196 protein-coding genes and 2 pseudogenes (2 of these 198 running past the window's edge) are annotated in these 230686 nt (G+C 60.1%); 91 read left to right on the top strand and 107 right to left on the bottom strand.

The features are described from left to right. Window positions 1-966, bottom strand: partial view of a tRNA (adenosine(37)-N6)-threonylcarbamoyltransferase complex transferase subunit TsaD gene (tsaD, locus tag ACSV9I_RS13125; RefSeq protein WP_438329222.1) — the 5' portion only. Its footprint begins 129 nt before the window's first position; only the first 966 of its 1095 coding nucleotides appear in the window; the start codon lies at window positions 964-966; the stop codon falls past the left edge of the window. Window positions 967-1039: 73 nt separating this feature from the next. Between tsaD and hemC the strand changes: the two genes are divergently transcribed. The 6 genes from hemC (at window position 1040) to ACSV9I_RS13155 (ending at window position 6952) form a co-directional block, all read left to right on the top strand. Beyond that, entirely contained in the window at window positions 1040-1969 is a 930-nt protein-coding gene (hemC, locus tag ACSV9I_RS13130) for a hydroxymethylbilane synthase (protein WP_438329223.1), read from the top strand. 3 nt (window positions 1970-1972) lie between these two features. Then, window positions 1973-2707, top strand: coding sequence for a uroporphyrinogen-III synthase (locus tag ACSV9I_RS13135; protein WP_438329224.1), 735 nt, complete (start codon window positions 1973-1975; stop codon window positions 2705-2707). 73 nt (window positions 2708-2780) lie between these two features. Further along, window positions 2781-4103 (top strand): COG4223 family protein, encoded by a 1323-nt coding sequence (locus ACSV9I_RS13140; protein ID WP_438329225.1) that lies wholly within the window; start codon window positions 2781-2783, stop codon window positions 4101-4103. A gap of 13 nt (window positions 4104-4116) precedes the next feature. Next, on the top strand, window positions 4117-5745 hold the full coding sequence (locus ACSV9I_RS13145; protein ID WP_438329226.1) for a heme biosynthesis protein HemY: 1629 nt from the start codon (window positions 4117-4119) through the stop codon (window positions 5743-5745). 9 nt (window positions 5746-5754) lie between these two features. Next, window positions 5755-6234 carry a TerB family tellurite resistance protein gene (locus tag ACSV9I_RS13150; RefSeq protein ID WP_054157912.1) on the top strand — a complete coding sequence of 160 codons (480 nt, stop codon included), beginning with the start codon at window positions 5755-5757 and terminating at the stop codon, window positions 6232-6234. Beyond that, on the top strand, window positions 6224-6952 hold the full coding sequence (locus tag ACSV9I_RS13155; RefSeq protein ID WP_438329227.1) for a glutamine amidotransferase: 729 nt from the start codon (window positions 6224-6226) through the stop codon (window positions 6950-6952). The genes ACSV9I_RS13150 and ACSV9I_RS13155 overlap by 11 nt, the downstream gene beginning before the upstream one ends. On the opposite strand, the gene ACSV9I_RS13160 is transcribed toward ACSV9I_RS13155, so the two are convergent. Beyond that, complete coding sequence (locus tag ACSV9I_RS13160; RefSeq protein WP_438329228.1) at window positions 6937-8184, bottom strand: MFS transporter; 1248 nt, start codon at window positions 8182-8184, stop codon at window positions 6937-6939. The genes ACSV9I_RS13155 and ACSV9I_RS13160 overlap by 16 nt on opposite strands. A gap of 127 nt (window positions 8185-8311) precedes the next feature. On the opposite strand from ACSV9I_RS13160, the gene ACSV9I_RS13165 reads away from it, so the two are divergent. Then, entirely contained in the window at window positions 8312-8593 is a 282-nt protein-coding gene (locus tag ACSV9I_RS13165) for a YggT family protein (RefSeq protein WP_054157915.1), read from the top strand. A 26-nt stretch (window positions 8594-8619) separates the two neighbouring features. Then, window positions 8620-8934 (top strand): DUF167 domain-containing protein, encoded by a 315-nt coding sequence (locus tag ACSV9I_RS13170; protein ID WP_438329229.1) that lies wholly within the window; start codon window positions 8620-8622, stop codon window positions 8932-8934. A gap of 3 nt (window positions 8935-8937) precedes the next feature. Here ACSV9I_RS13170 and ppa read toward each other — a convergent pair whose 3' ends face one another. Next, the gene (gene ppa / locus ACSV9I_RS13175) at window positions 8938-9471 is read right to left on the bottom strand and encodes an inorganic diphosphatase (RefSeq protein WP_438329230.1); all 534 of its coding nucleotides are present in this window, start codon (window positions 9469-9471) and stop codon (window positions 8938-8940) included. A gap of 126 nt (window positions 9472-9597) precedes the next feature. Between ppa and ACSV9I_RS13180 the strand changes: the two genes are divergently transcribed. Beyond that, the gene (locus tag ACSV9I_RS13180) at window positions 9598-10227 is read left to right on the top strand and encodes a hypothetical protein (RefSeq protein ID WP_438329231.1); all 630 of its coding nucleotides are present in this window, start codon (window positions 9598-9600) and stop codon (window positions 10225-10227) included. Window positions 10228-10243: 16 nt separating this feature from the next. Here the strand turns inward: ACSV9I_RS13180 and ACSV9I_RS13185 are convergent, their stop codons facing one another. The 3 genes from ACSV9I_RS13185 to ACSV9I_RS13195 all read right to left on the bottom strand — a co-directional run bounded on the left by ACSV9I_RS13185 (window position 10244) and on the right by ACSV9I_RS13195 (window position 14981). Continuing rightward, window positions 10244-10750 (bottom strand): GNAT family N-acetyltransferase, encoded by a 507-nt coding sequence (locus ACSV9I_RS13185; protein WP_054157919.1) that lies wholly within the window; start codon window positions 10748-10750, stop codon window positions 10244-10246. A gap of 187 nt (window positions 10751-10937) precedes the next feature. Next, entirely contained in the window at window positions 10938-12758 is a 1821-nt protein-coding gene (gene typA / locus ACSV9I_RS13190; RefSeq protein WP_438329232.1) for a translational GTPase TypA, read from the bottom strand. Between the two features lie 159 nt (window positions 12759-12917). Beyond that, window positions 12918-14981 (bottom strand): M3 family metallopeptidase, encoded by a 2064-nt coding sequence (locus ACSV9I_RS13195; RefSeq protein WP_438329233.1) that lies wholly within the window; start codon window positions 14979-14981, stop codon window positions 12918-12920. A 171-nt stretch (window positions 14982-15152) separates the two neighbouring features. Between ACSV9I_RS13195 and ACSV9I_RS13200 the strand changes: the two genes are divergently transcribed. Then, window positions 15153-15602: a hypothetical protein gene (locus ACSV9I_RS13200; RefSeq protein WP_245281428.1), complete on the top strand. Its 450-nt coding sequence runs from the start codon at window positions 15153-15155 to the stop codon at window positions 15600-15602. 135 nt (window positions 15603-15737) lie between these two features. Continuing rightward, window positions 15738-16913 (top strand): multidrug effflux MFS transporter, encoded by a 1176-nt coding sequence (locus tag ACSV9I_RS13205; protein WP_438329234.1) that lies wholly within the window; start codon window positions 15738-15740, stop codon window positions 16911-16913. Window positions 16914-16972: 59 nt separating this feature from the next. On the opposite strand, the gene ACSV9I_RS13210 is transcribed toward ACSV9I_RS13205, so the two are convergent. Then, window positions 16973-18193, bottom strand: a complete 1221-nt coding sequence (locus ACSV9I_RS13210) for an argininosuccinate synthase (RefSeq protein ID WP_438329235.1) — start codon at window positions 18191-18193, stop codon at window positions 16973-16975. Between the two features lie 251 nt (window positions 18194-18444). Between ACSV9I_RS13210 and ACSV9I_RS13215 the strand changes: the two genes are divergently transcribed. After that, complete coding sequence (locus ACSV9I_RS13215; protein WP_438329236.1) at window positions 18445-19308, top strand: SDR family NAD(P)-dependent oxidoreductase; 864 nt, start codon at window positions 18445-18447, stop codon at window positions 19306-19308. A 74-nt stretch (window positions 19309-19382) separates the two neighbouring features. Further along, window positions 19383-20024, top strand: coding sequence for a LysE family translocator (locus ACSV9I_RS13220; protein WP_438329237.1), 642 nt, complete (start codon window positions 19383-19385; stop codon window positions 20022-20024). Between the two features lie 32 nt (window positions 20025-20056). Here the strand turns inward: ACSV9I_RS13220 and rlmN are convergent, their stop codons facing one another. The 4 genes from rlmN to ACSV9I_RS13240 form a co-directional block, all read right to left on the bottom strand. Next, on the bottom strand, window positions 20057-21295 hold the full coding sequence (gene rlmN, locus ACSV9I_RS13225; RefSeq protein WP_438329238.1) for a 23S rRNA (adenine(2503)-C(2))-methyltransferase RlmN: 1239 nt from the start codon (window positions 21293-21295) through the stop codon (window positions 20057-20059). A gap of 228 nt (window positions 21296-21523) precedes the next feature. Next, complete coding sequence (locus ACSV9I_RS13230) at window positions 21524-22027, bottom strand: invasion associated locus B family protein (protein WP_054158078.1); 504 nt, start codon at window positions 22025-22027, stop codon at window positions 21524-21526. A gap of 248 nt (window positions 22028-22275) precedes the next feature. Continuing rightward, window positions 22276-22677: a YkvA family protein gene (locus ACSV9I_RS13235; RefSeq protein WP_054158079.1), complete on the bottom strand. Its 402-nt coding sequence runs from the start codon at window positions 22675-22677 to the stop codon at window positions 22276-22278. 55 nt (window positions 22678-22732) lie between these two features. Continuing rightward, window positions 22733-23041, bottom strand: a complete 309-nt coding sequence (locus ACSV9I_RS13240; protein WP_438329239.1) for a 4a-hydroxytetrahydrobiopterin dehydratase — start codon at window positions 23039-23041, stop codon at window positions 22733-22735. 29 nt (window positions 23042-23070) lie between these two features. On the opposite strand from ACSV9I_RS13240, the gene ACSV9I_RS13245 reads away from it, so the two are divergent. Beyond that, window positions 23071-23544: a low molecular weight protein-tyrosine-phosphatase gene (locus ACSV9I_RS13245; RefSeq protein WP_438329240.1), complete on the top strand. Its 474-nt coding sequence runs from the start codon at window positions 23071-23073 to the stop codon at window positions 23542-23544. Here ACSV9I_RS13245 and thpR read toward each other — a convergent pair. Then, on the bottom strand, window positions 23478-24071 hold the full coding sequence (gene thpR / locus ACSV9I_RS13250) for an RNA 2',3'-cyclic phosphodiesterase (protein WP_438329241.1): 594 nt from the start codon (window positions 24069-24071) through the stop codon (window positions 23478-23480). The genes ACSV9I_RS13245 and thpR overlap by 67 nt on opposite strands. A 66-nt stretch (window positions 24072-24137) precedes the next feature. Then, window positions 24138-24785: an arylesterase gene (locus tag ACSV9I_RS13255; RefSeq protein ID WP_438329242.1), complete on the bottom strand. Its 648-nt coding sequence runs from the start codon at window positions 24783-24785 to the stop codon at window positions 24138-24140. Between the two features lie 86 nt (window positions 24786-24871). Here ACSV9I_RS13255 and ACSV9I_RS13260 point away from each other — a divergent pair, with 86 nt between their 5' ends. From ACSV9I_RS13260 to ACSV9I_RS13270, 3 genes are all read left to right on the top strand, one after another. Then, a complete protein-coding gene (locus ACSV9I_RS13260; RefSeq protein WP_438329243.1) occupies window positions 24872-25585 on the top strand; it encodes an ABC transporter ATP-binding protein in 714 nt (237 codons plus the stop codon). After that, window positions 25582-28128, top strand: coding sequence for an ABC transporter permease (locus tag ACSV9I_RS13265; RefSeq protein ID WP_438329244.1), 2547 nt, complete (start codon window positions 25582-25584; stop codon window positions 28126-28128). The genes ACSV9I_RS13260 and ACSV9I_RS13265 overlap by 4 nt, the downstream gene beginning before the upstream one ends. 150 nt (window positions 28129-28278) lie before the next feature. Beyond that, complete coding sequence (locus ACSV9I_RS13270; RefSeq protein ID WP_054157931.1) at window positions 28279-29007, top strand: Bax inhibitor-1/YccA family protein; 729 nt, start codon at window positions 28279-28281, stop codon at window positions 29005-29007. 186 nt (window positions 29008-29193) lie between these two features. Here ACSV9I_RS13270 and ACSV9I_RS13275 read toward each other — a convergent pair whose 3' ends face one another. From ACSV9I_RS13275 to ACSV9I_RS13290, 4 genes are all read right to left on the bottom strand, one after another. Further along, window positions 29194-29769 carry a CarD family transcriptional regulator gene (locus ACSV9I_RS13275; RefSeq protein ID WP_054157932.1) on the bottom strand — a complete coding sequence of 192 codons (576 nt, stop codon included), beginning with the start codon at window positions 29767-29769 and terminating at the stop codon, window positions 29194-29196. A gap of 385 nt (window positions 29770-30154) precedes the next feature. Then, window positions 30155-30493, bottom strand: coding sequence for a ferredoxin FdxA (gene fdxA / locus ACSV9I_RS13280; RefSeq protein WP_438329245.1), 339 nt, complete (start codon window positions 30491-30493; stop codon window positions 30155-30157). A gap of 195 nt (window positions 30494-30688) precedes the next feature. Continuing rightward, complete coding sequence (locus tag ACSV9I_RS13285; RefSeq protein WP_438329246.1) at window positions 30689-31099, bottom strand: RNA-binding S4 domain-containing protein; 411 nt, start codon at window positions 31097-31099, stop codon at window positions 30689-30691. Window positions 31100-31101: 2 nt separating this feature from the next. Then, a complete protein-coding gene (locus tag ACSV9I_RS13290) occupies window positions 31102-34140 on the bottom strand; it encodes a helicase-related protein (protein ID WP_438329651.1) in 3039 nt (1012 codons plus the stop codon). Window positions 34141-34472: 332 nt separating this feature from the next. Here ACSV9I_RS13290 and ACSV9I_RS13295 point away from each other — a divergent pair, with 332 nt between their 5' ends. From ACSV9I_RS13295 to ACSV9I_RS13305, 3 genes are read left to right on the top strand one after another with little or no spacing between them, the layout of a single operon-like run. Then, window positions 34473-35555: an alpha/beta fold hydrolase gene (locus ACSV9I_RS13295; protein ID WP_438329247.1), complete on the top strand. Its 1083-nt coding sequence runs from the start codon at window positions 34473-34475 to the stop codon at window positions 35553-35555. Beyond that, window positions 35488-35640: a DUF3309 family protein gene (locus ACSV9I_RS13300; RefSeq protein ID WP_082352474.1), complete on the top strand. Its 153-nt coding sequence runs from the start codon at window positions 35488-35490 to the stop codon at window positions 35638-35640. The genes ACSV9I_RS13295 and ACSV9I_RS13300 overlap by 68 nt, the downstream gene beginning before the upstream one ends. 25 nt (window positions 35641-35665) lie before the next feature. Then, window positions 35666-35920, top strand: coding sequence for a glycine zipper domain-containing protein (locus tag ACSV9I_RS13305; RefSeq protein ID WP_054157938.1), 255 nt, complete (start codon window positions 35666-35668; stop codon window positions 35918-35920). 279 nt (window positions 35921-36199) lie between these two features. Here the strand turns inward: ACSV9I_RS13305 and ACSV9I_RS13310 are convergent, their stop codons facing one another. After that, on the bottom strand, window positions 36200-36925 hold the full coding sequence (locus tag ACSV9I_RS13310) for a beta-ketoacyl-ACP reductase (RefSeq protein ID WP_054157939.1): 726 nt from the start codon (window positions 36923-36925) through the stop codon (window positions 36200-36202). Between the two features lie 151 nt (window positions 36926-37076). Continuing rightward, window positions 37077-38258, bottom strand: coding sequence for an acetyl-CoA C-acetyltransferase (locus tag ACSV9I_RS13315; RefSeq protein ID WP_054158081.1), 1182 nt, complete (start codon window positions 38256-38258; stop codon window positions 37077-37079). Window positions 38259-38484: 226 nt separating this feature from the next. On the opposite strand from ACSV9I_RS13315, the gene phaR reads away from it, so the two are divergent. After that, the gene (gene phaR, locus ACSV9I_RS13320; RefSeq protein WP_054157940.1) at window positions 38485-39063 is read left to right on the top strand and encodes a polyhydroxyalkanoate synthesis repressor PhaR; all 579 of its coding nucleotides are present in this window, start codon (window positions 38485-38487) and stop codon (window positions 39061-39063) included. 56 nt (window positions 39064-39119) lie between these two features. Here phaR and ACSV9I_RS13325 read toward each other — a convergent pair whose 3' ends face one another. From ACSV9I_RS13325 to mtgA, 4 genes are all read right to left on the bottom strand, one after another. Next, entirely contained in the window at window positions 39120-39515 is a 396-nt protein-coding gene (locus ACSV9I_RS13325) for a hypothetical protein (RefSeq protein ID WP_054157941.1), read from the bottom strand. A 130-nt stretch (window positions 39516-39645) separates the two neighbouring features. Further along, window positions 39646-39831: a 50S ribosomal protein L32 gene (rpmF, locus tag ACSV9I_RS13330; RefSeq protein WP_054157942.1), complete on the bottom strand. Its 186-nt coding sequence runs from the start codon at window positions 39829-39831 to the stop codon at window positions 39646-39648. Between the two features lie 156 nt (window positions 39832-39987). Continuing rightward, window positions 39988-40635, bottom strand: a complete 648-nt coding sequence (locus ACSV9I_RS13335) for a glutathione S-transferase family protein (protein ID WP_438329248.1) — start codon at window positions 40633-40635, stop codon at window positions 39988-39990. A gap of 71 nt (window positions 40636-40706) precedes the next feature. Then, entirely contained in the window at window positions 40707-41465 is a 759-nt protein-coding gene (mtgA, locus tag ACSV9I_RS13340) for a monofunctional biosynthetic peptidoglycan transglycosylase (RefSeq protein ID WP_438329249.1), read from the bottom strand. A 122-nt stretch (window positions 41466-41587) separates the two neighbouring features. On the opposite strand from mtgA, the gene ACSV9I_RS13345 reads away from it, so the two are divergent. After that, window positions 41588-42502: a polyprenyl synthetase family protein gene (locus ACSV9I_RS13345; RefSeq protein ID WP_438329250.1), complete on the top strand. Its 915-nt coding sequence runs from the start codon at window positions 41588-41590 to the stop codon at window positions 42500-42502. A gap of 1 nt (window position 42503) precedes the next feature. Continuing rightward, window positions 42504-43559 carry a histidinol-phosphate transaminase gene (gene hisC, locus ACSV9I_RS13350; protein WP_438329251.1) on the top strand — a complete coding sequence of 352 codons (1056 nt, stop codon included), beginning with the start codon at window positions 42504-42506 and terminating at the stop codon, window positions 43557-43559. 308 nt (window positions 43560-43867) lie between these two features. Here hisC and ACSV9I_RS13355 read toward each other — a convergent pair whose 3' ends face one another. From ACSV9I_RS13355 to ACSV9I_RS13365, 3 genes are all read right to left on the bottom strand, one after another. Beyond that, complete coding sequence (locus tag ACSV9I_RS13355; RefSeq protein WP_054157947.1) at window positions 43868-44533, bottom strand: OmpA family protein; 666 nt, start codon at window positions 44531-44533, stop codon at window positions 43868-43870. A 76-nt stretch (window positions 44534-44609) separates the two neighbouring features. Continuing rightward, window positions 44610-45875, bottom strand: coding sequence for a flavodoxin-dependent (E)-4-hydroxy-3-methylbut-2-enyl-diphosphate synthase (ispG, locus tag ACSV9I_RS13360; RefSeq protein ID WP_438329252.1), 1266 nt, complete (start codon window positions 45873-45875; stop codon window positions 44610-44612). Between the two features lie 130 nt (window positions 45876-46005). Continuing rightward, window positions 46006-47202 (bottom strand): MFS transporter, encoded by a 1197-nt coding sequence (locus ACSV9I_RS13365; protein ID WP_054157948.1) that lies wholly within the window; start codon window positions 47200-47202, stop codon window positions 46006-46008. Between the two features lie 203 nt (window positions 47203-47405). On the opposite strand from ACSV9I_RS13365, the gene ACSV9I_RS13370 reads away from it, so the two are divergent. Beyond that, on the top strand, window positions 47406-48269 hold the full coding sequence (locus ACSV9I_RS13370; RefSeq protein ID WP_438329253.1) for a DMT family transporter: 864 nt from the start codon (window positions 47406-47408) through the stop codon (window positions 48267-48269). Between the two features lie 43 nt (window positions 48270-48312). Here the strand turns inward: ACSV9I_RS13370 and ACSV9I_RS13375 are convergent, their stop codons facing one another. Continuing rightward, window positions 48313-49476, bottom strand: a complete 1164-nt coding sequence (locus ACSV9I_RS13375) for a M20 aminoacylase family protein (protein WP_438329254.1) — start codon at window positions 49474-49476, stop codon at window positions 48313-48315. A 146-nt stretch (window positions 49477-49622) separates the two neighbouring features. Between ACSV9I_RS13375 and ACSV9I_RS13380 the strand changes: the two genes are divergently transcribed. Both ACSV9I_RS13380 and ACSV9I_RS13385 read left to right on the top strand, forming a co-directional pair. Further along, complete coding sequence (locus tag ACSV9I_RS13380) at window positions 49623-50300, top strand: TetR family transcriptional regulator C-terminal domain-containing protein (RefSeq protein ID WP_054158085.1); 678 nt, start codon at window positions 49623-49625, stop codon at window positions 50298-50300. A gap of 254 nt (window positions 50301-50554) precedes the next feature. Next, entirely contained in the window at window positions 50555-59047 is an 8493-nt protein-coding gene (locus tag ACSV9I_RS13385; protein WP_438329256.1) for a GH36-type glycosyl hydrolase domain-containing protein, read from the top strand. 75 nt (window positions 59048-59122) lie between these two features. On the opposite strand, the gene pyc is transcribed toward ACSV9I_RS13385, so the two are convergent. Together pyc and ACSV9I_RS13395 are read right to left on the bottom strand one after the other, a co-directional pair. Next, the gene (gene pyc / locus ACSV9I_RS13390; protein ID WP_438329258.1) at window positions 59123-62584 is read right to left on the bottom strand and encodes a pyruvate carboxylase; all 3462 of its coding nucleotides are present in this window, start codon (window positions 62582-62584) and stop codon (window positions 59123-59125) included. 117 nt (window positions 62585-62701) lie between these two features. After that, the gene (locus tag ACSV9I_RS13395) at window positions 62702-63439 is read right to left on the bottom strand and encodes a LuxR family transcriptional regulator (RefSeq protein WP_438329260.1); all 738 of its coding nucleotides are present in this window, start codon (window positions 63437-63439) and stop codon (window positions 62702-62704) included. Between the two features lie 268 nt (window positions 63440-63707). Between ACSV9I_RS13395 and ACSV9I_RS13400 the strand changes: the two genes are divergently transcribed. After that, complete coding sequence (locus ACSV9I_RS13400; protein ID WP_438329261.1) at window positions 63708-65453, top strand: glucan ABC transporter ATP-binding protein/ permease; 1746 nt, start codon at window positions 63708-63710, stop codon at window positions 65451-65453. 14 nt (window positions 65454-65467) lie between these two features. Here the strand turns inward: ACSV9I_RS13400 and ACSV9I_RS13405 are convergent, their stop codons facing one another. From ACSV9I_RS13405 to ACSV9I_RS13445, 9 genes are all read right to left on the bottom strand, one after another. Next, window positions 65468-67009: a cryptochrome/photolyase family protein gene (locus ACSV9I_RS13405; RefSeq protein WP_438329263.1), complete on the bottom strand. Its 1542-nt coding sequence runs from the start codon at window positions 67007-67009 to the stop codon at window positions 65468-65470. After that, window positions 67003-67719, bottom strand: coding sequence for an SDR family oxidoreductase (locus ACSV9I_RS13410; protein ID WP_438329264.1), 717 nt, complete (start codon window positions 67717-67719; stop codon window positions 67003-67005). The genes ACSV9I_RS13405 and ACSV9I_RS13410 overlap by 7 nt, the downstream gene beginning before the upstream one ends. A gap of 68 nt (window positions 67720-67787) precedes the next feature. Next, window positions 67788-68594 carry an alkaline phosphatase family protein gene (locus ACSV9I_RS13415; RefSeq protein ID WP_438329266.1) on the bottom strand — a complete coding sequence of 269 codons (807 nt, stop codon included), beginning with the start codon at window positions 68592-68594 and terminating at the stop codon, window positions 67788-67790. A gap of 150 nt (window positions 68595-68744) precedes the next feature. Beyond that, window positions 68745-70676, bottom strand: a complete 1932-nt coding sequence (locus ACSV9I_RS13420) for a beta-galactosidase (protein WP_438329267.1) — start codon at window positions 70674-70676, stop codon at window positions 68745-68747. After that, window positions 70676-71767 (bottom strand): ABC transporter ATP-binding protein, encoded by a 1092-nt coding sequence (locus ACSV9I_RS13425; RefSeq protein ID WP_438329269.1) that lies wholly within the window; start codon window positions 71765-71767, stop codon window positions 70676-70678. The genes ACSV9I_RS13420 and ACSV9I_RS13425 overlap by 1 nt, the downstream gene beginning before the upstream one ends. Then, window positions 71760-73865 carry an alpha-galactosidase gene (locus tag ACSV9I_RS13430; protein ID WP_438329271.1) on the bottom strand — a complete coding sequence of 702 codons (2106 nt, stop codon included), beginning with the start codon at window positions 73863-73865 and terminating at the stop codon, window positions 71760-71762. The genes ACSV9I_RS13425 and ACSV9I_RS13430 overlap by 8 nt, the downstream gene beginning before the upstream one ends. Continuing rightward, entirely contained in the window at window positions 73862-74713 is an 852-nt protein-coding gene (locus tag ACSV9I_RS13435) for a carbohydrate ABC transporter permease (RefSeq protein WP_438329272.1), read from the bottom strand. The genes ACSV9I_RS13430 and ACSV9I_RS13435 overlap by 4 nt, the downstream gene beginning before the upstream one ends. Further along, on the bottom strand, window positions 74713-75621 hold the full coding sequence (locus tag ACSV9I_RS13440) for a carbohydrate ABC transporter permease (protein WP_054157958.1): 909 nt from the start codon (window positions 75619-75621) through the stop codon (window positions 74713-74715). Before ACSV9I_RS13440 ends, ACSV9I_RS13435 begins: the two co-directional genes overlap by 1 nt. An 88-nt stretch (window positions 75622-75709) precedes the next feature. After that, complete coding sequence (locus tag ACSV9I_RS13445; RefSeq protein ID WP_054157959.1) at window positions 75710-76942, bottom strand: ABC transporter substrate-binding protein; 1233 nt, start codon at window positions 76940-76942, stop codon at window positions 75710-75712. Between the two features lie 281 nt (window positions 76943-77223). Here ACSV9I_RS13445 and ACSV9I_RS13450 point away from each other — a divergent pair, with 281 nt between their 5' ends. After that, the gene (locus tag ACSV9I_RS13450; RefSeq protein WP_438329652.1) at window positions 77224-78018 is read left to right on the top strand and encodes a helix-turn-helix domain-containing protein; all 795 of its coding nucleotides are present in this window, start codon (window positions 77224-77226) and stop codon (window positions 78016-78018) included. Window positions 78019-78036: 18 nt separating this feature from the next. Here the strand turns inward: ACSV9I_RS13450 and ACSV9I_RS13455 are convergent, their stop codons facing one another. Both ACSV9I_RS13455 and ACSV9I_RS13460 read right to left on the bottom strand, forming a co-directional pair. Further along, window positions 78037-79125 carry a mannitol dehydrogenase family protein gene (locus ACSV9I_RS13455; RefSeq protein ID WP_438329273.1) on the bottom strand — a complete coding sequence of 363 codons (1089 nt, stop codon included), beginning with the start codon at window positions 79123-79125 and terminating at the stop codon, window positions 78037-78039. Window positions 79126-79128: 3 nt separating this feature from the next. After that, window positions 79129-80016, bottom strand: a complete 888-nt coding sequence (locus tag ACSV9I_RS13460; protein ID WP_438329274.1) for a GntR family transcriptional regulator — start codon at window positions 80014-80016, stop codon at window positions 79129-79131. A 251-nt stretch (window positions 80017-80267) separates the two neighbouring features. Here ACSV9I_RS13460 and ACSV9I_RS13465 point away from each other — a divergent pair, with 251 nt between their 5' ends. The 11 genes from ACSV9I_RS13465 (at window position 80268) to ACSV9I_RS13515 (ending at window position 92297) form a co-directional block, all read left to right on the top strand. Next, entirely contained in the window at window positions 80268-81773 is a 1506-nt protein-coding gene (locus tag ACSV9I_RS13465) for a UxaA family hydrolase (RefSeq protein WP_438329276.1), read from the top strand. Between the two features lie 28 nt (window positions 81774-81801). Continuing rightward, window positions 81802-82821: an aldo/keto reductase gene (locus ACSV9I_RS13470; RefSeq protein WP_438329277.1), complete on the top strand. Its 1020-nt coding sequence runs from the start codon at window positions 81802-81804 to the stop codon at window positions 82819-82821. A 9-nt stretch (window positions 82822-82830) separates the two neighbouring features. After that, window positions 82831-83277 (top strand): RbsD/FucU family protein, encoded by a 447-nt coding sequence (locus ACSV9I_RS13475; protein ID WP_054157964.1) that lies wholly within the window; start codon window positions 82831-82833, stop codon window positions 83275-83277. 192 nt (window positions 83278-83469) lie between these two features. Then, window positions 83470-84456 (top strand): ABC transporter substrate-binding protein, encoded by a 987-nt coding sequence (locus ACSV9I_RS13480; protein WP_438329280.1) that lies wholly within the window; start codon window positions 83470-83472, stop codon window positions 84454-84456. A gap of 107 nt (window positions 84457-84563) precedes the next feature. Next, the gene (locus ACSV9I_RS13485) at window positions 84564-86117 is read left to right on the top strand and encodes a sugar ABC transporter ATP-binding protein (RefSeq protein ID WP_438329282.1); all 1554 of its coding nucleotides are present in this window, start codon (window positions 84564-84566) and stop codon (window positions 86115-86117) included. Window positions 86118-86180: 63 nt separating this feature from the next. After that, window positions 86181-87152: an ABC transporter permease gene (locus ACSV9I_RS13490; RefSeq protein ID WP_054157967.1), complete on the top strand. Its 972-nt coding sequence runs from the start codon at window positions 86181-86183 to the stop codon at window positions 87150-87152. 60 nt (window positions 87153-87212) lie between these two features. Next, window positions 87213-88232 carry a zinc-binding alcohol dehydrogenase family protein gene (locus ACSV9I_RS13495; protein WP_438329284.1) on the top strand — a complete coding sequence of 340 codons (1020 nt, stop codon included), beginning with the start codon at window positions 87213-87215 and terminating at the stop codon, window positions 88230-88232. A gap of 144 nt (window positions 88233-88376) precedes the next feature. Continuing rightward, window positions 88377-89825, top strand: a complete 1449-nt coding sequence (locus ACSV9I_RS13500; RefSeq protein WP_438329286.1) for a UbiA family prenyltransferase — start codon at window positions 88377-88379, stop codon at window positions 89823-89825. Continuing rightward, a complete protein-coding gene (locus ACSV9I_RS13505; protein WP_438329287.1) occupies window positions 89822-90244 on the top strand; it encodes a GtrA family protein in 423 nt (140 codons plus the stop codon). The genes ACSV9I_RS13500 and ACSV9I_RS13505 overlap by 4 nt, the downstream gene beginning before the upstream one ends. Then, window positions 90241-91563 carry an FAD-binding oxidoreductase gene (locus ACSV9I_RS13510; protein WP_438329289.1) on the top strand — a complete coding sequence of 441 codons (1323 nt, stop codon included), beginning with the start codon at window positions 90241-90243 and terminating at the stop codon, window positions 91561-91563. The genes ACSV9I_RS13505 and ACSV9I_RS13510 overlap by 4 nt, the downstream gene beginning before the upstream one ends. Then, window positions 91560-92297 (top strand): SDR family oxidoreductase, encoded by a 738-nt coding sequence (locus tag ACSV9I_RS13515; RefSeq protein ID WP_438329291.1) that lies wholly within the window; start codon window positions 91560-91562, stop codon window positions 92295-92297. The genes ACSV9I_RS13510 and ACSV9I_RS13515 overlap by 4 nt, the downstream gene beginning before the upstream one ends. A 25-nt stretch (window positions 92298-92322) precedes the next feature. On the opposite strand, the gene ACSV9I_RS13520 is transcribed toward ACSV9I_RS13515, so the two are convergent. The 3 genes from ACSV9I_RS13520 to ACSV9I_RS13530 all read right to left on the bottom strand — a co-directional run bounded on the left by ACSV9I_RS13520 (window position 92323) and on the right by ACSV9I_RS13530 (window position 95239). Further along, the gene (locus tag ACSV9I_RS13520; RefSeq protein WP_438329292.1) at window positions 92323-93468 is read right to left on the bottom strand and encodes a hypothetical protein; all 1146 of its coding nucleotides are present in this window, start codon (window positions 93466-93468) and stop codon (window positions 92323-92325) included. A 156-nt stretch (window positions 93469-93624) separates the two neighbouring features. Then, entirely contained in the window at window positions 93625-94230 is a 606-nt protein-coding gene (locus ACSV9I_RS13525; protein ID WP_438329294.1) for an alpha/beta hydrolase, read from the bottom strand. Window positions 94231-94306: 76 nt separating this feature from the next. Next, complete coding sequence (locus ACSV9I_RS13530) at window positions 94307-95239, bottom strand: ring-cleaving dioxygenase (protein ID WP_438329296.1); 933 nt, start codon at window positions 95237-95239, stop codon at window positions 94307-94309. 123 nt (window positions 95240-95362) lie between these two features. Here ACSV9I_RS13530 and ACSV9I_RS13535 point away from each other — a divergent pair, with 123 nt between their 5' ends. Beyond that, complete coding sequence (locus tag ACSV9I_RS13535; protein ID WP_438329297.1) at window positions 95363-96268, top strand: LysR family transcriptional regulator; 906 nt, start codon at window positions 95363-95365, stop codon at window positions 96266-96268. Window positions 96269-96274: 6 nt separating this feature from the next. Here ACSV9I_RS13535 and ACSV9I_RS13540 read toward each other — a convergent pair whose 3' ends face one another. Next, window positions 96275-96961, bottom strand: a complete 687-nt coding sequence (locus ACSV9I_RS13540; protein WP_438329298.1) for a type 1 glutamine amidotransferase — start codon at window positions 96959-96961, stop codon at window positions 96275-96277. 171 nt (window positions 96962-97132) lie between these two features. On the opposite strand from ACSV9I_RS13540, the gene ACSV9I_RS13545 reads away from it, so the two are divergent. After that, complete coding sequence (locus ACSV9I_RS13545; protein WP_438329299.1) at window positions 97133-97861, top strand: GntR family transcriptional regulator; 729 nt, start codon at window positions 97133-97135, stop codon at window positions 97859-97861. On the opposite strand, the gene ACSV9I_RS13550 is transcribed toward ACSV9I_RS13545, so the two are convergent. After that, complete coding sequence (locus ACSV9I_RS13550; RefSeq protein ID WP_438329300.1) at window positions 97845-100544, bottom strand: cation-transporting P-type ATPase; 2700 nt, start codon at window positions 100542-100544, stop codon at window positions 97845-97847. The genes ACSV9I_RS13545 and ACSV9I_RS13550 overlap by 17 nt on opposite strands. 332 nt (window positions 100545-100876) lie before the next feature. Here ACSV9I_RS13550 and ACSV9I_RS13555 point away from each other — a divergent pair, with 332 nt between their 5' ends. Then, window positions 100877-105124, top strand: coding sequence for a beta strand repeat-containing protein (locus ACSV9I_RS13555; protein WP_438329302.1), 4248 nt, complete (start codon window positions 100877-100879; stop codon window positions 105122-105124). Between the two features lie 17 nt (window positions 105125-105141). Here ACSV9I_RS13555 and phnF read toward each other — a convergent pair whose 3' ends face one another. After that, window positions 105142-105864 (bottom strand): phosphonate metabolism transcriptional regulator PhnF, encoded by a 723-nt coding sequence (phnF, locus tag ACSV9I_RS13560; RefSeq protein ID WP_438329303.1) that lies wholly within the window; start codon window positions 105862-105864, stop codon window positions 105142-105144. A gap of 109 nt (window positions 105865-105973) precedes the next feature. On the opposite strand from phnF, the gene phnG reads away from it, so the two are divergent. The 14 genes from phnG (at window position 105974) to phnN (ending at window position 118215) form a co-directional block, all read left to right on the top strand. Continuing rightward, complete coding sequence (gene phnG / locus ACSV9I_RS13565; protein ID WP_438329305.1) at window positions 105974-106444, top strand: phosphonate C-P lyase system protein PhnG; 471 nt, start codon at window positions 105974-105976, stop codon at window positions 106442-106444. Beyond that, complete coding sequence (gene phnH, locus ACSV9I_RS13570; protein WP_438329307.1) at window positions 106444-107052, top strand: phosphonate C-P lyase system protein PhnH; 609 nt, start codon at window positions 106444-106446, stop codon at window positions 107050-107052. Before phnG ends, phnH begins: the two co-directional genes overlap by 1 nt. 3 nt (window positions 107053-107055) lie before the next feature. After that, on the top strand, window positions 107056-108162 hold the full coding sequence (locus tag ACSV9I_RS13575) for a carbon-phosphorus lyase complex subunit PhnI (RefSeq protein ID WP_438329309.1): 1107 nt from the start codon (window positions 107056-107058) through the stop codon (window positions 108160-108162). Between the two features lie 11 nt (window positions 108163-108173). After that, window positions 108174-109064: an alpha-D-ribose 1-methylphosphonate 5-phosphate C-P-lyase PhnJ gene (locus ACSV9I_RS13580; RefSeq protein ID WP_438329654.1), complete on the top strand. Its 891-nt coding sequence runs from the start codon at window positions 108174-108176 to the stop codon at window positions 109062-109064. Beyond that, on the top strand, window positions 109061-109837 hold the full coding sequence (gene phnK / locus ACSV9I_RS13585; RefSeq protein ID WP_438329310.1) for a phosphonate C-P lyase system protein PhnK: 777 nt from the start codon (window positions 109061-109063) through the stop codon (window positions 109835-109837). Before ACSV9I_RS13580 ends, phnK begins: the two co-directional genes overlap by 4 nt. Before the next feature lie 24 nt (window positions 109838-109861). Then, entirely contained in the window at window positions 109862-110569 is a 708-nt protein-coding gene (phnL, locus tag ACSV9I_RS13590) for a phosphonate C-P lyase system protein PhnL (protein ID WP_438329312.1), read from the top strand. Continuing rightward, entirely contained in the window at window positions 110566-111180 is a 615-nt protein-coding gene (locus ACSV9I_RS13595) for a DapH/DapD/GlmU-related protein (protein WP_438329313.1), read from the top strand. Before phnL ends, ACSV9I_RS13595 begins: the two co-directional genes overlap by 4 nt. A 123-nt stretch (window positions 111181-111303) precedes the next feature. Beyond that, entirely contained in the window at window positions 111304-112161 is an 858-nt protein-coding gene (gene phnC / locus ACSV9I_RS13600) for a phosphonate ABC transporter ATP-binding protein (RefSeq protein WP_438329315.1), read from the top strand. A gap of 81 nt (window positions 112162-112242) precedes the next feature. Beyond that, window positions 112243-113148, top strand: coding sequence for a phosphonate ABC transporter substrate-binding protein (phnD, locus tag ACSV9I_RS13605; protein ID WP_054157990.1), 906 nt, complete (start codon window positions 112243-112245; stop codon window positions 113146-113148). 84 nt (window positions 113149-113232) lie between these two features. Next, window positions 113233-114195 (top strand): phosphonate ABC transporter, permease protein PhnE, encoded by a 963-nt coding sequence (gene phnE / locus ACSV9I_RS13610; protein WP_054157991.1) that lies wholly within the window; start codon window positions 113233-113235, stop codon window positions 114193-114195. Between the two features lie 8 nt (window positions 114196-114203). Then, window positions 114204-115730, top strand: coding sequence for a phosphonate ABC transporter, permease protein PhnE (gene phnE / locus ACSV9I_RS13615; RefSeq protein ID WP_438329317.1), 1527 nt, complete (start codon window positions 114204-114206; stop codon window positions 115728-115730). 49 nt (window positions 115731-115779) lie between these two features. Continuing rightward, a complete protein-coding gene (locus tag ACSV9I_RS13620) occupies window positions 115780-116478 on the top strand; it encodes a DUF1045 domain-containing protein (RefSeq protein ID WP_438329318.1) in 699 nt (232 codons plus the stop codon). 4 nt (window positions 116479-116482) lie between these two features. Beyond that, window positions 116483-117619, top strand: a complete 1137-nt coding sequence (locus tag ACSV9I_RS13625) for an alpha-D-ribose 1-methylphosphonate 5-triphosphate diphosphatase (RefSeq protein ID WP_438329320.1) — start codon at window positions 116483-116485, stop codon at window positions 117617-117619. Then, the gene (gene phnN / locus ACSV9I_RS13630; protein WP_438329322.1) at window positions 117619-118215 is read left to right on the top strand and encodes a phosphonate metabolism protein/1,5-bisphosphokinase (PRPP-forming) PhnN; all 597 of its coding nucleotides are present in this window, start codon (window positions 117619-117621) and stop codon (window positions 118213-118215) included. Before ACSV9I_RS13625 ends, phnN begins: the two co-directional genes overlap by 1 nt. Window positions 118216-118236: 21 nt before the next feature. On the opposite strand, the gene paoC is transcribed toward phnN, so the two are convergent. The 3 genes from paoC to paoA are packed head-to-tail and all read right to left on the bottom strand — an operon-like array spanning window position 118237 to window position 121968. Further along, window positions 118237-120441, bottom strand: a complete 2205-nt coding sequence (paoC, locus tag ACSV9I_RS13635; protein ID WP_438329324.1) for an aldehyde oxidoreductase molybdenum-binding subunit PaoC — start codon at window positions 120439-120441, stop codon at window positions 118237-118239. A gap of 4 nt (window positions 120442-120445) precedes the next feature. Next, on the bottom strand, window positions 120446-121390 hold the full coding sequence (locus tag ACSV9I_RS13640; RefSeq protein ID WP_438329326.1) for an FAD binding domain-containing protein: 945 nt from the start codon (window positions 121388-121390) through the stop codon (window positions 120446-120448). Then, window positions 121387-121968, bottom strand: coding sequence for an aldehyde dehydrogenase iron-sulfur subunit PaoA (gene paoA / locus ACSV9I_RS13645; protein WP_438329328.1), 582 nt, complete (start codon window positions 121966-121968; stop codon window positions 121387-121389). The genes ACSV9I_RS13640 and paoA overlap by 4 nt, the downstream gene beginning before the upstream one ends. A gap of 294 nt (window positions 121969-122262) precedes the next feature. Here paoA and ppsA point away from each other — a divergent pair, with 294 nt between their 5' ends. Next, window positions 122263-124641, top strand: coding sequence for a phosphoenolpyruvate synthase (ppsA, locus tag ACSV9I_RS13650; RefSeq protein WP_438329329.1), 2379 nt, complete (start codon window positions 122263-122265; stop codon window positions 124639-124641). Between the two features lie 30 nt (window positions 124642-124671). On the opposite strand, the gene ACSV9I_RS13655 is transcribed toward ppsA, so the two are convergent. The 7 genes from ACSV9I_RS13655 to ACSV9I_RS13685 form a co-directional block, all read right to left on the bottom strand. Continuing rightward, window positions 124672-125259, bottom strand: a complete 588-nt coding sequence (locus ACSV9I_RS13655; RefSeq protein WP_438329331.1) for a HutD/Ves family protein — start codon at window positions 125257-125259, stop codon at window positions 124672-124674. A 16-nt stretch (window positions 125260-125275) separates the two neighbouring features. After that, window positions 125276-126961, bottom strand: coding sequence for a urocanate hydratase (gene hutU / locus ACSV9I_RS13660; RefSeq protein ID WP_438329333.1), 1686 nt, complete (start codon window positions 126959-126961; stop codon window positions 125276-125278). A gap of 1 nt (window position 126962) precedes the next feature. Further along, a complete protein-coding gene (gene hutG / locus ACSV9I_RS13665) occupies window positions 126963-127772 on the bottom strand; it encodes an N-formylglutamate deformylase (RefSeq protein WP_438329334.1) in 810 nt (269 codons plus the stop codon). 1 nt (window position 127773) lies between these two features. After that, window positions 127774-129309, bottom strand: coding sequence for a histidine ammonia-lyase (gene hutH / locus ACSV9I_RS13670; protein WP_438329336.1), 1536 nt, complete (start codon window positions 129307-129309; stop codon window positions 127774-127776). Next, window positions 129306-130526, bottom strand: coding sequence for an imidazolonepropionase (gene hutI / locus ACSV9I_RS13675; protein WP_438329338.1), 1221 nt, complete (start codon window positions 130524-130526; stop codon window positions 129306-129308). The genes hutH and hutI overlap by 4 nt, the downstream gene beginning before the upstream one ends. Then, entirely contained in the window at window positions 130523-132031 is a 1509-nt protein-coding gene (locus ACSV9I_RS13680; protein WP_438329339.1) for an HAL/PAL/TAL family ammonia-lyase, read from the bottom strand. Before ACSV9I_RS13680 ends, hutI begins: the two co-directional genes overlap by 4 nt. Window positions 132032-132162: 131 nt before the next feature. Continuing rightward, window positions 132163-133533 carry a formimidoylglutamate deiminase gene (locus ACSV9I_RS13685; RefSeq protein WP_438329340.1) on the bottom strand — a complete coding sequence of 457 codons (1371 nt, stop codon included), beginning with the start codon at window positions 133531-133533 and terminating at the stop codon, window positions 132163-132165. Window positions 133534-133668: 135 nt separating this feature from the next. Between ACSV9I_RS13685 and hutC the strand changes: the two genes are divergently transcribed. Both hutC and ACSV9I_RS13695 read left to right on the top strand, forming a co-directional pair. Further along, the gene (hutC, locus tag ACSV9I_RS13690) at window positions 133669-134403 is read left to right on the top strand and encodes a histidine utilization repressor (protein ID WP_438329342.1); all 735 of its coding nucleotides are present in this window, start codon (window positions 133669-133671) and stop codon (window positions 134401-134403) included. A 196-nt stretch (window positions 134404-134599) separates the two neighbouring features. Continuing rightward, the gene (locus ACSV9I_RS13695) at window positions 134600-136054 is read left to right on the top strand and encodes an FAD/NAD(P)-binding protein (protein WP_438329344.1); all 1455 of its coding nucleotides are present in this window, start codon (window positions 134600-134602) and stop codon (window positions 136052-136054) included. Between the two features lie 3 nt (window positions 136055-136057). Here ACSV9I_RS13695 and ACSV9I_RS13700 read toward each other — a convergent pair whose 3' ends face one another. Genes ACSV9I_RS13700 through cysT form a run of 3 tightly spaced genes read right to left on the bottom strand, consistent with a single transcriptional unit; the run spans window position 136058 to window position 138810 of the window. Then, window positions 136058-137092, bottom strand: coding sequence for a sulfate/molybdate ABC transporter ATP-binding protein (locus ACSV9I_RS13700; protein ID WP_438329346.1), 1035 nt, complete (start codon window positions 137090-137092; stop codon window positions 136058-136060). A 13-nt stretch (window positions 137093-137105) separates the two neighbouring features. Continuing rightward, window positions 137106-137969, bottom strand: coding sequence for a sulfate ABC transporter permease subunit CysW (gene cysW, locus ACSV9I_RS13705; RefSeq protein WP_438329348.1), 864 nt, complete (start codon window positions 137967-137969; stop codon window positions 137106-137108). Further along, a complete protein-coding gene (cysT, locus tag ACSV9I_RS13710; protein ID WP_438329350.1) occupies window positions 137959-138810 on the bottom strand; it encodes a sulfate ABC transporter permease subunit CysT in 852 nt (283 codons plus the stop codon). Before cysT ends, cysW begins: the two co-directional genes overlap by 11 nt. 266 nt (window positions 138811-139076) lie before the next feature. Here cysT and ACSV9I_RS13715 point away from each other — a divergent pair, with 266 nt between their 5' ends. Next, entirely contained in the window at window positions 139077-139526 is a 450-nt protein-coding gene (locus ACSV9I_RS13715) for an RrF2 family transcriptional regulator (RefSeq protein WP_054158090.1), read from the top strand. Window positions 139527-139615: 89 nt separating this feature from the next. Here the strand turns inward: ACSV9I_RS13715 and ACSV9I_RS13720 are convergent, their stop codons facing one another. The 4 genes and pseudogenes from ACSV9I_RS13720 to ACSV9I_RS13735 all read right to left on the bottom strand — a co-directional run bounded on the left by ACSV9I_RS13720 (window position 139616) and on the right by ACSV9I_RS13735 (window position 142634). Continuing rightward, a complete protein-coding gene (locus tag ACSV9I_RS13720; protein ID WP_438329352.1) occupies window positions 139616-140494 on the bottom strand; it encodes an acyl-CoA dehydrogenase family protein in 879 nt (292 codons plus the stop codon). A gap of 66 nt (window positions 140495-140560) precedes the next feature. After that, a pseudogene (locus tag ACSV9I_RS13725) lies at window positions 140561-141102 on the bottom strand (flavin reductase family protein). A 41-nt stretch (window positions 141103-141143) separates the two neighbouring features. Beyond that, window positions 141144-141344 (bottom strand): hypothetical protein, encoded by a 201-nt coding sequence (locus ACSV9I_RS13730; RefSeq protein ID WP_438329354.1) that lies wholly within the window; start codon window positions 141342-141344, stop codon window positions 141144-141146. A 270-nt stretch (window positions 141345-141614) separates the two neighbouring features. Continuing rightward, window positions 141615-142634 carry a sulfate ABC transporter substrate-binding protein gene (locus ACSV9I_RS13735; protein ID WP_438329356.1) on the bottom strand — a complete coding sequence of 340 codons (1020 nt, stop codon included), beginning with the start codon at window positions 142632-142634 and terminating at the stop codon, window positions 141615-141617. Between the two features lie 390 nt (window positions 142635-143024). Here ACSV9I_RS13735 and ACSV9I_RS13740 point away from each other — a divergent pair, with 390 nt between their 5' ends. The 7 genes from ACSV9I_RS13740 to ACSV9I_RS13770 are packed head-to-tail and all read left to right on the top strand — an operon-like array spanning window position 143025 to window position 151017. Continuing rightward, complete coding sequence (locus ACSV9I_RS13740) at window positions 143025-143189, top strand: hypothetical protein (RefSeq protein WP_438329358.1); 165 nt, start codon at window positions 143025-143027, stop codon at window positions 143187-143189. Between the two features lie 11 nt (window positions 143190-143200). Next, on the top strand, window positions 143201-143287 hold the full coding sequence (gene kdpF, locus ACSV9I_RS13745; RefSeq protein ID WP_438329656.1) for a K(+)-transporting ATPase subunit F: 87 nt from the start codon (window positions 143201-143203) through the stop codon (window positions 143285-143287). A gap of 14 nt (window positions 143288-143301) precedes the next feature. Then, window positions 143302-145011 (top strand): potassium-transporting ATPase subunit KdpA, encoded by a 1710-nt coding sequence (kdpA, locus tag ACSV9I_RS13750; RefSeq protein ID WP_438329360.1) that lies wholly within the window; start codon window positions 143302-143304, stop codon window positions 145009-145011. A gap of 10 nt (window positions 145012-145021) precedes the next feature. Continuing rightward, entirely contained in the window at window positions 145022-147058 is a 2037-nt protein-coding gene (gene kdpB, locus ACSV9I_RS13755) for a potassium-transporting ATPase subunit KdpB (RefSeq protein ID WP_438329362.1), read from the top strand. A gap of 2 nt (window positions 147059-147060) precedes the next feature. Beyond that, a complete protein-coding gene (kdpC, locus tag ACSV9I_RS13760; RefSeq protein ID WP_438329363.1) occupies window positions 147061-147630 on the top strand; it encodes a potassium-transporting ATPase subunit KdpC in 570 nt (189 codons plus the stop codon). A 7-nt stretch (window positions 147631-147637) separates the two neighbouring features. Continuing rightward, a complete protein-coding gene (locus ACSV9I_RS13765; RefSeq protein ID WP_438329365.1) occupies window positions 147638-150331 on the top strand; it encodes a DUF4118 domain-containing protein in 2694 nt (897 codons plus the stop codon). Then, a complete protein-coding gene (locus ACSV9I_RS13770) occupies window positions 150328-151017 on the top strand; it encodes a response regulator (RefSeq protein WP_438329367.1) in 690 nt (229 codons plus the stop codon). The genes ACSV9I_RS13765 and ACSV9I_RS13770 overlap by 4 nt, the downstream gene beginning before the upstream one ends. A 79-nt stretch (window positions 151018-151096) precedes the next feature. Here the strand turns inward: ACSV9I_RS13770 and ACSV9I_RS13775 are convergent, their stop codons facing one another. Further along, window positions 151097-153346 carry a methyl-accepting chemotaxis protein gene (locus ACSV9I_RS13775; protein WP_438329368.1) on the bottom strand — a complete coding sequence of 750 codons (2250 nt, stop codon included), beginning with the start codon at window positions 153344-153346 and terminating at the stop codon, window positions 151097-151099. A 581-nt stretch (window positions 153347-153927) separates the two neighbouring features. Between ACSV9I_RS13775 and ACSV9I_RS13780 the strand changes: the two genes are divergently transcribed. The 6 genes from ACSV9I_RS13780 (at window position 153928) to ACSV9I_RS13805 (ending at window position 159101) form a co-directional block, all read left to right on the top strand. After that, window positions 153928-154941 carry an FAD-binding domain-containing protein gene (locus ACSV9I_RS13780; protein ID WP_438329370.1) on the top strand — a complete coding sequence of 338 codons (1014 nt, stop codon included), beginning with the start codon at window positions 153928-153930 and terminating at the stop codon, window positions 154939-154941. Continuing rightward, window positions 154938-155285 carry a thiol-disulfide oxidoreductase DCC family protein gene (locus ACSV9I_RS13785; protein WP_438329372.1) on the top strand — a complete coding sequence of 116 codons (348 nt, stop codon included), beginning with the start codon at window positions 154938-154940 and terminating at the stop codon, window positions 155283-155285. The genes ACSV9I_RS13780 and ACSV9I_RS13785 overlap by 4 nt, the downstream gene beginning before the upstream one ends. Then, complete coding sequence (locus ACSV9I_RS13790) at window positions 155282-156589, top strand: ABC1 kinase family protein (RefSeq protein ID WP_438329373.1); 1308 nt, start codon at window positions 155282-155284, stop codon at window positions 156587-156589. The genes ACSV9I_RS13785 and ACSV9I_RS13790 overlap by 4 nt, the downstream gene beginning before the upstream one ends. A 353-nt stretch (window positions 156590-156942) precedes the next feature. Then, window positions 156943-157260: a PepSY domain-containing protein gene (locus ACSV9I_RS13795; protein WP_054158025.1), complete on the top strand. Its 318-nt coding sequence runs from the start codon at window positions 156943-156945 to the stop codon at window positions 157258-157260. 29 nt (window positions 157261-157289) lie between these two features. Next, window positions 157290-157901 (top strand): general stress protein, encoded by a 612-nt coding sequence (locus tag ACSV9I_RS13800; protein WP_054158026.1) that lies wholly within the window; start codon window positions 157290-157292, stop codon window positions 157899-157901. A 114-nt stretch (window positions 157902-158015) separates the two neighbouring features. Continuing rightward, window positions 158016-159101 carry an extracellular catalytic domain type 1 short-chain-length polyhydroxyalkanoate depolymerase gene (locus tag ACSV9I_RS13805; protein WP_438329375.1) on the top strand — a complete coding sequence of 362 codons (1086 nt, stop codon included), beginning with the start codon at window positions 158016-158018 and terminating at the stop codon, window positions 159099-159101. Window positions 159102-159480: 379 nt separating this feature from the next. Here the strand turns inward: ACSV9I_RS13805 and ACSV9I_RS13810 are convergent, their stop codons facing one another. From ACSV9I_RS13810 to ACSV9I_RS13875, 14 genes are all read right to left on the bottom strand, one after another. Next, complete coding sequence (locus tag ACSV9I_RS13810) at window positions 159481-160125, bottom strand: SRPBCC family protein (protein WP_054158028.1); 645 nt, start codon at window positions 160123-160125, stop codon at window positions 159481-159483. A 16-nt stretch (window positions 160126-160141) separates the two neighbouring features. Further along, window positions 160142-160957: an XdhC family protein gene (locus ACSV9I_RS13815; protein WP_438329377.1), complete on the bottom strand. Its 816-nt coding sequence runs from the start codon at window positions 160955-160957 to the stop codon at window positions 160142-160144. 2 nt (window positions 160958-160959) lie between these two features. Next, the gene (locus ACSV9I_RS13820) at window positions 160960-162147 is read right to left on the bottom strand and encodes a vWA domain-containing protein (protein ID WP_438329379.1); all 1188 of its coding nucleotides are present in this window, start codon (window positions 162145-162147) and stop codon (window positions 160960-160962) included. Window position 162148: 1 nt separating this feature from the next. Then, on the bottom strand, window positions 162149-163030 hold the full coding sequence (locus ACSV9I_RS13825; RefSeq protein WP_438329381.1) for an AAA family ATPase: 882 nt from the start codon (window positions 163028-163030) through the stop codon (window positions 162149-162151). A 14-nt stretch (window positions 163031-163044) separates the two neighbouring features. Further along, window positions 163045-165474: an aerobic carbon-monoxide dehydrogenase large subunit gene (locus ACSV9I_RS13830; RefSeq protein WP_054158032.1), complete on the bottom strand. Its 2430-nt coding sequence runs from the start codon at window positions 165472-165474 to the stop codon at window positions 163045-163047. Next, the gene (locus ACSV9I_RS13835) at window positions 165471-165971 is read right to left on the bottom strand and encodes a (2Fe-2S)-binding protein (RefSeq protein ID WP_054158033.1); all 501 of its coding nucleotides are present in this window, start codon (window positions 165969-165971) and stop codon (window positions 165471-165473) included. The genes ACSV9I_RS13830 and ACSV9I_RS13835 overlap by 4 nt, the downstream gene beginning before the upstream one ends. An 11-nt stretch (window positions 165972-165982) precedes the next feature. Further along, complete coding sequence (locus ACSV9I_RS13840) at window positions 165983-166849, bottom strand: FAD binding domain-containing protein (protein ID WP_438329383.1); 867 nt, start codon at window positions 166847-166849, stop codon at window positions 165983-165985. A gap of 176 nt (window positions 166850-167025) precedes the next feature. Continuing rightward, a complete protein-coding gene (locus ACSV9I_RS13845; RefSeq protein WP_438329384.1) occupies window positions 167026-168303 on the bottom strand; it encodes an MHYT domain-containing protein in 1278 nt (425 codons plus the stop codon). A 349-nt stretch (window positions 168304-168652) separates the two neighbouring features. Next, window positions 168653-169759 (bottom strand): FAD-dependent oxidoreductase, encoded by a 1107-nt coding sequence (locus ACSV9I_RS13850; RefSeq protein WP_438329385.1) that lies wholly within the window; start codon window positions 169757-169759, stop codon window positions 168653-168655. Beyond that, entirely contained in the window at window positions 169752-170423 is a 672-nt protein-coding gene (locus ACSV9I_RS13855) for an ATP-binding cassette domain-containing protein (protein WP_438329658.1), read from the bottom strand. The genes ACSV9I_RS13850 and ACSV9I_RS13855 overlap by 8 nt, the downstream gene beginning before the upstream one ends. A gap of 2 nt (window positions 170424-170425) precedes the next feature. After that, on the bottom strand, window positions 170426-172114 hold the full coding sequence (locus tag ACSV9I_RS13860) for an ABC transporter permease (RefSeq protein ID WP_438329386.1): 1689 nt from the start codon (window positions 172112-172114) through the stop codon (window positions 170426-170428). A gap of 42 nt (window positions 172115-172156) precedes the next feature. Continuing rightward, window positions 172157-173386 carry an ABC transporter substrate-binding protein gene (locus ACSV9I_RS13865; protein ID WP_438329660.1) on the bottom strand — a complete coding sequence of 410 codons (1230 nt, stop codon included), beginning with the start codon at window positions 173384-173386 and terminating at the stop codon, window positions 172157-172159. Between the two features lie 87 nt (window positions 173387-173473). Continuing rightward, the gene (locus tag ACSV9I_RS13870) at window positions 173474-173719 is read right to left on the bottom strand and encodes a zf-HC2 domain-containing protein (protein WP_438329387.1); all 246 of its coding nucleotides are present in this window, start codon (window positions 173717-173719) and stop codon (window positions 173474-173476) included. Between the two features lie 36 nt (window positions 173720-173755). Then, the gene (locus ACSV9I_RS13875; RefSeq protein ID WP_438329389.1) at window positions 173756-174547 is read right to left on the bottom strand and encodes a TVP38/TMEM64 family protein; all 792 of its coding nucleotides are present in this window, start codon (window positions 174545-174547) and stop codon (window positions 173756-173758) included. A 91-nt stretch (window positions 174548-174638) separates the two neighbouring features. Here ACSV9I_RS13875 and ACSV9I_RS13880 point away from each other — a divergent pair, with 91 nt between their 5' ends. Then, window positions 174639-175310, top strand: coding sequence for an RNA polymerase sigma factor (locus tag ACSV9I_RS13880; RefSeq protein WP_438329390.1), 672 nt, complete (start codon window positions 174639-174641; stop codon window positions 175308-175310). Window positions 175311-175327: 17 nt separating this feature from the next. Here the strand turns inward: ACSV9I_RS13880 and ACSV9I_RS13885 are convergent, their stop codons facing one another. The 3 genes from ACSV9I_RS13885 to ACSV9I_RS13895 all read right to left on the bottom strand — a co-directional run bounded on the left by ACSV9I_RS13885 (window position 175328) and on the right by ACSV9I_RS13895 (window position 177703). Then, window positions 175328-175945, bottom strand: a complete 618-nt coding sequence (locus ACSV9I_RS13885; RefSeq protein WP_438329391.1) for a CDP-alcohol phosphatidyltransferase family protein — start codon at window positions 175943-175945, stop codon at window positions 175328-175330. Further along, the gene (locus ACSV9I_RS13890) at window positions 175942-177444 is read right to left on the bottom strand and encodes a dihydrolipoyl dehydrogenase family protein (protein ID WP_438329392.1); all 1503 of its coding nucleotides are present in this window, start codon (window positions 177442-177444) and stop codon (window positions 175942-175944) included. Before ACSV9I_RS13890 ends, ACSV9I_RS13885 begins: the two co-directional genes overlap by 4 nt. Before the next feature lie 64 nt (window positions 177445-177508). Further along, the gene (locus ACSV9I_RS13895) at window positions 177509-177703 is read right to left on the bottom strand and encodes a hypothetical protein (protein ID WP_438329393.1); all 195 of its coding nucleotides are present in this window, start codon (window positions 177701-177703) and stop codon (window positions 177509-177511) included. A gap of 675 nt (window positions 177704-178378) precedes the next feature. Between ACSV9I_RS13895 and ACSV9I_RS13900 the strand changes: the two genes are divergently transcribed. From ACSV9I_RS13900 to ACSV9I_RS13930, 7 genes are all read left to right on the top strand, one after another. Continuing rightward, window positions 178379-180016: an ABC transporter substrate-binding protein gene (locus ACSV9I_RS13900; protein ID WP_054158042.1), complete on the top strand. Its 1638-nt coding sequence runs from the start codon at window positions 178379-178381 to the stop codon at window positions 180014-180016. A 63-nt stretch (window positions 180017-180079) separates the two neighbouring features. After that, window positions 180080-181090 (top strand): ABC transporter permease, encoded by a 1011-nt coding sequence (locus ACSV9I_RS13905; protein WP_438329662.1) that lies wholly within the window; start codon window positions 180080-180082, stop codon window positions 181088-181090. Next, window positions 181087-182019, top strand: a complete 933-nt coding sequence (locus ACSV9I_RS13910; RefSeq protein WP_438329395.1) for an ABC transporter permease — start codon at window positions 181087-181089, stop codon at window positions 182017-182019. The genes ACSV9I_RS13905 and ACSV9I_RS13910 overlap by 4 nt, the downstream gene beginning before the upstream one ends. Then, window positions 182016-182849 carry an ABC transporter ATP-binding protein gene (locus ACSV9I_RS13915; protein WP_438329396.1) on the top strand — a complete coding sequence of 278 codons (834 nt, stop codon included), beginning with the start codon at window positions 182016-182018 and terminating at the stop codon, window positions 182847-182849. Before ACSV9I_RS13910 ends, ACSV9I_RS13915 begins: the two co-directional genes overlap by 4 nt. Next, window positions 182846-183595, top strand: a complete 750-nt coding sequence (locus ACSV9I_RS13920; RefSeq protein WP_438329397.1) for an ABC transporter ATP-binding protein — start codon at window positions 182846-182848, stop codon at window positions 183593-183595. The genes ACSV9I_RS13915 and ACSV9I_RS13920 overlap by 4 nt, the downstream gene beginning before the upstream one ends. A gap of 469 nt (window positions 183596-184064) precedes the next feature. After that, the gene (locus ACSV9I_RS13925) at window positions 184065-184652 is read left to right on the top strand and encodes a tyrosine-type recombinase/integrase (protein ID WP_438329398.1); all 588 of its coding nucleotides are present in this window, start codon (window positions 184065-184067) and stop codon (window positions 184650-184652) included. A gap of 78 nt (window positions 184653-184730) precedes the next feature. Then, window positions 184731-184964 (top strand): tyrosine-type recombinase/integrase, encoded by a 234-nt coding sequence (locus ACSV9I_RS13930; RefSeq protein WP_438329400.1) that lies wholly within the window; start codon window positions 184731-184733, stop codon window positions 184962-184964. A 654-nt stretch (window positions 184965-185618) separates the two neighbouring features. Here ACSV9I_RS13930 and ACSV9I_RS13935 read toward each other — a convergent pair. Further along, window positions 185619-186524 carry a trypsin-like serine protease gene (locus ACSV9I_RS13935; RefSeq protein WP_438329401.1) on the bottom strand — a complete coding sequence of 302 codons (906 nt, stop codon included), beginning with the start codon at window positions 186522-186524 and terminating at the stop codon, window positions 185619-185621. A gap of 1051 nt (window positions 186525-187575) precedes the next feature. Here ACSV9I_RS13935 and ACSV9I_RS13940 point away from each other — a divergent pair. After that, entirely contained in the window at window positions 187576-188712 is a 1137-nt protein-coding gene (locus tag ACSV9I_RS13940) for an ATP-grasp domain-containing protein (RefSeq protein WP_438329403.1), read from the top strand. Here the strand turns inward: ACSV9I_RS13940 and ACSV9I_RS13945 are convergent. From ACSV9I_RS13945 to ACSV9I_RS13970, 6 genes are read right to left on the bottom strand one after another with little or no spacing between them, the layout of a single operon-like run. Continuing rightward, window positions 188682-189665 (bottom strand): Rieske 2Fe-2S domain-containing protein, encoded by a 984-nt coding sequence (locus tag ACSV9I_RS13945; protein WP_438329663.1) that lies wholly within the window; start codon window positions 189663-189665, stop codon window positions 188682-188684. The two genes, ACSV9I_RS13940 and ACSV9I_RS13945, sit on opposite strands and share 31 nt — an antisense overlap. Before the next feature lie 2 nt (window positions 189666-189667). Further along, window positions 189668-190789: a GNAT family N-acetyltransferase gene (locus ACSV9I_RS13950; RefSeq protein WP_438329404.1), complete on the bottom strand. Its 1122-nt coding sequence runs from the start codon at window positions 190787-190789 to the stop codon at window positions 189668-189670. Continuing rightward, on the bottom strand, window positions 190786-192057 hold the full coding sequence (locus ACSV9I_RS13955) for a CoF synthetase (protein ID WP_438329406.1): 1272 nt from the start codon (window positions 192055-192057) through the stop codon (window positions 190786-190788). The genes ACSV9I_RS13950 and ACSV9I_RS13955 overlap by 4 nt, the downstream gene beginning before the upstream one ends. Beyond that, window positions 192054-192875 carry an MBL fold metallo-hydrolase gene (locus ACSV9I_RS13960; RefSeq protein WP_438329407.1) on the bottom strand — a complete coding sequence of 274 codons (822 nt, stop codon included), beginning with the start codon at window positions 192873-192875 and terminating at the stop codon, window positions 192054-192056. The genes ACSV9I_RS13955 and ACSV9I_RS13960 overlap by 4 nt, the downstream gene beginning before the upstream one ends. Further along, window positions 192872-193849 carry an NAD-dependent epimerase/dehydratase family protein gene (locus ACSV9I_RS13965; RefSeq protein ID WP_438329409.1) on the bottom strand — a complete coding sequence of 326 codons (978 nt, stop codon included), beginning with the start codon at window positions 193847-193849 and terminating at the stop codon, window positions 192872-192874. The genes ACSV9I_RS13960 and ACSV9I_RS13965 overlap by 4 nt, the downstream gene beginning before the upstream one ends. A 5-nt stretch (window positions 193850-193854) precedes the next feature. After that, complete coding sequence (locus tag ACSV9I_RS13970; RefSeq protein ID WP_438329410.1) at window positions 193855-194796, bottom strand: 3-oxoacyl-ACP synthase III family protein; 942 nt, start codon at window positions 194794-194796, stop codon at window positions 193855-193857. Window positions 194797-195069: 273 nt separating this feature from the next. On the opposite strand from ACSV9I_RS13970, the pseudogene ACSV9I_RS13975 reads away from it, so the two are divergent. Next, window positions 195070-195206 (top strand): annotated as a pseudogene (locus tag ACSV9I_RS13975) (IS5 family transposase); the annotation flags it as partial. 287 nt (window positions 195207-195493) lie between these two features. On the opposite strand, the gene ACSV9I_RS13980 reads toward ACSV9I_RS13975, so the two are convergent. Next, window positions 195494-195736 carry a hypothetical protein gene (locus ACSV9I_RS13980; RefSeq protein ID WP_438329411.1) on the bottom strand — a complete coding sequence of 81 codons (243 nt, stop codon included), beginning with the start codon at window positions 195734-195736 and terminating at the stop codon, window positions 195494-195496. A 121-nt stretch (window positions 195737-195857) separates the two neighbouring features. Then, a complete protein-coding gene (locus ACSV9I_RS13985) occupies window positions 195858-196115 on the bottom strand; it encodes a hypothetical protein (RefSeq protein ID WP_438329413.1) in 258 nt (85 codons plus the stop codon). 518 nt (window positions 196116-196633) lie between these two features. Between ACSV9I_RS13985 and ACSV9I_RS13990 the strand changes: the two genes are divergently transcribed. Next, window positions 196634-197149 (top strand): Dps family protein, encoded by a 516-nt coding sequence (locus tag ACSV9I_RS13990; RefSeq protein WP_438329414.1) that lies wholly within the window; start codon window positions 196634-196636, stop codon window positions 197147-197149. 325 nt (window positions 197150-197474) lie between these two features. Here the strand turns inward: ACSV9I_RS13990 and ACSV9I_RS13995 are convergent, their stop codons facing one another. Continuing rightward, complete coding sequence (locus ACSV9I_RS13995) at window positions 197475-198026, bottom strand: helix-turn-helix transcriptional regulator (protein ID WP_438329416.1); 552 nt, start codon at window positions 198024-198026, stop codon at window positions 197475-197477. Between the two features lie 182 nt (window positions 198027-198208). Between ACSV9I_RS13995 and ACSV9I_RS14000 the strand changes: the two genes are divergently transcribed. Both ACSV9I_RS14000 and ACSV9I_RS14005 read left to right on the top strand, forming a co-directional pair. After that, window positions 198209-198844 carry a response regulator transcription factor gene (locus ACSV9I_RS14000; protein ID WP_438329418.1) on the top strand — a complete coding sequence of 212 codons (636 nt, stop codon included), beginning with the start codon at window positions 198209-198211 and terminating at the stop codon, window positions 198842-198844. A gap of 111 nt (window positions 198845-198955) precedes the next feature. Further along, window positions 198956-199306 (top strand): response regulator transcription factor, encoded by a 351-nt coding sequence (locus ACSV9I_RS14005; protein ID WP_438329420.1) that lies wholly within the window; start codon window positions 198956-198958, stop codon window positions 199304-199306. A 29-nt stretch (window positions 199307-199335) separates the two neighbouring features. Here ACSV9I_RS14005 and ACSV9I_RS14010 read toward each other — a convergent pair whose 3' ends face one another. The 6 genes from ACSV9I_RS14010 to ACSV9I_RS14035 all read right to left on the bottom strand — a co-directional run bounded on the left by ACSV9I_RS14010 (window position 199336) and on the right by ACSV9I_RS14035 (window position 205565). Then, window positions 199336-200952, bottom strand: a complete 1617-nt coding sequence (locus ACSV9I_RS14010; RefSeq protein WP_438329421.1) for an MFS transporter — start codon at window positions 200950-200952, stop codon at window positions 199336-199338. Between the two features lie 115 nt (window positions 200953-201067). Then, complete coding sequence (locus tag ACSV9I_RS14015) at window positions 201068-202045, bottom strand: alpha/beta fold hydrolase (RefSeq protein WP_438329423.1); 978 nt, start codon at window positions 202043-202045, stop codon at window positions 201068-201070. 63 nt (window positions 202046-202108) lie between these two features. Beyond that, entirely contained in the window at window positions 202109-202561 is a 453-nt protein-coding gene (locus ACSV9I_RS14020; protein ID WP_438329424.1) for a DoxX family protein, read from the bottom strand. A gap of 11 nt (window positions 202562-202572) precedes the next feature. Beyond that, a complete protein-coding gene (locus tag ACSV9I_RS14025) occupies window positions 202573-204450 on the bottom strand; it encodes an amidohydrolase (RefSeq protein WP_438329425.1) in 1878 nt (625 codons plus the stop codon). 49 nt (window positions 204451-204499) lie between these two features. Next, a complete protein-coding gene (locus ACSV9I_RS14030; protein ID WP_438329427.1) occupies window positions 204500-204757 on the bottom strand; it encodes a XapX domain-containing protein in 258 nt (85 codons plus the stop codon). Window positions 204758-204908: 151 nt separating this feature from the next. Continuing rightward, a complete protein-coding gene (locus ACSV9I_RS14035; protein ID WP_438329428.1) occupies window positions 204909-205565 on the bottom strand; it encodes a hydrolase in 657 nt (218 codons plus the stop codon). A 294-nt stretch (window positions 205566-205859) separates the two neighbouring features. Here ACSV9I_RS14035 and ACSV9I_RS14040 point away from each other — a divergent pair, with 294 nt between their 5' ends. Beyond that, the gene (locus ACSV9I_RS14040) at window positions 205860-210938 is read left to right on the top strand and encodes a trifunctional serine/threonine-protein kinase/ATP-binding protein/sensor histidine kinase (protein ID WP_438329429.1); all 5079 of its coding nucleotides are present in this window, start codon (window positions 205860-205862) and stop codon (window positions 210936-210938) included. Window positions 210939-211043: 105 nt separating this feature from the next. On the opposite strand, the gene ACSV9I_RS14045 is transcribed toward ACSV9I_RS14040, so the two are convergent. The 8 genes from ACSV9I_RS14045 to ACSV9I_RS14080 all read right to left on the bottom strand — a co-directional run bounded on the left by ACSV9I_RS14045 (window position 211044) and on the right by ACSV9I_RS14080 (window position 225238). After that, entirely contained in the window at window positions 211044-213905 is a 2862-nt protein-coding gene (locus tag ACSV9I_RS14045) for an ATP-binding protein (protein ID WP_438329431.1), read from the bottom strand. A gap of 417 nt (window positions 213906-214322) precedes the next feature. Beyond that, window positions 214323-215234 (bottom strand): DUF6929 family protein, encoded by a 912-nt coding sequence (locus ACSV9I_RS14050; RefSeq protein ID WP_438329432.1) that lies wholly within the window; start codon window positions 215232-215234, stop codon window positions 214323-214325. Between the two features lie 679 nt (window positions 215235-215913). Continuing rightward, complete coding sequence (locus ACSV9I_RS14055) at window positions 215914-216840, bottom strand: restriction endonuclease (RefSeq protein ID WP_438329433.1); 927 nt, start codon at window positions 216838-216840, stop codon at window positions 215914-215916. Window positions 216841-216847: 7 nt separating this feature from the next. Then, window positions 216848-218239: a hypothetical protein gene (locus ACSV9I_RS14060; RefSeq protein ID WP_438329435.1), complete on the bottom strand. Its 1392-nt coding sequence runs from the start codon at window positions 218237-218239 to the stop codon at window positions 216848-216850. Beyond that, window positions 218236-219561 (bottom strand): restriction endonuclease subunit S, encoded by a 1326-nt coding sequence (locus ACSV9I_RS14065; protein ID WP_438329436.1) that lies wholly within the window; start codon window positions 219559-219561, stop codon window positions 218236-218238. The genes ACSV9I_RS14060 and ACSV9I_RS14065 overlap by 4 nt, the downstream gene beginning before the upstream one ends. Continuing rightward, complete coding sequence (locus tag ACSV9I_RS14070) at window positions 219558-221093, bottom strand: N-6 DNA methylase (RefSeq protein WP_438329438.1); 1536 nt, start codon at window positions 221091-221093, stop codon at window positions 219558-219560. The genes ACSV9I_RS14065 and ACSV9I_RS14070 overlap by 4 nt, the downstream gene beginning before the upstream one ends. Before the next feature lie 256 nt (window positions 221094-221349). Next, window positions 221350-224760 carry a type I restriction-modification system endonuclease gene (gene hsdR, locus ACSV9I_RS14075; RefSeq protein WP_438329439.1) on the bottom strand — a complete coding sequence of 1137 codons (3411 nt, stop codon included), beginning with the start codon at window positions 224758-224760 and terminating at the stop codon, window positions 221350-221352. A gap of 124 nt (window positions 224761-224884) precedes the next feature. Next, window positions 224885-225238: a helix-turn-helix transcriptional regulator gene (locus ACSV9I_RS14080; RefSeq protein ID WP_438329441.1), complete on the bottom strand. Its 354-nt coding sequence runs from the start codon at window positions 225236-225238 to the stop codon at window positions 224885-224887. A gap of 397 nt (window positions 225239-225635) precedes the next feature. On the opposite strand from ACSV9I_RS14080, the gene ACSV9I_RS14085 reads away from it, so the two are divergent. Both ACSV9I_RS14085 and ACSV9I_RS14090 read left to right on the top strand, forming a co-directional pair. Then, on the top strand, window positions 225636-226865 hold the full coding sequence (locus ACSV9I_RS14085) for a tyrosine-type recombinase/integrase (RefSeq protein ID WP_438329442.1): 1230 nt from the start codon (window positions 225636-225638) through the stop codon (window positions 226863-226865). Window positions 226866-226887: 22 nt separating this feature from the next. Further along, entirely contained in the window at window positions 226888-227064 is a 177-nt protein-coding gene (locus ACSV9I_RS14090) for a helix-turn-helix transcriptional regulator (RefSeq protein ID WP_438329444.1), read from the top strand. A 57-nt stretch (window positions 227065-227121) separates the two neighbouring features. Here ACSV9I_RS14090 and ACSV9I_RS14095 read toward each other — a convergent pair whose 3' ends face one another. Then, window positions 227122-227490: a hypothetical protein gene (locus ACSV9I_RS14095; protein ID WP_438329446.1), complete on the bottom strand. Its 369-nt coding sequence runs from the start codon at window positions 227488-227490 to the stop codon at window positions 227122-227124. 626 nt (window positions 227491-228116) lie between these two features. On the opposite strand from ACSV9I_RS14095, the gene ACSV9I_RS14100 reads away from it, so the two are divergent. Beyond that, window positions 228117-228578, top strand: coding sequence for a hypothetical protein (locus ACSV9I_RS14100; RefSeq protein WP_438329447.1), 462 nt, complete (start codon window positions 228117-228119; stop codon window positions 228576-228578). Continuing rightward, complete coding sequence (locus tag ACSV9I_RS14105; protein WP_438329448.1) at window positions 228578-229612, top strand: serine/threonine-protein kinase; 1035 nt, start codon at window positions 228578-228580, stop codon at window positions 229610-229612. Before ACSV9I_RS14100 ends, ACSV9I_RS14105 begins: the two co-directional genes overlap by 1 nt. Window positions 229613-229964: 352 nt before the next feature. On the opposite strand, the gene ACSV9I_RS14110 is transcribed toward ACSV9I_RS14105, so the two are convergent. After that, window positions 229965-230686 carry the 3' end of an anti-phage dCTP deaminase gene (locus ACSV9I_RS14110; RefSeq protein ID WP_438329450.1) on the bottom strand. It continues 841 nt past the right edge of the window, so 722 of the gene's 1563 nt are visible here — the last part of the coding sequence; the start codon falls outside the window, past its right edge; its stop codon occupies window positions 229965-229967.

A 230686-nucleotide genomic window follows, 5' to 3' on the forward strand; every position in this document is an offset into this window, starting at 1 on the left:
CCACGCGATCATCACGGCATTGTCGGTGCACAGATGATGCGGCGGCGCAACGAATCGGAAGCGATGTGCCGAGCAGAGTTCATCAAGCGTGCTGCGCACCTGCTTATTGGCAGCCACACCGCCGGCGACGATCAGGGCAGGCTCCGCAATCTCTGGATAGGTCTCGCGAAAGCGCTGCAGGCCGCGACCAATTCGATCCTTCAAGGTCCGCGAGATCGCATGCTGGAAGGAGGCGCAAATGTCGGCAATATCCTGCTCGGTCACGGGCGCAATGCTCTCGGCCGCTTGCCGCACAGCCGTCTTCAAGCCCGAAAACGAGAAATCGAGCCGGGCTTCGCCAACCAGTGGTCGGGGAAACACAAAACGCTTGGGATTGCCGATGGCGGCAGCCCGTTCAACTGCCGGCCCACCCGGATAGGGAAGCCCAAGCAGCTTCGCCGTCTTGTCGAAGGCCTCGCCCAGCGCATCATCGATCGTTGTGCCCCAGCGCTCGTAATCACCAACGCCCTTGACCAGAACAAGCTGGGTATGGCCACCGGAGACTAGCAACATCAGATAGGGGAACGCGACACCATCAGTCAGTCGCGCTGTCAGCGCATGGCCTTCCAGATGATTGATGGCAAAAAGAGGCTTTCCGGTCGCCCGAGCGATAGCCTTCCCGGTCATCAGACCAACCAACAACCCGCCGATCAGTCCCGGACCCGATGTGGCAGCAATCGCGTCGACCTCGGCAAGCGTGATCCCCGCGCGCTGCAGCGCTTCTTCAATCAGGGTGTCCAGAGCGTCCACATGCGCACGGGCGGCAATCTCGGGAACGACACCGCCATAGGCGCTGTGCTCATCGAGCTGGCTCAGCACAACATCCGCCTCTGTCACACCCGAGCCGTCGGCAAGCCGCGTCACCACGGCGGCCGCCGTCTCGTCACAGCTGGTTTCGATACCCAGAATCCGCAGTTTGGCTGTCATGGAATCCGTTCATTGATTGCGATGACCGGAAAACCGGTCTACGAAATCCGTCGGTAACAACGGACAAGTTCGGATGCAAACAAAACCTTTCCGCATCGGCACGCGGGGCAGCCCCCTCGCCCTCGCTCAGGCCGCCGAGACCCGCGCCCGGCTGATGATCGCGCATGACCTGCCAGAAGACATGTTTGAGATCGTTGTCTTGTCGACGAAGGGTGACCGTATCACCGATCGGGCGCTGTCGGAGATCGGCGGCAAGGGCCTCTTCACCCAGGAACTGGAAGACCAACTCGTCTCGGGCGAACTGGATTTTGCCGTGCATTCCTCGAAGGACATGCCGACGAAGCTTCCGGATGGCCTGTTCCTTTCCGCATTCCTGCCGCGCGAAGACGTGCGAGATGCCGTTGTCGGACGGACAGCGCCGACACTGGCGGAACTGCCGATTGCAGCGACGGTCGGCTCCTCGTCTCTTCGACGCCAGGCCCTCATTCGCAGACTGCGCCCGGACGTCAATGTCATTACCTTCCGTGGCCTTGTCGACACGCGACTGCGCAAGCTGGCAGACGGCGAGGTCGATGCGACGCTTCTCGCCTTTGCCGGCCTGAAGCGACTAGGCAAGTCCGAAGTGCCCACACAGCTCCTCGATCCGACCGAGTTTCCCCCGGCCCCGGCACAGGGTGCGATCTGCATTGAAAGCCGTATCGGAGACAGCCGCGTCAATGACCTGCTCGAAGCAATCAACCACCGCCCCACCTTCGATGCCGTAACCTGTGAGCGCGCGTTCCTTGGCGCACTCGACGGCTCCTGCCGCACACCGATTGCAGGTTATGCAACGGTTGAAGGGACGTCGATCCGCTTCTCGGGCATGATCCTGACGCCGGATGGCAGCCGCTGGCATGAAGTCTCCGTCGAGGGTCAGACGGCCGGAGCCTCGGCCCTCGGCGCATCCGCCGGCGAGACCATCCGCGCCAAGGCCGGCAGCGACTTCTTCGACAGCTGGAGCTGAAGGATGCGCGTTGTCGTGACGCGCCCGCAGCCGGCAGCGGACAGAACCGCCGCCGAACTTGAGCGCCGGGGACACGCCCCGGTGCTTCTGCCACTGATGACGGCCGAGCACGATCTGGAGGGACTGTCGCACCCTCTTTCTGCATCGACGGTGGCCGTCGTCGTCACCAGTGCCGAGGCTTTGCGGGCACTGGCCAGACTGCCCCCCGAGATCCGCCGCGACTATCTCTCCATACCCCTCTATGCCGTCGGCCAGGCCACCGCTGAGGCAGCGCGCCGGCTAGGGTTTGCGCGCGTGATCGCAGGTGAGGGAGACGGTAAAGCGCTTGCACAACGATTGCTGTCTGAGGTCCCCTCCAACCAGGGAGCCTTGATCACCTACTTGGCGGGAGACCCGCGAACACCCGACCTGGAAGAGACCCTTCAGTCCGCCGGGCGGCCACTCACAATCCGGCAATGTTACCGCATGATCTCGATCGAACCGGATCGCGAAGCCATTGCAGCGCTGGCCGCTCAGCCGCCCGACGTAGTCCTCCTCTATTCGTCCGAAACCGTCCGCAGATTTCTGAAGGTCGCGGAGATCACGCGATCGTCAGTCGACTGGTCACAGGCACGCTTCATTTGCCTTAGCGCCAAGATCGCATCGCTTTTGCCCGAGCCCTATGGCCCGCGCGCCACATGGCCGGAAGAGCCCCGCGAAGATTTGCTCATTGATCTGTTGACGAGCATGGAACGCTAAATGGATCTTCACCCTTTCCTTCCTAGGAGTGACTGACTACGTTTGTCTGTGTCCAGGAAAGAATGAGGTTGCCATGGTGTCCGGAAAGCCCCCGCGTCGATCGAAATCCACGGATGAACCTGTCATCATCGACCTGAAGGCCGAAGACTCATCGATTGCCCCGGCGGGTGAGTCGGCGTCGGCAAGTGTCGCAGCCGGAGACGAGATCGTCTCCCCGGGAAGCGCAGATGTGACCGCTGCAGAAACTGGCGGCGTGACCTCGGACATCCCTCCCGTTGAAGAATCCACAGCGACCTCCAACGAGGCCGAGCAAGCTGCATCAAGCGACGCCGCTATGGACGCCAGATCGGAACCACCTGCGTCTGAGACCGATGATGTAAAACGGGGGCATTACGCCGAGGCCCAACCTTCCGCGGCACCCGTGCGGCCCGCTCCCGCCACCTCGACGCTGATCGCATCCGGCATTCTCGGCGGCCTTGTCGCCTTGGCCCTGGCCGGCAGCATGCAATATGCCGGTGTTCTGCCGTCTGCTGGACCCGACACAGACACGCCGGTACAGTCGTACGCATCGGCAGAGGATCTGGAGGCGCTGAAGTCGGAAGTGGCCAGACTTGCAGCCTCGTCAGCGACGCCTGCGGCAGCGGCTGCCGATCCCGCCCTTGCCGAACGCTTGTCGGCGCTGGAAACCGCCGTCGCTTCGGGTATCAATCAACAGATAGCCGCAGTCGACACCGCAGCACTTGACGAACTGCGCGCGCAATTGGGCGCTGCCAACCAGGCGATTGCCGCACTCAAGGGCGAGGTCGATACCAATCGCCAGGCCTTGACTGACAGCAGCACGCGCCTTGCTGACGCAGAACGCCGACTGGACGAGCCGCGCAACGATGTCGAGATGGCGCGCGCCATAGCACTTGCCGGCTTGAAGACCGCAATCGATCGCGGCGGCCCCTTCCTGTCGGAGCTGGATGCGCTGAAAAGCGTCTCTCCGGACGACCCGGCAGTGACGGCACTCTCTGCCACGGCAACCGCAGGCCTTTCGTCTCGCGCAGATCTCGCCCGCGAATTCCCTGACGTGGCGGACAACATCCTTGCCGCAGTCAACGCTCCGGCAGAGGGCGAAGGCTGGAGCGATCGGCTGCTGTCGAGCGCCCGATCGCTCGTCAAGGTGCGCCCGATCGGCAATGTCGAGGGTGACACACCGGACGCCATCGTCGCACGCATCGAGAACAAGCTGGAAAATGGCGACCTGAAGGGTGCGCATCTTGAATGGCAGGCACTGCCGGAGGTGGCAAAGGCCGCTTCGCAGGACTTCGCCGAAAAGCTCGATAGACGCATCAAGGCGGAACAGGTCGTCAGCGAGGCTCTCGCCCGGACTGTTGCCGGAAACGAGGGTTGATCGGATGCGGACGATGCTTAAGGTACTGTTCTTCTTCGCCCTGATCCTCGGTATCGGCTATGGTTTCTCCTGGGTGGCGGATCGGCCCGGCGATATCTGGCTGGAATGGCAGGGGCAACGCTACCAGACCGACCTGATCGTGGCCGTGACTGCACTGGTCGCCGTGATCGTGGCCGTGATGCTTCTCTGGTGGCTCCTGCGAACCATCTGGACCTCGCCGCATTCGATGCGCCGCTTCTTTCGGGCTCGCAAGCGAGACCGTGGCTACCAGGCGCTGTCCACGGGACTGATCGCGGCCGGCGCTGGCAATGCCGTGCTCGCCCGCCGGATGAGCGCCCGTGCTCGTGGTCTCATCCGCGCCGATCAGGAACCGTTGATCATGGTGCTCGACGCCCAGGCCGCGCTGATTGAAGGCCGGTATGATGAGGCACGCCAGCTTTTCCAAAGAATGGCAGACGACCCGGAAACCCGGGAACTTGGCCTTCGCGGCCTCTTTGTCGAAGCAACACGCCTCGGCGCCCATGAAGCCGCACGCCAATATGCCGAAACAGCTGCAGAGCACGCTCCTTACCTGCCCTGGGCTGCCAAGGCGACACTCGAATATCGCTGCCGCGCTGGTCACTGGGATGATGCCGTGCGCCTGCTCGATCAGCAGCGCATTGCCAATGTCCTGGACCGTCACGAAGCCGATCGCCTGAAGGCAGTCCTCTTGACTGCGAAGGCCGAGGACCAGCTGGAGGCCGAGCCGACTGGCGCGCGCGACAGCGCGTTGAAGGCCTTGAAGTTGGCCAAGGACCTGGTGCCTGCCGCAATCGTGGCCGCCAAGGCTTACCAGCGGGAGGACAATCTGAGGAAGGCCGCCAATGTTCTGGAGCAGGTCTGGCGGCAGGAACCGCACCCCGAAGTGGCTCAGGCCTATCTGCGGCTCCGAAGCGGTGACAGCGCCGTCGACCGTTTGAAGAAGGCAGACAAGCTCGAAGCCCTGAAGCCCAACAACTACTACTCGCTGTTGGCCGTCGCCGAGGCCGCATTGGATGCAGGTGAATTCGGCAGGGCGCGCGCCAAGGCCGAGGCAGCAGCGCGCATGGCCTCACGCGAACGCGTTTATCTCCTGCTCGCCGATATCGAGGAAGCCGAGACTGGTGATCAAGGACGCATTCGCCATTGGATGGGTCAGGCCCTCAAGGCACCCCGCGATGAATCCTGGGTTGCGGATGGTTACGTCTCCGAACGCTGGCTGCCGATGTCGCCGGTCACCGGCCGCCTCGACGCCTTCACCTGGAAAATGCCGGTCAACCAGTTGGAGGGACCGGTGGAGGACGGCAGCCCGTCCGACGGTGAAAAGGCGCTCGCCGCCCTACCTCCTGTGGCCAAAGTAACGGTGGCCGAACCGGAGCAGATGAAAGACGCCGAGGCTTTCACACCTGAGACCCCAGCGCCCATGGTCATCGAGCAGCCGAAGCACCCGGAAACCAAACCGGTGACCGTGGCGCCTCCTGCGCCCAAACCCACTACTGCGCCGGAGGCAACGAAAACAGAGACCATCATCGAACCCTTCTTCGGCCGCCCGCCGGATGATCCGGGCGTGAAGGATCCCGCGCGATCGGACACCGAGCCCAAGACCCGCCTCAAGCTTTTCTGACGGATACCCATGTTCGAGCGCCTGCAATCCTTCTTCCAAGGCCTGACCGAGAACCGGCAAACGTCTGCCATCGCGCCGGACGATCCGCGCATCACAGTCGCGGCCCTCTGTTTTCAGGTGATGGAAGCCGATGGCCTCGTTCACGAGGACGAACGCCGCAAACTCCGTGAGATCCTCGAGGAAAACTACGAGGTGGAGGGGGACAAGCTCGACGCCCTGATGCTGGCAGCGCAGACGGCAGAAAGTGAAGCGGTCGACTACTACCGCTTCACTGTCGATCTCAAACGTCAGCTTGATGACGAACAAAGACAAAATCTGGTCGGCATCTTGTGGGATATCGTCTATGCCGATGGCGCACGAAGCGAGATGGAAGACCATGCCATCTGGCGGATCTCAGATCTCCTCGCCGTCTCTCCACGCGATCGTATCCTCCAGCGCCAGGACGCCGAACGGCGCGCGGGTCTTGGGGTTACTGACGATGTCGGCTGACGCTAGAAACCGGACTGCAAAGCAGCCGATTCTGATTGTGCTGCATCAGGAAAGCTCAAGCGCCGGGCGCGTCGGCCAGATGCTCTCTGAGAAGGGTTATCCGCTCGATGTCCGCAGACCGGTACTCGGACAGAGCCTGCCCGTGAGCCTGAAGGACCATGCCGGTGCCGTGGTCTTTGGTGGGCCGATGAGCGCCAATGATCCCGACGATTTCGTCAAGCGGGAGATCGATTGGCTCGATATTCCGCTAAAGGAGGACAAGCCATTTCTAGGCATCTGCCTCGGTGCTCAGATGCTGGTCCGTCATCTCGGCGGCAAGGTCGAAGCTGACCGCGACCAGAGAACAGAAATTGGCTGGTATCCCATTCATCCAACCGAACATGGCCGCCTGCTCATGCACTGGCCGCGCATGGTCTACCACTTTCACCGCGAAGGCTTTTCCCTGCCGCACGGCGCCAAGCTTTTGGCGAGCGGGGATATCTATCCGAACCAGGCCTTCCGCTATGGCGCCAACGCCTGGGCCCTACAGTTCCATGCCGAACTGACCCGCGCGATGATGCATCGCTGGGTCGTGCATGGTGCACATCGCTTCGTGCTGCCGAACGCACAGCAGGGACGCGAGCATCTCGAAGGGCGCATGATCTTCGACGCACCCTTGAGAGCCTGGCTATGGGATTTCCTTGATCTTGTATTCGAAGCGCCTCAGCGGGCGTCCTGAGGCTCCGGCGCATCAAGACTATCGATCTTGCGCAATTGCGGGAAACCGAAGGCCCAGGCACCGGCAACGGCAAGCGTGCCAAGACCGCCAATCACCACCGCCGGCACGGGCCCGATGAAATGGGCCATCGTGCCTGCCCGGAACTCACCGAGCTCGTTTGATGCGCCGACAAAGACCATGTTGACCGCATTCACCCGACCACGCACTTCATCCGGCGTCCAGAGTGCAATCAGCGTCTCGCGTACATAGACCGACGCCATGTCGGCCGCTCCCATCAGCATCAGAGCCGCAATCGAGATCCAGGCCGTTTCGGACAGACCGAACATCACCGTGCCAACGCCAAACAGCGCAACACCGATGAACATGAAGATACCGGCATTATGGCGAATCGGGAAACTGGCCAATGCGATGGCGACAATGATCGCACCGATCCCGGGAGCGGCGCGCAGCAGTCCGAGGCCCCATGGACCCAGCGTCAGGATATCCCGGGCAAAGACCGGCATCAGCGCAACGGCGCCACCAAGCAAGACAGCGAAGAGATCGAGCGAGATCGCACCGAGCACGACCTTTTCACCGAAGATAAAGCGAAAACCCGCGAGCAGTGTATCCATCGACACGGCCTTCTCAGACTTGCGCTGCGGTGGCCGAGGGATCAGAAAGACGAGGAGCGCTGCAGCCGTGAAGAAGGCAAGCGAAATGGAATAGGCAAGCACCGGGCTTACACCATAAAGAAGGCCTCCGGCCACCGGGCCGACAATCGAGGCCGTCTGCCAGGACGAAGAGTTCCACGCTACCGCGTTGGACAGATCCTTCGCCGGGACGAGATTCGGGCCAAGAGACTGGACGGCCGGCGCTGCGAAGGCCCTTTCGATGCCGAAGACGACCAGGATGGCAAAGACGATGGTTGGCTCAAAGGCATCGGCAATCGTCAGACCAAGCATGGCGGCGGCGCAAAGCGCGCTCAGCACCATGCAGGCAGAAACGATGGCCCGACGATTGTAGCGGTCGGCCACCGAGCCTGTCACGAGGATCAGCATCAGCGACGGCAGGAATTGCACGAGACCAATCAGGCCGAGATAAAAGGCACTACCTGTCTTGTCATACATCTGCCAGCCGACCGAGACGCTAAGGATCTGGGTGGCGAAGGCGCCTAGAAAGCGGGCAAAGAAGAAGCGCAAATAGGAGGAATGCCGGAACGCCGCAAAACGATCGTCGGCAGAGGAGGAAAGCATCGGAAATACCTTGGCTGCCGGGAAAAGGCCCCAGCGTTAAACATGATTCGGAATGCGTGGTCCCCTTCCACTTGTCCGTTAAGTCGCCAATGTCTACATGTCTGTCAACCAAGAAATGGAGACGTGAATGCCCGTGTTCGATGCTTTGCTTGTAACGATCTTTTATGCGCTCGAGATCTTCAAGTGGATCCTGATAGCGAGCGCGATCTTCTCCTGGCTGTTCGCATTCAACGTTGTGAACGCGAGCAATAGATTTGTCGCGAGCCTTGGCGAATTTTTCTATCAGGTTACGGAACCGGTGCTTCGCCCCATCCGTCGATTTATGCCCAATCTGGGGGGAATCGACATTTCTCCGATCGTCGCGCTGCTGGTTGTGTTCTTCCTCCAGAACCTGCTGATGCGCCTTTAGGCCGCCTCCAGAGTCTCGCTGGTGGCGTGACCCATCCCTATCGCATTTTCGATAGCCATTTGCTGCTCGCCATACGGTTGACGCCGAATGGCGGGCGCGACGGTGTAGACGGCATGGAAACAAACGCCGACAGTCACGCGTACCTCAAAGTGCGCGTCACGGCCGTGCCGGAGAAGGGCAAAGCAAACAAGGCTTTGATCGCCCTGATCTCAAAGACGTTGAAAGTGCCGAAATCGTCTATCGAACTCGTCTCCGGCGACACCGCCAGACAAAAAATCCTCCGGATCGCTGGCGACCCGGAGGATTTGTCAAAACGTCTGGATGGGCTGATATCGCCCTGAGACTTACTTTTCGTTCTTCGCGCGCTCGATCGACTCGAGGATGATCGTCTTGGCGTAGTCAACATCTTTCCAACCACCGATCTTCACCCACTTGCCGGGCTCCAGATCCTTATAGTGCTCGAAGAAGTGCTGAATCTGCTTCAGCGTGATTTCCGGAAGATCCGTGTAATTGGCGATCTTGTCGTAGCGGCGGGTCAGCTTCGGCACCGGAACGGCCAGGATCTTTTCGTCCATGCCGCCATCGTCTTCCATCATCATCACGCCAATCGGGCGCACATTGATCACGCAGCCCGGTACCAGCGGACGGGTGTTGCAGATCAAGACGTCGAGCGGATCGCCATCAAGGCACAGCGTGTGCGGCACGAAACCATAGTTGCCCGGATAGGTCATCGGGGTGTAGAGGAAGCGATCGACCACCAGGGTCCCAGCATCCTTGTCCATTTCATACTTGATCGGTTGGCCACCGACCGGCACCTCAACGATAACGTTGATGTCTTCCGGCGGGTTCTTGCCAATGGCAATTGCATCGATACGCATAGTTGTGGACCCCGTAGAGTGTTGAATTCCAAGGCTACCTAATGCGAATTAGGGGGCATTGCAACACGGCTTTGGACGAAGCTGGGAGACGGATCACTGCCGTGGGATTTATGCTGAGGATATGAGATGAACAAGACAGTCATTCTAATCGCCACGACAGCAGCACTGCTTGGCTTCATGCCCTGCGCCAAAACCACCTACGCTGCGGACAGCGTCTACACCGACCTGAACCTGGATGCATGCGAGACCCTGGCCGAGGATCCGATGGGCGTCTCCCTGCGCTGCAAGGGCTACAAGGACCTGCCCGTCTATTTCAAGGAAGGCGACCTGCGTCAGAGCGTCCAGTTCGGCATCGTAGATCGCGCGCTTGTTGACGGGGCCTTCGAGAGCTTTTCCGCCTTCAATCACGTAAACACCAAAATCGAATGGCGGCTGGGTGACAATGACCAGCCAGTTGCTGCGATCCTGCGGTGGTTCATCGACAATCCGGGACCGGACGGCGGATCGAGCACGGCAACACGCGGTGAAATTCTCGTAGTATCCAAGGTGGCACGCGAAAATGACGGAGGGTCCTGCTTCGTCGCTCTGATCGATGCAAAGGCGAACCCCAATGCCAACGACCTCGCGCGTCGGACGGCCGATGAAAGCGCGGCAAAATTCGCATGCGGCATGGAGGAGCCGGAATGGGTGGGCAGCAAAAGCGGCTTGATCAGCGAGCGTACCTTCAGCTGGCCTGAGGGTTACGTCGTCGAATAAACAGGTCGGTCACCCCTTAGGCCCAGATAAAGCCGAGCTTTTTCAGATGCACATCGTCGAAGTCTTCGACACCCTCGACTGCATCAATACCGCCGTTGGAACGAAAAAAGTTAGCGGCGATTTCGCTGTCTTCGAGACACCATACGACCATGCCATTGCAGCCCAGAGACTTCAGCAACCGGCGCGCCTCGCGAAAGAGTTGGTGTCCCAGCCCAATGCCCTGATACTCCGGCCGCAGGTAGAGCTCGTAAATTTCGCCCTCTTGTGGCAAGGCCCGCGCCCGGTTGAGACCGAGAGACGCATAACCAGCAATTTTCCCGGCCACCTCGACCACAAGAATTGTGGCCGGTCCGCGGGTCGCCTTACGCCACCAGGCCTCACCACGACGCTCGATCATGCGTGTCAGTGCTCGGTGGGGAATGATGCCGGAATAGGCGTGCTGCCAGGCTGACCTATGCGCCTCTGCAATCTCGGCGGCATCAGTCGCATCTGCCACGCGCATGTCGATCGACAACGTCTTCATAACGCACTCTCACCCTCAGTCGACCAAAGCTGGCACGGCTCGGCTCAACGTCCTTCATAGGACACGAGTAAAGAACTTAACGCTTTTTTAAGAGATGTCGCAAGCGCGGGACAGACCCATGCACAGACAAAAACCCCGGCCACAGGGACCGGGGTTTGAATGTCAAATCACATCAGAGGGAAGAGCCTCAGATGGCAGCCTTGGACTTTTCCATGCGCTTGCGATCGTTCGCATCGAGGAACATCTTGCGCAGGCGGATCGACTTCGGCGTGACTTCCATGAGTTCGTCGTCCTGAATCCAGGAGAGAGCGCGGTCGAGCGTCATACGGATCGGCGGGGTCAGCTTGACGGCTTCGTCCTTGCCGGCCGAACGGATGTTGGTCAGCTGCTTGCCCTTGAGAACGTTGACTTCGAGGTCGTTGTCGCGTGTGTGGATGCCGATGATCATGCCGGCATAAACCTTTTCACCTGGCTCGATGATCATCGGGCCACGGTCTTCCAGGTTGAACATGGCGTAGGCAACAGCTTCACCCGACTGGTTGGACAGGAGAACGCCGTTGACGCGACCGGTGATCGCACCCTTGTAAGGCTGGTAGTCGTGGAACAGGCGGTTCATGATCGCCGTGCCACGCGTATCAGTCAGAAGTTCCGACTGGTAGCCGATCAGGCCGCGGGTCGGTGCGTAGAAGCGGAGACGAACGCGGCTGCCGCCGGAAGGGCGAAGCTCGACCATTTCGGCCTTGCGCTCGGACATCTTCTGAACGACGACACCGGAATGCTCTTCATCAACGTCGATGACGACTTCTTCGATCGGCTCCATGGTGGTGCCGTTCTCATCCTTGTGCATGACGACGCGCGGACGCGAGACGGCAAGCTCAAAACCTTCGCGACGCATGGTTTCGATCAGAACGGCCAGCTGCAATTCGCCACGGCCGGAGACGAAGAACGAGTCCTTGCCATCAGATTCTTCGATCTTCAGAGCAACGTTGCCTTCAGCTTCCTTGAACAGGCGGTCGCGGATGACGCGGCTCGTGACCTTGTCGCCTTCGGTGCCGGCAAGCGGGCTGTCGTTAACGAGGAAGGACATGGTGACCGTCGGCGGGTCGATCGGCTGCGCGGTCATCGCTTCGGTGACCGAAGGGTCGCAGAATGTATCGGCAACCGTGCCCTTGGACAGGCCGGCGATGGCGACGATGTCGCCAGCATGCGCTTCTTCAATCGGCTGACGCTCGATGCCGCGGAAAGCGAGGATCTTCGAGATACGACCGGTTTCAACCGTCTTGCCGTCCTGGGCGAGAACCTTGACAGCCTGGTTCGGCTTGATCGAGCCGGAAGCGATACGACCGGTGATGATACGGCCGAGGAAAGGGTTGGCTTCGAGAAGCGTACCGATCATGCGGAACGGGCCTTCTTCGACCTTCGGCTCCGGAACATGCTCAAGCACGAGATCGAGGAGCGGCGCAAGGCCAGCATCCTTCGGGCCTTCAGGATTGACGTTCATCCAGCCATCGCGACCCGAACCGTAAAGGATCGGGAAGTCGAGCTGCTCGTCGGTCGCGTCGAGATTGGCGAAGAGGTCGAAGACTTCGTTGATGACTTCTTCATGGCGGCCGTCCGGACGGTCGATCTTGTTGATCGCAACGATCGGGCGAAGACCAACCTTCAGCGCCTTGCCGACGACGAACTTGGTCTGCGGCATCGGGCCTTCCGAGCTGTCGACCAGAACGATCGCGCCGTCCACCATCGAAAGGATACGCTCGACTTCGCCGCCGAAGTCGGCGTGGCCGGGGGTGTCGACGATGTTGATGCGGTGACCCTTCCACTCGATGGAGGTCGCCTTGGCCAGGATCGTGATGCCACGCTCCTTTTCGAGGTCGTTCGAGTCCATCATGCGCTCAGCGGTGCGCTGGTTTTCGCGGAAAGAACCGGACTGCTTCAGGAGCTCGTCGACGAGGGTCGTTTTTCCATGGTCGACGTGCGCGATGATCGCGATGTTGCGCATTTTCATGATTGTGATCTCTGATAGCTAGGGCGCAACATGGGAGAAGGCGCCGATTTACTTTGGCGCGCTCATACCTTGTTTTTTGCGTGTGCGAAAGGGGTAAACGCCCCAAGGCACCGGCGATGGTTACCGCCGGCGCGGGCCAAACCTCATTTGGGGCGTGAACTAAGCCGCGAGACCCTTCTTCTTCAACATGGCATCCGGGCTCGGCATCTTGCCGCGGAAAGCCTTGTAGGCCTCTTCCGGATCGACGGAGCCGCCAACCGAATAGATGTTTTCCTTGAGCTTTTTCGCTGTCTCCGGATCGAAGGGATCACCAGCCTCCTCGAAAGCGGCAAAGGCGTCGGCATCCAGAACCTCGGACCACATGTAAGAATAGTAGCCAGCCGAGTAGCCGTCTCCGGAAAACACGTGCTGAAAATGCGGCGTCGCGTGACGCATGACGATCGAAGACGGCATCCCGATGTCCGAAAGCACCTCAGCCTGCACGGCCATAGGATCTTCAACGGCTCCGCGGGTGTGGAAGGCCATGTCGACAAGTGCCGAAGAGGTGAACTCGACAGTGTTGAAGCCGGCATTGAAGGTCCGCGCGGCCAAAACCTTGTCGAGCAGCGCTTGCGGCATCGATTCTCCGGTCTCGTAGTGCACCGCATAGGCCTTCAGGATGGCGGGAACCGTCAGCCAATGCTCGTAAAGCTGCGAGGGGAGCTCGACGAAGTCACGCGACACGCCCGTCCCGGCAACCGAGGGATAAGTGACATTCGACAGCATGCCATGGGCGGCATGGCCGAATTCATGAAACAGCGTGCGCGCATCGTCGAGCGAGAGCAATGCAGGACGCCCCGGCTCCGGCTTGGCGAAGTTGCAGACATTGTAGATGATCGGGATTTCGCCTTTCTGACCATTCTTCAACGTCAGACGATGTTGCGACTGGAAGGCACTCATCCAGGCACCGGACCGCTTCGACGGCCGGGCGAAATAGTCGCCGAGGAAGAGCGCAACGAGCTTGTCGTCACGATCGCGGATCTCGAAAAACCGGACGTCGGGGTGGTAGCCGACGACATTCTCAAGCGGTACCGCGCGAATGCCAAAGATGCGGTTGGCAACATCGAAACAGGCTTCAATGATCTTTTCAAGCTGGAGATAGGGCTTGAGCTCTGCTTCCGAAAAATCGAACTTCCGCGCGCGAAGCTTCTCCGCATAATGCCGCCAGTCCCAGGGGGCGACCTCGTGATTTCGTCCATCCTCGGCGATCAGACCGGCAAGCTCCCGCTCCTCGATCTCTGCCTGGCGGACGGCCTTCTGCCAAACCTGCATCAGAAGTCCGTTCACGGTTTCCGGCGTCTTCGCCATGGAATCATCGAGCTTGTAGGCCGCAAAACTCGGGTAGCCGAGAAGCTGTGCCTTTTCTGCGCGAAGTGCCAGCGTTTCCTTGACGATCGCCTGGTTGTCGGTCTCGCCGCCGTTAAGGCCGCGCGACGTCCAGGCCTTGAATGCCTCCTCACGCAGGTCGCGCCGTTCGGAGAAGGTGAGAAAAGGCTCGATGATCGAACGCGACAAGGTGACGACATGACCATGGCCACCGCCATGGGCGGCAGCGGCCGACGCCATCGCCTCGCGCAGAAAAAGAGGAATGCCGGCTAGATCATCCTCACCGGAGAGCGGCAGGATCCAGGACGTCTCGTCGGCCAGCACGTTTTGACCGAAGTTTGCTCCAAGGCTTGCCAGCCTTTCGTTGATCTCGGCCAAACGCTCCTGCTGCGGCTTCGGCAGCTTGGCGCCCGAGCGGACAAATCCCTTCCAGTGGCGCTCCAGCACCCGCATTTCTTCGACAGAAAGCCCGAGTTCGTCGCGGCGGCTCCATAGCGCGTCAACACGCTGGAACAGCGCTGCGTTCATGCTGATCCTGGAATAATGACGGGACATTTTCGGTGCAATATTGCGCTCCAGTCCCTGGATTTGGGCGTTGGTATGCGCCCCGGCCCGGCTCCAGAAAAGGGCGGAGACCCGCGACAGGCTGTCACCCGCCACTTCAAGCGCGACAATCGTATTGGCAAAGGTCGGCGCATCGGCCTGATGAGCAATCGCTTCAATTTCTGCTTCATGCTCCTTCAGCGCGACATCGAAGGCCGGCGCGAAATCATCGTCCGAGACCCGTTCGAAGCGAGGAAGACCATGCGGACCAGTCCATTCGAAGACTGCCGGATTGAATGCGGTCGTATCGGTCATGAAACCTCCTGTGCCGTGTTTCGCGGTCGAGCGAATATCGTCAATGGATATGCTATCGGCACGCACCGAAGGCAAGCTCGCAAAAATCGGTGTACAAACAAACAAATTAACACTCAATTAACCTATGCCGATTGACGAATTTTCGAATGTGAAGGTAGATCGGATCATCCCATGACGAGGATGGTTCAAACCATGGAAATCTTCCCGGTTTATCCGGTCGGCAAAACGTCGCTCAAGGTGACGGATACCCAGCCTACCGCAGATGCACGCAAAGCCACCTTCGAGCCGCTGAAGGACATATCCGACAGCGACAAGATCTTTGAAGACGCGCTCTCCGTCTTCGCCAGCATGACCCCGAGGCGACTTCGGGAAATTGCAGCCGAGAGTTACCAGCGCGACGAAATTGACGAGCAGACCTATCGCGAACTGGCGACAGAACTGCCTCTGCAGGCAGTCGACCGCAACGGCAATGTCACCGATCTTTCGAACCTCACCGACGATACAAACTTTGACTATGCTGAGTACTTCCGGACTCAGCAATCGCTGGCGGAAATGATTGGCGACATGGACATGGCGGACTCCTACACCAAGGTGCTCGACTTCTTCAGCCGCACCAGCTGAGATCTGAAGATCTCGACTTTGGCGAATTTCGCGCTCGCCCTTGCTTCACATTCGCACTAAGTCTCGAACAGGCGGCACCGGACACGGAGCCGCCTGTTCCATGACGTGAAACGGTTTCCCATGATCTCATTGCGAATGAGCGAACGCCGCACGACCTTCCTCGGCGCGCTTCTGACGACCCTCGGCCCTATTTCCATGGCCATTTACACACCGGCTATGCCGGAACTGGTGCTGGCATTCGGTACGACGGAAGCCGCCATCAAACTGAGCCTCTCGCTCTATTTCGCCGGCTTTGCATTGGCCCAGCTGATTGCGGGGCCAATGGCCGACGCTTTGGGACGCAAGCCGGCGACTTTGCTGTTTCTGGCGATCTATATCGCAGGCTCGCTGCTGGCGACGGTGGCAGGCTCGGTAGAACTTATCCTCGTTGCACGCCTGATACAGGGTGTCGGAGCCTCGGTCGGCGTGGTGGTCGGCCGGGCGATCGTCCGCGACCTCTACACAGGCTCTGAAGCTGCCCGCATTCTCAACACGATCGGGATCTTTCTCGCGATCGGGCCGGCCATGGGACCAACACTTGGTGGCCTGACTCTTGCGGCCTTTGGCTGGAACGCTGTCTTTCTTCTCTTGGTCGCTTTCGGCATTCTCACCGCCGCTTGCGTCGTCTTTCTGCTGAAGGAGACGACGACGCCCGACCTCGGCAATCTGCGCCCGGCAAGGCTCGGGACGAATTACGCAGAGGTCCTGGGCAATCCCATATTCCTCTGCGCCTCCCTGGTCCTCAGCGGCACTGTTGGCGCACTCTATGCGCAATCGACCATGCTGCCTTTCGTGCTGATCAATGAAGTCAAGCTGACCCCGGTCCAGTTCGGGATCGGCATGCTGATGCAGTCCGGGGCCTATCTGACCGGCTCGCTGACACTGAAGGCGGCTTCACGCAGGATTTCAGGACAGCAAGCATCCGTCATCGGGATTTCTCTCTGCGGCGTCGGCGCGGTGATCATGGCGACCTCGGTCGCTTTTGTAGCACCCGTCTTCCTGTCGATCATGGGGCCGGTCGCGGTCTGCACATTCGGGCTCGCCTTTCTGACCCCGCAGGTGATCACCGTCGGCATGGCGCCCTTCCCACATATTGCCGGCTCCGCATCGGCGATGACGGGCTTCCTGCAAATGACCGCAGGCTTTGTCGCTGGCGCGGCCGCCGCCGCAATCGGCAATCCCCTCACAGCCTTCGGCATCATCATCCCGGCAATGGAACTCAGTGCCGTAATTGGCTTCCTCCTGCTCGGCAGACTTGTGAAACGGGTATGAAAAAACCCGCCTTCGGGATCGAAGGCGGGTTTTTTCAATGGCCGACGATTGCGACCGGATCAGCGTAGATTACGCTTGGCAAGCGTCCGCAGCCGCAGGGCATTGAGCTTGATGAAGCCGGCCGCATCCTTCTGATCGTAGGCGCCCTGGTCGTCTTCGAAGGTAACCAGCTGGTCGGAATAGAGCGACTTGGACGACTCACGGCCGATAACCATGACATTGCCCTTGTAGAGCTTCAGCGTCACTTCGCCTTCGACATGCTCCTGGCTCTTGTCGATCAACGCCTGCAGCATCTCGCGTTCCGGGGAGAACCAGAAGCCGTAATAGATCAGCTCCGCATAGCGCGGCATGATCTCGTCCTTGAGGTGCGCCGCACCACGGTCGAGTGTGATGGATTCGATGGCGCGGTGCGCCGTGAGAAGGATCGTGCCGCCGGGGGTCTCGTAGACGCCGCGCGACTTCATGCCGACGAAGCGGTTTTCAACGAGGTCGAGACGGCCAATGCCGTTGTCGCGGCCATAGGTGTTGAGTTCGGCCAGCAGCGTAGCCGGGCTCATGCGAACGCCATTGATCGAGACGGCATCACCCTTTTCGAAGCCGACCTTGATGATGGTGGCCTTATCCGGAGCGGCTTCCGGCGAAATCGTGCGCATGTGCACGTATTCAGGGGCTTCCTGGGCCGGATCTTCGAGAACCTTGCCCTCGGAGGAGGAGTGCAGAAGGTTCGCGTCAACCGAAAACGGCGCTTCGCCCTTCTTGTCCTTGGCGACCGGGATCTGATGCTCCTCAGCGAAATTCAGGAGATCTGTACGGCTCTTGAACGCCCAGTCACGCCAGGGCGCGATGATCTTGATATCGGGGTTGAGTGCATAGGCCGAAAGCTCGAAGCGGACCTGGTCATTGCCTTTACCCGTTGCGCCATGGGCGATCGCGTCGGCACCAGTCTTCCTGGCGATGTCGATCAAGTGCTTGGAGATCAGCGGACGGGCAATCGACGTGCCGAGCAGATAGACGCCTTCATAGACGGCGTTGGCGCGGAACATCGGGAAGACGAAATCGCGGACGAATTCCTCGCGCACGTCCTCGATGAAGATTTCCTTGATGCCGAGCATCTCGGCCTTCTTGCGGGCCGGCTCAAGCTCTTCACCCTGGCCGAGATCGGCAGTGAAGGTCACCACTTCCGCATTGAGTTCGGTCTGGAGCCATTTCAGGATGATCGAAGTGTCGAGGCCGCCGGAATAGGCGAGGACGACTTTCTTCACGTCTTTTGGGAGTGCCATATCGATGCGTTCCGTCTGGAGGGGACGGGGCTCAGACCCCGTCTGGATCAAGAATGGCGGCACTTTTAGCGAGATTCCACCGAGGTGCAAGGGCGACGAATGGAATAGACCATCGCTGACGGCTGATGGTCACCAGCGCAGGCAGCATCCGGGCATGTGCCGTCCGTGATCCCGGACGTCTTGTTGACGATGAAGAAGGAGGTAACCATATCCCGACCACCGAGGAACCGCAGACCTTAAAGGAGTTCATCATGACGAACACACATCCCGCCCTCGCAAAAGGACATGTGGCTGTTGTCACCGGAGCCGCATCCGGCATCGGACTCGCTTCTGCGAAGACCTTCGCCCGCATGGGCCTTTCAGTCGTTCTGGTTGACCTCGAGGGTGAACGACTTGCTACAGCACTGGCCGAAGTGACCGACCTTGCACCCGCCGGTGAAGCGGATGCAGTCGCGATCGCAGCAGACGTTTCCAAACCTGACGAACTGGAAGCGCTGGAGCGCGCAGTGATTCAGCGGTTTGGCCGGGTGCATGTGCTGATGAACAATGCCGGCATCCAGCCGGGCAGTGCCTTGTTCGGCCCGCAAGCCAATTGGGATAATGTCTTTGGCGTGAACCTGATGGGCGTCATCTATGGAACCCGGACCTTCGGTCCTGGCATGATCGCGCACAGGGATCCCGCGCTCATCATCAATACGGGCTCCAAACAGGGCATCACGACACCACCCGGCGATCCCGCCTACAACGTCGCCAAGGCAGGCGTGAAGGCCTTCACAGAGGCTCTTCAACACGAACTGCGCAACACGCCGGACTGCAACGTGACCGCACACCTGCTGATCCCCGGTTTCGTCTTTACCGGCCTGACGGCAAATGGCAGGACCGAGAAACCATCGGGCGCGTGGACGCCGGAGGAGACGGTTGATTTCATGCTGGAAAGCCTCGTCAGAGGAGACTTCTACATCCTCTGCCCGGACAACGATGTGAACCGCGCCCTGGACGAAAAACGGATCGCCTGGGCCGCCGGAGACATCATCGAAAACCGCCCTCCACTGTCGCGCTGGCATCCGGACTATGCCGACGCCTTCAAGACATACCTGTCAAATCCCCAAGGCTGATTGGCAAGGTCTTTGAAGGCCGCTAAGGATGACGCACCCGCAAATGGCGGGTGTTTCGTCATGCGGTGACCTCAATGGATTTCATCCCCAGCCTTCCCGTCTTTTTCGCCTTCAGCCTGGCACTCCTGCTCCTGGCCATTACGCCGGGGCCCGACATGACACTCTGGATCAGCCGCTCCCTGCGCGATGGCCGAGCGATCGGTCTGATGACACTCGCGGGCACGAGTTTTGGCATCGCGATCCACACCATGCTTGTTGCCTTCGGTATCTCTGCCTTGATCGTGGCCTCGCCGACGGCCTTTCTGCTTCTGAAAACGGGTGGTGCCGCCTATCTGCTTTGGCTCGCCCTGCAGGCAGTCCGGCACGGCTCGAACTTCGTGATCAAAGCAGAGGGAGACGCGGTCGTCTCGAAGAAGGGCGCTTTCCTGAACGGGCTCTGGGTCAATCTCCTCAATCCCAAGGTCATCATCTTCTTCATGACCTTCCTGCCGCAGTTCGTCACCGCCACGGACCCGAATGTGACAGGCAAGCTGATCTTCCTCGGCCTGTGGTCGATCATTCTGTCGCTGCCGATCGGCGTCGGCATCGTCTATGGGGCGGATTTCATGTCGAGCTGGTTGCAGGCGAACCGCAAGGTTCTGCGCGGCATCGATTACACCTTTGCCGGCGTCTTCTCGATCTTCGCGATGAAGATCTTCATGACCCAGGCCAAGTAGGGTCGAAGGCGGGACTCCCGTCCCGCCGAAACTCAATCGTCGTCTTCGCCGTGATTTGCGATCATCATCGCCTCAAACGCCAGACGCTCGGTCTTGCGCATGCGCTCGGATTCCGACTTCAGCTGGCCACAGGCAGCCAAGATATCACGCCCACGCGGTGTGCGGATCGGAGACGCGAAACCGGCCGAATTGATGAAATCGGCGAATTTCTCGATCTGCGCCCAGTCGGAACACTGATAGTTGGTGCCAGGCCAGGGATTGAACGGGATCAGATTGATCTTCGCCGGAACCCCCTTCAACAGCTGGATCAGGCCCTTGGCATCTTCCAGACTGTCATTGACGTCCTTCAGCATCACATATTCAAAGGTGATGCGGCGGGCATTGGACACGCCCGGATAGTTCCGACAGGCTTCGATCAACTCCTTCAGCGGATACTTCTTGTTGATCGGCACCAACATGTCACGCAACTCGTCACGTACGGCATGCAGCGAGATCGCCAGCATGACGCCAATCTCTTCGCCGGTGCGATAAATCTCGGGAACGACACCCGAGGTCGACAGCGTGATGCGGCGTCTGGACAGCGAAAGACCATCACCATCCGACGCGATCAGCAAAGCGGTCTTCACCTCTTCGAAATTATAGAGAGGTTCACCCATCCCCATCATGACAATATTGGTAATCTTTCGATCGCTAGACGGCACCATGGCACCCACGGGCGTGTCACGATCCGGGAAGTCTCCAAGACGGTCACGAGCCAAGAGGAGCTGCGACAGGATCTCTTCCGCCGTTAGATTGCGAACCAGCTTCTGGGTGCCGGTATGACAGAATGAACAGGTGAGCGTGCAGCCGACCTGGCTCGAAATGCAGAGCGTGCCGCGGCCTTCTTCGGGGATGTAGACGCTTTCGACCTCGACCGGGCGACCGGCACCGCGCGGCGGAAACCGCAGCAGCCACTTGCGGGTGCCGTCGTTGGACACCTGTTCCTCGACGATCTCGGGGCGCGCGATGGTAAAATGCGTCTTCAGCATTTCGCGCATGTCCTTTGAGACATTCGCCATGTGGTCGAAGTCGGAAACACCCCGCACGTAGAGCCAGTTCCAGATCTGCGCGACACGCATCTTGATCTGCTTTTCCGGCACACCCTTGTCACGCAGAGCCGCGCCGAGATCGTCTCGGTTAAGGCCAATCAAACTCGGCTTCTCGCCACCAGCGGAAGCGCGGGGAGCGACGATCGTCTGCGTGCGTTCAGGAAGCGTCACGGTGACAGTCATGTTCAGACCTCTTGGCCATATCTCGAACCCTGCTCGGCAGGAGCGGCTCAACTCTGGCACTGCATGGATACGGGTTTGAGGACGCTGGACAGGCCACGCGTCCGAGTTTCAGCGGCCAATAGCAGCTTTTTTCCGTTTCGTCACCCCGGGCGACTTCGGCAAGCCGGCGGCCAAACGGAAACGGGGCCGGCAATGCCGGCCCCGATCATCAATCGCTGTGCAAAGAGCTTACTTGCAGTTCTGAATCTTCTGCAGGGCAGCCGAAATGCCGGACAGCGAATAGCTGTAATTGGTGGCGGTGCCGCGCGACGAAACAGCCTTCACGGTCATCGAGGAGCCATTCTTCATCGCAGCGACGAGAGCGGGCTCTTCCGCAGCATTCTCAACCCAGGCCGAACTGTCCTTGACGAACATCACGAAATTCTTGTCGTCGATCGTCACATTGACCTTGGAATCACCCTTCATCGGATATCCCATCATGGCCTGTGGCTCATATGAAATGTTCTGACCGGGGCGCTGCGAGACGACGAAGAAGATATCGCCGTGATTGACGCTGGCCGGCTCCTTTGTCGTCGGAACGGACAGCACGTAGCAAACGGTGCCGCCGTTGGACTTGTAGGAGTAGGCGCCCCAGGCCTTGAACTGCTCGATCCTCGTCGGCGATTGAGCATTTGCGAGCCCGCTGCTCGCCAGGATGAGTGCCAGTGCGGTTACGCTACTTCTTACGAACATGTCTTCCTGCCGGTTGTTTCCATCCAGCGCCCGACCCGATGGTTGGACGCGCATCGCCAAAAACTGTGTTCAGTTTGACTTAATTTACCTTACCAAACCGTGAACGGGATCCAATTTGATGTCGCAATCCCGAGCCACGGTCATCCCGTTCGGCAAGATCCACACATCGGCCTTGCAGCCGTTGCGAGATGTAGAAGGAAAGAATTAGGCGAGAATTGGGCTTACGCCCGTTTTCCCGCTTTGACCGATCATGTGCGTGATGCCGTCGGACCTTCGCCCTCTGGGACATCCGCAAGGACATCATCGGCAGCATCGTAATGGCGCTCCTTGATGTGCTTGTTGATCATGGCAAGCGCAGTCGTCAGCACCGCGATATCGTCGGTGAAGCCGACAACGGCCAGAACGTCCGGAACAACATCAATCGGCATGACAAAATAGGCAAGCGCTGCAAGCAACGTACCCCGCACGCGCAAGGGCGTTTCACGGTCAACGGCACAGTAATAGGCAGCCACCACATCACGCGAAAACGGGATGCGCCGAGCCGCCTTGCGAAAGGTCGGCCAGAAGCGGTCACGCACTTTCTGCTCCTGCTTTTCCTGGGTCGCCTCGTCGCCAGGAAGCAGGATTTCACCGATTTTCACGTCATCCATGACCGTCGATCCTTGTTGCTGCCGATCAACCATATGTGAAGACACAGGGTGAAATTCAATGGCCGGAATTGCCGCCGGCCGCCCGGTCCATCATCAAGGCAAGCTTGAAATCCAACTCGGTAATCCCGCCAGCGTCATGAGTCGTTAGTGTCACGTGGACTTTGCGATAGACGTTAAACCACTCCGGATGGTGATCAAGGTGCTCTGCCGCAAGTGCGGATTCGGCCATGAAGGCAAAGGCCCGACGAAAATCCCGAAAGATGAAGTGCTTTTCCAGAGCGGCTCCGTCGCGGCAAATGGCCCATCCTTCCATTCCTGCAAGGCGCGCGGCGATTGCCGCCGGATCGAGTTTCTCGTATCGCATCTTGGTCTCCTGAATTTCCGGAATGATCCATGCCCAAGCCATCCGTCCTGTTCGTCTGCCTTGGCAATATCTGCCGCTCTCCCCTTGCCGAAGGAATCTACCGCCATCTCTGCGGCGCAGCCCATGACGACGAGAGCATTGGATCTGCGGGCCTCGGTGGCTGGCATGCCGGCGACCCGCCGGATCCTCGGTCAATCCACGTTGCCAGACAACACGGTATCGACATATCGCGCCAACGCGCCCGGCATTTGAGCCTCGACGACTTTCGACGCTATGAGTTAATCCTTGCCATGGACAGCAGCAATCTTGCGCGGCTCAGGGCATTGGCACCCAAAGACAGCATAGCCAGAGTCGAGCTTTTCAGCCAAGCCTGCCATGGGACTCAAGAAGATGTACCAGACCCGTACTATGGCGCGGCCGACGGGTTCCGGAGCGTCTATACCATGCTCTTTGCCGGGTGTGAGGCACTGCTGGAAAGCACGGGGCGCGATACCGCCTCGTGAAGCGGGAAAACTTCTTCGGTCAGATAGGGCCCACCTCCGACCGACTCTTTCGAGGATAGGAGCACGAAGCGGGAAACCGTGAACGGAACAGTGCTGAAATCGCCGCGACCGGCCATGTAGTGCACGACGTCCTCAACCCGTGAGGCCTTCAACCGTGCAAGCGTCACATGGGGCGAGAATCGGCGTGGATCCGGCGGCAGACCGATCCGCTGGCAGATGCGTTCGATTTCGGCCTGCAGGGCAAACATCTCGGGTGCCGGAGAAACGCCGGCCCAGATTGAATGCGGTTTTTTCGATCCAAACGACCCGACACCATTCAACGAGAGAGAGAATTCAGGCCTGTCGATACGATCGAGCCGATCGACAATCTCGTCTGCGGTCCGACCATCGACATCGCCGATAAACCGCAGGGTGATGTGGTAGTTCTCAACATCGATCCAGCGACCGCCGGGAAGGCCGCCGCGCAACAATGAAAGGCTCATCGCCGCATTGCGCGGAATTTCGAGGGCAGTGAACAATCTCGGCATGGAGAGTTCCTCGAATCTTTTGCAGATGCTCACAGCGAATCACGCAAGGCTCGGACGCGCAAGAGCCTAATTCTGGTTACCCTCAATCGTCTTCACCCAAGTCTCGACGAGAGGCAGCATCCGCGTGGAAATCAGGTCGAGACCTTTTGTGTTCGGATGCATGCCATCCTCCAGCAGCAGGGAACGTTCGGTGATCACGCCCTCCATGATGAAGGGATAGAGCGGCAACTGATGCTTTTCGGCAAGGCGCGGATAGATTGCGTTGAATTTCTGGCCGTAATCCTCGCCCATATTGGGTGGCGCCATCATGCCGACGAGAAAGACCGGGATGCCGCGCGCCTTCAGCTGCGTGATGATCTGCTCGAGGTTACGTTCCGTCTGATCGGGTGGGACGCCACGCAGGGCGTCGTTGGCGCCGAGTTCGAGGATAACACCATCCGTACCATCAGGGACCGACCAGTCGACGCGCGACAAACCGCCTGACGTCGTATCTCCCGAGACCCCTGCATTGGTAATGGAAAGCTCATGCCCTTTCTCGGCAAGTTTTCGCTGCAACTGCGCGGGCAGCGCATCTTCCTGAGGCAGCTGATAACCGGCCATCAGGCTATCGCCGAACCCGACAAGTTGAAGGCTTTGGGCTGAAGCACCGGTTGCGCCGGTAAGAATGCCCGTCAGGATCACGGCGAAATGAAGCAGCGCTGCTTTAAAACTCATGGTGCCTTTCCTAGATTGCGTCAGTGTCGCCCCTTCAGTCTGGACAGGCGGCGACCCTTGTTTCCAGTGATATAGGATGCCCGCGTGTGAGAAACACCATCATCGAACTGAAAAGCGCCGATCTCACCCTGGGCAATGCCGCCGCCTCCGTGCATGTTTTGAAAAACATCGATCTTTCGATCGCGGAGGGCGAAGCCGTGGGCATTGTCGGGCCGTCTGGCTCGGGCAAGTCGACGCTGCTGATGGTGCTTGCCGGCCTGGAACGATTGGACAGCGGTGAGATAAACCTGCGCGGAACGCCGCTGCACACATTGAGCGAGGATCGACTGGCCGATTTTCGCGGCAAGAACATCGGCATCGTCTTTCAGTCCTTTCACCTGATCGCCAACATGACAGCGCTTGAGAATGTCGCCGTTCCGCTGGAGCTTGCCAATGTGCGCAATGCCTTCGACATTGCCCGCGCAGAGCTTGAGGCCGTCGGCCTTGGCGAACGACTGAGCCACTATCCCGGTCAACTTTCCGGCGGGGAGCAACAGCGCGTGGCGATTGCGCGCGCGCTCGCTCCCTCCCCGGCCGTCCTCATTGCCGATGAACCGACCGGCAATCTCGACACGGATACGGGCCGACAGATTGCTGACCTGCTGTTTGCCAAGCAGAAGGAACGCGCGATGACGCTCGTGCTCGTCACCCATGATCCGTCTCTGGCAGCCCGTTGCTCAAGGCAGATCCGCGTCGCTTCCGGCACGATTGCCGGCGACAGCCAGTCCGAAGCCTCGCATCGCACCCCGGTGCCGGCATGACGGGCTCATTGACCCGCTTGTCCGTCGCCCTTCGAATTGCGCTCCGCGAACTGCGTGGTGGCCTCAAGGGCTTCTACATCTTTCTCGCCTGTATCGCGCTTGGAACAGGCGCAATTGCAGCGGTCAATTCCGTATCCGGTGCAATTACGAACGCGATCTCGTCCGAAGGCAGGACGCTGCTTGCGGGGGATATGCGCTTCGAACTGGACAATCGCGAAACGACGGCGGAGGAACGCGCCTTTCTGGAGCGCTTCGGTGATGTCTCGGTGTCGACCAATCTCAGATCCATGGCACGTCTCGCCGATGGTTCGGACCAATCACTGGTCGAAATCAAGGCTGTCGACCAGGCCTATCCTCTCTATGGTCGTCTCACCGCAGAGCCCGACCGCCCTCTGAATGAGTTGCTCGCGCCCGAGGGGGATGTCTACGGCGCCCTCGTGGCACCCCTTCTGCTGGAGCGCATGAACATCAAGGTCGGCGACGACCTGCTGGTCGGCAACGCCCGCTTCCGCATTACCGGCACAATCGCCAACGAACCGGATGCCATCTCGGACGGCTTCGGCTTCGCCCCCCGCTTCCTGACCAGCCGTGACGCTTTGCGCGCAAGCGGGCTCATCGCGACCGGCAGCCTGGTGGAACATGCCTATAAGATCCGGTTCGAGAACCCCGACCAGAGCGCAGCTGCCATCCGGACGGAGGCGGAGCGCGACTTCCCGGCCGCAGGCTGGTCAATCCGGGCCAGCGACCGTGCAGCACCTGCCCTTGCCGAGAACGTCGAACGTTTCTCCCAGTTCCTGACCTTGGTTGGTTTGACCGCATTGATCGTTGGCGGCGTAGGTGTAGCCAATGCGGTCCGTGCCTTCCTCGATTCCAAGCGGACGGTGATCGCAACACTGAAATGCGTCGGCGCTCCGGCCTCCGTGGTCGTGATGGTCTACCTCATTCAGATCACACTCGTCGCCACACTCGGCATAGCTCTCGGCCTTGTGCTTGGCGCCATCGCACCCATGATTACGGCGAGCTACCTTCAGGGCGTACTACCCATCTCAACCGAATTCACCCTGTATCCCCGTGCGCTCTTGCTCGCCGGTATCTTTGGGCTTCTGGTGACCTTTGCTTTTGCCATCCTGCCGCTTGGCCATGCGCGTCGCGTGCCCGCGACAGCGCTGTTTCGCGAGCAAGGCTTCGAGGAAAGCGGCCTCGCACCATGGCCCTACATCGTCACCATGGTATTGGCCCTCGGCGCCATGGCGGCGCTGGCCATCTTTACCTCGGAACAGCAACGCATCGCGACGATCTTCTTGGCAGCTATGGCAGCCGGCTTTGTGCTGTTACGCTTGGTCGCCTATCTGATCGCACTTGCCGCCAAGCGCAGCCCGCGCATCAACTCGGCTGCCCTGCGCCTTGCGGTTGGCAATATCCACCGCCCGGGCGCCCTGACACCTGCGGTGACCCTTTCGCTCGGCCTGGGCCTCAGCCTGCTCGTGGCGCTTGCTCTGATCGACGGTAATCTGCGCCGGGAACTTACCGGTAACCTGCCCGAAAGGGCACCCAACTTCTTCTTCGTCGACATCCAGGGCAGTGAAGTCGAGCGCTTCCGGCAAGTGGTCGAAGGTCTTTCACCCAAAGGCAAGCTGATTGAAGTCCCAATGCTGCGGGGACGGGTGCTCGAGTTGAACGGCATCGACGTCGCGAAGGTCGACGTGCCGCCGGAAGGTCGCTGGGTGCTGCGCGGTGACCGAGGACTGACCTATGCTCGCAACCTTCCCGAAAACAGTTCGCTGGCGGAGGGAGAATGGTGGCCTGCGGACTATGCGGGCGAACCGCTTGTCTCTTTTTCCGAGGAGGAAGGGCGTGAACTCGGCCTGAAGATTGGCGACACCATCACCGTCAACGTGCTCGGTCGCAACATCACGGCAAGGCTCGCAAACTTCCGCAAGGTGCAGTGGGAAAGTCTGTCGATGAATTTCGTCATGATCTTCTCGCCGAACACGTTTGCAGGCGCACCCCATGCCTGGCTCGCTACGTTGATCGACGGCGAAGCGACGGCCGGCGATGAAGCCACGATCCTGCGCTCAGTCACCCAGCAGTTCCCGACGATCACAACAGTCCGGGTGAAGGATGCGATCGAGGTCGTCGATAAGTTGGTCGGCCAGCTTGCCACCGCGATCCGTGCGGCTGCTGCTATAGCCCTGATCGCCTCCGTACTGGTCCTCTCCGGTGCACTGGCGGCCGGAAACAGAGCCCGCACCCATGACGCCGTCATTCTCAAGACCCTCGGGGCTACCCGGGCCATGCTGATCCGTGCCTTCACCTACGAATACATGCTACTTGGCACTGCCACAGCCGTCTTCGCGCTGGCATCCGGCGGTGGCATTGCCTGGTTTGTCCTGACCCGGATCATGAAACTCCCATCCGCATTCTTGCCAGACGTTGCAGTCTCGACGATCGTGATTGCGCTCGTCGTGACGATCGGCATTGGTCTCGCAGGCACATGGCGCATTCTGGGACAGAAGGCGGCCCCGGTTCTCAGGGAGCTCTGAACGCGCCCGACAAGCATTACGCCGTTTTAAGGTGAAGGGCCTTGCCGACAGGCGGGGGACATCTCATATTGGAGATACGCATGCTGGGCTTCGCAGCGGCGCAGGAGTTTTGCTCCGCCGTACAACATCGAAGCTTTGAAAGAGGAAATCATGTCTGAACTTCGCAACTATCAAAGCCGGACGGGGAACGCCCAGTCGGCCACGATGATCGACGAAGGTCTGCGCGCCTATATGCTCAAGGTGTACAACCTGATGGCACTCGGCCTCGCCATCACTGGCGTCGCGGCTTTCGCTACATTCCAGATGGCCGTATCGAGCCCTGCCTTCGCTCAGGCGATTTATGGATCGCCGCTGCGCTGGGTGGTCATGCTGGCGCCGCTTGCCATGGTCTTTTTCCTGAGCTTCCGCATCGAAAAGATGAGCGTCGCGGCCGCCCAGACCACGTTCTGGATCTACGCAGCCCTGATGGGACTGTCCCTGTCGTCCATCTTCCTCGTCTACACGGGCGCCAGCATCGTGCAGACCTTCTTCGTGACGGCAGCCTCCTTTGGAGCGCTGTCTCTCTATGGTTACACGACCAAGCGTAGCCTGTCCGCAATGGGCTCGTTCATGGTGATGGGCCTGTTTGGCTTGATCATTGCATCGCTCGTCAATCTGTTCCTCGCGTCGTCCGCACTGGATTTCGCGATTTCGGCGGCCGGCGTTCTGATCTTTGCTGGCCTCACCGCCTGGGATACGCAGTCGATCAAGGAAGCCTACTACGAGGCCGATGGAGCTGAGACTGCTGGCCGCAAGGCCATCATGGGCGCGCTGCGTCTCTATCTCGATTTCATCAACCTCTTCCTGTTCCTCCTGCGCTTCCTCGGAAACCGGGACTAACCGGACACGCTTTGAGGCATATCGAACCCCGCTCCGGCGGGGTTCTTTTTTGCCCTTCCCTCTCAAGGGGGGAAGTCCGTAAACTCTATCGGATCAGCACTTCGGGCCCGCATCACCGGCAATCAGGCACAAAAAAACCTCCGGCTTTCACCGGAGGTTTTTTGGATGACCTGTATTGGATCAAGCTTATGCAGCTTCTTCCTGGGAGTCGTCTTCGTCAATGGTCTTGCCGCGCTTCGGACCCTTGGCGAGATTTACCTCGACGAGGCGAACAGCTTCGGTTTCAGACATCTTGTTCACAGCGGCGATTTCACGAGCCATGCGATCAAGCGCTGCTTCGTAAAGCTGGCGCTCAGAGTAAGACTGTTCCGGCTGGTTTTCCGCACGGTAGAGATCACGAACAACCTCGGCGATCGAGATCAGATCGCCGGAATTGATCTTCTGATCATATTCCTGGGCGCGACGCGACCACATGGTGCGCTTGACGCGCGCCTTACCCTGCACGACCTTCAGGGCGCGGTCTACGAAATCGGTTTCGGACAGCTTGCGCATACCGATGCTCACAGCCTTTGCGACCGGAACCTTAAGACGCATCTTGTCTTTTTCGAAATCGATCACAAAAAGCTCAAGCTTCATGCCGGCGACTTCTTGCTCATCGATGGCGGTGATGGTACCCACGCCATGAGCGGGGTATACGATCGACTCGCCGGTCTTGAAGCCGTGGCGTGCCGAGGAATTCTTCTTCTGCTGCTGGGTCGTCATTCTAATCAAACACTCCCTGTTTTGCTCCGGCGTGGGTGCCGGCCGCCGGGTCGGTCAGGCCCGGATGAGATGTCTCGAATACGTCGACACATCCTGCTCCAGTGCGACACAGCTGAACATCACGCTTGCCGCGATGATAAAGCGACACGAAGTGTCGCCCGATCTCACGTAATTCGAGGCAAAGGTGAAGTTGCTTTCGTGATGGTTCTGGGCACAACTATGCCGCAAAGTGGAACAGTTTCTGGACCCTAACACAAAAAGATGCGGAAATCAATATTTTACTGCATCGCGTCACAAAGCGGGCACAGATGGCACCAGAAGGAGGCCGTGTGACGGAAAAATGAGCACGAATCGCTTGATAGGGGAACCCGGACTGCGATGAACCTTAATCGCCCGAGCCCGGATTTTCCGAGAAATACTGTTCGAACTTGCCGTCGACGCCGTCCATTTCCTTGGCTTCTGGCATCGGGTCCTTCTTGACCGTGATATTCGGCCAGATCTTCGCGTAGTCCGCATTGATCTTGAGCCACTTGTCGAGACCCGGTTCTGTGTCGGGCTTGATCGCCTCTGCGGGACATTCAGGTTCGCAGACGCCGCAGTCAATGCATTCGTCCGGATGGATGACGAGGAAGTTTTCGCCCTCATAAAAGCAATCGACGGGGCATACCTCGACGCAGTCGGTATATTTGCAGCGAATGCAATTGTCAGTGACGATATAGGTCATGCGGCACTCCAGAATGACGTTCTCAAACAACCGACGCGGGGCCATCGACACACCCGAGGGGCACCTGTGGACCGCGCAACAGAAACGATCGAATAGGTTTGAACCGTTCTTGTTGGATAGCGATGTGAGCTACTGCGTTATTCTGGCCAAGGCAAGGATAACAATTCTCATTTTTCCGGCAGGTGGGCAAAATTTCTAATCGACATCGCCGTCGAAGGGAGCGCGCAGCTCTTCGAGCGCCCGGCGCTCCTTTTTGGTCGGTCGACCAGCACCCGCCGGACGTATACCCTGCTCGAAGGGCGAGAATTCCTTTCTCACCGGTGGCGGTGTCAGGTCTTCGTAGAGCAGTCGGGCCTCCTCATAGGGCCCGCGCCGTTCTCCCGGCAGCTTCACGACCAGGATGAGCTCGCGCTCAGGCATTGAGATATCCAGTCTATCACCCGCCTTGAGCTGATGACTGGGCTGACGCACCGGCTTGCCGTTGACGCGCACATGCCCCGACGCCACGCGCTCTTGCGCGAGGCTGCGTGATTTTGCCACACGGGCGAAGAACAGCCATTTGTCGATGCGCTGGCGCGAACCGGATTTTGGCTGATCGTCGTCCATGGCTACTTCTTCAATTGATCCTTCAGAGCGGCGAGCTTGGCGAAAGGCGAATCCGGATCGATCGGCTTCTCCTTGCGCGGCGGCTTGGCTTCAAAGCGCTGGCCACCCTGTGGCCGACCGCTATCACGATCCGGACGGGGTCCACGATCCTTGCGATCACCGCCATTGCCGCGGTCCTGGCGATCGCCCTTGCCGGCGAATTTGCCACGGCCACCTTCCGGCTTCTCATTGCGTCCACCATCACGACGGCGCTCGTCACGCTGTCCTTCAACGCGCGCTTCCCCGCCTTCGTTGCGACGGCCCTGACCCTGCGGCCGGCGATCGCCCGTCGGGCGTCCACCGCTGCGCTGGGTATCGCCGCGACCGCCGGGGCGCCACAGCAGCACAGGCTTCGGTTCCGCGGTTTCCGCAGCCCCGGAAGCAACTGACCCGGCATCCATTGCGGCCTCAGCCGTAGCTTCAACCGGCGCGGCCGACGCTTCGGCCTGAGGCTCGTCGCTCGACGGATCGGCATCATCGGCGCTATCATCGCCAGCAGCTTCCGCAGGTTCTGCCTGAACAGCAGCGGCAGCAACGCCACCCTGGGCCGACAGGTGGGCAGCTGCTTCTTCAGGAGAAACGCTGTCTGCACGATAACCGAGACCCTTCAGGATCTCTTCCATATCATCTGGCGTCGCACCGAGAATGGACAACATTGCCGTCGTCGCGGTGAAGCGGCGGCCGTCATAGGCGCCGTCCGGGCGCGAGCCAGAACCCGGTTTCCACTGCAACAAAGGCCGGATCAGATCAGCCAGGCGCTCGAGAATGTCGATACGCACGGCCCGCTTGCCGAGGAAGCGGAAGCCAGCCAGCTTGTAGAATGTGCGCTCAAAGTTTGCATCGGTGACAACGGAGGTCCGCCCTGCCGCCAGAACCGGAATGAGATCGCCGTAGCCCGGCTTGTCCAAGCCGTCATTTTTCAAAGCCCAGAGCAGCGTGATCATCTCGGCTGGCGCCGGCTTCAGCAGTGCCGGCATGAAGATGTGATAGGCACCGAAGCGAACGCCATAGCGACGCATCGAGGCGCGACCGTCCTGGTCAAGCGACTTCACATCGTCAGCAACGTCGCGGCGGAAAAGCACACCAAGGTTCTCGACGAGCTGGAAAGCGAGACCCTTGGCAAGACCCTGAAGATCCTCCGCGCGGGACAGATCGTCGAGCGGCTTCAGGACGGTCGAGATGTGATGATTGACAAAGCGCTCGACACGGGCAGCCACGTGATCACGGGCATTACCGGTAAGCTGCTCGTCAGCAAGCAGGAGGACCCGCGGATGAAGAACATGATCGGTCCCGATCAGACGCGCGATGGGATCGCCGAGCCAACGGACGACACCGTCAGAACCAATGGCAAAATCACCGTTGCCGGAAGCATGCAGACGGGCAGCCCGCGCTTCGAACTCCAGCGCCAGCGCCTTGTGTGCAGCAGTCTGCACGGCCTTCGCGTCCGGCCCCTCGCCACCGGAGATCGGCGTGAACCGGAACCCGGAGAGTTGCCCCATGGCATGGCCTTCTACGAAGACGTCACCGTTCACACTGATTTCAGCTTCCAACATCGCATTCTCTCTCAAGCGCTTCATGAGCACAGATGTCCTGCGGTCAACAAAGCGTTTCGTCAACCGTTCATGTAACGCATCGGATAATCGGTCCTCGATTTCCCGCGTCTTTTCTTGCCAGTGTGTCGGATCGGCAAGCCAACCGGGCCGATTCGACACGTATGTCCAAGTTCTTATCTGCGCAATACGCGCCGACAACGTGTCAATCTCTCCATCCGTGCGATCCGCTCTGCGAACCTGCTCGGCCAGGAAATCCTCATTCACCGTCCCTCGTCGAACAAGATCGAAGTAGAGGCTCTGAATCAGATCAGCATGCTGTGCCGGTGTAATACGCCGATAGTCGGGCAAGGCACAGGCCTCCCACAATTTTTCGACGCGCTCCGGCCGGTCGGTGATATCGGACACCTCCGGATAGCGCGATAGATATTCGAGCGACTGCTGGTCCGTCGCCGGCAGCGCCCGCGTTAGCCCCTCGACACGCGGCGTCGCATCCAGGCTCCGCTGCAGGGCCGCGACGGAGGAGAAATCGAACCGCTCCGTGCGCCATTGCAAGACCTTGACCGGATCGAACTGATGCGTTTCGAGCCGCTCCACGAGTTCATCATCCAGGGGATCAACACGACCGGTCACCCCAAAGGTACCATCCTTGACATGCCGACCGGCGCGACCCGCGATCTGTCCAAGTTCGCCGGGATTGAGATTGCGGAACTGATAACCGTCAAATTTTCGATCCTGAGCAAAGGCAACGTGATCGACATCGAGATTAAGGCCCATACCGATTGCATCCGTCGCAACCAGGTAGTCCACATCGCCCTCCTGGTAGAGACCAACCTGCGCATTGCGGGTGCGCGGGCTGAGCGCCCCAAGCACAACTGCAGCACCACCCCGTTGGCGCCGGATGAGTTCCGCGATCGCATAGACCTCGTCGGCAGAGAAGGCGACGATTGCCGTCCGCTGCGGCAGGCGGGTGATCTTCTTCTGTCCGGCATAAAAGAGTTGCGACAGGCGCGGCCGTTCGACGACGGTTATGCCGGGCAGGAGCTGAAGCAGGATCGGCTTCATGGTCGCCGAACCCAGCAGCAATGTCTCCTCGCGTCCGCGCAGATGCAGGAGCCGGTCGGTAAAGATGTGACCACGCTCGAGATCGCCGGCAAGCTGGATCTCGTCGATCGCGACAAAGGCTACTTTGGTCTCGCGTGGCAAGGCCTCTACCGTGCAGACCGAAAAGCGCGCATTAGGAGGGGTGATCTTCTCCTCGCCCGTAATCAGGGCGACATTCTTGACACCAACGCGCTCGACCACCCGCGTGTAAACTTCGCGCGCGAGCAACCTAAGGGGCAGACCGATCATGCCCGAACCATGCGCAACCATGCGATCGATGGCGAAGTGTGTCTTGCCCGTATTCGTCGGCCCCAGCACTGCAGTAACGCTGCGACCACTTAAGATCATGGGATGGCTGTTCAATGAACGCTCCGCTCGTCGGGCCATCCACCTCGTCGAGGATCCGGCACCAGTGTCGAGACACATGGCCATGAAGTTCGGCAAAGGCAAGGTTATTTTGGCCGCCTTCGACCAAAAACATCGAGCGCCTGCACACACAATGCGACATCACCGGCAAGGAACAGCGGGCGAACGAAACGGAGACGAATCGATGACTCGACCGGATTCGTGCTTTGTTCCCGAGTTCCAGCTTCCGAGACAGAGTACGAGAATAAACGACAGATTGCGCGCGATGGAACCTCGCCTTCCTACCGGACGTTCCGGGCGGAAAGGATTGCCTCATGAAACTGTCGCCTCCCCAACCCGAATGGATCTCCGCCCAAGCCGGCGGGAAGGACTTCGTGTTCATTCATGGGATGGTCATGGCGCCATCCTTTTGGGCAACCTACGCGCCAGAGGTTGCCCGACAAGGACGTGCCGCCGCTTACCCCCTACCGGGTCATCATCCATGGCAACTTCCAGCGCCGGGTATTCACTTCGACGCGAAGGCCGTTGCCGACGCTTACGCGGAGGCGATCAGGCGGGATTTTGATGGCCGTTCGGTCACCCTGATCGGCCATTCGACGGGCGGTTTCGTTTCCTTGCTGATCGCCATGCATCATCCCGACCTCGTCCACGCCGTCATCCTGATGGGCGCGTTTGCATGCGGACGCTTTGAGGGGCAGGAACGCCTGCCGGCAAAGCTTCTCCGCATTCCAAAAATCGGCCCGTTCCTGTTTCGACAGTTTTTCCTGCGCTGGATTTCGACCCAGGAGCAATTCCGCTGGGGTTCACTGGAATGCGTTTTCGATCGTGCATGCCCATGGCAGGATGAGCGGGCGGTTGCCGCGATGGAAGGTGTCCGCAAAGATCTGCTGCAAGCCCGGCCGGAAGACATCGCGGCTTGCATCCGTTTCATGTCATCCACGACGCTGCTGCACGGACTGACGACGATTTCGGCACCGGTCTTGAACATAGTAGGCGCCAATGACGCTATCGTCCCGCCCGCACATCAGTTGCGCGTCTCAAAGCTGCTGCCGCAGACGCAAACAGTCATCCTCGGCAATTGCGGTCACCTGCCGATGGTCGAGCACCAGCGCAAGACGGAGCGTATCATTGAGACATTCGTGCGATCCCTGGAGATCAGATCCAAGCCAGCGATACATGAAACACATCTCAGCACGGCATCGGTATGGGCGCGGCTGGGTTTGTCAGCGCTTGCCAAGCAACCGTTTGACGCGATGGAACAAAAAAACAGGGCTCGCGTTCATCCAGCACACGAGGTGAGTTTCACCAAGTCGAAGGAGAGGGCCATAAATGTCTACAATTCTCATCGTAATTTTGATTCTGTTGCTGATCGGGGCACTTCCGAGCTGGGGTCATAGCCGCAGCTGGGGCTACGGTCCGTCAGGGGGCCTGGGGCTCGTACTGCTCATCCTCATCATCCTGATGTTGATGGGTCGAATCTAACGTCACTCTCATAAGGTTTAGGACCATGAAAAAGATCTTTCTGGCAGTAGCCCTGATTGCCCCTCTCGCAGCCTGCACTGCCACGGAACGCGGTGCATCCGTCGGTGCCGCAGGTGGCGCCATCATTGGTGGCGTGGCCACCGGCAATGTCCGCGGCGCAGCCGTTGGCGCAGCAGTGGGTGGTGTCGCTGGCGCTCTGATCGGCAACTCGCAGGAACGCCGTGGCTACTGCGTCTATCGCGATCGTTACGGCCGCACCTACGAAGCACGCTGCCGCTAAGCGTATAACACACTCAAAAAAGGCTGCCGATCTCATGGATCGGCAGCCTTTTTCATGCGTGCATTAACACTTCGATCAAAGCCGGAACGAAGCCGGCCCGAATCGCAGACATAGGGATATTCCGGTTTCGTTCACCGCTAGATATTGTGATTTTGGAATCGGCTAACCACAGATCACTGTGGAAATTAACGCCTGCGGCAGGACTGATATCTACTCGTGTTAACGCTTGAGCCTGACGATCGAAAACCGATGTGCCTATCGGTTTTCGATCTGTCCAGATCAAACGAAGAACTGCCCACCATTGGCGGAGATCGTTGAACCAGTGATGAAGCCCGCATCGTCGGAGGCAAGGAAAACGACGCAACGCGCAATCTCTTCAGGCTCTCCAAGCCGACCGACGGGGATCTGCGGAATAATCCGCTCGGCCAGTACCTTCTCGGGGATCGCACGGACCATTTCAGTTCCAATATAACCTGGGCAGATGGCATTGACGGTGATTCCCTTGGCCGCCCCCTCCTGCGCCAGCGCCTTTGTGAAACCGAGATCGCCGGCTTTCGCAGCGGAATAGTTCGCCTGCCCCATCTGACCCTTCTGGCCGTTGATCGAGGAGATATTGATGACGCGCCCGAAGTTCCGGTCCCGCATGCCGCCCCAGATTGGATGTGTCATGTTGAACAGGCCTGTGAGATTGGTGTTGACCACCTCCCCCCATTGCTCAGGCGTCATCTTGTGGAACATCGCATCACGGGTGATCCCCGCATTGTTGACGAGCACTTCGACCGGGCCAAGAGCCGCCTCGACAGCAGCAATCCCGTCTACGCAGGACTGATAGTTAGACACGTCCCATTTGAAGACCGGAATTCCGGTTTCGCTCTCGAAGGCCTTCGCCTTTTCTTCATTCCCGGCGAAATTGGCGGCCACCTTGTAGCCCGCCGCCTTCAGCGCCACCGAAATCGCGGCACCAATGCCGCGCGTTCCTCCGGTTACCAAAGCCACTCTGCTCATGCCCGTCCTCCCCTTTTGTTTGTTTAAACTGTCCCATCTGGGTCACGCCGAGCCGCTTCCCGTCGCTCCGGCATGCCTCGCCCTTCCTGGCTATTCGCCAGGAGGGCAAATGATTGTTTGAGGGTAAGCTGGCTTCATCGCCGGCCCGGTATCAGAAAGCCTCGAGGCACATGGCGACACCCATGCCGCCACCGATGCAGAGCGTCGCAAGTCCCTTCTTGGCGCCGCGGCGCTTCATCTCAAACAGCAGCGTGTTGAGAATACGGGCACCCGAAGCCCCAACCGGATGGCCGATCGCGATCGCGCCACCATTGACGTTGACGATCGAGGTGTCCCAACCAAGATCCTTGTTCACTGCGCAGGCCTGGGCAGCAAACGCTTCGTTAGCTTCGACGAGATCCAGGTCGCCGATCTTCCAGCCGGCCTTTTCAAGCGCCTTGCGCGAGGCCGGGATCGGCCCGGTGCCCATGATTTTCGGATCAACGCCAGCCGTTGCCCACGAGGCGATGCGAGCGAGCGGGACAATCCCGCGCCGCGAGGCTTCGGCTTCCGTCATGAGAAGAGCAGCTGCGGCGCCATCATTGATGCCCGATGCGTTACCAGCGGTTACCGAGCCTTCCTTGTCGAAGGCAGGCTTCAGCTTCTGCATGCTTTCGAGCGTGGCGCCCATGCGAATGTATTCGTCTTGATCGACGATCACGTCGCCTTTGCGACCGGGCACTGTGACCGACACGATCTCGTCCTTGAACCGTCCCGCGACCTGGGCTGCCTCGGCCTTGTTCTGCGAGGCAACGGCGAAGGCATCCTGCTCATCGCGGCTCAGTTGCCATTGGCGGGCGACATTTTCAGCGGTCGTGCCCATATGGTAACCGTAAAAGGCATCGGTCAGGCCATCTTTGATCATGGTGTCGACCAGCTTCAGGTCACCCATCTTGGTGCCATTTCGCAGATGTGCGCAATGTGGCGCCATCGACATCGATTCCTGGCCGCCCGCAATGATGATCCTCGCATCACCGGTAGCAATTTGTTGCATACCGATGGCGACAGCGCGCAGGCCGGACCCGCAAAGCTGATTGAGCCCCCAGGCGGTCGCCTCCTGCGGAATGCCGGCCTTGATCGCCGCCTGTCGAGCAGGATTCTGGCCTTGGCCAGCCGTCAGGATCTGGCCCAGGATCACCTCGTCCACTTCGCCGGCCTCGACACCTGCGCGTTCGAGCACGCCCTTCAGCACGATCGCACCAAGATCATGCGCCGCAACACTCGACAATGCACCGTTGAAAGAGCCGACGGCCGTTCTGGCGGCGCTGGCAATGACGATGGACGGGGTGGTCATGGACGTATCCTCCGATGCGTTATGGTTGAGAAGAAACTGACAAAGACTTCCACCGGTGTCAAACGAGATAAAAGCCCGCGCTTCCTTCTTTGGTTGCACTGCCATGACAAACATCAATTGCTCTTCGTGCATTGCACAAAGAGATTGTCACCGGGCTTCATTTGCGCTTACATTCGTCGCTGGGAAGAGCAAAAATAACCGAAAAACGACGGGTTAGGAGACCGCAATGGCCAAAGCCGATGGCGAAATCACGATCAAGAAATACGCCAATCGACGCCTCTACAACACCGGGACCAGCACATACGTCACGTTGGAAGACCTGGCCAAGATGGTCAAGAAGGGCGAGGATTTCGTTGTACAGGATGCGAAGTCCGGCGAGGACATCACGCATTCCGTTCTGACCCAGATCATCTTCGAGCAGGAATCCAAGACCGGCAATACCTTGCTTCCGATTTCCTTCCTTCGTCAGCTGATCGGCTATTACGGCGACCAGATGCAGATGGTGGTGCCAAGCTTTCTCGAACATTCGATGAAAGCCTTTACAGAACAGCAAAGCCAGATGCGCGAGCAGGTAACCAGGGCTTTCGGCGATAACCCGCTATCGAAGAACCTGCAAATGCCGATCCAGCTGATGGAAGAGCAGGTCAAGCGCAATACCGAAATGTTCCATCAGGCAATGCAGATGTTTTCGCCCTTCGTGGCCGGACAACAGCCGGCCAAGGAAAGCCGCAAGGCCGAGGCCAAGGACATTGACGACCTGAAGGAGCAGCTGCGCTCCCTGCAGAACAAACTCGACAATCTTTGAAAGATCTGCGGCGGATCGCGTCCGCCGCAATCCCCGCTTGCGCTCCTGCAAGCAGATTAGAGACCGATGGAAATATCGCGGGTTGCCGTTCTGTTGGAAATCGTGAAACCGGCAACCACATCGATGAGAGCAATAACCATCAGGCTGAAGAACAGCTGCGTTGCAGCGTCCCGCACGAGCAGGAACTCCACAAGGAACGCAATGAAAACCAGCATCGACAGCATGTGATTGAGAAGGGAATGACGACTGCTCATCGTCGCCTTCAACACTTCCACGAACAGAACGATAAGTGCCGTCAGCACCAGCATATCTCCAAGTGTGACGGTCCATATGGCACCGGAGAGCATCGGAACAGCCGCAAGGTTTCCAGCGAAAGCTTGGACACCAGGACCGAACATCACGATGTTGTAGAAGACAAACGGTATCAGCATCAGCGGCACGGCAACGAACATCTGCAATCCTTCAGCTTGTGGATGCCGACCCGATCGGCGGCGTTCTGCCGCACACTGTAACGATGCTTGCGTTAAAAAAGCAAAAGGCCGGCATATAGCCGGCCTTATACAACAAGAAAATGCGCCTGAATTATGCGCTTTCCTTCGGGGTCAGCACCTGGCGACCGCGATACATACCGGTCTTCAGATCGATATGGTGCGGACGGCGCAGTTCGCCGGAATTCTTGTCTTCGACATAGGTCGGAACCTTCAAGGCGTCTGCAGAGCGGCGCATACCGCGCTTGGACGGGCTTGTTTTTCTCTTCGGTACAGCCATTTTCGTTACTCCACGTGACGGTGCAAACCAGGATTAGCGGCCTCTTAGAAGCCGGACAGAACCTGTCGCAAACTCTGATTTTGGCGGGCTTATACATGCCCACTAGGGGTTTGACCAGTCCCCGGATTGATTTTTTCGACCCAGAGAGCCGACAGGTCACGCCTCATCTTCAGGGACGATCCAGCTTTCTGCCAGCGCGGCCGTCTCCCAAGCCTGCCAGGCGGGGTGAGCACGCATAGTCGCCATGTAGGCAAGCGTCTCGGGATCGCTGACAAGGTCATAGGCGGAAAAGCGATTGACCACAGGCGCGAACATGGCGTCGGCAGCACTGAAGCCACCAAAAAGGAAGGGACCACCGGAGATCTGGCGCAGGTCGCGCCAGATGTCCTCGATCCGTTTTACGTCGCCTGCTACACCGTCCGGCAGCGCGATAGCCTTGACCGGACGACGGATATTCATCGGACAGGCGCCCCTCAGCGCCCGGAATCCCGAAAGCATTTCCATTGAAACCGATCGCGCCATGCTGCGAAGGGCAGGTTCGCTCGGCCACAGGCCGGCATCGGGAAAGAGCTCCGCAACGTACTCGATGATCGCTAGCGATTCCCAAACCCGAACGGTGCCATGATGCAGAACCGGAACGCGACCGGTCGGCGAGAGCTCACGAAAACGAGGCGTCGTGCCGCCCGGACCAAAGGGAATGAGCTCCTCGCGAAACGGAACCCCTGCTGCGGTCATTGCCATCCAGGGCCGCAACGACCACGAGGAATAGTTCTTGTTGGCGATATACAGGATCAGTTCGGCCATGGACGCCTCCAATTCAGATCTTGCTGATCATAGGAGCCGCAGGGGTAAACGACCAACGAGACTTGTTGATCTCAATCATAGAGACAGGTGATGTATTCACCCGATTGCCGAGCCCGCCGGTCAACGACATTGGCCAGCCGCTTGAGACCGGATCCAGGCTTGCTGGCCACCCGATTGATCGGATTGGGGAGAGAGACAGCCAAAAGGGCCGCCTGTTGGCGGCTCAGCTTCGCGGCAGAGGTCTTGAAATGGTGCCGCGCCGCCGCCTCGGCACCGTAAATGCCCGGCCCCCATTCAGCGACATTGAGATAGATCTCCATCATCCGTCGCTTCGGCCAGATAAAATCAGCGGCAATCGCGAGCGGCAGTTCGAGCGCTTTGCGAACGAAGGAGCGACCATTCCATAGAAAGAGATTCTTGGCCGTCTGCATGGGGATTGTGCTGGCACCGCGTGTCGCCTCACCCGCCATGGCATCATCGATGACCGACTGCAACTGCCCCCAATCAACGCCACCATGATTGCAGAACTGCCCGTCCTCGGACATCATCACAGCCCGAACCAGATTGGGGGAGATATCGTCAATGTCGACCCAGCGCCGATCATACCCCTGAAACGTCACGAGATCGGCCAGCATCAGGGTCGAGACGGGGCGCACGAACTCCAGCCGATAGAGCAGGATTAGCAGATAGGGCGAAAAGACCAGGATCGCTAAGACAAGCAGCCCCTTGCGCAGCCACGTCGCCCGGAAACTGCGCCTTGCTTCTGGCGGCTGCTCCAGTCGTTCCTCTTCCACAATCTCGACGTCGTTCGGCAATGATCTCAAGCCCATGATCGATGACGCCTTCTCATATCTGGCTGCAGAGGGGATGACCAGTCCATGTCGCTGCTATCCCGCCTCCACCCACTTAAATTCCCGTTGCCTGACACCGGGCGGCATGCCAAATAGCCGCCATGGATCAGGCAGCAAGCGCTTTCGAACACAAGCTCCGAACTTTCGCCGCGGACGTCGAGGCTCGTCTCGCACGCCTGCTGGACGGCATGCTCCGCCCGGCAGAGATCGCCCGCCCCGCTCGCCTGATTGAAGCCATGCACTACGGCGCCCTGAATGGCGGCAAACGGCTGCGTCCTTTCCTCGTCGTGGAAGCAACGCGTCTTTTTGACGGTCCCGCGGATGCCGCCCTGCAGGTTGGCTGCGCTCTCGAATGCATACACAGCTACTCGCTTGTGCATGACGACTTGCCCGCCATGGACGACGACGACTTGCGGCGCGGCAAGCCGACGGTCCATATCGCCTATGACTACGCGACAGCAATCCTCGCTGGCGACGGCCTCCTGACCTATGCCTTCGACATCCTTGCCGCACCGGAGACGGATCTTCCTGACGCCGCCAAGGTGGCGCTTGTGCTTGAGCTTTCGCGTGCTGCCGGGATCGGCGGCATGGCGGGCGGACAGGCACTCGATCTCGCGGCCGAAACAGAAGCCCCAGATGAAGCCGGCGTAGTCCAGTTGCAGGCGATGAAAACCGGCGCTCTGATCCGTTTCGCCTGCGAAGCCGGCGCTATCATTTCACAGCGACCAACCGAGGACCGCAAGCGTCTGCGCCAGTTCGGCGAGATCATCGGCCGGGCCTTCCAGCTGGCCGACGATCTTTTGGACGTGACCGCCGATGCAGCGACCATGGGCAAGGCGACGGGCAAGGACGCCGGGAAGGGCAAGGGCACGCTTGTGGCCCTCAAGGGCACCGACTGGGCCCGCACAGAACTCGACCGACTGGTCACGGAGGCCAATCAGGTCCTTGCCCCTTACGGGGAGGCCGCAAGGCCTCTGACCGACACCGCACGCTTCATCGCTACGAGGAAAAACTGACATGAGCCGCTTCTGGTCGTCCGCCGTCCACGATCTGGACCCGTATGTCGCCGGTGAGCAGCCGAAGATTGCAGGCCTCGTCAAGCTGAACACCAACGAGAACCCCTATGGGCCGTCGCCGCGCGTCATCGAGGCCATTGCGGCTGCGGCCAACGATCGGCTGCGACTCTATCCGGACCCTTCGTCGACCATTCTCAGGCAATCTATCGCCAACCGTTTCGACCTCGCCCTCGATCAGGTCTTCGTCGGCAACGGTTCCGACGAGGTGCTGGCCTTTGTCTTTGCCGGACTCCTGAAGCACGACCTTCCGCTACTTTACCCCGACATCACCTACAGCTTCTACAAGACCTATGCCCGGCTCTTCAACGTCACGGTAGAAGAAGTCCCGCTTGATGGGCAGCTGGGCATACGGATCGCTGACTATGATCGCCCCTGTGGTGCAATCATCCTTGCCAATCCGAACGCCCCCACAGGCATCGCGCTGCCGCTGAGCGCGATCGAGGCCTTGGTTACCGGCCATCCGGATCAGGTCGTCGTCGTTGATGAAGCCTATGTCGACTTCGGCGGGGAGAGTGCCGCTTCGCTGATTTCACGTTACGAGAACCTGCTGGTCGTGCAGACCTTCTCCAAGTCCCGTTCTCTGGCTGGCCTCCGCGTTGGCTTCGCCCTTGGACAGCGCCCGCTGATCGAGGCGCTGGAGCGGATGAAGGACAGCTTCAATTCCTATCCGCTCGACACCCTGGCGCAAACAGCCGCGACGGCAGCCGTTGAGGACGAGGCCTGGTTTTGCGAAACTCGCGACAGGATCGTCGCCAGCCGCGACAGGCTGACGGCAGCATTGACGGAACGCGGCTTTGAGGTTCTGCCGTCGTCGGCCAACTTCGTTTTTGCACGGCATTCTGCTCATCCGGGCGGGGATCTGGTCAGGGCCCTGCGCGAGCGCGCAGTTCTCGTGCGCCATTTTACCAAGCCCCGGATTGCTGATTTCCTCCGCATCACCATCGGCACCGAAGAGGAATGCCGTCAGCTTTTGACAGCGATCGATCAAATCATCTGACGTGTGCCGGGCAGCGAATTTGCCTAGTCTCCCGAGCGCAATGGCGCGGAGGAGCGACACATCATGGAAGACATCATCCAGCATTGGCCGCAGGTGACAAGCGCCTATCTCGTCTATCTCGTCGCAGTCCTCAGCCCTGGCCCGGCGACCATGGCGATTGCGTCTGCCTGACTTGGCCAGTGACGACCGCATGGCCTTGTCATGGCAAGCGGCATCTTCTGCGGCTGGCCTCAAGCTTCTAACTCTACGCTGAACCAAAAAAGGCGCCGCACACGGCGACGCCTTTCGCAAATCGACATGCAGTACGATCAGCCTGTGGTGAGCGGCGAGATCTGGATCTCGACGCGACGGTTCTGTGCGCGACCATCTGCCGACGCATTGCTGGCGACCGGCTGGCTGGGTCCGAAGCCCAGCGACGAAACACGGCGCGGATCGATGCCCTGGCCATTCAGGTAACCGGCGACGGACAATGCACGGCGCTCCGAGAGTGCCTGGTTATGGGCCAGGCTACCGGTCGAATCTGTATGACCGTTGACGTCGATCAGGGTCTTGTCGAACTTCCGCAGCACGATGGCGACCGAGTTCAGCGTCGGATAGAACTGCGGCATCACCGCATCCTGGTCCGTGGCAAAGGTAATGTTCGACGGCATGTTGAGAATGATCCGGTCACCAACGCGGGTCACGGAAATACCCGTGCCCTGCAACTGCGCCCGCAGTTCGGATTCCTGCTGGTCCATGTAATTGCCGATCGCGCCGCCGGCGAGTGCGCCAACGCCCGCACCGATAAGGGCTGCGTTGCGACGACCGACAGCAGACCCGCCCACGGCGAGACCGCCGAGCGCGCCGACAGCTGCACCGATGGCCGCACCACCCGCAGTGTTCGAGACTTTCTGCTGGCCGGTATAGGGATCAGTCGTCGTGCAGCCGCTGAGATAGGTCGCGCAGAGCGCGACGATTGCGATCTTCTTGATCATGCTGGATGTCCCTCCAAGAACAGGCTGATAATTCCAGAACAGCGAAAATGCGGCAACATAAAGTTGCCGCACAGCCTCACTCCGCCGCCGATTTGCGGCCGTAGCGCTTCTCGATGTAGTCGGCCACCAAGGCCTCGAAGTCGCTGGCAATGTTCGGTCCGCGAAGCGTCATCGCCTTTTGCCCATCGATAAAGATCGGAGCAGCCGGGTTCTCGCCGGTTCCGGGCAGCGATATGCCGATATCCGCATGCTTGCTTTCACCCGGCCCGTTGACGATGCAGCCCATCACCGCAACATTCAGTCCCTCGACGCCGGGATACTTGTCACGCCAGGTCGGCATATTCTTGCGCAGGTCATCCTGGATCTTCTGCGCCAACTCCTGAAACACCGTGGATGTCGTGCGCCCGCAACCGGGACATGCCGCAACCACGGGCACGAACTGGCGGAAGCCCATGACCTGCAAGAGCTCCTGCGCCACCTGCACTTCGCGGGTCCTATCACCATTCGGCTCCGGCGTCAGCGACACGCGGATCGTGTCGCCGATACCATGCTGCAACACATAGCCCATTGCCGCAGACGAAGCGACGATGCCTTTAGACCCCATGCCGGCCTCGGTCAGCCCGAGATGCAGTGCGTGGTTCGAGCGATCCGCCAGCATTGAATAAACGGCAATCAGGTCCTGCACCTGGCTGACCTTGGCAGACAGGATGATACGGTTACGCGGAAGGCCAATTTCTTCTGCAAGTTCGGCCGAGAGAAGTGCTGACTGGACGATCGCCTCACGCGTCACCTGACGCGCCGAGAGCGGCGAGCCGTTTTCGGCATTCTGATCCATCAGCCGCGTCAGGAGTTCCTGATCGAGCGAACCCCAGTTTACGCCAATCCGAACAGGCTTGTCGTAGCGGATCGCCATCTCGACGATCTCGGCAAACTGCTTGTCTTTCTTGTCCTTGAACCCGACATTGCCCGGATTGATCCGGTATTTGGCCAAGGCCTCGGCACAGGCCGGATGGTCCGCCAGAAGCTTGTGGCCAATATAGTGGAAATCGCCGACCAGCGGCACATCCATGCCGAGCCGGAGCAGCCGCTCTCGGATCTTCGGCACGGCAGCTGCGCTCTCGTCTCGGTCGACGGTGATGCGCACGATCTCCGAGCCCGACTTGTAGAGGGCCGCGACCTGGGCAACGGTCGCATCGATATCTGCGGTGTCGGTATTGGTCATCGACTGGACAACGACCGGGGCGCCGCCACCGATGATGACGCCCCCGACTTCAACGGCAACCGAAGCACGGCGCGGCTTCGGATCATAGGCATCGGGGGATGGGATAAAATCTGCGGTCATGGCTGTTTCTCTGCGAGCCTCGATGGCCATGGAGGTGGATCAAACATGCTGGCTTGTCAACCGGAAGCCCCGGCAAGCCCTTGTCGGCGACTTGAACTTCCGGTGATCCGACACGGAAAACTTGCCTGGCTTAGTCTTCGACAACCCGGTCGGCATGCCGCGCCAGTCGGGACAGCAACAAAACGACAACCAGCAGCGCCGGGATCGCGGTGTAGATGGTCGACAGAGACGTATGCTCAGCAACGAAACCAATCAACGATGGTGCAAACAGGATGCCAGAATAACCCATGGTGGTGACAACGGAGAGCCCGACCCCCGGCGCAAGTCCAGGAATATTACCGCCAGCGGAAAAGGCGATCGGCACCATGTTGGAAATACCGATACCGGCAAGCGCAAAACCAATCATGGCAAACGGCACGCTTCCAGCCTGCCCGGCCAGTACGAGGCCGCAGATTGCAGCGATCGCGCAGAAACGCAGGGTGTTGACGGCACCGAACCGGTCTCGAACGAAATCGCCGGCGAAGCGGCAGATCGCCATGGTGAAGGAGAAGGCCGCGAAAGCGAAGCCCGACATTTCCGTGCTCGCATTCAACTCGTTGCGCAGATAGAGGGCGCTCCAGTCAAGGACAGTTCCCTCCGGTACCATGGAGAAAAGCGCGACCAGGCCAATCAGCCAGGGCAGCAGGGTCATCGGCATCTTCGCCCGTTGCGAAACCTCTCCCGGATGCGGCGCGTCGGACAGGATCATGGGCCGCGCAACGAAGAAGAGCACGAGGCAGACAGCAGCGAGAAGAAGCACATGACCGATTACGCCAAGTGCCGCAATCAACAGTCCGCCGGTTGCCGCCCCACACAACCCGCCAAGGCTCCAGAAGGCGTGACAGGAGGACATGATCGAACGGCGCATATTGCGCTCGACCTCAACGGCATTCGCATTCATCGCGACGTCCATTGCACCCGTTAGGCCCCCGAACAGGAAGATCGCGATTACGCCCATCCAGATCGTATCGACGAGCGTGACGAGAACAATGGTCGGGATGAACAGGAGTGTCGTAATCTCCACCACGCGCCGCGAGCCAAGACGCGCGATCTGCAGGCCGGCAACCGGCATCATGACCAGAGACCCGACGCCAAAGACAAAGAGCATGACCCCGAGCATCAATTCATTGAGGCCAAGCGCAGACGAAAAGAACGGGATTTTGGGCGCCCAGGCACCGATCACCATGCCGTTTAGAAAAAACAGAATGGCGACAGCCGCCCGTTCTCTGGTGACGAGTGGTGCCGGCCCCGCGTTTCCCGGTGCCGTCATACCTGCTAGCTCATTCATTTTCCGCTCCCGAATCTGCAACGGCAATGTTGATTAAATCGATTTAGTCCGCAATCCCCGCCCGATTTATCGATCGTCAAGTTTTGTTTCAAAGAAAATCATCGAGGTGGATCGCACCCCGCTGGTTGACAGACGGGACAACTGACGCAAGAGGTGGAGATCTCCTCAACGCCACCCAGGCGTGCTTCTCAGAAAGCTACCCCGTGAAGACTGTGATCGGTGCTGGCATACTCCTCTCAAGCCTGGCTTACTTTCTCTTCGCCGTGCATGACAGCATGGTCAAGTTGCTCGTCGAAACCGCCACAGTCTGGCAGATTCTCTTCTGCCGCAGCCTCGTGATCCTGGTGGGATGTCTTGCCATGGGTGGACGGGCACTCGTCCATGAAACGAGGACGTCCCCGGCTCTGCGGCCGATGATGCTCCGCAGTCTCTTCCTGCTTGCGGCCTGGCTCTGCTATTTCAATTCAGCAAAATACATGCCGCTCGCCGACATCACCACGCTCTATTTCGCAGCCCCCATCGTCGCCATTCTCCTGTCGATTCCGATCTTGCGAGAGCGCGTCCCACTCACGAGCTGGGTTGCGGTGCTGACAGGCTTTGCTGGCGTCATTATCGCCAGCAACCCAACCGGAATGACAACGGGATGGCCAGTCTACCTGGCGCTTCTGGCCGCAGTCTGCTGGGCAATTGCCACAATCCTGCTGCGCAGCACCAGCCAGAGTACGACCAGCATCGTGCAAATGGCGATGACCAATCTGTTTTTCTTGGGTCTCACCGCACCCATGGCAATCCACTCCTGGACCATGCCGACAGGCAACGCACTTATCCTTCTGCTTTCGGTCGGTATCATCGGCGGACTGGGCCAACTCGCTTACTTCGAAAGCTTGCGACACGCGCCGATCTCGATCGTTGCTCCCCTCGAATACACTGCGCTGATCTGGGCCTTTGCACTGGGTTATGCGATCTGGGGCGACATTCCCGGCGTGAATGTCTGGGCAGGCGCCGTACTGATCGCAGCCGCCGGCCTGATCATCCTGATCGCAGGCCGCCGGCGCTCCATTGCCTGACGAAATGCCTCTGATGACATGAGGACTGAGACGCCCGAAACACTCAGGTCCGGGAGAGGTATCGCTCTGCGAGTTCCACCCAAAAACTTGTGCCGATAGGCAGGATGTCGTCGTTGAAATCATAGCGCGGGTGATGCAGCGGCGGATCATTCGGCGTTCGCTGGGTTCCGAGGAAGAAGTAACTCCCCGGGCGCTTTGCCAGCATATAGCCGAAATCCTCGCTCCCCATGGTTGGGCGCGCCATGTCCAGGACCTTCTCGGCACCGGCAAAACTTCTTGCCAGGTCCCGGACGAAATCGGTCTCCACCTTGTGATTGATGGTGGGATCGTAGCCACGTTCATAGTCGATGGTCACGCCCATGCCGTAGCTTGCAGCCTGCCCTTCGGCGACAGCTCTGATCCGGGCCTCAAGCTGGTCGCGCACCGCACTGTCGAAAGAGCGGATCGACAAAACCATTTCAGCACGCTCCGGAATAACATTGCTCGCGGCGCCGGCATGAAAACCGCCGACAGTTATCACGGTCGGGTCGAGCGGATGGATGTTGCGCGAGACGATGGTCTGCAGCGCCATGATGATCGACGCACCGCAGACGACTGGATCGGCAGTGGACTGAGGTTCGGCGCCATGCCCGCCGCGCCCATTCACCGTGATCTTGCATTCATCGACAGCCGCCATGATCGGCCCCTCACGCACGGCAAACGTGCCGAAGGGAATATCGGGATCGTTGTGAAGCGCAAAAACCGCATCGCAGGGGAACTGATCGAAAAGCCCATCTTCGATCATGATACGCGCGCCGCCGAAATTCTCCTCGGCAGGTTGGAATATGAGGTGGATGATACCATCGAAGTTCCGCCGCTCCGCCAGAAGCTTGGCAGCACCGAGAAGCATCGCCGTATGCCCGTCATGACCACAGGCATGCATCATCCCCGGCACCTTGCTGGCATATGGAAGGCCGGTCTCCTCCTGGATCGGCAGCGCATCGAAATCGGCACGGATGCCGACACTGCGCTGACTGTCGCCATTCCGCAGGGTGGCCACCACACCGGTTTTGGCTAGCCCCCGCGTCACCTCGTAGCCGAGCGCTACCAGCCTCTCTGCGACATAGTCGGAGGTCTGGAATTCAGAAAGGCCGATCTCGGGGAACTGATGCAGATGGTGGCGCGTGGCACGGACCTCATCCATCATGTTGGCGGCGTGGATCGTCATGGAAACCCTCTTCGGCACTTTGTCAGGCGGCTCTGCAAACTTTGACAGTGGCACTTGCAGTCAATGGGTTCAACCGGATAAAATCAGTTGACCTGCATCTCCTTCGCATCCATGCACCGGTCGCTCAATTCGACTTGGAGATCGTCATGACACGCCGCAGCTTCCAGCGTGCCGGAGAAGCCGAACGGCGCCAGGATCTGGTGGCTGCGACGCTGGAGAGCATTTTCGAACATGGACTGGAAGGCGCCACCGTCCGTGACATTGCGGCAAGGGCAGGCGTGACCGGCGGCCTGATCCGACACTATTTCACCGGCAAGGACCATATGGTCCAGGAAGCCTACCGCGAAATGCTGGCGAACATGACCCGGACGGCAGTCGATGCGATGACCGGGGTTGAAGGCAATGCCTGCCAACAATTGCGCCGTTTCATCATTGCCAACCTCACCCCACCGATCGCAGATCCTCGGGCTCTGTCGCTCTGGGCAGCCTTTATCGGGCGGGTGCGTTCCAACGATGAGTTCGGCCGTATCCATCGTGATAATTATCTCATTCTGCTTGATATTCTTGAGGGCCTGGTCGCAACGGTACTGGCTGAACACAATCGCGCCGGCGATGCGCGGCAGTGTCGCCATCTTGCCATCGCCATCAACGGACTGATCGACGGGCTTTGGCTGGAAGGCTCTCTGGCGGGTGACCTTTTTGACGAAATCAAGCTGCCGGAGATCGCGCTGGCAGCCGTCGAAGCGCTGCTTGGCGGCATTTCGTTGCGCCGGTCCGACGACACGATCGAGACCGCAGAGGGTGGCTCTGTTGATGCGGGGTAACCGTGACTGCGAAGAAGCTGGCGATAGGCGTTGCCAGTTGATTGAAAAGAGTCATAAAAGGACGAATTTACAGCGTCTGGAGTGTGTGTATGGCCGAATACCATGTCCGCGGCCGGGCCCTGTCCTATTACCGCCTACTTCTCTCCCGATTGTTGGCCTCCTCTGAGACTGTAGCAGATGAACCCGCCCATGATCGGCACTGGAAATAAACCTGCTTGACCCCGCAAACCCCTGAACCGAGTTTTAATCCTTCCATGACGCTGCACGTTCCTTCGCGCGACCTTGAAGCAAAGCAGATCGATCATAACGATTCGATCCGCGCTGCATATTTTACCATTGAGGAGCTCGCTGATAGCGCCGCGTCGCTCGCCCTCAACGGCGCAGGAGAGCTCCCGGCATTCATGGAGTTCGACTTCTTCGCCCGGCACAAGGAGAACGAGCGCGAGATCCTGAGGGTCTACCGCGCCACAGCGGCTGATGTCGAAGCAGGGGCAACCATTACGCCTGCGGCCGAGTGGCTTCTCGACAATCACTACGTCATCGAAGAGGCGATCCAGGAAGTCCGTCGCGACTTCCCGCGCAAGTTCTACAAACAGCTTCCAACGATGAAAATCGGTGACCGCGAAATACCGCGCACGATGGCACTGGCCTGGCTTTACGTCGCCCATACCCATTCGACGGTATCCCAGGAAAGCATGACGGCCCTGGTGGAAGGCTTCCAGCGACACCGCGTGCTGGATATCGGCGAGCTCTGGGCTTTGCCATCCATCGTGCGCTTCGTGCTCATCGAAAACCTCCGCCGCATCTCCATCCGCGTGGACCGGTCGAGGCAGATGCGCCGAAAGGCCAACGAAGCCGCCGATACGATCATCCGCCTCAATGATCCTGTCGCTGCAGCAGTCTATCTCGGCCAGATCGAGCAGCTCGCCGACGACAACACCTTTGCCACACAGTTCCTCTATCGCCTGCGCAACGGATCACAGGATACACGCTTCGCTGTCGACTGGGTCGAGAACCGGCTGGAAGCAGCAGGCCGTACCTCTCAGGAGGCGATGGACGCTGAGCACAATCGCCTGTCCTCCGGCAATGTGACAATGGGCAATATCGTCCGCGGCCTGCGTGAGATCGACGACAAGGACTGGACGGTCTGGGTCGAAGAAGTCAGCCTCGTCGACGAAATTCTTGGTGAGCAAACGGATTTCCGCGAACTGGATTTTGGCTCGCGCAACGCGTACCGCAACACGATCGAGAAGCTCGCGCGGCGCTCGCCGCTGTCTGAAATCGAGATTGCCCGAAAGGCGATCCAGCTGGCCAGGGAGCACGGTGGCGACGCACAGCTGCTCGATGTCGGAATCTATTTTGTCGGGACCAGGCGAAAAGAGCTGGAAGACGCAATTTCGTACCAGCCTCCGCTCTCTCGCAAGCTGGTAGATGGCATCAAGCAGCTGAACTGGCTCGCCATCGCAATCCCGGTCATCTTACTGACACTCGCCGCTTTGGCCTTCATCGGTCACTTTCTCGCCGCGACGGCCCTGGCGACCCCCATTGTCGTCATCTTGCTCCTCCTCGTTTCGCTTCCGGTTTCTGAAGGCGCGACCGGCCTGTTCAACACCTTGGTGACCTATTTCGTGAAACCGTCCCGTCTGACGGGTTACGAATTCAAGAACGGCATTCCAGAAGACGCCCGGACCCTGGTGGTCGTGCCCTGCATGATCACCAAGCGCGACGACGTCGACGAACTGGTGCGCAATCTTGAGGTCCACTACCTCACCAATCCCCACGGCGAGATCTACTTTGCCCTTCTCAGCGATTGGAAAGATAGCCAGAAGGAAGAAACACCCGCAGACCTGGAAATCCTCGACTACGCCATGCGCGAAGTCGCCAGCCTGAATGAGCGCTACAGGGACGAGAACCGGACGCGCTTCTATCTGCTTCACCGTCGCCGTCTGCACAATCCGGCTGAAGGCTGCTGGATGGGCTGGGAGCGTAAGCGCGGCAAGTTGCACGAGCTGAACCTCCTGCTCCGCGGCGACCGTGACACCTCCTACATGCCGGGTGCAAACACCGTGCCCGAGGACATTCGCTACGTCATGACGCTGGACGCCGATACGCGTTTGATGCGCGATGCAGTGACGAAGCTCGTCGGCAAGATGCATCATCCAATCAACCGTCCGGTGCATGATGAAAAGACGGGCCGCGTCATCAGCGGCTACGGCATCCTGCAGCCCCGCGTCACGCCATCGCTCACAACGGGCAATGATGCCTCGGTATTCCAGCGCATCTTCTCGATGAACCGCGGTCTGGATCCTTATGTCTTCACCGTTTCGGACGTCTATCAAGACCTCACAGACGAAGGCAGCTTCACAGGCAAGGGCCTTTATGACGTCGACGCCTTCGAGCGCGCAATCAAGGGCCGGATCGATGAGAACTCCGTGCTCAGCCACGACCTTCTTGAAGGCTCCTTTGCCCGCTGCGCTCTTATCACCGATGTCGAACTGGTCGAAGACTTTCCGACCCGCTACGAGGTCGAGGTATCGCGGCAACATCGCTGGGCGCGCGGCGACTGGCAGCTGCTTCCCTATATCGGCGATCCGAGCCACGGCCTGACGTCTCTCGCGCGCTGGAAGATGGTGGACAACCTCCGTCGCTCTCTGACACCCATTGCCTGGTTTGCGGCCTCCGTGCTCGGATGGGCAACAATGGACCCAGTTGTCGCAAGCATCTGGCAACTGCTTCTGATCTTCAGCCTTTTTGTCGCCCCGACGATCTCGCTCCTGTCCGGTCTCGTTCCCCGCCAGTCCGATATCGTGCATGCGGCCCATTTCAACACGCTCTGGTCCGAAATCCGCTCGATCAACGCACAAGTCGCCTTGCGGATCGTCTTTATCGCGGATCAGGCCTGCATGATGGCCGATGCAATTGCCCGCTCGCTCTATCGCATGCTGGTCAGCCGCAAGCTGCTGCTGGAATGGCGCACGGCAGCCAGCATCCAGTCCGCAGCCCAGGGCTCGATCACATCCTACTATCAGAACATGCGCCACGCGCCGGTTCTCGCCGTGCTGTCGCTTGCTGTTGCGGCCATGCCGGGCGGCTACGGCTATCTCATCGGCGTGCCCTTCGCGCTCCTGTGGGTAACATCGCCCTTTGTTGCCTGGTATGTGAGCCAGTCGGCCGAAACTGAAGACAGGCTGGAAGTCCCCGCCCATGTCGCACAGGAACTGCGCAAGATTGCACGCCGCACATGGCGCTACTTCGAAACCTTCACGACCGCCGGTGACAACTATCTGCCGCCGGACAATTTCCAGGAAAATCCCGAACCGGTCGTCGCCCACCGCACCTCCCCGACCAATATCGGCGTCTATCTCCTGTCCGTCGTTTCCGCCCGGCATTTCGGCTGGCTGAGCTTCGACCAGACCATCGAGCGTTTGGAACAGACGATCTCCACGGTCGAGCGCATGGAAAAGTATCGTGGGCACCTCTACAACTGGTACCACACCGATAGCCTGAAGCCGCTCGGACCGCGCTACGTATCCGCCGTCGATAGCGGCAACCTTGCCGGCCACCTCATCGCCATCTCGTCCGCCTGCCGCGAATGGGCCGAAGCCCCTTCCGCACATCTGCAAGGCAATCTGGACGGTATCGGCGATGTCGGCGGCATCCTGTTTGAGGAACTGAAAAAGCTTCCCGACGACCGCAAGACGGTGAGACCACTCCGCCGGCGCCTTGAAGAACGCATCATTGGCTTCAACAACGCGCTCGCCTCGGTCAAGCGTGAGCATGAATTCGCCTCGATCCGCATCATCAATCTCGCCGTTTTGGCGCGCGACATGCAAAAGCTCGCGGCCAATTTCGACCATGAGGTCCGCTCGAAAGGCAGCGCCGAAGTCGTCCGCTGGACGGAAGCCCTGGTTTCCGTCTGCGAAGCGCACATCGCCGACACCGCTTTCGACCTCTCGAACATCGATCCCTTGCGTCAGCGACTGGCGCAACTGTCCGAACGCGCACGAGCCATCGCCTTCCAGATGGACTTCAGCTTCCTCTTCCGTCCCGAACGACGCCTGCTGTCCATCGGCTACCGGGTGGACGGTCGCGAACTCGACGAAGCCTGCTACGACCTTCTGGCTTCGGAATGCCGACTCACCAGCCTGTTTGCGATCGCCAAGGGCGACCTTCCGACCGAACACTGGTATCGCCTCGGCCGCCAAGTCGTGCCGATCGGCGCCCGCCCTGCCCTGATCTCCTGGTCAGGCTCAATGTTTGAATACCTGATGCCGCCGCTTGTCATGCAAGAGCAGCAGGGTGGCATCCTCAACCAGACCAACAATCTGGTCGTCATCGAACAGATGAACCACGGTCGCCGTCTGAATATTCCGTGGGGCATCTCGGAAGCCGCCTTCAATGCGCGCGACCACGAGATGAACTACCAGTACACCAACTTTGGCGTTCCGACGCTCGGCCTCAAGCGCGGCCTGGGCCAGAACGCCGTCATCGCACCTTATGCGTCGATCCTGGCCAGCCAGTACTATCCGGAGGAATCGCTTGAAAACCTTGAGCGCCTGCGCGAACTGGGTGCGCTCGGAGCCTATGGTTTCCACGATGCCGTCGACTTTACGCCGACCCGACTGCAGGACGGGCAGAAATGCGCGGTGGTCTTCAATTATTATGCCCACCACCATGGCATGTCGATCGCAGCCATCGCCAACGTGGCCTTCAACGGACGCCTGCGTGACCTCTTCCACGCCGATCCGGTGATTGAAGCGGCAGAACTCCTGCTGCAGGAAAAATCACCCCGCGAAATCCCGGTGATGAACGCCAAGTACGAGCCGCAAACCCCGGCCAAGAACCAGGCGAACCTGCTTCGGGCGGAAATCCGCACCGTTGAGGATCCGGCCCGCAAGGACCGCGAAGCCGTCTTCCTCTCGAACGGCCATTACTCGGTCATGCTGACCGCGACCGGTTCAGGCTTCTCGCGTTGGAACGGCCAGTCGGTATCCCGCTGGAAGCCCGACCCGACCGAAGATCGCTGGGGCACCTTCCTGTTCCTGCGCGACATGGCGGACAATCGTTGGTGGTCTGCGACAGCCACACCGCGCCGCGCCGAGGACGAAAAGTCGAAGGCAATTTTCGGTGACGACAAGGCCGAATTCTTCAAGACAGTTGGCGACATCTCGACCTCGGTCGAATGCATTGTCGCCACCGAACACGATGCTGAAGGCCGTCGCCTGACGATCCTCAACACCGGTACCGAGGACCGCTTCATCGAAGTGACCTCCTACCTCGAGCCGGTTCTCGGATATGACGACGCCGACAGTGCGCATCCCCTGTTCTCACGCATGTTCGTCAAGACCGAGTTTGGTCGCCGCCGGGATGTGATCCGGGCGGAGCGCAACAAGCGCAGCCCGAGCGATCCCGACATCTGCGTCGCTCATCTGGTTGTCGATAGCGCCGGCCAGGGTCGGCCGACCGAGTTCGAAACGGACCGCCGTCGATTCCTCGGCCGTGGACGGACCCTCGGCGAGGCAGCAGCCTTCGATCCAGGCGCCACGCTGTCTGGCAGTGAGGGCTTTACCCTTGATCCGATCCTCAGCCTGCGCCGCGTCGTCCGCGTGCCCGCCGGCAAGAAGATCTCGCTGATCTTCTGGACGATGGCCGCACCGAACCGCCAGGAAATCGATCAGGCGATTGAACGTTACCGCCATCCGGATTCGTTCAGCCACGAACTCGTGCACGCCTGGACCCGTGCACAGGTCGAATTGCGGCACATCGGCATCACTTCGCAACAGGCAGCAGCCTTCCAGCATCTCGGCCGCTATCTGACCTATCCAGATCCGCATCTGCGTGCCGATCCGGATACGGTGCGCAACGGCCTGCGGTCACAGTCGGCGCTCTGGCCGATGGCAATCTCCGGCGACAATCCGATCTTCGCTCTGCGCATCAACGACGACATGGACCTCGACATTGCACGGGAAGCCATGAGCGCGATCGAATACTTGCGCCGCCGCGGCGTCGTGGCCGATCTTGCCATCGTCAACGAACGTGCAACCTCCTACGCACAGGAAATGCAGCATGCCCTCGATCAGATGGCGGACAATCTGCGCCACCGTCTACCCCCGGGCAGCCAGCACATCTTCATCGTCCGCAACGATCTCGTTGGAGAGGACACCGTTGCATCCCTGATCGCGGCTGCTCGTGTCGTCCTGCATACGCGCAACGGCAAGGTCAGCGATCAGGTAAACCGCGCTGTCTCGCTATTCGCCACGCCGCGCGCTTCCGAAGCAAAACTGGACTGGGATGGGCCTCTGCCCGCCCTCCCCGCGCCTGCGGCGGCAACGACATCCGTTTCCGGTGACGATCTGGATTTCTGGAACGGAATCGGCGGCTTTGCCAAGGATGGAAGCGAATACGTAATCCGCTTGTCGGGATCTGCGACCACACCACAGCCCTGGATCAACGTGATCGCCAACGAGCGCTTCGGCTTCCACGTCTCGGCCGAAGGTGCTGGCTTTACCTGGAGCCAGAACTCCCGCGACCATCAGTTGACACAGTGGACAAATGACCCTGTCATCGACCGACCGGGCGAGGCATTCTACATCACCGACAGCGAGAGCGGTCGAAACTATGCCGCTGTTTCGGCTCTCAACCTCGATCCCCAGGTACAGTTCGAGACACGTCATGGGCTCGGCTACTCCGTGCTGTCTAGCCGTCACGATGATCTCGATATCGAGCTGACCCAGACAGTGGATCACGAGCAGCCTCTAAAGCTGTCGCGTCTGAAGATCGCCAACAAGAGCGGACAGAAGAAGCGTCTGCGTATTGCCGGTTACTGCGAATGGGTCCTGGGCAACAATCCGGCCCGAACAGCGCCCTTCGTCCTGTCGAGCTTCGACGAGGAAACAGGAGCCTTGCTGGCGACCAATCCGCATGATCTCAACTATCCGGGACGTACCGCCTTCTTCGCGGGGCCGGGTATACCTTCCGGTTACACCGCCACGAGGCGGGAGTTCCTCGGACGTCACGGAACGATCCAGCAGCCTCAAGCGATCATTGTCGCCGATACAATGACCGGTTCGGTCGACAATGACGGCGATCCTTGCGCGGCGATGGCTTTCGATATCGAACTCGCAGCGAACGGCTCAACGGAACTCGTCTTCGTGCTGGGAGAGACTGAAACCGCAGAGGAAGCGAAAGCGCTGATCGAAACGACGCGGCGTCGTCCATTTGCTGACATTCTGGCGGCCACGCGTCGCCATTGGACAGAAGCCGTGGGCCGACTCCACGTCGAGACCGGCGACAAGGCCTTCGACAATCTGGTCAACTATTGGCTGCCCTATCAGGCTCTGGCCTGCCGTGTCACGGCACGCGCCGGCTTCTACCAGGCGAGCGGGGCCTTCGGCTTCCGTGACCAGCTTCAGGACACGTTGGCCTTCCTCGCCAGCGAACCGCAACTGGCGCGCAAGCAGATCCTGAACGCTGCAGCTCGCCAGTTCCCGGAAGGGGATGTCCAGCATTGGTGGCTGCCGAAGACCGGAGCCGGCGTTCGAACCCTGATCTCGGACGACGTGGTATGGCTTGCCCATGCGGTTCATGCCTATGTCGCGGCAACAGGGGACGAATCTTTCCTCGAGGAACAGATTCTCTTCATCGAGGGGCCGAAGCTTGAGCCCGGGCAACATGACAGCTTCTACCAGCCGACCCCGTCGGAACAGAGCGCAAGCCTTTACGAGCATGCCGCATTGGCGCTTGATCTGGCCGTCAGCCGGACAGGTAGCCACAACCTGCCACTGATCCTCGGCGGCGACTGGAATGACGGCATGAACCGGGTCGGCAGCGCCGGACGTGGTGAAAGCGTCTGGCTCGGCTGGTTCCTCGGGGCCACCCTTGAAAGCTTCATTCCAATCGCCACGAAGCGCAAGGACAAGCAACGGGTCGAGCGCTGGACGGCGCATCTCGAAAAGCTGAAGTTGGCTCTCGAGACGGCTGGCTGGGATGGCGAACACTACAAGCGCGGCTACTTTGACGATGGCTCAGCGCTCGGCTCGAAGGATTCTGTCCAGTGCAAGATCGATTCGATTGCGCAGTCCTGGAGCGTGCTCTCCGGCCTCGGCCAGGAAGATCACGTTAAATCCGCACTCGACGAAGCGATGAAGGAACTCGTCGACATCGAAAACGGCATCGTTCGGCTGTTTACACCGCCGTTCGACAAGCCGGAAGTCGACCCGGGTTACATCGGCGCTTATCCTCCGGGCGTGCGCGAAAATGGCGGGCAGTATACCCACGCCGCGATCTGGCTTGGGCTCGCCCTGCTGAAGGCCGGCCGGGCTTCGGATGCATGGCACGTGTTCACCCTCCTCAACCCGATCAACCACGCCAGCGATCCTGCATCGGCAGAGCGCTATCGCGTCGAGCCTTATGTTGTGGCCGCCGATGTCTATGGTGGGGACGCATATATGGGGCGCGGCGGCTGGACCTGGTACACAGGATCGGCCGGTTGGCTCTATCGCTTCGCCGTTGAAGGCATTCTTGGCATCACGAGCAAGAATGGCGAGATCGTCGTGAACCCTGTGCTGCCGGATCATTGGCAGGGCTTTACCGCAAAATTGTCCTCGGTCGATCGTCAGGTGTCGATCACGGCAAACCGCAGCAGCAAGGGTATCGAAGTGGCGGTTAACGGTGCGCCGCAGGTGACATCCTCTGAAACCCCTGTGAAGAAGAAGCCAAGGCCCCGCAAGCCGACACCCGCTGAGTGATCAGCATTTAAGAACAAAAAAAAGCCCCGCCGGTCGACTGACCGGCGGGGCTTTTCATGAGGGTCCGATCACCAATCAGGCCGAATAGGCAACCAGCAGATCCTTGGCATCAATCTGGTCGCCGACACGCACCAGAACTTCGGCAATCGTGCCGTCGCGGTCTGCATGCAATGCGGTTTCCATCTTCATCGCTTCGATCGAAAGCAGCACATCACCCGTCTTGACCGTCTGGCCCACTGCAACGGCAACTGTCGAAATGACGCCGGGCATAGGCGCGCCGAGATGCGCCGTATTGCCCAACTCCGCCTTGCGGCGCACCGCGCTGCCGGCAGCGCCATGTGCACGATCCGGCACCTTGATGCGGCGCGGCTGGCCGTTCAGCTCGAAGAACACAGTGACCATGCCCTTCTCGTCCGTGTGGCCAATCGCCTGATTGACGATAACCAGCGTCTTGCCCTTTTCGAGGTCGAGGAAGAGTTCCTCGCCGGCGGGAAGACCATAGAAATATTGCGGTGTCGGGATGACTGACACAGGACCGTAGGTATCGGCTGCCAGCGCATAATCCGTGAACACTTTCGGATACATCAGATACGAGGCGAACTCGAAATCGGAGACGTCGCGGCCGAGCTTTTCCTCAATCGCCTTGCGCTCTGCATCAAGATCAGCTGCAGGCAGCAACGAGCCTGGCACCGCCGTGTAGGGTTGCTCACCCTTCAGCGCCTTCTTCTGCAGCGCCTCCGGCCATCCACCTGGGGGCTGCCCGAGATCACCCTTCAACATAGAGACGACCGAGTCCGGGAAGGCAATATCCTTGGCCGGGTTCTCGACGTCAGCCACGGAAAGATCCTGGCTAACCATCATCAAGGCCATGTCGCCGACGACCTTCGAAGACGGCGTCACCTTGACGATATCGCCGAACATCTGATTGGCGTCGGCATAGGCCTGCGCAACCTCGTGCCAGCGGGTTTCCAGCCCAAGGGAACGCGCCTGCTCCTTGAGATTGGTGAACTGACCGCCCGGCATTTCGTGCAGGTAGACTTCGGACGCAGGCCCCTTGAGGTCACTCTCGAAGGCGGCGTACTGGGTGCGCACCGCTTCCCAATAAAAGGACATCCGACGGATCCAATGCGGATCGAGGCCCGGGTCGCGTTCCGAGCCACGAAGGGCCTCGACGATGGAGCCGAGGCAGGGCTGCGAGGTGTTGCCGGAAAACGCGTCCATGGCCGCATCGACAGCGTCGACGCCAGCTTCGACCGCAGCAAGAACAGTAGCGGCAGCGATACCGGACGTGTCATGCGTATGGAAATGGATCGGCAGGCTGGTTGCCTCACGCAGAGCCTTGAAAAGCACCTTGGCTGCTGCCGGCTTCAGGAGACCCGCCATGTCCTTGACAGCGATGATGTGGGCGCCGGCCTTTTCGAGGTCAGCGGCCAGCGACGTGTAGTACTTGAGGTCGTATTTGGGACGCGCCGAGTTCAGCAGGTCACCCGTGTAGCAGATCGTCGCCTCGCAGAGCTTGTTCTCTTCGATGATCGCATCCATCGATACGCGCATGTTATCGACCCAGTTCAGGCAGTCGAAGACCCGGAAGAGATCGATCCCGCCCTTGGCCGCCTGGCGGACGAAGTACTTCACGACATTGTCGGGATAGTTCTTGTAGCCAACACCGTTTGCACCGCGCAGCAGCATCTGCAGAAGCAAATTCGGGGCGCCCTCGCGCACCAGCGCCAACCGCTCCCATGGATCTTCCGTCAGGAAGCGCATGGAAACATCGAAGGTCGCGCCACCCCAGCACTCGAGCGACAACAGGTTGGGCAGCGCCCGCGCATAGGTATCGGCTATTTTCGCGATGTCATGCGTGCGCATGCGGGTTGCAAGCAGCGACTGGTGACCGTCGCGCATGGTCGTGTCGGTCATCAGGATCCGCGTCTCGTTGCGCATCCATTCGCCAAACTTCTTCGGCCCCAGCTCTTCCAGCAGCTGTTTCGTGCCGGGCTTTATATCGGCATCGATAAACGGCACGACCGGCTCAGCGGCATCGACCGGAGGCTTCGGACGGCCCTTAACCTCCGGATGGCCGTTGACGGTCACATCCGCCAGATAAGTCAGGAGCTTTGTCGCGCGATCCTGGCGCTTGACCTGTTGGAACAGTTCCGGTGTCGTATCAATGAAGCGGGTTGTGTAGGTGTTATCGCGGAACATCGGATGACCGATGATCGCCTCGAGGAAGGTAAGGTTCGTTGCAACACCGCGGATACGGAATTCACGCAACGCACGATCCATGCGGCTGATCGCTTCCTGCGGCGTGCTACCAGACGCAGTGACCTTCACAAGCAACGGGTCGTAATAGCGTGTGATGATCGCGCCCGAATAGGCCGTACCGCCGTCGAGCCGGATGCCGAAGCCGGCCGCCGAACGATAGGCGGTGATGCGGCCGTAGTCCGGAATGAAGTTCTGTTCCGGATCCTCTGTCGTGATACGGCATTGCAAGGCATGACCATTCAGTCGGATGTCCGCCTGCTGCGGAACACCCGATTCGGGCGTGCCGATCGCGTAGCCATCCAGAATGTGGATCTGCGCCTTGACGATATCGATGCCGGTCACGACTTCCGTAACGGTGTGCTCCACCTGGATGCGCGGATTGACTTCGATGAAGTAGAATTTGCCGGTATCCGCATCCATCAGATATTCGACAGTGCCGGCGCCGATGTAATTCGTCGCCTTGGCGATCCGCAGCGAATAATCAGCCAGTTCCTGGCGCTGCGCGTCACTGAGATATGGAGCGGGTGCGCGCTCAACGACCTTTTGGTTGCGGCGCTGGATCGAGCAATCGCGCTCGAAGAGGTGCACGACATTCCCATGCGTATCGCCCAGCACCTGGCTCTCGACGTGACGAGCCCGCTCCACCAGCTTTTCCAGATAGACTTCGTCCTTGCCGAAAGCGGCCTTCGCCTCGCGCTTGCCCTCAATGACTTCCCGGATCAGATCCTTGGGATCGCGAATGGCGCGCATGCCGCGTCCGCCGCCGCCCCATGACGCCTTAAGCATGACCGGATAGCCGATTTCGGCGGCAAGACGATGGATCTCGGCCTCGTCATCGGGCAGCGGATTGGTCGCGGGAACCACCGGGACACCGACGCTGATCGCAAGATTTCTGGCGGCGACCTTGTTGCCCAGCTGACGCATCGTGTCACTCTTGGGACCGATGAAAATCAGTCCTGCATCGTTACAGGCGTCGACAAATTCCGGACTCTCCGAGAGGAGACCATATCCAGGATGGATAGCGTCGGCGCCGGAAAGCTTGGCAACGCGAATGATTTCCTCAATCGACAAATAGCTTTCTATGGGTCCAAGATCTCTTGCCAGGTGCGGGCCCCGACCAACCTGATAGCTTTCGTCCGCCTTGAAGCGGTGCAGCGCGAGTTTGTCTTCTTCGGCCCAGATGGCGACCGTTTTCAGACCGAGCTCATTGGCGGCGCGAAAGACGCGGATCGCGATTTCCGAACGGTTGGCGACAAGGATCTTGGATATTGGCAATTCGATCTCCCCAAAACGATATGCCAGGGCATTGTGCACCTGCGAAGAAAAGTCATAGCGCGTTGTTTTGGGAAGTTCAATTTACCAGACTGGGATCGCAGAAGATTCCCTGTCAGCTTAGGTCACCAGTCCGAGCCGGAACGACAGAGCGACGACGTGCTGTCGGTTCTTGGCGTTCAACTTGTCCTGAATACCGTTCATGTACCAGTCAACCGTATGGTTCGAGATTTTCAGGATCTTGCTGATCTCGTTCGATGTTAGACCATCGGCCAGATAATTCAGCACCTCCATCTCACGACGGGTCATGCGTGCCTCAACTTTCTGGGCAGCTTCCAGCAGATCTGGATGCTTGAATTCCAGCAGGCGCCAGTAAGCCTTCTTGGCGACCGCATCAAACAGGCTCATCTCGCTCGGCGACAAGTCAACGACTTTGCCACCGATCGTCAAGTTACCCATCAGTCCGGTGCGCCCATGGACAGGGAATATATATCCATCGACGAGACCGAAGCGCAGGCTGTCGGCAAGCATGCGCTCCATGCGCTTGCGGTGCGGGTCACTGCGGAAGGCGACCAGCGCGTCGCGCCACCTGAAACCCATCTGAGCCTGGCCAAGATGCCTGATCGTCGGATCGATCAGAACATACTTCTTGGCGATGTAGAGCTGCGGCCAGCCGTCAGGCCAACGGCCGGCAAGCACGAGATCCATCGGATTTTCATTGGGCTTGGGCTGTCGGACCACACCGTAGTAGTCGAACCCGTAAGCGCGCACGAGCTTCTCCAGCTCAAGCAGCAGTTCGCTGGCCGATCGGCATTCGTCCGCAACGACCAAGAAATGCAGCAAGTGGTTGATGTTCACGCAAACCCCCTCAAATTTCTAGGACTGAAAATCCTTTAAAAAGCCACGAGCGGGGCTTTTCACTTCTCATCAGACCAATATGAACAAATATCGTCAAATAGCGTTATGGGAAGCTTAATGAAAATCCCAGGATCTAGCATGGTGGCAATCGTTGGCGAGCAGGTGCAGCGCCTTGCAACACCCCATGCGAAGCATTAGGCATCCTTGACCGCTTCAACATGGCTGCACATTTTTTGGCGGCATCAATCGATCCCGGAGGGAATACCGCTTGACCCTGTTGCAGGTCTATTTCAAGGCACTGAAATATCTCGCAAGCTACAAACTGCGCGTATCGCTGGTCGTTGCCGCAAACGTGGTGCTGGCGGTAATCACCATTGTCGAACCCATTCTGTTTGGCCGCATCATAGATGCGATCTCCGAGAAGCAGGATCCGACCATGATCCTGATCGCCTGGGGCTGCTTCGGCGTTTTCAATACGGTGGCTTATGTACTCGTAGCCCGGCAGGCGGATCGCCTCGCTCATGGCCGCCGCGCAGATCTCCTGACCGAATCATTCGCCAAGATCATCTCAATGCCGCTCAGCTGGCACCACCAACGGGGCACGTCGAATGCGCTGCATACATTGCTGCGTGCCGGCGAAACCCTGTTCGGCCTTTGGCTCGAGTTCATGCGTACCCATCTGGCGACCGCCGTGGCATTGACGCTACTGATTCCGACGGCCTTTTCGATGGATGTTCGGCTGAGCTCCGTGCTGATCGCTCTCGCGGTCCTCTACATCATCATCGGCAAGACCGTGACGACAAAGACGAAGGAAGGCCAAGCCTCCGTCGAGGGGCACTACCACACCGTCTTTTCGCATGTCAGCGACTCCATCAGCAATGTTTCGGTCCTGCACAGCTACAACCGCATAGAAGCGGAAACCAAAGCGCTCAAAACTTATGCGAGCCAGCTTCTCTCTGCCCAATATCCTGTTCTCGACTGGTGGGCTCTTGCCGGCGCGCTGAATCGCATCGCTTCCACGCTCTCCATGCTGGTCATCCTGATCATCGGCACCTTGCTGGTCCAGCGCGGCGAGCTCAAGGTCGGCGACATCATCGCCTTCATTGGCTTTGCCGGCTTGTTGATCGGAAGGCTCGATCAGGTGATCACCTTCGTCAATCAGATCTTCGAGGCACGCTCCAAACTTGAGGATTTCTACCGCCTGGAAGATGCCGTTCAGGAACGTGAGGAGAGGGCCGGCGCCCACGAACTCGAAAACGTTCGGGGCGACGTCGAATTCAGAAATGTCTCTTTCGACTTCCCTTCCACGACTCAAGGTGTCCGCGATGTGAGCTTTACCGCAAAAGCCGGTCAAACCGTCGCCATCGTTGGTCCAACCGGTGCGGGGAAGACCACGCTGATCAATCTGCTGCAGCGCGTCTATGACCCACAATCGGGTGCGATCCTGGTCGACGGTCAGGACATCGCAAAGGTCACGCGCAAATCGCTGCGTCACGCGATCGCAACCGTCTTCCAGGACGCAGGCCTGCTCAATCGCTCGATCAGGGAAAACATCCGCCTTGGTCGTGAAGATGCAAGTGAGGAAGAAATTCTTCAGGCAGCGGAAGCCGCCGCCGCGACCGACTTCATCGAAAGCCGCATGATCGGATACGATACCCCTGTCGGTGAGCGCGGCAACCGTCTCTCGGGCGGCGAACGTCAGCGCATCGCGATTGCCCGCGCGATCCTCAAGAATGCGCCGATCCTGGTTCTGGATGAAGCGACCAGTGCCCTCGACGTTGAGACGGAAGCGCGCGTGAAGGAGGCGATCGACAGGCTGCGCAAGAATCGCACCACCTTCATCATTGCCCACCGCCTGTCCACCATTCGCGAGGCGGATCTGGTGGTTTTCCTGGACCATGGCGAAGTGATTGAAATGGGCAACTACGATCAGCTGAGCGCTTTGGGCGGACGCTTCACCTCGCTGCTCCGCACAAGCGGATTGTTGAAGGATGAACCGAGCCCGGCCATCTGAACCGGGCTCTTCCATCACAAGGTGTCGAGCGCTTCCAGCACCTGCGATGCATGTTTGCGAATTGTCTGCTGCTTGAAGGGGTCCATACGCCGCCAGGTGGCATACATGTTGGCGAGACGGGGATTGCGCGATAGCTTTTCCTCGTTTCGACTGAGAAAATCCCAGTACAGCGCATTGAACGGACACGCCTTCGGCCCCGTGGTCAGCTTTGGATCATAGTGGCAGCCTGCGCAGAAATTGCTCATTCGGTCGATGTATTTGCCGCTGGCCGCATAGGGTTTACTCGCCATCACACCGCCGTCGCCATAAAGCGCCATGCCCAGCGTATTCGGCAACTCCACCCAATCATAAGCATCCGCATAGACAGCGAGATACCACTCGCAGACCTCGGATGGATCAATCCCCGCCAGCATTGCAAAATTGCCGGTTACCATCAGCCGTTGAATATGATGAGAATATGCGTGCTCGATCGTATCGCCCACGGCCGCCGCCATGCAGGTCATCTTGGTCTTGCCCGTCCAGTACATAGGCGGCAGGCGACGCGAGGCATCAAGGTGGTTACGCTCTGCATAGTCTGGCATTTCAGTCCAGTAGATGCCGCGCACATATTCACGCCAGCCAAGAACCTGCCGGATAAACCCTTCAACGGCATTGAGCGGCGCACGGCCCTCATACCAAGCCACTTCCGCTCGCCGGATCACATCCATCGGCAACAGCAGCCCGGCGTTGATATAGGCCGAGATCAGCGAATGGTAGAGATAGGGTTCACCCTTCACCATAGCGTCTTGATAGTCGCCGAAACGCGGCAGAATCTCGTCGACGAATTGCTGAAGCTCCTTCTCGGCCTCAACGGCATTCACCGCGAAGTGGAAACTGTCGAGCGAGCCCATATGGTCAGCGAAGCGTTCCTCGACGAGTGCCAGAACGGATCTTGTAATCGCGTCCTTGGGATGACTGATCCGCTTTGGACCTTTCAGCCCCGCAGACGGCGGCTTGCGGTTCTCTGCATCGTAATTCCATTTCCCGCCGACCGGCTCATCGCCCGCCTCCAGCAAAACGCGATGCTGGCGGCGCATGTCGCGATAGAAATACTCCATGCGGAGTTGCTTGCGGCCCTTTCGCCAGTCGCGGAACTGCTGCACCGAGCAAAGGAAGCGATCGTCCTCTCGGATCTCGACCGGAATGCCGAGCATATCCGCCCAGCTGGCCATCTCCTCGGCGAGACGCCACTCGCCGCATTCGGTGACGACGACGGACGACGCCCGGACAGCTCCGAGCGCTCGTACCACCTCGCCTTTCAGGCTCTGGCTATTGTCGGGATCGTCCAGAGCGACATAGCGAACATTGAAACCCTTTGCCCGCAGCTCCTCGGCAAAGTGCCGCATGGCCGAAAACAGGAAAGCAATCTTCTTCTTGTGATGCCGAACATAGGTCGCCTCGCTCCAGACCTCGGCCATCAGAATGATCGAACTGTCACGATCGGCGTCCCGAAGCGTTGCCAGCGAATGGCTTAGCTGATCACCGAGCACGAGATGCAGTTTTGCCGCCTTCACCATTCGATCGACTGGCCGTCATAGGCAAAGAACCCACCAGTCTGTGCAGGCTCCAAACCATCCAGCACAGAGAGCATCATTGCGACGCTCTCATCTGGCTGGATGCGGTCATGCCCCTTTGAGACGCCGCCTGAAAAGCCTGTATCCACCGAACCGGGATGAAGCGCCACAACCACGCTCTGCGGCCGCATGCGGGCGATCTCGATCGCAGATGTATGCGTAATCTGGTTGAGGGCAGCCTTGGCGGAGCGATAGGAAATCCAACCGCCCAGTTTGTTGTCGCCAATCGAGCCGACCCGCGCAGAGAGCGTCGCAAAGACGCTCTTTCCCTCGTTTGAAAGCAGCGGGGCAAAGGACTTCAAAGCAAGTGCCGGGCCGATGGCGTTGAGGGCGAATTGCGCGGCCATCACGTCACCCTGAATGGCTTTGATGGATTTTTCGGGGCCATTGCCCTCAATGATCAACGCACCCGTAGCACAGAGCACAAGGTCAAATTTCAAGGCTGCTTCGGCAAGACGGGCAGCAGCGGCGGCAACGCTTTCTTCGTTCGTGATGTCGAAGCCGTCGCGACGTCTCGAAAGCTCAATGACTTCGCCGCATTGCGGATCTGCTTTCAACGCCGAAACGAAGGCGCTGCCGATGCCGCCACTCGCACCGAGCACAAGGGCGCGGTAGCCCGGGTTCAACGAAGTCATGCCCGCAAAATCTGTCATCGGTCGCTCCTCAAGGTCTGTCCTTATCCACTACGGAGGACAGCTCCACCGGATCAGGAGCGACGAGATCAGATCCGCTGAATCACCCCTGAATAGGATGGCATAGCGCCTCGATCGATTCCCATGAGCTGGCAGATGAGCCCGGCAATCTGCGTCTGAGACAAAACGCAATCCGACCCCAGCTGAAAGCCGAGTGCGTAAAATGGCACTTCGATCTCCTGTGGTGTAGGACCGGCATGATTGCCATCATCCCCCATCCCATGATCGGCTGTGACGATCACCGTGTAGCCGGCCTCCCGCCAGCCAGGCACATGCCTTGCCAGAAGATCGCCCTGCAGCCGTGCGGCGTTTCGATATCCGATGCTATCGCCCCCGTGCTTGTGTCCGGCATCGTCAACATTCATCGGATGGAGAAGCAGGAAGTCCGGCGCCTTGGCCCGTATCAGCCACTCGGCGTCGGCAAACAGATGGCTGTCGGGATAGTGGTCGTCCCAGTAGAAAAGGCCGTGGGAAATGTCACCTGAACCATCCAGCAGGATTCGATCCCGGTGGCGGTCGAAGGGTGCAGACACATAAAGCTCAGATACCCAGTGATAAGCGGCCGCAGCCGTGACCTTGCCGGCCGCCCTGCAACGGGCGAACAGATTGTCACCCATCGACCGACGCACGATGCCATTGCTGACAATGCCATGCTCCACCGGTGGCCTTCCCGTTAGGAGGGTCTCGTAAAGCGGCCGCGACATGGCGGGCAGTTCACAGCTGAGCTTGCGGACCTCCGCCTGACCGGCGGCCACCAGCCCCTCCATGTAACCGAGGCAGGTTCGGGCGACGTCGTAGCGCAGCCCGTCGAGAACGATGAGGATCACTTTGGTCATGGGGCGCACCATGCCACGGACATGTCGAAAGGCAAGCGATGGCTGAGGCTCTTCAGTAGATTGCGACCCAGCCGGATATGTCGCCGGCGTCCGCGGATCAGCGCTGCAAAACACCGGGCCGGCACGAGTCCGACCCGGTGAAATTCATGTTCAGACCCGCCAGGCAGCGACCTCTTGCGGCGCGATGTTTGCGCCGCCGAGAACTGGCGTTACACCTTCGGGCAAGGCCCAATCGGTCGTGCCATAATTGAAGGCAAAGACCATGTCACCGCGACGGCGAATACGGATACTATCCGGCACTCGTAGCGTCGCAACGCCGGCTTTCTGCGTTGCCAGTTCGAGCACGTCGGCCAGAAGTCCGCTATCGGCCCAGCAGGCGAGGTAGAGCACATTGTCCTTCTCAGTAAGTGCCGGATCGCCGTTCTCGAAAGTCGCGAGAACCGAGGCGGATGTCTCGACATATTCGCGCCAGCGGATGGCAGAACCCGATACGGTGCCGGTAACCTGTTCGCTAAGACCCGGACGCATGGAGGAGACCTGGACGACGCGATTGCCGGTCAAACCACCAAGCGGACCCGGCGGCAGATTTTCCGGGATACGGAAGTTGCGATCGCGCGAGCCGGTACGTGCGCCGATGACGACGACACCCTTGGCCTTCTCGAGTTCGGCCCGCGCCGCTTCGCTGACTTCCGTCATGCAGGGCACGACGACCAGCGGATACCCCTCAAGCGAGCCCCCGGGACGGACGAAATCAACGTTCAGGCCGAGATGACGCAGCGCCTCGTACCAACGGAAGCACAGCTCCTCGTAGCGAAAGTCCTTGCCCTGCGGCTGGATCATCGTCGACCAGTAGCTCTGATAGTCAAAGACCAGCGCCACCGGCGCCTGGCTGGTCTCGGGAAGCGATCCCAGGGCTGCCAGCTCGTCCGAGACCTGCATGGCTTCGCGGCCGCCCGGCGACCACTCGTCGAGGCCGGGCAGGTTGAGGCCCGCATGCATCTGTTCCTGCGCAAACGGTGCCTGGCGCCAACGGAAATAGCTCACGACGTCAGCCCCATGCGCCAGGGCCTCCCACGTCCAGAGCCGTACCATGCCGGGCTTCGGCACGGGGTTCCACGGCGCCCAGTTCACCGGACCCGGCTGCTGCTCCATGACCCAGAAACGCCCCTTGCCGACGGCCCGGTAGAGATCATGGTGATAGGGCGCGATATCCGGATGCGACGTTTCGGCCCAACGATTGCGCTCTTCCTCGGTGAAGGGGAACTTCTCGACAAAGCCGATCGGATAGCTGTCCCAGGAGGCCAGATCAAGATTGTCGGCCACCTTGAAGTGATCGAAATCGGAGACGAAGCCCATGAAGTTGTGCGTGATCCAGCGATCCGGCGAATGCTTGCGGATGATCTCGCACTGCATCTTGTCATAGGCGGCGACCTGATCCGAATGGAAGCGCCAGAAGTCGAGCCGCGTTGCCGGATTGGGTTCGGTCACCGTTAGGTTCGGAAGCACGACGTCATCGAAGCTGTTCATCTCCATCGACCAGAACACCGAGCCCCAGGCTTCGTTGAGCTGATCCGTCGACTGATAGCGCAGCCGCAGCCAGCGCTTGAAGCTCTTCAGATCCTCCGGCCCCCAGGAGAGCGTCGTATCGTGGCAACCATATTCGTTGTCCGTCTGCCAACCGACAATACCGGGATGCTTGCCGTAACGCTCTGCGACCACCTCAACGATCCGCGCGCTCTCGCGCCACCAGGTTTCAGAGGAGAAGGTGTAATGACGGCGCGAACCGAAGCCGCGCGGGCGGCCTTGCTCGTCATAAGGCACGATATCGGGGCACTCATCCATCAGCCATTTCGGCGGGGTGGCGGTCGGAGTGCCCAACACGACCTTGAGACCCGCTTCGTGCAGCACATCAATCGCTCTGTCGAGCCACCCAAAGGTGAATTCGCCCCGCGAGGGCTCAAGCCGCGACCAGGCGAACTCGCCGATGCGAACAAAAGAAATGCCGAGTTCGCGCATCCTGCGCGCATCGGTTTGCCACCGGCTTTCGTCCCAGTGTTCCGGATAGTAGCAGACGCCCAGCATTATCGTGTCAGATCCCCATTGATGACGGCCTTGCCGTTCGTGTCGAAGAGATGGCAGGCTTTGGCATGAATGCCGAGGCGAATAGTCTGGCCGGGTTTTTCGCTGGCGAGGCCATCAGCCTTGACGGCAAGCTCGGAGCCATCGGCAAGCGTAACGAAGAACAGGGTCTCCGAGCCAAGATACTCGGCGAGCTTGACGGTCGCCTCGATGACCACATCGCCTTGGCCAGTTGCATCGATGTGCTCTGGGCGAAGGCCGAAGGTCATCTCACCGGGCTGCAAAGCCACGCCATGCGTCGGGATCGACAGGTCAGCACCGGGCAGGCGAACGATCGCAGCTCCATCGGCAGACGTGACCTGAACCTTGAGGAAGTTCATCTTCGGCGAGCCAATAAAGCCGGCGACGAAGAGATTATTCGGGCGATGATAGAGTTCGAGCGGCGATCCGACCTGCTCGATCTGACCGGCGGAAAGAACCACGATCTTGTCCGCCATGGTCATGGCCTCGACCTGATCGTGCGTGACGTAGATCATCGTCGCCTTGAGGTCCTGATGCAGCTTGGAAAGCTCGGTGCGCATCTGCACACGCAATGCCGCATCAAGGTTCGACAGCGGCTCATCGAACAGGAAGACTTCCGGATTGCGCACGATCGCCCGACCAATCGCCACGCGCTGACGCTGCCCACCGGAAAGCTGGCCGGGTTTGCGTTGCAAAAGCGGCTCAAGCTGCAGCATCTTTGCGGCAGAGGCCGTACGCTCGGCCACAAGCGCCTTGGGATGCCCGGTCATCTTGAGACCGAAGCCGATATTCTCTTCGACCGTCATATGCGGATAGAGCGCATAGGACTGGAAAACCATGGCAACGCCGCGCTCGGACGGGCCGATGCTGGTCATATCCTGGCCGCCAATGGAGAGCGCACCGGAGGTGATCTCCTCGAGGCCTGCGATCATGCGCAGAAGCGTGGACTTGCCGCAGCCGGAAGGACCGACGAAGACACAGAACTCGCCATCCTTGACGTCGAGATCCACACCCTTGATGACGCTGAGCGCGCCGAATTGTTTCTTGACGCCACGCAGGCTTACATCAGCCATGGGTCTTGCCTCCCTTGAAAGGTGTCAGTTCGAGGAGAAGGGCGCTTTCCGGTTTCAGCATCGGCAAAGGCAGCCCGGAAAGGCCGGCAGCTTCAAGCGAGAACGAGACCTCGCCCGAAAGCAACCTCTTCTGCCCCTCGGATATACGGATGAATTCAGGCTCGGCCGGAAGGACCGACGCAATCGACCAGGTGCCACCGAACCGGGTGACGCTCTCAGGCAGCTTCAACAGTGCTGGCTGCTCGCCAACCATTTGCGGCCCCTGAGCTACGATCAAGACAATCTTTTCGTCGCTTGCAGCGCCCCAGACATAGCGTCCGTCGATCGGCTCCAGCCGGAACGCAGCATCCGGAGCATGGAAGAGTTCGCGCAGTCGCTTGTAGGTCTCGATATAGACCTTGAGCTCGGAGCGCTCCTCATCCGTCAGTTCCAGCGGATTGAGCTCAACACCAAGATGATAGGCAAGCGCCACCAGCGCCCGGAAGGCGAGTGTATGGCGGCGACCTGTCTGGTGGTTCGGTGAGGCCGAGATATGGCTGCCCAGGATTTCCGGCGGCACAAAGACGGAGGCGCCGCGCTGGATTTCGAGCCGCTCCAGCGCATCGGTGCAATCCGAGGTCCAGACACGGTGTGTCCGGGCAAGCGCACCGTAATCGATGCGTCCGCCACCGGAAGCGCAGCTTTCGATCTCAACGTCAGGGTGGGCTGCGCGAACGCGGTCCATCAGCGCATAGACGGCACGGGTCTGGGCCGCAATCTTGGCCTTGCCATCGCAACCACCTGCATGGGTGAGATCCCGGTTCATGTCCCATTTCACATAGGACACGGCGTGGTTGGCCAGAACCGCATCAATCTTGGCAAACAGATAGTCGGATACTTCCGCCCGCGTCAGGTCCAGTACCAACTGCGTGCGGGATTCGAGGATCGGACGCCCCTCGATGGTGAGAGCCCAGTCCGGATGCGCCTTGTAGAGCTCAGAAACCGGGTTCACCATTTCTGGCTCGAACCAGATGCCGAACTGCATGCCGAGCCCAGTGACATGGTCGACGAGAGGCTTCAGCCCATCCGGATATTTGCGCGGATCGATATCCCAGTCGCCAAGGCTCGTCGTGTCATTATCACGCTTGCCGAACCAGCCGTCATCGAGCACGAAGCGCTCGATACCAAGCTCGGCGGCCGCTGTCGCCTGGGCCTTCAGCGAATCCATCTGGTGATCGAAGTAATTGCCTTCCCAGGTGTTCAGCGTCACAGGGCGCGGGCTCATCTTGCCACCCGGCCAATAGGTCAGCTCGTCACGGACAAAGGCATGGAAGTCTTGGCTGTCGGCACCCGCATAGGCAACGGGGCTCCTGTAGCTGTCGCCGGGCTTCAGGACGATCTCACCGGGCTCGAAGAGTTCTCCGAGATGCACCAGGCGCTGGCCATCATCGGTACGGTCGATCACCAACTGATGATTACCGCTCCAGCCAAGTGTCACCCCGAAGATCTGCGCCTCGCTCTCGATAAACAGCATCGGGAAGCGATCATGCGATGTCCGGCCACGCCGGCTCTCCTGCACCCAGGTGCCATTGCCAAGCAGTTCCCGCCGTGTCTGGAACTCGCGCCCCCACATGCCGGTAAAGCTCATCACCTGGACGTCGCCGGCGGGTGCGAGGAAGGTCGCGGCCATGCAGCGATCAAGTTGGTAATCCACATCACCCAGATTGCTCAACTCCGTCGCCATCGAGATCAGGCCGGCGTCATGCGCGGTGAGTTTGATGGCAAGGCCCAATTTCGCAACGGCATCGATACCCTTGAGGACAGTATGGTTGCCCTCGCGAAGGACAGTCCAGCCACCAAACTGCGCGACGAAATCATGTCCCCCCCGATGACCGGATATCGCCGGCCAGCCAAAGAAGCCCATTCCGCCCGTCGGCAGGAGAACGCTTGAGGGCACAGCGATATCCATGCCGTTCACCCGGCTGGAACGCTCGATCTCGAACAGGGGATCGGCCTCTGCCGGCTCGCGCCCAAAGGACAGGATCTCCGGCATGCCAAGTTTAGGCAAGCGGAGGCTAAGGGCCAGCTGGCCTGAATCGATAATGACGATTTCACTCATCCCTTGGTCGCTCCGAGTGTGAGGCCAGCGATGAAGTGGCGCTGCATGAGGAAAAACATCGCGACCGGCGGCAGGGCCGCGACGATCGAACCGGCGGATACGAGGTGCCAGGCAGCGACCCATTGGCCATTCAGCGAATAGAGGCCTGCGGTCACCGGCATGGCATGCTGTCCCTGCACCAGGACAGTTGCCCAGAAGTAGTCATTCCAGACGAAGGTGAAGACGAGGACAGACAGCGCTGCAATGGCAGGCCGCATCAAGGGCAGCACGATGTAGCGGAAGATCCGCCACTCGGAGACACCTTCGACCCGCGCGGACTCGATCAGCGCGAAGGGCAAACCCTTGATGAAATTCCGCATGAACAGCGTGCAGAAGCCGGTCTGGAAGGCCACGTGGAAGAGCACGAGACCCATCGTCGTATCGTAAAGACCGGCCTTGAGCGTCATGTCGCGAACCGGCACCATCAGGATCTGGAACGGGATGAAGTTGCCGGCAACGAAGAAAAAGAACAGGAAAAGATTGCCCTTGAACTTGTAGACGGCGAGCGCAAATCCGGTGAGGCAGGACAGAGCCACCGCACCGATGACAGTCGGGATCGTCACCTTGAACGAGTTGAGAATATAATAGCCGATCGGCGAATTGACGAAGACCGCCTTGTAATTCTCAAAGCCGGCAAAGCCCGAAGGGATGCCGAAGTAATTGCCGGCCGCAAGGTCACCTGCGGGACGCACCGAGGTGATCGCCACGCCGATCAAAGGCAGGAGCCAGAGCACAAGGGCAATCGGCAAGAGAAGCTTGTAGGCCGTCTGAGCAAAAGGCGAGGCCTTCTGGATCGGGGTCGGGAACATCAGGCGTTCCTTTCCTGGGAAAGCATGCGAACGATGAAGAGCGAAATAAAGACCATCATGATCAGGAAGAGCACGACCGCGATCGACGCGCCGTAACCCATGCGGAAACCGTATTCGGAAAGCGCCTGCTCATACATGAAGTAGGAAAGCACCGAGCTCGACCCATAGGGACCACCGGCCGTCATGATCGAGACCAGATCGAAGGAGCGCAGCGAGCCGATGACCGTAACGACCATGGCAAGGAAGGTCGCGGGCGCGAGTTGCGGCAGGATCACATACCACAGGAGCTTCAGGCCCTTGGCGCCGTCCATGCGGGCAGCCTCAACCTGCTCCGGATTAATGTTGTTGAGACCCGTCAGGTAGAGGATCATGCAATAGGCCGTCTGCGGCCAGAGACCCGCGACGATGATGCCGTAGGTGACATAGCGTTCGTCGGCGAGAACCGCGATCTGCTCGCCAAACAGCAGTTCAGTCAGCTTGGAGAACAAGCCGAAATCCGGAGCATAGAACCAGGTGAACATCAGGCCGACAACGACCTGGCTGATCACGAAGGGGAAGAAGAACAGCGACTTGTAAAGACGGATGCCGGGAACAGTCTGGTTCAGGAACAGCGCCACAGCCAGACCCGCCGGAATGGACAGGAGATAGAGCACCAGCCAGATGAGGTTGTTCTGCAGGGATGTGTAGAAGGTGTCATCGTCGATGAGCTCGACATAATTGCCAATCCCGATCCACGTCATTGGGCCCAGGCCATCCCAGTCATGGAAACTGATCCATATGGACTGGAAGATCGGCACCAGCACATAAATGACAAACATCAGCATGCCCGGCGCAAGAAACAGCCAGGGCGCGAGCGTCTGCTGGTTTCGCTTCCAGAAGCCGGAAGAGGAAGGGACGGTGTTGCTCACGGCGGCACCTCAGATTGACATGGAAACGGCAGCCGGATGCCGAAGACACTGAAGTCGACGGCATCCGGCGCTGGGAGGACCGGGGTCCTTATTTGTAGACGCGGGCGCGGATCTTCTCGAGACGCTCAAGGATACGGTCGAGATTGTCTGGCTTGACCATGAATTCCTGGAAGCCTTCCATACCGGCCTTCGCCATTTCGGCATTGGCGTCGCGGTCGTAGAACTGTGCCAGTGCATGCGCGTTGGCCAGCATTGTGAATCCAGCTTCAAGGAACGGGTCCGCAGGCTTTTCAGCCTTGTTGTTCACCGGCAGCTGGCCAAGCGTTGCGTTCATCTTGGTCTGGGCTTCCGGCGAAGTCAGATAGGCGAGGAATTTCTTCGCATCTTCCTTGTTCTTGGCACCCGACGGAATGTGGAACGTGTCGGTCGGAGCTTCCTCGGCCATCGGAATACCAGGCGTGATTTCCGGGAACTGCAGGAAGCCGATCTGCTCTTCCTTAAGGCCGCCGTCCTTCATCGTTGCAACGGCGAAGTTACCCATGAGGTACATGGCAGCCTTGCCCTGAACCATTTGCGGAATGGCATCCTGCCAGTCGATCGCGGCGTGGTTTTCGTTGAAGTAACCGGCCTTGACCAGCTCGCCCCACTTCTCGAATACGGCCTTCACGCGCGGATCCGTATAGGGAACCTTGCCCGAGGTCAGCTCCATGTGGAACTCATAGCCGTTGACACGCAGGTCGAGATAATCGAACCAGCCGCCTGTCGGCCAGAGAGCCTTGGTACCGATGGTGATGGGAGTGACGCCAGCGGACTTCAGCTTTTCGCAAGCGGCCAGGAATTCGGCCCAGGTCTTCGGCGGGGTGATGCCCTGCTCGGCGAAGATGTCCTTGCGATAGTAGATCCCCCACTGGTAGTAGGTGTAGGGAACACCCCACTTTTTGCCATCGATTGTCATCGAGGGGGCAGCGGACTTCAGCTGGTCATTCAGACCATTGGCTTCCCAAACATCGGTCACGTCCTCGAACAGGCCGGCCTTGACGAAGGGCTCCATACGATTGCCCGCATACCAAGCGGCGACATCAGGAGCATCAGCCGTCAGGAAGTTGCGGATCGCGGATTTGTAACCCTCGTGGTCGAAGTTGTTCCACTTCACCGTGATATCGGGATTGGCCTTCTGGAAATCAGCGATCAGCTCTTCCATCGCCTTTTTCGGCGCAGGGTCGGAGTGGTCGGAATTCAGGATGATCTCACCGGCGAATGCGGTGGAAGACAGAAGTGCAGCACCCAGAGCCAAACCGCTCAGGTTTTTGAAAAAGGTCATGTTTTCCTCCCTATGACCGCCTCACGTCATGCAATGCGGAGCCATCGATCAGCATATCAGCACCGTAATCGAACTCAGCTCTCCTTGATCATCGACTGCGAAGCCGTAATAATCTACCGACTTTTGAGTGAAGTATTCCGGGATCCTAAGCTGTGGAACACCTAAAGCCTCTGATCGAGGACGAATCCGTGCCGGTACATCCGGACCACGACCCGCGCCACCCGCTGGTGGTCTTTGGCGATCACCGCTTCTGCGCAGGCGAAAATCTCGTGGTACAGCGCATGGCCGGCCCCCATATGCATAGCCAGATCGAGCTGAATTTCGTTCTGTCCGGCAACATGACTTACTGGTTTGATGGTCGGGAGCTGACTGTCGACGAGGGCCGGCTCTGCCTGTTCTGGGGCATGATCCCGCATCAGGTGATCGATCGGCGCGAAGGCACACGCTTCGTCTGCCTCTACGTGCCGATGTCGGTCTTTCTCGGGCTTGCCAATCTCAGTCGGTTCCGCGATGCGGTCTTTCGCGGCGCGATGATCGAAGCTCTGGAGATCCGTTCTTATGACCGCGACATCTTCATGCGCTGGCGAGAGGAGTTGCTGGCCGGCGACGGGAACCTCACCGAGATTGTCCGCAATGAATTGACCGCCCGAGTGCTGCGTATCGAGCGCGAGGGGTGGCGTGATCTGCGCGAGGAGGGCTCCGCCATTGCACGCTTCAGCGCCAGTGACAGCGAACGCGTGGAGCATGTCGAGCGCATGCTGCGCTTCATCGCAGAACATGCCCTGGAACCCATTTCAGCAGACGATGTCGGAAACGACGCGGGCCTGCATCCAAACTATGCCATGGCCATCTTCAAGCGCGCCGTAGGCCATACGATCAACCAGGCAATCGTCCGACATCGCCTCGATACCGCACAATCACTGCTGATATCGACGGATCTCTCGATCACCGATGTGGCGTTCGAAAGCGGCTTTGGTTCCGTCTCGCGGTTCTACGAGGCGTTTGCCGCACGCTTCCTCGAAAAGCCGACAGCGTTCAGGCGCCGGATGCGCGCCAAAGGCATCCCGCCGGCCTGACCGGCCCAACCGGCTGCTTTACCGACCAGCAACCCGCCTGAGTTCCGGCATCGCGATGCCGGGGCACCAGTCGATGAAACCGATGATGCGCCTTTCGATCTTTTCCAAATGATTGCCGGCAATGTCGCTCAATCGGTGATCGAGATAAGGATTGCGGAAACGGTCGAGCGTGGTTGCCACGAAATGCCTCGCGGCACTTTCGAGACCATGGCTGGCAAAGCCGGGGATCACCTCGCCTCCATAAATACGGGCCAGGTCCTCGGCGAAATCAGGATCGACCAACATTTCCCGGACCGTTTCGTCCGGACGCCGCCGGTCCTTCAGCCAACGATCCGCCAGAACCGTATGCCCGAGATTGAGAATGTGGAGCTTCAGTTTCTCGTAAGGGGCGAGATCTGGGACCATCAATACGGCGGGATGCCGGCACGGAATGACGAGACCCGGCTGCTGCTCGATGGCCCAGAGCGCATAAGGTTCTGCCACAGCACCAGCGGGTTCCAGCGCATCAGAGACGATCCGGTCAACCAGCGTATTGCCCCAGCGCACACCGCTATCCAGCCAATCCTGAAAACCCCGATCGAAAACATGCTCGCCAGCGAGCGCCACGATGATCGACTTCAGCACTGCCCCGTTGCGCGACACGAGTTCGCAGGGCAACACTGTCAGAGCGTGACCGCCAGCCCGATATCGGGAGAGAAGAAGGGAGAGAAGCTTCATGGGAAAGGATGCGGGCACACCTCCCAATCGCTCTCCTTCACCAACCTGATATCCCTTGTCACCGGTGTTGGAGACGATGATCTCCGCCTCCTCGACGAAAACCCGCTCGATTTCGGTCCAGTCTGACACTGTGGAGAGCGCGCGTCGAACGCTCTGAACACGCAGTTCGCGGTCGATCTGCTCACCCGATTCGATCCCGCGAATGCGCACGGGAAACCCCTCTGGCGCAGCAAGGGCGGCGACCCTCCCTGCCCGTCCGACATCACCGCTGGTCTGGACGATGGTGATCGGGCCGATCGCAGCCCGATCCTGAAGCGCCTCGCTGACGAAAAGATCGACATGAGCCTGCAGGAAGCGGCTTGTTCCGAATTGCAAAATCGGGGTCTTCATCCGTCAAACAGCCTCTTGGATCGATTGCAGCAAGGTTTCCCGCGCCGACTTCAGATGCCGACGGCAGGCCTTCTCGATCGCTGCCGCATCTCGCGAAAAAAGCGCGCTGATATAGTCGAGATGCTCTTCCAGAGCCCGCTGGTTCCGCGCCCGCGCATTCGTCTTGTTCCACTGGTAGTGGTAGTGAAAGACGATCGTGATGATGTCGTAGAAGTCGATGATGAAGCGATTGCTTGACGCCCGCTGGACCAGCAGGTGAAAGCGTTCGTCGAGTTCGGAAAACTCGGTGAAACGATTGTCGATGTCGGCAAGCAATTCGTGATGCTGCGCCTCGACCAGCCGAAGTTCCGCCCAGGCGGGATGGTCTTCAGGCAGGTTGACGAAGCTTGCCGCCGAGCGAAGCTCGAACATCTCGCGCACTTCCGTCAGTTCCAGCGCGAATTCCCGCGTGAAACCTTTCAGCACCCAATGACTGTTCGGCCGCTTTTCGATGAGCCCGAACCGACTGAAGCGGATGAGGAATTCCCGCACACTCGTGGTGCCGATGCCGATTTCACGCGCGAGCTCCAGCTCGTTGATCTGCATGCCCGGTTGGGCGCCGCCGGCCAGGATGCGCCGCATGAAGCTGCGCTCGATGATGTCGGAAAGCGAATCCGTCTCTTCTTCGGGAAAGTAGTCCTCGGCTTGCGGACGTCGCAGCACAGTTTTCGACCGTTTGTCCCAGGCCACGAGACCGACTTCGCCAAGTCGGGTCAGAACGGCTCGCACGGTGGTGCGGCTTACCCCCAGCAAACTGCCAAGCTCGGGCTCGGAGGGAAGGGTGTCCGTCTCGGCAATACGCTTCAGCGTGCGGTTATAGGCGTCCTTGAAGACGGTATTCTGCTTGGCCATGGATCTGCCTGGATTGAGATTCTATCGCGCCCTCGGGGTCTTGGACCCTCTGGCTCTATCCGCCTTCGCTCGAGTTGAAAACCACCGTTTGAGCCGTTGCTCTCTCCCTCTGGCCCGATTTACCGTCCATCCGCGGCGCCGCACCAATTTGTTCTTTATCGATATAATACCCATTGACGACAAACTGTCTATTGCCGATAAAAGACAAAACACAGGATCCGGTGCCGCCGGACGCGAGGGAGAAGCATCGGGTGACGAAACCAGCATGCATCCTGCTAGCGCAGGAAGACAATGTCGCTGTAACCACGGTGGCGATCGAAGCCGGACACATCCTCCCGGGCGGCAGTAATGCAACATCCCGGATCGACGCTGGCCACAAGGTTGCCGTGCGGGCGATCCGCAAGGGCGAACCGGTTGTCAAATATGCGCAAGCCATCGGCCGCGCCACCATCGACATTGCAGCGGGCGAGCATGTCCACTCGCACAATCTTGCTTTCGACGAGGGCCGCCTGTCCGTTAGCGGCCTTGCCCAGCCGGAAGCGGCAACGGAAGCTGACAAGGGGCGGACCTTCCTGGGTTATCGCCGGGCAGATGGCCGCGCTGCGACGCGCAATTATATCGGCATCATCGCCAGCGTGAACTGTTCCACCACTGTCTGTCGCGCGATTGCCGACGCAGCAAACCGCACCATCCTGCCGCACTACGAAGGCATCGATGGCTTCGTGCCAATCGTGCACGATCAGGGTTGCGGCATGAGCTCGACCGGCGATGGCATGCGTACGCTGCACCGGACGATTGCCGGCTACACCCGTCACGTAAACTTTGGTGGCGTGCTGATGGTCGGCCTCGGCTGCGAGGTCAACCAGCTCACCCTGTACGGACAGAGCGGCGCTGGTGCTTCGAAGCGCCACTTTAACATCCAGGATGCAGGCGGCTCACGTCGCGCCGTTGAAAACGCCCTTTCGATCCTGAAAGAGATCGCAGCCGAAGTCGGCACGATGCGCCGTGAACCAATCTCCGTCAGCGAGATCATCGTTGGCCTGCAATGCGGCGGCTCCGATGGTCTCTCCGGGATCACGGCCAACCCGGCGCTTGGCGTCGCGGTCGACATCCTCGCTGGTGCGGGCGGCACGGCGATCCTCTCGGAAACCTCAGAGATCTACGGCGCCGAACATCTGCTGCGAAGCCGCGCCGTCAACGAAGACGTCGCCGTCAAGCTCGACGGTCTGATCTCGTGGTGGGAGGCCTATGTCGCCCAGCATGGCGCCTCGCTCGACAACAATCCCTCGCCCGGCAACAAGAAGGGCGGCCTCACCACGATTCTAGAGAAGTCGCTGGGTGCCGTTGCCAAGGGGGGACGCTCGCCGCTGACGGCCGTCTACAATTACGCCGAACGTGTCACCGAACACGGGCTCGTCTTCATGGACACCCCCGGTTACGACCCGGTATCCGCCACCGGCCAGGTCGCTGGCGGCGCCAATGTCATCGCCTTTACCACGGGGCGTGGCAGCTGCTTCGGCTCACGACCCGTACCCTCGATCAAGCTGACCAGCAACACAGCTCTCTATCGTTCGATGGAAGAGGACATGGATATCGACTGCGGCGTCATCGCCACCGGTGACGCTTCCGTTTCAGGCCTCGGTCGCGAAATCTTCGACCTGATCATCGAGACCGCGTCCGGCCAGAAGACCAAGAGCGAGCTCTTCGGCTATGGCGACAATGAATTCGTGCCGTGGCACCTCGGTGCCACGCTCTGAACACCAAACAGAGATCCGGAACAGACGCATGAAGACGAGACGCATCGGCAAAACCTCGCTGGAAGTCACCGAATACAGTTTCGGCACGGCTCCGCTCGGCGGTCTTTACCGCCCCTGCCCGCGCGAGGCCGGCATGGCAACGCTCCAGGCCGCCTGGGATCACGGCATCCGCTACTTCGATACCGCCCCGCATTACGGCTTCGGCCAGGCAGAGCGTTATGTCGGCGACTTCCTGCGCGACAAGCCAGAGGACAGCTACGTCCTGTCGACCAAGGTGGGCCGGCTCCTTGCCCCCGTCCCCAAGGACCAGATCCCCAATGTGGGCTTCGTCGACCCTCTGCCTTTCAAGCTGGTCTATGACTACAGCTATGACGGAATCATGCGCTCGGTCGATTTCAGCTACGCACGGCTCGGCCTCAACCGCATTGACATCCTCTACGTCCACGACATCGGGGTCTATACCCATGGCCGGGAAGTCAATGATCGCTATGTGAAGCAGTTGCGCGACGGCGGCTACAAGGCCCTCGATGAACTCAAGTCTTCCGGCGCGATCAAGGCCTTCGGTCTTGGTGTCAATGAAGTGCCGGCCTGCCTCGAGATGATGGCCGACATAGATATCGACGTCATCCTGATGGCCGGCCGCTATTCGCTGCTCGATCGGTCTGCCGTGGAAGAACTGCTGCCGCTCTGCGAGAAGCGCGGCACCTCGATCACAGCCGGCGGCGTCTTCAATTCCGGCATCCTCGCAACTGGCCCGGTCCCCGGCGCCCATTTTGACTATACGCCTGCAACAGACGAGATCCTGAGCAAGGTTCGTGCCATGGCGACCATCGCAAAAGGATCGGGCAGGCCGCTTGCCCAGTACGCCCTGCAGTTCCCCCTTCACCATCCGGCCGTGGCTTCCGTCATCATCGGCACGGCAAAGCCGGAAAGCCTTGATCGCAACATGGCGCTGACCAAGGAAGACCTGCCAGCCTCCGCCTTCAAGGCCTTCGAACCCCACACTCTGGTCGCCCCGCCACTCGGCGATGCCCCGGTCCGTGAATAGGAGCACAGCATGCTAAAGGGCATCCATCCCCTACTCGGTCCCGATTTGCTGCATGCCATCGCCACGATGGGTCATGGCGATGAGATCGCCATTGTCGATGGAAATTTCCCGGCAAGTAGCATGGGGCCGCCGGTTGTTCGCGCCGATGGCGTCGGTGCCGTCGAGATCCTGGAAGCAATCCTCGCGCACATGCCGCTCGACCAATTCGTCGAGGACGTCGCCTGGCGCATGGAGGTCGTCGGCGACCCACATGCGGTCCCCGAAATCTGCGCCGAATTCCAGGCGATGATTACAAGGCTCGCCGGCGATTTTACCCTTGAAAGCCTCGAACGTTTCGCCTTCTACGAGCGCACGCGCGAGGCCGCCTACATCGTCGCCACGACAGAGCTTCGCATTTATGGAAATGTGATCCTGAAGAAAGGCGTCGTCTATCCGGAAGACGTTCACCGCGTTTGAACAGGCTGAGGACGCCTGAATTTAATCGGCAAATGCGGTTCGGGAGTATCACCCTTTGCTCGCTTGCATTCTCCGGAATGCTGGAGTAGCGTGCCTCGGTAAAATGTTTTTTATCGATAAAAGATCATCTCGGTCGCGTTCTGCGGGAAGATCTCACTGGAGGAACAGGACGCAAATCGAGAGGAGAACCACATGTCTATTCTGAAGAGCATGACGCGCCGCGCCCTGATCGGGGTCGCCGGGGCAGCAATGATAGTATCGGCAATGCCGGCCGCGTCCTTCGCGCAGGACGTCACCATCCCGATCATCGTCAAGGACACCACATCTTTCTACTGGCAGATCGTGCTCGCCGGCGCCCGCGCCGCAGGCAAGGATCTCGGCGTTAGCGTTCCAGAACTGGGCGCACAGTCGGAATCCGACATCAATGGCCAGATCAGCATTCTTGAAAATGCCGTTGCCGGCAAGCCGGCCGCAGTCGTCATCTCGCCGACCGAATTCAAGGCCCTCGGCAAGCCGATCGACGAAGCAGCAAAGTCTGTTCCGATCATCGGCATCGATTCCAGCGCCGATTCCAAGGCCTTCACCTCCTTCTTGACCACCGACAACGTCCAGGGCGGCCGCATTGCCGCCGATGGCCTCGCCGCTGCCATCAAGGAAGCAACCGGCAAGGAAGAGGGCGAAATCGCCATCATCACCAGCCTGCCGGGTGTAGGCTCGCTCGATCAGCGCCATGAAGGCTTCATGGAGCAGATCAAGGCCAAGTATCCGGGCCTGACTGTTGTCGCCGACAAGTATGCGGATGGCCAGGCAACCACCGGCCTGAACATGATGACCGACCTGATCACGGCCAACCCGAACCTTGTTGGTGTCTTCGCCTCCAACCTCATCATGGCACAGGGCGTTGGCCAGGCGATTGCTGAAAACAAGCTCGGCGACAAGATCAAGGTCATCGGCTTCGATTCGGATGAAAAGACGGTCGGCTTCCTGAAAGAAGGCGTGCTGGCCGGCCTCGTTGTCCAGGATCCCTATCGCATGGGCTATGACGGCGTGAAGACAGCCCTTGCCGTCTCCAAGGGTGAAAAGGTCGAAACCTTCGTCGACACCGGTGCCAATCTGGTGACCAAGGCCAACATGGCAGAGCCGAAGATCGACGCCCTTCTGAACCCGAAGGTCAACTGATCGCAGACACCGGCGCGCGGCCAGCGTCGCGCGCCGGATGACGAAGAGAACGACGGGTCGAGGAGGACTCGTCGTTTTCATACGGCTGATTGCCTGGGAGGACGATGATGACCGGACTGAAAGACCTGAGCCACCGACACGATGCCGAGCCCGCCGTGCGGGAAGCAGATCACGTCGAGCCAGGCGCCCCCATTCTCGAACTCCTCGGCCTGCAGAAGAAATACGGCGCTGTCGAAGCGCTGAAGCCGGCGACCATCGCGTTTCTGGCAGGCGAGATCCACGCCATTGTCGGTGAAAACGGCGCTGGTAAATCGACCCTCATCAAACTGCTGACAGGCGTTATTCCGCGCACCTCCGGCGAGATCCGCTGGTGCGGCAAGGCGGTGCCGCTGTCCGATCCGAACGAGGCCATCCATCGCGGCATCAATGCCGTGCATCAGGAAGTCGTGCTCTGCCCGCATCTCTCCGTCGCCGCCAACATGTTTCTAGGCGACGAGATGTCGTCCGGCGGCATCATGCGCAAAGGCGCGATGACGGCAGCGGCCCAGAACGTGCTCAACGATCTCGGCTTCAATCTGCCAGCCGGCGAAACGCTCGCCAATCTCACCATCGGCCAGCAGCAGCTGGTTGCCACCGCGCGCGCAGCCATGCGCGGCGTCCGCTTCATCATCTTCGACGAGCCGACCGCCTATCTCACGCGCCAGGAATCCGCCCAGCTTTTCCGGCTTATCCGCCGGCTTCAGTCGGAAGGCGTCACCATCGTCTACATCAGTCACCGCATGGAAGAGGTCTTCGAACTTGCCGACCGCGTTTCGGTCCTGCGTGACGGCACCCATGTCGGCACCCGATTGATCAGCGAGACGAATGACGCAGAACTGATCTCGCTGATGATCAACCGCTCGATCGAGCAAATCTACCACAAGGAAAAACTGCCGATCGGCGATGTGATTCTCGAGGCGCGCGGCTTGTCGGGTCCCGGATTTCAAGACGTGTCGCTTTCCGTTCGATCCGGCGAAATTGTCGGGCTCTACGGCCTCATCGGCGCCGGCCGCAGCGAATTTGCCCTCGGCCTTTATGGACGACAGAAACTGAGTGCCGGCGACATCTACTGGGACGGAGCCAAGGTGATGATCCCGAATGAACGCAAGGCAATGGATCTGGGGATTGCGCTGGCGCCGGAAAGCCGCCGCGACCAGGGCCTGTGCCTCAACCTGCCGATCGGCCTCAACATCAATCTGCCTGTCTTCGACAGACTGAGCAGGGGCCTGACGATCAGCAGCCGCCAGGAGCGGGCCAATGCCGACAAACAGATCAACGACCTGAAAATCAAGACGCCAACCCGTTCGGTCCTTGCATCGGCCATGTCTGGTGGCAACCAACAGAAAATCGTCATCGGCAAGTGGCTGAGCCACGGTGCACGCCTCTTTATCTTCGACGAGCCCACGGTCGGCGTCGATGTCGGCACAAAGGCCGAGATTTACCGGCTTTTCGCGGAACTCCTGAAGCAGGGAGCCGGCATCATCCTGATCTCCTCCTACCTTCCCGAGGTCTACGAACTCTCAGACCGGCTGCATGTCTTCCGCCAGGGCCGGCTGGTGGCCAGCCACGACTATCGCACCGCATCACACGAAGACGTTCTGACGGAAGCGATCGGCGTCTGAGCCATCCACCAAAGTCACAGCAATAGACAAGACCAAAGAAAAGAAGCCACAGGGAGGACGACCATGAGCCTGGACACCACGGAGACAAAAGCGGCACCGAAGAGGGGAATGAACATTCTCTTCAGCCTGACGCTGCTCGGCCTCTTGCTGTTCCTCTGGCTGCTGCTCGGCTTCTCGACCAACAGCTTCTGGACACCCAACAACATCAGCAACCTGCTGCGTCAGGGCGCAATGACCGCCATCCTTGCGGTTGGGCAGACCTTCGTCATCATCACCGCTGGCATCGATCTTTCGGTCGGCGCGGTCGTTGGTTTTGCCAGCGTCATCGTCGCCTGGCTGATCACGGCCGGCGTCCCGGTATGGCTGGCGATCATCCTGACCTTGCTGATCGGGGTCGCGATCGGCATGTTCCACGCCTTTGGCATCGTTCGCATGGGACTGCCACCCTTCATCATTACGCTGGCGACGCTCACCTCCCTGCGCGGCATCGGCCTGCTGATCACCAATGGCTCGACGATCTCGATCTCCAACGATGCCTTCACCAACTTCGCCCGCGCCGATTTTCTCGGCATACCCAGTCTCTTCTGGATGGTCATCGTGGTCGCGATCCCGGCTTATGTGTTCCTGCATTTGAGCCGTTGGGGCCGCTATCTCTTTGCGGTGGGTTCGAACAGCGAGGCAGCGCGCCTCTCGGGCGTCAACGTCACCCGGACGATCTACACCGCCTATATCCTGTCCTCGACCTGTGCGGCCTTTGTCGGGATCCTGCTTGCCTCGCGCATCGGCATCGGCAACGCAACTCAGGCCGAAGGCTGGGAACTGCAGGCAATCGCCTCGTCGGTCATCGGTGGCACTAGCCTGTTCGGCGCCGTTGGATCGGTGCAAGGGCCATTGCTCGGGGCCTTCATCCTGGCAACCATCAACAATGGTGCCAACCTCCTGAACGTCAATTCCTTCTGGCAGCGCATCATCACCGGCGCACTGATCATCGTGATCGTCTATTTCGATCAATTGCGCCGCAGAAGCAGCCGCTGACACCGGCAGGCGGGGTGTGCCCCGCCACCTCGCCGCCCACATCCATCAGGACCATGCCCTATGAAAGCCGCGCTCTGCCTGGAACCAGGCCGTCTCGAAATCGTTGATCGACCTGCGCCCAGCGCGCCGCCCGCAGGCCATGCCCGGCTCGCTGTTAGCCACGTCGGCATCTGCGGCACGGACTATCACATCTTTGAAGGCAAGCACCCTTTCCTCGAATATCCGCGGGTGATGGGCCACGAGATCTCGGCCACGGTGATTGAAACGGGCGATGGGGTCGATCTCACCGCCGGCACCAGGGTCATCGTCAACCCCTACCTCGCCTGCGGCACATGTGTCGCCTGCCGGCAGGACAAGCAGAATTGCTGCACGGCGATCAAGGTTCTCGGCGTGCATACGGATGGGGCCATGTGCGAAGAAATCATCGTGCCAGCCAGCAACCTCTATCCCGCAGGCGACCTTTCGGCTGAGGCGGCTGCGACCGTTGAGTTTCTCGCTATTGGTGCCCATGCCGTCCGCCGATCGATGGCCTTAAACCATTCCCGCACACTCGTCATCGGTGCCGGCCCCATCGGGCTGGGCACGGCAATCTTTGCCCGGCTTGCCGGCCATGATGTCACGCTTCTCGACACCAGCGAAGAACGTTTGCAGATGGCAGCGACCCGCCTCGGTTTCGACAAGGGCATACTTGCAGACGAGCATGTCGAGACGGCCGTCACCGAGACAAGCTCGGGGGACGGGTTCGACACGGTCTTCGACGCCACCGGCTACAAACCTTCGATGGAAAAGGCATTCCGCTTCGTCGCCCATGGCGGCGCGCTTGTTCTGGTCAGCGTGGTGAAGGAAGACATCACCTTTTCCGATCCGGAGTTTCACAAGCGGGAAATGATGCTGATCGGCAGCCGCAACGCCACACGGGTCGACTTCGACCATGTGCGTGCATCGATCGAGGCAGGCAAGGTCCCAATCGAAGCGCTGATTACCCACCGCACGACGCTTGATAACCTGGCCCAGGACCTACCCCGCTGGGCACGGGAAAAAGCAGGTCTGATCAAGGCTCTAGTCAAAATATCAGGCTGATTTTTGACTGAGCCTTAACGCCTCTGGATTAACCTCGTTCTCAGAAACGCGCCCCGATCTTTTGCAGCTGCGCTAATATTCAAGCATGGCTGCCGGGGAAAACCGTGCAACGGCCATGCTGTTGACGGTGAGCCGAGGATGTCGATGTCTGCGATGCATAGCGAGTTTTTCGAGGAAATCCCGATCCTGGTCGTTGATCTGGACGGGACGCTCCTGCGTTCAGACCTACTCTTCGAGAGCTTCTGGTCGGCACTTGGCCGTGACTGGAAAAGCCCCTTCCTTGCCACCGCCGCCCTGAAGCGCGGGAAGGCCGCGCTCAAGCGGCATTTGGCAGAAGCAGCCGAGATCGATATCGAGAGCCTGCCATACGATACGGCCGTCATCGAGCGCGTATCCGCCTGGCGCGCCCAAGGCGGCCGCACAGCCCTGGTCACCGCCAGCGATCAGGGTTTCGCCGATGCGATCGCGGCCCATCTCGACCTCTTCGACGAGGTTCACGGATCCGATGGCCTTGCCAATCTGAAGAGCGATGCGAAGGCCCAGTTTCTTGCCGCCCGTTACGGCGCGGCTGGCTATGTTTACATGGGCGACACCCATGCTGACCTGCCCGTCTGGCAGGGCGCGCGCAAGGCCATCACGGTCAACGCCAGTTCAAGGGTCCGCACCAAGGCGGACGCGCTCGGCGTTGACATCGAACACATGTCGTCCATTCTTCCGTCGATCCGGCCATACCTCAAGGCGCTCCGGCCGCACCAGTGGCTGAAGAACCTTCTGGTCTTCCTGCCGATGTTTGCCGCGCACCAGCTTGACCTGCTGACATTCGCTGAGAGCCTGCTCGCCTTTATCGCCTTCAGCCTCGTTGCCTCCAGCGTCTATATCGTCAACGATCTGCTGGACCTCTCCGCCGACCGGGCTCATCCCCGGAAAAGGAACAGGCCTTTCGCCTCAGGCAGCATACCGATTGCCCATGGCACCTGGATGGCCATCGGCCTGCTCGCCCTCGGAACTCTGACTGCGGGTGTGATCGGCCTACCGTTTCTCGGCGTCATGACGGCCTATTTCATCATGACAACCGCCTATTCGCTGCATCTCAAGCGCCGCCTGATCATCGACATCTGCGTGTTGGCGGGGCTTTATACGGTTCGGATTGTCGCAGGAGGTGCAGCGACCGGCATCCCCCTCTCCGTCTGGCTTCTCGCTTTCTCGATCTTCTTCTTCTTCTCGCTTGCTGCCGTAAAACGCCAGGCCGAACTCGTCGACGGTCTGGAGCGCGGCGAAGCCAAGGCGTCAGGTCGCGGCTACTATGTCGACGATCTGCCGATCATCTCGATGATCGCCTTGTCATCAGGCTACGTCTCCGTGCTCGTTATGGCACTCTACGTGAATTCACCGGCAGTTTCAGCGCTCTATTCGCGGCCGGAAGCGCTCTGGGCCATATGCTGCATCTTGCTCTACTGGATCACGCGCATGGTGATGATGACACATCGCGGCAGCATGCATGACGATCCGGTGGTCTATGCCGCCAAGGACAAAATCAGTCTCTGCTGCATCGGCATGGTCGCAGTCTTCGGTCTGGCTGGAGCTGTGCTGTGACCTTGACCAGCCTCGTCATCCGCTATGCGGTCTTTGCCGCCATAGCCACCATCGTCAATCTCGGCGCCCAACGACTCGTCCTTCAGGCAGGAGAAGGCGCCCTATTCTTTGCTGCCGCCGTCTTCATCGGAACCCTTGCAGGGCTTGTGGTGAAATACCTGCTCGACAAGCGCTGGATCTTCGCCGACACCTCGACCGGCATTTCCGAACATGGCCGGAAGTTTTCGCTCTACACCGCGATGGGCATCGTCACCACGGCAATCTTCTGGGGCATGGAAACGAGTTTCTGGCTCATCTGGGGCACCGAAATGATGCGTGAAATCGGAGCCGTGATTGGATTGGCGATCGGCTATATCGTCAAATACAATCTCGACCGCCGCTTCGTCTTCAATCGCCCTCTGGAAGGGCTCACCGGATGAAGCTGTCCGGCTGGGGTCGCTATCCCGTCATCGATACCGAGGTGACAAAACCGCGTTCCGCAGAAAGTCTGCGAACGGATGTTCTTCGGGGTCGCATGATCGCCCGAGGAAACGGCCGGGCCTATGGTGACAGTGCGGTGGCGCGCGGCAAGACCATCGACATGCGGGCGTTCAATCGCCTGATCGCGTTCAACGCCGAAAATGGCCAGGTCATTGCCGAAGCCGGTGTAACGCTTGAGGAGATCATCGCCGCCTTCCTGCCCTGCGGATGGTTTCCAGCCGTCACCCCGGGCACGAAGTTCGTCACCATCGGCGGTATGGTCGCCTCAGATGTCCACGGCAAGAACCACCATCTGGAGGGAAGCTTCGGCAATTTTGTCGACTGGTTCGATCTGATGGGGCCCGATGGCGCGATCAGCCGCTGCTCACGCGAGGAGAACCCGGATCTCTTCGCGTGGACGATCGGCGGCATGGGCCTGACCGGCGTGATCCTGACCGTCGCCTTCCGCCTTCGCCCCGTCAAGACCGGCTGGATCCGCCAGCAGACCCTTGTCGCAGCCAATGTCACTGATGCCATCCGGCTGTTCGAGGACAATGCCTCGGCCACCTATTCCGTCGCCTGGATCGACTGCCTGTCCGAGGGAGATGCTCTGGGACGCTCACTCGTCATGCTCGGCGAACATGCAACCGAGACCGAGCTTTCTGGGACACAGCGCGCCGACATCTTTGCTGAGAAGAAAAAACGGAAACTGACCATTCCGCTGGACGCCCCTCCCGGCCTCCTCAACACCTGGTCGGTGCGAGCCTTCAACGCGCTCTATTACGCCAATGGTCGACGCAAGCCGAAGGAAAGCCTGGTCGACTGGGACAGCTATTTCTATCCGCTCGATGCCATTCTCGGCTGGAACCGAATCTATGGCCGCAAGGGTTTTCTGCAGTTCCAGAACGTCCTGCCACTCGACAATGCCGACAAAGGACTGCGCGAGCTTCTCTCCAGGATCGCAGCGTCCGGTTCCGGCTCCTTCCTCGCCGTGCTGAAGCGTTTCGGCGAACAGGACAGCCGCTTCTCCTTTCCGATGCCAGGCTACACCCTCGCCCTCGATTTTCCGGTAACGGAAGCCAACTTCGCCCTGATGGACGAACTCGACCAGATAAGCATTGCCCATGGCGGACGCTTCTATCTGGCCAAGGATGCCCGGCTGACCGGCCGAACGCTGCGACAGGCCGATCCGCGGGTGCGTGACTTTACCGCCATGCGCAAGGAAAACGGCCTGCGCACTCATTTCCTCTCAGCACAAGCAGAACGTCTCGACCTATGACCAAAGCCCCCGTCCTGATCCTCGGTGCGCGTTCCGACATCGGCCGCGCCATTGCCCACCGCTTCGCCGCCAGCGGTCATCCGATCCAGCTCGCTGCCCGCGGAACCGAGAGCCTTGCCGCCGACAAAACGGACCTGGAGCTGCGCTACCGTGTCGCTGTGACCCTTCACGATTTCGATGCTCTGGCCGTTGAAACCCATGCTGGCTTCATCGACGCACTGCCCGTTCTCCCCGGCACGGTGGTCTGCGTGGTCGGGTTGATGGGCGAACAGATCGACAATGAGCAGGATGTGACCGCTGCCATCACCGTGATGCGTTCGAACTACGAAGGCCCGGCCAGCATTCTTTCGATCTTCGCCAATCGCTTCCTTGCCCGTGGCCATGGCACAATCGTGGGCGTCAGCTCGGTGGCTGGCGAACGGGGGCGTGCCAAGAACTATGTCTATGGATCCGCCAAGGCCGGTTTTACCGCATTTCTGTCAGGCCTGCGAAACCGGCTGGCCAAGACAGGCGTGCATGTCGTGACCGTACTGCCAGGCTTCGTTGCAACGCAGATGACGGCGGGCATGGACCTGCCCGCCAAGCTGACGGCCGAACCTTCCGAAGTGGCTGAAGCCATCGAAAAGGCCGTCCTGAAGCGCAAGGACGTGATCTATGTCCGGCCGATCTGGCGGCTGGTCATGCTGGTGATCCGCAACATCCCAGAGCGGATCTTCAAGCGGCTGAACCTCTGAGGCAGGAAAGACGACAGGCTGGGCCTTAGAAGCCCTGTCCTGGCATGCGGAAATTGAAGGGCCAGAGCGAGAAATCCGCCGGGATATCGAAACCGCCGACGACTTTGTCTATCACCATCGCGAGATCGTAAGACAGAAGCGAAGGCTGGGCGACGCCGGCCCATACCCAGATCCACGGAATCAGGATCCACAATAGGGTGAGCCCCGCCACTTCTGTGCGGTCGAAACGCGCCAGCACCGGCGCATTCGAGAGCCAGAACACGTAAACCAGCGGGAAGAGCACGATGCACATCACCCGTGTCTGGTCACCCACAGTCAAAAGCAAGAACAGCATCAAGGCGATGGTCACGAAGAACGGGACCGTCTTTCGACCCTGATCGGCAAAGCGCAACGCCACCAGCCAGCCGACTGCCAGGATCGACCACAGCGCATGCTGAAAGCTGAAAAAGAACTGCCTCAGGTGGTGATGGTAGTTCATCAAAAGCCAGTAGAAACGGCCGGAATTCACCTGCACATCGTTGTAGTGGAAGATCGCAAACAGGATCACCTTGCCTGCAATCACGCCAGCCAGCACGGAACCGATCACAGTGAGCCGGCGATCATGCACAGGTCCGAACCAGCGACCCAGCAGCGTGGCGAAGAAAACCGCGCCGACTCCGAAGAACCCCTGCTCGAAATGGGTCATGCCAAGTGCAACGCCCGCAAGACCCGAAATCAGCATTGATTGCGGAAAAGCAAAGGCGAGCAGCATGAAGAACAGTGTGAACGAATCGACGCTCACCCAGAAGAACGACGTCCCGGCGACCGGCAGGAAGACGAAGAAGAGGAGCGCCACGCGTGCCAGTTCATCCTGCAGCCGTTTGACCGCCAGCAGCGTGAACAACCCGACAAAGGCGAGCGAAAAAGCGAAGTGGTAGAGGAGATAGGCCGCTTCACCATGAATGCCGAGCACCCAGGCGAGGAATGGGGGTAGCCAGCTCCAGTAGATATAGTGAGCATTGGGGTCGGTCAGCGGATTGACGAAAGGATTGGCTGCAATCTGCTGGGAAAGCCCAAGGCCTGGCATGTACCAGACCCCAACCTTGAAAAGCATGACGCCGAAAACCGCCAGGACGAAAGCCGGCAACGGCAGGCTGAAGATCAGTCTTTCGATCCATCGAAGAACCAGCACGCGCGTTTCCTTTTCATCGTCCCTTTGTGGGCGGGAGATACGCAATTGCGTTCACCTTGAACAGGCTCCCAGTCGCTTCTTGGTTAATTAGCAAGAATTGAACTACAGGCAGACTTCAACGTGAACGCATTGTATTCGCGTGCGTATTCAGGCGTGTCAGCTTTTCAGATATTCGGCCACGGCATCCACCTCGCCCTGCGAGATTTCATGTCCGCCCACATGCAGGAATGTCCGCATATCGGCTCCGTTGCGTTCGAAGTAGCCGGCAAGCGCATTGGTAAGCGGCAGCGGGCAAATCGGGTCACGTTGTCCAGCCGTGATCAGGATCCCGACCTCACCGAGAGCCGGTTGCGGCTTCGGCTCGAACGGAATGAGCGGATGCATCAAGACGGCGCGCTCAAATAGATCCGGAGCCTCGAAAAGCACCGAAGCCAGAATATTGGCGCCATTGGAGTAACCGAGCGCATAGAGAGGATGGCCCGGATGACGTTCCTTCTGTGCGCGGACGAAAGCCACCATCCGCGACGTCCGGAGGGCAAGGTCGTCCATGTCATAGACGCCCTCGCCGGTCCGACGAAAGAACCGGTTAGCGCCGTGTTCGGAAACGTCGCCACGGGGTGAAACAATCCCTGCATCCGGCAGGATACGACTGATCAGACCCGGGAACTGGTGCTCGTCGCCGCCGGTTCCGTGGAAGGTGAAGACGAGCGGGGCCTGCCCCTTCGGCGGTTCGTAGTGATGGATATAGCTATCGACAGACATGGACTTCTCCTTCGGATTACATCAGGCGCATGCCGGGGACGAAGTTGGCCCCGGCACATCACAAACGGAGATTGCGTCAGTTGCCGATCGGAACGAGCTGCGCTTCGATCTGGGAACGATACGGTTCGTATCGGGTCGGCAGCTTCAAAGCTTCGCCCAGATGGGCCGTATCTTCGTCGCGGTCGAAACCGGGTTCATTCGTCGCGATTTCGAACAGCACACCGCCCGGCGTGCGGAAGTAGATGGCGAAGAAGTAATCTCGGTCGATTACGGGCGTGACCTGGTAGCCGGTGTCGAGCAAGGCCTTGCGAACCTCGAGCTGGGCTGCACGGTCATCGACAGCAAATGCAACATGGTGCACCGATCCAGCTCCTTGCTGGGCGCCCTTCGCACCCGGCAGAACCTCAAGGTCGATGTAATCGGCACCATTGCCGCCGGGCACGGCATAACGGACGAAGTCACCATGGCGGTCAACAGGTTGATAGCCCATGAACTGCAGCAGTTCGCCGGTCGCCCCTTCGTCACGAAGGCGCATCGTGACACCGCGGAAGCCGTGAATGCCTTCGGAAACAGCCACCGGACCGCCGTCGAAGGGGGCTCGCTGGTCGCCATCGACTTCGGCGAGCGCAAAAGTATCGCCGTCAGGCCCCGCAAAACGCAAGCGCTCTTCGCCGAAGAGTGAGTAATCAGCCAGCTCCTTGACACCTTCCGCGCCAAGTCGTTCCTGCCAGAACTTCAGCGTGCCCTTCGGAATGGAGAAGACCGTCTCGGCAACTTCACCGGCGCCGCGGGCGCCCTTGCCGATGTTCGGGAAGGGGAAATAGGTCATTACGGAGCCTGCATTCCCGCGCTCGTCGCCATAGTAGAGATGGTAGACATCGGGCGCATCAAAATTCACCGTCTTCTTGACCCGGCGCAAGCCAAGGGTCCCGGTGAAAAACCGATTATTCTCGACGGCATCCGCAGCCATGGAGGTGACGTGATGCAGGCCTTTGATCTGAGTAAGCATGGCACTGATCCTTTCCCGGCCAGAAATGCCGGTTTGTTGTGATGACCAGAATATGAGGCATGCATTACCGGTTTAGAATGCCTATAATTCATCGGATACTGTTGCATATGGAGCAATAATCGTATGGGCGAACTGGAATCGATCCGAACCTTCCTGGCGGTCGCCGACCAGCGCAGCTTCACCTCGGCCGCAAGGCTTCTGTCGAACACGCCCGCTTCGGTAACCCGCACAATCTCGGCGCTCGAGGACAGGCTTGGTGTACAACTGCTGCTCAGAACCACCCGCAAGGTTTCACTGACATCCGCGGGTGCGGCCTATGCAGCGAGGGTGCGTCCTTTGGTGGAGGGCCTCGCCCGGGCGACAGAGGAGACGCGCGACCTGCAAAAGGTGACGGCGGGTTCGCTTAGGGTCTCTGCACCCATGTCGCTTGGAATGACGGTACTGCCGACCGTGCTTAGCCAGTTTGCGATCATCCATCCGAAAACCAGCGTCGCGATCGAGCTTTCGGACCGTTTCGTCGATATCGTCGAAGAAGACTACGACCTCGCCATCCGCATTTCCGGTCCGCCTTCCGACAAGTCGACCATCTGGCGCAAGATCCGACCCGTACCGAGACGGCTCGTCGCCGCTCCGTCGTTCATCGCACAACATGGACGGCCGGAAGTGCCGGAGGATCTCGTAGGCCTCGAATGCCTCAGTTATCACGATCACTCGCAGACAGAACTCTGGGAACTAAGTCGCAACGGCCAGACCCGCGCCGTTCAAGCGCAGGGCCGATTCTCGATCAACAATGGCGATTTCCTGGCGAGACTGGCTGTGGCCGGCGAAGGCATTGCCCTCTTGCCGCACTTCATCGTCGCGGATGATCTGAACGCCGGTCGACTGATGGAGGTCCTGCCCGAATGGAACGCGCCGGAAATCTGGCTGACGCTCTTTTATCCGCCCTACGAGCACCTGCCCTTGCGCGTCGCAACTTTCTCCGACTTCTTCGAAGCCTTCATCCGCGACAGCTGGGACGCAACCCTTTGAGGCTAATCAGCGCTCGCGGGCGAGGAAACTGCCGATTTCATCGGCAACGCGGTCTGTTGAAATCGAGGCCTCAACGGACTTAACTTCCTCATAAAGACTTTCCGGAATGGCCGAGCGCCGTGCCGAAGCCAGGCCTTCGAAAAAGGCTGGAGAGAACTCGGGATGCGGCTGATAGGACAGCCCCCAATCGCCGTAGCGGATGACCGCATTCTCGCACTGATCGGTCTTACCGACGACCTCGGCCCCTTCCGGAACCTTGATGACCTGATCCTGATGCCAAGCGAGCAACACCTGTTCCTCGCCCGTATCCGATCGGCGATATGTGACAGGGCCGGCGGACCAGCCGCCCTTGAATTTTTCCACATGGCCGCCGAGCGCCTTGGCCATGACCTGGTGACCGAAACAGATGCCGACCATCGGCACGCCTTCTGCATGCACGCGACGAATGAAGTCTTCGAGCTTTCGGATCCATTCGTGATCTTCATAAACACCAAATTTCGAGCCGGTCAGCAGCCAGCCGTCGACCTCTTTCGGGCTTTCAGGAAAGACGCCGTCGACAACGAAATAGGTCTTGAACTCGAAATCGAACTTGCCGAGCAGCCGCATGAACATATCGGCATAGTTGCCATACTCCCCGGTCAGCTCCGCAGGCGAATGCCCGGTCACGAGAATGCCGATGGTCTTGGTGCTCATCACAATATCCTGTTCGGTATTCGCTTGCCGAAGCAAGCGACCTGTTTAAGCTATAGCAAATGCCGACACCGGTAAAAATCAAGTAGGACGCGCGGCCGTCAGAAAAATTTCCTGTGCCTCCCGGCCCACTGTCTTCTATCGTGACCACAGACGATCACGGGAGGGGCCTTGATGCCGCCGGATACACGCAAGCCCGACGAAACCATCAAGCAGCGGGTCTACCGCACCTTGAGGGCAAGCATCATGTGTGGCGACGTCGAACCCGGGCGCGCCATTACCATCCATGGTGTGGCCGCTGACCTGGGCGTCGGCGCCATGCCGGTTCGCGAGGCTCTGCACCGTCTGGTCGCAGATGGCGCGCTGGAATATCTCGACAATCGCCGGGTTCGCGTGCCGCGCATGACCTCCGTCAAATTCGACGAAATCATCGCCGCAAGGGTCGCGCTGGAAACGCTTGCGGCTGAACGCGCCCTTTCTAGCATAGATGCTGAACGGCTGGACCTGCTCGAAGAGATCGACCAGGAGATAGACAGCGCCCACATAAGGAACGACATTCCCCGCGCGACAGAACGCAACTTCGCCTTCCACCGGGCCATTTACGAAGCAGGCAACAATGCCGTGATCCTTGCGCTTCTGGAAACCGTCTGGTTACGCCTCGGACCCTTCATGCGTCTTGCAACATCCAATCTCTCCGAGAGCTATCGGATCGATCGCCATGCCGAAGCCCTCGCTGCGATCAAAGTGGGCAGTGCCGCCGCGCTGACCGCTGCGATTGAAGCCGACATTCGGGATGGGCTTGGCCATCTCTATGAATTTCTGAGGGTACGCGGAACAGTCGAGACGGATACCGACTGGCCTGCCGGACAACGTCCGAGCCCAGACATCATCGACGCAACGTAAGTCGGATCTGCTTCTCTGCTTCTACCAAGGCAAAGAAGACAACGCCGACGCCGATGATGATCACCCCATCAACTAACGGCACCGGCTTGGTGCCGAACCAATTCTGGAGCACCGGGATGTACGTTACCGCCAGCTGCGCCAGCGTGACGGATGCCACGCATGCCCAGACAGCGGGCGTACCCCGAACCGCTTTCCAGTTCAGCGACGTCGTATAGAAATTTCGGATGTAGAAGAGATGGAAAATCTCCAGCACGACAAGCATGTTCATCGCCATGGTGCGCGCCAGCGCCGCATCATGCCCTTTGTCGAGCGCCAGAAAATAAACTCCGAAGATGGCGCATGCGAAGAGCAGTGATACGAGTACGATATTCCACAGCAAGCCGCCATCGAGCAGAGGCGCTTCACGACGCCTTGGCGGACGTTGCATGGCCGCCGCCTCGGTCGGTTCGAAAGCGAGCGCAAAACCGAGCGTAATGGTGGTGACGAGATTGATCCACAGGATCTGCACCGCCGTGATCGGCAAGGCTAGCCCGGCAAACAGAGCGATAACGATGGTCAGCGCTTCACCGGCATTGGTCGGAAGCGTCCAACTGATCACCTTCTTGATGTTGTCGTAGACGGTCCGCCCCTCACGCACGGCCGCAACAATGGAGGCAAAATTGTCGTCCGCCAGCACAAGATCCGCTGCCTCTTTCGCCGCCTCGCTACCCTTCATGCCCATGGCGATCCCGGCATCGGCACGTTTGAGCGCCGGGGCATCATTGACCCCGTCTCCCGTCATGGCAACGGTGAGACCCCGCGCCTGCATCGCTTTGACGAGCCTCAGTTTGTGCGCAGGTGACGTCCGGGCGAAGATATCGACTTCAGCGGCAGCTGCCTCCAATTGGGCATCATCCAGCCGCTCGATGTCCTTGCCGGTCAGCACGCGATCACTGTTCCTGAGACCAATCATGGAGGCGATCGCACGGGCTGTCGCAGCATGATCGCCGGTGATCATTTTCACCCGAATTCCCGCCGCATGGCATTCTGCGACGGCCTCAATGGCTTCTGCCCGTGGCGGATCGATCAGACCGATCAACCCGATCAGCGTCAGGTGGCCGCTCAGATCGTGATGGTTGAGCCCTTTGTGATTGCGGCGAACATCCCGCAGAGCGATGGCAATCACACGCTCACCATTTGCTGCCAGCGCATCTATTCGCGTGCTCCAACGCGCCATGTCGATCAAAGCGATACCGCCGCCCGCAATCCGCTGATGAGCACAGAGCGCCAGCACCTCTTCGGGTGCGCCCTTGACATGGATGACACGCCGTCCGTCCTGATCCTCGTGCAGTACCGCCATGTAGCGATGGCCTGCATCGAAGGGGATGGCATCGAGCCGATGCCAGTCACCCGCGAAAGGTTCAGGCCCACCGCCGGTGATTTTGCCGGCAAGAGCCACAAGCGCGCCCTCCATCGGGTCGCCTTCCACATGCCATGCGTTATCGGATTCGACTAGAACGGCATCGTTGCACAACGCGGCCGCACGCGCGAATTCGGTCAGCACGGCATGCTGCGCACGATCGGCATCGGCATCCCGCCAGCGGACGGCCCCCTCGGGCGCATAGCCGGCACCGTCCACCGCATAGTCGTGCTCGGCGGCAACAAGGGTCGCCACGATCATCTCGTTACGCGTCAGCGTACCCGTCTTGTCGGTGCAGATCACCGAAACGGAACCCAGCGTCTCAATGGCCGGCAGGTGCCGGACAATGGCGTTGCGTCGCGCCATCGCCTGGACTCCGACAGCAAGGATGATGGTCATGACCGCCGGCAATCCTTCCGGAATGGCAGCGACCGAAAGACCGACAACCGTCATGAAGAGCTCGTCGAAAACCATGTGGCCGACAATGGAGCCATAGACCAGCAGAACGCCGGCCAGGAGCAGAATAAACACAGTGAGCCAGCGCCCAAATGCATCCATCTGGCTGAGCAGTGGCGTGGTCAGGACCTCGACATCGGACAGCATTCGGCTGATCTTGCCGATCTCGCTATCGCGACCAGTCGCCACGACCAGACCTCGTCCGGCACCGGCAGCAACCAGCGTGCCGCTGAACATCATCGAAGATCGATCACCGAGTGGCACATCCAACTCTGTGGGCTCGGTCATCTTTTCGACGGCGATCGATTCCCCGGTCAACACGGCTTCCTCGACCTTGACGCCCCGCGCCTCCATCACCCGCAGATCCGCCGGCACACGATCGCCCGCCTCGAGGAGCACGACATCGCCCGGGACCAGTGCCGCAGAGTCGACACTCTGACGTCGCCCATCTCGCAACACGGCCGAACGGGGTGCAAGCATCGAGCGGATTCCGTCCATGGCTTTTTCCGCGCGTCCTTCCTGGATGAAGCCCACCACGGCATTGCCGATCACCACAGCAAAAATAACGCCGGTATCCACCCAATGATCGAGGAAACCGGTTACGAACCCGGCAGCGATGAGCACATAGATCAAGACATTGTGGAACTGAGCGAGGAAACGCAGCACCGGACCCCGCCGCGCAGCTTCAGGCAGACGGTTCGAACCAAACGTCTGCAGGCGATGCCGGGCTTCCTCCGATGATAAACCGGCAGAACCGACGTTGAACCGGTCGAGAACCTCATTGAGAGCCAGGGCGTGAAAGGCACTCGTATGATCTGGTGCAGCCATGGGGTTCGCCTTCACTGTGATCGCTGACAAACACGCCGCCGCTCTCATTCACATCCTGACTGCCGGGCCACCGATTGTAATTGATTCAAGACAAGACCCAACCGTTCATTGCATCGACCTCACCCCACCCCGGGAAGTGGAAAGCACAGTCTCGGGCAAGCATGGCGGGCAAGGGTGGAAACGCTCTGCCGGGTTGATTCGCTGAAAGCCCATCCCGGTAGAGCGCAATTCGTCCGTCTGCGCGTCGAATAACCCACATCTGCTCTCGGGCAGGTCGGGTGAGGCGCCGGGGCGAAACGAGCCATTTGACAGCAGCCGGAGCGAAGCCGTCCATGACGTCGATCATTTCCACCCTGAGTCCCGCCCAGATCAAGGCGCTTCCCACCACGACCATCGCATCGTGGTCACAGGAAGATGTTGCCGGTCTGTCGACTGCCCAGGTCGGCGCGCTATCCGCGACCCAGGTTGCTGCTCTGCAAAATCAGGCGGTATCCAGCCTCAACACGAGTCAGCTCAATGCAATTTCAACGCGTGCAATCACCGGGCTGACGCTTGACCAGATTGCCGCAATCTCCGCCGACAACGTCTCAGGCCTCGCCGCAACGCAGGTGGGCGCCTTGACGGCCGCCCAGATCGGTGGCTTCAGCACCGAGCAAACCGAAGCCCTGACGCCCCAGCAGATCGCGCGCATGAGCGCATCACAGATTGCGGCCCTGAGCGCCGAAGACCTCGCAACCTTCTCGCCAACCGATATTGCCGCAATCAGCACAGCAGCCATGCGAGGCCTCACGCCCGCAAACCTGGCCACGCTTACGCCCGAGCAGGTCGGCGCGATGAAGCCGGCCCAGATTGCCGCACTGAAAGCCGATCAGATCGGCGCCCTGACACCAGAGCAGATTGCGGGGCTGACCACCGCCCAGATCGGCGCCTTGACCGCATCACAGATCAGCGCCCTGTCGACGGTGCAGCTCGGGTCATTTACCGCGAGCCAGTTTTCCGCGATCAGCACGCGAGCGATCACCGGCCTGTCGACCGAGCAGATTGGCAGCCTTTCAGCAGCCCAGACCGGCGCGATGACCGCGGCCCAGATCACAGCCCTGAATTCTAGGCAGGTCAGTGCCTTTACCACCGATCAATTGCAGGCTCTCGATCCCGCCAAGATCGCAGCAATCAGCGCCAAGGCGGCGCCCGGACTAACCGTTGACCAAATCGCAGCCCTGAGCCCTGAACAGACGACAGCCCTCACGGCAGCGCAGATTGCAGCTCTCCGCCCCAATCAGATCGCCGCTCTCTCCGACGAACAAGTCGCCGTCTTTTCTGCCGCACAATTGCGTGGACTGTCCGGCCCGCAAGTGGCGTCGCTCTCGGTCGATGTCGTGGCCAATCTTTCGGCCGAACAGATCGCGGCTCTCAATCCGAAGGCAGTCGCCGGGCTCACCCTGCCCCAGGTCGCAGCACTTGGTGAAGACCAGCTGAAGGCGATGACAACGGCTCAGGTGGCAGCCTTGACCGCACGCCAGGTGACAGCCCTATCGACAACACAGCTATCAGCTTTTTCGCCGAGCCAGATAGCGGCCCTCTCGCCGGCTGCCGCAACCGGCCTATCGACGGATCAGATGGCTGCACTGACCCTTGAACAGGTCACAACCCTGACGACGAAGCAGATTACAACGCTAAAAGCAGCGCAGGTCGGCGCACTGAGCCCGGCTCAGATCGAAGTTCTGTCAACGGCGCAAGTGGCGGCACTGTCCCCCGGCCAGGTCGCCGTTCTCACGCCTGCCGCCTTCAGCGCACTGTCCACAGACCAGATTGCGGCATTATCCCCGCGCGCCATCAGCGGATTGACGACCGCTCAAATTGCCCTGCTGGCTCCAGATCAGGTCGACGCGCTATCCACCTCGCAGATCGGTGCCCTCAGCGCGTCACAAGTCGCCGTCCTCGCACCGGAAGCACTTGAACGACTGACGCCGGCAAAGATCGCCGCGATCAGCACCAAGGCGATCGCGGGCCTCTCCGCAGACAGCATCGCAGGCTTGGCGCCTGAACAGATTGCAGCACTCACGCCCGTGCAGTTGCGCGGCCTGACCACCACGCAGATAGCGGCACTGACGCCTGGTCAAGTCGAGGCTATGTCGGTAGCGCAAGTCGGCGCCTTCAGCGCAGTCCAGATGTCGAGCATGACCGTTGCAAGCGTTGCAGCCATGTCGCCGGAACAGATCGCCGGCTTGGCGTCGACCTCGGTGTCGGGACTGACCGCAGCCCAGGTCGCGGCCCTCGACAGCAATCAGGCAGAGGCTCTGACCTCATCGCAAGTTGGCAAAATGACCGCCGCGCAGCTTGCCGCGCTAGGAGCGGACGAGCTCGCGACATTCTCGACAACTGATATCGCTGCGATCAGCGTCAGCGCTCTGACTGCGCTCACGCCAGAGAAGCTGGCCGGCCTCCATCCGGACCAGATCGGCGCCATGACTGCGGCCCAGATCGCCGCCTTGACCGCAACGCAGGTCGCAGCTCTCACGCCCGCACAGCTATCCGTGCTGAGCACGACACAAGTGCGAAGCCTCACGGCGGCACAGATGCCATCTCTGACGACGGCAAACATCGCGGCCCTGTCGACCGAGCAGGTCGCCTCGCTGAATGCAAAGGCTGTCGCGGCACTCTCAACCGAACAGATTGCCGCCCTGTCACCCGAACAGGTCGAGGCATTGACGGCGACCCAGGCTACGGGCCTGACTGCAGGGCAAGTCGCCATCCTGAAGCCATCCGACATGGCCACCTTCCTGCCAGCGGAAATCGCTGCACTCAGCGTCACCGCAATTCCATCTCTTACTGACGAAACGATTGCGGCACTCAGCCTTGAACAGCTGGGAGCCCTCACGGCCAGCCAGATCGGCGCACTGAAGACAAGCCAGATTGCGGCACTCAGCCCGTCGCAAATGGAAGCCTTCTCAGCCACGCAGATGGCTGCTTTCGGCCCAACGCAGGTTGCAGCCCTGCCGCTCGCCAACCTCGCCGCCCTGTCGAGTAGCCAGACGGCAGCCCTGAGTGCCAAGGGCATTGCAGGGCTCACCACGACACAGGTCGCCGCCTTGTCGACAACCCAGATCGATGCGTTGACATCCACACAGATTGCCGGCCTGACCGCGACTCAGGTTGGTGCGCTGACCCTCGACCAGCTGAGCCTGTTCTCCTCTGCCGATATCGCAGCGATCAGCGCGACTGGCATCAGCGGCCTGACAAACACGCAGCTTGCAGCACTCTCCTCCGATCAGATCACCGGCCTGACAGCAACCCAGATCGCAGGCTTGACCACTCAACAGATCGGAAGCCTGACGCCACAACAGGTGGCACTCCTGTCGACCACGCAGATCGCGGCCATGACCACGACGCAAATCGGCGCGCTCGACGAAACGGCGGTTGCCGCTCTATCGCCAGATCAGATTGGCGCGATCTCCACCAAGGCGCTGCCCGGTCTCACGGCAAGCCAGATTGCCGCGATGTCCCCGTCACAGATCGACGCGCTCTCGTCGACCCAAATCGCCGCACTGACCGCGACCCAGGTTGGCGCGCTCTCAAGCCAGCAGCTTGCAACCTTCTCGAAGACGGATCTGGCCGGGTTGAGCGCAGCAGGCATTGCGGGCCTCCAGCCGTCCACGATCGCAGGCTTCACTCATGAGCAGATCGGCGCCCTGACAACCGCGCAGATGGCAGGCCTCACCTTCGACCAACTCAATGCCTTGAGTGCGGATCAGGTTTCTGTCCTCACCGTCGCCCAGATCGGCGCCCTCTCTGCAACCCAGATCGCCGGCCTGCCGACAGGCAGCATAGCGGCCCTGTCGACCACCCAGGTCGCTGCCATCAGTGCCAAGGCTATCCCCGGATTGAGCACGGCGCAGATCGCCACCATCACGCCAAGTCAGTTCGATGCCCTGACGACGGCTCAGATCGGAGCCATGTCTGCCACGCAGATTGGCGCGATCACCCCCGCCGCACTGGAAACCCTGTCGGCAACAGACATGGCGTCCATCTCCTCGACGGCCATCAGCGGCCTCTCGCCGACCACAGTAAGCACCCTGCAACCCGAGCAGATTGCCGCGCTGACAACTGGTCAGGTCGCAAACCTTACCTATTACCAGCTCCGTGCCTTGACCCCTGTTCAGGTCCAGGCGCTGACCACGACACAGATCGGTTCGATGAATTCGATCCAGCTTGCGACGCTCGGCGCAGACAAGATCGTCAACATGACGACTAGCCAGATTGCGGCGATGAGCCCGACGGCCGTCAACGGCCTGACCGTCGACCAGCTCGGCGCCATGTCGGAGAGCCAGATCGAGGCTTTGACGACAAGTCAGGTCGCCGGACTGAACGCAACCCAGATCACCGCGCTTGGACCGGCAAAGCTGCGCACCTTCACCAGCCAGGAGATTGCCGCGATCAATCCCTATGCGATTCCCGGACTGACGGTGGCGCAGATCTCGAACCTCAGCCAGGCACAGTTGCAGTCCTTCACCGCCACACAGGGCCAGGTGATGAACCCAGACCAGATCGCCGCCGTTCTCGCAGCACTCCAGTCAGCCTGAGGCAAATCGCCAGACCTTCAGTTGCGGATCGTGAATTGAACGCGATCCGCCGGAAAACGGGTGACGGCATACTGGATCGGCAGACCGGCGGGATCGGTGTTCACCGCCCGCGTCACCAGCACGATCGCGCCAGGGGTCAGTTCAAGCTGAGCCACGTCGTCCGGTTCGGCATGCACGGCAGAGATCTCGGTCACGTCGCGGACGTAGTCCGTCACACCTGAGGCCGCGAGCGCCAGCGTGATCGACCCCGAGGCGGCGAAGGATTGATCGATGCCAGCAAATCGAGCCGCTGGAAACCACATGGTTGAACGCGAAACGGCACGGCCATCCGCGCGGCGAACGCCATCCAGCCGCAGCACCTCCGTACCCGCCACAAGCTTCAGCCGCCCGGCAATCTCGGCAGTTGCCGGCTCAACCGCCGATGCCAGCAAAACTCCCTGCAGATCGCGTGCCTGATCGCCGATGCCTTCGGTGAAACGGGTGCGCCTGCCAATCGGGAAGTCGAACTTGTTGCGCCGCTCGATCATCGTGCCACGCCCCTGTACGGAGCGCACGACACCCTCCTGCGCAAGGGCCGCCAGCGCCGCGCGGACCGTATGGCGGTTGACCGAAAATTCCTCTGCAAGCGCGGTCTCGGCCGGCACCATACCCGAGCCATCATAGAGCCCAGCAGCGATATTGGCGCGAATCCGGTCGGAAATCTGCCGCCAGAGCGCGACGCCCCTCTGTCTCTCGATCATTTTCCCCTGCCTTGTCTCATACCCGTGTCACACGATTGTCACCGCGAACGGTTACTTATAAAGTAACTTGTATGGTTGTCTATATTACTAGACATTTAGAGGCCCGACAATGAACCCAGCACGCGATACGCAAATAAATTCGGCAGCATCTCGAAAGCGGGTGGTTGATCTCCTCGCACGTGCCACGCGGAGTGAACTCGAAGACGCCACAGCCAAACTCGATCCCCCACCGAGCTATAGCTCGATCCGCGGCCCGGAGACCGGTCTCGTGATGGTTCGCGGGCGGATCGGTGGCGGGGGATCACCCTTCAACCTGGGTGAGGCAACGATGACGCGTGCGAGCATTCGGCTGGCCGATGGCACCGTCGGCCATGGCTACCGGCTCGGCACAGATCGCCGCGCAGCCATGCTCGCTGCCGTCTTCGATGCCTTGGCGCAGAACGACGCGCACAGTCGCATCCTCGAAGAAGGCCTGCTCGGCGACATCGAAGCCCGTATTGCCGCAGAAGCAGAGCAGTCCCGCAGGGAAACCGCGGCCACCAAGGTCGATTTCTTCACGATGGTCAGAGGAGAAGACTGATGCAGACAGCTTCAGAAAGCCTGGTCGGTGGTTTTGCCGACGCAGTCCATGATGCGCAATCGGTCTTTCGCAGCCTGATGGACGCACTCGCCCGCCCAGGAACGTTGGGCACGGTGACTGAGGTCATCCAGCCACCGCCGCCGCTCGGCATAGCCGCTGGCGCAATCCTGCTGACGCTCTGCGACCATGACACATCGATCTGGCTGACGCCTGCCCTGTTGCGCTCGGCGCTTCCTGCATGGATCGGATTCCATACCGTGGCGCCGCTGGCAGCGGAAAAGAACGAGGCAAAATTCGCATTTGTGGACGCTGGCGCCATGCTGCCACCGCTCTCGCATTTCGCCCTCGGCTCCCAGGAATATCCGGACCGGTCCGCCACTCTGGTAATCGAACTACCCTCTCTGGAAGCCGGGCCGAAATTGCAGCTGACAGGCCCGGGCATTCGTGAAACGGCCACCATCGCGCCGAAGGGTCTGCCCGAGACATTCCTGCGCCAATGGACGGACAACCGAGCGCTCTTCCCGCGCGGTGTCGACGTGGTCCTGACCAGCGGACGACAATTCCTCGCCCTGCCGCGCACAACCAAGATCACGCAGATGGAGGCCTGAGCCATGTATGTTGCCGTCAAGGGTGGCGAAAAAGCCATTGCGAATGCCCACCGATTGCTCGCTGATCGTCGCCGTGGCGACCGGTCCCTGCCCTCCGTCACCATCGACCAGATCGTCGCGCAGTTCGGCCTCGCCGTTGACCGCGTCATGGCGGAAGCCTCGCTTTACGACTGCGCGCTCGCAGCACTTGCCCTCAAGCAGGCGCGCGGCGATATGATCGAAGCAATTTTCCTTCTCCGTGCCTACCGCACCACACTGCCGCGCTTCGGCACCTCACTTCCGATCGACACAGGCAGAATGCGGGTCGAACGCCGCGTTTCCGCCACCTACAAGGACCTGCCCGGCGGACAGTTGCTCGGCCCCACCTTCGACTATACCCATCGCCTGCTCGACCCCTCGCTTCTCGAGGACAGTGCCATCGAGCCCGCGGAAATGCGGATCGAGGCGCCAGAACCGGTAATGCGGGTCTCCGACATTCTCGATGGCGAAGGCTTGATCGAACCGGATGGCGACATGCCGCAGGATCACCTCGCCGGCGACCTGACCCGCGAACCGATGGAATTTCCCATGCCACGCGATCTGCGCCTGCAGGCACTCGCCCGGGGCGACGAGGGTTTCCTGCTCGCACTCGGTTATTCCACCCAGCGCGGCTATGGACGCACTCATCCCTTTGTCGGGGAAATCCGCATGGGCCTGGTCGAGGTCGAATTCGATGTGCCGGAACTCGGCTTCTGTGTCTCGCTTGGCGAGATCCGCGTCACCGAATGCCAGATGGTCAACCAGTTCAAGGGCTCGGCCAAGGCGCCCCCACAATTCACCCGCGGCTACGGCCTGGTCTTCGGCCAGGGCGAGCGCAAAGCCATGTCCATGTCGCTGGTCGATCGGGCGCTCAGAACCCAGGAATTCGGCGAGGATGTCGTCTCCCCCGCCCAGGACGAGGAATTCGTGATTTCCCATTGCGACAACGTCCAGGCGACCGGCTTCGTCGAACATCTGAAGCTGCCACATTACGTCGACTTCCAGGCCGAACTCGATCTCGTCCGCCGTATGCGGGCAAAGCACGATGGCAAGCGAAACGATGAGACAGACCTGAAGGAGGCCGCAGAATGAGCGCGCCGGCAATGGAACTCGCCACCTACAATTTCGCCTATCTGGACGAACAGACCAAGCGCATGATCCGCCGCGCGATCCTGAAGGCGATCGCCATCCCCGGCTATCAGGTGCCGTTTGCGAGCCGTGAAATGCCGATGCCTTATGGCTGGGGCACCGGCGGCGTGCAGGTCACGGCGTCGATCATCGGCCGCGACGACACGCTGAAGGTCATCGATCAGGGCGCTGACGACACGACGAATGCCGTCTCCATCCGCGCCTTCTTCCAGAAGGTCGCCAATGTCGCCGCCACCACCAAGACCAGCGAAGCAACGATCATCCAGACCCGCCACCGCATTCCCGAGGAAAAACTGAAGGAGGGCCAGGTTCTGGTCTATCAGGTGCCGATCCCCGAACCCCTGCGCTTCCTCGAGCCGCGCGAGACCGAGACCCGCAAGATGCATGCGCTGGAAGAATACGGCCTCATGCATGTGAAGCTTTACGAGGACATCGCCAAGCACGGCCGCATCGCCACGACCTATGCCTATCCGGTGAAGGTCGAGGGTCGCTACGTGATGGACCCGTCGCCAACGCCGAAATTCGACAATCCAAAGATGCACATGTCGGAAGCGCTCCAGCTCTTCGGGGCAGGCCGCGAGAAGCGCATCTATGCGGTCCCGCCCTACACCGAGGTCGTGAGCCTCGACTTCGAGGATCACCCCTTCGAGATCCAGACATTCGACAAGCCCTGCGCGCTCTGCGGCGCCCACAACGTCTACCTCGACGAGGTCGTGCTCGACGACAAGGGCGGCCGGATGTTCGTCTGCTCCGATACCGATCACTGCGAGACACGGCAGGCCGAAGGCCATGTCGGCGAGATGCTTGCCCAGAACCCGAAGACACCCAAGGAGGCCGCCGAATGAGCAACCAGCCCCTCTTGAAAGTCCGCCAGCTGTCGAAATTCTATGGCAGCCGCATCGGCTGCACGGAGGTCTCTTTCGACCTCTGGCCGGGTGAAGTGCTGGCTATCGTTGGCGAGAGCGGATCGGGCAAGACGACGCTTCTCAACTGCCTGTCAACCCGGCTGATGCCGACAACCGGCAGCGTCGACTATCACATGCGCGATGGCCAGTACCGCGAACTCTACCATATGAATGAAGCCGAACGCCGCTTTCTCATGCGCACGGACTGGGGTTTTGTCCACCAGAACCCGGCCGACGGATTGCGCATGACGGTCTCGGCCGGCGCAAATGTCGGCGAGCGCCTCATGGCGGTCGGCGACCGCCATTACGGCCGGATCCGCCAGACAGCCACCGAATGGCTGGAACGAGTCGAGATCTCCACCGATCGCATCGACGACCAGCCCCGCGCCTTTTCCGGCGGCATGCGCCAACGCCTGCAGATCGCCCGCAATCTCGTCACCGGTCCCCGCCTCGTCTTCATGGATGAGCCGACAGGCGGCCTCGATGTTTCGGTCCAGGCACGCCTGCTCGATCTCGTCCGCGGCCTTGTCAACGATCTCGGGCTATCGGCCATCGTCGTGACCCACGACCTCGCGGTTGCCCGCCTGCTCTCGCACCGGATGATGGTGATGAAGGACGGCCATGTGATCGAACACGGTCTGACCGACCGCGTGCTTGATGATCCACGGGAACCTTACACCCAGCTGCTCGTCTCCTCGATCCTGCAAGTCTGACCGGCGTCGCGAAAGGAAAAAACCATGCCCACTCCCCTCGTCGTCTCAGAGGTGTGCAAGAGCTTCACCATGCATCTGCGCGGCGGCCTCGTTCTCCCCGTCGTCTCTGACGTCTCCTTCTCGGTCGTATCGGGCGAATGTGTCGTCCTCGGCGGTCCCTCCGGCGTCGGCAAGAGCTCGATCCTCAAGATGCTCTATGGCAATTATGCCGTCGATGCCGGCCAGATCCTCGTCACCCACCAGGACCGGATCGTTGATATCGCGACCGCCGATCCTCGCACCGTCCTTGAAGTTCGCCGCGCCACTCTGGGCTATGTCAGCCAGTTCCTGCGCACAGTGCCACGCGTCTCCGCCCTCGATGTCGTGGCTGAGCCGCTGATAGCCCGTGGCACAGCCACCGAGGAAGCGCGCGAACGAGCAGCAGACTTGCTTAGCCGGCTAAATCTTCCACGCGATCTCTGGCAACTGCCTCCCTCCACCTTCTCCGGGGGTGAGCAACAGCGCGTCAACATCGCCCGTGGCTTCATCACCGATCACGCCGTGCTCCTGCTGGACGAACCGACGGCATCACTCGATGCGGCCAATCGTGCAGTGGTCGTGTCGATGATCCGCGCCAAGAAGGAAGAAGGCGTGGCCCTACTTGGCATCTTCCACGACGAGGAAGTACGGGAGGCTGTTGCCGATCGCATTATCGATGTCATGCAGTTCTCGCCACGAAAGGCTGCGGCATGAGCAAGAAACTTGCCCTCGAACCGATGATCCATGAAAGCGCTCGCGTGGTGAACGCGACGCTCGGCCGCTATACGGAGGTGGCCGAGCGCTGCCGCCTCGAAGAGGTGGAAATGGGCGACTATTCCTACATCATGCAGGATGGCGCTGTCTGGTGCGCGACGATCGGCAAGTTTGCCAATATCGCAGCTGCCGTCCGCATCAACGCCACCAATCATCCGACTTGGCGTCCAACTTTGCATCACTTCACCTACCGCGCGGCAGACTACTTCGATGGCGCGGAAAACGACCATGACTTCTTCGCCTGGCGGCGCGAAAACCGCGTCACAATCGGTCACGATGTCTGGATCGGCCATGGTGCCACGATCCTGCCAGGCGTGACAATTGGCGATGGTGCGGTGATTGGCGCAGGCGCCGTCGTCTCACGCGATGTGGGCGCCTATACCATCGTCGGCGGCGTCCCGGCAAAGCTCATCCGCGAGCGCTTTCCCGCCGACATTGCAGAGGGCATGCAAAAGCTCGCCTGGTGGGATTGGGAGCACGACCGCTTGTTCGCTGCACTTGAGGATTTTCGCCACCTCGACGCTGATGCATTTCTGTCAAAATACAACTGAAAACCCAGTGTTTTCAGGGCTTCCCGCATCTTTGCAAAACTGACGCAAAACTGACATTCGCGCTTCACGCTGGACCATTAGTGGATACGCAACACCGCGATCAACGACGGCGAAGGACACATCATGCAGTTCCAGTTGACCAACCTCACCCGACAGTTCGGTAGCAACACGGCTGTCGACAAGGTGACGCTGGACATCCCAACCGGACAGATGGTTGGCGTCATCGGGCGTTCGGGCGCCGGCAAGTCGACGCTTCTGCGTATGATCAACCGCCTGGTCGATCCGACCGCGGGCAGCATCCGCTTCGGCGATCTGGAAGTATCTTCGCTACGGGGGTCAGCCCTGCGCAACTGGCAGCGCGATTGCGCGATGATTTTCCAGCAGTTCAATCTCGTGCCGCGTCTGGATGTCCTGACCAATGTCCTGCTCGGCCGCCTGAACCATCGCTCGACCGCCATGAGCCTGCTCGGCATGTTCACACGCGAGGAGCGCCTCATGGCGATCGCGGCCCTGGAGCGCCTTGGCATCGAGCAGACGGCACTTCAGCCGGCCGGCACCCTCTCGGGTGGTCAGCAGCAGCGTGTGGCGATTGCCCGGGCGCTCATGCAGTCGCCGAAGATGGTACTGGCTGACGAGCCGATCGCCTCGCTTGACCCCCTCAACGCCAAGATCGTCATGGATGCGCTGCGCGACATCAATGAGCGGGAAGGCATCACCGTTATCACAAACCTGCACACGCTCGACACAGCCCGCAACTATTGTGAACGCATCGTCGGCATGGCGCGCGGCCGCGTCGTTTTCGACGGCACCCCGGACGAGCTGACCGCCGATGCGGTGCAAGAGATCTACGGCGCAGACCAGCATGGCGCCGGCATTGACGAGACGATGACCTCGACCAGCATCACCATCGCGCGTCAGGACAATGACGTGCGCTCGATCCCATCCCCTGGCCTGCGTTCTCTGGCAACTGCCGAGGCCTGACCACGAAGATCGCCTGCCCTGCGACAAGGGCGCCATTCAAGACAGCTGAAACCCAACCCTATCGAACGGGAGACCCAAGCCATGTTGAAGAAGATCCTGCTTGCCACGGCGACATTCGCCGCTCTCGCCGTCAGCGCCCAGGCCGAAGACCTCAAGGAATTCCGCATCGGCATTCTTGGCGGCGAAAACGAAGCCGACCGCCTGCGCAACTACCAGTGCATGACCGACAAGCTTCCGGCCGTTCTGGGCGTTGAGAAGGTTTCGCTGTTCCCGGCCGCCGACTATGACGGTGTTATCCAGGGCCTGCTGGGCGGTACGCTCGACTATGCAGAACTTGGCGCCTCGGGCTTTGCCAAGATCTATCTCGCCAAGGCAGATGCCGTCGAACCAATCCTCACCACCGTCCAGACCGATGGCTCGATGGGCTACTACTCGATCATGGTTGCCCGCAAAGATAGCGGCATGACTAAGGTCGAAGACATCAAGGGCAAGAAGCTCGGCTTCGCAGACCCGGACTCGACCTCTGGCTACCTGATCCCGACTGTGACCCTGCCGGAAGCCATTGGCGGCCCGGTGAAGGAATTCGTTGCCGAAACCGGCTTCGGCGGCGGCCACGAAAACCTCGTCCTCGAAGTGCTGAAAGGCACTTTCGATGCCGGCACGACCTTCGGCTCCGGCGTTGGTGAATTCAAGGACGGCTACACCTCCGGCAATCTGAGGAAGATGGTCGACAAGGGCATCCTCAACATGGAAGACCTCGTCGAACTGTGGAAGTCGCCGCTGATCCCGAACGGCCCGATCGTTATCCGCACGTCGATGAACGACGACATGAAGACCAAGTTCAAGCAGTTCATGCTCGATCTGCCAAAGACGGATGCGGCCTGCTTCTCGGCCATCCAGGGCGGTGACTTCAAGGGCTTCACCGAAGTCAACGTCGACTTCTACAAGCCGATCATCGACGCCCGCAAGGCAACAATCGGCGGCTGATAGCAGCCTCGAAAACAAGGCCGTCGGTCGGTTCCCGACCGGCGGCCTTGCTTTGATGACAAAGGGTCAGAAGGACGAGCGGCAATGGCCATGACGGCGACACAGCCACCCTTGAGCGAAAGCGGCGCCACCGTCGAGCGCCACTGGCAGGAACTGGCGGCCAAGCGGCGGATGTATACCGGGCTCAGCCTGCTCATCCTGTTCTTTGCCATCTCCGGCTCGCTCTGGTTCGCCAACGAAACCAATTCCGGCAAGTTCTTTGACCGCCTGCCCTATTTCTTCGATTTTATAGGCGATCTGGTGCCACAAGACGGCTGGGAGATCTGGCGCGCGCTGTTCGATCTCGCTTCGCCCCATGCCGATGGCAGCATGAAATTCAACTATCCGGAGGGCCGGCTCTACATCACCGAGAGCCTCTACATTCCGGAATATTTCCACAAGATGGCCGAAACGATCAACATCGCGCTGCTGTCCACCGTCGTCGCAACGATCATCGGTTTTGCGCTCTCCTTCCTCGCCGCAAAGAACATGATGCCGGCCGCCTGGATCCGCTGGCCGATTCGCCGCTACATGGAAATCCTCCGCGCCTTTCCGGAAGTCGTTATTGCCGGCTTCTTCCTCGCCATCCTGTCACTCGGACCAATTCCCGCCATCATCGCCGTCACGGTTCACACGGTCGGCGCGCTTGGCAAGCTCTTCTTCGAAGTGATCGAAAACGCCGACATGCGACCGGACGAGGGCCTGCGCGCCGTCGGTGCCAACTGGTTCGAACGCGTCTGGTTCGGCATCACACCACAGGTCATGCCGAATTTCCTGAGCTACGCTCTGCTGCGGTTCGAAATCAACGTCCGCGCGTCGACCATCATCGGCGCGGTTGGCGGCGGCGGCATCGGTGAATTGCTCCGCCTGTCCATCGGCCAGGGGCATGAGGCCAAGACGCTGGCCATCATCCTTCTCTTGCTGACGACAGTCATCGCCATCGACCAGCTTTCCGCATCCCTCCGCCGCAAGCTCGTCGGAGAACAGGCCTTCCAGTCGGTAACGTGAGATCCAGGATGTCCATGATGAACACTGCCGAACTGAACCGTCTCGCCGAACGCTATCCGCATGTCCTGGAGCGTTCCTTGTGGCAGAGATACCGGGCTCCCATCACGATCGGTATCCTCGCGCTCTACTTCCTCTTCTGCTGGTGGTTCTTTGCCATCGGCAAGACGCTCTCTCAGGCGAATTGGGGCATCGCCGGCAACTACCTGGCGGACTGGGTCTCCTATGAAATCCGTCCCGAATTCCACATTGATCGTGACGGCGCCCTGACAATCACCTATCCCCGCTTCGACCCCATCGGTCCCAATCCCAACCCCGACTGGATCGAGACAAGGCGCCAGATCATCACACGAAGCGCTGCGCCCGCATCCGCTGCAAAGCCAACGGATGCGCCTTCGGCCCCACCCAAGCCAAGTTCTGCCTTCAGCTTCATGCCATCCCCGGCACAGCAGACCGCTCCGTCCGCCGTGGCTGAGCAAATGCCATCGACACAGCCGGTGACGGAAGAAGTGATCGCCGAAGCAAATGTGACCCTCAGTGGAAGCGCACGCGTCGAGATTGGCAACAACACCGTCGACCTCATCCGCGGCACAGAAACTGTCACCCTCACGCTTGACCCTCAGGCCGATACGGTCACGATCAATGGCGTGAGCCCCGATTGGGTCGAACAGCGCAATCCGGGTGGCCGCGTCATCGCCTATTTCGGGACGGCGGGATGGATCGACGTGTCATCGGAACGCGTGCGCATCCGCAAGCGCTTCTTTGGCTGGGAGAATTTCGTCTTCGACACCGACTCTCCCTTCTTTGATCTTTCCGTTGGCGAAGTCTGGCAGAAAGTGACGTCTGCAGACCGGATTGATCCGAAGATGAGCAACCTTGCGCTCGCCTGGAACAACATTCTTTACAACGCATCCTGGCAGCATCTCGATGTCTGGACCAAGTTGCTGCAAACCATTGTCATGGCCTTTGTCGGCACGCTGCTCGCCATGCTCGTCGCATTTCCGCTCTCCTTCATCGCCGCGCGCAACATCATGCAAAACCGTCCGGTAAACCAGGTTACCAAGCGCTTCTTCGACTTCCTGCGCTCGGTCGACATGCTGATCTGGGCCCTGTTCTTCACCCGCGCCTTCGGCCCCGGGCCGCTTGCAGGGATCTCGGCTATCTTTTTCACCGACACCGGCACCCTCGGCAAACTCTATTCCGAGGCGTTGGAGAACATCGATGACAAGCAGCGTGAAGGTGTCAAATCCGTCGGCGCGCCGCCGGCCGCCGTGCAGCGCTACGGCGTACTGCCGCAGGTCATGCCGGTCTTTGCCTCACAGGCGCTCTATTTCTGGGAAAGCAACACCCGCTCGGCAACGATCATCGGCGCCGTCGGCGCCGGCGGCATCGGCCTGAAACTCTGGGAAGCCATGCGCACCAATTCCGACTGGGAAAACGTTGCCTACATGGTCCTTCTCATTCTGCTCGTAGTGTTCATTTTCGACGCCATATCCAATAGCCTGCGCTCGCGTCTGATCGGCAAGAACAGGCACTGATTCTGACGGGCGGCGCCCCCACCCGTGGACACCTTCTGAAAGCAATACCTTGCGCTACGCGATCTATTTCACACCGTCTGAAGACCATCCGCTGACCCGTGCCGCTGCGGAATGGCTCGGCCGCGACGCCTTTTCCGGTGAGGCGCTCCCACAGTTGCTCGCCTCTGGCTTCGAACGACCGGAACTCGCCGAACTGACCGCAGATCCGCGCCGGTACGGCTTTCATGCCACGCTGAAGGCCCCCTTCCATCTCAAGGATGAGATGGAAGAAGCCGATCTTCTCGACGCGTTTCGCAGCTTTTGCACCGCGCGGCAGGCCTTCGACATTCCAGGCGTCATGATCAACCGCATCGGTCCCTTCTTCGCCATCGTGCCTGCAGAGACCCATGGCCCGCTCCAGGATTTCGCCGCATCGGTCGTGGAAGCGTTCGAGCCTTTCCGCGCACCGCTGTCCGCAGACGATATGGCCCGCCGCAAACCTGAACGTCTGACGGACAGCCAACGCCAATATCTGACGACCTGGGGTTATCCTTATGTCTTCGATGACTTCCGCTTCCACATGACGCTGAGCGGCCCCGTTCCGGATGACCGTGCCCCCGTCATGGCAGAAGGACTCGAAGCGCATTTCTCGGCCTTCACCAACCGCGCGCTCCGCATTGACGGGCTAGCCCTCTTCGTCGAGCCCGAGCGTGGTGCCCCTTTCCAAGTCCATTCCTGGCAGCCGCTTGCTGCCCCAACAAACGGCTGATCCGATGTCCGAACAGATCTTTTCCAATGCCCGTATCGTCCTTGAAGACCGTGTCCTCGAAGGCAGCGTCGTAATCCGCGACGGCGTGATCGTTGATCTCGGCGAAGGCCACAGCAGCGAGGGCGAGGATTTCGGCGGCGACTACCTGATCCCAGGTCTCGTCGAATTGCATACGGACCACCTCGAGTCCCACTACTCTCCCCGCCCCGGCGTGCGCTGGCACATGACATCCGCCATCCAGGCACACGACGCCCAGATCGTGACATCAGGCATCACGACGGTCTTCGACTGCCTGCGCATGGGGTCGGACGAGGACGGCGGATTTGATAAGGGTGAAATGCGCGACATGGCCGATGCCATCCAGGCAGCAGAACGCGACGACCGGCTGCGCGCAGAACACCTGATCCACCTGCGCTGCGAAGTCGCCTCCGACAATGTTCTCGAACACTTTGCCGATTTCGAGAACGATCCCCATGTGCGGCTTGTATCGCTGATGGACCATTCCCCGGGCCAGCGCCAGTTCCAGACGATGGACCAGTACACACTCTACTACAAGACAAAGCGCGGCCTGACCGATGAGCAGTTCGCCCGCTTCGTTGAAAGTCGCCTGGCGCTGTCTGCCCGCTTCTCCGCGTCTCATCGCGATGCGCTCGCCATGGCCTGTGCCGCACGCGGCATCACGGTCGCCAGCCATGACGATGCGACCCTTGCCCATGTCGAGGAAGCCAAAGGCCATGGCGTGAAACTGGCTGAATTCCCAACCAGCCTTGAGGCGGCCGAAGCCTCCCACAAATCGGGTATGAGCGTGCTGATGGGCGCACCGAATGTTGTGCGCGGCAAGTCTCATTCCGGAAACATCGCGGCGCGCGATCTGGCCGAACGCGGCGTGCTGGACGTCCTCTCCTCGGACTACGTGCCCTTGAGCCTCCTCCATGCCGCTTTTGTGCTCGCCGACGAAATCGACACGATCACCCTGCCGAAAGCGCTCGCCATGGTCACATCTACGCCGGCACGCACCGTCGGCCTCAATGACCGCGGCCGGATCGAAACCGGGCTGCGCGCCGATCTGGTTCGCGTCCGCCGCACGGAGGGCGTTCCGGTCGTCCGCTCCGTCTGGCGAGCCGGGCAAAGGGTAGCCTGATGCAGGAGCCTCTGGCAGCGGTGAACACATTCGCAGACGGCGGCACAATCATCGTTGTCGTGGGCCCCAGTGGCGTCGGCAAGGACAGCCTTATGGCTGAAGCCAGGCGACACTTCTCGAATACCGACAAGGTTCGCTTCGTACAGCGCGTGATCACACGACCGGCAGACGGCATCGGCGAAGACCACCGCCCGGCCTCGCATGACGAATTCGAGAGAATGAAAGCCGCAGGCGCTTTCGCAATTGACTGGGAAGCGCATGGCCTGTGCTACGGCATCCCTGCGGATGTGATGGAAGATCTCGCCAGAGGGAGGATTGTCATCGCCAACGGCTCCCGGTCTGCGCTCGACCAGTTTGCGGATCGGTTTCCGAAACTGCTCGTCATCAACGTCTCTGCCCGTCCGGAAATCCTCGCCGCACGTCTCGCGGCCCGTGGACGGGAAAGCGCAGAGGAAATCGAAGCCAGACTGCGCCACACCCCGGACATCCTGCCCGATGGCCCAGGCACGATTACCATCGACAACAGCGGCGACTTGTCCATCGCCGCTGCCAGCTTGATTAAAGTGATCAATGATCTCATTCACGTCACGGCGTGACGGGCAAAGGCCATTGAGTCCTCACGCAACCTTCGGCAGGCCGCCGATCACCTTGTCGAGCGTGATCGGATAGTCGCGAACGCGAACCCCGGTGGCATTATAGATCGCATTGGCGATAGCCGCCGAAACACCGCACAGCCCAAGCTCGCCGACACCTTTCGCCTTCATCGGTGATGACATCGCATCGGTTTCATCGAGGAAGATCACCTCCTGATGCGGGACATCCGCATGGACAGGCACTTCGTAACCGGCGAGGTCGTGGTTCACAAAGAAACCTCGCTTGGTGTCGACAGCCAGCTCCTCTGACAGGGCACCGCCAATGCCCATGGTCATGGCGCCAATCACCTGGCTACGCGCCGTGATCGGGTTCAGGATGCGCCCGGCCGCACAAACGGCGAGCATCCGACGAACCCGGCTTTCACCCGTGAATGCGTCGACAGCCACCTCGACGAAGTGCGCGCCGAAGGTCGACTGCTGATGGGTCTTGGCAAGATCGCCCCATTCAATGCCATCTTCGCCTGCCAAACCTTCGGGACCCGCGGCCTCACCGAGCGGGATCGATCTGTCGCCGGAGCGCACGAAACCGCCTTCGAAGGTGATATCGGCGGAGTTGAACCCGAGCCGCTGTGCAATGGCGTCTCGCAGCTTGACGCAGGCGGCATAAACCCCTGACGTAGAACAGTTGGCGCCGAACTGCCCGCCGGAACCTGCCGATATCGGAAACTGGGAATCTCCCAGTCGAACGTCGATGGCGTCGATCTCGACCCCGAACATCTCCGCCGCAGTCTGCGCAAGGATCGTGTAGCTGCCGGTACCGATATCAGTCATGTCGGTTTCGACGATCACGCGTCCATTGGGCTCCAGCCTGACTCGCGCAGCCGACGGGACAAGCAGATTGTTGCGGAAGGCTGCAGCCACGCCATGTCCGATCAGCAAGCGCCCCTCCCGCCGGAGGCCGGGTTTGGCGCTTCGCGCGCTCCAGCCGAAGCGTTCGGCACCGCGTTGGAGGCAGCCGATCAGGTCGCGTTTACTGAAGGGTCGTTCAGGGTTTTCCGGATCGACCTGTGTGTCGTTGATGATGCGGAACTCGACGGGATCCAGGCCGAGTTTCTCCGCCATTTCATCCATGGCGATTTCCAGAGCCATCAGGCCGGGCGCCTCGCCGGGAGCCCGCATCGCATTGCCTTCGGCAAGGTCGAGCTGTGCAAGCCGCATTGCGGTCATCCGGTTTTGACCCGCATAAAGCAGACGCGTCTGCATGACCGCCGTTTCCAGATCTCCGTCGGGGAGATTGCCGGACCAGCTCTCATGCGCGATCGCCGTGATCTTGCCGGTTGATTCTGCTCCGATCCGGATGCGCTGGATCGTGGCTGGACGATGCGTGGTATTGTTCATGATCATCGGGCGGGGCAGCGTCAGCTTGACGGCACGGCCTGCGGCCTTCGCGCCGACCGCCGCAAGCACTGCATCCACGCGCAGAAACAATTTGCCGCCGAAACCGCCTCCAATATAGGGCGACTTCAGACGGATCTTCTCCTTGTCCATATCAAGCACGATGGCGAGATCGGTGTGCCACCAGTCGATCATCTGGCTCGATGTCCAGACTGTCAGCTGATCGCCATCCCACCGGGCAATCGAAGCATGCGGCTCCATCATCGCATGGCTCTGATCGGGCGTCTCATAGCGCGCATCGAGCGTTACCTCAGCCGAGTTAAAAGCCACGTCGAAATTGCCCACGGCCGTATCGGCATTTTCAGACTCTGGGTCCGGAGGGGTAGCCGAACCTTTTGCCGCATCAAGATCAAACGATCCTTCCGCTTCATCGTAATCCACCTCGACCAAGGCAGCCGCAGACCGTGCCTGCTCAAAACTTTCTGCAACGACGACGGCGATCGCCTGATGGTAGTGCTCGATCCTGTCCCCGCCGAAGAGATGGGCAGTGTTGTTCTCGCCCTTGCGCGCCTCGCCGAACTCGATGGTTGTCACCACAGCGAGCACGCCTGGCGCGGCGCGTGCAGCAGTAGCATCGATCGAGCGGATCCGTCCCTTGGCGATCGCAGCGCAGACGGGGTAACCATAGGCGATATCGCTGCCGATAACTGCGTGCTCATAGGCATAGGGAGCTTGGCCGCTGACCTTCAACGGGCCATCGATACGCAGATGCGGCTTGCCGACAACCTTGAGGCTGTCGATCGGATTGGTGGTCTCAGGCTTGTCGAACTTCATGGGCTCAACCCTTCGCTTCTGCGAGGATGGACGCGAGCATTCGCTCAACGAGATCCAGCTTGTATCGGTTTTGATCGGTGGGGCGAGCATCGGCCATCAAGGCTGCAGAAAGGGCCTTGGGACCTTCCAGCGCCTCCGCTTTCTCAACCCGCCACGGTTTGTGCGCCACGCCGCCGATGGCATATCGCTGCATGCCGTCATCACCGATCACGGCACCGACAGACACCAGAGCAAAGGCATAGGAGGCCCGGTCGCGGACCTTGTGATAGATCTGTCGGCCACCGATTGGTGCTGGAAGCACGACGGCCGTGATGAACTCACCCTGCTCCAAAGCAGTCTCGACATCAGGCGTATCGCCTGGCAGGAGGTGGAATTCGGCGATCGGAATAGACCGCCGGGTTCCGTCCGATTTTACCGTCTCGACCACCGCATCCAGCGCACGCATGGCTATGGCCATGTCGCTCGGATGCGTGGCGATGCAGTGCTCGCTCGTTCCGACCACAGCATGCTGACGGCTGAAACCGCCAAGCGCGGAGCAACCGCTGCCCGGGTTGCGCTTGTTGCAGGGCTGGTTCGGGTCATAGAAATAGGGGCAGCGCGTCCGCTGCAGGAGGTTGCCCGCCGTCGTCGCCCTATTGCGCAACTGGCCGGACGCGCCAGCCAACAGCGCACGAGAGAGGAGCGGATAGTCGCGTCGCACACGATCATCTGCGGCGAGGTCGGTGTTACGCACCAATGCTCCGATGCGCAGGCCACCTTGATCCGTCGTCTCGATGCGATCCAAGTCGAGCCCGTTGACATCGACCAGATGCGTCGGTGTTTCGATCTCCAGTTTCATCAGGTCAAGAAGGTTCGTTCCGCCCGCGATGAAGCGTGCCTGCGGATTTCCGGCAACCATTTTGACCGCGGCCTCGACCGAGGTCGGCTTTTCAAAGGTGAACGCTCTCATGCCCGCTCTCCCGCAACCTCAAGGATCGCATCCATGATGTTGGAGTAGGCCCCGCAGCGACAGAGATTGCCGCTCATCCGTTCGCGCAACTCGTCGACATTGAAAACGACAGGCGCTTCGAGATCTCCTGTCACATGGCTCGGAATGCCAGCCTTAATCTCCTCCAGCACGGCAACGGCCGAACAGATTTGGCCAGGCGTGCAATAGCCGCACTGAAACCCGTCATGACGAAGGAAGGCATCCTGCATCGAATGCAAGCCGCCGGGCTCACCAAGACCCTCGATGGTGGTCACTGCATCGCCCTCATGCATCACAACCAAAGACAGGCAGGCATTGATCCGCCGTCCCTCGACAAGAACCGTGCAGGCGCCACACTGACCGTGATCGCAGCCTTTCTTTGTACCCGTGAGTTTCAACGTTTCTCGCAGGGCATCGAGCAACGTTGTGCGATTGTCGACCACTATGTCGACCGTCTGGCCATTGACCGTAAAGGCGACTCTCGAGCGATGACCGAGAGCGGCCTCTTGAGCCGGCTTAGAGTGCGGTGATGAGAGATTGGCTTGGCCGAGGCTGTGCATGCCGGCTCCACTGGCTGGAGAAACGGGGAGACGCGCAAACGAACTGTCGCGCCGTGCATCGCCGGAAGACTACGCGTGGCGAGAACCGTCACGCCGGCATTTCCGACATCGACTGTGAACGCACAACGCAGCCAAGAGGTCCATCAGGAACCAACTTTCCAGCTATTGCCGACAAGAGGCAGACGTCGCCTCGTGCCATGGCACTGATTGATACCGATCAAGGCGCCCACTTCGCCCTCAGGTAGTATCACTTCAACGGCGCCTGCAAGGCGTTTAATAGCGGAGGAAAGCATCATGCGAGACAATATGCCGGTCATGTGGTTCGAAGATCTCCTTCGCGTGGATGTTGCACGCGTCGGGGGAAAGAATTCCTCACTGGGCGAAATGATTCAAACCTTGGAAAGCAAGGGCGTGCATGTGCCGCCAGGCTTTGCGACCACCTCAGAAGCCTATTGGAATTATGTCGATGAAAACGGCATCCGCAGCGCGATGACCGCCCTGCTTGCCGATTGGACAGGCGGCAAGGCAAGCCTTCCCGAAACGGGTGAGGCGATGCGCAAACTCTTCCTGCGCGGCACTTGGCCGGAGCCGACGGCCCGGGCCATCGTCGAAGCGTACCGAGCACTTTCGACCCGCGCCGGCCATGCCGATGTCAGTGTCGCCGTACGATCCAGCGCGACAGCCGAAGACCTGCCCGATGCGAGTTTTGCCGGCCAGCAGGAGACCTTCCTCAACATCACGGGAGAAGAATCCCTCCTGGATGCCTGCCGCCGTTGCTACGCCTCCCTCTTCACCGATCGCGCCATCTCCTACCGCCAGACAAGGGGCTTTGACCATATGAAGGTCGCGCTGTCGGTCGGCGTACAGCAAATGGTTCGTTCCGACATTGGCGGCTCGGGCGTGATGTTCTCGATCGACACCGAGACCGGTTTCGACAAGGTCGTGCTGATCAATGCAGCCTGGGGCCTGGGGGAAAACGTCGTTCAGGGCGCCGTCGATCCGGATGAGTATCAGGTGTTCAAGCCGCTCCTGTCTGATCCCGGCCTTCGTCCGATCATAGCCCGCAAGCGCGGCGCCAAGGCGATCAAGATGATCTATGGCGGCAGCGACCAGCCGACGCGCAATGTGCCGACATCGCGGGCCGAGCGAGAAGCACTGGTGCTCAAGGATGAAGAGATCCTGACCCTCGCCCGCTGGGCAGCAACCATTGAGCAGCATTACGGCTGTGCGATGGATATGGAATGGGCTCGCGACGGCGAGACGGGACGGCTTTACATCGTGCAGGCACGCCCGGAGACCGTACAGTCAAACCGCAAGAGCGCGACGTTCAGTTCCTACCAAATCCGCAATCGCGGCAAGGCATTGGTCAAAGGGCTGTCGATCGGCGACAGCATCGTCACCGGCCAGGTCTGCCTGATCGAATCCGCGAAGGATATCGGCCAGTTTGTTGATGGCTCCGTGCTCGTAACCTCGACCACCGATCCGGACTGGGTGCCGATCATGAAGCGTGCAGCAGCCATTGTCACTGATCACGGCGGGCGCACCTCCCATGCCGCCATTGTCAGCCGCGAACTTGGCCTGCCGGCCATCGTCGGGACAGGAGACGCGACACATCTGCTGCACACCGGCCAGGACGTGACTGTCTGCTGCGCCGAAGGCGACGAAGGTATGGTCTATGAGGGTATCGCGGATTTCGACGTCGAGACGCTCGATGTCGACGCAATCCCGGAGACCCGGACCAAGATCATGCTGAACCTCGGCAATCCGGGCGCCGCCTTCCGCTGGTGGAAGTTGCCGGCGGACGGCGTCGGCCTTGCCCGTATGGAATTCGTCATCAGCAATGCCGTGCGGATCCACCCCATGGCGCTGGTGCACTACGACCGCTTGAAGGACGAAGCTGCCAAGACCGAGATCTGGACCTTAACCAAAGGCTACGAGGACAAGACCCAGTACTTTGTCGACCAACTGGCCGAAGGCCTCGCCCGGATCGCGGCGACCGTACATCCCAAGCCCGTGATCGTGCGGATGAGCGACTTCAAGACCAATGAATATGCCGGTCTGATCGGCGGCACCGAGTTCGAGCCGGACGAAGAAAACCCGATGATCGGTTTCCGCGGCGCCTCGCGCTATTACTCGCCGCGCTACCGGGAAGGCTTTGCGCTGGAATGCCGGGCAATCCGGAAATTGCGCAACAAGATGGGTTTCTCGAACGTGATCGTGATGATCCCATTTTGCCGCTCGATCGGCGAGGCGGAAAAAGTCAAGGCCGTAATGGCCGAGAACGGCCTGCGCCGTGGCGAGGACGGCTTGCAGATCTATGTGATGTGCGAGATCCCCTCAAATGTCATCCTGGCCGGCCAGTTCGCCCGACATTTCGACGGTTTCTCAATCGGCTCCAACGACCTCACACAGTTGACGCTGGGGGTAGACCGCGATTCAGGCGATCTCGCCGACCTTTTCGACGAAGAGGACGAGGCGGTCAAATGGATGATCAACACCGTCATCCGGGAAGCCAATAAGGCGGGCGCCAAGATCGGCCTCTGTGGCCAGGCCCCAAGCGATCACCCGGATTTTGCCCGCTTCCTCGTTGAGGCCGGAATAGACAGTATCTCGGTAACGCCGGACAGCTTCATCGCTGTGAAGCACAAGGTGGCGGAAGCCGAGAAGAGCTGAAGTTCCAGCCTAAAACAGATCCTGTCGGCGTCAGTGGGCCGTATGAAGCTGAATGAAAAATGCCCTTGCCGTGGGTTCAGCGGCGGCAAGGGTGATCTCATCGCCCGGTGCCAAGCCGAGCAGGACATCACCCGTATCGACCGAATGGGCGCAGCCGCCAGCCTTAACCTCGACGCGTCCGGAAAAGACAAGAGCGGCGGCATCACTGTCGATGTTAAGCTGCATTTCATCCGGCAAGGGCAAACGCTGCATGGCGTGGCGCCAGAGCCCCCTTCGGGTCATCACGTTCAGATCCAGCGTCTCGCCACCGAGGCTATCGGCCTGCACGACAGCATCTCCCGAAAAGGAATAGGGGTCCGTGTCTGTGGTCAGCGGTGTCTGCAAGACACCGTCGACCGTCAGGCGCATTCCCTCCCCCGCCATGACCGCGATCGTGCGGTCAATGCCGGGAAAGGGAGAGAAGGGACCGGACCCGTTGACCGTGGCGAGGCTGATGCGCCAGAGAAAACCGGACGCATCTGAGCCTGACGGATGAGCAATCACCTCGCGGGTAAACCCAAGACCGTTCTTCCATGGCATCACCCGATGGTCACCGAAGCGTTGCAACCTGATCGTCACGGCCCGCTCCTATCGCTCAGTTGCCGAGAATGCCCGGCAAACGAAGGCCCTTTTCCTTGGCGCAGTCGAGTGCGATCTCGTAGCCGGCATCGGCATGGCGCATGACGCCAGTCGCCGGGTCGTTCCACAACACGCGCTCAAGCCGCTTGGCCGCATCATCCGACCCATCGGCGCAAATAACCACGCCCGAATGCTGGGAAAAGCCCATGCCGACGCCGCCGCCGTGATGCAGCGACACCCAGGTGGCACCCGAGGCTGTGTTGAGAAGGGCGTTCAGCAGCGGCCAGTCGGACACGGCGTCCGATCCGTCCTTCATCGCTTCCGTCTCGCGGTTCGGCGAGGCAACAGAACCCGAATCCAGATGGTCACGGCCGATGACCACAGGCGCGCTGAGCTCACCACTCTTGACCATTTCGTTGAAGGCAAGCGCCAGGCGATGGCGATCGCCGAGCCCCACCCAGCAGATGCGCGCCGGCAGGCCCTGGAAGGCGATGCGCTCACGCGCCATGTCCAGCCAGTTATGCAGATGCGTGTTGCCGGGCGTCAGTTCCTTCACCTTGGCATCCGTCTTGTAGATATCCTCCGGATCGCCGGACAGGGCGGCCCAGCGGAATGGGCCAATGCCACGGCAAAAGAGCGGGCGGATATAGGCAGGCACGAAACCGGGGAAGGCGAATGCATTTTCGAGGCCCTCTTCCTTCGCCACCTGGCGGATATTATTGCCGTAGTCGAGCGTTGGAACGCCGGCATCCCAGAAGGCGACCATGGCTTCAACATGCGCCTTCATCGAAGCGCGCGCCGCAATCTCGACGGTCTTCGGATCACTTTCGCGCTTGGCCTTGTGTTCGGCAACCGTCCAGCCGATCGGCAGATAGCCATTGAGCGGATCATGGGCAGAGGTCTGGTCGGTGACAATGTCAGGGCGCGGGCCGCCGGCCTTCATGCGCTTGACCAGTTCCGGGAAGACTTCTGCGGCATTGCCGAGCAAGCCCACGGACTTGGCTTCGCCGGCCTTAGTCCAGCGGTCGATCATTTCAAGCGCTTCATCCAGCGTATGGGCCTTCTCATCAACGTATCGGGTGCGCAACCGGAAATCGATGCGGGTCTCGTCGCTCTCGACGGCGAGGCAGCAGGCGCCGGCCATGACGGCGGCAAGCGGCTGGGCACCGCCCATGCCACCAAGGCCGCCAGTCAGGATCCACTTGCCGGTGAGATTGCCGCCGTAATGCTGACGACCCGCCTCGACAAAGGTTTCGTAGGTGCCCTGAACGATGCCCTGGGTGCCGATATAGATCCAAGAACCGGCGGTCATCTGGCCGTACATGGCGAGACCCTTCTTATCCAGTTCGTTGAAATGGTCCCAAGTCGCCCAATGCGGCACCAGGTTGGAATTGGCGATCAGAACGCGCGGCGCGTCCTTGTGTGTGCGGAACACGCCAACCGGCTTGCCGGATTGCACGACGAGTGTTTCCTCTTCCGTCAGTGTCTTCAGCGTCGCGACGATCCGGTCGAAATCTTCCCAGGTGCGGGCGGCGCGGCCGATACCACCATAAACCACCAGCTCATGCGGGTTTTCCGCGACATCGGGATCGAGATTGTTCATCAGCATGCGCAGCGGCGCTTCGGTCATCCAGCTCTTGGCGTTGAGCTCGCTTCCGCGCGGCGAGCGGACGTCGCGGAGGTTGTGGCGTGGATTGGTCATCTCAGTTCCCCTTGGTCTTCAGTTGATCCGCAACGGCTTCGATGCGTGCAAGGATCTGGTTCAGGTGAATGCGCAATCGCCCGGCCTTCTCGTCGTCATAGGCAAAGGGCGGCTCTTCGATGGTCAGGTGCGAGATCTGCGACAGTTCCATCTGGATGGCGTGAACGCCATTCTGTGGCTGTCCGTAGTGACGGGTGGTCCAGCCACCCTTGAAGCGGCCATTGACGATCGCCGTATAACCCTCGGCTGCGCGCGCCACATCGGCTGCGGCGGCTTCGATACGCGGATCGCAGGTGCGGCCCATATCGGTGCCGATATTGAAGTCGGGAAGCCTTCCCTCAAACAGGAAGGGGATCAGCGAGCGGATCGAGTGGCAATCATAGAGAACAGCAACACCATGGATAGCCTTGACCCGTTCGATCTCGGCCGCGATCGCCGCATGATACGGTGCATGAAAGGTCGTCAACCGGTCATCGATATCGGCAGCAGTAGGCTCTTTACCTTCCATCCAGATCGCCTGACCGTCAAAATCCGTCTGCGGCACGAGCCCGGTCGTGTTTTGGCCAGGATAGAGACTGGTACCTGTCGGGTCACGATTGGCGTCGATGACATAACGGTGGAAGGTGGCACGCACGGTCGTCGCATTCGGCAGGAGGCCGTCATAGAGTTGGTGGATGTGCCAGTCGGTATCGGCCAGCATTCGACCGTTGTCGTTGAGACGCGCCCAAATCTCGGGCGGAACATCCGTGCCGGTATGCGGGAACGCGAGAATGACGGGCGAGGTGCCCTGGGCAACGTCGAAGACCGCCATCTCAACCATCCAGTCCCGGTAACAAGCCATCCGAAACGCTGGAAACCAGCGTCCCATCCGCCACCAAAGCACTGGCAGCCGCCAAATCCGGCGCCATGAAGCGATCTTCATCAAGCGTCGCCACCACCGTGCGCAGCATATCGATCGCCTTCTGCAATTCAGGACTCGTGGCGAGCGGGGCACGAAACTCGACGCCTTGCGCAGCCGTGAGCGCCTCGATGCCGATGATGCCAAACAGATTCTCGGTCATTTGCAGCAAGCGACGCGCGCCATGGCAGGCCATGGAGACATGATCCTCCTGGTTGGCCGATGTCGGGGTCGAGTCCACCGAAGCCGGATGCGCCATCTGCTTGTTTTCGCTCATCAGCGCGGCCGAGGTGACTTCCGCAATCATCAGGCCGGAATTCAGGCCTGGCTTGCGGGCGAGAAAGGCCGGCAGTCCATAAGACAGCGCCGGATCAACCAGCAGTGCAACGCGCCGCTGGGCAATCGCGCCGATTTCGCAAACGGCGATGGCAATCTGGTCAGCGGCAAAGGCAACGGGTTCGGCGTGGAAATTGCCGCCGGACACCACGCTGTTGTCGGAGAGCACCAGCGGATTGTCTGTGACCGCATTGGCCTCGATTTCAAGCGTTCGGCCGGCCATGCGCAGAAGATCCAGACAGGCGCCATCGACCTGCGGCTGGCAGCGGATGCAATAGGGGTCCTGAACGCGCTCATCACCCTGCAGGTGGCTTTCCCGGATCACCGACCCCGCCAACAACCCGCGAAGGGACGCCGCCGTATCGATCTGGCCCTTGTGGCCACGCAATGTGTGGATATCTGCAGTGAAAGGCGCCGAAGAGCCCATGGCCGCATCGGTCGACAACGCACCGGTAATCAGTGCCGCCTGCGCGGCCCGATGGGCGCGGAACAGGCCGGCCAGCGCCAGCGCCGTCGAGGCCTGCGTGCCGTTGATCAGCGCCAGCCCTTCCTTGGCAGCCAGCACGACAGGGGTCAGGCCCGCACGCTCGAGCGCCACCCCACCCGACAGGTGCTCTCCCTGATAAAAGGCTTCGGCCTCGCCCATCATCACGGCCGCCATGTGAGCCAGCGGCGCCAGATCGCCCGACGCACCAACTGACCCCTTTTCCGGGATCAGTGGGGTGACACCCTTTTCCAGCATGCCCTCGATCAAACGCACCAGTTCGAGCCGCACACCGGACGCGCCGCGCCCGAGCGAGATCAGCTTCAGCGCCATGATCAGGCGGACGATCGTATCCGGCAGCGGTTGCCCGACACCGCAGCAATGCGACAGGATCAGATTGCGTTGCAGCACTGCCGTATCGGCCGCATCGATCTTGATAGATGCAAGTTTTCCGAACCCGGTGTTGATGCCATAAACGGCCTCATTGCCGGCGGCGATCTCCGCTATGCGGGCAGCCGCGCGTTCGATGCCGGCATCAAAGCTTCGGTCGAGCACGACGCTTTCGCTGTTCCAGTAGATGGTTGCCAGTTCGGCCAGCGAGACGCGGCCGGGATGAAGCGTAATGGTCATGCGTGGTTTCCTCCCGTCAATTCCCCGTTCCAGATCCGTTGGTGGAGCGGATTGAAACCGATGCGATAGACAAGCTCTGCCGGGCTCTCGATATTCCAGATGGCGAGATCCGCCTGCTTGCCGATCTCGATCGTCCCGATCGTATCGAGGCGCCCGAGCGCACGGGCCGCCTCGCGCGTGACACCGGCGAGGCATTCCTCGACGGTCAGGTGAAACAGCGTCGCGCCCATGTTCATCGTCAAAAGCAGCGAGGTCAGCGGCGAGGTCCCGGGATTGCAATCTGTGGCAAGCGCCATCTTCGTCCCATGCTTGCGGAACAGATCGACCGGCGGCTTCTTCGTTTCCCGGATGAAATAATAGGCGCCTGGTAGAAGCACAGCGACAGTGCCGGCCAGCGTCATGGCCGCTGCTCCCTCCTGATCGGTATACTCCAGATGATCGGCGGAAAGAGCGCCGCAGTCTGCGGCCAGGGCTGCCCCATGCAGATTGGAGAGCTGATCGGCATGCAGCTTCACCGGCAGGCCCAGGTCCTTTGCCGCATCGAAGACGACGCGCATCTCGTCAACCGAAAAGGCGATGCCTTCGCAGAATCCATCGACCGCATCGACCAGACCTTCCCCATGGGCCGCCTCCAGCCCGGGCAGCACCACGTCGCGAATGAAGTCTCCATTGCGGCCCTTGTAGTCCACCGGGGTCGCATGGGCGCCGAGATAGGTGGTGGTGAGATTGACCTGACGCTGCCCACCCAGAGATCTGGCCGCCCGCAGCATCTTCAGCTCGTCCGCAACCGTCAGGCCGTAACCGGACTTCACCTCGACCGTCGTTACCCCTTCCGCCATCAAGGCATCGAGGCGCGGCAGGGTCTGGGCCACAAGATCGGCTTCGCTGGCATCACGAACCTCCCGCACCGATGAGACGATGCCGCCGCCGGCCCGGGCGATTTCCTCATAGGTTGCCCCGGCAAGACGCATCTCGAATTCACGGGCGCGGTTGCCGGCATGGACGAGATGCGTGTGGCAGTCGATCAGGCCCGGCGTAATCCACCGACCTTCGCAATCCACCACCGTGGCACCCTTGACCTCTGGCATGCCTGCGTCATCGCCAACATAGGCGATCCGGCAATTTTCGATCAGGATTGCCCCGTTTTCGATGATGCCGAGGCCGGGCTCGGTCTGCGCCATCGTCGCCAGCTTCGCATTCCGCAGAAGCGTTTTCATCGCACGTCCTCCTGAAGTGAGGCCGGAATGGCGGCGATCATCGCGCGCACTTTGGCGACCTCGACATTGAGCGGCCGGTCGTCGCGATAGAAGGGAACAGCTTCACGGACCTTGCCATAAAGTGCTGCAGTCCGAGAGGCCTTCTCCGCCGAACCGGCCTGCAAATCATAAGCCTGTGCCGCCGCCATCACTTCAATGGCCAGAATGGTCTGCAGGTTGCCAAGGATCGCCAGCGCCTTGTCGGCGGCCGGCGTCGCATGGGTGAGGATATCCTCCTGCAAGGCCGAGGTGATGCCGCCATCGAGGCTGGCGGGTGCAGCAAGCCGCCGGTTTTCGGCAACAAGCCCAGAGGCCGTATACTGGATGATCATGAAGCCGGAGGCGACGCCGCTTCCGGAGGCGAGAAAGGCCGGCAGGCCACTGACCAAAGGGTTGACCAGCCGGTCGATCCGCCGTTCGGAAATCGTCGCAAGTTCTGCGGCAGCCGTTCCAAGACTGTCCATGGCAAGGCCAAGAGCGGCCCCCACCGCATGAGCCTGCGAATGCACTTCGGGCGCCTCTGGCGAACCGGCGACCACGGGGTTGTCGGTGACGCTCGCCAGTTCCCGGTCAACGATCTCCGCAACATGCGCCAAGGCATCACGCACCGCCCCATGGATCTGCGGCACAGCCCGCAGGCTGAGCGGATCCTGGGTGCGGCTGCCGCCCGATTGCGCAAGAAGCGCACTGCCGGACAGCCAATGGCGTAGGTTACGGCCAACCTGCTGAAGTCCGGGTGAGTGACGCAGCGCCAACGGCATCTCGGCAAACGGATCAGACTGCGCACCAAGGTTTTCATAGGTCATCGCAGCAGCGGCATCGGCCCAATCGGCCAAATGCGAAAGGCGTGACACTGCCAAGGCGCCAAGACCGGTGGCGCAAGGGGTACCATTGACGAGACTGAGGCCTTCCTTGGCCTTCAGGACAAGCGGCGCCAGGCCAAGCCGGCCGAGCGCCTCGCGCCCGGAAATCAACCCGCCGTCATGGCAGCATTCACCCTCACCGATCAGCACGAGGCCGATGGCCGCCGCATGGGTGAGATAGCCGACCGATCCCTTCGAGGGGATGACCGGCAGCATGTCGCCATTGAGAAGCGCCAAAAGCGTCTCAACCACCGACGGGCTGACACCAGAATAGCCATGGGAAAAATTGGCAATCTGCGCTGCCATCACGGCGCGCGTTTCAGGCTTGCCAAGTGGCTCACCAACGCCACAGGCATGACTGAGAATGATGTTGCGCGACAGGGCCTGCTGGTCTTCCTGGCTGATGATGACATCGCACAATGCGCCGACACCGGTATTGATGCCGTAGCCACGAATCTCGCGCTCGACCAAAGCATCGACAATGGCGCGTGCCTTCGCAACACGCGCCCATGCGGCCTCAGAAAGCGCGAGCGACGCCCCTTGGCCAATCGAGGCGATATCCCTCCAGGTCAGAGGTCCGTCGACAACAATCTGCTCAACCATGATGCGCCACCTCGGCACCTGCACCGAGCACCCCGTTGCACGCCGCCCCGAGCAGGAGACCATTCAAACTGACATGCTGCATGAAAGTACCCCTCGTGCTGATATGCTGGTCGACAACCTCGGATTTAGGACTATCCGAGCCTCTGAAGCACGTCGCGAAAACGGCGGTCGATGGCCTCTTCATCGCGATGGCGCCCCTCACGGACGACCCATTGCCCGCCCACCATCACATCGCGCACAGCGACGTCACCGACGGCGAACAGCCAGCGGTCGAGGATCTGGTCGGCGGATGCAGCGCCGATGAATGGATTGTTGCCATCAAGGACGACTAGATCGGCGCGGGCCCCGATCCGGATGCCATGGCCGGACAAACCGGCCGCCTGCGCGCCCCCCTTGAGGGCTGCATCGAACATCGTACGGCCTACCGAGGCGCCCGGAGCGCTTGCAAGCCGATTGCGGCGACGGTCGCGCAGTCTCTGTCCGTATTCGAGCAGGCGAAGCTCTTCCGCAACCGATGTTGCAACATGGCTATCCGTACCGATGCCGAAGACACCGCCTTGGGCGAGATAATCGGTTGCCGGGAAAATGCCGTCGCCGAGATTGGCTTCCGTCGCCGGGCAAAGGCCCGCGACCGCCCCGGAGCGGGCAAGCCTTGCCGTTTCCTCCGGCGTCATGTGGGTCGCGTGGATCGCACACCAGCGCGCATCAACCGGCATTTCGTCGAGCAGGAAGTCCACCGGACGGCGTCCACTCCAGGCAAGGCAGTCTTCAACCTCGCGTTCCTGCTCAGCGACATGGATATGGATTGGACCGCCGGTCTTTTCAGCAGCAAGAATCGCCCGCATTTCATCCGGTGTTGCCGCACGCAGCGAATGGATCGCCAGACCAAGCGTCGCGCCCATGGCATCGCAATCGGGCCTCAACGCATCCAGCAAACCGAGGAAACCATCGACAGTGTGGATGAAGGGGCGCTGGCCCTCGCCCGGTTCCGTTCCGCCAAAACCCGCATGGGCGTAAAAGACCGGAAGATGGGTCAGGCCGATGCCCGCACCCCTGGCCGCCGACAGGATCCGCCGCGAGGTATCCGCTGCATTGCCGAGACGACGGTCCGCGCCTGCTTGATGAAAATAGTGAAACTCCACCACATGACCAAAGCCACCCTTAAGTAGTTCACTATACAACTTTGTAGCCACGACTTCGATGTCATCAAGCGACATGCGCGCCACAAGCTTGTACATGCTGTCGCGCCAGGTCCAGAAACTATCCTCCGTCGACCCCGCCAGTTCGGCAAGTCCGGCCATTGCGCGCTGAAATGCGTGCGAATGCAGGTTCGGCAAGGCTGGAACGACAGGCCCGGAGGCTTTGACCGTCTGCGGTGTGGCCTCTACAGACGTCTCAAGCGCCGCAATGCCACCATCGACCCCAAAGGTCAGCAACACGTCGGATGCCCAGCCCTGCGGCAGCAGGATATGCTCACAAAAAAGAGTTTCCGACGCGGTCATTTGCATAGCCTTGCAAAGTTGTATAGGGAAGATGGCAGAGAATTTTCGGGTCGGCAAGGGGCCTTGCGGAAACTTTGCGCTTTCCTTCGTATGCATATTTCGTATGCACATGAGGGTAGACGGGGAGAGGCGAGCATGACGAAGAAAGAGACGGCGCTTCAGGCCACAGGCCTGCATGAGGTTCCGATCTATCAGCGTCTGAAAGCGGACATAATGAACCGCATCGAAACCGGCGAATGGCCGGCTCATCATCGCATCCCTTCGGAAAACGAGATTGCGGACACGCTGAATGTCAGCCGAATGACAGCCAACCGCGCCTTGCGCGAGCTTGCGATGGAAGGCGTCATCGTTCGGGTGAAGGGTCGAGGCTCCTTCGTGGCAAAGAAGAAGCGCAGCGCGCCTTTCATGGGCGTGCGTAACATTGCCGACGAGATTGCCGAGCGTGGCGCATTACATACCGCACTGGTGATCCTCGCACAGACGGAGATCTGTGGCCACGATCTGGCAGAAGCCATGGAAATGGATGTCGGCGCACCGGTCTTCCACTCCGTCATCCTGCACCATGAGGACGACCTGCCGATCCAGCTGGAGGATCGTTTCGTCAACCCGGCCGTTGCGCCGGATTATCTGATGCAGGATTTCGACAGCACCACGCCCAATGCATATTTGACGACCGTCGCACCTATTTCCCATACGGAACAATTCGTGGAAGCCGTGCTGCCGCAGCCATGGGAATGCAAGCATCTGGCGATCATGCGCGCAGAGCCCTGCCTTCTCATTCGTCGCAGGACATGGTCCTCCGACCGAATCGTCACATCAGTGCGGCTTCTGTATCCAGGCAGCCGATACAGGCTGGAAAACAGTTCCTGAAAGCGATCGCGGCGCACATGACGCCCCCCCCTGTGGAACGCGACAGATAGATCGGCGCTGCCCAATCAAGTTTTTTGCATCGGCTTTTGCATCTGAGCGCGTCCGTACGTCCGCGACCAGAAAATCGTAGGATCTGACATTCTGGACAATTTAGTATTTCTACCTATTATGTGTACAAATCATAGGGAGAATGATCATGTTGCGCATCACCATGTCTATCGCCCAATCACCAAGAGCCCGAGGCGCTAATACGACCAGATTGGCCATCATCGGTGGCGGCTATACGGGGGCCATCATCGCCCGGCATTTGGCTGAACGAGCCCATGAGCGCATTGACCAGATCCTTGTCTTCGAACCAAGGGCTGAACTAGGGGCAGGCCTCGCCTATTCCGCTCCCGATCCATCCCTGCGTCTGAATGTCGCAGCGCATCGCATGCGAGCCGTTCCTGGCGATCCCGGCGCGTTTGCCGCCTGGCTGAAAAAAACGGGACGTCTGTCAGCCGACGTATCGGCAGTCACGGATAGCGGCATCTACGCCAGGCGCAGCGATTTCGGGGATTTCATGGGCGAGCTGCTTCGTCCGCACATGGAGACGGGACGAGTTCTCCATGTTCGCGAACAGGTAGTCTCAATGGAACGTACCTCGGCAGGCTGGACGCTTTTCACGAAGAGCGGGACACCCACGGTGGTCGACGCCGTCGTTATCGCCACGGGACATGCACCGGCCAAGACCCCATTCCAGATCCCCACACATTTGATGCGGACCGGACAATGTATTGCCGCGGGCGATATCGGCGGGCTCAAGCGGATCTCAACTGACGAAACCATCCTCATCGTCGGATCTGGCTTGTCGGCGCTGGATGCCCTGTCGTGCCTGAAGTCCCGAAACCATAGGGGGCCAATCACAATCCTGTCGCGCAGTGGCCTTCTGCCGCGCTCTCACGCTCGCGGGGACTTCTCGCCCTATGGAGATTTCACGCTTGAACAGCCAACGGCCATCTCCGTCTTGCGCCGGTTCCGGGATGTCGTCGCCGAATTGACAAGGGACGGCGTGCCCTGGCAAAGCGCCATGGACGCCCTGAGACATCAAGGCCAGACCCTGTGGATGCAAATGCCGCAGCAAGAGCAGAGACGCGTCCTGCGGCACTTGCGGCGGTGGTATGAGGTCCACCGGTTTCGAGTGCCGCCACAGATCGAAGCGCTGTTACAAACCGAAGTGGGCGACGCTCCAGTGACGTTTCTGAGCGGTCGCCTGACCAAAGTCGGCTCTCACGGCGACAGGATCCGCGTAGACCTATCCCGGCGGATAACAAGAACAGCTGAAACCCTTGAGGTGGACCGCATCATCGTTGCAACGGGTCCGGATCAATCGAATGTGCTGGACTACCAGCCCTTCCTCAAGAACCTGGCGGATCAAGGCATACTAAGGCCGGACCGGCTGGGGCTTGGCATCGATTGCGATCATCTCTGCCGGGCAATCTCGCTCAGGGGCAACCCGCAGCCTTCAATCGTCGTGGCCGGCCCTTTGACCCGCGGCAGGTTCGGCGAGATTACCGGCGTTCCCGAGATCGCCTCCCAGGCAAGCGCCATCGTGGACTATCTTCTCAGATGGTCGACGCAACAAACGAGAACGATCGAAATCGGCGCCTGAGGCCTAGCGGAAAATCCGCCATTTCGTCGGCTGGAACCGCAGCGGTGAACCGACGGCCACTTCGGCGCTCAGCGGGATCTCGATCTCGATGTGATGCGCAGGGCCCTCGCCCGAGACATCGAGTTCGGCAATCCGGGTGCCCGCCAGACGCCGCTGCGCGGTCACCGTGCCGACGATGCTGCCGGGGCCATCGGCGAGCTCAACGTCCTGCGGCCGGAAGTAAAGCTGGCCTTCACCATCCGCCTCCTGGTCCGCTCGCGCAATGACCGCTCCTTCGAACATGACATTCCCATCCTGAACCTTGACCGGCAGATGCGAGGATTCGCCGATAAAGGAGAAGACGAAGGCGGAGTTGGGTCGGTCATAGACGTCATCGGCAGTACCGACCTGCTCGACCTTACCCTGGCTCATGACAACGACGCGGTCGGCGAGTTCCAGCGCCTCTTCCTGGTCATGAGTGACGAAAAAGGTCGTGTGGCCGGTGCGGTCGTGGAATTCGCGCAGCCAGCGGCGCAGGTCCTTGCGGACCTTGGCATCGAGCGCCCCGAAGGGTTCGTCGAGCAACAGAACGGAAGGCTCGATCGCCATGGCGCGGGCGAGCGCCACACGCTGACGCTGACCGCCGGACAGCTGGGCGGGATAGCGCCTGTCGAGACCTTCGAGGTGGACCATGGCGAGAAGATCGGCAACCCGCGTCTTGATCTCGGCGCTTGTGGGACGCGTCGCCTTCGGCCGCACCCGCAAACCAAAGCCGATATTCTCGGCAACGGTCATATGCTTGAACAGCGCGTAATGCTGGAAGACGAAACCGACATGCCTGTCCTGCACCGTCTTGTGCGACGCGTCTTCGGCGCCGAAGAAAATCTGCCCCTCGGTCGGCTGCTCAAGGCCTGCGATCAGACGCAGAAGCGTCGTCTTGCCGGAACCTGACGGTCCGAGAAGGGCAATGAGTTCGCCCGTCTTGACGGATAGGGAAACATCATGAAGCGCCGGAAACTGGCCGAACTCTTTCCTGATGTTCTTGATCGCGACTTCCATGGAGGGGAACCTTTCAGTGCTTGCGAGTGCCGGAAAGTTCGGCACTGTATCGGATCTCAAGGATCGTCTTCAGCGCGAGCGTCACGAGCGCGAGGAGAGCCAGGAGGGTCGATACGGCGAACGCCGCGACAAAATTGTATTCGTTGTAGAGAACCTCGACATGCAGGGGCATGGTCTCGGTGAGGCCGCGAATATGGCCGGAGACGACGGAGACGGCGCCGAATTCGCCCATGGCGCGCGCATTGCAGAGCAGCACGCCGTAAAGCAGACCCCACTTGATGTTCGGCAAGGTCACGTACAAGAAGGTCTGCCAGCCGGACGCACCTAGTGACAAGGCCGCCTCCTCGTCGCCCGTTCCCTGCTCCTGCATAAGCGGAATCAGTTCGCGTGCCACGAACGGAAACGTCACGAAGACGGTGGCAAGCACGATGCCGGGGATCGCAAAGAGCACCTCGATACCCCAGGACTTGAGGAACGGCCCGAGGAAGCTGTTGGCCCCGAAGAGCAGCACATAGACGAGACCTGATATAACCGGCGAGATCGAGAACGGCAGATCGATCAGCGTCGTCAGGAAAGACTTGCCGCGGAACTCGAACTTGGCGATTGCCCAGGCGGCCGATACGCCGAAGACCAGGTTCAATGGCACCGCGATCGCCGCAACCGTCAGTGTCAGCCGTATGGCAGACAGCGTGTCCGGCTCGACGAGCGCCTCGAAGAAGGCCGGCACACCGCGCCGAAATGCTTCAATAAAGACAAGCAGCAGCGGCAGAAGCAGGATCACGGCCATGAAGACGACGGCGATCGCAATCAGGACGAAACGCGCAAACGGAGCCTCGCTCGCGGGATCGCGAAATCTTGGACGGAGATCAGCGGACATTGGTGAACCTCCGGCGGCTCCAGGCCTGCAGCAGATTGATTAGAAACAGCATCGCAAACGAGATGATCAGCATGATCGCTGCAATGGCCGTCGCACCTGCATAATTGAATTCTTCCAGACGGATGACGATGAGGAGCGGCGCAATCTCCGAGACATAGGGAATGTTGCCGGCGATGAAGATGACGGAGCCATATTCGCCAACGGCACGCGCGAAGGCGAGCGCGAAGCCCGTGAGAATGGCTGGGGTCAGCGCGGGCAAGACCACCATGCGGATCGTCTGGAAGCGATTGGCGCCGAGCGTGGCGGCGGCTTCCTCGACCTCCCGGTCGAGCTCTTCCATCACAGGCTGTACCGTGCGAACGACGAAGGGCAGCCCGATAAAAATCAAGGCAACGACAATGCCGGCAGGGGTAAAGGCGATCTTGATGCCGAGTGGGGCGAACAGCGCTCCAATCCAGCCATTATTTGCATAGAGAGCCGCCAGCGCGATACCGGCAACGGCCGTTGGTAGGGCAAACGGCAGATCGACGATGGCATCCAGAAGCCGGCGTCCCGGAAAATCATAGCGCACCAGCACCCAGGCGACGAGAACACCAAAGACGACATTGACCATGGCGGCAATCAGCGCGGCTCCGAAAGATATGCGAAGGGCCAGGAGCGTGCGTTCATCCATGAGGATCGCGTAAAAATCCGCAAATCCGAGAGAGCTTGCCCGGATCACAAGGGCTGTGAGCGGAATGAGGATGATCAGCGTGAGATAGACGAGCGTGTAACCCAACGTCAGGCCGAAACCGGGCAATATGCTCGGCTGCCGCCATGCACTTTTGGTCGCACTCTTCATCCGCTTCCCCTGCCTTATCCCTGAACTGCTGCCTGTGCGGCTTGTCCCGCATATTCAAAACGAGTGCATGGGGAGAGAAAAGGCAAAACTTTTCTTTTCTATTGAATTTGTAGAATTTATTAACCGGCATATCGGTCATAGCCCGAGAAAGCCCAGGAGATGGTAGCGCCTCCGGTGAATGGCACTTGTGAAAAAAGCTCTCAAAAACTATTTAGAAAATGGGAAATGATACATTTCTCAAAATATCCCAACCTGCAGGCGATCTCATGCTCACCAAAAAAGGCAAATACGGGCTGAAGGCTCTGGTCGATCTTGCGCGCCTGGGACAAGGCGAAACCGCATTCGTTACGGAAATCGCCATTCGCAACAATATTCCAAAGAAATTTCTCGATACCATTCTCCTGGAACTCCGCAACACAGGGATCCTCAGATCCAAGAAGGGGCCGAATGGCGGTTACTCGCTATCGAAGCCACCGACAGAAATCATGATTGGTCAGGTCATTCGTACACTTGACGGTCCCCTCGCGCCCATCCGTTGCGCCAGCCGCACCGCGTTCGAAACCTGTGACGATTGCAAAGAGCCGGAGACTTGCCAGGTGCGCATCTCGATGACTGAGGTCAGAGATGCCATTGCGACAATTTTGGACAACATGACCCTTGCCGAGTTCGTTGCCAAGGATCAGGCCGCCCCGAGTAAATTAATCGCCGGCGAATAGACGACAGGTTCAAGACGCTCGGCAGCCCAGCCCACCAGATGGGCTGTAGGCAAAAGGGCGGCTGCAGATGCGAAGATCAGACCTGTTGTCTAGAACGCACGCCCCTCACGCGCCCGGAGATTGAGCGCCCTGAGAGCAGCCTCAGCGGTCTCCAGCTTGCTGATATTGACCGTGGTTGCTCCAACCTGCAGTCCGTCGATGACACCCGCCAGGCGCGTAATCATGGCGGCGAGCAACTCATTCCAAACATCGCCTGCATCTGTCCTTCCTGGAAGCTGAAACCCATCCTCGCCGGCTTTTGCAGAACATAGAAAGGCTCGAGTCATTGCAGCGTCCAGAACCACGCCCAAGGCTGTAGCCAGGCGTTCCGCACTCTCGCCCAGCAAAAGAAAATGATCCCCGGCGAGACGCAAGGTTGAGGCCGTCTCTGGAAAAGGGCGCAGACTTTCGGCCGAAAGGATCGCAATTCCGCGTCGGCCATCCGGGTTCAAAAGAGGCAGGATTGTCCAGTCCTGTTCCAAAGAGGGAACCGCGCTGCTGGGCAGAGAGATACCGAGAGCGAGACCGTGTGCAAAGCTCTCGATATCCGGCAGGTGAAAACCGACATGCGCCAGCCGCTCTCCCAGAAGCACACGGCTATAGATCGCGCGCCGCTGTTCAACGCTGCCAGATGTCCGGACCAACTCCAATGCAACAAAGTGAGATGCAGCACGCACGGCAGCCAGCGCCGACCTTTCCGCGATCGCCATCAAAAGATCGGCCATCAGTTCATTGGAAAGGTCTGCACCGCCAAAATCATCCGGGACGGAAATTGCCAGCAGACCACGCTTGGAAATGAACTCCAGCAAGGCAGTCGGCTCAGCCGGAATGGCTGCAAGATCCGAGATCGACACTCGGGCCTGATCTTCAGAAACCAGTTGCTGCGGAACAGGCCGCAGCTTTTCGCTGATCTGCGTAATAGTGCCCATGCCTTCAGCCCTCATGGCAAGACCAGTTGAAGGAGCTCAACATCGATCCGCGTGATCGTCATTCAGTCAGTCCAGGACGCGGTATCCACCATCCACATAGGCGAGCGAAACCCCAATGCCAGACCGGATCGCCAGAACACGCCCGATGACCAGCACATGGCTGTATCTTTCGATCGCCTCCTCGAGTTCGCAATCGATGGCGGCAACAGCATCCTCTAGAATGGGCGCGCCCGAAACCAGGCGGGTCCAAGAACCACCATTGTAGCGGTCCGCGCCCTTCAGTCACCAAGACCAGCGAACTGATCTGCCAGCTGCCGATGCCGCGTTCCGGCTATATTGATGGCGAATGTGCCGCTCATCTGCAAGACAGGCCAAGTTGAGGAGCTCTTGTTCAGCGAGACCAGCATCCGGGGCGGATGCACGGACAGTGCCGTCGCCGATGTCACCGTGGCCCCGGTTCGTTGAGCATCAGAGCCTGTCGTGAGGATGGTGACGCCTCCAGTAAGCTGCCGCAATGCGGCCTTTAACACTAGCGGGTCGATTTCCGGGGCATTGGCTTCTCGGTAATCGCCCCTTCCGTTGAGAAATTGGGCGCTAGGATTCGACATCTTGGATCTTTCATGATCGAGGGAAGACTGGCGGGCGCGCTTCATAGAACCGGATAATAACCGAGACCCCATAAGGCGTGAGCGTTGACCTGATCGCGGGAACGCTCATCTCCGTTTTTGTCATTGGCTCTTGCAGCAGAACGGGATGCAACATTTACAATCTCCATTTCGATTTCCTTTTGCCGGCCTCTCCGGAATGCTTCGAAAAAATCGAACGAAAACAAATTGAAGCCGATAGGCATGTCCTGACCCCTTCTTCTTCACAGGATTATCACAGTGTCGGCTGACGCCGGCAATCAGTCAATATATTCTACCAAATTAGTGTTCTATATTATGCGGCGACCCGGTAAATTGGTTCGCTTTTGATGCCCATGTTTAGAACACGGGATCTACATTGGTTTGCGCTTGCCTGTTTGTTAGAGAGCCGCAGACATGCGCAGAGAACGATGCGTTCCCCGAGATGGAAAACCCGCAGCGGAACGACGATGCGGGTTTTCGCGAAGCCAGGAAGATCAGCGCGGCTTGTAGATCTGGTCGAAGATGCCGCCGTCGCCGAAGTGTTCAGGCTGCACCTTCTTCCAGCCACCGAAGAGCGGATCGTCAATAGAGACCAGCTTGATGTCCGGAAGCTGCTTCAGGAGATCAGGCTTGACCAGGTCGCGCTTTGCAGGCCGGTAGAAGTGCTTTGCTGCAAGGTTCTGCCCTTCCTCTGAGTAGAGATAGGCGAGGTAGGCTTCCGCCTGCTTGCGCGACCCCTTGGCATCGACATTGCCATCGACAACCGTCACCGGCGGTTCGGCCAGAATGGAGATCGGAGGAACGACGATGTCGAAGGCATCAGCACCGAATTCCTGACCCGCGAGATAGGCTTCGTTTTCCCATGCGAGGAGGACATCGCCGATCTGACGTTGAGCAAAGCTCGTTAGCGAGCCGCGAGCACCTGTATCGAGAACCGGTGCACGCTTGTAGAGATCACCGATATACGCCTTGATCTTCTCTTGATCGCCGCCGAATTCCTCATTGGCCCAGGCCCAGGCAGCGAGATAATTCCAACGAGCACCACCTGAGGTCTTGGGGTTCGGCGTGACGATCTGGACATCTCCCTTGACCAGGTCGCCCCAGTTCTGGATGCCCTTCGGATTGCCCTTGCGAACCAGGAAGACAATCGTCGAGGTGTAAGGCGAGGAGTTGTTCTCCAGCCGGCCACGCCAGTCTTCCTTGATCTTGCCGGTCTCCTTCACGATGGCATTAATGTCGCCTTCGAGGGCCAGCGTGACGACATCGGCGTCGAGACCATCAATGACTGCGCGCGCCTGCTTGCCGGAGCCACCATGCGACTGCTGAACACTCACGTCCTCGCCTGTCTCGGCCTTCCAGTGCTTGGCAAAGGCTTCGTTGAATTCCTTGTAGAACTCGCGTGTCGGATCATACGACACGTTGAGCAGTGTCGTCTGGGCAAACCCTGGCGCGAAAGTTGACAAGACGAGACCAAGGCTTAGGGCTGTAGCGATACTTTTCGATATCAGAGACATTTATCGTCCTCCATTCTGGATAGATAAAGCCTATAAAAATGGTAGAAATAATCAATTGAATGGATGAAATAAGAAAATCTGATTTCCTTTCCATGGCGATCTTGGCAACCTTTTCGAGCGAACAAAGCGGCGTTGGCAATCATGACCCAAAACGCTTATTTCGACAGAACTAAATTCCAAGATTATCGCTCGAAATTCAGAATTTGAGCATTGAATTTCAAACCAGATAAAGCGTGAGTCAGCTTTTCTGGAGCGGCAGCGGCTGGGCCCCTCCCGCCTAGCTTGTCACTTTCAGGCGACGATCAAAGGCATAGTGAGGCAGTCGCACACCGCCGGCATCGATCTCCTGCATGCGCATTGCCGGGCCCGGCAGGCCCTTATGTTTTCCTTATGCCAGCCCCATCACTTCGCAATCGAAGCCTGACCCGAAGCGCCCTTAATCCTCTGTCGGTATCAACAGGAGAAACGGACATGTCCGACTTCATCTTCATCGCGCTCGGCGCAGGCACGCTTCTCGTGCTCGCTCTTTATGCCCGCGCGCTTGACCGGCTTTGAGGGGCGCGCAGATGCTTGAACCTCTTTTCGGCCTCGCCGTCGCCATCACCCTTGGCATCTACCTCGTCGTGACGCTGCTGCGTCCCGAGCGTTTCTGATCGGGAGCAAAGCCATGACAACAGTCGGATGGCTGCAGATCAGCCTTCTCTTCCTCGCCGTCCTCCTCGTCATCAAACCACTCGGCCTCTACATGGCGCGGGTGTTTTCCGGCGAGCGGACCTTTTTGTCTCCCGTGCTCGGTCGTGTGGAGCGTGACCTTTACCGGGTGAGCGGCATCAACCCCGAGAAGGAGCAGAGCTGGCTCGGCTATACCCTTGCCATGCTCGCCTTTTCGCTCGCGGGTTTCCTCGCGCTTTACGCCATGCTGCGGCTGCAGGCCTATCTGCCGCTGAACCCGCAAGGCTTCTCCGGCGTGCCCTCGGATCTCGCCTTCAACACGGCCGTCTCCTTCGTCACCAACACCAACTGGCAGAACTATGCCGGTGAGACGACGATGAGCCATTTCTCTCAGATGGCCGGCCTCACCGTGCAGAACTTCCTCTCGGCCGCGACCGGCATGGCGCTTGCCGTTGCCATTACCCGCGCGCTCGCCCGCTCCAAGGTTGTCACACTCGGCAACTTCTGGGTCGATATGACGAGAGCCACGCTCTACGTGCTGTTGCCGCTTGCCATCGTCGTTGCACTCGCCTTCGTCGCCATGGGCCTGCCCCAGACGCTCGATGCCTCGGTTACGGCCACAACGCTCGAAGGCGCCAATCAGGTGATCTCGCTCGGCCCGGTCGCATCCCAGGAAGCGATCAAGCAGCTCGGCACCAATGGCGGCGGCTTCTTCAACGTCAATGCTGCCCATCCCTTCGAGAACCCGACCGCTTGGTCGAACTATCTCAACATCTTCGCCATGCTGTCGATCTCGGCCGCCATGGTTTTCACCTTCGGCCAGATGGTCGGAAACCGCCGTCAGGGCTGGGCACTGATCTCGGCCATGGCATTTCTGCTGATCACAGGCGTCGCCGTCACCTACTGGGCCGAAGCTCAGGGCAACACCATCCTGACAGCGATCGGCGTGGATCCGGCGCTCGGCAATATGGAAGGCAAGGAGGTCCGTTTCGGCCAGGCCATGACAGCACTCTATGCGGCGGTAACGACCGGTCTTTCCGATGGTGGCGTCAACGGCATGCACGGCTCGTTCACGGGCTTAGGCGGTCTCGTTCCGATGTTCCTCATCCAGCTCGGTGAAGTGCTCCCCGGCGGTGTCGGCTCGGGTCTCTACGGCATGCTGGTCTTCGCAATTCTCTCCGTCTTCGTCGCCGGCCTGATGGTCGGGCGCACGCCGGAATTCCTCGGCAAGAAGATCGAAGGCCGCGAGATGAAGTTTGCGATGCTCGCCGTGCTCATCCTGCCGCTGGTCATCCTCGGCTTCACATCCGTCTCGGCCATGCTGCCCTTTGCGGTGGCAAGCGTCGGCACCGCTGGCCCGCACGGTCTGTCGGAAATCCTCTATGCCTATACGTCGGCTGCCGGCAACAACGGCTCGGCTTTCGGGGGCCTGACCGGCAATACGGTCTGGTACAACACCACGCTTGGCATCGCCATGCTGCTTGGCCGCTTCGCCTATGTCGTGCCGGTCATGGCAATCGCTGGATCGCTCGCCGCCAAGGTGAAGTCGCCGGCCTCTGCCGGCACCTTCCCGACCGACGGCCCGCTCTTCGTCGGCCTGCTGATCGGCATCATCCTCATTCTCGGCGGCCTGCAATTCCTGCCCGCACTGGTGCTCGGCCCCATCGTCGAACACTTCGCCATGCTCGCTGGCCAGACCTTCTAAAGGACCCACCATGTCAAAAGACCACAAGGCTCCCGGTCTTCTCGACCCTGCAATCCTGTTTCCGGCGATGCGCGATGCCGTCGTCAAACTCGATCCGCGCAAGCTCCTGCGCAACCCGGTCATCTTCGTGACCGAGATCGTCGCCATCGTCGTGACGATCATCTTCATCCGCGACCTCGCCCAAAATCCGGGCGAGGCCGGCTTCTCCGGCCAGATCGCCGCCTGGCTCTGGTTCACCGTGCTCTTCGCCACCTTCGCCGAAGCCGTGGCCGAGGGCCGTGGCCGCGCCCAGGCCGACAGCCTGAAGAAGACCAAGTCCGAACTCGTCGCCCGTCGTCTTGCCGCCAACGGCAAGACGGAAACCATCCCGGCTTCCAGTCTTAAGGTCGGCGACATCGTGCTGGTTGCGGCTGGTGAACTCATCCCCGGCGATGGCGAAGTGATCGAGGGTGTCGCCTCGGTCAACGAAAGCGCCATTACCGGCGAATCCGCCCCCGTCATCCGCGAATCCGGTGGTGACCGCTCGGCGGTGACAGGCGGCACGCAGGTGCTGTCAGACGAGATCAGGATCAAGATCACCGTCCAGCCTGGCTCCTCCTTCGTCGATCGCATGATCGCGCTGATCGAAGGCGCCCAGCGCCAGAAGACGCCGAACGAGATCGCACTCTCGATCCTGCTCTCAGGCCTGACGTTGATCTTCCTCTTCGTCTGCGTCGCCATCTGGGGCCTTGCCGGCTATTCCGGCACCGTGCTTTCGGTCACGGTCCTGGCAGCTCTGCTGGTCACACTCATCCCGACCACGATCGGCGGCCTGCTCTCGGCCATCGGCATTGCCGGCATGGATCGCCTGGTGCGCTTCAACGTGATCGCCACTTCCGGCCGCGCCGTCGAAGCCGCGGGTGACGTCGACACGCTGCTCCTCGACAAGACGGGCACCATCACCTTCGGCAACCGCATGGCCAGCGACTTCCTCGCCGCTCCCGGTGTCACAGCCACAGAACTTGCGGAAGCAGCACTCATCGCCTCGCTGTCCGACGAAACGCCTGAGGGCCGCTCCGTCGTGGCACTGGCGACAGGCGAATTCGGCGTGCCCATGCCGAAGGCCGAGTTCGACGCCGTCATCGGTTTCACCGCCGAAACCCGTCTCTCCGGCGTCGATATCGGGTCGCGCCGTCTGCGCAAGGGTGCCGTCGATGCGGTGCTGAAGTTCGCCGGTCTCACTGAACAGGACGCGCCGGCCGAATTCCGCCGCGCCGTCGACCAGGTCGCCCGCACCGGTGGCACGCCGCTCGGCGTCGCCGATGGTGACCGCCTGCTCGGCGTCATCCACCTCAAGGACGTGGTCAAGCCCGGCATCAAGGAACGCTTCGCGGCCCTTCGCGCCATGGGCATTCGCACCGTCATGGTCACAGGCGACAACCCGGTCACGGCCGCCGCCATTGCCTCGGAAGCCGGCGTCGATGATTTCCTCGCCCAGGCCACACCCGAGGACAAGCTCGCCTATATCCGCCGCGAGCAGCAGGGCGGTCGCCTGATCGCCATGTGCGGTGACGGCACCAATGATGCCCCGGCACTTGCCCAGGCGGATGTCGGTGTCGCCATGCAGACCGGCACCCAGGCCGCCCGCGAGGCCGCCAATATGGTCGACCTCGATTCCAGCCCAACCAAGCTCATCGAGATCGTCGAGATTGGCAAGCAGCTTCTGATGACGCGCGGGTCGCTCACGACGTTTTCGATCGCCAATGATGTGGCCAAATACTTCGCCATTATCCCGGCGCTCTTCGTTGCAACCTATCCGGCGCTTGAAGCCCTCAACATCATGGGGCTGACGTCACCGCAATCGGCCATCCTGTCTGCCGTCATCTTCAACGCGCTGATCATCGTGGCGCTGATCCCGCTGGCATTGAAAGGCGTGGCTTACCGTCCATCCGGTGCTGCCGCACTCCTTCGTCGCAACCTTCTGGTCTACGGCGTCGGCGGCCTGATCCTTCCCTTTGCCGGGATCAAGGTCATCGACATCGCCGTCAGCGCTCTTCATCTGGTGTAATCATGCTCAACCATATCAGACCCGCACTCACCCTCGTCATTGCCATGACCGCACTCACCGGTCTCGCCTATCCCTTGGCGATCAACGGAATTGCCCAGGCTGTCATGCCGGCCCAAGCCAATGGCAGCCTGATCGAACGCGACGGCAAGGTTATCGGCTCAAACCTGATCGGTCAGAATTTCACCTCCGACCGGTATTTCTGGCCACGCCCTTCGGCAACGGGGCCAGACTCCTATAACGCAGCAGCCTCCTCCGGCTCCAACCTCGGCACGACCTCGGTCAAGCTGAAGGAGCGCGTGGCGGCCGATGTCGCACGGCTGACCGCAACCGGCATCGCGCAGCCGGTACCAGGCGATGCCGTCACCACCTCCGGCTCCGGCCTCGACCCGCATATCTCGCCCGCCTTTGCAGAAGCGCAGGTGACGCGCGTGGCGCAGGCGAGGGATCTCCAGCCGGCAGTCGTTGCAACACTCGTCGAGCAGACGATCGAAAAACCCGACTTCGGCGTTATCGGCGAAGCCCGAGTCAATGTGCTAGAGCTCAATCTGGCGCTCGATGCCCTGAACAGATGAGTAGTTGATGGCGGATGACGACCGCAGGGACGACCGGCGTCCCGATCCCGATGCCCTGCTTGCCCTGGCGGATAAGGACCGCCGGGGCAAGTTGACCGTATTTCTGGGGGCCGCCCCCGGTGTCGGCAAGACCTATGCGATGCTGTCGCGGGCCAGACGCCTGAAGACGGATGGCACCGACGTCGTCGTCGGACTGGTCGAGACCCACGGTCGCGGCGAAACCGCAGCCCTGCTCGACGGCCTCGAGATCCTGCCTCGACGCAGGGTGGCTCATCGCGGCCGGATGCTCGAGGAGTTCGACCTCGATGCAGCCCTGGAAAGGCGTCCCCGCATCGTCATCGTCGACGAGCTCGCCCATTCTAACCCGGAAGACAGCCGCCATCCGAAGCGCCATCAGGATATCGAGGAACTGATCGCTGCCGGGATCGATGTCTGGACGGCCCTCAACATCCAGCATCTCGAAAGTCTCGCCGATCTCGTCGCCCAGATCACCGGCGTCACCGTGCGCGAACGGGTGCCCGACATCGTCCTCAAGCGTGCAGACGAGGTGCTGCTCGTCGACCTCGCGCCCTCGGAACTGATCGAGCGCCTTAAGGAGGGCAAGGTCTACCTGCCCGAAAGCGCCAACCGCGCGGTCGATCGCTTCTTCCGCCTCGGCAATCTGACGGCCCTGCGTGAACTTGCGCTGCGCCGCACCGCCGACCGCGTCGACGACCAGATGGTCGATTATCTCAAGCAGAATGCCATCGACGGCCCCTGGGCCACGGGTGAGCGCCTCATCGTCTGCGTCGGCTCGGATCCCCTGTCGGAGAAGGTGGTGCGGGTCGCGAGCCGCCTGGCCTCCGGTCTCAATGCGCCGTGGCTGGTTGTCTCGATCGAGCGGGCCGACCGGGAAGTCGAGACGCCGGAGCGCCTGCAGCGGATCGAGACGCTCTTCCGGCTCGCCGAACAGCTGGGCGCCGAAACACGACGCATCATCGGCAATGATTTCGTCGAGGAGATCCTCAAGCTCGCCCGCCGTGAGCACGCCACCCAGATCGTCATTGGCACGCGGAAACGAAGCCGATGGCAAAAGCTGTTTTCGCGATCCCTGCCCGATGCGCTGTCCCGAAAGGCGTCCGGCCTCGGCATCCACATTGTCACGCCTGACAATGCGGTCCGAGAACGGCGACACACCGCGTTCGAACCGCCAAAGCTGGCCGTCATCCAGCACGCCAGCGTGACAGCGCTTGGTCTGGTCGCCTTGACAACGCTTCTGGGCAAGGGAATCGACGCCTTCGTCGAGCTGCCGAATATCTCCCTGCTCTTCCTTCTCGCGGTTCTCGGTGCGTCTGTGATTGGAGGCTATGCGGCGGCCTTCCTCGCGGCAGCATTCTCCGCCCTCGCCTACAATTTCTTCTTCATCGATCCCGTCCACACCTTCACGATCGCAGCGCCACACGAGGTTTTCGCGCTCTTCGTTTTCCTGGCCGTCGCAATGATTGCTGGCGGCTTTGCCTCGCGCATTCGCGAACAGGCAGAGATTGCACGTATTCGCGCGACAGCACTGCAGTCGCTTTTCGACTTTTCCCGTAAGCTCGCGAGCACGGCCAAGGGCGAAGATGCAATCTGGCTCGCCGTTTCACAGCTGCAGGCAAGTCTCAGACGCAAAGTCGTGCTGCTGGTCCCCCGCGGCAGCGATCTCGGCCTCGCCGCCGCCTGGCCGCCCGATACCGAACTCGACGTCACGGACTTGACCGCCGCCCGCTGGAGCCATGACAAGCGCGAACCGGCCGGCCATGGTACAGGCACCCTTCCGAACAGCCGCTTCGAGTTCCGCCCTCTGCTCGGACCACACGGCATCGTCGGTGTCTGCGGCATTGAACATGTGGGCAAGCGGCTTGACCTCAACGCCGAACGCTCGCTGACAGCGATCCTCGATCAGACGGCCATTGCGTTCGACCGCGCCCGCCTTGCCGACGAAACTGTCGAGCAGGCAGCAAGGCTGGAAGGCGAGCGCTACCGTGAAGCGCTGCTGTCTTCGATCTCGCACGACTTGCGCACGCCGCTCGCGACGATAACGGGCGCCGTTACCGGCCTTCGCCAACTCGGCGAACGGATGACGCCGGAAAACCGCGACGACCTTCTGCAGTCGATCGAGGAGGAAAGCGGCCGCATGAGCCGTTTCATCGCCAACCTCCTCGACATGACCCGGATCGAGGCAGGCACGCTCAAGCCGAAACGTGACTGGGTCGATGTCGCCGATGTCGTGCAGTCGGCCGTCGAGCGGACCCGCAAGCATGCGCCGGGACGACTGATCGAGATCGGGCTTGCAGCGGACTTGCCGCTGATAAGGGGCGATAGCGTGCTCTTGGGTCAGGTGCTGTTCAACCTCCTGGACAATGCCGTGAAATACGGCGGCGAAGAGCCGATCAACGTTTATGCCCGCCGTGACGGCAAGGACGTGCTGATTTCGGTGACCGATCTTGGACGTGGCATCCCCCCCGAAGATCTGGACCGCATCTTTGAAAAATTCTATCGCAGGGGTAAGCCTGACGGCCGTGCACCCGGAACAGGCCTTGGCCTTTCCATTGCCCGAGGCTTTGTCGAGGCAATGGAGGGCACGATCCATGCGGAAAGCCCGGCACTGAAGAGGCGCGGCACGCGGATCATCATGCGTTTCCGGCAAGCCGAAAAGACGTCTAGGACAGAGCCGAAATGATCCAGTCCCGCATCCTCGTTGTCGACGACGAACCCCAGATCCAGCGTTTTCTCAAGCCTTCCCTGACCGCAGCCGGCTACGAGGTGCTGGAAGCGGGCACCGGCGCGGAAGCATTGAAATCCGTGGCCACCCAAGCCCCCGACCTCGTCATCCTTGATCTTGGCCTGCCGGACATGGACGGCAAGGAGGTGATCGCGAGCCTCCGAGGCTGGTCGGACATCCCGATTATCATCCTGTCCGCGCGCGATCGGGAGAGCGAAAAAATTGCGGCGCTCGATCTCGGCGCCGACGACTATGTCGAGAAGCCCTTCAGTATCGGCGAACTGACGGCCCGCATGCGCACCGCGCTGCGCCATCGCGGACGCCGGGAAGCCATCCCGACGGTAATGGAGGTTGATGGCCTGACGATCGATCCGGTCAGACGTCTCGTATTACGCGCCGGTGAGACCGTGCATCTGACGCCAAAGGAATATGATCTGCTGCTGTTGCTGGCTCGACATGCCGGCCGCGTTGTCACCCATCGAACCTTGCTGACATCGGTCTGGGGACCGGCCCACGGCGACGATCTGCATTATCTGCGCGTCTTCATCGGCCAGTTGCGCCAGAAGATCGAACGGGACCCGACAGAACCCCGGATCGTACGCACCGAACCCGGCGTGGGTTATCGGATGACCGAGCCGGATTGAGGCTTCAGCGGACGAGACAAGTCGGCCCGCAACGCCGACAGGGGCGGTGCGGGCCTGAAGTTTCAGCGCGACAACGGTATCAGGCAGCCTGACGACGGCCAGGCTGGCGCGACGCCGTGCCAGCGGAACCGGCACCGCGCATTTCGAAGCGCTCAAGCAGCTGCGAGAGACGCGCACTTTCTTGCGCCAGGGTCGCTCCAGCCGCATTCATCTCTTCTACCATGGCCGCATTCTGCTGGGTCATCTGATCCATACGATTGACCGATGTGTTGATTTCGGAGAGCCCCGAAGCCTGCTCCTTGGCAGCCGTGGCAATCGCTTCCATATGCTGATTGATTGCTGTCACGAGATCGGCAATCTCACTTAGGCCGGCACCGGTATCATTGACAAGATTGACGCCCTGCGTCACCGCAGCCTCGGAGTTCCCGATCAGGAGCTTGATCTCCTTGGCCGCATTGGCCGAGCGTTGTGCAAGCTCGCGCACCTCCTGAGCAACGACGGCAAAGCCCTTGCCTGCATCACCGGCGCGTGCGGCCTCAACACCCGCATTCAGCGCCAGAAGGTTCGTCTGGAAGGCGATTTCGTCGATCACACCGATGATGTTGGTGATCTGGCTGGACGCCATTTCAATCTTCTTCATCGCTTCCACGGCGTTCGACACGACTTCACTGGACGACGACGCACGCGTGCTGGCATGCCGCACGATCTCGCGGGCTTCGCTTGCCCGTTCCGAGGTCTGCTTGACGTTGGTGGTCACTTCCTCAAGTGCGGCGGCCGTTTCCTCAAGCGAGGCCGCCTGCTGCTCCGTGCGCTTCGACAGCTGATCGGATGCCATCGAGATTTCGCCACTGCCACTGCGAACGCTGAGTGCGGATTGGCTGACACCTTCCAGCGCATCGCGAAGCTGGCGAACCGAGCTGTTGAAGTCGTGACGAAGGGATTCGAACTGCGCGCTGAATACCTCGTTGATCTCGCAAGCGAGGTTCCCCGACGCCAAAGCCTGCAGGCCGCGGGCAAGCCCCGAAGTCGCCTGCGTCAGACGCTCTTCCGCTTCGCGCTCGGCCTTCTCCTGGAACGCAATCCGCTCCACTTCAGCCGTTTTGCGGCTTTCCTCGGCCTCGGCCTCCAGCGTCTTGTTGTGAAGGGCCGCCTCCTTGAACACCTCAACGGCACGCGCCATTTCACCGATCTCGTCCGAACGGTCGGATGCCGGAACAGCAACAGCCAGATCGCCACCCGCCAGTTTGCGCATGACACTTGTCAGCTGTGCGATCGGATTGGCGATGCGGAAGATGACCATCAGGATGCCGGCGATCGACAGCGCGAGCGTCATCACCATTGCAACGCCGTAGATCAGGATCGATTGGGTCGAGGACGCTACATTGGCGGCCGTGACGACATTCATCTGATCAAGCGACTTCTGCGCGATGTCGGCAAGCGAGGCCTGCGCGGGTGCTGCCGGCTTGCGCCATGCATCAACCGCCATGTCCATCGGCTGGCCAGCTTCGAAAGCCGCCAGCGCAGCCGCCTTCTGCTCTGCATAGGCGCCGCCGAAATAGGTGCTTTCGGCAACCTTGTACTGCTCGACGATCGACGCCGGGACGGAGGGACCCTTGACGATCTGCGACACGAGATTCCATGCAAATCCGACCTTGCCGTCGTGAACAGCGATTTCCGAGAGCTTGGCCGCACTGAGCGGCTCCTTGGCAATGATTGCACCAACCAGCGTCGAGTTCGCCGAACCGCCATAGGTACGCATGGACCAGCCAAGCGCACGAAGCTGCGTGAACATCATCAGTTGCGGATTGCGTGCCGCAATGACGACTTCCACGGCATTCGACGCTGCCTCGAGATCGGCCAGCATTTGATCGGCAAGCGCCAGCACCTGTTTCGTCAGGTCCGGGTCGCGGCTTGCGACCGGCTTCTGAAACGCCGCGTCGATCTGGGAACGAAACGAAACCCACCGTCCATAGGCATCCATCAGGGGGACAATGGACCGGCTGAGCTCGTCAGAGCCGATTTCCTCTGACAATGCCTTCACGGCATCGAATGCGGGATCCACTGCCTTACGGCCTTCCTGAAGGTTCGTCAGGCTTGACTGGATATCTGCCGGCTCGAGCTTGGAGGCAGAGGACGCCGCGCCACGCTCACCGCGCAGGCCGAGCAGCGCATCAAACAGCCGGGCGTCAAGCTGTGCGAGTTGTGACAGTTCTGTCGAACTGCGATAAACCGCGACCTCCTGCAGCAAGAGACGCCCGACGAGGCCAATAACCGCCAGGCTCAAGGCCGCAAAGGCCAGAATGAGAGTATGTTTGATGGATATTTTCATAAGGGTTCCCAAGACGCTGCCTGCTTGACCGAAGCCTCATACGCCACGGGCAAATCATACAAGTTTGAACCAACTTGTCATGATGAGATAAAAAGTCGATTAACCGAAGCGGGCGCTGGCGTCGGAATGGATCGGGACATTGACGTTTCCGACAGCACATCCACCAAACCGGAATGATTTTCTGCAAGAACGAGCCACAATTTCCGGCATATCGAAAGACCGGGGACAGAAACCCCATATGCGCCCTCTGCGATCCGCCTTCACTCGGTTCGCTGATTGCGGGTATGCCATGCTTTGAACGCTGCTATGCTAGGAGCCGAATGGCTTGATCCGCAGTCTGCCGCCCAACGTAGTCAGTTTGTACTCACGATGCGGGGCATGACGTTTTGAATACACATCCTTCTGCCAGGGCTGATGCGCAGTTCCCGCTTAAACGAGCGTCGGCGCTTGCGCGGCTTGACGCATTCGCGCCAGTCGCAGGCGCCGCTTATGGCAAACTGAGAAATCTCGACCGTGGGCCTGGGCAACACGAACATGTCTCGCGACTTTCAGCGAGCCTGAGACGCCGCGTGATAAGCGAGGTGGATATCATCGAAAGAGTGTTGTCTCTGCACGGGCTTGGGCACGCGGAAAAATTCATCAGCGAAATCTTCTGGCGGACCTACTGGAAAGGCTGGCTTGAACAGCGCCCCAGCCTCTGGCTCGACTATCAGCGTCTGGTCGAGAAGGACATGCAATCACTTGAGGCTGATGGTACAAGATCGCGCCGTTACCGAGACGCCACGGAAGCGCGCACCGGGATCGATTGTTTCGATGGGTGGACCATGGAACTCCTGTCAACCGGGTATCTGCACAATTGGTCACGGATGCAGTTTGCATCGATCTGGATCTTCACGCTTGGCCTGCCATGGGCGCTTGGAGCCGAGTTCATGCGGCTCCACCTCATCGATGGGGACCCGGCTTCCAACACCCTGTCCTGGCGCTGGGTCGCGGGGCTTCATACGATTGGAAAAGCCTATCTGGCGGATGCCGAGAAAATAAAGGCGATGACAAACGGACGGTTTGCGCCTGTAGGTCTGGCCCGACAGGCGCGAATTCCGATCGAAGAGATCGTCGTTCCCGCACCGTCATTACCACGACCGGCACCCCGCGTGGACGAGAAAGTTGAGAGCCTGCTCTTGCTGTCTGTCGAGGATCTTTCACTCGAGACCCTTCCGGAGATATCGGGCCTGCAGGTATCCGCCATTGCTTATCTCACGGGCACGGATCCCTATGACAGCGCCGCACTCGATGATGCGGTTTTGCGGGCCCAAGCTCGTTGGCCGAACGCCGAACGCCTGGGAGCGTATTCAGACGCAACGACCGCCGCCGCGCGCGCTCAAGGCTGCCGCCAGGTGGTGACAGGCTTTGTCACTGTCGGACCAACCGTGCCGCACGCCGAAACGGTCAGACGATCTGCGGAGCAACACCAGATGACATGGACCGAGCATATCAGGGCATGGGATCGTCACGCCTGGCCGCATTGCCGAAAGGGCTTTTTTGCACTCAAGGAGAAGATCCCGGCACTGCTGCGGTCTGCGGGGCTGACGGCATGACCCAACTGGTCAAGGTGTGGTTTGATAGCAGCTGCCCTCTTTGCCTGCGCGAAATCGCGCTGATGCGACGGCTCGATCGCAAAAATGCGATCCAGTTCATTGACGCCTGCGATCCGACAAACGCCTGCCCCCTGGACCGCGCTGAGATCCTTGCTCGCTTCCATGCAGAGGCGAACGGCGTGCTCTATTCCGGTGCTGCGGCTTTCGCGGCCATGTGGCGGGCAATCCCCATTCTGCGCCCGCTTGGCCTGATCGCCGGCTGGGCACCGATGACACCACTCTTTGAACGCGCCTATCGCGGCTTTTTGCGCATTCGCCCCCGTTTGCAGGCGCTATTGCGATGAAAGATCCCCGTTACAGTCCCGTCAGAACCTCCCGTCTTGGTCGCCTTGCGACGCTTGGACAAATGGCGGGTGGCGTGGCGACCGGCATCATGTCCGAGGGGCTGCGGCGGCTTGCACAGGGGGAAAGGCCGCAACTTTCCGATCTCATCTTAACACCGGCCAATGCGCATAAGGTCACGGAGCATCTCTCGCGCATGAGGGGGGCGGCGATGAAACTTGGCCAGATGCTCTCGCTTGATGTCGGCGAAATCTTGCCTGCGGAACTGCAGGCGATTCTCGCGCAATTGAGAAATCACGCGCATATCATGCCACCGGCCCAGCTGGAGCAGGTGATGCGATCGGCCTGGGGCACAGACTGGCGCCGCCATGTGTCGCGCTTCGACACGCATCCTCTGGCCGCCGCCTCAATCGGACAGGTGCATCGCGCCACTCTGCGGTCAGGCGAAGAGGTGGCCGTCAAGGTTCAGTACCCGGGGGTGGCTGCCAGCATCGATTCCGACATCGACAATGTCGCGACACTGCTGCGCATCTCAGGCCTCCTGCCGCAGAGACTGGATATTACACCCCATCTCTCCGAGGCGAAAAGGCAACTGCGTGAGGAAGCGGATTATCTGCGTGAGGCCGCGCAGATGCAGCAGTACCGCGTCCTGTTGTCAAACGATCCGCGCTTCCTTGTCCCCCAACCGATCGAGGCATTGCTCACCCCGACAGTGCTGCCGATGACTTTCATGGCGGGAACGCCGATCGAGACCGTGTTGCTGCAGAGCGCGCCGGAACGCGATGCAGCAGCCACGGCATTGATCGAACTTGTCCTGAAGGAGCTTTTCGATTTCGGGCTGATGCAAACCGATCCCAATTTCGCCAACTACCGCTGGCAACGGGAGACGGGCAAGATCGTGCTTCTCGATTTTGGCGCGACGCGTTCGCTCACGCCGCCCAGCGTCGATGCCTATCGCAACCTTCTGAGAGCGGGTTTGACCGGCAAGGCAGCGCCGGTCCACCAGGCGCTGGTTGCCATGGGCTTCCTGACCCCTCAGCAGCTTTCGAAACACGGCAGGGATATTGATGAGCTAATCGGGCTTCTTCAGCACAGGCTCGAAACACCGGTTTTCGACTTTTCCGACCGTCAGATCATTGCGTCTCTGCGGGACAAGGCAACTGTTCTGATCGGCGACCGGGCAACCTGGGGCCTGCCCTCCCCTGACGGGCTGTTCATTCAGCGCAAGATCGCCGGAATGGTGCTCCTCAACATGAACATCCAAGCGCGTCTTCCGCTTCGTTCGCTTCTTGAACGATACGCCTGAACGTGAAGCCTCATTCACAGATGAGCCTTCACCGATGACCAACTTTTCCCACTATTTCTGACCCGCCCAGGATGCATGGACGGAACGTCTGAACTGATGTCAGGCATGGCCGAGCAAGCTTCCAGGTATCCAGGAGTGTGCCGCACCCCCTGCCATTTCGTCGGCACACCCAGCCGATACGTCACGGGCATGAAGCCATAGGCCTCCAGGGGTTCAGACTGAAAACCGGGCTGGCGCAAAGAGCGCCGCCCTGGCGAATCCGCATGGAATGCCAATACGATGCGGAACTTTAAGCACGCAATCGTGTTGTTGCTCCGAGGCCTGACAACTAGGTCCGCTAAAGAGGAAAACCCATGAAAAAGATGATTTTCGCGGCGGCGCTCGTGTGCGCCTCGGCAGTGTCTGCCTATGCCCAGACCACAACCGTTCCAGCAACGGACGGCGACACGCCAGCGGTTGCAACACCTGACACCCCGAACGCTCCAGCTCCGGTGGAAGGCGCGAATTCCTTCACTGAGGCACAGGCCAAAGAGCGCATCGAGGCGGCTGGCTACACTGCCGTTACCGATCTCAAGCTCGATGACAAGGGCGTCTGGCAGGCGACAGCCACAAAGGACGGCAAGTCCATGTCTGTCGCCATGGATTACCAGGGCAACATTGTCTCGAAATAAGCGCGGAAACGCAGAGAAAGGTCATTCCCATGAAAACTGTTACCGGACTTTTTGACACCTATACCGACGCAAGCTCGGCCGTCAGCGCATTGGAAGCCCGCGGCATTCCATCGGACGATATCAGTATTGTGTCCAACAACGCGGACAACCGCCATAAGCACGGCGACAATGACAGCGCTGCCGCTGAAGGTGCCGGAACGGGTGCTGGCATCGGAGCCGTCGTCGGCGGCGCAGGCGGCCTTCTGACGGGCCTTGGCATCATGGCCATCCCAGGCGTCGGCCCCGTGGTTGCAGCAGGTTGGCTGGCTGCCACTGCGGCAGGCGCTCTTGCCGGCGCGGTTGCCGGCGGTGCAGCCGGTGGCCTGATCGGTGCACTCACCGATTCCGGCGTCTCCGAAGAAGACGCCCATGTCTACGCGGAAGGTGTCCGCCGCGGCGGTACGCTCGTCACCGCAAGGGTGGAGGACAACCAGGAAGCGGAAGCCCAGGCGATTCTGAAGCAGTCCAACTGGGTCGACCCGACGGTACGACGTCAGGCCTATTCGGAACAGGGCTGGACGAAGTTTGACCATTCGGCTGAGCCTTACGGTCCGGCAGAAATCGAAAAGGAACGCGACCGGTACCGCGTTCGCCCCCTGTAAGGGATAAAGCGGAGGATCGGCAATAACCGATCCTCCGCCTTGCATTTGTGCACTGCAGCATTATTTTAGCAAAAGGGATGTCGGTTGGCTTTCCGGAACACCAGAAGGTCACCCATGCGAAGCATCAATGATACCATCGAGCGATTGGCTCGTTACCGAACCCAAGTTCAGGGCTCCGCTCATCAGCCAAGCATGCTGACCAGGCTGGAGGGGTCCTTCCCCAATCCCGGCCAGCTCACAGGCTGGTATAGAATGCCCGACAGTCCGCAAATATCGCCACCCCTCGTCGTCGTCCTCCATGGATGCACCCAGACAGCGGCTGCCTATGATCACGGATCAGGTTGGTCTAGGCTTGCCGACGACTACGGATTTGCAGTTCTGTTTCCGGAACAGTCCAGGCAGAATAATGCCAATCTGTGTTTCAACTGGTTCCAGAGCGATGACGTGAGCCGCGATAAGGGCGAGGCTCATTCCGTCCGCCAGATGATCGCCCAGATGGTCGGACATCACGGGGTCGATCCAAGCAGGATCTTCGTGACCGGTCTATCGGCCGGGGCGGCCATGGCAAATGCGCTTCTTGCATCCTACCCCGACGTATTCGCCGGTGGCGCAATCATTGCAGGCCTGCCCTTTGGCGTTGCCTCGACAGTGCCGGAAGCGTTCGACCGCATGCGCGGTCATGGGCTTCCATCAACAGCAACGCTCGACGCCAAGCTCAAGAGCGCTTCGCAACATGAAGGGCCATGGCCAACCGTCTCCGTCTGGCATGGAACCAGTGACAACACTGTTGTGGAAGCGAACGCCCAGGCGATCATTGATCAATGGCGAGGCGTTCACGGTATCGACGCAAGCGCAAGCCACACGCAAATCGTAGATGGCCACAGACTGGAAACCTGGAAAGACATGTCAGGCCGCAACGCCATCGAGCACTACAGGATTTCCGGAATGAGCCACGGGACCCCCATCGATACGACATCCGGATACGGCAACGCCGCTGCGCATATGCTCGATGTCGGCATTTCATCAACGGTGCACATTGCGCGCAGTTGGGGACTGACGCCGTCGTTCGAGCGAAGAGACATGCCACTCGCCTCGGATGGCGCACGCCAAGCGGGCACGAAACCAGCAACACCGCAAAGAACCGATGGCATTCAGGATGTCATCGAGAATGCTTTGCGGGCCGCAGGCCTGATGAAATAAACGCTAGCCACCTGCCCGCATGAACCCGGTTTCATGCGGGCAATTGGCCAACCGCGTCCGGTGAACAGGCAGCGGTATGGGCGAGGACAAGCCCGGGGCGTCGCGCTTTGCCGCTCGCACGGCTATCGTCCGCCCTCACAGTGCAAAGCGCTCCCAGGTCCAAAATAGTGCAACACCGCAGCCACCAATACCCACGGGTCGGACCACCACGCTTCTGCCTCCAACATGTCGCGCTACCCAGCCGAATACGAAGTGGCCCCCCATTGAAACCCAGCAGCGGCAACGCCCAAAGCCGCCTTTGGGCGCCGACGATCATATCTTCCGTGATGTGCGTCTTGCGCCCGGATTGGAACCTGATCCGCTCAAGGCCAAAGAGACGTCACAATGCAGTTTGCGATGTGCAGATCGAGGACATCATCATGTCGTCCGCCATGGCTGCATGATCGCCCGTGAGGCAGCACAGGCTCGGTGAGAGAGCGACCAGGAAGAAGGCTGTGGCGCTCGTGCCGAGGATGCGGCTCATCCAGCCTTTGCTGGCGGGCTCTTCCGGAGGTTCCTCGGCAGCAACCGTCTCTACGTCGGCCGGCTTACCAACAACCGCGCCAAACTTCTCAAAGAAATCGCCAGCCAGTTTCTTCGCAGTGCTGTCGATCAGCCTGCTACCCATCTGCGCCAGCTTGCCCCCGATTTCGGCTTTGACGGTGTAGTTCAGGATCGTTGCGTCACCATCCGGGTCGAGGGTGACTTTGGCTCCACCCTTCGCAAAACCGGCCATGCCGCCCGAGCCCTCGCCCGAGATCGTGTAACCGTTCGGTGGATCGAGATCGGACAGGGTCACAGTGCCGGCAAAGCTCGCCTTCACCGGACCGATCCTCAGCGTAACCTTGGCAACCATCTCGGTTTCGGATGTCTTTTCGATGGTTTCGCAGCCGGGTATGCACTGGCGCAAGATGTCGACATCGTTCAGTGCCGCGTACACCACCTCGCGCGACGCCTCGATGCGTTGTGATCCGTTCATATCCATGACTGTTCTCCCATTGTCAGTTTCTCTGGCCGCGTCGACGGATCTCGATCATTTCCGCCACGATCGAGAAGGCAATTTCATCAGGCGTGATGGAGCCGAGGTCGAGACCGGCTGGCGAGCGAATGGCATCCATGGCCCCGACATCCAGCCCCGCAGCTTCCAGATCGCGTCTCAGTGCCGCAAATTTTTTGCGCGAACCGACAAAGCCGGTATAGCGGCTCTTTGTGCCGAGAACCGCTTTCAGCGCAGCACTGTCGCCGCGCCCTTGAGTGGCGATGACGATAAAGCCATGTTGCGAACCATCGGTCGGCAGCTCGAAACCATCGACCATCCGGTCTGCGGTGCCAAAAGCTGCATGATCGGCAAGCGGCGCACAGACAGTAACGAAAAAACCCATGCGACGGGCGATGTCGGCAAGGGCCGCAGCCACCGGGGACGCCCCGAGAATGGCAAGATGCGGACGCGGCAGAACAGGTTCAACGAACACATCCATCGTACCCTGGCTCGGGCACATGTTGCGTGCGTAGAGCACGCCGTCTCTGACGTCTCCGGCTTTCACCTGCTGCACATCGAGCAGATCTTCAGGCTGGATACTGATGAGCCGGGGCTGACCGTCGCGGATGGCGTCACTCGCGGCCCGGAGCACGGCCCCACGAGCGCAACCGCCGCCGATCCAGCCGGCGGAAATACTTCCGTCCGCCAGCACAACAGCCTTGGCACCCGCCTTTGCGGCCGTCACCGAGACCGTACGGACGACGGTCGCAATGGCGAACGGTTCGCCCCGAGCCTTGGTCAAACTGACCAGATCGAGAATATCGGATGCTTCCTGCATGCTCAGATCCTCGCCAGATAGGGTTCGAGCGCCTTCAGGCTCTCCAGGTTATGCGCCGGTGCAAAGAGATCGACAAACGGAAGCGCTGCCTGCATACCGGCAGCCTCAGGGGCATAGCCCTGCCAGCCGATCATCGGGTTCAGCCAAGCGATCCGCCGGCACCGGCGGCGGAGCGCCTGCATCTCATCGCCGAGCCGTTCGGCCGGTCCCGTGTCATAGCCGTCCGACACGATCATGACGCAGGTGCGCGAATGGATCCAGCGTTTCGCATGCCATTTGTTGAAGGTTGCCAGACTGTCGCCGATGCGGGTGCCGCCGCCGGTGCCCTGCCCCATCAGTGCCATGCGCTCGACCGCGCGCTCCGGATCGCGCTCCCGCAGCGCCGGCGAGATATGAACCAGCCGCGTGTGAAAGAGGAATGCCTCGGCCTCCTGAAAAGCGTCGAGCACGCCATGCATGAAGCGCAGGAACACCGCAGAGTAGAGGCTCATCGATCCGGAACCGTCGAGAAGCACGACGAGCCGCAACGGCTTTTCCCGACGTTTCCGGAAGACGAGCTGCATCGGCGTGCCGCCATTCGCAATGCTCTTGTGGATGGTGCGCCTGAGATCGAGCCTTTGGCCACGCGGGCGCGGCCGCATGCGCCGCATCATCCGTGCGCGCATTGAAAGCGCCAGTCGCTCAGCCAGACGATGCGCTTCGGCGAGATCGTCCGGATGCGTCAGGTGCCGGAAATCGGTTTTGCCCAAGAACTCGGCGCGTGACGCTCCGTCGCGCCGGGTCTCGCCCGTCTCAACAACCTCTGCCCCCTCACCGCGCTGGACATGATCGGCGTGTTCCTGCTGACCTTGGCCACGCGCACCGGACGCCGCGGCCTGCACTCCATCAGGGGCCTTCTGCGGCGCGCCCGACATCCGGGTAGCGGACTTCATCCCGCGCTTAAGCCAGAAGGCATCGAAAATCTCGTCGAACTTCGTCCAATCCGAGTGTCGACTGCAAAACAGCGACCTGAGCGCCGGGCGAAGCCGCGACGGGCGTCTTGCAGTGTCTCCGCTGATCACTGTCAGCGCGTCGCGATACTCCGCAAGACCGACGATGAAACCGTTGTCGCGCAGGAGAGCCGCAAAGCCCGCAAGCTTCGTGCGCATCAGCTCGCCCAGTTCAGGCTCGGTCTTACGCAGCGCGCTCATCTCACGCCACCTTTCCGAGCAGTCGCTCGGTGACTTGACGCGTCATGCGGGCCTTATCCTCGGCCGTCTTGATCAAACACATGAGCGTCTCATGAACCGCTTCGGGTTCGTCATGCAGCTGCCGGATCTCGAGGCCGGCAAGCGTTGCGGCCCAATCGAGCGTCTCGGCCACGCCCGGCGTCTTGCGCAGGTCTTCCTTGCGGATGAGGCTCACCATGGAGGCGATCTGTAACGCCAACGCCGCATCAATACCCGGCAGTCGCGACAGGATGATCCGCGCTTCGCGGTCGACATCGGGAAAATCGACATAGTGGTAGAGGCAACGCCGCCTGAGCGCGTCCGACAGTTCGCGGGTCCCGTTGCTCGTCAGGATAACCCGCGGAATGGTCATGGCCGTCACGGTTCCGAGTTCCGGTATCGACACCTGGAAATCCGACAGAAGCTCCAGCAGAAAGGCCTCGAACTCCTCGTCTGCCCGGTCGACCTCATCAATCAGCAGAACCGGTGCCTTTGCCTGCCGGATGGCGGCAAGGAGAGGCCGTTCAAGCAGATATTTTTCGGAAAATATGGCCTCTTCGACTTCGTCGGCATCGGCGCCTTCACGCGCCTTGATCGCCAGCAATTGCCGCTGGTAGTTCCATTCATAGAGGGCCGAGCTCTGATCCAGCCCTTCATAGCACTGCAACCGGATCAGCTTGGTATCATGTGCGAGCGCCAAGGCGCGTGCGACCTCCGTCTTGCCAACACCCGCCTCACCTTCCAGAAGCAGCGGCCGTGACAGGCTATCCATCAGCCACAGCGCGGTCGACAGGTCGCGATCGGGAACATACCCGACCGCGGCCATCTGCGCGGCAATTTTCTCCTGTGGAAGCGCCACTGCCATCGACTGATCCGTGCTTATCCGTGCAACCCGAGACGTTCACCCACCTTCCACAGCCGCCAGGCATCATGCGGCATCTGGATGTGACCGGCATCGAGGAAGGCATAGGCATCGTTGACCGCGTTGGAGAAACACGGCACGCCGCCGACATGGGGGCTTTCCCCGACCCCCTTGGCGCCGATTGGATGATGTGGCGATGGCGTGACGGTAAAATCCGTTTCCCACTTCGGCGTCTCGACCGCGGTCGGAAGGAAGAAGTCCATGAAGGACGCCCCCATCACATTGCCCATCTCGTCGTAGCGGATTTCCTGGCCCATGGCACAGGCAAAGGCTTCGGTCAGCCCGCCATGCACCTGCCCCTCGATGATCATCGGGTTGATGCGCGTCCCGCAATCATCCAGCGCGTAGAAGCGCCGTGTCTTGGCGACGCCCGTATCGACGTCGATATCCATGACACAGAAATAGGCGCCGAAAGGATAGGTCATGTTCGGCGGCTCGTAATAATTGACCGCCTCAAGGCCGGGCTCAAGGTTCGGAGGCGGCGCATTATAGGCCGACCAGGCGATCTCCTTCATCGTCTTGAACTTCTCCGGCAGGCCCTTGACCCGGAAGCGGTCGATATCCCACTCCAGGTCACCCTCATGCACTTCGAGCATATGGGCGGCGATCATCTGCGCCTTGGCCTTGATCTTGCGAGCGGCGACGGCGGTGGCCGCACCCGCGACCGGGGTCGAGCGCGAACCATAAGTCCCGAGACCATAGGGTGCGGTATCGGTATTGCCTTCCTCGATCATGATGTCGTCGGCGGGAATGCCGAGTTCGGTTGCGATGATCTGGGCATAGGTCGTCTCGTGACCCTGGCCCTGGCTCTTGGTGCCCATTCGGGCAATCACGGAGCCGGTCGGATGGATGCGGATCTCGGCGCTGTCAAACATCGCGATGCCGAGAATATCGCAGTTCTTGGCCGGACCGGCACCGACGATTTCCGTAAAGAAGGAAATGCCGATGCCCATGATCTCCCGTGTCTCGCCGCGCTTGAAAGCCTCCCGCTTTTCCGCCTGCTCGGCCCTGAGAGCGGTATAGCCAATGGCATCCATCGCCTTCTTCATGGCGGTGTGATAGTCGCCGCTGTCATATTCCCAGCCGAGCGCCGAGTGATAGGGAAACTGCTCGGGCTTGATGAAGTTCTTGATCCGCAGTTCGGCCGCATCCATGCCAAGCTTCTGGGCCAGCACTTCGATGGCGCGCTCGATGGCAAATACCGCCTCCGTCACCCGGAACGAACAGCGATAGGCCACGCCGCCTGACGCCTTGTTTGTGTAGACACCATCGACGACCAGATGCGCGACCGGAATGTCGTAGGAGCCGGTACAGATGTTCATGAAACCGGCCGGCCACTTGGACGGATCGGCGCAGGCATCGAAGGCGCCATGATCGGCCAGCACATGCACGCGCATGCCGAGGATCTTGCCGTCCTTGGTGGCAGCCAGTTCCGTGGTCATGTGATAATCGCGGGCAAAGGAGGTGGTGGAGAGGTTCTCCATGCGGTCCTCCACCCATTTGACCGGCACACCCAGCACGATCGAGCCGACGACAGAGCAGACATAGCCCGCATATGCGCCGACCTTGTTGCCGAAACCGCCGCCGATATCGGGTGCGATCACATGGATCTTGTGCTCCGGCAGGCCCGAGATCAGCGAGACCACGGTGCGGATGACATGCGGCGCCTGGAAGGTGCCCCAGAGCGTCAGTTCCCCCTTGACCTTGTCGAACGAGGCGACCGACTGGCAGGTTTCGAGTGGCGACGGATGGGTGCGGTGATCGACCAGCATTTCCTTTATGGTGACATCCGCATTGGCAAAGACGTCGTCGGTTGCCTGCTTGTCGCCGATCTGCCATTCGAAAATATGGTTGGGATGTTTGCGCGGCCCGTGCGCACCCACCATCTTGTCCTTGATGTCCTCGCGCAGGATCGGCGCGTCCGGCAGCATTGCCTTGAACGGGTCGACGATGCAGGGCAGCGCTTCATAGACGACATCCACCAGCTCGGTCGCATCAGAGGCAATATAGCGATCCTCTGCAATGACAAAGGCGACTTCCTGGTTTTGGAACAGCACTTTCTCTTCAGCCAGAACCGCCTGCACGTCACCGGCAAGCGTCGGCATGTAGTGCAGGCCGAGCGGCTTCAGATCCGCCGCCGTCAGCACCGCGATCACTCCCGGCAGCGCCTTGGCCCGCGACGTGTCGATGCTGACGATGCGTGCATGGGCATGCGGCGAGCGGACGAAATCGCCGAACAGCATGCCCGGCAACTTCAGGTCATCGACATAGGAGCCCTTGCCCTGCGTAAAGCGGACGTCCTCGACGCGCTTGCGCTTGCACCCCATGCCCTGCAGTTTTTCGGTCCGCTCTGCGCGATCGATATCGATCTTGACTTGCTCGTTCATTCCGCGGCCTCCTGAAACGGTGTTCCATTGATCTTGGCCGCCGCATACTGGATGGCCTTCACGATGTTCACATAGCCGGTGCAGCGACAGAGATTACCGGCGATCCCATTGCGGATTTCGTCCTCGGTCGGATTGGCATTTTCCTGAAGCAGGCGATGCGCGCGCAGGATCATGCCCGGCGTGCAGTAGCCACATTGCAGGCCATGCATCATGCGGAAACCCTCCTGCAGAGCGCTCAGCGTTCCGTCAGGATTGGCGACGCCCTCGATTGTGGTGATACTGGCGCCGTTGGCCTGCACCGCGAAGGTCATGCAGCTCTTCACCGACATGTCATCCATATCAACCGTGCAGGCGCCGCAGTGGCCGGTGTCGCATCCGATATGGGCACCTGTCAGGTTCTGCTGCTCGCGCAGGAAGTGGATCAGCAGGGTGCGCGGCTCAACGAGAGCCTCGACAACCTTGCCATTGATGGTGACTTTGATATGCGATTTGGTCATTGGTTCCCCCCTCAGACGGTGGCGCGGACGCGGGCCCGCTCGAGAGCGCGGCGCAGCATGATACCGGCCATCTTGGTCCGGTATTCGGCAGGACCACGCATGTCGGATGCCGGATTGGTGATGGCCTCCGCCGCCGCGACCGCCGTATTGACGGTGGACGCGTCGAGCGTGCTGCCCACCAGGATCCTTGCCGCCTCGGCGGCCCAGAGCGGCGTTTCCGAGACATTGGTCAGACCGATCGAAGCACTGGTGCAGGTCCCGGATGCCATGGTGATGACCACGGCTGCCGCCGCAGTCGCATAGTCTCCGACCTTTCGCTTGAGCTTTTCATAGCCGTAGCCATGACCCGCCGGGGGAATGGGGATACGGATCGCGGTCAGGATCTCACCTGGCGCAAGCGCCGTCTCATAGGCGCCGAGATAGAAATCTCGCGATGGCACCTGACGGGTGCCGCCTGTGCCGGTCAGCTCATAGCTCGCCCCAAGACATTGCATCAGAGCCGGCATGTCATTGCCCGGATCGCCATTGGCGCAGTTGCCGCCGATCGTCCCCTTGTAGCGGATCTGTGGGTCAGCAATGACCAGGGCGGTCTCACGCAAAATCGGAACGAGTTCGGCGAGCAAAGCGCTGGTGATGACCGAATACTGCGTCGTCATCGCACCGATGACGACATCCGCACCCACAACCTCCACATGCCGCAGTCCTTCAATCGCCGAAAGGTCCACCAGATGCTCGGGCGCCGCCAGCCGGGTCTTCATCAACGGTATCAGACTGTGACCGCCAGCCAGCGGTCGGGCATCCTCGCCGAGTTGCTCCAACAGCGCGACAGCGCTTTCGACCGTCGTTGGCCGGTGGTAATCGAATGTACCTGGTATCATCCGCCGCTCCTCCCAAAGCTTCGTTCCGAACGACGCAAGACCACACCTCCTGGGTCGATCGTCGAGTTCGTACAGCAGGCGATGAATGCGCCCTGCAAACAACGAGAAGCACACCAATCGCCCCGATTTGCACGAAATGCGGAGTGGCTTGCACGAAATGCGGCAGGGAAGCTGACTTAACGATCGTCGGTTGAGCCGGTGTCCATCGACGCCTTGAAGGCCGCGAGCTCAGAGCGAAAGGCCGTCAATTTCGACCGGCTGACTGGCACCGTGCGTCTGACGGGCGTGTCCAGTTCGACAACGCCGGAATCGCCCGCCTTTTTGATGCGGATGACGAAGAAGAGATTGACGATATAGCTGCGATGGATCCGGGAGAATATCGTCTCGGGAAGGCGCGCTGCGATCTCAGAGATCGACAACGGACAGAAGAAGTCGTCACGACCATTGAAGATATAGGTGTAGTGCGCGTTCGAATGAACCGACGCAATGTCATCCGCTGCAATGTGGAAACGCTTGCCGTTCTTTTCGATCGGAAGCAAAAGGTCGCCCACGGACGGGATCGGGGCAGACGACGCGGCAACTTCGGGCAGCTCGACAGTTTCCACTGCGACCCGCGTGAGGTGCTGCTCAGCCAGTTTTCTCGAGGTTTGTGGGGGAGTGCCCAACTGCGAACCTGCCCCAAGAGGAGCATTGGGCACAGCATGCGCTTCGCGCCAGACAGTCTCTCTGCGCGCATCCATTGCCTCTGCTGGGATCAGCGCCAGCATGAACACGGCCGAAATGCTGCAGGCGACGACGCTGACAATGGCCGCCAATATGTCTCCGGAGATCAGGGAAGTCGTGTTGGCAACCTCTGCGGCGGACGGATGCAGTGTCGTACCGGCCATTGCTATATAATGCATGCCCGATACCGCGCAGCCGAGCACCACAGCACAGAGAAAGAGCGGCGGCCGCCTTTCGGCGGAAAAGGCGAGCCAGAGCGCAAGACCGGATGCAGCGATGGCAATAGCAATGCTGGCGAGCGTGTAGACCGGATCATGCGTGAGATGAAAGACCGAATGCACAGCCGTCATGCCAACATAGTGCATCATGGTAATGCCGATACCCATGAGCACAGCGGCGATCACCAGCAGGCGCTGTGACCTCAGGCTAGCGAGATAGATGGCAACGCCCGTGACGAGACTGCAAATCAGGAATGAGAGAAGCGTGGGCACGACAGCATAGTCGATCGGGACTGCGGTGGTGATTGCCAGCATGCCAATGAAATGCATGCTCCAGATGCCGACCGCGAGCGTCATCGCCGAGCCGGCGATCAGCAGGCGGCGGCGGTTGGCAAAGGCGCTGGGGATCAAGAGCGCGAGGCTGATGCCCACATATCCGGCCTGGATCGCCACCACCACCGAAAGGGCGACAAGGATCGGGCTGTAGCTGAACGATGAGGTGAGTTCCGTCATGGCTGTCTCTGCAAACTTCGGGCATTCAGATTTACCGCTCATGTGATGACACGAGCGGTGCATGCGGCGACATTGGCTGACCTGCGTCGGCGCGCCTCCCAGCGGGCCTGACATCACTGTAGTCACGCGCCGCACAACTTGTCGAGCCAGATGGCAATGGCTGGCCGAAGACCGCATCGCCGCAAAGGATGGCCGGTGCGCATGCCGTGTTCGACCGCTATTCCCGCTCGCCCAACTCCAGGGTTTTCAAGGCAGTCTGTGCATTATTTGGGATGTATTCGCGGAGCGGGAAAACACGACGACCGAGTTCACTGGAACTCGGATTGTCATGACCGCATCTCCCATCGCTTCAAGACCGATATCTGTGCATGAACCGGCTGTCGATGCGATGCTTCCACCGGGCCACCCAGCGGCCGCGGATCGCGAAGCGCCATTTGTCGGCAATGGCCCGTCCGTCGGCGAGCGAGATCAGGACCAGCCAGGAGGTTTGCGGGCGATAGGGCTCGAGGCTTTTATCCACGAGGCTACGATGGATATTCTCGGCCAGCACCGGCCCCTGGCGCACAGCGAAAACGCCGGCCTTGGGACGGGGGCTTGGTAGCGATGCAACGTCGCCAGCCGCGAAGATCTGCGGATGGGATAGGGAACGCAATGTCTCGTCGACGCGGATAAAGCCCTTTTCGTCGAGGAGGAGCCCGGTCGCGCGCAGGAAGGCCGGCGCACCGCTTGATGTCGTCCAGACGACCTCGTCTGCCGAGAGCGTCCGCCCGTCACGCGACACGAGTTCGCCGTCGCGGAAAGCCACAACATCGAAAGCCGGATAGTGGGCGATGCCTGCTTTTCGCATTTCGCGTTCCAGCAGTCGACGGGCCCAGCGGCTGCGCTCCGGGACGGGCTCCGCGGCCCGACCGACAAGGGCAACACTGATACCACGCCCCTCCAACCGGCGCTTCAGCGCAAAGGCAACCTCGACACCGGCGACCCCCTGCCCGACCACCGCCAGTGTCGAAAGCCGTCCCTCTCTCGCCAGCGCATCGAGCCGCGCAAGGCGATCGGCAAAGCTCGCGATGGGCTTCACGGAGATACCGGTCGATATGCCCTCAGGCAGTGACGGGGTGGAGCCGATATCGATCGAGAGCAGGCCGTAGCCGATGCTTTCGCCGCTCGCGAGCGAGACCATGCGGCCTTCCGGGTCGATCCCGGTTGCGACGGTTTCGAGGAAGGTGACGCCAGCGCGTCTGCAGAGTGCGGCCAGGTCGATATGGAAATCGTCGAAACCGTACTCCCCCGAGATATGGCCCGGCAGCATGCCGGAATAGGGCGCATGGCGAGAGGGGGAAACGAGTGTGATCTGCCCGCCGAAGCCGAGTTCGCCCAGCCGGCGGACCACCTCGACATGGGCGTGGCCACCGCCGAGGAGCACGACTGATCCCGTCGTTTCACGGGCCTCAGCCATCCGAGGCATCCGTCAGGCCTATACGATGAACAGGTCCTCCAGCAGCAGCGGCATCGGCCTCATCATGGGTGACGAGAATGACCGGCAGGCCGGCAGTCCTTGCGCGCTCGAACACCAGGCTGCGCATCTGGGCGCGCAGCGCCATGTCGAGCTTGGAGAAGGGTTCGTCGAGCAGCAGCAATCTGGGTCGGGAGACCAGAACGCGGGCAAGCGCCACCCGCGCCTTCTGTCCGCCGGAAAGCGTGGCCGGGTCCCGGTCGGCAAAACCGGCGAGGTCCATCTCGGCCAGAATGTCTGCCGCGATCTCCCGCCGCTGGCGCCGATCCGACACATCCGCCGGGATGGCAAAGGCGACATTTGCACCAACAGACATATGCGGGAAGAGCAGCGGGTCCTGAAAGAGGATCCCGGCCCGGCGGGCTTGCGGCTCCAGAGACAGGAGATCGACACCATCGACGGAGACTGTCCCCTCGGCGTGGAACGCTGGATCGAGGAAACCGCCGATGAAGGACAGCAAGGTGGATTTCCCCGATCCCGACGGTCCCATGACGGTGAAGACCGAACCGGCAGGCACATCTGCGGTCACCTCTATCAGGCTGACATCACCGAGGCGGATCAGGATATTCGAGAGGGAGAGGCCTTTGCTGGGCTGTCGCTGGAGCATCATCACACCCGCATGTCCCGGCGATTGCGGTGGAGGGCTGCGGGGATCAACGTCGCGAGCGCGAAGGCGAGGAAGGGCAGGATGGTCTGCAGCAGGGCATAGACTCCGATGACGCGGCGATTGTTGCCAGAGGCGAGAGCGACGGCCTCCGTGGTGATGGTCGAGAGCCGCCCCTCGCCAATCAGCAGCGTTGGCAGATACTGCCCGACCGAGACGGCAAAGCCAACGGCAAGCGCCGTCAGGATCGGACGGATCAGCATGGGCAGGCGGATCGACAGGAGCACCGAAATCCGCGACCGGCCAAGGGCGGTGGCAATGATTTCGTAGCGACGGTCGAGTGCCCGCCAGGGATCAGCCAGCGAGAGGAAGACATAAGGCAGGACAAAGACGAGGTGGACGAGCACGAGTGCTGTGAGCCTGTGTTCGCCGCCGCCACTACCAATGAAAAGAAGCTGAAGGCCGAAGACGAAGGTGATTTGTGGCACGATCAGCGGCAGATACAGCATCAACAGCGCCTTGTCGCCGACGCTGCGTCCCGTCTGAAGCTCCCGTTCGAGGCAGCCGATGGTCAAGAGGATGGCCATGAGCGTCGAGGCGAGGCCCGTCACCAGCGTGGTCATCAGCGGATCGATGATGCGCGGCAGGGCACTCATCCAGCTTCTGAGCGTAACGCTCTGCGGCAGAAGATCGGGAAACTGCCAGAGACCGGCGAGAGACCAGAGGGCGAGAATGGCAAGACCTGAAAACACCGCGCCGCCGATCAGGCCGACGACCAGGATCGATAGGCGGCGTAAGAACTGGTCGCGGAGGAACCGCCAGCCTTTTTCTCTCGCCCGGCGAAGCAGGACGGACGCCAGTCGTTCGAGGATAAACCACGTGAGCAGTGCGGCCACGGTAACGCCCAGTTGCAGGACGGCACCGGCCGAAGCGAGGAAACGCGCCGACAGATCCGGATCATTCATCCACTGGACGAGCCGGGTTGCCAACGTTCCGGGCAAGTTTGGTCCAAGGATAAGGGCCACGTCCACGACCGAGGACGAATAGGCGATGACGGCATAGACGGCGAAACGGATCTGCCGGTAGAGCGACGGCCAAAGCAGGTAGGTGAAGCCCGCGATGCGTCCATAGCCGAAGGAGGCGGCAAGCCTTCGAGCCGCGGGGAGCTCAACCTGCGGCAGGGCTGCAAGCGTCACCAGAAAGAGGAAGGGCGTTTCCTTGATCACCAGGCCCGCGATCATCGTCAGCCCCATCGGATCATGGGGAATGAGAATATCCGGCGGCCGGTCGATGCCAAGGAATGGTGCGACGAGGCGGATGAGGAAGCCTGACGGGGCAATCAGGAAGGCGAACCCGAAGGCGGCGGCCGCATGCGGAACCGCCAGCAGGGGCGACAGCAGATGCTGCAGGCGCGACAGCGTCGGTGTGCCCGCGTAACTCGCAATGAAGATCAGCGTGATGCCGAGAGAAATGAGCGTGGCGGCAAGGCCGGTTGCCACACTCAAGACTGCGGCTGTGGCAAGGCCCGGTGTCGCGGCAAGCTCTCGAAAGGGTTGCAGGCTGAGGTCATCTCCGCCGAGCGCGGGCAGATAACCGAAGGCCGGCAGCAGCGTGCCGAGGAGCCCGAAACTGATCGGCAAGACCAGAAGGCCAAGCGTGAGGGCGACCGCACTTCTCGGGAGATGTGCGGTCAACCCGTCCACGAAGGAGCGATCGGTCCCCCGGGCTTTCACGGCTCAGTTGCCGCTGGCATAGCGCCGACGCCATTCGACTTCGATGCGCTCCATCCAGCTCGCATGCGGTTCGGCAATCACGGGGCCGAGTTTGTCCGGTGTCAACGTTGCAACGCCGAGGTCAAGCGCTGCGAAGGCGGCACGATCGGCGTCCGGAAGCTTCGGCATGGCAAGAACGGTCGGGTCACCCCAATAGGTCGGGTCCTGCTTGCGAAGCTGCGCTTCGGGCGAAATCAGGAAGTTCGCCGTCAGCAGCGCCCCCTCCTTGGCATTGGCATTATAGGGAATGGCGACGAAATGGGTGTTGCCGAGCGTGCCGCCGGAGAAGGTGAAGGAGCGCACGGTCTCGGGCAGCTCGCCCGCCTTGATGCCGGCTGAGGCTTCGGACGGATTGAAGGCGAAAATGATGTCCAACTCGCCATCGGCCAGCTTCTGCTTCATGTCAGGATAGTTCTGCGGGAAAGTCTTGGCTCCGCGCCAGGCCACCGGATGCAACTGGTCGAGATAGGCGAACAGCGGCTCGACATCCTGCTCGAAGCTCTCCTCGACCACCGGCTTTGCCAGCTTGGCCGGATCGGCGATGACTTCGCTCAGCACCTGCTTCAGGAAGGAGGAGCCGATGAAATCGGGGGGCGCGGGATAGGAAAAGCGGCCGGGGTTGTTCTTCGCCCAGTCGAGCAGTTGGGTGGCATTATCAGGCAGGTTTGACGCTTCCGCGCGGGCGCTGTCGTAGAAGAAGACCATCTTCGCGCCGCCCCAGGGGCTTTCCAGCCCATCCGTCGGTTCGGTGAAGTCGGTCAGGATGGTGGGCTGGTTCTCGATATCGACATAGCGCCAATTGGGCAGCGTGCTTGCCCAGCCGGGGGTGAGGAGCAGGTCCTGCTGCTTCATCGAAACGAAGTTCTCGCCGTTGATCCAGATGAGATCGACCGACCCGTTTTCGTTCTTCCCGGCGGCTTTTTCGGCAATCACCTTGGCAACGGCGCTTGCGGTATCCTCGAGTTTCACCTGCACCACGGTCACCCCGTAGCGCGACTGCATTTCAGCGCCGACCCATTCGAGATAGGCGTTGATGTTTTCCGATCCGCCCCAGGCGTTGAAATAGACTGTCTGTCCGGACGCTGCCTTTTCGACGGCCGTCCAATCCGACAATTCCGGGCCGCCGGCAGCGGCCGGGAGATAGCTTGCAGCGGCGATCAAGCCGGCGGCGAAAATACCACGCATCAAACCCATAGTGTGTCCTTCTCCCTCAAAATCGACCGCCTGACGTTCAGGCATTGCGGCTCCTGTTTGAACTACGCTCGAAAGATCCACCGGATCTCATGTTCTCCTCTGGGACCACATTTGTTGTCGTGCCAGTGCAGCCTTGATCTCCTCGCTCGGCGCCGGATCATGCATGGTGCACGCCATGGCACTGAGATCATCAGTGATGCGCATCTGGTCGACGAAGGCCCGGCATCCCCGGCACATGGCCAGATGAAGCTTGATGTTGAGCCGCGCCCAGAAGCCGAGATCGCCATCAATCAAAAGGCTGGCACGCTCGGCGACTTCACTGCATCGAAACATGGTTCATACCTCAAAGGCCAAGGGGGACATGAATTCTCATGGCAAACTCCTGCGCTTGCGGATCTGCCGCACGAGCGTCGGGATCAGCGCCACCAGCGCCAACGCGAAGAAGGCGAGTGTGATGTCGCGCGTCACGAGATCCGAGATCTGCGCTTCCCGGCCGCTCGCCTGTGCTGCCACCAGCACACTGTCGACGCCCTGGCCGAGATAGGCATAGGCGAAGGTGCCGGGCAGGATGCCGAAGAACGTCGCTGCGATGAACCGCCCGAGGCTGATGTCGAACAGGGCAGCCGCAATGTTGACGACGAAGAAGGGAAAGACCGGGGCGAGACGGACAACGAAGAGATAGCCGAAGGCATTCTCGCGAAACCCGTCCGCCATCTTCTTGACGACACCATCGACACGGTGGCGCAGAAAGTCGCCAAACGCAGAGCGCGTCGCGAGAAACAGGAGCGCCGCACCGATCGTGGCGCCAACGGCCACCAGGGCGCCGCCGATCATCCAGCCAAAGAGGAAACCGCCGAAGATCGTCAGCACCGAGGCTGCCGGAAACGAGAACGCAACGGCGGCGATATAGACGAGCAGGAAGATCAGCGCAGACCACAGGACATTGGCATCGACATAGGCCCGCAACGCCTGACGTTGTTCGGCGAGGAATCCAAGGCTGAGATAGTCCTGCAGGCCGAAGGCATAACCGAGCGCGAGGCCGGCGACGACGAGGACGAGAGGCGTATAGCGCCAGAGGCTGCCTCGGCCGACAGCGCCCGGCGAGGAGATCGGGTCGTCGCCCGGAGGACGGCCGCGCTGCGGAGAACGGCTGTCAATCATCGTGAATTCCCCGCAGCGCGCCTGCGCCTTTCAAGAACACCTGTTCCGGCGCAACCGATCCCCCATGGTCACTATGGCTTGATGCAGTCGAATGCTGCTGGACATCGACGGCGATTGTTTTGCTAATGGCGCCCGGGCTGAGGCAGGGGGTGGCGTGGCGCAGGGTGAAGGTGACGATCTGGCTCTGGCGCGGCGCCTCGTGAACGGAGATGCCGCCGTCTTCGAGCTGCTCTATCGCCGGCACAATGCCGCGATGATCCGCTTTTGCGCGGGCATCGTCCGGTCGCGCGACATCGCCGAGGAGGTCGTCCAGGACACCTGGGTGTCTGTCCTCAGTCGCATCGATCTCTTCGAAGGACGCGGATCGCTCGCAAGCTGGATCTACACGATCCTCCTCAACAAGACCCGCAGTCGCGCCCGCCGCGAAGGCCGCATTGTCTCTTTCGATGATCTCGGGGATGGCAACGGTCTGGGCGAGGCTTTCGACGGGCGCGGACACTGGCGCACCAGACCCGAGCTCTGGGAAGACCTGACGCCCGAGCGCCACATCGAGGGTCGAAGCGTTCTGCAACATGTCGAGGCGGTCATCGAAACACTGCCGCCCGCGCAACGCGCAGTCCTGATCCTGCGCGGCCAGCAAGGGCTCGATCCGGCCGAGGTCTGCGCATTGCTCGACATCTCCGAGGGCAATATGCGCGTGCTTCTGCACCGGGCGCGGCTGACGGTTCGGAGTGCGCTCGACCGCCTGAATGCTGGCCTCTGACCGAGACAGGGCAAGGCTCATTTATCTTCTCCCGAGAAGGCAAGCCAAGCCTGGCGCCAGCGAATGACGGTTGTCAGCGCGCAAAGGGCGGCAAAGCCATAGGCGATCAGCGGGAAATGGTGCGGCAGGAGACACATGGCGACAAAGACCGCGATCGTCTCGAAGCCTTCAGCCAGACCGCCGGCGTAGTAGATACCCTTGGTGGGGAATTCCGGCGCCTTGCGTCCGAGTTTTGCCGCAACCGCCGAGAAAGCGAGGAAGGAGGAGCCTGTGCCGACAAAGGAAACGATCAGGACCGCAGCCGGCAGCGCATTGACCTCAGGCATCGCCACCGCAAAGCCGAGCGGGATCAGTGCGTAGAAAACCATGTCGAGCGCGATATCGAGATAGGCACCACGCTCCGTCGGGCCATGAATGCGGGCAACCGCGCCGTCGAGGCCATCCAGCGCACGGTTCACGAGGATGAGGAGAAGTGCTGCCAGAAAAAAGCCGAAGCAGAGTGCGGCGAAGGCTCCAAGCCCTGCCAGGAAACCGACGAGACTGATCTGATCTGCCCGCACCCCGCGATGCGCCAGAAACTCGGCAACGGGCTGCAACGCCGCCTTCTGCAGCGGCAGGATCTTCGCGTCGATCATCCGCGCCTCCAGGTCTGGAAACGGTCGAGCAAGGACAGGAGGAAGCCGTTGATGTGATTTCGGCGCCACTGCCCGGCCACCATCTTGTTGGCCTCTGCCAGCGTCGGGTAGATATGGATGGTCCCGAGGATCTTGCCGAGCCCATGGCCGTGCTTCATGGCAAAGACGAATTCGGCGAGCAGGTCGCCGGCATGTTCACCGACGATGGTGGCGCCGAGGATCTTATCCTTGCCAGGCACGGTCAGCACCTTGACGAAGCCACGCGCTGAACCGTCGGCGATCGCGCGATCAAGATCGTCGATGCCGAAGCGCGTTACCTCATGCGGGATCTTCTTCTCCTTTGCCTCGGCTTCGGATAACCCGACGCGCGCCACTTCCGGATCGGTGAAGGTGGCCCAGGGGATGACGCTATAGTCCGCCTTGAAGCGCTTGAGATCCCCGAACAGCGCATTGATCGCCGCAAACCAGGCCTGGTGCCCGGCGACATGGGTGAATTGGTAAGGCCCTGCGACATCGCCGGCCGCCAGGATGTTCGGATGCAGTGTCTGGAGGTACTCATTGGTCTCGACGACCCTATCCACCTTGATGCCGAGGTCCTCGAGCCCGAAGCCCTTCAGACGCGGGGCGCGTCCGACTGCAACGATGATCTCGTCGAAGCCGATGCGGGACTTTGCCCCGTCCTTCTCCACCTCGATCCACTTCTCGCTGGCATCCGCCCCGCAAGCGACCGCCTTGTGGCTGGTCAGGACATTGACGCCGTCAGACTTCATTGAAGCCTCCACCAGCGCGGCTGCATCCTCATCCTCACGCATCATCAGGCGTGGAGCCATCTCGATCTGCGTGACCTTAGAGCCAAGCCGGGCAAAACTCTGCGCCAACTCGCAGCCGATCGGCCCTCCGCCCAGAACGACGAGCCTCTGCGGCACGGCAGGGCGACCACGAAGCCGCTCCCACAGGGTGTCCGAGGTCAGATAGTCGATCTCGGCAAGGCCAGGGATTTGGGGCACGAAAGGCCGCGCACCGGTTGCGATGATGATCGACCGCGTCGTCAGACGCTGCGTGCCGCCGTCGTTCAGCGCGATTTCCACCGTCCAGGGATCGATCAGCTTTGCATAACCTTGCAGGACTTCCACGCCGAGGCCTGTGTAGCGCTCGACGCTGTCATGCGGCTCGATCTCGGCGATCACTCCGTGGATCCGCTCCATCACGGCGGCGAAAGGCACCTTCGGCTCGACCGGCTCCAGGCCAAAATGATCGGCATGGCGCATCTGGTGCGCGACCTTCGCGCTCTTGATTAGCGTCTTCGAGGGTACGCAGCCGAAGTTGAGGCAATCGCCGCCCATCTTGTTCGCCTCGACCAGCGTGACCTTCGCCTTGGCCGCCGCCGCGATATAGGCCGAGACCAGGCCGGCAGAGCCCGCGCCGATAACAACCAGGTTGCGATCGAAACGCTTGGGCCGTTGCCAGATGGATCTGGAAAGGCGCTGATCTTGGTCCATAGGGCTCCTCGCTCAACCCGAGCATTTGCGTTGTTATCCGTTAGACGAGCAGAAACCCGGATTGTTACAAGCGTGCAGCAAGTTTTTTGGTCAGCGCGCAATGCAGATATGGGTCGGCAAGCCGCAGCACCGCAGCGAGCTTGATCATCCCCGGAGCAAAACCCCGAATCAGGCAGGGCCGCCAAAGCCAGAAATCCGCAGACAGCACCGGCGAAAAGGCCGCCAAAGCCCGCGTGGCATCGTTCTCCTCCGGCAGCACGTCGGGATCGCGGCTTGGAAGGCCGGCAAGGTCTCGGCAAAAGCGGAGGGTAAACCGAGGTGCCAACACAAGCTCTCGGCTGGTTTCTCGGTCCCGGTCTCGCCTCGGTGCTAAGCAATCTGGGACCTGGCCAGTCCAGGTCACATTGCTCTTCCAGCCTGTGTTTACGGACATGATCGGACAGCGTCCCGGTCTCAGACCTCTTTTGGACCTAACCGTCTCACCACACCTCTCCGTTTGACGTCACACACCCAGAAGAAAATTTTTTCACACTTGAATCGAGGGGCTATCTGGTCCTACGCTTGATGAGATTATTCAAGTTTCTTTAATTCGACCCCGATCTCGGGGTGCGATCATCTTTCAATGCGACGGGCTTTTGGGACCACTCTCATGGACCTCATTTCTAACGGCCATTCCAAACTCCCTCTCAGCACGTGTGTTGAAGCAAGCGAGTTCTTGAACGTCCACACGACTGCACAAAAACCCCATGGAGAAAGAAGGGTGCGGCAGGAGCCTGAACATCCAGGTTACCCACATACGGTGCCCTAAGCTGCCAAGACGGGCGACGTCAGCGCAAAATCAGCTGCGGCAACGCGCTGAACCTGCCTGTATCGCTCCGGAACGAACACACTGCATTCTTCGCCTGCCCATAAAAACAAAGAAGGGAACAGTACCATGACAATGTTCGACAGACGCCTGAGACTGCTCACGACGAGCGGAATTCTTGCCCTCCTGCTTGCAGCCGCGCCGCAGGCCTATGCTGCCACCCCGGCAGATACACTCGTCCAGGCCTGGGCGATCGACGACATCATCACGCTCGATCCGGGCGAAGCCTTCGAAATCTCGACAGCTGAGGTCACCGCCAACACCTACAGCAAGCTTGTCGCGCTTGATCCGACGGATACATCGAAAATCGTCAGCGATATCGCTGAAAGCTGGGATGTTTCGGAGGACGGCCTGACTTATACCTTCAAGCTGAAGCCGAAGCTCACCTTCGCCTCCGGCAATCCGATCACCGCTGAAGATGTCGCGTTTTCCTTCGAACGTGTCATCAAGCTCGACAAATCGCCAGCCTTCCTGCTGACCCAGTTCGGCCTCAACGGCGACAACGTCACGGACAAGGCCAAGGCCGTCGACGAATCCACTTTCGTCATGACCGTCGACAAGCCCTACGCGCCGAGCTTCGTGCTCAACGTGCTGACGGCAACCGTCGCATCCGTCGTCGACAAGAAGGTCGTGATGGAGAATGCCAAGCCGGTCACGCCGACCGCCGAATACAAATATGACACCGATTTCGGCAATGAATTCCTGAAGACTGGTTACGCCGGGTCCGGCCCATTCAAGATTCGCGAATGGCGCGCCAACGAAGTTGTCGTGCTCGAGCGCAACGACAACTACTACGGTGAAAAGGCCAAGCTTGCGCGCGTCATCTATCGCTACATGAAGGAAAGCTCCGGCCAGCGCCTGGCGCTTGAAAACGGTGATATCGACGTTGCCCGCAACCTCGATCCGGGCGACTTCGACGCCGTTGCCAAGAAGGATGGCATTGCCACGACCTCGGCACCGAAGGGCACGCTCTACTATTTCAGCCTCAACCAGAAGAACCCCAACCTGGCCAAGCCCGAGGTCATCGAGGCCTTCAAGTACCTCGTCGACTATGATGCGCTCGGCGAGACCCTGATCAAGGGTATCGGCACGATCCACCAGACCTTCCTGCCATCAGGCCAACTCGGCGCGCTTGACGACACGCCCTACACGCTCGATGTCGCCAAGGCCAAGGAACTGCTGGCCAAGGCCGGTCTGCCCGACGGCTTCACCGTCACCATGGATGTGCGCAATACGCAGCCGGTGACCGGCATTGCCGAAAACGTGCAGCAGACGCTTGCCCAGGCCGGCATCAAGCTGGAAATCATCCCCGGAGACGGCAAGCAGACGCTGACCAAGTTCCGGGCCCGCCAGCACGACATCTATATCGGCCAGTGGGGCTCGGACTATTTCGACCCGAACTCCAATGCCGAGACCTTCACCTTCAACCCTGACAATTCCGATGCAGGCACGAACAAGACGCTCGCCTGGCGCAATGCCTGGGATCCGAAGGAACTCTCGACCAAGACCGCCGCTGCCCTTCTCGAAAAGGATACGGCCAAGCGCGCGGCAATCTATGAGGATCTGCAGAAGCAGGTTCTGGCAACAGGCCCGTTCGTGGTGATCTTCCAGCAGACGGAAATCGCCGGCTATTCGAGCAAGGTACAGAACTACAAGCTCGGCCCGAGCTTCGACACCAACTATGTCAACACAGTCACCAAGGAATAGTCGTCCTTGACCCAAGTTGACAGTCAGGTCGACCGGAGGCGCGCGTCTCAGCGCGCCTCCTCGATCGCCATCAGCGTCGGCAAATTCCTGCTGACGGTGGTGACCACCTATCTCGGCCTTCTGGCCGTCACCTTCTTCATCGGCCGCGTCGTGCCGATCGATCCGGCGCTTGCCATCGTCGGCGACCGTGCGCCGGCGCATGTCGTCGAGCGTGTGCGCGAGCAGCTAGGCCTTAACCTGCCCCTCTGGGAGCAGTTCATCATCTATGTCCGCCAGGCCCTGTCGGGTGATTTCGGGGTGTCGGTGCTGACCACCAATCCGGTGATGAAGGACATCGCTCGCGTCTTTCCGGCAACGATCGAGCTTGCCACTGTCGGCACCATCATCGGGGCCGTATTCGGCGTGCCGCTCGGCGTGCTGGCCGCCGTCAAGCGAGGCTCGCTCGCCGACCAGCTGGTGCGTGTCGTCGGCCTCATCGGCTATTCCGTGCCGATTTTCTGGCTGGGTCTCCTGGCGCTGCTGTTCTTCTACGCAAAGCTGAACTGGGTCGCTTATCCCGGCCGCGTCGACATCGTCTATGAATACAGCTTTACCCCCGTCACCGGCTTCTTCCTCATCGACGCCGCCATGCAGCGGCAATGGGATGTGCTGTGGGATCTCTTCCGCCACATCATCCTGCCCGGCGGCCTGCTCGGCTATTTCTCCATGGCCTATATCAGCCGCATGACACGCTCCTTCATGCTCAATGAGCTGGCACAGGAATACATCGTTGCGGCCCGCGCCAAGGGCTTGAGCGAAGCCCGGATCATCTGGTTCCATGCGCTGCGCAATGCCGCCGTCCCCCTGGTTACCGTCATCGCGCTCTCCTATGCCGGCCTGCTCGAAGGCTCTGTGTTGACCGAGACGATCTTCTCCTGGCCGGGGCTTGGCCTCTACATCACCAATTCGCTGCAGAATGCCGACTTGAACGCCGTGCTCGGCGGGACGATCGTGATCGGATCCGTCTTCATCGGCATCAATCTTCTGTCGGACATTCTCTACCGTACGCTGGATCCGAGGACGCGCAGCCGATGACCACACCCGTCCCCACTTCCCAGCAATCCTGGAAAGGCTGGCTCACATCCGACCGGCCGCAATCCCGCCTGCAGGCCCGTTGTGGCCGGGCCTATATCATCTGGCAGCGCTTTGCCGAAAACCGGCTGGCGCTGGCCGGTCTCGCCATCCTGCTCGCCCTCCTCTTCGTCGCCGCCTTTGCCGATGTGCTGGCGCCGCATTCGCCGGTTCAGGGTGATCTGCGCAATGCCCGCCTCCTGCCGCCCGGCAGTGCCGGCTATCTGCTCGGCACCGACGATCAGGGTCGCGACATCCTCTCGCGCCTGATCCATGGCTCGCGGCTGACCCTGTTCGTTGTGGCACTGGTCGCGGTCATCGCCGCACCCGTCGGCCTCATCGTCGGCACGATCGCCGGTTATGCCGGCGGCTGGATCGATGGCGTCCTGATGCGCATCACCGACATCTTCCTCGCCTTTCCGAAGCTGGTGCTGGCACTGGCGCTGGTCGCTGCCCTCGGCCCCGGCATCGAAAATGCAGTGCTGGCCATCGCGATTACCTCCTGGCCGCCCTATGCCCGTATCGCCCGGGCCGAAACGCTGACCTTCCGCAATTCCGATTTCATTGCGGCGGTGCAACTGATGGGGGCCTCGCCGCTCCGGATCGTGCTGTCGCATATCGTGCCGCTGTGTCTCTCCTCGGTCATCGTGCGCGTGACGCTCGACATGGCCGGCATCATCCTCACGGCCGCCGGCCTTGGCTTCCTCGGTCTCGGCGCACAGCCGCCGCTGCCGGAATGGGGCGCGATGATCGCATCCGGTCGCCGCTTCATCCTCGATCAATGGTGGGTCGCGGCCATGCCGGGTTTTGCCATCCTGATCGTCTCGCTCGGCTTCAACCTCTTGGGCGACGGGTTGCGGGATGCACTCGATCCGAAGGAGGCCGGCCAATGAGCGCGCTTCTGACCGTCGAAAATCTCCGTGTCAGCTTCCCGACCCGCACCGGTTTGATCGAGGCCGTGCGCGGCGTCTCCTTCACGCTCGGGCGCGAACGGCTCGGCATTGTCGGTGAATCCGGGTCCGGCAAGTCGCAAACCGGCCGCGCGATCATGGGGCTGACGCCGGCCCAGGCGCGGATCACGGCCGACCGGCTGCAATTCGGCGATACCGATCTCCTGACCGCCAGCCCTGCCCGTCGTCGCTCACTGCGCGGCAAGCAGCTGGCGATGATCCTGCAGGATCCGAAATACTCGTTGAACCCGGTCATGACCGTCGGGCGGCAGATCATGGAAACGCTCCGGACGCATGAGAAGGTGTCGTCCAGCGACGCGCGCAAGCGGGCCTTGGCCATGCTCGAAGCCGTGCAGATCCGCAATCCGGAGCGGGTGTTCGATCTCTATCCGCATGAAGTGTCCGGCGGCATGGGCCAGCGTGTGATGATCGCGATGATGCTGATCTGCGGTCCCGAACTCTTGATCGCCGACGAACCGACCTCGGCGCTCGACGTGACCGTCCAGCTCGAAGTGCTCGCCATTCTCGACGCGCTGGTGCGCGATCGCGGCATGGGCCTGATCTTCATCAGCCACGACCTGCGGCTGGTCTCGTCCTTCTGCGACCGCGTGCTCGTCATGTATGCCGGCCGGGTGGTCGAAGAGATCGAGGCGACACGGCTCCACGAAGCGCAACATCCCTATACGAGAGGGCTGCTCGAATGCCTGCCGCAGATCGTCGCCGACCGGCATCCTTTGCCCGTGCTCTCCCGTCAGGCGGAGTGGAAACTATGAGACCAGCCCTTGCCATCAGAGACATGGTCGTCAGCTTCGATGGCTACCGGGCGCTCGACAACGTGGACGTCGACGTGGAAAGCGGCGCCTCCTTCGGCATCGTCGGCGAATCCGGCTCCGGCAAATCGACGCTGCTGCGGGCCGTGGCCGGGCTGAATGCGTTCAGCCAAGGCATTCTGTCGGTCAATGGCAAGCTCTATGAAGGCCGCAAGCGTGACAAGGCCTTCTACCGTCAGGTGCAGATGGTCTTCCAGGATCCTTACGGCTCGCTGCATCCGCGCCAGACGGTTGACCGACTGCTGCGCGAGCCGCTGACGATCCACGGCTTCGCCGATGCGGAGACACGGATTTCCCGTGCGCTGGACGAAGTTGGCCTCGGCGCCGGCTTCCGCTTCCGCTTTTCGCACCAGCTATCGGGCGGCCAGCGCCAGCGAATCGCGATTGCCCGCGCCCTGATCCTGGAGCCGAAGGTACTGTTGCTCGACGAGCCGACCTCGGCGCTCGATGCCTCGATCCAGGCGGAGATCCTGAACCTGCTCGAACAGGTGCGCAAGGACCGCGGCCTTACCTTTGTCATGGTCAGCCACGACCTCGCCGTGATCAGCCATATGTGCGAAAATCTGGCTGTGATGAAATCCGGCAAGATCGTCGAGACACTCAGCGTCGAGCAATTGCGCAATGGTGATTGCTCGACGGACTACACCCGTCAGTTGATGACGGCGAGCGAGGGCTTTCGCCGCAACTGAAGTTCTTCACAGTTTGTGAACCGAGCTGCGCCAACAGCGACGAGAACCATCTGAAGCCACTCTTAGCGCCAGCTTATCGCCTACCCGCTCACGAACTCGGGCACCCATTGCAGTATCCGCAGACCAAGCACAGTCTGCAGCAGCAGTGAGTACCTGACGTGAAGAGCTTTTAGACGTCCATCTTGGAAAGACTGGACGTGCGAATGGCACTCAAGAAGAATGGCGGAGAGGTTGTCCGCTTTATATAAGACCGCATGTTCCCAGATATCACCGTTTAAGTTTCTGAGATAATTGTATTATATCCCTTAAGTGCGTCTTATCAAGTCGCATCTAGTCGCGCTCTATCGCATCCAATCGCAACTGTTGTGATGGGCCAAATGATGGGCTACGGCTGAACTCTACAAGCATCAAGGAGGAAGGAATGCTCAGCGACGCTAGAGCCAGGAAGCTAAAGCCGAATGACTAGCCCGTGCTCGATGGCACAATCAAGGGACTATATCTTTTCCCGGCCCAAACCCCCGGCACCGGAAAATGGATCTTAAGGTTTGTGTCGCCCAAAACCTCCAAGCGGCGAGACATGGGTCTGGGCAGCTACCCCACCGTGTCAATCCGAGATGCTCGAACGCGAGCATTCGAGGCACGCACGAAGATTGAGGGTGGAATTGATCCTCTTGAAGAGCGACGTGCCGCCGAAAACGATGCGAGCTTAAAGACCCGCATACCAACTTTTGAGGAAGCTGCCCGACAGGTGCATGCCGATCTCTCAGCAGGATTCCGGAACGCCAAGCATTCAGACCAATGGATAAACACTCTGGTGGCCTCAGTATTTCCGAAGCTTGGTAATCGACCGGTCAGCGAACTTGGCCCGGCTGATTTTGCCAGCTGCCTGAAACCAATCTGGCTGCTGAAACCTGAAACGGCATCCCGCATAAAACAGCGATGTGACGCCGTCATGGAGTGGTGCGCCGCTAACGGCTTCATTCTAGCCAGCCCCGTCCGCGTGGTCGACAGATTGCTACCCAAACAGCCAAGCAAGAGAGAGCGCGTCAAACATTAACCAGCGGTTCCGTGGCGCGACCTTCCGGGCCTATTTCGCGACGCACTTCACTTTGGAGCGGCCACTCAGACAAAGCGAATGCTTGAGCTTCTAATTTTGACGGCAAGCCGGTCAGGTGAAGTTCGACAGATGCGCTGGGAGGAGGTCGATTTCAGTAGCTCGCTCTGGATTGTTCCGGCGTCACGCATGAAGGCGAAGGTCATCCACAGAGTGCCGCTAACTACTCGTGGCATCGAGATACTCGAACAGCAGCTGGAACAGCACGCGACTGGTGAGGGCTTCGTTTTCCCTTCAAGAAAAACACGCCTGTGAGTGACATGACACTGACCAAGTTTCTGCGCGATCAAAACGTGGCCAGCGACGTGACAGGTCGAATGGCAACTGCACACGGCTTCAGGTCTAGCTTCCGAGACTGGGCGTCTGAAAATGGCTTCGCGAAAGATGTGGCAGAGAGATCGCTCGCGCACACCGTGAGAAACGCTGTCGAGCCAGCCTATCATAGAACAGACCTGCTTGAGCAGCGAAGGTCGATGATGATTGCTTGGGAAAGATACTGCCTTGGCCTGGCAGCGCCCTAGGCACACTGAGCTTTTCAATCGCAGCGGGGCCTTCAGTCGGCTTTGCGCCTTCATATCGCCCATTCAAGCCGAAACGCCGAATAGTGGAAAGCTGCCGGTCTGTTTGCGTAATTCCGATGTCCGTGATGGGGTGCTTCCTGCCTGTCCGTCAATGGTTCCACTGCTTTAAAAGCGGACATAGGCAGATGGGCGAAAGAGGGCTGCCGGCGGACAGGCAGAAAATCGCCCTATCAGCCATAATTCCTGGCCGAGCTTAACGGTAGTACCGGGACGTTGTACCTGGGGGTTCAATGGCTCGGTAACAGAATGTCGTGCTTGCAAATGTCTCAAGGGCGAAAGGCCCGTGGTGGGTCGCCAAACGGTCAGGCGGCGTTCGCCGTACCGGTGATTACTCGTTGGTGAAACTTGCATCGAAGATGGACTTGACCCAGTCATATTGCGTGCTGATCCGTGCGAAACCGCCCGTCGAACCATAAACCGCATCGTCGCCCCAGGCGTTGACCCCGACGATGACCCAGCCCTCTTCGGTATCGATCCAGAGCGAGCCGCCGCTGTCACCTGACCCCAACACGCCTTCATATTCATCAACCGGCAGGGATTCGCCGCTCTCGAAGACATTGGTGGAACCGTCCTCCTTGTCGAAGTCGACCAGCAACTGATTGCCACTTTTGCCGTCCGGAGCCGGATCCTCGACTACATCGATGATGTTGCGCGCCGCAGCGGCATCTTCGCTCATATAGTATTTATCATCCTGCCCCACGGAGCCGATGCCCCTCGAGCCGAAGCCGACCATCGTGGCGAGTTTCCCCAGTTCATCGTCCCCGCCATAGAGGAGTGGTGGCGTATCGCAATCCTCCAACGGTCCGTTCAATTCCACGATAGCCAAGTCGTAGCCTGGCGTTTCTTCGCTGCTGGGGTCGTAGTTGGGATGAATATGCACTGCCTTGCCGGTCAATTCGGCACCGGCGCGGGTGTAGTAAGTCCAGTTGGTGGCGGTACTGTCACCGGGGAAGTTATGAGCCGCAGTCAACACATAAGCATTGCCGTTCTGGTCATTGCCGATCCAGGTGCCAGAACCGCCAATCTGCTCGCCGTCGAAAAAGCTCATGATGGCGCAAAACTGCGGCTCCATCGCCAGCGCCTTGGCAGCGCCAAATCCGTCGCCTTCCGCACCAGCTGCCCCGCCCTGATCAGCCCAGGTGCTGTCGAGAATGATCACCCCCTGGACCGGACCAGCCTCAGCCAAACTCATGAGCGCCGTGCCCAGCAGCGCCGATACGATTCTCGATTTCATGCCTCTCCCCTTGGCTGTTTCACTGGGCATGTGTGCAATGTTGCGCTCTGGTTGGTAGTGAGCATGCAGGGTGTCGTGGTGATGCCAGCTTCGCGCCGAGACAAAGCCGTGCACCTCGAACAGCGCTGCGTTGGTAAAAGGGTGACGGCTGTTGGAGGCGGTGGTCTTGCCCCTTGGTGCACAGCAAATAGTCGCAATACACCTTGGGCAATGCCATCGATAAGTCTCTGTTGTTTCCGCCTAAACGCTGAGGGATTTCACCCCAACGTTCCATCCTATTCCCAGCACAATTTATTGAACGACAGCTTTCGATTCAGCGAATCGCAAAAGCGAATAACGGCAATGGTGAAGGGTCTCTTACGCCCGGCGGCACCCGAAACCCTCCACCATCTCGGTTGTAGAGACTTCGTGGCAGGCGCCTGAAATCAGACGCCGCTCGCGCAGGTGGCTCGTGGCCTTTCCGCCACTTGCAGACAATGAGATCTCTGCAAAACAGTTCGTCGTGATGAACCGCATGGCCGGCGCTGCTGCGGGCTATGCAATCATGACCCTATCGATCTGGGCGGATTTCGATGAATGCGTGGGACCTATCGCGCTGCGGGCTACATTTCGTCCCGCACTCTTGGCTTCGAAAGAAGCTTGTCCGCTCGTTCATACAAGGTCGTCAAGGCATCGTCGTTAGAGACAGATGTGATGCCTATGCTCGTTGTCACGGCACCCGCGAGACCCGGAACCGCACTGGCGACGGTGGCTGGGATTGCTTGGCGGCGAGACTCGGCCTGTGCATCCACGTCCTGACCTCGAATGAGAAGTATGACCGTCTGCTCAAGCGCAGATTTTCGTCGTGAAGCCGCCATTTTGTCAACAGGAGTAGCAACCGCAACGTTGCGGCTCAATGATCTTGTGCCTGGAACGTTGGTTGGCTAATGCGTCAGCCAAAGCTCTGCGGCATGCCAGTATCTCCGCTACGACACCAGCACGGAAGGACGCAGCAACGATGGTGGCTTCTGTTTCAAGTCGATCAGTTTTAATCAACGGGGCGAGGGCACCGGTGGCATTGCACATCGCGCGGCTCTTCCACGGCGCAGGTTGGCGCGTGCTGCTCGCCGATACGCCAGCCAAACCGATTTCAGCCGCCAGCCGCGCCTGCGATGGCTATTTTCGTTTGCCACCGCCGCGTTTTGAACCGAAACGCTATGCCGATGTGGTCGAAGACCTAGTGAAACGGGAAAATGTCTCATTGGTCGTGCCGACCTGCGAGGAGGTCTTTTATCTCGCGGCAGTCTGGCGCGAACGGAGGATGACGGCACGGCTGTTTGCGCCAGCCGCCGATGTCCTGACCCGGGCGCACAACAAGTTTGATTTCATCGAAATCTGCAAAAGCCTCAAACTGGCAGCGCCGCATACCGTGCTCCTGCAGAACAGAGCCGACCTTGCCTCTATCCGCTCGATGGCGTCCCAGATGGTTTTCAAACCTGCATGGTCGCGCTTTGCAAGCCGGGTGCTGCTTCAGCCGAAACCTGAAGACGTAGAGGCTCTTGCACCGACGCCGCAGGCACCCTGGGTCGCCCAGGAATTCATCGCGGGTCAGGAGATCAGCGCTTATGCCATCGCGCAGAATGGCCGTCTGCAGGCGTTGTCGCTCTACCGCTCCATCTATCGCGCCGGCAAGGGCGCAGGCATTTATTTCGAGACTGTCGACAACGAGGCAGCAACGGCCTTCGTGTCAGATTTTGCCGCCGGCACCGGCTGGACGGGACAGCTTTCCTTCGACCTGATGCAAAGGCACGACGGCACCGTGCTCCCGCTTGAATGCAATCCCCGCGCCACAAGCGGGCTGCACTTCTTCCGCGATCCGGAATCTTTCGCGCAGGCGATCTGGAGCGGCGAAGGCAGCCTGAAGCCGGATGTATCCCACCCGCAGACGGTGCGTCTCGCCCTATGGATCTACGGACTGCCGACCGCTCTGCGCCGCGGCGATATCCGCGGCTTTCTGGATGACCTCCAAATCGCAGAGGAGCTTCTCGACTGGCCGCAGGACCCAGCGCCGAAGCGCGCGCAATGGCGTGCGCTCGGCGAAATCGTGGCCCTCGCCCTTCGCCACCGCATTTCCCTTCAACGCGCCTCCACCCGCGATATCGAATGGGACGGGCCGGATCAGAGCTCGATGGAGAAACTCTCCGGCTGATTGGTAGCAGGCGGCGCTGCACCGTCCATGATCGCCTCGATGCTTCGACGCAGGAAATCAAGCGGCCCGATGATCGGCGATGCCTGCGGCCAGCAAGCCGCATTCCGGCTTGCCGATGCCAGCACCCGGCGGTCCTGTTCCAGGGCAATGCGGAACATGGGTCGGAAAGCCAGAGATTTCAGCTGATCGAGCAGGCCGCCCCGCGGCCCGATCAGGCAACCGATCCCATCGACCTGATTGTCCGCCGCCTGTCTGAGATGGAATGTCGTCGCCAGCGCCAGGCCCTTCGGCCCCCAGTATTCGAGTTCCGCAATACCGGGATAGCGAAAACGTCCGATCGTCCTCACCCGCTCGCCCTCCAGCAAACGGCTGATCAGACCGTTTTGCCGTTCTTCTCCGGTATAACACGCCTCGACCCAGCCCGGCCCGCCGGTCACATCGACACGCACGCGTTGCCGCTCGCTGCTCAACCCGCGCAGAAGGCCCTTATGGGTGAAGTGGGTGTGTGTTGCATCAAGAATGTTCTCGGCGGCATCGACCAGTGTCGAGCGCGTGCTGCTGCTCACAAGCTTGACGATGATCTTTTGCCCCTCGGCGCAGTGCAGATAGGGCTCGTCCTTGGGCGTGCCGCTTGCCACGAAAACAACCCCTTCCTTCACGAAGGTCGTCAATCGTGGCACGCGAAAGCCGGGCACGGCACCCGTATGACCGGGAATGGCCGTGCAAGCCCCCGCCGCGTTAAATCGCCAGCCGTGATACGGACATTCGATCTCGCCGTTTTCGACTTTGCCCTTCGAGAGTTCCACATGCCGGTGCGGACACCGATCATGCAAAGCGGCAATCGTCTCGCCGCTGCGAAACAGCACCACAGGCAGTCCTGCCAGCACTATACGCCGCGGCCGCTTGCCAATCTCAGAGGCAATGGCAACTGCCTGCCAGGTATCGGGAGACATGCTCACAGGTCAAAACCCTCCAGAAGCGGAATGCCGATACGCCGCAGCAATGCCTCCATGACCCGCACTGCCAGGCGCTGGCGTGCCGGAAGATGCGCGACATAGACGGCATTGTATTCGATGACCGGGACCGCACCGCGCAGGCTTTTGAAACGGCCTGCCCCGGCGCTCATGTTGAAAAACAGCCCGCGTTCGGCCGCTATCATCTGCCCCGTCGCCATGACCAGCCGGTAAAGCCCATCCTTCAGCGGCAGGCTGGTATCATAGCCGACGATCGGTTGCGTCAGCGTGCGACCATTAGCGAAAAAGCCGGACACCGCCGCAAGCCTGCCCTCGCCGTCCCGGAAGCCCACGAGGTCAAACAGGCCGCGCCTGTGCATTTCCCTGATGTAGAGCGCGGTATATTGCGGATTGAGCGGTGTGTATTTTTCCAGATACAGCATCGCGTAAAGCTCGGCTGCACGCTCGTAGTCCGCTTCGGTAAAGCTTTCTCCGGCGGCAAACCGGTAGGCTGTCCGACTGATGAGCTTTCGGTCATACGCTTGGTTCTGCGTCTTGCGTCCGTCATTGCCGGAATAGAGATAGATCCGCCGCGCCGCGATCATGCGAAATCCCGCCGCCCTCAGATGGTGGATCGAAGACCCGTCAGCCATTTCGTTCAGTGAGCGGATGACAATCGCCCGATTGGGATATCGCGCGGACAACTCTGCCACGAGACCGCAGGCCCCCGAGGCGCTGATGGCCGGCACCGGATTGGTGGACAACAACCAGTTGTTGACCTGCACCTGCTGATCGAGCCCACTGGCCCTCAAAAGCGGGCCGCAGGCACGGATCAGGCCAGATGCAGCCCAACGCAAGAGGGGAGCACTGGCAAAGTTGCGCGTCTCGTCGAGGGCATAATCGACATAAGCGCTGCTTGGGCAACAGATATAGCAGGTCGGAGCATCGCTTCGATCGTTGAGGGTGATTGGAAAACAACGCCCCTCAATGTCGATTGCATCAACCTTTGTCGTGAGATTACCAATGAGGTCCGGGACCGGATAGGCGTTGAAAAGCGCCACGAAACGACGAACCGCCTCCGGCTCATTGGACACCGCGCCACCCGCTGCAGAAAGTGTCATCATCGTGCATCCTCAGGCGGAAGCCGATTTTCCACCCGTCGAAGCTTCCGGTGAGGCGCAAATTCCATCGCCTGCTGTCGAAGGATAAGTGTCGGGGACAGCCCGCGCTGCGAAAACACATCAGCGAGTGCATCCCGGGCCGCCTTTGCACCCTGAGCGGCGAGTTTCGGCTCCAGAACAAGCGTTATCTGCTCGGCCCCCTCCCGCAGGATGCGAAAATCGGTGATCGAGCGATCGGCCTCCAGCACGGCGTTGCGCATCACATCAGGCGTCACCAGAAGCCGCATGCCATCCGCACGGTCAAAAACAAAGGCGTCATCCAGCCGACCGACGACCTCGTCGACAACCTGGAGCGGCGACCCACAGGCGCAGGGGCTGTCGGACAGGCGCAGAAGGTCGTTCATGCGGTAGCGCGCCATGATCTGGAACCGGCGCCGAAAGCAGGTGACACGGGGCGAAACCAACCCGCCCTCCACTGCCTCGAATTCGAAGACATTGGCGTCTTCAGCAAGATGCAGGGTCCCATGCGAGCAGGAGACAGCGAAAAGCCCTTCCGTCGCCATGTAGATCTGCCCCAGCCTCGTGCCAAAGCGGGTCTCGATGATCGTGCGGTCGAAGGGATCCAGCGTTTCGCCACCGGCAAAGATGCATCTGGGCTGCAGCCGTTCGGCGTGCTCGGCAAGATGGCGCAAAACCCGAGGCGGCGCGACGATGGTGGTGGGTGCAAACCTCTCAAGGTCATGCAGCCAGGCCTCGATACCCCGGTTGAGATCGAAAAACATCAGTCGCAGCAAGCGAGAGCGATTGGCACCGTCATAAAGCGCGGAGTTCTGCGGCAGGATCACAGCAACCCTTTCGGGATCAACAAGGAGCCGCGGCACGGCCTTTGCCAGAATGGTGCCCAGCCAGCGGTCTTTGTCGCAGGCGTCAACCGCATAAAGCGCGCGATTGCCGCTCGTGCCGGTGCTTGCACCAAGGCTGACCTCCCCGATCTGGCCGGTGGTCTGGAACGCGCGCCATCCGTCCTCGGCGCTGATCCTCCCTCGGTTGAAGGCGGCAAAATCTGCCATGACCACGGCCTTGTCGATGATGGGCAGCATCTCTAGCCGACGTGCTGAACCCTCGTAGAAATCGACAGCGGGCAGGCTGTGGTCGAGCCAGCGCTGAAGCGCCAGGGACTGCCAGTGTTTGAACGCGGCACGCGAGCGCCAGGCCCGCGTGGTCCAGAGCGTTCGCGCAAAGGCGGAGGCAATGCGAAGACGGGAGTTCACGGCATGCCCTCACCTAGATCATGCGGGCTGACCGCAGGATCGTGACACAAAAGCACCTCACCGCCCGCCTCCTGAAAGGCAAGGACGCGACGGGTGCTCTCGGCAAGGGCCAAGGGATCGTCAGCCACGAGGCTTGCGGGAAAGCCCGGACGCCGCTCCGGCGCCAATGCATTCCCGCACCATTGTGCATCGACCGCATAGAGAAGCGGCCGCGGCATGGCGCTAAAGCACAGACCGAAATGGCCAGCGGCATGCCCCGGAAGATCGATCGCAAGCACGCTGCCGTCATCGAAAAGGTCGCGACCTTTCCCAAGGCCAAGCGGCGCCTCGATCAGGGGAAATCCGTCGACATCGACCGTTCGCGAAAGAAGGCCGGCGGGCAGGAGCTCGGTGAATATGCCGTGGCGCAGATTGGCCCGAACCGGCCCCCGCAGGACGCGTCCCAGCATCTCTCGCTTTGCGATGATCCGCGCATTGGCAAACGCGTCGAGACCTGCGACATGATCGGCATGAAAATGGGTGACGATGACGACCGAGACATCATCGGGCGTAAAGCCGAGCCTTTGCAAAACCGCTGCGGGCTGCCCGCTCGTCACCAGATCCGGACCGAGGATCGCGTTGTAGAGGCGCAAGCCGAGGCTGCGCTTGCCCGCAGTCACGCGCGGCCCATAGCCCGTATCGATCAGCACAAGCCCCGCTGTCGGATGCTCGAAAAGACCGTAGCGGACCCTGAGAGCCACAGGCCGCCAGCCTCCGCCGCGAAGATAGAAGCGTTCCGGCGCGCTGACAAAGGCGCTGTTGGCAAATACCGGTTTCATGGCCCGCGCCCCTGGGCAATCGTCATTGCAAGCCCCTCTTCGAATGAGATCCGGGGTTGCCAGCCCAGCATCCGGCGGGCCTTGGAGATATCGAGGCTCTGGCGAAAGGCGAATAGCCCAAGCGTATAAGGCGTAACCAGGGGCTCGGTTGAGGCAGAACGGGCAAGGCTCACCAGTTCCACCAGGCGAGCAGCCGCCAGCGCCGAATAAAACGGCACGCGTCTCCAGCTGAGCTCGATTGCAAGCCTTGAACAAACACGCTCGACGATGTGACGCACCGGCACCATTTCGCCACTCGAAATGTTGAAGGTCTGCCCCTCGATATCACTGGTTGTCAAAGCCGCCTCGATGGCCTGCACAACATCATCAACATGGGTAAGATCGATGGCGGCCGCGCCGGACCGCAACAGCGGCAGGGGACCATGGCGGGCAGCAGCCGTGATCCGAGGCAGCAGCGTCTGGTCGCCAAGGCCATAGATGCCACGCGGCCGCAGGTTCACCGGGCCGACGCTCCCACGGGCAAGAACCATTGCTTCGGCCTCGGCCTTGGTTCGGGCATAGGCATTGATCGGAGGCGGCAGCGGCGCCGTTTCGGCGACATCGGTCTTGTCCTTGAGTTCGAAGTAAACCGTCGGCGAGGATATGTTGACGAAGCGACGGGCCTTGAGCGCGTGAGCCAGATCAAGCACATGGCCCGTGCCCTCGACATTGGCCAGGCGAAAAGCTGCAGGCTTCCCCCAGGATGCCGAGAGTGCTGCACAATGCACCACGGCATCCACGGTGCCGATGTCATCGAGCAGGTGGAACAAGGGGCGGGATATATCCGCGCAAAGGGTCGCGAACCCCAGATCCTGGAGATGGCGGCAACGGGCCTCGTCACGACCGAGCTCGACCGTCTCAAATCCGCGGACCGCCAGATACCGGATCAGCCGACCGCCCAGAAAACCCGTGGCGCCTGTGACGAGAACACGCATGGCGCTCAAACCTCTATCGCCATGCCGCCAAAAGACACACCGGCCGATGTGCCGAGCATGAGAAGCTTGCATCCCTTGCCGATCCGCCCCTCAGCCCAGGCGATATCGAGCGCCGTTGGTATTGAGGCTGCGATCTGATTGCCAAATCGCGCCGCAATGTTGACCACTCGATCGACCGCCATACCGGTCTGCCTGATCATGTGCTCCAGCGCCAACGGGCTGGCCTGATGGGGCACCACCAGATCAACATCACTGGCGTTCCATCCGGCAGTCGCGAGAAGCTCGTCGACGAAGCGGGAAAAATGGCGATGCGTGATGCGAAACAGCGCCTTGCCATCCATACGGAAGGAGGCATGGGCGGCGAATTCGTCCGGCTGCCGATGAAAATCGAAGCGCGTACCGCCTGCACCGATTCCACAAGCGTCATAGGCTGATGGATAGGCGCGCATGAGACTTGCACGGATTGCGCTGTCGCCCTCCGAAGCCGCCGTCAACACGATTGCAGCCGCCCCATCACCGAACAATGCCGCAACATCTGGCTGATCGCGCCAGGGCAGCGCCCGCGAGGCGATATCCGCAGAAAAGACAATGGCCACCCGTGCCCGTCCCATTGCGATACGGTCGGCGGCGAGATCAACAGCGGCCAGGAAGCTGAGACAGCTAGCATTGACATCGAAGGCGGCAGCCCTGCCCTCGGCGATACCAAGCCGGTCCATCACCAGCGGCGCGGTTGTCGGCAGGGGCTGATAGGGAACACCACAAGCACCGATGACAAGATCAATGTCCTCAGGGCCTATGCCCGCCTTTTGCATGGCCAGATTGGCAGCAGCAACTGCCATTGCAATCTGATCGTCCTCTCCCTGACAGACATGCCGGCTGAACACGCCGGATAGTCGCTCAAGAAAGCCCTCTTCAAAGCCCAATTGCCGATCGAGGTCCGTCGACAACAGGACCCGCGACGGAACAAAATGTCCCGTCCCTGCTATACGCAATCGCCGAATATCGCCATTCCTCAGACCAAGATCCATATTGGAAGCTTTACTTGGTCACATCCGGTTTCGCAAACAAGGCCGGAACTGCATCGGCGTCGGTGAAACCAGAGTTTGGCTGTCCCGGGTTGATTGCAGGAACCGGTGTGAAAATTGATTCTCAAATCAAGGGAAACGTAATTCAAGACTGCTTTTTTAGCAGGCAATTTGGGATCGCGGCGGGACAGGATCATCAAGCGGATGTGCAATCGTCTCAAACAGTTTCGTCGCGTGCGACCCGATTTGACAAAACCCGGGAACCCTTCCCCGCATTTCTTGCTCAGGCTGCCGCAAAAATTTGGCTGCCTTACTTTGTTAACAGGACCTAGCAATGATCGATCCGTTGGGTGAATGCAGCGCCCCAGCACCCAGTCCGCTCTCGGCCGCTTTGCAGTTATGGTCCTTGGGTCCCCAGCCAGTTTTTGCGAGACACGTTTCCGGACGAAGGATGGCCTAGTTAACGGCCCTCAGAATTCTTCAAGCTGCTCAGAAGACGTCGCTCAGCGGGAGAGCGGCAATTATTTCCGCGGTATGTCGTTATCGACTGCTCATGTCTGCGCAGCCGAATGCAACGCTAGGCTTAAGTGAGGGCTCACCATTGATATGGCTTGCACGCTTACCAGGCCGGGCCATTCGCCGCCTGCAGCCTGCTGGACTTGTATATGTCGATCGTCGGCATGGCGATGTTGGGTCCTGGGTTTGGCAGGGAGCACAGCGGCATGGGGGTCGGCTCCGCTTGGCCTTCCTCGGACCAGATGAATTCGCCCTGCGTCAGTTCCTCTGAGGGCGGTAGGCTTGCCAGTGCGCCGATCACACTGACGGATGCTGCGGCGACGGCCAGAATAATGGTTCGCATCATGTGCTCCTTTTCAAGTCTGTGATTGCTGACGGCGCCCGGGCGATGGAAGCGCTGGATTGACGAGGGCCAGCCGGATCGGCCGAGATTGCTCTCGACCGATCTGGTCTGCAGGCGCTTGGGGTCAGGAAGCGTTCGAGATGGTGCGGTTGACGAGGCTCACCGACTTGTCGGCATTGACCTTGTAGACTTCGCGGACATCGCGACCGTCACCGTTGGAGAAAGTGTGGAAGAAGGTCGAGCCGGCGGGGGCCTTTTCGAGCATGACATCGCTGTTGTCGTAGGTGATCGAGCCCGGGATCGGCTGGACGCTGGCAAAAGCGGCTGTGCCGGCTGCGAACGAGATCAGGGCGGCGGAGAGAGCGGTAAGAATGGTCTTCATGGTCGTGTTCCTTCAAGGGTTGAGTGAGGGCCGATCTTCGGCCGGTTTCATCTGACTGCTGCTGCAAGACAGGTCTCTGGCGGGAGGCCTGGTAGGGCGCTGATCTCGCATCCGGGAGGAGAAGACTGCGTGGTTGATCAGCCAGTTCAGAGTGCCAGTGAGGGGCATTAGGTTCCATTGAACCTGAGTTCGTTCGCCACCAACATTGGTATGCCGCAGCCATGCCCAAGGCATGGCCGGACATGACCGAAGGTTTGGGTCAAGGCAGTGATCGGGCAGGGTCGCATACCGAAACGTTGGTAAAGTCAGCTCGCATCCCGAGGGCTGCCCACTTGCGAGTGCCAGCGGGCGGCACGTGCCAACCATCCCGCGCTATCCGGATGTATAGGGTCGAGCATACCAGCGGCTGATGGGCTGGTTTTCGCGAGCGGCGTAGACTTGCCGCGCAGGGCCGGGCCGGCGCCGGAGGCGTCTGTCGGAGACCCAGCACCCACCGCATGGCGAACAGGAGATGACCCATGGAGCCTCTCGCAGTCGAAGCGCGCCGCAGGGCCGCACTCAACACACCGTCCAGATTTCCATCCGAAGCGGTGAAGGACTTATCCGCAGCGCTCACCGGCCTGCTTGCCGATACCTTCGCGCTCTATCTCAAAACCAAGAACTTCCACTGGCACATGAGTGGGCCGTCCTTCCGCGATTATCACCTGCTCCTCGATGAGCAGGCAGGCCAGATCTTCGCGATGACCGATGCGATCGCCGAGCGGGTCCGCAAGCTTGGCGGCACGACAATCCGCTCCAGCGGCCATATCGCCAGGCTCCAGCGGTTGCTGGACAACGATGCGGCCTATGTGACACCGCAGGATATGCTGGCCGAGCTCCGGGACGACAACGAGCGTTTCGTGTCCTTTGCCCGCCAGACGCATGGGCTCTGTGCCGAGCATGGCGATGTTGCCTCAACCAGCCTGCTTGAACAGTGGATCGATGAGGGCGAACAGCGTGTCTGGTTCCTCTTCGAGATCTGCCGCAACACATAAGGAGCGCATGGGAAACGGATGCGTTCAGGCTCAGAGCCAGCGATCTAAACGGGACCGGGCCACGATCGGCTTCGGTCCCGTTGCTCTATGCGCCGATCAGCAGCACCAGACCAAACAGCAGAGCCTGTCGCCAGACATTGTGGCGTGCTCCATTGCGGGAAAGGCTTGGAGATTTTCGGATGGTGAGGTTTTGCCGGTTGGCGGTCTCGCGCACGAAGCGCGCGATCAGGGCGGAAGGCGCCTTCGGCACTCTAAAGGATAAAGGCGTCGTCGCACGCAGGGCCGCGTGCAACAGAATAGGCAGCACAGCAGAACGGATGCCGTCTCAGGCGATCCGCCCATTGCGCCGCCATGCGGCTGGTGTCTGGCCCGTAATACGGCGGAAGACGCGGCAGAGATGGGACTGGTCGGCGAAGCCGCAATCAAGGGCAATTTCGCAGAGCGGCGTGTCGGTGGTGAGCATCAACTGCTTGGCATGATCGATGCGCCGCCGGCAGATATAGTCATGCGGGGATGTCCCGAAGCTGGCACGAAAGGCGGCAGAAAAATAGCTGGTGCTGAGCCGCGTGATCTGGGCCAGCTCCTCGATATTGATGCGTCCGGCAAGCTCTTTGTCGATATGCCGCTTGACCCGACCGATCTGCCATGGAGCCAACCCGCCACGCGTCGAGGGCACAGGGTTTTCGGGCAAATCAGGGCTGCCGACGAGGGCGGACGCTTTCCGGAGGAGATCCATCGCAGTGTCCTCGTTTTGCTCGACGAGGGACATGGCATGGGCAAGCAGGCGGTTAAGCTGATGGTGCTGTGACGAAAGCGAAACCGCGTCAAGAGGCGCTCGGTGAAGGCTGTCGTCGATCTGAAAGGGTAGTGCTGACATGACGATCCCCGGTGGTTCTGATGTATGGGGAGATCTTCATGCGAACGGCGATTCAAAGAAATTGTACGGGAATTGATAAGCGTCAGACTGCAGTGCTAGCCTCGCATACCCACGTATAGTTGCCGGAGCAGCGACGCGGGTTTTAAACAAGCTGAACACTTAAAATCCCTGGAAGGCGAAGGATGTCCGTGAGCCCTCTCGTTCTGGTCGTCGATGACGAGCAAATCGTCCGCAGTTCTGTCGATAGCCTGCTGCGTTCGGTTGGCTATCGGGTGAAGGGCTATGCCACGCCGCTTGATCTGTGCCGCGACGTGCAATCCTTGGAAGAGGCCGATTGCCTGATCCTGGATGTGCGTCTGCCCTTCACCAGTGGGCTCGATTTCCAGCAGAAGCTCTCTGAAATGGGCGTCCAGATCCCGATCGTTTTCGTGACCGGCCATGGCGATATACCTATGTCGGTAAGGGCCATGAAGGCTGGAGCCGCAGACTTTTTGCCGAAACCCTTCCGGGATCAGGATATGCTCGACGCTGTCGCCGCCGCATGCCTGACGCGGGCTGCGGCCAAGGGCGAGACCAAGCTTGAAGCGGAACTGAAGGAGCGGTTTTCATCGCTCACCCCCCGCGAGCGCCAGATCATGGAAATGGCAACCAGCGGCCTGATGAACAAGCAGATTGCCGGCGAACTGGATCTGAGCGAGATCACCGTCAAGATCCATCGCGGAAAGATCATGCGCAAGATGATGGCCAAAACCTTTGCCGATCTGGTGAAGATGTCGGAAGCGATCTCACGAAATCAGGGCGCGCCTGCCAGCAGATAAACTCAGGTATAGTCGATAAAGTTGTGAAATACGGCTATTACTGCATGCAAGGTGAACCCGGTCCCGACCGGAGATTGGCAGATCAAGGTGCATGCTCCCCGGCTTATTTCAGTGATCGACGACGAAGTCGAAGTCCTTCGTGCCACGAGCAGCCTCTTGCGATCCTGCGGCTTCGACGTCGCGACTTTTTCCTCTGCTGAAGATTTCCTGCATTCGCCCAGCAACGGCCGCTCGGCCTGTCTGATCTCCGATGTCCAGATGCCAGGCATGAGCGGCATCGAACTTTTTGCAGCGCTCAGGCAACGCCAGGACCCTGTCCCGGTCATCTTCATCACCGCCTTTGCTGACGCACCCGTCCGCCAGCATATCGAGGCGCCCGTCTGCGTGCTTCAGAAGCCCTATCAGGCGGAAGCCCTGATCGCCTGCATCGAGCGTGCGATCAGCGTCCAGCCGCAGAGCTGACGAGGCGCCGGAGCGCCCCGCCTTTGGGCCTATTTCCCATCCCGAGTTCTCGCCGAAATGGCGATGAGGTGCCGCACCATCGGTCGCTCCTGGCCTTGGTGATAGCTGATGAGCTGGCCGTGGATCTCGGCGTCCGCATGCGATGCGCGTTCATGCTGTCGTAGATGCTCGGCCCAGGACTCGACGAAGAACCATTCAACGATCTGCTCGGGCTTTGCCGCATCCTCGCTCACGCCCCACAGATAGGCGCCGTCTCTCCGCCGCGCTTCGGCATGGAGGTTGAGCGCGCGGAGGAATGCGGGGCGATCGGCTGCGGTAACCGTGTACTCGATTTGCACCATGACGGGACCCTGATCATGGGCAACGCTATCCGCCACGATCGGCTCGGGCCAGTGGTGGGAAGCGGAAAGGTCATCTTCACCCTGCGGCAGTTTGATCAGGTGCATCAGGACTGCGCTTAAGCTCAGGCCGGCGGCCGCAATCCACAATGTTGTCGTCAGTCCCAGTGCCTCGGCTGTGATGCCCCAGGCGATGCTGCCCACCGTCATCGCCCCGTTGAAGACGGTGAGGTAAACCGCAAGCGCACGCCCGCGCACCCAGTTGGGCAGCACCGCCTGGGCAACACCATTGAGCACTGTGAGCGCGGCAATCCACGCGCTGCCCAACAGGAAGAGACATAGGAAGGCCACCCATTGCGGTGGTGCGAAGGTGAGCACGACCATGACACCGGCGCTGAGGATCGCAGATCCCAGGAGAATGCCGTCGGAACTGAGACGGTCGCGCAGTCTCGGCAGGACGGTTGCTCCGCCGATGGCCCCGGCACCGACCGAGCCGAGCAGCAGACCGAAGAAGCTCGCTCCGCCGCCGAGCAGATCCTTGGCGACGAGGGGGAGAAGCGCCCAGGTGGCGCTTGCAAACGTGAAATAGACGCCAGCCCTCAACAGCACGACATGCAGTTTTCGGCTCGATCTTGCATAGCGCAGCCCCGCCCGGAAGGCGCCGAAGAAGTGCTCGGGGATGTGGCTCACCTCGGTCCGCGGGTTTTGCCACCAGAGAAGCGCGCCGATCACAAAGAGGTAGGTGGCAAGATCCGCTGCGTAAGCAACGGCCGCACCGAAAGCGCCAAGCAGGATGCCGCCGATCGCCGGGCCGATCGACCGTGACACATTGATCCCGACGGAGTTCAGCGCGATCGCGTTGCGCAACTGGGATCTCGGAACGAGATCCGGCACCATGGACTGCCAAGCCGGACCGGCAATGGCTGCGGCCGTTCCGCCGACAAGGGTGAGGCCGATCAGGAGTTCGACGGTGATCAGCCCGCGCCAGGCAAGCAGCGTCAGGGCAAGGCTGACCGCCAGCAGTACGACCTGCATCGCCATCAGCAGCTTGCGCCGGTCGAGAATGTCGGCCAGCACGCCCGCCGGCAGCGCCAGCAGGAAGATCGGCAGTGTCCCTGCCGCCTGGATCAGTCCCACGGCACCTGGAGAGGCTGAGAGATCGGCGACGAGCCAGGCACTCGCGACGTCTCGCATATAGGTGCCGGTATTGCCGATGACGGTTGCGGTCCAGAGGACTGCGAAGGCTGTATGATGGAACGGAGCGAGCGCACTGCCGGCCTCCGCTTTGTCAGGCTGCAATTGGGTCATGACGATCACCTCTCGAAGGTTCGGTGCGACGGAGCGTCCTGCTGCCAAACGGGCAGGGAGTAGACACACGAAGGCCGCCGCGGGTCAGGCGGCGGCCTGGTTGGCGCGGAGGGGATCAGCTCTTCACGAAGGCCAAAAGGTCCGGATTGATGACGTCGGCATTGACGGTCAGCATGCCGTGCGAAAAGCCCTTGTAGACCTTCAGCGTGCCGTTCTTCAGAAGCTTGACCGAAATCTCGGCGGAAGCGGCGATCGGGACGATCTGGTCGTCGTCGCCATGCATCACGAGCGTCGGCACCGAGATGTTCTTCAGGTCTTCGGTCTGGTCCGTTTCCGAAAAGGCCTTGATGCCATCGTAATGGGCCTTGGCACCGCCCATCATGCCCTGCCGCCACCAATTCTGGATCACGCCTTCATGCACGGTCGCGCCATCCCGGTTGAAACCGTAGAACGGACCGGCCGGAACGTCCCGGAAGAACTGCGCGCGGTTGGCGGCGAGAGCCGAACGGAAACCGTCGAACACTTCGATCGGCAGACCGCCCGGATAGGCTTCCGTCTTCACCATGATCGGCGGGATGGCCGCGACCAGGACGGCTTTCGCCACACGGCCCTGCGGTTCGCCGAACTTCGCGACATAACGCGCCACTTCTCCGCCACCGGTGGAATGGCCGATATGGACGGCATTGCGCAGGTCGAGCTTTTCGAAAACGGCCGAGGCATCGGCGGCATAGTGGTCGAGATCGTGACCTTCGCTCACCTGCTGCGAGCGGCCATGGCCACGGCGGTCATGAGCCACGACGCGGTAGCCATTCAGGAGGAAGAACAGCATCTGCGCGTCCCAGTCATCGGACGACAGCGGCCAGCCGTGATGGAAGACGATGGGCTGCGCATCCTTCGGACCCCAGTCCTTGTAGAAGATGTCGACGCCGTCCTTGGTGGTCACATAGGTCTCGGTCATTGGTATCGTTCCTTCCTGTTGAAGTGCGTTGAGGGTTTCCGAGGCAAAGACCGGGAGCGTCGTTGCCAGCGAAAGGGTGGCGCCCGCGAGCAGTGCCTGCCGCCGGGACAAGAGAAATTCCTGTTTGTGATCCATCGCTTGGTTCCTGCTGATTGGATGATCGGAGACTAGGGCCTGGCTGCCGTCTGCTCTTGTCGCCTAGGCCGGTTTTTTGGACGTTTGACCGCTCGCATCCATGCCGGCGACGAGAAGGAAGGCGGCAACCAGGCCGAGATGCTCGAAGAAGGCATTGGTCGCGCCCGTGCGTGCCTGACCCTCCGGCATCGTCCAGAACTGCAGGGCGATGAAGGTGGCCGCGAGCGTAAAGGCAGCGAGCGCCAGGGCTCCGGCGCGGCGATGAAAGCCCGTAATGACCATGGCTGAAGTCACGAGCTCGAAGCCAATCACGCCGGCTGCGAAGAGGGGTGCCGGCAGGAGGCCGAAATGGGTCATTTCCTGAATGGCGCCCTCGAAATCGAAGAGCTTCGTCAGCGCGCCCTGGATATAGGCCGAGCACAGCGCGCTCAGCATCAGGACCTTTGCCGTCGACCCGTTCAGCGCATTGCGGCGCGTCGGCGGAGAGGTCTGTTCAAAACGTGTGATTGTTGTCATCGTCTTGTTCCCTAAACAGCCCAGCAGGAGCATCCGAGCGCACCGAAAAAGCCCTTGAGATCGCTGATGGGCAGGCTGGAGGTCCAAGCGCCTGCATGGTCGTGACCATGCACGCCGCAGTCATTGGCGCAGCCGCAGGACGAAATCGCGTGGCGGCGCAGCGAGTTTTTGCCAGCCCCTTGCGGCTCGCCCCAGCCGGCATAGCCCCCGAAGGTTCTGACCGGCGACCAGTCGGGCATGGCAGGAGGAAGCGGCGGCGCATCAATGCCGCTGAAGTCACCGGCGCCGTAGACGACCTTGCCGCCGACGATGGTGAGGTCGGAGGTGAGGAAGGAGATCTCGTCCTCGGGACAAGAGAAATAGTCCTTGCTCGGCACGATCAAGTCGGCGAACTGGCCGGCTTCGATGCGGCCCTTGCGCCCCTCTTCATTGCTGAACCACTGGACCTTCTCGGTCCACATGCGCAGCGCCGTCTCTCGATCCAGGCAGTTCTGCCGCGGGTAGAGGTTCATGCCGCCCACGGTCTTGCCCGTGATCATCCAGGAGAGTGAAACCCAGGGATTATAGGAGGCAACACGGGTCGCGTCGGTGCCCGCCGAAACATGGACGCCGCGATCGAGCATCTTCGCAATCGGCGGCGTTGCTTCGGCGGCACCATGGCCGTATCGCTCGACGAAATACTCGCCCTGATAGGCCATGCGGTGCTGCACCGCGACCCCGCCGCCGAGAGCCGCCACGCGATCGATCGAACGGTCGGAAATTGTTTCCGCATGGTCGAAGAACCAGTTGATGCCATCCAGCGGCGTATCGCGGTTGACCTTTTCGAAGACGTCGAGGGCCCGCGAGATGGTCTCGTCATAGGTCGCATGCATGCGCCAGGGCCAGCGGTTTTGGGCAAGGACCCGGACCACCTCTTCGAGATCGCCTTCCATCTCCGGCGGCATGTCAGGGCGTGGCTGCCGAAAATCCTCGAAATCGGCGGCGGAGAAGACCAGCATTTCGCCGGCACCGTTGTGGCGGAAGTAGTCGGTGCCCTGCTTGTAGGCGACCGAGGAGGTCCAGCGGAGAAAGTCCTCCTTCTCCTCCTTCGGCTTCTGGGTGAAGAGGTTGTAGGCGAGCCGGACCGTCAGCAGGTCCTCGTCCGCCAGCTTTTGGATGACGGCATAGTCATCCGGATAATTCTGGAAACCACCGCCGGCATCGATGACGGCCGTCACGCCCAGCCGGTTGAGCTCGCGCATGAAATGGCGCGTCGAATTGACCTGATAGTCGAAGGGAAGCTTCGGTCCCTTGGCGAGTGTTGCATAGAGAATGCCGGCATTGGGTTTGGCGAGCAGCAGCCCGGTCGGATTGCCGGCGGCATCGCGCGTGATCTCGCCGCCCGGCGGATCCTTGGTGTCCTTGGTGAAGCCGACAGCGCGGACGGCGGCGGCATTCAGCAGCGCGCGATCATAGAGGTGTAGCAGGAAGACGGGCGTGTCCGGCGCGATCGCATTGATCTCGTCGATCGTCGGCAGCCGCTTCTCGACGAACTGATGTTCGGTGAAACCGCCGATCACTCGCACCCATTGGGGTGCCGGCGTGACTGCCACCTGACGGCGCAGCATGTCCATGGCATCGGCAAGCGAACGGATGCCATCCCAGCGCAGTTCCATGTTGAAGTTCAGCCCGCCGCGGACGACATGGGTGTGGTTGTCGTTGAGGCCGGGCAGCACCCGTTTTCCGCGCAAGTCGACGGTCTTGGTCTGCGGACCGGCATGTTTCATGATCTCGGCATCGCTGCCGACAGCGAGAAACTTGCCGCCCTTGATTGCAATCGCCGTCGCCGACGGGTTGGAGCGGTCAAGCGTGGTCACGAGTCCGTGGTAGAGGATGAGGTCGGCATCCATCACAGTGTTCCTTCTGAATTGAGAGGCATCGCTACGCGGGGCGAGGAGCTCAGCCCGCCCGGTCCCGCGGCCTGCGGGTCTCGCTGAGGTCAGTTGTCGTCCGCATTTCGCCCTGCTTCGGGAGAGATGTTGTGATCGGCTGCCGAACGAGAGCGCCCTTGGCGAGCGGCACGATCTGTTCGCCGATCAGAATCCCGAGCAATCCGACCAGCGCGATGACCGGCGGTGCAGGGGAACGCACGTTGAGGACGCCGTAGATCACGCCGACGAGCAGCCCTGCTGCGAGTGATATGAGATAGAGTTTCATCACCGTTTCCTTTCGGCGTGAGATCGAATGCATGCGTTGGTGCTGCGGACGTGTCGTCCACCTACGCCTGGCGCGGGAGGGGAGGCCGCGCCAGGCTTAGGCGGTCGTTCCGGTTGGGAGGCGGGACGCGGAACGACCGGCGGGGACGGGGTCAGTGGCCTTCGGCGGCGTTGAACATCGTCTTGGCGTAGGTGACGCCGAGGCCGTAGGCGCCGCCGAGCTTCTTCGCGATGCCGGTGGTGGCCTCATAGGTCTCACCACGCGCCCAGTCGCGCTGCAGTTCGAGCAGATACTGAAGCGATGTCATCGGCTGGGCGCCAGCCTGCACCATGCGATCCATGGCGCGGTCATGCGCTTCCGTGCTCACATCGCCGCAGGCATCAGCGATCACATAGACCTCGAAGCCCTGGTCGAGCGCTGACAGGGCCGGGCCGACGATGCACACGCTCGTCCACAGGCCGCAGAGCACGATGCGCTTCTTGGCGATGCGGTTGACGTCGGCGATCACGGCCGCGTCTTCCCAGGTGTTCATCGAGGTGCGGTCGAGCATCGCCTGACCAGGGAAGGTGGTGGTGATCTCGTCGAACATCGGGCCAGAGAAGCTCTTCTCGGCAACGGTGGTCAGGATGGTCGAGACGTTGAAGGTCTTCGCGGCATTGGCAACAAGCGCTGCATTGGTGCGCAGGTTGACGGCATCGATGCTCTTTGTGGCAAAGGCCATCTGGGACTGAAAGTCGATCATGATCAGCGTGTGATCGGCGGCGTTCAGAAGGCGGGCGCCGGGGGCGGCTTTGGCTTGAATGGTCATTTTTCGTTTCCTCGGTGCTTGGGAGAAGCAGTGACGAGGAGAGAATGCCTTGGGGCGCCATCCATCTCTTGTCGGTTACTCAGCCGTTTTGGACGTTTCGATGATCTTGGTGCGCGACCGGAGCCGTAAGGGCTTGCTGCATCAATCAGGTAAGAGACCACAAGCCCGCATCTAACAAAAACTACCGGTTTCTGATCGAATTGGAGGGTCGTATTAGAGTTTGGGCCATGGACAAAATGCGGGGGCCAACTGCTACTCTGGCGCGAGTAATGTTACGTCTGTTCGGAGACTACGGTGCCCTCAACCGCCGCGACAATGGAAACGCTGGATGAAGCCTGGCTGCGGGCCTGCAGCCGTGTCGCTGTCTGGCAGTCTTCGTCGGTCAATCTATATCACCTGTCCCATGGTGCCTCCGCTTGGGACGCGCTCACTCTGCCTCGCACCCGGGACGGAGTGCGATCGGCGCAGGCAGATGCGCGCCTGCGTCGCTATGCCAATGCCGATGCTTGGCTCGATACGCCTGTGGCCATTCTGGAGGAGGCCGAACATCGTACCCTGGTGTTCGACACTACGAGCATCGTTCTCAAACTTCAGTCGCCTTCGCCGACCCCTCTGGCCGAATTTCTGCCCCTCGCCCTTTCCATCGTCAGGACGCTCTCGGCCGCCCATGCCGACGGGGCGCCGCTCGGATCACTGCATCCGATCGACTTTGCGGTTGATCGTCATGGCAGCCTCCGGCTGAGGACAATGCCGACGACGGCCTCCGCGCAAACGCTTGGCGTGATCGATGACATCATCTATCGCGCACCCGAGCAATTGAGACCTGTCGCACCGCAATACGACGGTCGAAGCGACCTTTATGCGCTGGGCATGATCCTCTTCAGGCATTTGACTGGCATCTTTCCGCTGGCGGCCAACTCGCCCGTCGAATGGCGCCACGCACATCTTGCGCTTGCACCCATGGACGCAAGCAGCATGTTCTCAGACCTGCCACCGGTAATCGGGCAGATCCTAAAGCGTCTGCTCGCCAAGGAACCGACCGCTCGATATCAGACAGCCCTCGCGCTGGAGGTCGATCTTGCGCGGTGCGAACAGGAATGGCGAGAAAACCGCATCATCAGCGATTTCGAAATCGGTCGTGTTGACACACCCTTTGCGCAGCTCGGAACGTCCGCGCTCTTCGGCCGTGGCGAGGAGGAGCAGATCCTCGCCAACGTACTCGATCGCTTTCTGGGTCACGGCAAGCCGTCGATGATCGCGGTGCACGGCCAGCCGGGTGTCGGGAAGTCAAGCCTCATCCAAAGCCTTGGCAAGGCGGCGGCTGAGAAGGCACTATTCCTTCAAGGCAAGAGTGACCAGCATCAGTCTGAACTGCCCTATGCCCCCATCATGCAGGCGATCAGCACTTTCATCGACGAGGCGATGCGTGCCGATCATGTGACACTGGCATCGCTTCGCAAGGCGCTTGCCCGCGAGTTGCAGGGGAGCGCCGCCCTGTTGGTTGACCTCCTGCCTTCAATGGAGATTTTGACCGGACCGCAGTCGACGCGGGCAGAAGTGACCGGTCCACTTGTCCAGCTTCGATTGCAGCGGGCGTTGCGTACAGTTCTGTCGGTCGCGGCGGCGACCATCAGACCTTTGGTCCTGTTTCTCGATGACATACAATGGGCGGATGAGGCCACGCGCTCTTTCCTATCAGTCCTAGTCAGCGAGCCTGTTACGGGGCTCCTCCTGATCGTTGCCCGCCGCGACCAGTCCGGAGAGGCGCAAGCGCTGGCGGAACGCCTCCTGGTGGATGCGCGCACCTCCATGGCCGAACTGGCCGAGCTTTATCTGCGGCCGCTCTCCCTGCAATCGACCCGCGAGATGCTCGAAACGATCTTTTCGGACGCCCCGGACGGTCTCGCGGATCTGGCCGAGACGTTGCACGAGAAGACAGGTGGAAACCCATTCTACCTGCGAAGGCTGTTGCAGGCTCTGGTGCAGGACGGCGTCGTCTATTTCTCTCCCGGCCAAAGGGCATGGCTTTGCCAAGTTGAAGACGTGGCGCGCTATCCGGCCAGCGAAAACATCATCTCCTTCGTCACCGCTCGTCTCGAAAAGGAGGGGGTGGAAGCGCTTCGGCTTTTGCAGACTATGGCCTGCATAGGCCCCGAAGCGGAAAAGGCCGTTCTCGCCAGCGCCCTCAGCCTGTCGGCTGAAGGCCTTGCCCGGCTTGCCGCACCTCTGGCGCGCTCCGGTTTTGTGGTTCTGTCGCTAGCAAAACTGAGTTTCGCCCATGACCGCATCCAGGAGGCGGCCTACTCGCTGCTCGATACGGAAGAGCGGCGCGCTCGCCATCTTCATCTGGTCGATGTGATGATGTCGCTGTCGGACGGCTCAACAAATGCCTCTGTCTTTGCTGTGGCCAATCAGATCGAGCAATGTAAAGACGAACACCTGCCGATTGAAAAACGGAAGCTTTTCATCGAGGCGCTTTTGGCCGCACTGGTCCACGCTAGGCGCTCGGCGGCGTTTGGCCAAGCAGTCCGCTACGGCGAGACTGCTGTCAGCCTGATCCAGGACGACCTTTGGGGTGAAGACTATGCACTGGCGTTCCGTGCCCATATTCTCTTGTGTGAGGCGTTGCTGGGCGCAGCCTCGCTGGAAGCCGCAGAGAGCCAGCTCGACGATCTCTTGCAGTATGCGCGATCGGCTCTGGACAGGAGTTCGGTTTTCCGCCTTCGCGCCAACCTGCTCACGCTGAAATCCGACTATGAAGGCTCAATTGACGAAGCGTTACTTGGGCTAGACGAGCTTGGCGTCAAGCTGGCGCGCGGTGCGTCTGAAGCGGAACAGGATGAGGCCTATCGCGCTATCCGGCGGCGATTGGATGCAAGACGGATTGCCGATCTCGAACACTTGCCTCTCATGGATGATCCGCGCATCAGGGCCGCTATGTCGCTGCTCGCGCCGCTTATCTCGTCGGTATTCACGACGGACGGCCTGCGCTTCCTCCACCTCGCCAAGATGGTGGAGCTCACGCTCGATCATGGGGCAAGCCCAGAATCCACCCATGGCCTTGCCTGGTTCGGTGCCATCATCTCCGACAAATATGATGCCTATGCCGATGGTCTGGACTTCTGCCTCGCAGCCCGGGCGCTTGTCGACAAATACGGCTTCGAGGAACACAGAACGTCCGTTCTGCTGGCTGTAGATCAGATCGCACCCTGGACCCGCTCTCTGCCTTACGCCCTGGAGCGCGTCCGCGAAGCCCTCGACGCCGCCCACGCGGCCGGCGATGTCGGCTGGATGTGTTATGCGCGCAATCACCTGGTTTCTGATCTTATCGCCATGGGGGAGGAGATCCCCAACATCAGGCGCGAGGCAGAAGAATCGATCGCTGTCACCCGGCGTTTCGGCTATACTGATATCGAGCATATTCTGGCAGCCCAGCTCCGACTGGTGGTCGATCTCGCCGAAGGCCAGGGAGAAAACCGGTCATCGGCAAGCCTCACGCAGAGTGCCCCTGTCGTTTCAGCGACAACCGCATTCTGGGTGGCCTTCTATGATGGCACCTCGCTCTATTATAACGGCGCCTATGCGCAGGCAGTCGAGAAACTCCTTGCCGCCGACGCCCTCAGCATTTTCCTGCTTGCCCATATCGATACCGGTTTCTGTAAGTTCTATCTCGGCCTTGCCCTCGCCGCACTCGAAAAAGACGCGTCGGCGGAGAGCGAGGAGGATGCCCGGCTTGGTGACGTGCGCTCCCGCCTTGCGCTTTGGGCAGACCTGAACCCCTTGAACTTCGCCGACAAACTCCTGCTCCTCGATGCCGAGATTGCCCGTAGGAATCGGAATTTCGCCGAGGCTCTTGTTCTTTACGAAAAAGCCGCGGCCTCTGCCCGATCCTCCCGCTTCGAGCATGAGCATGCCTTGGCGCTTGAGCGCGCCGGAGCTTGCTGCCTGGAAATGGGCAATCGGATAGGTGCCAACGCCTATCTTTCATTGGCATCTGAAGCATACGAACGCTGGGGTGCAGGACACAAGGCAAGGAGCCTGAGAACAGCCTTGACCCTGGATGCGACCCGGCGTCCATCCGCGGCGCAAGGTCTGACCTCCGCAGCAGGCGACCTTGATACAGTCCTCGGAACCTCGCTCGCACTGTCGGAGGAGATTGTCCTTGACCGGGTGATCGAAACGCTGATGACCCGGATGCTCGTTCACGCAGGCGCCAATCGCGGCCTGCTGCTGAAGATTGCTGATGGGAAGCTGGAGGCAGAGGCATCCGCCTGGACCGAAGGCGACAGCGTGCGCGTCAGCACCCACGATCCGGACCGATATGGCCTGAGCCCACCCTATTCTGTGATCGATCGCGCCCTTCAGACGCGAACCCCCTTCGTCATTTCCGGGTCGGATTTTGGAGCCTGGGCCGCCGGCAAGGTGTCCGCGACGGGGCGTTCGATCCTTTGCGTACCGCTTTTACGCCGCGGCGAACTCACCGGTCTGCTTTGCCTCCAGAACGACTATCTTGAAGGGGTGTTTGCCGCCGATACCGTGGCGCTCCTCAAGATTCTGGCCTCGCAGGCAGCAATATCTCTCGAAAATGCCAGGCTCTATACCAAGCTGCTGCAGGAAAACGAGCTCCGATCGCGGAGCGAACAGGCGCTCGCGGGTGCGCGAGCTGAGCTTGAGAAGAATGCGCGTCTGACCTTGCTGGGCGGTATCGCCGCCTCAGTCACGCATGAACTCGGCCAGCCCCTGTCTGCCATTGCATCGAACGCAGGCGCCGGTCTTCGCTGGCTCAGCCGCGCAGAACCGGACATCGGCGAAACGCTGAGCGTCCTCACCGAAATCGAGACCAGTGTCACGCGCGCCCATGAGATCATCCGCGCTTTGCGCGCCCTCTCGAAGCAGGCTCCGAAGGTCGAGGAGATCGTAGACGTCAACGAGGTCATTCTTGAGGTGTTGCGCATCGCACGATCCGAGGTTGATCGCCATGGCACCGAAATCCGTCTCGATCTGTCTGCTGCCAGAGCCATAGTGCTGGGCGACGCCACTCAGCTAAAGCAGGTGATCTTGAATCTCGTGCACAACGGGATGGAAGCGATGAACGATCTGCCTACGCATAGGCGCCAGATAGAGATCGCCTCGGAGCGGACCGAGACCGAGATTATGGTGACCGTGCGAGACTTCGGCAGCGGCATACCCCCGGAGATCGCATCACAGATCTTCGAGCCCATGTTCACGACGAAAACCACGGGCATGGGCATGGGACTTGCGATCTGCAAGTCAATTATCGAAGCCCATCACGGCGTCCTGACCGCTGTTGCCGAGCCCAGCGGAACCAGTTTCAGCTTTGTCATTCCGTTGAGCTCGCGCCTAGACGCGTAGACTGGCATCAGACGCGGACCTATCCTCCCGTTCCCGGGGCCTGCTGCGTAGATTTCTGCCGCTGTCGTCCATGGTGTTCGACACCCCAGACGCTATCCGTGTCGGTCAGGACCAGACTTGGTTCCTGACCATCTCTGCCATCGGATCGCCGTCATCCGGGTAAGAGGCCAGTAGCCTGCGTCCGGCTTCGATGGCCACGGTGTTGAGCCTGTCGGATGCCTTCCGCTCCAAAACTCTAAGAACATTGCGAATGGCCAAGGCAGAGGCGCCCAGCTCCTCCGCGCAATCATGGCTCTCTTGAAAGGCGATGGCCGCGCTCGTCTGCCCTTCCGGACTCTGATCATGCCAGAGAAGACTGCAACGGATGGAGTACAGTTCCGGCATCCACCATCGGCTGTTGCTTGTCCTGCAGAAGGAGATCGACTGATCGATGACGTCTAGCGCCTCGTTGTTTCGGCCGAGTTCACCGAGCATCTGTGCACGAATGCCATCGATCCAGGGGATCAGCATCCGGAACTTGTTCCGGTCCATCTTGTCACGCAGGGCCGTGAGCGCCGGGTAATTTGGGTTTCCACTCAATGCATTGATAGCGTGGAGCGCGGCCTCGCTGGATACGTCCCTGATTGTCATCGACTGCTGGTGAACGGCCTTTCGCAGTGTCTCGCAGGCGTGGCGCGCCCTGTCATAGTCCCGCAGCGAGCAATAGAGGGGAATGATGACCTCGTTCAATGCCCAGCAGTGATACAATCCATGTTCCGGCTCTTCCAAGGGACCGCGGATCGCTTCGTAGTGGTCCAGTGCCGTGGTCACCTTTCCGCGCAGCCATTGTGCCTTGATCAGAAAAACGCGCGACAGAAGTCCGGGATCTGTGCCAATCCGCATGAAGCGGCCAAGCGAAATGAGCGCCTGGCGCTTCACGACATCCTCCAGCTCCCTTTCGGCGCGCAACTGATTGCCCCGCATCTGCAAGGCCATGGCGTTGTAGTTGTCGGCGATCAGATCATCATCGTCCTGGAGATCGCTTTTGCTCGATGGCCTCAACGTCTCGGCACAAACGTCCGCCAGATCTGGCTCTGACCGGTAGATATGAAGCCAGTAGAGGCCTGAATAGGCCAGGATTGCTGTGGGACTTAACCGGGAATCCTGTGTTTTCTGGATCGCAACTTCCATGGCGGCTTTCGACGCGTCCACCGGGCCGTTCGTTGCTAGCAACGCTGCTCCATAGAATGCGTTCAGAGCAGCCCACAATGCCTCGCTCTGCTCGACACGTCCTTGATAAGTCAGGGCCCGCGCGGCGACCGTCTCGCAGTCCCTGAGCAGCGAGAGTTGCATGTAAAGCGGCGCGGCTTCCGCAGCCAGTCGCACCGCCAGTGCGGGGCTTTCCGCCATCTCGAATTGCCAGTCGAGGCAGGCCGACAGGTTGGTCAGATTTGGGCACGCCGACCCAAACCAGTTTACCGCCTTTTCCTTGTCGCCCTCGAGCAAGCCTTGCCCTTGAATCTCTTGAATGAAGAATTCGCCCAGTTTGGCCTGGACCTGATGCCACTCACCGGCTTTGATCATTTGATCAATGCAGAAGGCGCGTGTCGTATCGAGGAGCCGGAAAGACGCCTTTCCGTCCCGATCTTCCTTGACGATCAGATTTTTACCCACGAGCACGGCGATCGCCTGGATGACGTCGCGTTCAGGCAGGTCTTCGCTGGAGATCACCCGCAGGCATGCCTCCACGCTGGCGGCACCCAGAAAGACCGACATCTCGAGCAGAACACGCCTTTGGCTGCCGGTCAGCAAGTCGAAGCTCCAGCCGATCATCTTGCTCAACGTGCGGTGACGCTCGGGCCAGTCGGTCGGCATGAGATCCATCATCTCGAAGTTTTCACGCAAAAGCGCGTCGAGATCGTGAACGCCGAAAATGGAAAGATGAGCGCAGGCAATCTCGATCGCCAACGGGATTCCGTCGAGCCGCCTGCAGATCTCGGCGACGCTGGCCAACAGCTTTTCATTGGGCACTAGGCCATGCAGATGCGCGGCCCCGCGATCGAAGAAAAGCGCAAGCGCGCTGTAAGCAACGATGTCGTCTGCTTTGAGCGCCAGACCCGGAGGGGGCACGGTCAGTGCGTCGAGACGAACGATATGTTCATCGCGCACGTTGACCGGCTGTCGCGACGTCGTGATGACAGTGAGATTTTCGAGGTCGCAAAGCTCGTCTTGGTCGAAGGCCGACAACACGTCGGTACATCGGTCGACACAATCAAAGAATACGAAGCCCCTGGACGATCTTAAGACCTCGCGGACCAGGTCTACGGGCGCTTGGAGCGTGCCAGAGACCGGTAGTTGCGCGGCAAGACTGGCCCAAATGTCAGCATTTTGGCGGACAGTCGATGCATCGATCCAGAAGACCGTCGCTTCCAGCCGCAATGTTTCCAGAACCGCGAGTGCCAGGGTGGTCTTCCCAAAACCACCGGGGGCGAGGATTGTCACAAACCGATGGTGATGTGCAGCATTGACGGTGGCTTCCAGATCATGCTGGCGGCCGATGAGCGTTTTCGGTCTGGTACGATTTGCCTGGTCCAGTGCATCGTCCTTGATGGAGTAACGGGATGCGATTGCACCCGTCTCCGGAAGGAAATCCACTTTCTCCGTAAACACATAGCCGACGCGCGAAACGTTCCTGATAAAGGGGCGGGCGTCTGCTTCAGGGGACAGATGTTTCCTCAGAACATTAATCTGAAATCGCAAAGCGCTGTCTGTGATATTGGGGGCACCCCAAACCTTGTCTACAATCATGGCGCGGGGCACGGTCTGGCCGGCCATCTCGAGCAAGACCTGCAATATGTCAGCGGCTCGCCCGCCCAGCGGAAGCTGCTTGCCTCGCAGGCTCAGATTCCGCGTCCGAGTATCGAAAGCGAAATCACCGAACAGAAACACGCCCTTCTCATGCGCTTGCAAAGGATCAAGCTCTGCCATTGACTGGTCCCATGGTTTCCTCTGACAATTTTGATTGAAATATTGAACCGGGCAATTGCCAGCCGCCGCCACTGATCCTTGGCACCCCCTATGCAAAGCGGCTAAGCCTGCGCTGAGGCGGACAACAGATCATAGGTCGAGCGGTAATGTGCTCAGAACAGATAGTCTGTCCAAATGCGGCGTGTCAAATCGACCGGAAAGGGCACCGCAGAGCAGCACCGACAGGGGGGGCTCAGGCAATGAGAGGTAAATGCACAGTCCACACCTAGACGCATGAGAAGCAGCCAAACCGCGCCGTGAGAACATTGGCAAAGATATTCGATGTACGGCTCATTCGGATCTTCCACCATGGCAGGCCTCGGCCACCACGGACGCAACGAAGCAAACACGTTATGAACGATCATCGTTCAACGGCAGTCAGAGCCAAGCGGACAGTAGCGAAGCGGGAGTGCTTCGATCGTCGGCATCCGTGACCATCAGAAGTTCAACGCGATCGTCGCGGAGGCGGGCGTCGATGCCTTCGACCTTCCAAGGCCGATCCAATTCATGAAATGATAGCAACTGTCCAGTGCTACTCAGAATTCCAACCCCTGCTCCAACGCAAGGTCCGTCGTTGTAAGCATTGTCCGTATTTTCTGCGACGGCGCAGAACACAATTTCGCCACCCGGCAGGACCGTTGCGTCTGTGAAGCCGAAGAGAACATTGTTGATCGATGGAAGCTTCGGCCGATCAATGGAGTTGGGTTCAAGCCGTCTTCCCGCCCGGCCTTCCAAAGCTGCGATCGCCTCCTGCAAGTGATATCGAACGATGGCGTTACCGTCCGAGCCACGGTGGCCACGCTGGAATAGAAGCAACTCCCCCCTCAGGATGACGGCACCTTCTATATTCACTTCGGCGAAGCTGTCTCGGAGTGGAGTCAGGATAGGAGACATGTCCAGTTCGACGGGCGAGCCCTCCGGCTGCCCGGCTCTGTCCAATACCAGCATTGCCCCTTTATTTCGATTTGGTCTCGATCCCGACGGAAAGACGAGGAGCCGGCCGCTTGGAAGTCCATCTGAGCCAGCGATGGCTACGATTGCCTCGAAATCGGGCTTTTGCCGCTTTCGCTCAGACTTGTCTTCCGGCAATTCCCCTGGGAGAAGCCGAGACAATCGACCGGGGTAGGAGTCATAAGCATTAAAAATCCCAAGGTGGTGTTCGTCGTCGGCTATCACGTAGATGGTGGAATTCACGAGAGCCAGGCCGCTGGCGGCGCTGATGAAGCCTGCGACCCAGTCTCCTTGGTGACCCAACACCTGCAATTGTCGAAGTTGAGTGGTAGCAATCATGCTAGCGTCATCTGATACACGGATATGTCTTGGCGCGACTTTGGCGCGAAACGCTTTCTGTTCGATACGTTAGTCAAGGCTCATGACGTAACTTGCTCGAGCGCAAACTACGTCGAACCTGACTTCTTGCCTACTCTATTTGGCGCGCAAGTCCGAAATGGGCCGAACTCAGACAATGGCACCTGATCCTTCAATGTCCGCTCTCTCCGTTCGGCACCCCAACATCGGACAGTCTCCTCCCGGCCCCATTCCCGTCGCTCATTGCAAATTTAATCATGCCTCCTTCGGTTCCAATAAAGAAGCGGCACTGGCCGGTTGCAGAACGCTAAACATTATGGAACTTATACGCCGTCTATTCGCCGGCTAGTCATCCGGCGGCAAGGAAAGCGGTGCGTGTCGTGGCGCTTTCCGTAGACCATTTTCTTCGATTGGCGTCTAAGAGGGAGTGACGCTGGCTCATTGGCTAAGATGCTCCCCCAGTGAATCGCGGCAGCGGGGTCTGAAATGGCGCTGCCGGCCAGCACTCGCTCGCAGCCACATCAGAACCTTCGGGAGCCACCTGTCGACTTCAACACCGAAGATCCAATTACTTCGAAAGCCAAGGTCCCCACCTCTTAACTCAGTTTTGGCTTTGCGCCTCCATCGTTCGGCAGAACCGAACGCAGTTGCAGAGCGGTATTCATTCCTCTCCGAAGAAGTCCTCATCCAGCCGCTTAAACTCCACCGTCCTATAGCTGCGGACGCCGACGCCGTGTTCGATCATCAAATCGGCCAGTTCCTTCCCGTCGATGAGGATGACCCGCTGGGACAGATGCTTGACGAAGTCGCGCGCGGGCTGGCTGAAGGTGGAGGTGGTGACGAAAACGCCCTTGGTGGCGCCGAGGCCGACGAGGCTTCCGACGAAGCCGTTGACATCGGGTCGACCGACGGCATTGCCAGGCGCATAGCGCTTGGCCTGCACGTAGATGCGGTCGAGCCCCAGGCGGTCCTCGTTGACGATGCCGTCGACGCCACCGTCACCGGAGCGGCCAAGCTGAGCTGCGGCATCCTTGTGGCTGCCGCCATAGCCCATGGCAACGAGGAGATCGACGATAAGCCGCTCGAAAAAGGCCGGACTGTTGGAAAGGATGCGCTGGAGCAATTCGTCGCGCAGGGCTGCCTGCATAGACGCATAAGCCACGTCGATCTGCTCTTCCGGCGTCGTCCGGGCAGACGCGTCTTGGACGGGTTTGGCTGGAATGCCATTCTCTTCTGCTGCCGCGCCTTCACTTCTGTAGAATTCGCGGAACTCGGGCTCCTGCATCAGAAGAGCCACGTCGATGCGTTCCGGAGACGTCGCCAGCAGCGCCTTGCCCTTATCGGTCGCAACAAAGCGACCACGTGCGGGCGAGGCAATCAGCCCGGCTTTACTCATATAGAACTTGGCCCAGTGAATGCGGTTGTGCAGCACGCGCTGGCGGCCACTTGGGAGAAGTTCGTCGCGCTCCGCCTGGGTGAGGCCGAGATCATCCGCGATGCGGTCGGAGACGTCAGCAACGCGCGTTTCTCCTTCGGCGGCAAGGCGAAGAACTGGGAGCATGAGGGTCTGATAGTCGGGTATTGGCATGACGGCCTCACAGTCGCTCAACGTCTTGGACACAGTTCATAAGCCGCCGGAATTCGGGGTCGGCCATATCGCTCTTCCATTTGTTGATGAAGCGGCAAACTACCTGCAAATTGCCCTTCGCATAGTGCCCATTGCTGTCGATGCGATCCAAGGACGCCAGCATCTGTTTGTCAGCTTCCATGCCGAGAAATTGCAGTGGCAACCCGGAAAGCGCGCATCGTTGGTCCTGCATTTCAATCAGTTCCCGAATGAGGCGCTCGAGATCGCCATCTGAGAGCAGAAGATCCTTGTTTTTCAAAAATTTGACAGCCATTTGGCCGTTGGAGACTGACGTCGTGTACTTCGCCGTCTGGATCATGGATAAAACGGATTTATCAAGGGCGGACAACGCGCTAAGTGGCGCCGCCTGAGACTTGCTTTCTGCGATTTTCTGTCGCCAAGCAGCTTTTTGGTGCCAATGCTCAAGCTCCAGATCTTGCACCAACGCCATCGCATACTCAGCGTTTTCAGTGCTCAACTGTTGAAGCGTGCCCTCGGTGAAGAGGAACTCACGCGCCTTCGGGTGGAGACCCTTCCATAAGAGTTGATGCCCACTGAGCGTGGCATTCCGCCATGGCTCACATGCCTTGAAGCAGATGATCACATCGCGCTTATCAGGCAGAGGCTCGAACTGTCGTTCAAAAATGGGCGGCCCCGCTAGTGACTTCGTCCACCAAAGCTGGTCCTTCTCGCGGTGTATCCAGATATCACCATCTGTGTCCGCTATAGCCGTCATGAGGTTGAACCAGCGTGAGGCAACAGAACGCGTGGGGGCAAGCCCCGCTGCGGTACGACCTTTCAACGCACCGGCAATGAAACCTTCTCGATCTCCGGCCTGCCACAAAGGAAATGCGTCTGCGTCCATCATCGTGGCGACTGCATTTCTCGTCAGGCACGCGGGCCATGCCCAGTTTGTGCGCCCAAAGTTGGCGATGAACACGCGTGATGTGTCACGGGTTAAGATCGAGGACGCGAATTGTGTTGTGACGCTCCCATCGACACCCGCTGCAGGCGCTGCGGGATGTCGCATCGCTGTGGCTCTGCGAAGCGACAGCTTGAATTCGTATGGTGACACTTGCTCGAAGACCACCACGTCGCCGAGGCTGGCGCCAGTCTCCTCGAAGAATGCTCGAACGAACGAGCGGTTCTGGAAAAAGTTGCGCGGCGCGCCGTCTTCGGTTGTCGGCACATATGTGTCGACGCGAAGGTCCTCATACGCGAGAGAAATTCGCTTTGCAGGAGGAGAATTCCGGGTCGAGCCCCCGAATACGTCCGCGGGCAGACTGTCACGGAACGAGGTGATGTAGATGTGGCCAGATTTGAAATTGGCCTCAGTCAAAGTGCTCTCGTAAACCGTCATCCCTTCGCTCCCCGTCCACGCTTGCCCTTCGGTGCCGCCTCGCGCTCGGCGCGGATGCGGGCGAGCAAGTGTTCGGCGGGTTCGTCGTTTTCGTCCTGGGGGACCAGTTCGCCGCGGAAGGCTTTGGCCAGGATCGCCTCGTCCAGCCGGCCCACCAGCTCCAGCGCGCGCTTTGCCTCTTTCGCCAGCCGGTCGATTTTGGCGAAGGCGGATTCGATGCGGCGGACGATTTCGTGTTGTTCTTCGAGGGGTGGGACCGCGAACGCGAACTCTTTCAGCTTCGACGCACTGATGTTGGATTGGCTTACGCCATCCGTCTTGGCGTTCCATGAAAATTCACGGCCGAACGGGCTGTTCAGAGCGTAAGTGAGATAGCGAGCGTCCAGATCGGGCCCAGCGACTATCCTTATAAGATATCCGGCAAAGATCGCATCGCGCTCGCCGTCATACATAGCCGTTTTGCCGACCAAGGCTGGACTATTGGTCCTGTTAAAAAGGACGTCGCCCGGGACAAGTCGATACTTTTCAATCTCATCCTTGTCGTCCGTGTATACCAGATCTGCCCAATCGAGCTTACCGGTTTGAATATTGCCCATCCTAAGCACGGGAATAGATCCCGACTTCTGCGATTTCGCCGCAGATCCGTATGCGAAAGAACCTGCGACATCACCTAATCGAACGACTGCCGGCCAATCACGGTCATGCCGCCACTCCCGCGTCAACTCCCCGCTGAACGCCTTGCTGAGGACGGCCTGCTTGTAGCGGGAGACGAGGGTTTCGATGCGGGCGAGTTCGGTGCGGGCGCGGGCGGATTTCGCGTTCAGGGCATCCAGCTTCGCCTCGATGCGCTTTTGCTCGGCCAGGGGTGGGAGGGGAAGTGGTATTGAAGCCAGAGCGGTCTGCGGAAGATGCTTTATTGTTGTCCCCGTGAAGTGGCGCTGAAGGTCGCCGTTCTGCGCCATCAACCGCAACGCCTTCGCTAGCAGGGTCGCTTCGACGCCCCCGTATGGACGTAGTCGCATCAGCGCCTTCTGGAACTTTAGGTCCGTCGGCCCATACTGCCATACGGTACAACGGCCTGGTTCTCCGCCTTCACACACCAACAAGTCACCATCGCGAATTCCAAATGGCTCAAGCTCGTCGTCAGTAAAGCGCATCTCCAGAATGTCGTCCAAGGCGACACGGTCCCATCGCACATTCACATTCCGGAGGTAGGGACGAAGCTGCCCCTTGTTTTTCTCTTTGTCGAGCATCTTGCCCAACTTGATTTCAGAGATGTCAGCGAACGTCGCCTCAACCCACCCCCTCGGGAGCGCAGTCATTCCGCTGCCTCCGGCAGGTCATCGCTGAGCTCCGCCATCAGCGCCTCGATCTCCAGCGTCGCGGCCTGCAGATGGCCGAGGATGGCAGCGGCGATGTCGTCGGGTTCGATCAGGCCTTCTTCCGCCTCTTCCTCGGCCTCGCGCAGCCAGGCGATATCGAGATTGTAACCGCGCTTAGCGATATCGTCGCGGGTGAACTCTCTCCAGCGGCCGGCTTCGCCTTCGTCCGGGCCGCGCTCCTGGCCATAAGGGTTCTTGCCGAAGGCCTGTTCAAACCCTTCGAAATGGGCCTCCGTCAGCGGGGTCGTCTTACCGAATTTCGGCATCTGGGCGCGCAGGTCGTAGATCCAGACAGATCTGGTGTTGCCGCTCTCGGTCTTGCCCCGCGTCAGAAAGATGACATTGGTCTTGACCCCTTGCGCATAGAAAATGCCGGTGGGCAGGCGCAGGATGGTATGCAACTCGCACCAGTTCATCATCATCTGGCGCAGTTCGCGCCCGCGCCCGTCTTCGAACAGCACGTTGTCGGGTACGACGATCGCCGCGCGGCCGCCGGGCTGCAGCGCGCGGATGCAGTGTTCGACAAAGGGAAGCTGATAGGAGGAGACGTTTGCCGTGACCGAGAGGTCATCGCGGGTCGGTGCGCCGCCAGCCGGGCCGAAGGGCGGGTTGGTGAGGATGAGATTGGCGCGGCCGAGGGTCTTGCCCTTGTCGGAGAGCGTGTCGCCGAGATCGACATGGTCGCCGTCGATGTCGTGCAGATAGAGATTCATCAAAAGCAGGCGCAGCGTGCCCGGCACGTTTTCCATGCCATGGATGGCGCGGCGCTTCTGGAAGTCCTGTTCCTTTTCGCCCAGTGCCAGATAGTCGTCGGTGCGCGCCTTCATGTAGCGATCGGCGGCGATCAGGAAGCCGCCCGTGCCGGCGGCGGGATCCTGGATGACTTCGCCGGGCTTTGGCTGCATGAGGCGGACCAGAAGCTCGATCAGCACGCGGGGAGTAAAATATTGCCCCGCGCCGCGCTTGGTTTCTTCCGCGTTCTTCTGCAGCAGGCCTTCATAGAGATCGCCGAACTGGTCGCGCTCTTCGGAGAACCAGTCGAGCTCATCGATGGCAGTGACCAGCGTCGTCAGGTTCTGCGGCTCGCGCAGGAAGGTGGAGGCATTGTCGAAGATTTTTTGCACCATCTCCGGCAGCGGACGGGCATCAGCATAACGCTTGCGCTCTTCGGGGCCAGCACCTTCGGCGGGCGGTGCGAGGAGAACATCGTCTTCGCCGAGCCTTGAGCTGGCGGCGCCGAGGGTGACGAGAACCTTGCGGTAATGTTCGAGCTTTGCAAGACCGTTCGCCGCGACCAGATCCGCCCAGCGCATGCCCTTGGGCAGGCTGCCCGTCTCACGATTGCGCTCGGCCATCATCTTCAGAAACAAGAGATAGGTCAGCTCAGTGACATATTGCTGATAGGTAATGCCGTCCTTGCGCAGGACCGTGCAGAGGCGCCAGAGTTTCTGGACGATGGCATTGGCATTCATGGCTTGATTCTCATCTGATCCGGGATCGTGATTGCGGTTGTAGCGGGCATGGCCGGGGGGTCAATGGTGCGGTTGAGGCCTGAGATACAGGCAGCTTAAAACCCCCTCTGGCCTGCCGGCCATCTCCCCCACAAGGGGGGAGAGTGTGTGGCGCCAACCTCGCGATCTCCCAACATGCGACGGCTCGGCCAGGTTAAGCCCTCCCCCTTGTGGGGAGGGTTGGGAGGGGCCTTCATCCCATGTTTTGCTGCTCTCCTCACGCAGCGGGCGGCGCCCAGATCGCCTCGTTGAAGGCATGCAGCACCTCATCGAGTTCGCCGTCGAACTCCTGCGCGATGCGCTTGAAGCCGCCCTTGTCGGCAAAGGCGCCCTGGTCGAGCAGGGTCGGATCGGCCACGGGCTTATCTTTCAGGGCGCGACCGATGCGGCGCAGCCATTCCTTCTGCTTTTGGGTCCAGGGTCGGGAGGCCTCGATTTTGACGATCGCGTTGTCCACGCGCTTGGCATAGGGGACTAGCGGATCGCCCAGGGCTGCCTGGCGGACGAAGCCGATGATATGGGCGGCGATATCGGCATTGCGGGCACGACCATAAGCGGCGCGCAGCATGGCTTCGGAATAGTTCTTCTCGTCGAGCAGGCCTGCGAGTTCCGAGAGTTCCTTGCGGGTCAGATCACGCGGGCGCTGGGTGACGGCGATCAGCGCCGGGACCTGGTTCATGTTCTCGCGGACGAAGCGTTCGAAGCCGGTGATGTAATCCTCCGGCGTCGTGTTCTTGCCAAAGATTTCCTCGATGCGCAGCAGTTCGTCCTCATGGGTGGAGATGACCACGCCATCATTCTTGCCCGTGGTGAGTGGGCGGCGTTCGAGCAGCTCGACGGCGCGGGGATGGGCGGTCAGCCACTCTTGCAACTCGGCACCGGAGCGGGTGGAGAGACGCTGCAGCGCCATGCCGGGACTTTCGCCCGTGTGGCGCTCAAAGCTCTCCCGCGTTTCGGCATCCATGCGTTTCACAAGGCTGCGCATGCGCACGATGACCTGGGCTGCGACCCACTGCTTATCCTCTTCCGTTTCCGCATTGTGCAGATCCGTGACGAGCTGGCCAAGGGCGATATCCGGTTTGACGACGACCGGGCGCATGTCGCTCATTTCCTGCAGCTCGGCATAGAGATCGACGGCATCGAAGATGCGGAAATGCTCCTTGCCAATATCGGGGCAAAGCCGCGTGGCGCGGCCGATCATCTGGTCATAGAGGATGCGGCTCTTGACCCTGCGGACGAAGACAAGATTGCAGATGGAGGGCACGTCGACGCCTGTGGTGAGCAAGTCGACCGTGACGACATATTTCGGATAGGGGTCGTTCTTGAACTTCAGGATCAGGTCGTCGGCCTTGTCGACCGTGCCGGTGATCTTCGTCACCATGCCATGCGGCACGTTTTCCTTGCCGTATTCCTCCTGTAGCTCCTCGACCAGCAAGCGCACGATATCATCGGCATGGGCATCGCGGGCGGCGAAGATCAGCGTCTTGCCGGGTTTCGACGGCGGGATCTCGGTGGCAATCGCGCGGCAGACGATGCGATTGAAGGATTCCGAATAGACGCGCCTGTTGAAATCGGCGAGGTCGTAATCCAGCGAGACTTCGTCCGGCAGTTCGAAGAGATCGATCTGGCCCGTCTTCCGGTCGATGATCTCGACCTCCTCACCACCCTCGAAATGGATGCCAGCTTCCGATAGCGCCGTGGTGATGCGCTTCGGAGGCAGGTGATCGTTGAGATAGCCTTCGACGACGGCCTGGCGATAGCCATAGTGGAAAACCGGGTGGCCGAAGATCTCGCGGGTGTGAAGCGCGGGTGTCGCCGTCAGCGCCACCTTCACGGCGTCGAAGTAATCAAGGATCTGGCGATAGGCCGACTGGTAGTCATCGATGTTGCGGAAGCCGATATCGCTTTCGCGCAGCTCCGCATCCAGCGTGTAGCCGCGATGGGCCTCATCCACGATGATGCAGTCGAAGGTGCCGGGCGTGGGCCGCTTGGCAGGATCCGGTTCGTTGAGGATGCGGGCGATCAGCGACTGGACGGTCGCAACCTGCACCTGGTCCTCGTCCTCCGGCAGTTTCTGCTCCAGCCCGGCGACCTTGTAGATCTGAGCGAAGTTCAGCATGCCCTCGATCTCGGTGGTTTCCAGTGCGTCGCTTGTCTGCCGGCCGAGCGCCTTGCGGTCGACGAGGAAGAGAATGCGGCGGAAGCGCTTGTGCTTCAGCAGGCGATACATAAGCGCGATTGCCGTGCGCGTCTTGCCGGTCCCGGTTGCCATGGAGATCAAAATATCGCGCTGGCCCGCGACCACGGCATTCTCGATCGCCGCGATCGCCTCTTCCTGATAGGGGCGCATCCGGCCCTTGCCGAAGCTTTCTTCGGCCAGCCCCCGGGCTGCGGTGTCGACATCGGTGGTGAGTTTGTCGAGGAGATCCTTTGGCGAAAACCAGCTCGTCATCGGGACGGCGTGGTTGGTCTCGCGCCTGATATCGCGGTACCAGATGCCGGATTTTGTCACCCACTGGCGCACATAGGGTCGGCCATTGGTGGCGAAGACGAACGGCAACCGGAAGGGCTCATCCAGGCTGTGCTTCCAGGGGCCGTGCGGGTGCGTCTCTTCCGGCGTGAGCACGATGGTGCGGGCATAGCGCTCGGCCTGCTGGAGGGTGGAGGGCACATCGACGCTTTCGCGCTTGGCCTCGATGACACCAACGCAGGTGAGGCCGACGAAGAGGGCATAATCCGCCCGGCCACCTTCAGACGGCCATTCGGCGATGGCCAGGTTGCGGCCTCCCTCCGGCCGAGCGCCCTTTTGATGGGTAAGGCGGTCGCTGTCGGCTTCCCATCCGGCATCGACGAGCTGCACGTCGATCAGCCGGCGGGTCTGGCGTTCATCGAGCTCCAGGCTGCTCGCCGCTTTCAGGCCCGCCTGCTTGAACTCGATCTGCAACTGCTCAGGCTGGGCCTCCGCCGCCTTCTGCAGTTCAGCTAGCTTGCGGGCGAGTGCGGCCTGATTGGCCTCCATCTCGACGGCGGTCTGCTCCCAGACAGCACTATCGGCTGACGCCTGGCGGGCGAGCTCTTCAGCAGCAGCGCGGGCCTTTGCGAGGTCTTCCGCCGAGGCATGGGCAACCGCTAATCTCTCCTCCGCCTCCCGGACTTGGACACGCAGCGCGGCCAATTCCGCCTGGGTCACCTCGTCAATATCTGCAGAGGCTCTGGGCGGCACAAAGGGACCCGGCTTGAACCCCGGATCACGCCCATAGGTTCGGCGATACCAGACGCCGAGTGCACCACAGAACTTGAGCGCTGCGAGCGCTTCGGCGGGTGAGCCGGCCAAATTGTGGGTTGCGTCGTTGCCGCTCTTGCGAACCGCATGGAAGATGTCGGCGACTTCACGCGGCAAAACCTGCTGTGTCGCCAGACGGCGCAATAGATCGTTAGTGGTCTCGCGCGCGGCGGGGTCATAAAGGCCGGAAAGAGCGGCGATCTCCTTGACCATGTACTCGCCGAACTGGCGGCTCTTCATCAGCGAGGTGTTGGCATCCTCGCCAAAGAAGCGCTCGGCCAGCGTGCCGAGGCGATGCAGCTCCGGGCTGATCTCCTGCAGATGGTCGAAGTTCAGTGACGTCATCAGTCTCGGTCAATGCGCAAACTCGGTTGGCACGAGATTAGGATGCACAACCCAGACAAGCAATGCGGGTAGGTGAGAAATATCCAAGGACATAGGCGGCACTGGGCCCGGTGCGCACCGCTTTTCAAGCCGCTCGCACGAGCTCGCGGCTGGACCAACGGGTGGTGCCCACGATTTTGAATGGTTTCGGAAAAGAAGGCGAGGACTTGGCCCATCGCCAGACCGTCTGCTTCTGCACCTTATATCGTTTGGCAACCTCCCGATCCGTCAGAAACTCCTCCAATGGAATTGGATCCTCGCTGTCGGGGGAAGTTCCGCGAACCTTGGGCTTATTCTCGACCGGGGATGTCGCAGCTTCACCGGCAGAGCAAGACGACGCTTCGTCGAGATCAACGAACGTCAGTTTGGCTTGGGCGTACGGATTGTTGCGCAGGGAATTTGAATTGATTGCGCGGTGCTTTGGCTCTTGGCCAGACATAACTACACTCTTTTTCCGCTTCGCGGATTCAAAGTAGGTAGCACGTCTTGCGCTTCACCCGGCTATCGCCGAGCCCTATCGTTTAATTGACGGGTGCATCTAGCACGAACAAATCAGCAACAGCAACATACGGGTACCTAAAAAAATCATTGTATGCCGAGAAAATATCGTGATGGTCCAAATGATGGGCCAGCGAAAACACTCCCAAAAAAACCAATAAATTCAATTTTTTAGGGGGAATTATGGCGGAGAGGGTGTCCTAAAAGTACGCAATTCAGCGAACACCAACGTGATGCATTCTGTTTCAGAATCAGATACTTAGCTGGATTGTACGTTTCACCCTTACCCACCATCTAACTTGTTGTCCCAGCGCAAAAGTGGGCCCAGGGAGAGCAAGATGACCTTTAACCGATTGACCGACAAACGGGTCAGATCCCTGAAGAATGCCGGCAACCATCCTGATGGTGGAAACCTTTATCTCAGGGTCCGTGAGAACGGGACGAAGAGCTTCATTGTGAAAGCTACCGTCGAACAGAAGCAGCGCGAATGGACGATCGGACAATATGGTGACGCCGAGCACCAGGTTACGTTGGCGAAGGCACGGCTGCGCCGCGACGAGATCATGTCACAGATCAGAAGCGGAGATCCCGCACTCCTGACGCCGAAGACTGCGAAAGTGAAAAAGAAGGCACCCCTTCTGATTGTCCAGACTCCGACGTTTGGACCTTTCGCTTTGGAGCTGGTGAAACAGATCGAGCAGGGTTTCCGGAACGAAAAACATCGGGCTCAGTGGCGCAGTACTTTGACGTCATACTGCCAGCCGATCTGGGAAAAGCCGGTCGACCAAATTACGACCGAAGACGTCCTTGCAATCATTCGGCCCATGTGGAGTCAGAAGTGTGAAACCGCTTCGAGGCTGCGAGCCCGCATCGAAAGAGTGCTGAATGCTGCAAAAGTAATGGGCCATCGCACAGGTGAAAATCCTGCCGCCTGGCACGGTCATTTGCAACTTTTGCTGCCCCAAAGGCAGAAACTTCAGCGGGGACACCATCCCGCAATGCCATATTCGCAGCTGCCTTCGTTCTGGCAAGAGCTGCAAAAGCAGGAAACAGTAGCATCAAGCGCGCTCCGGTTTCTGATACTCACAGCAGCACGTTCGGGAGAGGTTCGTGGCACAACCTGGGACGAGATCGACTGGGAGAAAAAGGTTTGGGTAATTCCCGCCAACCGGATGAAGGCTGGCAAGGAACACTCCGTTCCATTGAGCGATGCCAGTCTCGAAATTCTGTCGACTATGAAGAGCATGCGCCTGTCGGATCATGTTTTCCCTGGATCATGGGCTGATTCAAAATTGTCGGACATGACGCTCGGCAAGCTCCTGAAAAGCCTGCGCCCAGGATTCACTGTGCACGGGTTCAGATCATCATTTCGTGACTGGTGCGGTGAAGAAACCGATTTCTCACGGGAACATGCCGAGGCCTGCCTAGCCCATTCGGTAGGTAGCGCTGTCGAGCGAGCTTACCGTCGCGGCAACTCGCTGGAGCGACGCAGAACCATGATGGCAACGTGGGCCGACTACATTTTCACCGGCTGCACGAACGTCTCAAATGTTGAGAAAGCCGCCTAAAACTTAGGAGTAGGAGAACGACATGAACACTCTCATGACAATCAAGCAGGTCTGCGCCACGACGTCGCTTTCCCGCACTACAATCTGGCGTCTTCAGCAGCGAGGCGAGTTTCCGAAGGGCGTTAAACTGAGCGAGTCTCGGATCGCCTATCGATCCGCAGAAATCGAGCAATGGATCTCAAATCGTTTGAGCCATTAGCCTCGCTACGGCGGGTGAGGAAAGAGATAGGAGTAGGGATAGCGAACCGCCGCCGCCCTACTTCTTCCACTCCAGTGGCCCAGGAGCCTGTCTCGTCCAAAGCTCGTCCATCTGTTTTGATAACAATTCGTTGGAAACACCCTGCGTTTTACCGGCCCTCACTTGATTGATCTGTCGTGCAAGGAGCTCCTGCATCAAATCTGGATGGAGCTCCAATTGGCGAAAGACTGTCGCCATTTCGACGATCATTTCGTTCGGATGCGCAAAGCGCCCCACGGAAATTGTGGTCAGGAACCAATTTGCCAATTCGCTAGGGAGAAATGCTTCGAATCGTAGCCCTCTGTCACCCAAGCTCGAAAGCAGCTGTCGCGCCTGCTGCATGTTGTGATTCCGCCAAACATCATATTCGTCGCCGTCAGGGTTCATGGTTAACTTCCTGATTTTGAGTAACTTCTCAGCGAGGTTGACCCGAGTTGCCCTTTCGGATCGCCCTGTAACTTCGTACCAGCATCCCACACATTCCAGGGCGCATAAAGTTTTGCGTATTTGGCAATATCGCTGCAGAGAGTGAACGCGGCTGCATTGGGGCCGGGAGAGGACTGTCCAAAGCTGGGGCAGCGCAAGGCGCAATACGACATTGCGCATCAGGTAAATTTGCCGACGTTCTGCCCAAAGCGGCCAATATGGTGGCTTTTTTTTTTACAAAGTGGGGAAGAATTCAACCGGCCCCTAAAGCATTGAGGAAACCCCTGTTGCACCGAAGGAACCAGCAACCTCCCCGGTTTCTCTCTAGAATCCAAAATGCTTCGCGACACACGAAAGGACAATTCCTCAGAAGTTTTCGAAAAGGTTGGGAGACCTAGGCCAAGTAGTTATCCTTTATCTGCGCCTGAGTAAACCATTTGGAAAATATACTTTAAAGACTTGACGCTCGATATTCGATACGGCAACTCTCGCGATCTAAGGATTCGCTGATTACCCTCTGAAGTTATCGAATGGCCCCCGCCGCTCGCACTGCCGAGACGTATCAGGAGTAGCGTGGAGGACCGAAAATGAGCAAGCGTTGGTTAGGCGTGCATGTGTCAGGCGAAGCAGTTACCATCGTATGCGCTGAAGTGCATCAGACGGGGCCGATTACAATCTTGGCTGACGAAACGTGGAAACTTCAGAGTGGCGATCGCTCGAAGGCGTTTCGCACGATGTACACCCGGCTAGCGGATTACGCCAATGAACAAAAGATCAACCAGGTCGTGATCAAGGAAAGCGCAATAAGCCTCGGGGGCATGAAAAAGGCTCATTTGCAGGCCGCGGAGTTGCGCGGTGTCACCATCTGCGCACTCGCTTCCGCCTGTGAGGTACAACAAGTCGCCAAGGCAGCAATTAGCCGTAACTTCGGTGACCGGAAGGCCGACGAGTACATAAAAGATGACGGCTTCTGGATTGACAACCTAACTGGTGCACCGATGCGTAGCGGGAGCCGCGAAGCAGCTATGCTCATTCTCGCGAGCCGCTAATGACGGACCTTCTTTCCAGCCTCAAGATTACTGACAAGCTTGGCAACGGGCATTTCGGAGAGGTCTACCTCGGCAGCGATGACGTTCATCCTCACCTAGCCGTGAAAGTTATCCGTCCGAAAAACATGGACTCGCCCGAGCGCTGGGAGAAACGCAAGGCAGATCTGATCATGGAAGGCGCGAACCTCAAGAAAGCTGCGCACGAACACGTGGTTCAGGTGCATTACATCAACAAGGCTCCAGGCGAGGACGCCATCTACCTTGCGATGGAGCTGTGTGAAGGCGGCTCGTTGCAGGGTCCTTACGAGGCGGGCCCAATGATATCGGGTGAGGTTCACAAGATCGCAACGCATGTATGCCATGGGCTAGGATCGCTCCACAGTCGCGACATGCTTCACCGCGATCTTAAGCCGGGAAACATCCTCGTTGATAAAAAGGGGACGGTAAAGCTGGGGGATTTCGGCCTCGTGACCGACGACCTGCTCCTCGGGTATGCCGACATTGAGGGATACATTTACGTCGATCATCTCGCTCCCGAAGCGTATGCGTCGGGATTGGCTAGCCAGAAGACTGACTATTGGGCGCTCGGAATGACGCTTTATCGGCTTCTGCACGGGGATCGATGGTACCGCCTCAGCCCAGCTCCAAAGCATTCTGTCAGAGACGGTGGCTATGCGAATCGCCTTGTCTGGCTGCCCCATATCTCCAGCAAGTGGCGGCGGCTCATACGAGCGATGCTGAACGACGATCCCGCAAGTCGCCTCTCGACGTCTAAAGAAGCGCTTAACGCCTTGGCCAACATTGCAACAGAGTTGTCTTGGCAATGCACCTTCGGCGCGGGAAAAATCACTTGGGAAAGATTCAAGGGTGACCGTCGCATCGAAGTCGTCCTCTCAAGCACGGGAAAATTGGCGAGCTGGACAGCGACAAGCTACCCTAAGGGCGCAGGGACGAAGAAACTGATCGACAGTTCAGGCGGACTCGTCGCAAGAGCGGCCGCAGAGAAGTCGCTCCGAAAGTTCTTTGGGACCTAAGCGCGTAAACGCTTCAGCAAAGGCAGTCGATCTCCGGAACTCTCAATCAGCTCACGCGAAAGGCTTCGGCTGCCGAAGTGTCGGCTGGCTATGGCCTTCCGGTCATCCGAGCATGTTTCACAATAGCGGGGTGGCGAGAAATCGGCCCCGCTTCTGTTGTGTGGCCGCCCGCAATGTTTGCAATGAATGTAGATAAAACTCAGTTTCATGATCACCCTCCGGATACAGAAGCAGAACATAGCATGAACAAATTAACTATCAATGAATAATACTCATTCCCTAGGCATCGCAGTCTGACTTAGACATCATTGCCCTGTTCTTCCTATTGAGCAGTCTTTCGAACGGGAACTTTTCACTTCCGCCGAGCCGAGGCGACCGGAGGCGCCAAGGATTTACCGAATGCGCTGATCTTCTTGACGACCAAAGAGATCGCTGGCTCCTCGTTCAAAATATAGGATGCGCCCCGATCTTCGATGCATGGGACTGGCGCCCCTTTCGACCAGGCAACCGCCTTACCCTGCGAGTCCTTTCTTTTCTTCTTCTCGAAGATATCCCGGTAACGTCGGGGCGAGATACCGATGAAGGGCTCGAACAACACCTTTCTGTGGCTTTCGGATGCCGAGAATGTAATCGAATCCTCATGGAGATCCTTCGCATGGCTCTTCGGGTATGGCTCAAGGAACACGACCCGATGGATACCAGATGAAACAATGTGCTTTGCACACATGTGACATGGAAAGGTGGTCGTGAACAAAATCGACTGGTCCAGCGCCTTCCCCTTTCGGGCGGCATCAGTAATTGCGGACATCTCGGCATGGATGATGCGGCCGAATTCGATGATGTCCATCACTTTGGAGTCCGCGATTAGCTTTTCCGAAATCAGCCTCCTGACCTGCTCTGCGGTTTCGCCTTCCTTCTTCAAGCTGTCCGAAAGGAAATCCAAACGTCCCATACGATCAACGAGATCGTGTATCAGCCGCAGCTTCCGTGAATGGTTCCCATCTTCCCCTTCTTCAAAGTCACGATACTGTTCGCCGGGGTCATCGCACCAGTAAGTCCCGCCGAATGGCTTTG

The sequence above is a fragment of the Rhizobium sp. G187 genome (assembly GCF_051549525.1).
GTDB lineage: Bacteria > Pseudomonadota > Alphaproteobacteria > Rhizobiales > Rhizobiaceae > Allorhizobium.

Bases quoted from the DNA above. Each gene is read 5' to 3' on its own strand.
- ACSV9I_RS13515 (WP_438329291.1), top strand. From the start codon at position 91,560: ATGACCAAAGCCCCCGTCCTGATCCTCGGTGCGCGTTCCGACATCGGC.
- ACSV9I_RS13800 (WP_054158026.1), top strand. From the start codon at position 157,290: ATGAAAACTGTTACCGGACTTTTTGACACCTATACCGACGCAAGCTCG.
- ACSV9I_RS13155 (WP_438329227.1), top strand. From the start codon at position 6,224: ATGTCGGCTGACGCTAGAAACCGGACTGCAAAGCAGCCGATTCTGATT.
- ACSV9I_RS14080 (WP_438329441.1), bottom strand. From the start codon at position 225,238: ATGTCTGGCCAAGAGCCAAAGCACCGCGCAATCAATTCAAATTCCCTG.
- ACSV9I_RS13215 (WP_438329236.1), top strand. From the start codon at position 18,445: ATGACGAACACACATCCCGCCCTCGCAAAAGGACATGTGGCTGTTGTC.
- ACSV9I_RS14020 (WP_438329424.1), bottom strand. From the start codon at position 202,561: ATGACAACAATCACACGTTTTGAACAGACCTCTCCGCCGACGCGCCGC.
- ACSV9I_RS13920 (WP_438329397.1), top strand. From the start codon at position 182,846: ATGAGACCAGCCCTTGCCATCAGAGACATGGTCGTCAGCTTCGATGGC.
- ACSV9I_RS13180 (WP_438329231.1), top strand. From the start codon at position 9,598: ATGAACAAGACAGTCATTCTAATCGCCACGACAGCAGCACTGCTTGGC.
- ACSV9I_RS13550 (WP_438329300.1), bottom strand. From the start codon at position 100,544: ATGGCTGCACCAGATCATACGAGTGCCTTTCACGCCCTGGCTCTCAAT.
- hisC (WP_438329251.1), top strand. From the start codon at position 42,504: ATGAGCCGCTTCTGGTCGTCCGCCGTCCACGATCTGGACCCGTATGTC.
- ACSV9I_RS14095 (WP_438329446.1), bottom strand. From the start codon at position 227,490: ATGAACCCTGACGGCGACGAATATGATGTTTGGCGGAATCACAACATG.
- ACSV9I_RS14065 (WP_438329436.1), bottom strand. From the start codon at position 219,561: ATGACTGCGCTCCCGAGGGGGTGGGTTGAGGCGACGTTCGCTGACATC.
- ACSV9I_RS13165 (WP_054157915.1), top strand. From the start codon at position 8,312: ATGCCCGTGTTCGATGCTTTGCTTGTAACGATCTTTTATGCGCTCGAG.
- ACSV9I_RS13825 (WP_438329381.1), bottom strand. From the start codon at position 163,030: ATGGCAGTGGCGCTTCCACAGGAGAAAATTGCCGCGCAGATGGCCGCG.
- kdpB (WP_438329362.1), top strand. From the start codon at position 145,022: ATGTCAAAAGACCACAAGGCTCCCGGTCTTCTCGACCCTGCAATCCTG.
- ACSV9I_RS13150 (WP_054157912.1), top strand. From the start codon at position 5,755: ATGTTCGAGCGCCTGCAATCCTTCTTCCAAGGCCTGACCGAGAACCGG.
- ACSV9I_RS13145 (WP_438329226.1), top strand. From the start codon at position 4,117: ATGCTTAAGGTACTGTTCTTCTTCGCCCTGATCCTCGGTATCGGCTAT.
- ACSV9I_RS13845 (WP_438329384.1), bottom strand. From the start codon at position 168,303: ATGACGGAACTCACCTCATCGTTCAGCTACAGCCCGATCCTTGTCGCC.
- thpR (WP_438329241.1), bottom strand. From the start codon at position 24,071: ATGCCGAGATTGTTCACTGCCCTCGAAATTCCGCGCAATGCGGCGATG.
- ACSV9I_RS13885 (WP_438329391.1), bottom strand. From the start codon at position 175,945: ATGATCGACGCGAAGATCCTGCCGCTGCAGAAGGCGGCGTTGCAGCCC.
- ACSV9I_RS13530 (WP_438329296.1), bottom strand. From the start codon at position 95,239: ATGCTTACTCAGATCAAAGGCCTGCATCACGTCACCTCCATGGCTGCG.
- paoA (WP_438329328.1), bottom strand. From the start codon at position 121,968: ATGCACAGCCTCGGCCAAGCCAATCTCTCATCACCGCACTCTAAGCCG.
- ACSV9I_RS13200 (WP_245281428.1), top strand. From the start codon at position 15,153: ATGACGAGGATGGTTCAAACCATGGAAATCTTCCCGGTTTATCCGGTC.
- ACSV9I_RS13835 (WP_054158033.1), bottom strand. From the start codon at position 165,971: ATGACCAAATCGCATATCAAAGTCACCATCAATGGCAAGGTTGTCGAG.
- ACSV9I_RS14055 (WP_438329433.1), bottom strand. From the start codon at position 216,840: ATGCCAATACCCGACTATCAGACCCTCATGCTCCCAGTTCTTCGCCTT.
- ACSV9I_RS13735 (WP_438329356.1), bottom strand. From the start codon at position 142,634: ATGTCTCTGATATCGAAAAGTATCGCTACAGCCCTAAGCCTTGGTCTC.
- ACSV9I_RS13810 (WP_054158028.1), bottom strand. From the start codon at position 160,125: ATGGATATGAACGGATCACAACGCATCGAGGCGTCGCGCGAGGTGGTG.
- paoC (WP_438329324.1), bottom strand. From the start codon at position 120,441: ATGAAGTTCGACAAGCCTGAGACCACCAATCCGATCGACAGCCTCAAG.
- ACSV9I_RS14030 (WP_438329427.1), bottom strand. From the start codon at position 204,757: ATGAAACTCTATCTCATATCACTCGCAGCAGGGCTGCTCGTCGGCGTG.
- ACSV9I_RS13475 (WP_054157964.1), top strand. From the start codon at position 82,831: ATGCTAAAGGGCATCCATCCCCTACTCGGTCCCGATTTGCTGCATGCC.
- hutI (WP_438329338.1), bottom strand. From the start codon at position 130,526: ATGAAAACGCTTCTGCGGAATGCGAAGCTGGCGACGATGGCGCAGACC.
- ACSV9I_RS13410 (WP_438329264.1), bottom strand. From the start codon at position 67,719: ATGACAGATTTTGCGGGCATGACTTCGTTGAACCCGGGCTACCGCGCC.
- ACSV9I_RS13870 (WP_438329387.1), bottom strand. From the start codon at position 173,719: ATGTTTCGATGCAGTGAAGTCGCCGAGCGTGCCAGCCTTTTGATTGAT.
- ACSV9I_RS14010 (WP_438329421.1), bottom strand. From the start codon at position 200,952: ATGACCCAATTGCAGCCTGACAAAGCGGAGGCCGGCAGTGCGCTCGCT.
- ACSV9I_RS13270 (WP_054157931.1), top strand. From the start codon at position 28,279: ATGTCTGAACTTCGCAACTATCAAAGCCGGACGGGGAACGCCCAGTCG.
- ACSV9I_RS13290 (WP_438329651.1), bottom strand. From the start codon at position 34,140: ATGATCTTAAGTGGTCGCAGCGTTACTGCAGTGCTGGGGCCGACGAAT.
- ACSV9I_RS13195 (WP_438329233.1), bottom strand. From the start codon at position 14,981: ATGACCGATACGACCGCATTCAATCCGGCAGTCTTCGAATGGACTGGT.
- ACSV9I_RS13910 (WP_438329395.1), top strand. From the start codon at position 181,087: ATGACCACACCCGTCCCCACTTCCCAGCAATCCTGGAAAGGCTGGCTC.
- ACSV9I_RS13765 (WP_438329365.1), top strand. From the start codon at position 147,638: ATGGCGGATGACGACCGCAGGGACGACCGGCGTCCCGATCCCGATGCC.
- ACSV9I_RS13425 (WP_438329269.1), bottom strand. From the start codon at position 71,767: ATGGCTGATGTAAGCCTGCGTGGCGTCAAGAAACAATTCGGCGCGCTC.
- ACSV9I_RS13265 (WP_438329244.1), top strand. From the start codon at position 25,582: ATGACGGGCTCATTGACCCGCTTGTCCGTCGCCCTTCGAATTGCGCTC.
- ACSV9I_RS13545 (WP_438329299.1), top strand. From the start codon at position 97,133: ATGCCGCCGGATACACGCAAGCCCGACGAAACCATCAAGCAGCGGGTC.
- ACSV9I_RS14035 (WP_438329428.1), bottom strand. From the start codon at position 205,565: ATGACCATTCAAGCCAAAGCCGCCCCCGGCGCCCGCCTTCTGAACGCC.
- ACSV9I_RS13205 (WP_438329234.1), top strand. From the start codon at position 15,738: ATGAGCGAACGCCGCACGACCTTCCTCGGCGCGCTTCTGACGACCCTC.
- typA (WP_438329232.1), bottom strand. From the start codon at position 12,758: ATGAAAATGCGCAACATCGCGATCATCGCGCACGTCGACCATGGAAAA.
- ACSV9I_RS13185 (WP_054157919.1), bottom strand. From the start codon at position 10,750: ATGAAGACGTTGTCGATCGACATGCGCGTGGCAGATGCGACTGATGCC.
- ACSV9I_RS13315 (WP_054158081.1), bottom strand. From the start codon at position 38,258: ATGACCACCCCGTCCATCGTCATTGCCAGCGCCGCCAGAACGGCCGTC.
- ACSV9I_RS13985 (WP_438329413.1), bottom strand. From the start codon at position 196,115: ATGAAGACCATTCTTACCGCTCTCTCCGCCGCCCTGATCTCGTTCGCA.
- ACSV9I_RS13345 (WP_438329250.1), top strand. From the start codon at position 41,588: ATGGATCAGGCAGCAAGCGCTTTCGAACACAAGCTCCGAACTTTCGCC.
- ACSV9I_RS13445 (WP_054157959.1), bottom strand. From the start codon at position 76,942: ATGACCTTTTTCAAAAACCTGAGCGGTTTGGCTCTGGGTGCTGCACTT.
- ppa (WP_438329230.1), bottom strand. From the start codon at position 9,471: ATGCGTATCGATGCAATTGCCATTGGCAAGAACCCGCCGGAAGACATC.
- ACSV9I_RS13295 (WP_438329247.1), top strand. From the start codon at position 34,473: ATGAAACTGTCGCCTCCCCAACCCGAATGGATCTCCGCCCAAGCCGGC.
- ACSV9I_RS13685 (WP_438329340.1), bottom strand. From the start codon at position 133,533: ATGACCGCGTCGGAAACTCTTTTTTGTGAGCATATCCTGCTGCCGCAG.
- ACSV9I_RS13575 (WP_438329309.1), top strand. From the start codon at position 107,056: ATGTATGTTGCCGTCAAGGGTGGCGAAAAAGCCATTGCGAATGCCCAC.
- ACSV9I_RS13855 (WP_438329658.1), bottom strand. From the start codon at position 170,423: ATGCTCCAGCGACAGCCCAGCAAAGGCCTCTCCCTCTCGAATATCCTG.
- ACSV9I_RS14085 (WP_438329442.1), top strand. From the start codon at position 225,636: ATGACCTTTAACCGATTGACCGACAAACGGGTCAGATCCCTGAAGAAT.
- ACSV9I_RS13945 (WP_438329663.1), bottom strand. From the start codon at position 189,665: ATGTCTCCCGATACCTGGCAGGCAGTTGCCATTGCCTCTGAGATTGGC.
- ppsA (WP_438329329.1), top strand. From the start codon at position 122,263: ATGCGAGACAATATGCCGGTCATGTGGTTCGAAGATCTCCTTCGCGTG.
- ACSV9I_RS13850 (WP_438329385.1), bottom strand. From the start codon at position 169,759: ATGGCTGAGGCCCGTGAAACGACGGGATCAGTCGTGCTCCTCGGCGGT.
- ACSV9I_RS13535 (WP_438329297.1), top strand. From the start codon at position 95,363: ATGGGCGAACTGGAATCGATCCGAACCTTCCTGGCGGTCGCCGACCAG.
- phnG (WP_438329305.1), top strand. From the start codon at position 105,974: ATGAACCCAGCACGCGATACGCAAATAAATTCGGCAGCATCTCGAAAG.
- ACSV9I_RS13555 (WP_438329302.1), top strand. From the start codon at position 100,877: ATGACGTCGATCATTTCCACCCTGAGTCCCGCCCAGATCAAGGCGCTT.
- ACSV9I_RS13770 (WP_438329367.1), top strand. From the start codon at position 150,328: ATGATCCAGTCCCGCATCCTCGTTGTCGACGACGAACCCCAGATCCAG.
- ACSV9I_RS13365 (WP_054157948.1), bottom strand. From the start codon at position 47,202: ATGAATGAGCTAGCAGGTATGACGGCACCGGGAAACGCGGGGCCGGCA.
- ACSV9I_RS13720 (WP_438329352.1), bottom strand. From the start codon at position 140,494: ATGGGCACTATTACGCAGATCAGCGAAAAGCTGCGGCCTGTTCCGCAG.
- ACSV9I_RS13490 (WP_054157967.1), top strand. From the start codon at position 86,181: ATGAGCCTGGACACCACGGAGACAAAAGCGGCACCGAAGAGGGGAATG.
- ACSV9I_RS13485 (WP_438329282.1), top strand. From the start codon at position 84,564: ATGACCGGACTGAAAGACCTGAGCCACCGACACGATGCCGAGCCCGCC.
- ACSV9I_RS13935 (WP_438329401.1), bottom strand. From the start codon at position 186,524: ATGAAATCGAGAATCGTATCGGCGCTGCTGGGCACGGCGCTCATGAGT.
- ACSV9I_RS13640 (WP_438329326.1), bottom strand. From the start codon at position 121,390: ATGAGAGCGTTCACCTTTGAAAAGCCGACCTCGGTCGAGGCCGCGGTC.
- ACSV9I_RS13790 (WP_438329373.1), top strand. From the start codon at position 155,282: ATGAAAGATCCCCGTTACAGTCCCGTCAGAACCTCCCGTCTTGGTCGC.
- ACSV9I_RS13420 (WP_438329267.1), bottom strand. From the start codon at position 70,676: ATGCTGGGCGTCTGCTACTATCCGGAACACTGGGACGAAAGCCGGTGG.
- ACSV9I_RS13715 (WP_054158090.1), top strand. From the start codon at position 139,077: ATGCTCACCAAAAAAGGCAAATACGGGCTGAAGGCTCTGGTCGATCTT.
- ACSV9I_RS14015 (WP_438329423.1), bottom strand. From the start codon at position 202,045: ATGGATCACAAACAGGAATTTCTCTTGTCCCGGCGGCAGGCACTGCTC.
- phnE (WP_438329317.1), top strand. From the start codon at position 114,204: ATGTCCATGATGAACACTGCCGAACTGAACCGTCTCGCCGAACGCTAT.
- phnL (WP_438329312.1), top strand. From the start codon at position 109,862: ATGCCCACTCCCCTCGTCGTCTCAGAGGTGTGCAAGAGCTTCACCATG.
- hutH (WP_438329336.1), bottom strand. From the start codon at position 129,309: ATGACCATTACGCTTCATCCCGGCCGCGTCTCGCTGGCCGAACTGGCA.
- ACSV9I_RS13285 (WP_438329246.1), bottom strand. From the start codon at position 31,099: ATGGACGACGATCAGCCAAAATCCGGTTCGCGCCAGCGCATCGACAAA.
- ACSV9I_RS13460 (WP_438329274.1), bottom strand. From the start codon at position 80,016: ATGGCCAAGCAGAATACCGTCTTCAAGGACGCCTATAACCGCACGCTG.
- ACSV9I_RS13785 (WP_438329372.1), top strand. From the start codon at position 154,938: ATGACCCAACTGGTCAAGGTGTGGTTTGATAGCAGCTGCCCTCTTTGC.
- ACSV9I_RS13385 (WP_438329256.1), top strand. From the start codon at position 50,555: ATGACGCTGCACGTTCCTTCGCGCGACCTTGAAGCAAAGCAGATCGAT.
- ACSV9I_RS13355 (WP_054157947.1), bottom strand. From the start codon at position 44,533: ATGATCAAGAAGATCGCAATCGTCGCGCTCTGCGCGACCTATCTCAGC.
- ACSV9I_RS13230 (WP_054158078.1), bottom strand. From the start codon at position 22,027: ATGTTCGTAAGAAGTAGCGTAACCGCACTGGCACTCATCCTGGCGAGC.
- ACSV9I_RS14025 (WP_438329425.1), bottom strand. From the start codon at position 204,450: ATGGATGCCGACCTCATCCTCTACCACGGACTCGTGACCACGCTTGAC.
- ACSV9I_RS14045 (WP_438329431.1), bottom strand. From the start codon at position 213,905: ATGGCAGAGCTTGATCCTTTGCAAGCGCATGAGAAGGGCGTGTTTCTG.
- phnF (WP_438329303.1), bottom strand. From the start codon at position 105,864: ATGATCGAGAGACAGAGGGGCGTCGCGCTCTGGCGGCAGATTTCCGAC.
- ACSV9I_RS13990 (WP_438329414.1), top strand. From the start codon at position 196,634: ATGGAGCCTCTCGCAGTCGAAGCGCGCCGCAGGGCCGCACTCAACACA.
- ACSV9I_RS13470 (WP_438329277.1), top strand. From the start codon at position 81,802: ATGAAGACGAGACGCATCGGCAAAACCTCGCTGGAAGTCACCGAATAC.
- hsdR (WP_438329439.1), bottom strand. From the start codon at position 224,760: ATGACGTCACTGAACTTCGACCATCTGCAGGAGATCAGCCCGGAGCTG.
- ACSV9I_RS13580 (WP_438329654.1), top strand. From the start codon at position 108,174: ATGGAACTCGCCACCTACAATTTCGCCTATCTGGACGAACAGACCAAG.
- ACSV9I_RS13625 (WP_438329320.1), top strand. From the start codon at position 116,483: ATGTCCGAACAGATCTTTTCCAATGCCCGTATCGTCCTTGAAGACCGT.
- ACSV9I_RS13830 (WP_054158032.1), bottom strand. From the start codon at position 165,474: ATGAACGAGCAAGTCAAGATCGATATCGATCGCGCAGAGCGGACCGAA.
- hutU (WP_438329333.1), bottom strand. From the start codon at position 126,961: ATGACCAATCCACGCCACAACCTCCGCGACGTCCGCTCGCCGCGCGGA.
- ACSV9I_RS14105 (WP_438329448.1), top strand. From the start codon at position 228,578: ATGACGGACCTTCTTTCCAGCCTCAAGATTACTGACAAGCTTGGCAAC.
- ACSV9I_RS13375 (WP_438329254.1), bottom strand. From the start codon at position 49,476: ATGACGATCCACGCCGCCAACATGATGGATGAGGTCCGTGCCACGCGC.
- kdpA (WP_438329360.1), top strand. From the start codon at position 143,302: ATGACAACAGTCGGATGGCTGCAGATCAGCCTTCTCTTCCTCGCCGTC.
- ACSV9I_RS14000 (WP_438329418.1), top strand. From the start codon at position 198,209: ATGTCCGTGAGCCCTCTCGTTCTGGTCGTCGATGACGAGCAAATCGTC.
- hutG (WP_438329334.1), bottom strand. From the start codon at position 127,772: ATGGCGGTCTTCGACGTTGCCCAGGGCACCTCGCCCGTCATTCTCGCG.
- ACSV9I_RS13135 (WP_438329224.1), top strand. From the start codon at position 1,973: ATGCGCGTTGTCGTGACGCGCCCGCAGCCGGCAGCGGACAGAACCGCC.
- ACSV9I_RS13840 (WP_438329383.1), bottom strand. From the start codon at position 166,849: ATGATACCAGGTACATTCGATTACCACCGGCCAACGACGGTCGAAAGC.
- ACSV9I_RS13405 (WP_438329263.1), bottom strand. From the start codon at position 67,009: ATGGTGAAGGCGGCAAAACTGCATCTCGTGCTCGGTGATCAGCTAAGC.
- ACSV9I_RS13875 (WP_438329389.1), bottom strand. From the start codon at position 174,547: ATGATTGACAGCCGTTCTCCGCAGCGCGGCCGTCCTCCGGGCGACGAC.
- phnN (WP_438329322.1), top strand. From the start codon at position 117,619: ATGCAGGAGCCTCTGGCAGCGGTGAACACATTCGCAGACGGCGGCACA.
- ACSV9I_RS13255 (WP_438329242.1), bottom strand. From the start codon at position 24,785: ATGAGTTTTAAAGCAGCGCTGCTTCATTTCGCCGTGATCCTGACGGGC.
- ACSV9I_RS13525 (WP_438329294.1), bottom strand. From the start codon at position 94,230: ATGTCTGTCGATAGCTATATCCATCACTACGAACCGCCGAAGGGGCAG.
- ACSV9I_RS13335 (WP_438329248.1), bottom strand. From the start codon at position 40,635: ATGGCCGAACTGATCCTGTATATCGCCAACAAGAACTATTCCTCGTGG.
- ACSV9I_RS13450 (WP_438329652.1), top strand. From the start codon at position 77,224: ATGGCCGGCCCCCATATGCATAGCCAGATCGAGCTGAATTTCGTTCTG.
- cysT (WP_438329350.1), bottom strand. From the start codon at position 138,810: ATGAAGAGTGCGACCAAAAGTGCATGGCGGCAGCCGAGCATATTGCCC.
- ACSV9I_RS13415 (WP_438329266.1), bottom strand. From the start codon at position 68,594: ATGACCAAAGTGATCCTCATCGTTCTCGACGGGCTGCGCTACGACGTC.
- ACSV9I_RS13245 (WP_438329240.1), top strand. From the start codon at position 23,071: ATGCCCAAGCCATCCGTCCTGTTCGTCTGCCTTGGCAATATCTGCCGC.
- ACSV9I_RS13235 (WP_054158079.1), bottom strand. From the start codon at position 22,677: ATGGATGACGTGAAAATCGGTGAAATCCTGCTTCCTGGCGACGAGGCG.
- ACSV9I_RS13930 (WP_438329400.1), top strand. From the start codon at position 184,731: ATGCTTGAGCTTCTAATTTTGACGGCAAGCCGGTCAGGTGAAGTTCGA.
- phaR (WP_054157940.1), top strand. From the start codon at position 38,485: ATGGCCAAAGCCGATGGCGAAATCACGATCAAGAAATACGCCAATCGA.
- phnD (WP_054157990.1), top strand. From the start codon at position 112,243: ATGTTGAAGAAGATCCTGCTTGCCACGGCGACATTCGCCGCTCTCGCC.
- ACSV9I_RS14060 (WP_438329435.1), bottom strand. From the start codon at position 218,239: ATGACGGTTTACGAGAGCACTTTGACTGAGGCCAATTTCAAATCTGGC.
- cysW (WP_438329348.1), bottom strand. From the start codon at position 137,969: ATGTCCGCTGATCTCCGTCCAAGATTTCGCGATCCCGCGAGCGAGGCT.
- ACSV9I_RS13960 (WP_438329407.1), bottom strand. From the start codon at position 192,875: ATGAAACCGGTATTTGCCAACAGCGCCTTTGTCAGCGCGCCGGAACGC.
- ACSV9I_RS13965 (WP_438329409.1), bottom strand. From the start codon at position 193,849: ATGCGTGTTCTCGTCACAGGCGCCACGGGTTTTCTGGGCGGTCGGCTG.
- ACSV9I_RS13865 (WP_438329660.1), bottom strand. From the start codon at position 173,386: ATGGGTTTGATGCGTGGTATTTTCGCCGCCGGCTTGATCGCCGCTGCA.
- ACSV9I_RS13300 (WP_082352474.1), top strand. From the start codon at position 35,488: ATGTCTACAATTCTCATCGTAATTTTGATTCTGTTGCTGATCGGGGCA.
- hutC (WP_438329342.1), top strand. From the start codon at position 133,669: ATGACGAAGAAAGAGACGGCGCTTCAGGCCACAGGCCTGCATGAGGTT.
- ACSV9I_RS13495 (WP_438329284.1), top strand. From the start codon at position 87,213: ATGAAAGCCGCGCTCTGCCTGGAACCAGGCCGTCTCGAAATCGTTGAT.
- ACSV9I_RS14100 (WP_438329447.1), top strand. From the start codon at position 228,117: ATGAGCAAGCGTTGGTTAGGCGTGCATGTGTCAGGCGAAGCAGTTACC.
- ACSV9I_RS13900 (WP_054158042.1), top strand. From the start codon at position 178,379: ATGACAATGTTCGACAGACGCCTGAGACTGCTCACGACGAGCGGAATT.
- ACSV9I_RS14070 (WP_438329438.1), bottom strand. From the start codon at position 221,093: ATGAATGCCAATGCCATCGTCCAGAAACTCTGGCGCCTCTGCACGGTC.
- rlmN (WP_438329238.1), bottom strand. From the start codon at position 21,295: ATGACTGTCACCGTGACGCTTCCTGAACGCACGCAGACGATCGTCGCT.
- phnE (WP_054157991.1), top strand. From the start codon at position 113,233: ATGGCCATGACGGCGACACAGCCACCCTTGAGCGAAAGCGGCGCCACC.
- rpmF (WP_054157942.1), bottom strand. From the start codon at position 39,831: ATGGCTGTACCGAAGAGAAAAACAAGCCCGTCCAAGCGCGGTATGCGC.
- ACSV9I_RS13595 (WP_438329313.1), top strand. From the start codon at position 110,566: ATGAGCAAGAAACTTGCCCTCGAACCGATGATCCATGAAAGCGCTCGC.
- phnH (WP_438329307.1), top strand. From the start codon at position 106,444: ATGCAGACAGCTTCAGAAAGCCTGGTCGGTGGTTTTGCCGACGCAGTC.
- ACSV9I_RS13380 (WP_054158085.1), top strand. From the start codon at position 49,623: ATGACACGCCGCAGCTTCCAGCGTGCCGGAGAAGCCGAACGGCGCCAG.
- ACSV9I_RS13430 (WP_438329271.1), bottom strand. From the start codon at position 73,865: ATGAGTGAAATCGTCATTATCGATTCAGGCCAGCTGGCCCTTAGCCTC.
- fdxA (WP_438329245.1), bottom strand. From the start codon at position 30,493: ATGACCTATATCGTCACTGACAATTGCATTCGCTGCAAATATACCGAC.
- ACSV9I_RS13980 (WP_438329411.1), bottom strand. From the start codon at position 195,736: ATGATGCGAACCATTATTCTGGCCGTCGCCGCAGCATCCGTCAGTGTG.
- ACSV9I_RS13510 (WP_438329289.1), top strand. From the start codon at position 90,241: ATGAAGCTGTCCGGCTGGGGTCGCTATCCCGTCATCGATACCGAGGTG.
- ACSV9I_RS13915 (WP_438329396.1), top strand. From the start codon at position 182,016: ATGAGCGCGCTTCTGACCGTCGAAAATCTCCGTGTCAGCTTCCCGACC.
- ACSV9I_RS13160 (WP_438329228.1), bottom strand. From the start codon at position 8,184: ATGCTTTCCTCCTCTGCCGACGATCGTTTTGCGGCGTTCCGGCATTCC.
- kdpF (WP_438329656.1), top strand. From the start codon at position 143,201: ATGCTTGAACCTCTTTTCGGCCTCGCCGTCGCCATCACCCTTGGCATC.
- ispG (WP_438329252.1), bottom strand. From the start codon at position 45,875: ATGACCGCAGATTTTATCCCATCCCCCGATGCCTATGATCCGAAGCCG.
- ACSV9I_RS13325 (WP_054157941.1), bottom strand. From the start codon at position 39,515: ATGTTCGTTGCCGTGCCGCTGATGCTGATACCGTTTGTCTTCTACAAC.
- ACSV9I_RS13775 (WP_438329368.1), bottom strand. From the start codon at position 153,346: ATGAAAATATCCATCAAACATACTCTCATTCTGGCCTTTGCGGCCTTG.
- ACSV9I_RS13995 (WP_438329416.1), bottom strand. From the start codon at position 198,026: ATGTCAGCACTACCCTTTCAGATCGACGACAGCCTTCACCGAGCGCCT.
- ACSV9I_RS13275 (WP_054157932.1), bottom strand. From the start codon at position 29,769: ATGACGACCCAGCAGCAGAAGAAGAATTCCTCGGCACGCCACGGCTTC.
- ACSV9I_RS13210 (WP_438329235.1), bottom strand. From the start codon at position 18,193: ATGGCACTCCCAAAAGACGTGAAGAAAGTCGTCCTCGCCTATTCCGGC.
- ACSV9I_RS13815 (WP_438329377.1), bottom strand. From the start codon at position 160,957: ATGCAGGAAGCATCCGATATTCTCGATCTGGTCAGTTTGACCAAGGCT.
- phnK (WP_438329310.1), top strand. From the start codon at position 109,061: ATGAGCAACCAGCCCCTCTTGAAAGTCCGCCAGCTGTCGAAATTCTAT.
- ACSV9I_RS13740 (WP_438329358.1), top strand. From the start codon at position 143,025: ATGCCAGCCCCATCACTTCGCAATCGAAGCCTGACCCGAAGCGCCCTT.
- ACSV9I_RS13820 (WP_438329379.1), bottom strand. From the start codon at position 162,147: ATGAGCGCGCTGCGTAAGACCGAGCCTGAACTGGGCGAGCTGATGCGC.
- ACSV9I_RS13480 (WP_438329280.1), top strand. From the start codon at position 83,470: ATGTCTATTCTGAAGAGCATGACGCGCCGCGCCCTGATCGGGGTCGCC.
- ACSV9I_RS13435 (WP_438329272.1), bottom strand. From the start codon at position 74,713: ATGTTCCCGACCCCGATCCAGAAGGCCTCGCCTTTTGCTCAGACGGCC.
- ACSV9I_RS13795 (WP_054158025.1), top strand. From the start codon at position 156,943: ATGAAAAAGATGATTTTCGCGGCGGCGCTCGTGTGCGCCTCGGCAGTG.
- ACSV9I_RS13805 (WP_438329375.1), top strand. From the start codon at position 158,016: ATGCGAAGCATCAATGATACCATCGAGCGATTGGCTCGTTACCGAACC.
- ACSV9I_RS13310 (WP_054157939.1), bottom strand. From the start codon at position 36,925: ATGAGCAGAGTGGCTTTGGTAACCGGAGGAACGCGCGGCATTGGTGCC.
- ACSV9I_RS14050 (WP_438329432.1), bottom strand. From the start codon at position 215,234: ATGATTGCTACCACTCAACTTCGACAATTGCAGGTGTTGGGTCACCAA.
- ACSV9I_RS13680 (WP_438329339.1), bottom strand. From the start codon at position 132,031: ATGGTTGAGCAGATTGTTGTCGACGGACCTCTGACCTGGAGGGATATC.
- ACSV9I_RS13240 (WP_438329239.1), bottom strand. From the start codon at position 23,041: ATGCGATACGAGAAACTCGATCCGGCGGCAATCGCCGCGCGCCTTGCA.
- ACSV9I_RS13700 (WP_438329346.1), bottom strand. From the start codon at position 137,092: ATGGAAGTCGCGATCAAGAACATCAGGAAAGAGTTCGGCCAGTTTCCG.
- ACSV9I_RS13540 (WP_438329298.1), bottom strand. From the start codon at position 96,961: ATGAGCACCAAGACCATCGGCATTCTCGTGACCGGGCATTCGCCTGCG.
- hemC (WP_438329223.1), top strand. From the start codon at position 1,040: ATGCAAACAAAACCTTTCCGCATCGGCACGCGGGGCAGCCCCCTCGCC.
- ACSV9I_RS13305 (WP_054157938.1), top strand. From the start codon at position 35,666: ATGAAAAAGATCTTTCTGGCAGTAGCCCTGATTGCCCCTCTCGCAGCC.
- ACSV9I_RS13880 (WP_438329390.1), top strand. From the start codon at position 174,639: ATGCTGCTGGACATCGACGGCGATTGTTTTGCTAATGGCGCCCGGGCT.
- ACSV9I_RS13140 (WP_438329225.1), top strand. From the start codon at position 2,781: ATGGTGTCCGGAAAGCCCCCGCGTCGATCGAAATCCACGGATGAACCT.
- mtgA (WP_438329249.1), bottom strand. From the start codon at position 41,465: ATGGGCTTGAGATCATTGCCGAACGACGTCGAGATTGTGGAAGAGGAA.
- kdpC (WP_438329363.1), top strand. From the start codon at position 147,061: ATGCTCAACCATATCAGACCCGCACTCACCCTCGTCATTGCCATGACC.
- ACSV9I_RS13950 (WP_438329404.1), bottom strand. From the start codon at position 190,789: ATGATGACACTTTCTGCAGCGGGTGGCGCGGTGTCCAATGAGCCGGAG.
- ACSV9I_RS13695 (WP_438329344.1), top strand. From the start codon at position 134,600: ATGTTGCGCATCACCATGTCTATCGCCCAATCACCAAGAGCCCGAGGC.
- ACSV9I_RS13890 (WP_438329392.1), bottom strand. From the start codon at position 177,444: ATGGACCAAGATCAGCGCCTTTCCAGATCCATCTGGCAACGGCCCAAG.
- ACSV9I_RS13220 (WP_438329237.1), top strand. From the start codon at position 19,383: ATGGATTTCATCCCCAGCCTTCCCGTCTTTTTCGCCTTCAGCCTGGCA.
- phnC (WP_438329315.1), top strand. From the start codon at position 111,304: ATGCAGTTCCAGTTGACCAACCTCACCCGACAGTTCGGTAGCAACACG.
- ACSV9I_RS13455 (WP_438329273.1), bottom strand. From the start codon at position 79,125: ATGAAGACCCCGATTTTGCAATTCGGAACAAGCCGCTTCCTGCAGGCT.
- ACSV9I_RS13500 (WP_438329286.1), top strand. From the start codon at position 88,377: ATGTCTGCGATGCATAGCGAGTTTTTCGAGGAAATCCCGATCCTGGTC.
- ACSV9I_RS13730 (WP_438329354.1), bottom strand. From the start codon at position 141,344: ATGCCTATCGGCTTCAATTTGTTTTCGTTCGATTTTTTCGAAGCATTC.
- ACSV9I_RS14090 (WP_438329444.1), top strand. From the start codon at position 226,888: ATGAACACTCTCATGACAATCAAGCAGGTCTGCGCCACGACGTCGCTT.